This window comes from Burkholderia cenocepacia (assembly GCF_900446215.1).
Lineage (GTDB): Bacteria > Pseudomonadota > Gammaproteobacteria > Burkholderiales > Burkholderiaceae > Burkholderia > Burkholderia cenocepacia.
Genome location: NZ_UAQZ01000017.1, coordinates 169,182 through 396,766, shown reverse-complemented (window position 1 = coordinate 396,766; position 227,585 = coordinate 169,182). Strand labels below are relative to the sequence as shown.

Genomic DNA, 227,585 nt, shown 5'->3' with positions numbered 1-227,585 from the left:
ACTTCGATTAGAACCTCTGTCGCCGTCATTGCTCGCGCTGCGCCTGCCACGTTCCAATCGAACCGGGACAGAATCAATTCTTCCAGCGGATCAACGTTTTCGTGTTCCGCGTTGACTTCGGCAAGCTTCCGTTCTTCGTCGCGCTCCAACCACCAGCGTTCGCCTGCATCAAATAGCGTTGCGACTTCGGCCCAAAGCTGTTGAACGTCGATGCCGTGCTGATAGTTCACGTCCGTTACCGCAACCGTCCACCACCGCACGTTACCGGTTTCGTCCGCCAAGAATTTTTCCGGGTTGACCGATGCGAAAAACACCGTGCGCCGCTGATAGCGCGACTCCAACCGGTCATACGGGCGGCGCAGCATGTCCACGTCCTGAGATATGAACGCCTTCAGCTTAGCAATGTCCGCCTTACGGAACGTACCGTCCAGTTCCCCTAGCTCAACGATCCAGTGTCCAATCGCACTCGATACACTGTCCTTATTGCTGGGGTCCAAGCTGGCCCCGATCTTGACCAAGCCGCGCTGTTCCTCCGGGAATAGCGATTTGATCCACGCCGTTTTACCAAGCGACTGCGGACCCTGTAGGACCAAGACGCCCTTGCTCCAAAATCCCGTAGGCTTCAATACTGCGGCAACGGCAGAGATAAGCCAGCGACGCACCAGCATTTCCATGTTGGAGCGGTCGTAACCCGGCGCGGTCTTGAGCGTTGCGTATAGATCGGGCAAGCGGCTAACACCGTCCCAAGGCTTCGATTCGATAAATTCTTGTGCGGGGTTGAACTGGTTGCGTACACCGATCAGTTTGATTTGCTCGGCCAACTCAGATTTCGGCATCTTGTTCCGAGCGCAAATCGTGCTCAGTTCCGTCAACACACAGTTTGCCGATGCATCCGGGCCGAAGTCGATTCCCGGTAGCGTTACGTCCACATCCTTGCTTACGACGTTGTAGCGCGCCTTGACGCCGTATTGGTTCAGCATCCATTGCAGGTTCTGCCATGTGTTGATGGGAGCGCCGTTCTCGCCGCTTTTGTCCGGCCATTGGGGGTTATCAATCTTCGAGTCCAACGGCAGGTAGCCCGTTTCCGCCTTGCTCTTAATATCGTTGACGATCTTTTTTAGAAGGGCTGTTCCTGCGTGCGGTCTTCCGTGCTTGGCTTCCCATGCGGTAGCGTCAAAATCATCGAAGTCAAAGCTGCGATCAATCGGTATTACCTGTGCGTTTTCGCTAATTTTAGTGGTGCAGTTATTCATGTTTCTTTCTCCTTGCCCCGTACTCGGCTCCAACCGATGCGGGGCTTTTCTTATTGTTGGTCTGGGTTTTGTGCTTCTGCACGTTGTTGGTAGATGCTCATTTCGATCATTGTTCGCAATACTCTTGCGACAGTGACGCCCCGAGCTTTGGCGTATGCCTTGAGGTCGGCTTTCATCTGCCGTGGCAAATCGATATTGAACCGCTCAACGTCGGGGGGATTCTTTTTCAGTCTTTCGTCCAGAGTGTTCATGGCAACCTCCAATATTTCTCATAATTAATATTTACGGGTATTTTTGGGAAATGTATAAAAATTTTCCCCATGCCATGAAATTAGGTTGCGTGCGGGTAAAATGCCCCGTTCGACCTGTACACTTTGCAAAAAAAGTTCCTGTACAGTAGGTATGGTCTGTAAAAGAACGCCTATTCGAACGATTGCGCGCTCGGACGGTCTGTAGAATGGACCCTCGTAGTCCCCGCATGCCAGCCTCGGTTGTGCGGTTTGTTGGCCCGTGCGCTCGTCACTGTTCGCACGGGCATTTTTTCCTTCCTTGGTGGGGAATATGTCGTAAATCGTCATACGATTTTCGTTGCCGTTCTGCTGGCAGGGTCTTAAGATTTGCCGAGTCAACGCACAGTTGATCAATAAGCCGGGGAACTTACCGGTCAATTACTGCCAGCTAACAACGGGGAACCACCATGAGGAAATTTGCAGTCGCTTTGTGTTTGTGTGTAGCGGCCGGGTCGGCATCGGCGCAGCAGAGTCTACGGGACGCGCTTAGCAACTATCAGGCGCAATTGCAGAACAACGCGACAGACCAGTTTTGCGATAGTCTTAAGACGTTCGGTGGATTGGCCGCGCAGGCGAACAAGAAGGGTATTTCACGTTACAAGTTCAAGGACGTAACCGCACGTATGATCGCGCGTCAGCCGGATTTGACGCCCGCACAACGTCCCGTTGTGACGCGCGTGGCGCTTAACATCGCTGATGACATTTATATGCACGGCATCACTGATGAGAGCGACGGGATTGCAGAGGCGCGGCTTAACTGTGTGGAGCAAGTGCAATCAGGTCTGTAAAATAGAAACTCCCCGCGATCCACTAGAGATGGCGGGGCCGTTGCCAGCATGTCATCGATACCCAAAGATAGGGACGCTGTAACTTACAAACTGGTGCCATGAAATGTCCGTCTATATAGATATAGAGAGTCCGTCTCATCCCGGCGGTCCAAGTCCGCGCGAAAATGGTTGGATTTATCTTTGCTCGGACCCCTACAACATAGGGATGACGAAGATCGGGAGTACAACTAGATCGCTGTGGGATAGAACATGGCAGACCACAACGAATATCTACTATACGCTTTTTGCTGCCTTTCATATTCCGCGCGAATTGCATTCCGACATTAAAGGCATTGAGTCTTATTTGAGGCAAAATTGTGCATGGGGGAGGAAGGAGCTTCCGAACGGTAAGCCCGCTGAGTGGTATGGTACGTCGCCGGGTGATGTGCTGTCGCAAATCGTTGAGAAGTTTCCAAATGTAGTTCAGGGCATATTCACCGAAAATTTGGAGCTTGATTTCACTTCCCATATATATCTGCCGGCGATCAATCCATATCATTACCGTGATTTGGATATTGCGACGATGGGGCGATTTAAGAGGTTGTCGGCACCCGCTACGTATATTGATGAGCTTCAAAGCGGCTGTGCGTCATGGCCGGAGCGGCCGAACTTCCTAAATGAACTCGCGGCTACGAACGTGGCAGACCAACTGCTAGTTGTTGGTCCTGAAATACTGCGGCAACGGTTGAACTATGATGCCGCCTGCCGTGAACCGGCTTACGGAAGCGCATCAGGGCGATGGTAGGGCGCAGTCCCGGCAACTGTGCCCTGCGGTAACTCATTGTCACCAACCCGACTTGGGATGACAGCAAATCTACTACATCGTCACGGTAAACTGTCGGCCTATGAACCCCGACTACATGAGCCCCGCAGCGCTCGAACCCATCGCTTTGACGCCGATCTCGGTTGCGCAAATTAAGCGCTCCACACGCGAGCGCCCGGAACTGGTCGCACATGTCGCGAGCATCCTGCAACGTGACTTTGACGTAGTGAGCGAGCTTGCGCGGCGCGCACCAAGCGTGGTCGGTGAACCGGTACATGCGGCGATCAGACAGGCCCTAATCGAGCTGTCAGCGTCAGTGGTGAAGCAGGGTGCGCGCACCCGATGGAGTCCAATTCACGCTACCCGTGAAGAGGTGCGGGAAGTAGCTTGCGGCCTCCTGCGCCAGAGTACCCGCCGGGGTCCTGTGAGGTAAACTCCCGCAGTAGAGGTCTGTATTTTTGTACCTACGCGACGACTTACGCGGCAGACCGAAGAAACTCCACGAAATCAATTACTTATGACAGATTCAGGTTTGCCCACGCCGGGCAATGGCCAGGCCGACGAGTGCGTGACGCTCGTCGCCACGGCGTCGCTGCCTACGCGCTACGGTACGTTCACGTCATACGCGTTTCGCGTATCGGGCAGCGATGCCGAACATCTCGCGCTCGTGATGGGCGACGTGACGGGCGAGCAGTCCGTGCTGACCCGGCTGCATTCCGAATGCCTGACCGGTGACGTGTTCGGCTCGTACCGCTGCGACTGCGGCGAGCAACTCGATCTCGCATTGCGTTACATCGCGGCCGAAGACCGAGGCGTGCTGCTGTATCTGCGCGGCCATGAAGGCCGCGGCATCGGCCTGAGCAACAAGATCCGCGCGTACGCGTTGCAGGAGCAGGGGCGCGACACCGTCGAGGCGAACCTCGATCTCGGCTTGCCCGACGACGCCCGCGAGTACGACTCGGCCGCTGCGATCCTGCGCATCCTCGGCGTGACGTCGGTGCGGCTGATGAGCAACAATCCGAAGAAATTCGATACGCTCGTGAAGCATGGCATTCCCGTCTGCGAGCGCGTGGCGCTTGCGGTGCCCGTGCGCGAGGAAAACGAGCGTTATATCCGCACGAAGCAGACGAAGTTCGGGCATTACTTCGAGGAAAACGAGTAACCCAAGCGGGCGGCGCTAGCGCTCGTTTCTCGTCAGCAATTCTTCCGATCGTCGCTGGTACTAGCGACGATCGCGACTTCCTTCCCCTCATGCGTTCCAGTGCCGCGCTTGTGGCGTCATCTGCATTGAGTCCACAGTCGTCCTTCCGTACCCCCGTAACGATCACGCCATCGAATCGATATCGAACGTCTGACGCTGCATCGTTGGCGACCGGCGAGTGCGGATGTGCTACCACCGGCGGCAACCACCCCGCCGTGTAACGGCTCACGCACGTCAGCCCATCAGCGCCACGTACCGTTCTGCAACACGATCCGGTAACCGTCGGCATCCTCGAAGGTCTGGCCGGAAATTTCCCAGTACGGATTGAACGACGTCACGGGCATGAAGCCGTGTGCGGTCGCGCGCTCGCAGGCGGCTTCCCATTTCGGCCGATCGGGCAGGTAGAACACGATCAAATCCTCGGGCGTCGGCGACGGCGCGATCGGATGGTCGGGGCAGTGTGTGAACTCGAAGTGATAGTCGAGGCCTTCGCGGCCGAGCATTACGCCGGAAAAGCCGTCGTGATCGTCGAAGCGCGCCAGTACCGACAGATCGAGGCCGTCGCGATACATGCGTTCGGTGCGGGCGAGGTTGTTGACCGGGCGGGCAATGCGCAGATGGGCGTGCAAGATGACCTCGACGGGAAGTGGCTGGCCGGTCAATGATAAGCCGGCCGATCGCGATTGGGCGAGGCGAGCGGATCGTGTTTCGGGCGATACTGGCTGTATCGAACGATATCGATTCGGCCCGGCCAAACGAATCGAATTGTGCTGAGCCTCGTCTCGCGAAAGAAAACATGACGCATTTCGATCGAGTGTGCGCACTCCGCATCGCAGCGGCTGCCCATCAACAAGACCTTCGCATTCATGCGATCGGCGGCGCTTGCCGCACGACGTGCGCGCACGCGCATGCCGGTAGGGAACTGACGAATGGGTAAGCCCGATCTGCGCCGGCCGGTTGCCGGACCTTACCGCCAGTCGCGATGGGCAGCCGGGCTGGAGGCCGCGTTCGGATGGGTGGCAAAGGGGACGTTGGTGCTGGCCGGCCTGGCGATGGTCGCGTTGGCGGCGCTGACGGGCGAAGTCGGTGCCCTGACGGACCTGCCGACGACCAGAAAGGGCTGGTTGTACCTGCTGCTGATCCTGGTCGTCACGGTCGCGCTGATATTTGCGGTGCGTTACTACTGGCTACGCCCGGCCACCTTGGGTCCGGCGGGCTAGTCGCGCGCAGGAGGTGATGTGGCCCCGCAAACTGTTCAGGCAATAAAAAAGCCCGCTGCTGGAGCGGGCTGAATCCATGTTTGGAGACATGGAGGAGACAGACGTAAATTTAAGGGAAAACCCGGACGTTTGCAAGCGCTCGTTGTATCTGCACAACTTGCCGCCGCGCAACCCGCCTGGTGGCGGCCCGCGGCACGGCCGCATTCACATGCCGCCGGCCCGCGCATGCGCGGCAAACGCGCCAAACCGCTCTTGCGCGACGGGCAGCGCGTATTTGCTGCGCATCTCCGTCTCGATCCATGCACATGCCTCGCGCGCGCAGTCGGTCAATGCGTGTCGCGTCGCATGCCCGTCGATGTCGTAGACGAAACGCACGCCGACCTCGTCATCGTCAACCTGTCGTTCGAGCTGATTGAGCTGCAGTTGCGGCCCGTGCTGTTGCGACAATGCGCGCAGTTCATCGAAGTGATATTCGAGCCAGTCCGCGAAGAACAGCGCGTCGCTGTGGCAGGGCAGGCGGAAAGCCGCGCTGCGCGACGGGCGCGCAGCGGTTTCGCCGGCCGCCGCATGCGGTTCGCCGTCGATGGGAACGGGCAGATCGACCGGCGCGAGCGGGTGCCGAATTCGCCGGTACGGCTCGCGATCGCGCAACGCGTGCCACAGCAATTCGTCACCGGCGGCGCCGGACGGCTGCATCGTCAGGTCGTGGCGGCCGTCGCCGGTCGCGGCGATGTCGCGGATCACGAGGCGCAGCGAGCACAGCGGCTCGTCCGCGACCAGCAGGGTTGCCGGGCGCGGCAGCCCGCACACGAGCGGTGCGGCGCCGGCGGCACGAAACACGAGCCCGCGGCGGTCGAGCCGCACGAGCGGCAACGGCCTGGGAAACGACGGATAGGCGACCGTGACGCGGGCGCCGCTGGCGCTCGTCAACCCGGGCATCATCGCGCGAAAGACCTGAGACTGGTCCACGTTGGTTCTCCTTCGTTACGATGCCGCCCCGGACGGAAACGCGCGTTCCGGCTCAGGCGGCGATAGCTTGCCGGGCGGCTTGCCCCGGCTCGATTCCTAGCGCAGCAAACGTTTGCGGATCGATGTCGATCCAGCACGCGACCACCAGACGCCCATCTACCTGCTTCGGCGGGCCTGCGCGGTGCGCGTGTATGCCGATCCGGCGGAACAGCCGCTCCATGCTCGCGAACGTCACGCCGATCAACTGCCGCGCCCCGAGCTGGGCCGCGCATTCGACGACGGCCGCGAGCATCGGCCGCACGGCCCATTCGGCGTTGCCCGGACCGCCTTCGTCGTCGGTCGCCGCGAATCGCGACAATTCCCAGACGGCGGCCGATTGCGGCAGCGGCATGTCCTCGGCGACCAGGTCGGCGAACAGCGACTTCAGCAGATACGGGCGCGTCGTCGGCAGCAGGCGCGCACATCCGCACATGTCGCCGTCGGCGTTTCGCGCGAACACGTAGACGGTATCGTCGCGATCGAACTGGTCACGCTCGAAACTTTCGTTCGCCGACGGGAGCGCCCAACCGAGCTGCTCGACGAACACGCGGCGCCGATAGCGCCCGAGATCCGCCGCGAGTTCGTGTGGCAACCGCCCTTCCTCGTGAACGAAGGTCTGCATGGATGTCCTCGGATCTGTGCTTTTGTATGCGTGCATTACAGCGCGCGGCACGAGGAGCCTGTAACTGGTAACTCTTACAGGGTGACGGCGTAAAGACGCCATTCGGGACGTGGTAACGGTTTCTTGATCAACGGGATTGAAAACCGCGCCGCTTTTGCTTATAAAGAGCGCCAGTCTTGCAAAATCGTCAGAGGAATGCGCGGCCGGTTGTCACTGGAGCGTCGGACCGGCATGATAGGCGTCGTTGTGCCCGAGCAGGGCCGACGCGACCGCGGCGGGCCAGTCGAGGGCGGCGAGTCGTGCGGCGAGCGCGGCGGCCGTGCGCAACATGCCGATGTCGGCGCCCTTGGCGTCGATGGCCATCACGTTGCTGCGAACGTCGCCGCCCGCGATCACGAACGTGCCCGTCGCGCGTTCGAGGTACCAGTCCCAGCCGACCGTCACGTAGGCGACGCCGGCACCGGCCGTGCGATGCCATTCGGTATAGCCGGCGAGGCGGGCGTCGATCGCGTTGTCGCGCAGTTCGGCCAGCAGCGACGGATCGAGGCCGCTCGCGACATGGTCGAGCACGAGTGCGGCCAGTGCGCCTTCTGACAGGCGTACGTAGCCGTCCGGGGACGGGCCGGGGACAGGGTGCAGCAAGGGTGAAGTCATGCGCGGAATGTATCAGCCTCGAACGGGTACTGAAACCTGACAAGTATGACAGCGTGACGTTGTCGGAGAAAGAATGGAACTGCGCTGGCAGGATGCCTACCAACAATTCAGCGCCGCGGAGGACGAGCAGCAGCTCTTCCAGCGGATCGCCGCCTATTCCAAGCGGCTCGGATTCGAATACTGCTGTTACGGCATTCGCGTACCGCTGCCCGTTTCGAAGCCGGCCGTCGCCATCTTCGATACCTATCCGGACGGCTGGATGGCGCACTACCAGGCGCAGAACTACATCGAGATCGATTCGACGGTTCGTGACGGCGCGCTCAACACCAACATGATCGTGTGGCCGGACGTCGACCGGATCGATCCGTGCCCGCTGTGGCAGGACGCGCGCGATTTCGGATTGTCGGTGGGCGTCGCGCAGTCGAGCTGGGCGGCGCGCGGCGCGTTCGGGCTGCTAAGCATCGCCCGCCATGCCGACCGGCTGACGCCGGCCGAGATCAACATGCTGACGCTGCAGACCAACTGGCTCGCAAACCTGTCGCATTCGCTGATGAGCCGCTTCATGGTGCCGAAGCTGTCGCCGGCGGCGGGCGTCACGCTGACCGCGCGCGAGCGCGAGGTGCTGTGCTGGACGGCCGAGGGCAAGACCGCGTGCGAAATCGGCCAGATCCTCAGCATCTCGGAGCGGACGGTCAACTTCCACGTGAACAACATCCTCGAGAAGCTCGGCGCGACCAACAAGGTCCAGGCGGTCGTCAAGGCGATCTCGGCCGGGCTCATCGAAGCACCCTGACGCAACGCGACGGCGGCGCCGGATGCGGCGGCCGCCACGCGGCTCACTCCATCATCGGCTCCGCTTCCTTCGCGGTCCAGCTCACGCTGGAAATGCTTTTCTCCATGCTCATCCGGCTCGCGATCTGCTCGAGCTTCTGCTGATCCTTCGGATGCAGCTTCAGCGTCGCGGTCACCTTCAGCCGGTCCGGCTGGTCGGGCACGTCCTCGCTCGTGAGGCTCTGGAACGACAGCGGCTTCGCATACATCGCGTTCGACAGCAGCGTGCGGATGTGCACTTCGTCGGCGGCGAGGCAAATCACGGTGATCTGGTATTCGCGCACGAGGTCGGCGTTGGAGACGGGCGTCGCGTTGATGGCCTGGCTGACGCCGCGCAGCACCGTATTGGTGAGCAGCACGACACCCGTGCCGGCGAGCGCGGGCACGTAGTGACCGGAGCCGGCCAGCACGCCGACGGCGGCCGAGCACCACAGCGTCGCGGCCGTGTTGATGCCCTGGATCGAACCCTTGTCGCGCATGATCACGCCGCCGCCGAGAAAGCCGACGCCCGACACGACGTACGCGGCGATCTGCGTGACGCCCGCGACGCCGTTGCCGGTCAGCACGCCGAGCGTGACGAACAGGCATGCGCCGCTCGCGACGAGCGTGATGGTGCGCAGGCCGGCCGTGCGCTGGCGCATCTGGCGCTCGAGGCCGATGGCGACGCCGCAGGCGAACGCGGTGAAAAGACGGAGTGCGAAATCGAAAGTCATGGTTGTCCTGCCGTGCAAGAAGCGCATGCCGGCGCGCGTCGCCGCGGCGCAAGGCCGAACGCGACGCGGCGATAGCCGTCATCGCGCGGTACTGTACCGCGCGAATGCGTCATTCAGTGTGAACGGGGTGAGCGTGCGGCTCGCGGAACGCGAGCCGTGGCAGGAGAACTGCGGCGGACAGGCGTTCAGGCGGCAAGCGGCGCACGCAACGGAGTGCTGCAACTGTCCACGATGGTTCCTGAAGGAAGAATGGGCGGCATTCTAGTGGGCGGCGCGCGCCTGCGTCAACCGCCTGGCGGCGGCGCTACTGCGCCGCGCCGATCGTGCCCGTCGCGAGCGCGAGCGCGGCGGCGGCCGACAATGCGCCGGCATAGCTGTCGACTTCCGCGTTGCGCGCGGCGAGCAACTGGCTTTGCGCGATCGTCGCGTCGGTGACCGAGCCGACGCCGTTCCGGTACGCGGTCAGCGCCGCGTCGTAGCTGGTTTGCGCGGCATCGACGAGCGCCTTCGCGGCGTCGTGCGACGCCAGGCTCGTCTGCACCGCGTTCTGCGCGGCGACGACCTGGCGCACCGCTTCCTCCTTGGTCCGCGTGAGGCGCGCGGACGCGCTTTGCGCGTCGTTGCGCGCCTGCATCAGCACGGCCGAGCGCAGGCCGCCGTCGTACAGCGGAATCGTCACGCCGAGGAACACGCCGCCGCCGTAGCGGCTGCCGTTCAGGTTGACGGTCGGCGCCTGGTCGCCGATCGCGGGCAGCGCGGAGATGGCCGTGCCGCCGCTCGCATACGACGTCGACGCGGACAGGAAGATCTTCGGCATGAACGCGGCTTCCGCGGCCTTGATCTTTGCGCGATTGGCCTTTTCGACCGCGAACGCGCCCTGCAGGTCGGGCCGGCGTGCGATTGCGTCCGACACGATCGCGTCGACCGACGAGCCGAGCGCAGGCGGCAGCGGCCGCTTCGGCAGCGCGGCGATCGTCGGCTTCGACAGCGGCGAGATGCCGAGCGCGGAGACGAGCGCGAGGTAGCCGTCGCTCTCGGCGCCGTTCGCCTGCACGAGCGCGAGGTTCGCCTGCGCGCGGTTCTGCGTCGCCTGCGCGAGCTCGACGACCGTGCCGACGCCGTGCTTGAGCCGCGCGCGGGACGCCGCGAGGATCGCGTCCGCGTTCGCGAGGCCCTGTTGCGCGCTCAGCGCGCGCGCGCGGGCGGCTTCGTAGCGGTAGTACGAGACGGTCACGTCGTGGATCACCTGCTGGTGCACGGCCGTGAACGCGACGTTCGACGCGATCGATGCCTGTTCGGCCGCTTCGACGCGCGCCGCGCGGCCGCCGAAATCGAACAGCAGCCATTGCAGCGACAGCGCCGAAATCGTGCCGTGCACGGTGGTGTTGCTCGACGAATCGCCGAGGATCGTCGACGTCGAGCCGTGGTTCGCCTGGTACGCGCCCATTGCCGTCGCGGACAGGCGCGGCAGATAGGCGGACTTGGCGAGGCCGACCGCGAGCGCCGCGTTGCGCGCGTCGTTCCAGGCGATGCGGGTCAGCGGGTTCGCCGATTCGGCGAGATCGATCAGCTCGGGCAGCGTGTACGCGTGCGCGGCATCGAGCGCGGCCGGCGCCGACACCGACGCGAGCGCCGGCGACGCAGGCAGCGTGTAGTCGTGCGCACCTTGCGTGGATGCGCGCGGTGGCGCCGCCACGATGTCGCCCGCGGCCGACGTTTGCGGCTGCCACGGGCGGTCGGGCGCCGCCGGCGCCAGATCGATCGACGACGTCGCGCAGCCGGCCAGCGCGACGGCGGTCGCGAGCGCGGCGGCGGCGATCGAGGCGGCCGGTGGTTCAGGTACGCGCATGAGGGGCAGGCTCCTTCGGTGTGGCTTGACGGGCGGCGTCGGCGATCCGCGCGAGCCGCGTGTCGATCAGGTTCAGCAGCGCGTCGCGCGCGGGGTCGGTGGGGGCGGCGGCGCTCGACGGTGGCGCCGGGGCAGGCGTGCGGGGCGTCGTTTCGTCGTCGCCCGGGTCAGTGACGCGCGAGAGTTGCGCGCCGATCGCCGCGTCGCCCGGCTTGCGTTCGGCGAGCAGGAACAGCGGGCCTTCGAGCGCGCCGAGTTCCGCGAGCGCGCGTCGCCGCGTGGCCAGCCACGTCGCGGCCGGCCGCACCCACGACGGTTCGTAGTGGATCAGGCCGAGCTCCTGCGAGATCGCGCCGTGACGGGCGAACGCGTCGGCGGCCAGCGCGCGCCGTTCGGCCGGCTGCGCGATCTGCGTCACGCGCCGCCACTGGTCGAGCAGCGCCGCGAGCGCCGTGTCGATCTGCTTGCCGATGCTGACCGGCCAGATGCGCGTGAACACGAGATACACGACCACGTTGCCGAGCAGGATGCCGATCGTGCGATCGCGCGCGAGCGTCAGGTCGAAGCCGGGGCCCGCGCCCTGGATCACGCACAGGAAGAACGCGAACGCGACCTGGAAGCCCGCGTACGCGATGCGCGGCGATCCGAACGCGACCCACGCGGACAGCCACGCGCCGACGAAGACGAGCGCCATCAGTTCGCCGATCGACGACAGCGACGGGACGACGAACACGAGCGCGGCGGTGCCGATCAGCGCGCCGACGATGCAGCCGGCGATGCGCAGCGTGAGCTTCTCGACCGTTTCGGCCGTCGAGCCGAGCGACACCATGTAGCAGGTGATGAAGCAGGTATGGATGCCCGACCAGTCGAGTTGCGAGTACAGCAGGTAGCAGAACATCGCCGCGACCGTCGTCTTCAGCGCATAGCGGATATGGTCGGGATTGGTGCGTGCGTCCGGCAGGAAGAAGCCGCCGCGCGGCGCGGGCGGTGCCGCGGGTGCGGCCGGTTGGCCGGCGGCGCGCGCGTCGGCGGTATCGGCCGGCGCGGCCGCCGTGTCGATCGCGGGCGGTTCCGCGAACCGCGTGATCGCGGTGTGCAGGTCCGTCGCGACGACGCGTGCGAGCGGCGGCAGCGCATCGGCGGCTGGCAGCGCGAGCGTCACGTCGACCGGATAGCCGCCCCGTTCGAGGATCGCGGCCATCTCGTCGAGCGTCGTCGCGATCGGCGTGGCGAACGCGTCGGGCAGCCGCGCCTGCGGTTCGCGATCCGCGAGCGCCACCGCCACGAGCAGCGCGGTGCTCGACGCGACGGCCTGCCGCAACGCGACGACATCCGCGCCCGACGACGAGCCTTCGAGCTTCGACAGCTTGAGCCACGTGAGCAATGGCTTGTCGCTTTCGCGCAGGCTGGCGTCGAACCCGGCGCGCGCGTCGTCGTCGCCGCGCAGCCGCCGCGCGGCGAGCCGCAGCCGCTTCGCGAGCTGCGTGTGCGCGAGCTTGCGCGGCGATGGCGCGATCAGCAGGTTGACGACGATCGCGACGCCGACCGGGATCGCGACCATCAGCCAGGCATAGAGCAGCGCGCGCGTCGCGGCTTCGCCGACCGGCGCGAGGCCCAGCTGGTCGAGCCCGAAACCGACGATCATCGCGAGGATTGCGCCGACGGGGCGCAGCTTGCTGGCGGACGTCAGGTAGAGCAGCCCGACCGACAGCACGGCCATGCACGCGACGCGCAGCACCGAATACTCGATGCTGAAGATCGCGACGCCGATCACGAGCGCGATCACGATCGTGACGAGCAACAGCATCGCGACCGCGAGCACGGCGCTCGTCACGCGATCGGCGCGGTTCAGGAAGAACACGACGTACGCGGAAATCGCGGCTTCGGGCGTGCCGTACCCGCTCGTCACGAGCACGACGAGCGCGCAGATCAGCGCGACGCGCACGGCCATGGCCGCGCGTCCCGGAAACGGCGCGAGCAGCCGCAGGACTTCGCGCGGGCCCGGCGAGCGGACGTCAGCGGCAGGCCGAGCCATGCCGGACCTCGACGATCGCGCTCGCGCCGACACGCACGAGCTTGCCGTCGGGTTCGTCGAGCTTCACGCGCACCGGGAAGCGCTGCGCGACGTGCACCCAGTTCACCGAGCGCTGCACGATCGGCAGCGAGCGCGGCAGGTTGATGCGGTCGCTGTCCGCAATGCCGGCGCCGATGCCGACGACCTTGCCGGTCATCGGGCGGTCGCGGTCGATCATCGAATAGACGGTCGCGCAGTCGCCGACGGCGATGCGGTTCAGCGACGTCTCGCGGAAATTGCCGACCGCGAACCATTCGCTCGCGTCGATCAGCGTGAAGATCGACTGGTTCGGCGCGAGGGTTTCGCCGGGAAGCACGCTCAGGCCCGTCACGAGCCCGTCGTGCGGCGCACGCACGACCGTATCGTCGAGCGCATGCTGCGCGCGGGCCAGCGCGGCTTCGCGCGCATGCAGCGTCGCGATCGCGTCGGCGTCGTCGCCGATCGTCTGCGCGGACGCGCGCTGCTGCTCCTGCGCCTGCGCGAGCGACACGGCCGCGTCGCGCTGGCGCACCTTCGCCTGATCGAACTGCTGCGCGCTGACGTAGCCCTGCGCGGCGAGCGGCGCGAGCCGGTTCACGTCGCGCGTCGCGAGATCGTGGTTCTGCGTCGCGCGCTTGACCTGCTCGGCGGCGACGGACGCATTCGAGCGCTCGCCGATCAGCGAACGGCGGCGCGTGTCGAGCGACGCGCGCGCGAGTTCGAGATCGGCCTGCGCCTGCGCGACGGTCAGCCGGTACGGCACGGGATCGATCACGTACAGCAGGTCGCCTTTCGCGACGCGCTGGTTTTCATGCACGGCGAGCTGCACGATGCGGCCGCCGACCGGCGACGCGACGTGCACGACGTCGGCGTCGATCGACGCGTCGTCGGTGGACGGGTAGGCCGTCGTGCGGTGGTACGCGTACGCGAGCGCCGCGATGCCGAGCGCGACGATCGCGAGCGCGATCACGCGGCCTTTGACGGAGGGGCGGGCGATGCCGGCGGCCTTCATGCGAACGGCCCCGTGCCGGTGAGCCAGACGATCACGGCGATCACGAGCCCGATCGCGGTGCAGACGGCGAGCTGGTAAGGCACCGTCGCGGCCCAGCCGGTCGCGACGAACACGCGGTGCGCGACGATCGCGCCGACGATGCCGACGATCGCGCTGACGAGCCACAGCGGGAAGTACGCGCCGAACAGCACGTAGGACGGTGCGCCGCGCGATGCGCAGCCCGCGAGCGGCAGGGCGGGCGCCAGGACGGCGGCGATGCGCAGGGGCGCGCGCGGCGTTGTTTTTCTCATGGGGTGACGAGCTCGACGTTGGGGGTGGATGCCGGGCGCGGCGCAATGCGGATCGTCGCGACCGGCCGGGCCGCGACGACGATTCCAGGATACGGAGCCGATCATAAATCAGCGCGATGCGGACCGCCAGCGATCCGGCACGCGTTTGCGGCATGGGCCGAGGCCGGCGGTGGCCGCGCCGTCGGTCATGCCGGACGGTCCGGCCGCGCGTGTCGGCAGCGACGGCCGGAACGCCGCGATTTTGCCAGCCCAAGCTCGCGTAGGGTTGCTAACGGACTGTAAAGGATCGTCAGACGACATCACGCAGCGGAATTTGCGATGCCGACGTAGCGGAATCGGCGCGTAACACGCCGATTGCCCGTCGAACGCATGCGAATGCGCTCAGTCAGGCTGACCGCGCGCGTCCTCGACGAGCAGGTCGACGAGATCGCGCGCGAAGCGCGGCAGCGCATCGAGATCGGCGACGCAGATCTGCAACTGGCGCTCGGCCCAGTCGTCTTCGAGCGCGACGAGACGCAGCGCCATCGTCTTCGCATGACGGCGCGCGGTGCCTTCGGGCAGCACGCCGACGCCGACGTTCGCCTCGATCATCCGGCACGCGGTCTCGAAGTTGCTGACCTGGATGCGCCAGCGCAGCGTGCGCTGCACGTCGGCGGCCGCGCGTTTCAGGAACGCGTGGATCGCGCTCGCTTCGGGCAGGCCGATGAAGTCGTGGTCGAGCGTCGCGACGAACGGCGTCGATGCCAGGCCGGCGAGCGGATGCCCGAGCGCGGTCGCGAGCACGAGGCGGTCGCGCCGGTACGGCATCGCCTGCAGCCCGTCGGTGCGCACGTCGCCGGCGACGATGCCGATGTCGATCATGCCTTCCTGCACCGCGCGCACGATGTCGGGACTCAGCCGCTCCTGCATGTCGATCGTCACGTCCGGATGGTCGACGAGATAGTGGCGCAGCACGCCCGGCAGGAACTCGCTCATCGCCGTGGTGTTCGCGAACACGCGCACGTGGCCTTTCACGCCCGATGCATATTCCTGCAGGTCGCCGGTCAGTTGCTCGAGCTGGCGCAGCACGCGGCGCGCATGCGCGAGCAGCGTCTCGCCCGGCGCGGTCAGCGTGACGCCCTGGCTCGTGCGGCTCAGCAGCTTCACGCCGACCTGTTCCTCGAGGTGCTTGATGCGCGTGCTGGCGGCCGGCACCGACAGGTGCGCGCGTTCGGCGCCGCGCGTCAGGCTGTTCGCTTCCGCGATGTGCGTGAAAAGTTTGAGGTCGACGAGATCGAAGCGCATGGATCGGGCAGCGGGAGGATGGCCGATTATCGCGCGAAGCCGCACGGCGCGGCACCGTGAGGCGCGACCCGTCGTCGCGACCGGGATCTGTGTACCATCGTGCGTAGGGCGCGACGCGCCGCACCGGGCATCGCGGCCCGTGCGACGCACGTCGTGGAAGCGGTCGTGCAACGAAGGTGAACGTTTCATGCGAAGTTTCTTTGTCCGGTTCATTGCAATCGGCGTGCTGTTCCATCTGTATGTCGGGATGCGCATCATTCCCGATGCGTTCGCGTCGCCGCTCGCACGGACGATCGCGGCGCTCGTGCTGGCGAGTTTCGTCGTGTTGATCCCGGTCGGCATGTTCTCGCGCCGCTTCGACGAAGGCTGGGCCGCGACGCTGGTCGGCTGGGCCGGCGCGCTCGCGATGGGCTTCTTCTCGTCGCTGCTGGTGCTGACGTTCGTGCGCGACATCGTGCTGCTCGGCGTGCTCGCGTGGCGCCATCTCGGACATGACGGCGCATGGAGCGGCGCCGCGCCCGACACGGCGCTCGGCGTGCTGGCGGCCGCGGTGCTCGTGACCGCGATCGGGTTCGTCGGCGCGCGCCGCACGGCGGCGGTCAAGCGCGTGTCGATTCCGATTGCCGGGCTGCCGGCCGCGCTGGACGGGCTGACGATCGTGCAACTGTCCGACATTCACGTCGGGCCGACGATCAAGCGGCCTTATATCGAACGGATCGTGCGCGCGGTCAATGCGCTCGACGCCGACCTGGTGGCCGTGACGGGCGATGTGGTGGACGGCTCCGTCAAGCGCCTGCGCGAACACACGGCGCCGCTCGGCCAGATGCGCTCGCGGCACGGCACCTTCCTCGTGACGGGCAACCACGAGTACTACGCAGGCGCGCATGCGTGGATCGACGAATTTCGCCGTATCGGGCTGACGGTGCTGCTGAACGAACACGTGCTGATCGAGCGCGGCGGCGCGCGCGCGGTGCTGGCGGGCGTGACCGACTTCACGGCGGGGGGCTTCGATCCCGCGCATCGCAGCGACCCCGCGCAGGCGCTGGCGGGTGCGCCGCGCGACGTCGGCACGAAGATCCTGCTCGCGCACCAGCCGCGCAGCGCGGAGGCGGCGAACCGCGCGGGCTTTACCGTGCAGTTGTCGGGGCACACGCATGGCGGCCAGTTCCTGCCGTGGCCGCCGTTCGTACGGTTGCAGCAGCCGGTGATCGGCGGGCTGAACCGCTTCGGCGACATGTGGCTGTATACGAGCCGCGGCACTGGCTACTGGGGGCCGCCGAACCGCTTCGGCGTGCCGTCCGAGATCACGCTGATCCGGCTGACGCGCGGCTAGCGGAGGGCCGCGAGGCGAGACGCGTGCACCGCGGGGCGCGGCCGCGTTCTTTTCTTTCCACGTCGAATGACGGCGCATGGCGGCGCGCGGCGCCGTTGGCTAGTATGCAGACATGCCTCGTTCGTTCCTCGCCCGTTCCTGCCGACATGTCGACGCCCGATCTTTTCGCTGATACGCCCGCGCCAGACGTGGACTGGTGCCCGGACTGGCTTGCGCCGCCCGAAGCCGACCGCGCGCTGGCCACGCTGATCGACGAGGTCGCGTGGCGGCAGGACACGATCCGCACGCCGCGCGGACGCATTCCGTTGCCGCGGCTCACCGCGTGGCAGGGCGAACCGGATGCCGTGTACGTCTATTCGGGCATCCGCAACGTGCCGCAGCCATGGACGCCGGGCGTGCTTGCGCTCAAGCATGCAGTCGAGGCGACGTGCGGCGTGCGTTTCAACAGCGTGCTGCTCAATCGCTATCGCAACGGGCTGGACAGCCTCGGCTGGCACGCGGACAACGAACCCGAACTCGGCGACGCGCCGGTGATCGCGTCCGTGAGCCTCGGCGCGATGCGGATGTTCGATCTTCGCCATCGCACGACTGGCGCCACGCACACGTACCGCCTCGTGCATGGCAGCCTGCTCGTGATGCGCGGCCGCACGCAGGCCGAATGGCAGCACCGCGTGCCGAAGGCGCCGGGCGTGCAGGGCGAACGCATCAACCTGACGTTCCGGCGCGTGTCGATGGCGGCCGAATAGATCGCGCCCCGTTTCGGTGATCCACGAAAGGCCGATGCAAGCAATTGGCCGCGCGTGCGGCACGTTGCCGCACGAACGCAAGGCGGGGCGGCCGGACGTGGCGCTCAGGTCCGTCCCGCAAGGCTTACAGATGGATTCGATCGACCGCCCGGTTCCGATAGGTGAGTGAAACCTCTGATGGTGCGTCGCAACAATTATTGACTAGACTGTGGAATGGCAGAAACGCGTCGGCAGACCGGCGCGCCCCTTTCGACATGCCTCCGTGCGCTGCCGATGCAGCGCGCAACGGGGCAGGAGCAAAACGCGTGACCGTACTCGACCCTTCCTTCGAACCCTCGCTGCACGTCTTCGAGCAAGACGGCGGATGGCAATGGGCGCTGACGGTGAAGCGGGCGACCGGCGTCGGCGTGAAAGTCGTGGCGTTCAGCCGCGAAGGCTTTCGCGGCGAAGCCGAGGCATACGCCGCCGGCCAGCTTGCCCGCGCCGAATATGACGACGCCGTGACGGCCTGACGCCGTCGCGGCGATCCCGCGCGGGGATCGTCTTCCTCTGTGCCGTCCGTTTCCGGACGGTGCTTTCCCGACCGTTTTCCGTTTTCGTTTTTCGCTGCGCGAGGCGATCGTCTGCCGGCGTTCGTCGCGCCAAATGATCCGTGCCGTTCGATGCTCGGGCATCGCGCCGACGATGCGACATGCGTGGCGCAAGCCCGCACGCGGACTCGCGGCATCCGAGTCAACGCGAACCACGCATGGTGCGAGCGCGTCTGGAAAATGCCGAGTCATATCGTAATAAGATATGAAGTTATCGCATCGACGGGACGACGACGTCCCGCTTCCCTGAAAGGAGCTATCCGTGCAGCTGACCCAGTTAGGCGGGCATGTCGCCCAATCCGGCATCGCCGAACGGCAAAAACACGCGCAGGCGCTGATGTTCGGGATGGCGAACATCGACGAATACGTATCCCGCGGCGTCTGCTACGACGCCGCGGCCTATGTCCGCTATCTGCTGCGTGCAGACGCGCTGATCGCGCCCGATGCGCTGCTCGATACGGCCGGTCAATCGTGGAGGACGCGGTTCAACTTCGAAACCGGCGATCAGTGGGACGGGCGCGCGAGCATTCCGGCGGGCACCGCGGTCGGCTTCGCGCGCGGCGGCAATGTCTTTCATGCGGCGATTGCGGTCGGCGGCACCCGGATTCGCGCGATCAACGGCGGGCTGCTGGGCGCCGGATGGATGAATCCGGTCGACCTTGCACGGGCGCTGCAGCCGGATCCGGCCGGCGGCTTTACGTACGATCGCACGACCATTCGCGTCCATCTGTCGCGCCTGTAGGCGGGGCGGCATCCCGTCTCCCGCTCCGGCCACCGTGGCCCGGGCGCGCCGCGCGGCCGCCTTCCCGCCGTTCGGCGATTTCCGCATGGCGTCGCGCCGTCCAACGCTGCTATCCTCTCGACCTTGAATGACGCGTCATGGCGGCGTGGCCGCGCATGCTGCAGCGCGGCGCCGCGCGCCGGTGCGAGCCCGGGCGCGCACTGAGGTAGCATGACCGAATATCCACGACGATCGATGACCCGTTTCGTGACCGACTTCCTTCCGTCCATGTCCACATGGTCAAGACAACGATGAGCGATGCACCCGATCCGGCGGTGCCTGGCGACGACGAGTCGTCGGGCGGCGCTTCGTCCTATCTGGTGCCGGGGCTCGAACGCGGGCTGCGGATCCTCGCCGAATTCTCCGCGCGCGAGCCGGTGCTCGGTGCGCCCGAACTGTCGAAGCGCATCGGCATTCCGCGTACGACCACGTTCCGCCTGCTGCAGACGCTCGAAGCGCTCGGTTTCCTCGAACGCGTGAACGGCGACCGCTATTTCCGGCTCGGCGTCGGCGTGCTGCGGCTCGGCTTCGAATACCTGAATTCGCTCGAACTGACCGATCTCGGCACGCCCGTGCTCGAGCGGTTGCGCGATTCGACCGGCCTGTCGACGCACCTGCTGATCCGCGACCAGCGTGACGTGGTGTTCGTCGCGAAGGCGCAGAGCAATGCGTCGATGTTCGGTTCGGTGAAGGTGCACGTCGGCACGCGCCTGCCCGCGCATGCGACCGTGCACGGCCACGTGCTGATGGGCGACCTGACGCGCGACGCGCTGCGGCAGCTCTATCCGGAAAAGAAGCTCGAACAGTTCACCGAGCGCACGCCGGGCACCGTCGACGAGCTGTACGAACGCGTGCGTCATTACGCGCGGCTCGGCTATGCGGTCAGCGAGGCAGCGTTCGAGAGCGGCATTTCGGCCGTGACCGCGCCGGTGCGCGATCATTCGGGCTCGATCGTCGCGGCGATCACCGCGACGGTGCCGCGCTCGGAGATCGGCGAGGCCGGCGAGAAGGAGCGGCTCGTCGAAGCCGTGTGCGGTGCGGCGGTCGACCTGTCGCAACGGCTGAACTATCGTCCGCTCGAAAGCGACCCGACGTTCGCGCATGCGCGCCACAAGGTCGCGATGTTCTGACGCTCGTGCATCGATCCGGCCGCGGTGCGCGGCATCGCAAACGACGAGAGCGGCCCGCGGGCCGCTCTCGTCGTTTTCCGGCACCGCACGCGCGGTGCGCAAACCTGCTCAGAACGAGTGATGGATGCCGGTCAGCACGATCACCTGGTTCGCGGTGCTCGACACGCCGGCCGTGAAGAACGCGGCCTTCGCGCCGCCCGAACCGTGTTCATAAAGCACGTTCGCATACAGCTGCGTGCGCTTCGACAACGCGTAGATGTCGCCGAGTTCGACCTGCGTCCAGCGGCGGCCGGCCAGCGTCGTGGTCGCCGCGCCGCCCGCGATCGTGTTGAACGCGCTGCTGCGGTAGTTCACACCCGCGTCGTAGCTCTGGAACGTGTCGGAAAACCCGTTCGACTGCATCTTCACGCGCGTGTAGAGGCCGTGCACGAGGAAGTCGCCGATCTGGTACGACGCGCCCGCGCCGATGTTCTCGACCTTGTTCGCAAGGTAACCATTCGCGGTGTTCTGCCCCTGGAACGATGTGATGCCCGTCTGGCTGATCAGGATCGCGCGGTCGTGCTCGTTCGAGTAGACGGCCGACGCCTTGAACGGCCCGTTCACGTAGTTCAGCGCGACGCCGACCGATTTGCCGGTCGAGAAGTTCGTCGTGTTGCCGAGCGCGAGCGTCGCCGCGGCCGAGAAGCCCGCGAAGGTCGGTGAACGGTACTTGACCGAATTGTTGTACGGCACGTTGCCGGTCGCGGCGAGCCCGTCGATGTTGCCCGGGTGGAACGCAAACCAGCTCATCGCGAGGTACGCCGTGCTGAGCGGATCGAGATAGTCGAACGTCAGCGGCGTCTGGCGGCCGAGCGTCAGCGTGCCGTAGCGCTCCGAACTCAGGCCGACGAACGCCGCGCGGTTCCAGATCGTGTTCGCGGTCGCGAACTGGCCGTTGTTCGTATAGAAGCCGTTTTCCAGCTGGAAGATCGCGGACAGCCCGCCGCCGAGATCTTCCTTGCCCTTCAGGCCCCACCGGTCGGGCTGCGTATTGCCCTGGATCATCGCCCACTTCGCGTGGCCGCCGACGTTGTTCACGTACGCGATCCCCGCGTCCATGCTGCCGTACAGCACCACGCTGCTCTGCGCCCACGCGCCCGACGCGGCGCCCATTCCGATGACTGCCGCTGCTACCGCATGCTTGACCATTTTGTCTCCTGACTCTCCAACCTGATGAATACGTGTCGTGACGGCCTGCGCGGGGACGGCCGGCCGTCGCGCATGTTCATCGCCGCATGGGCATTCGTATGTTCCATATAAGGAACAGTGTGCCTCTGATGGAATGGAGTATAGAGGCGCTGAGCGCCGGATCAAAAATAAATTTTTCGGGACGGATGGGCGCGGTGCCGACGCCCGGCAACCCGGCGCGATGTCTCGGAAAAGCCGATAAATCCCCGTCACATAACAAAAAATTACATTCGATCAGGTAGGCGAAAGGGTGCGTCGACCTGACGGTCGGTGTTTTCCCTAGGACATGCAGCTTTTTGTTTTACTCGTGGAAAGTCGCTCCTATAATCACCATCCATAAACTGCTGTTCCGGATATGGAACAAATCGGAACAAACCGAGAGTCGATCAGAAGGAAGGGTGTGAGATGTCTGAACAATGGATTTGCGCCGGTCACGCCGGCGCGCTGTCGGAAGACACGCCGATCGAGTTCAAGCGGACCGACGGCGTGGAAATCGGGATCTACCGCGTCGGCGACGACGTGTATGCGCTCGAGAACGTGTGCCCGCATGCGTACGCGCTGCTGACGCAGGGGTTCGTCGACGAAGGCACGGTCGAATGCCCGCTGCACGAGGCCGTGTTCGACATCAAGACGGGCGAATGCCTGAAGGGGCCGGGCGGGCGCGCGCTGAAGCAGTACGCGGTGCGCCTCGCCGGCGAGGAAATCCAGATCAAGGTGGAATGACATGAAAGAAGCGACCGTCAACTTCAATCCCTTCCTGAAGCCGTGGGTGGCGCCGCAGCCGAACAACATCGCGGGCAAGGGGCAGATCGAAATCCCCGGCCAGGTCGAGAACCAGGTCTGGCAGAACCGCAAGGCCGCACCCACGCAGTACGAGAACGACCTCGGCGATGCGCTCGAACGCGTGTTCGAGAGCGGCGCGACCGAGCTGGACGATGTCGTCGCGGGCCTGAACCGCATCGGCTTCCGCGCGCCGGACGGCACCGCGTGGACCGCGGCGCGCTTTCGCGCCGAAATGGCCGCGCTGGCGGAATGAGCGCGCGCGCCGCGTGACCACCGACCCGACGACAACCGAATCCGGAGCACACTGATGACGTCCCCCGACCAACACGAAGCCCAACACGACCCGGTCCGTGACTATCTCGACCGCGGCATCAAGAACTACTGGTATCCCGTCGCACCGAGCTGGCAGGTGTCGAATGCACCGGTCGGCCTCACGCGCCTGTCCGAGCAGATCGTGCTGTGGCGCGATCACGACGGCAAGGTCCACGCACTGGAAGACCGTTGCCCGCACCGCGGCGCGCGCCTGTCGCTCGGCTGGAACCTCGGCGGCAACATCGCGTGCTGGTATCACGGCATCGAAGTCGACGGCGGCGGCACGGTCAATCGCGTGCCGGCGGTGTCGAACTGTCCGCTCGAAGGCACGAAGTGCGTGAAGTCGTATCCGGTCGAAGAGAAGGCCGGCGCGATCTTCCTGTGGTTCGGCGACGAAGCGCACGGCGAGCCGGCGCCGCTGAACCTGCCGGAAGAACTGGTCGCCGAAGAGTATGGCCACTTCCTGTGCGTATCGAACTGGAAGTGCAATTACCAGTACGCGATCGACAACGTGATGGACCCGATGCACGGCGCGTATCTGCACGCCACGTCGCACTCGATGGCCGAAGGCGACAAGCAGGCCGACATGCGCGTGCGCAAGACCGAAACGGGGCTGATGTTCGAGAAGATCGGCCAGCGCGACGTGAACTTCGACTGGGTCGAGCTCGGCGAAACGGGCTGCCTGTGGATGCGTCTCGCGATTCCGTACAAGCAGAAGTTCGGCCCCGGCGGCAACTTCGGGATCATCGGCTTCGCGACGCCGGTCGACGGCGACCACTGCCAGGTCTATTTCTGGCGTACCCGCAAGGTCAGCGGCTGGCAGCGCGACGTGTGGCGCTTCATGTACCGCAACCGCCTCGAGGGTCTGCACTGGGACGTGCTCGAGCAGGATCGCTACGTCCTCGAAAGCCTCGCGCCGCATGCGCGCGATCACGAATACCTGTACCAGCACGACGTCGGCATCACGCGTGTGCGCCGGATGCTGCGCCAGCGTGCGCAGGAACACCTGTCCGCGCTCGACGCGCATCGTGCGGCGCATGCCGCCGCGGAGCCCGCGAATGGCTGAGCTCGCTCCGATCGTCGCGCTGCCCGGTCGCCGCGTGCTCGTCACGGGCGGCGCGCGCGGTCTCGGCGCCGCCTTCGTGAAGGCGCTGGTCGAAGCGGGCGCGCAGGTCGCGTTCGGCGACGTGCTCGCGCAAGAGGGCCGCGCGCTGGCCGCGCAGCTCGCGCAAGCCGGCCACACCGCGCATTTCTTCGCACTCGACCTCGCCGATCCGGCCAGCATCGACGCATTCGTCGCGCAGGGCGCGGCGGCGCTCGGCGGCCTCGACGCGCTGATCAACAACGCGGCGATCACGAACTCGGGCGGCAAGCTGTCGACGGAGCTCGACGTGTCGACGTGGGACGCCGTGATGAACGTGAACGTGCGCGGCGTATGGCTCGTCAGCAACGCGGCGCTGCCGCACCTCGCGCGGTCGGGTCGCGGCGCAATTGTGAATCTTGCGTCGGACACCGCGCTGTGGGGCGCGCCGAAGCTGCTCGCGTACGTCGCGAGCAAGGGCGCGGTGATCGCGATGACGCATGCGCAGGCGCGTGAGTTCGGCGCGCACGGCGTGACGGTCAACGCGATCGCGCCGGGGCTGACCGAAGTCGAGGCGACCGCGTACGTGCCGGCGGAACGCCATGCGTTCTACCTGCAGGGCCGTGCGCTGACACGCGCGCAGGTGCCCGACGACGTGACGGGCCCGGTGCTGTTCCTGCTGTCGGACGGCGCGCGCTTCGTGACGGGCCAATTGCTGCCGGTCAACGGCGGCTTCGTAATGAACTGAATTGCAGTTTTCACTCGGAATGAAGGAGAGGACGATGGCGGACGCCGATCTCGAACGCAAGTCGTGGGACCAGCCGGAAGGCGCAAGCTTCAACGACTGGATGGAAGGGCGCGTCGCGCGCTATGCGACGCGGCGCTACGACTGGGACGCGCTGAAGTTCCAGGCCGATTACGACCCGAAGTACCGCCGTGCGCAGATGCGCTATGTCGGCACGGGCGGCACGGGCGTCGCGAAGGACGTCAACACGGTGCCGGCCGGCAACTTCACGTTCTCGACGATGGTCATCCCGGCCGGCAACATCGGCCCGAGCCACATCCATATCGACGTCGAGGAAATCTTCTTCGTGCTGCGCGGCAAGATGAAGGTGATCTGCGAGCGCGACGGCGAGACGTGGGAAGCGATCCTCGGCGAGCGCGACCTGATCTCGGTGCCGCCCGGCGTGTATCGCACGGAAATCAACATCGGCGAGGAAGATGCGCTGATGTGCGTGATGCTCGGTTCGTCGAAGCCGATCACGCCGACGTATCCGCCCGATTCGCCGCTCGCGAAGATCAAGCGTTGAGACGGAGCGGGTGAAGCAATGAGTGTCATCGACAAACGTGAACGCGACCGCACCGCGGCGTTCGCCGCGCTGCTCGGGCAGTTTCCCGAGCAGCGTTGCGCGGCCGGCGCGGCGGGCACGATCGGTTATCGCGAGGCCGGCGCGCAGCATGCGGGCCGCGCGCTGCCCGTCGTGCTGCTGCACGGGATCGGCTCGGGCGCCGCGTCGTGGGTCCGCCAGCTCGACACGCTGGGCGCATCGCGGCGCGTGCTCGCGTGGGATGCGCCCGGTTACGGCGTGTCGACGCCCGTGCACGGCGCGTCGCCGGCCGCCGCCGATTACGCGGCAGCGCTGAACGCGTGGCTCGAGGCACTCGGCATCGAACGCTGCGTCCTGGTCGGCCATTCGCTCGGCGCGATCATCGCGGGCGGTCTCGCCCGCGTGACGCCCGCGCAAATCGCCGGCCTGCTGCTGGTGTCGCCCGCGGGCGGCTACGGCAGCGCACCGGCCGAGACCCGCGAAGCGCGCCGCGACGCACGGCTCGCGATGCTCGCGGAACTCGGCCCGGCCGGGCTCGCCGAGCAGCGCAGCGGCAACATGCTGTCCGGTTTCGCGAACGAGGAGGCAAAGGCATGGGTGCGCTGGAACATGGCGCGCATCGTGCCGGCCGGCTATGCGCAGGCCACGCATCTGCTCGCGAACGCCGATCTCGCGGCCGATCTCGCCGGCTTCCGGGGCCGCACGGCCGTGGCCGTCGGCGCGAACGACGCGATCACGCCACCCGCCGCGTGCGAGCGGATCGCCGCGGCCGCGCACGTCGGGCTGCAGGTGATTCCGCAGGCAGGGCACGCCGGCTATGTGGAAGCGCCGGCCGCGTATTCCGCGCTGATCGACTCGTTCTGCCGGCAGTGCGATACGCAGTGGGGGCTGGCATGAAGTCCCCCACGCTCACCTTGGTTCGCGGGAGGCATAAATGAGCGAACCGCTGCAACAAAACGAATCCGAAAACGCGAAGGCCGAAGCCAGCTACGTGGTGCCGGGCCTCGAACGCGGGTTGCGGATTCTCGCCGAATTCTCGCCGCGCGAGCCCGTGCTCGGCGCGCCCGAACTGTCGAAGCGGCTCGGCATTCCGCGCACGACGGTGTTCCGTCTGCTGCAGACGCTCGAATCGCTCGGCTTTCTCGAACGCGCGGACAAGGATCGCAACTACAAGCTCGGCATCGCGGTGCTGCGGCTCGGCTTCGAATACCTGAGCTCGCTGGAGCTGACCGATCTCGGCCTGCCGGTGATCGAAAGCCTGCGCGATGCGACCGGCTTCACGACGCACATCGTGATCCGCGACGGCCGCGACGTGGTGTTCGTCGCGAAGGCGCAGAGCCAGTCGCCGGTGTTCAGTTCGATCCGCGTGAACGTCGGCACCCGGCTGCCCGCGCATGCGACGACGCACGGCCACGTGCTGATGGGCGACCTGTCGCTGAAGGAACTGCATGCGCTGTATCCGGAAGGCGTGCTGAACCGGATGACGAGCGCGACGCCGGAAACGGTCGACGCGCTGTACGAAGTGATCCGCGAGGATGCGCTGCGCGGCTACGGCGTCAGCAATTCGTCGTTCGAGCGCGGGATCTCGGTCGTCACGGCGCCGGTGCGCAACGAGACGCAGAAGATCGTCGCTTGCATCACGGTGACGGTGCCGCGTCCGGAGATCGACGCGGCGCTGATCGCGGACGGGCTGATCGACAAGGTGCAGCGCGCGGCGGCGGAACTGTCGCGGCGGCTGAATTACCGCTCGGATGACGAGCACACGTTTCTCGAAGCTTTAGGACTCCGATGATCCAGATCGATCTGAGCGGGCAAGTGGCGGTGGTGACGGGCGGTTCGTCCGGCATCGGACTCGCGACAGCCGAACGGTTTCTGCAGGCAGGCGCGTCGGTCGCGATCTGCGGCCGCGACGACGAACGCCTCGCACGCGCCGAGGCGATGCTGCGCGGCAAGTACGCGGATGCACGACTGCTGGCCACGCGCTGCAACGTGCTCGACGAAGCCGACGTGACCGCGTTCGCGCAAGCGGTATCCGCGCGTTTCGGCTGCGCCGACATGCTGGTCAACAACGCCGGCCAGGGCCGCGTCTCGACCTTTGCCGACACGACCGACGACGCCTGGCGCGAAGAACTCGAACTGAAGTACTTCAGCATCATCCGCCCGACGCGCGCATTCCTGCCGCTGCTGCGCGATGCGGCTGCGCCGACGATCACCTGCGTGAACTCGCTGCTCGCGCTGCAGCCGGAGCCGCACATGGTCGCGACGTCGTCGGCGCGTGCCGGCGTGCTGAGTCTCGTGAAGTCGCTCGCGACCGAACTGGCGCCGCAGCGCATCCGCGTGAACTCGATCCTGATCGGCATCGTCGAGTCGGGGCAGTGGCGCCGCCGCTACGACACGCAGGCGCAGCCCGGCGAAAGCTGGGAGGACTGGACGGGCGCGCTCGCCCGCAAGAAGAACATTCCGCTGAATCGCTTCGGCAAGCCTGACGAGGCGGCCTGGGCACTTTTTTATCTCGCAACGCATCTGTCGTCCTACACGACGGGCAGCCATATCGACGTTTCTGGAGGCTTTGCACGCCATGTCTAAAAAAACCACGGTTGGCGAGCTGATTGCCGCCTTTCTCGAGCAGTGCGGCGTGAAAACCGCATTCGGTGTCATCTCGATCCACAACATGCCGATCCTCGACGCGATCAATTCGCGCGGCAACATCCGGTATGTCGGTGCGCGCGGCGAAGCGGGTGCGCTGAACATGGCCGACGGGCTGGCCCGCGTGTCGGGCGGCCTCGGCGTCGCATTCACGAGCACGGGCACGGCGGCCGGCAACGCGGCCGGCGCGATGGTCGAGGCGCTGACGGCCGGCACCGCGCTGCTGCACGTGACCGGGCAGATCGAGACACCGTATCTCGACCAGGATCTCGCGTACATCCACGAAGCGCCCGACCAGTTGTCGATGCTCGACTCGATCTCGAAGGCCGCGTTCCGCGTGCGCACCGTCGAAACCGTGCTGCCGACGATCCGCGAAGCCGTGCGCATCGCGCAGACCGCGCCGACGGGCCCCGTGTCGGTCGAGATTCCGATCGACATCCAGGCGGCCGAAATAGAATGGCCGGAAGACCTCGCGCCCGCCCACGTCGCGGTGCGCGAGCACGACACCGCCCGCGTCGCGAAGCTCGCCGACGCGCTCGCGGCCAAGCGCCGCCCGCTGCTGTGGCTCGGCGGCGGGGCACGCCATGCACGCGAGGAAGTCGAACGCCTCGTGAAGCTCGGCTTCGGCGTCGTGACGAGCGTGCAGGGCCGCGGCGTGCTGCCGGAAGATCATCCGGCGACGCTCGGCGCGTTCAACGTGCATGCGTCCGTCGAGGCGTTCTACAAGACCTGCGACGCGCTCGTCGTGGTCGGCTCGCGCCTGCGCGGCAACGAAACGCTGAAGTACAAGCTCGCGCTGCCGCAGCCGCTGTTCCGCGTCGATGCCGATGCGCTCGCCGACAACCGCGGCTATCGCAACGCGCTGTTCGTGCACGGCGATTCGAAGCGCGTGCTGGCCGAACTGGCCGATCGCCTCGAAGGCCGCCTGTCGGTCGATCCGCGGTTCGCGGCCGATCTCGCGGCGGCCCGCGAGGAAGCGGTGGCCGACGTGTCGAAGGGCCTCGGGCCGTACAAGAAGCTCGTCGACACGCTGCAGGGCGTGGTGGGCCGCGACTACAACTGGGTGCGCGACGTGACGATCTCGAACAGCACGTGGGGCAACCGCCTGCTGAAGATCTTCGAGCCGCGCTCGGGCGTGCATGCGCTCGGCGGCGGCATCGGCCAGGGTATCCAGATGGGCATCGGCGCGGCGCTCGCGGGCACGGCGGCGAAGACGGTCTGCCTCGTCGGCGACGGCGGCCTGATGGTCAACGTCGGCGAGCTCGTGACGGCCGTGCAGGAAAACGCGAACGTGATGATCGTGCTGATGAACGACCAGTGCTACGGCGTGATCCGCAACATCCAGGACGCGCACTACGGCGGCCGCCGTTGCTTCGTGCAGCTGCACCAGCCCGATTTCGCGCAGTTCTGCGCGAGCTTCGGCCTCACGCACTACCGGATCACGTCGCTCGACCAGGCCGAAGCGATCGTGCGAGAAGGGATGGCGAAGGAAGGGCCGGTGATGGTCGAGGTCGACATGCTGTCGGTCGGTTCGTTCGCGTCGAACTTCGCGGGGCCGCCGGTGAAGAAGGAAGCGCCGACGGAGCGCCAGTATGCATGACGACCAGAAGCGCGCGCACGCGCCCGTCGACGTCGCGATGATCGGCTTCGGCGCGATCGGCGCGGCCGTGTACCACGCGGTCGAGCACGATGCGTCGCTGCGCGTCGCGCACGTGATCGTGCCGGCACACCAGCGCGCGGCGGTGCAGGGCGAGCTCGGCGACGCGGTGGAGGTCGTGTCGTCGGTCGACGCGCTGGCCCGCCGCCCCGAGTTCGCGCTCGAATGCGCGGGCCACAGCGCGCTCGTCGATCACGTCGTGCCGCTGCTGAAGGCCGGCACCGACTGCGCGGTCGCATCGATCGGCGCGCTGTCCGATCTCGCGCTGCTCGACGTGCTGTCGCAGGCCGCCGACGAAGGCGGCACGACGGTGACGCTGCTGTCGGGTGCGATCGGCGGCATCGACGCGCTGGCGTCCGCGAAGCAGGGCGGCCTCGACGAAGTGCTGTACGTCGGCCGCAAGCCGCCGCTCGGCTGGCTCGGCACGCCGGCCGAGGAATTGTGCGACCTGCGCGCGATGACCGGGGAAAAGGTGATCTTCGAAGGCACTGCACGCGACGCCGCGCGGCTGTATCCGAAGAACGCGAACGTCGCGGCGACGGTCGCGCTCGCGGGCCTCGGTCTCGACGCGACGCACGTGCGCCTGATCGCCGATCCGGCGGTGGCGCGCAACGTGCATCGCATCACCGCACGCGGCGCGTTCGGCGAGATGTCGCTGGAAATGAGCGGCAAGCCGCTGCCCGACAACCCGAAGACGTCCGCGCTGACCGCGTACAGCGCGATTCGCGCGCTGCGCAACCGCGCGGCCCGCTGCGTGATCTGACCGGACCATCGAGCGTCCGCCCGCGCCACGGCGAGGGCGGACGTGCAGAGACAGATTTGTGGGACTTGTGACATGACTCCTTTCGATACGCGCCTCGTACCCGACGGCAACATCCTGATCGGCGGCGAGTGGCGGCGCGGCCGTGGCGCGCCTTACACGAGCATCTATCCGGCCGACCAGTCGGTGAACATGGAAGTGTCGACGGCGAACGCGGAAGACGCGGCCGACGCCGTCGTGGCGGCCGACGCCGCATGGCGCCGCGCCGACTGGGCCGGGCTGAAGCCGCACCTGCGCGCGCAGGTGCTGTACCGCATCGCCGACCTGATCATGCAGCGCCACGAAGCGCTCGCGAACCTGCAGCGCCGCGACAACGGCAAGCCGATCGGCGAGACGCGCGTGCTGGTGGCCAGCGCCGCGAACACGTTCCGCTACTTCGCGGCCTGCCTCGAGACGCTCGATGAAGAACTGACGCCGTCGCGCGGCGACTACCTGACGATGAGCGTGTACGAGCCGATCGGCGTGATCGCCGCGATCACGCCGTGGAATTCGCCGATCGCGTCCGACGCGCAGAAACTCGCCCCCGCGCTGGCCGGCGGCAACGCGGTGGTGCTCAAGCCGGCCGAGGTCACGCCGCTCGTATCGCTCGCGCTGGCGCGCATCTGCGAGGAAGCCGGCGTGCCGAAGGGCGTGCTGAGCGTGCTGCCGGGCAAGGGCTCGGTGATCGGCGACGTGCTCGTGCGTCATCCGCTGGTGAAGAAGGTGTCGTTTACCGGCGGCACCGAGGTTGGCCGCGGTATCGCGCGCATCGCGGCCGAGAAGCTGATGCCGGTGTCGCTCGAACTCGGCGGCAAGTCGCCGACGATCGTGTGCGACGACGCCGATCTCGATCACGCGGTCAACGGCGTGCTGTACGGCATCTTCAGCTCGTCGGGCGAAGCCTGCATCGCCGGTTCGCGGCTGTTCGTGCAGCGCGCGGTGTACGACGCATTCATGCAGCGCCTGGTGGCGGGCGCCCGCAAGCTGCGCGTGGGCGACCCGACGCGGCCCGACACGCAGATGGGCCCGCTGATCACCGCGAAGCATCGCGAGTCGGTCGAACGCTACGTCGCGCTCGGGCTGGAAGAAGGCGGCCGCCTGCTGTGCGGCGGCGAGCGGCCGGCGGGCGACGGGCGCGAGAACGGCTTCTTCTATCAGCCGACGATTCTCGAAGGCTTGCCGAACAGCGCGCGCATTTGCCAGGAGGAAATCTTCGGGCCGGTGCTGGTCGCGATGCCGTTCGACGACGAAGCATCGCTGATCGCGCAGGCGAACGACAGCGTGTTCGGCCTCGCGGCCGGCATCTGGACGCGCGACTACAAGCGCGCATGGCGCATCGCGCGGGCACTCGAGACGGGCACCGTCTGGATCAACACGTACAAGCTGTTCTCGATCTCCACGCCGTTCTCGGGCTGGAAGGAGAGCGGGATGGGGCGCGAGAAGGGACGTCTCGGCATCCGCGAATACATGCAGCAGAAGAGCCTCTACTGGGGCTTGAACGACGCGCCGCTGCCGTGGGCGAACTGAGCGAAGGGGAATGACGCAATGAGCATCTTGGGAATCGAGCAGATCACGTACGGTGTCGACGACCTCGCCACCTGCCGGCGCTTTTTCGCCGACTGGGGGATGAAGGAAGTCGCGCACGACGACACGCGCGCCCGCTTCGAAACGCTGAACGGCTGCACCGTGCTGGCCGTCAAGGCCGACGATCCGGCGCTGCCGCCGGCGTTCGAGGCCGGTCCGACGCTGCGTGAAGTCACGTGGGGCGTCGCGACGCAGGCCGAACTCGACGCGCTGCGCACGAAGCTCGCCGGCCAGCCCGGCTATTACGCACAGGACGATGCGGTCGGCTGCATCGATCCGAACGGGATGGCGATTCGCGTCGAAGTCACGCGCAAGCGCGCACTCGACATCGCGGGCTCGCCGTCGAACGTGTGGGGCCAGACGCTGCGCGTCGACCAGCCGAGCCCGGTCTATGCGCGCGCGGAGCCGGTCGAGGTCGGGCACGTCGTGTTCTTCACGAACTGCCTCGACGCGCAGGAAAAGTTCTATCACGAACTGCTCGGCTTCGAGACGTCGGATCGTTATCCGGGCCGCGGCGCATTCATGCGCTGCGCGCCGCACGGCGGCCATCACGACCTGTTCCTGCTCGCGCTGCCGAACGGAAAACGCGGCCTGAACCACGTCGCGTTCACCGTGCGCGACATCCACGAAGTGTTCGGCGGCGGCATGCACATCGACCGCTGCGGCTGGGAAACGCAGCTCGGCCCGGGGCGTCATCCGGTGTCATCCGCGTACTTCTGGTACTTCCAGAACCCGGCCGGCGGCCTGATCGAGTATTACGCGGACGAAGACGTGCTCACGCCCGAATGGCAGCCGCGCGAATTCGAGCCGGGCCCGACCGTGTTCGCCGAATGGGCCGTCGACGGCGGCCTCGACGGCAATACGCGCCGGCAGAAGAACGCGAAGGCGCCGGAAGGCAAGTTCATGACGGAGCGCAAATCATGAGCGAAACGAACGCGCGGGAAGCGGCCGCGCCGGCCACGGTCGTCGTGATCGGCGGCGGCCAGGCCGCCGGCTGGGTGTTGAAGACGTTGCGCGCCGAAGGATACGCAGGCCGTCTCGTGATGATCGCCGACGAGCCGCATCTGCCGTACGAGCGCCCGCCGCTGTCGAAGGCCGTGCTGGCCGGCGACGCGGATATCGAAACCGTGCGCGTCGTGCGTCCCGACGAATTCGACGCGCTGAACGTCGAAGCATGGCAGCCGGAACGTGCGGCCTCCATCGACCGTGCACGCCGCGTGGTGAAAACCGAAAGCGGCCGCGAGATCGAATACGACCGGCTCGTGATCGCGACCGGCGGTACGTCGCGTCGCTTGCCCGATGCGCTCGTCAATACGCCGAACCTGCATTACCTGCGCACGCTCGACGAAGCGGCCGCACTCGGCGAGAAGCTGCGCGCGAGCCGGCGCGTGCTCGTGATCGGCGGTGGCTGGATCGGCCTCGAAGTCGCGGCGACCGCGCGCAAGCTCGGCGTCGAAGCCGTGGTCGTCGAAGGCGCGCCGCGCCTGTGTGGCCGCTCGGTGCCGCAGATCGTGTCCGACTTCCTGCTCGACCTGCATCGTTCGAACGGCGTCGACGTGCGGACGGGCGCCGCGCTCGCGTCGCTCGACCCGCGGCCGGACGACGCGTCGAAGGTGCGCGCGACGCTCGCCGACGGTACGACGATCGACGCCGATTTCGCGGTGGCCGGCATCGGCCTCGCGCTCAACGCATCGCTCGCGAGCGACGCGGGGCTCGCGGTCGACGACGGCATCGTCGTCGACGAATACGGCGCGACGAGCGACCCGGCGATCTTCGCGTGCGGCGACGTCGCGAACCATCACAACGGCTGGCTGAAGCGGCGCGTGCGGCTCGAATCGTGGGCCAACGCGCAGAACCAGGCGATCGCGGCGGCGAAGGCCGTGCTCGGCGTGCGCGCACCGTACGCGGAGATTCCGTGGTTCTGGTCCGATCAGTATGACGTGAACCTGCAGATCCTGGGCGATCTGCCGGCCGATGCGCAGCTCGTCGTGCGCGGCGATCTCGCCGCGCGTCGTGCGACGCTGTTTTTTGTCGGCGACGGACATGTGAGAGGTGTCATCGCCGTGAACAACGCGCGTGAGCTGAAACTCGCGCGCAAGTGGATGAACCAGGGCCGGGCAGTGGATACGGAAGCCCTGGCAGACACGACCCAAGCGCTTGCCTGACCGGCCCACCGGAAAGAGATCCAGGAGACACCCCGCATGAGCACTTTCGACAACGTCGTGGCCGGCAGGGCCACGATGGAAGCTGCCGCCTCCACGCCCGGCGCGATCATCGCGCGGCTCGAGCGGCTTCCGGCCAACTCGATGCAGATCCGCGCACGCGTGCTGATCGGCACCGCGACGTTCTTCGACGGCTTCGACGTGATCACGATCGCGGCGACGCTGCCGTTGCTGATTCACAAATGGGGGCTGTCGCCGACGCAGATCGGCATGCTGATCGCGTCCGGCGCGATCGGCCAGCTGATCGGCGCGTTCCTGTTTCCCGCGCTCGCGGAAAAGCACGGCCGCGTGAAGGCGATCGCGTGGAGTTCGGCCGTGATCGGCATCACGAGTATCGCGTGCGGCTTCGCGCCGACCTTCGAGGTGTTCGTGCTGCTGCGGATCCTGCAGGGGCTCGGGCTCGGCGGCGAGTTGCCGGTCGCCGCGACGTACATCAACGAGATCACGCGCGCACATGGCCGCGGCCGCTTCGTGCTGCTGTACGAGATCGTGTTCCCGATCGGCCTGCTCGTGTCGATGGCGCTCGGCGCGTGGCTCGTGCCGCGCTTCGGCTGGGAGATCATGTACTTCGTCGGCGGGCTGCCGCTGATCCTGTCGCTCGTGCTCACGCACCTCGTGCCGGAATCGCCGCGCTGGCTCGCGTCGCGCGGGCGGCTCGCGGAAGCCGGGCGTGCGGTCGGCGTGTTCGAAGGATCGGTGCGCGGCGAGCTGCCGCCCGTCACGCAGGTGGCCGCGTTCGACGAACTGGTGCGCCAGCATCCGAAACGCAGGATGAGCGACCTGTTCAGCGCCGCGTATCGCAAGCGCACGCTCGCGGTGGCGACGTTGTGGGCGACCTGCGGGTTCATCCAGTACGGGCTGTCGACGTGGCTGCCGACGATCTACAAGAACTTCTATCACGCACCGCTGCAGCTCGCGCTGAATCTGGCGGTGATCGGCTCGGTGATGGGCGTGCTCGGGTCGCTCGCGTCCGCGCTGCTGGTCGACAAGCTCGGCCGCAAGCCGGTGATCGTGTGGTCGTTCGTGCTGTGCGCGCTGTCGCTGGCGCTCGCCGGCATCTATCACGCGTCGTCGGTGTACGTGGTCGCGATCTTCTGCTCGCTGTCGCTCGGGCTGATGGCGTCGGGCTTCATTACCGCGTACGTCTACACGCCGGAGCAGTATCCGACGAGCATCCGCGCGTCGGGCTGCGGGCTCGGCAGCGCGTGGCTGAAGATCGCGTCGTTCGTCGCGCCGATGGTCGTGCCGCACGCGATCATCGGCGGGAATCTCGCACCGGCGTTCTACCTGATCGGCGTCGTGCCGCTGATCGCGGCGCTGACCGTGCACTTCGTCGGGATCGAGACGAAGGGGAAGGTGCTGGAGGCGCTCGAGGCGTAAGCGCATTGCGCAGCGGTGGATGAGGTGAACCGAGAGGCCGGGGCGATGCTCCCGGGCCTCTTTGTTTCGGGGGCGCCTCGCGGGGGCGTGCAGGGTGCCGAGCGTACGCGCGATTGTTGGCGCGTGGCGCGCGTGTTCTAATTCACGGTCCCGATTTCGTCAGACGATTGCCATGCCCCTGTTCGAACCCGTCACGCTGCATACCGCTCGACTCGTGCTGCGCCCGCTTCGCGAAGCAGACGCGCCGACTTTCTTCGAGATCTGGTCCGATCCGGAAGCGATGCGCTACTTCTCGTTCTCGCCGATGACGCAGATCGAGCAGGCCGAGGCGCGCGTCGCGCGCAACGTGCAGACGTCCGCGAGCGGGGAGAGCCTGGTCTGCGTGCTCGAGCTGCGGGAAACCGGCGAAGCGCTCGGCGAATGCGTGCTGTTCCATGCGAACGAGCAGTGCCGGCGAGCCGAGATCGGCTTCAGCCTGCGGCGCGCGTTCTGGCGCGGCGGATACATGTGCGAAGCGGCGTCGGCGATGATCGATCATGCCTTCGGCGCGCTGCGGCTGAACCGGATCGAGGCGGATATCGATCCGCGCAACGTCGCGTCGGCCGGGTTGCTTGAACGGCTCGGTTTCGTGCGGGAAGGGCTGCTGCGCGAACGCTGGATCGTCGGCGACGAAGTGTCGGACAGTGCGCTGTACGGGTTGCTGGCGAGCGATCGCGGCCGAGGCTGATGCGGCGGCCGGTTATTACGCGGCAGGAACGATCGCGAACGCGTCCACTTCGACCAGTACCTCCGGGCGGAACAACGATGCCACGCCGACGAGCGCGCTTGCGGGCGGGCACGCGGTGTTGACCCAGCGGTCGCGCACCTCGCGAATCTGCGGCAACAGGCTCGAATCGAAATCGCGGACATAGATCGTCAGACGCGCGACGGATTCGAAGCCGACACCCGCGGTGCGAAGCGTATCGGCGATGTTCCTGAACACCTGATCGAGCTGCGTTGCATGATCGGCGCCGACAACCGCGCCCTCGGCATCGAACGGAACATGGCCGGACAAATACAGCGGTTGACCACCTTCGACGAGTATCGCTTGCGAAATGCCGGGAATCGTGGCGCCGGGGGGATTGATGGCACGCAGCATCGGAGCATCCTCTCAGGTTGATGCGGTTGTTCGGGGCGGCCCGGATCGGCCCGCCATCTTCGATTCAGGGGCGATCGGCAGCGGTATTCACAGCTTCGCGAGCCAGCCCTCGACCTTGTCTTTTCCGCGCAGCGTCGCAACCCATCGAGCGGGCAACGCCCGTTCGCCGTACACCACGCCGGCGAGGCTGCCGGCGATCGCCGCGGTCGTATCCGTGTCGTTGCCGAGCGCGATCGCGCGCTTCACGCAATCCTCGTAGCTGTCCGTCGACAGCAGGCAATGGATCGCCGACCAGAAGCTGTCGACCACATAGCCCGATCCTTGCGGTGCGTCGAAGCGGCCGTCGAGCACGATCTTCAGTTCGATTTCATCGGCCGTGCCTTCGTGGCGCGCGAGCAGTTCGTCCTCGGCCGTGCGCACCGCGTCGGGAGCCGACTGGCCGTCGACGATGCCCAGCGCCGTCAGGCAATAGAGCGCGCAGCAAAGCTGCGAACGCACGTGGCCGTGCGTGACGACGCTCTGCTTGCGCGCGAGCCGGATCGCGTCGTCGCGCGACGCCGCGACCATCACGACGGGAAAGCAGCGCATCAGCGAGCCGTTGCCGTTGTCGCGCTCGTCGCCGGGCCCGGCTGTCGCGGGCGCGGCGCCGGCCGCCAGCGCGTGGAACGCACGCTGCGTCTGCAGGCCGACGTCGAATACGCGGCCGTCCGGCGTGAACGCGCCGCGATGAAACCAGTCCAGCAGGTTGCCGGCGAACGTGTCGAGATTCAGGTCGTGCTCGCGCAGCAGCGCGTCGAGCAGCGCGAGCGCCTGCGCACCGTCGTCGCTCCAGGTGCCGGGCGGCACGCCGTCGTGCGCGCGCGCGAAGCCCGGCGGCGGCGTCATGTCGATCGCGGCGGGAGGCGGAATCGACGCGGCGTCGTGGAATTCGTACGGCACGCCGAGCGCGTCGCCGATCAGCAGGCCAAGCAGGCCGCCGCGCAGGCGGGAGCGTCGATTCGGAATCGGTGTCATCGAAAGGAATTCGGGTTGGGGCGGCGGAAAACCATGCACAAGACCTTGAGCTGAACCCCGTCATTATGCAGTCGCCGCAAATTGGCGTACTTTCCAGACTGTTCGCCGGCCGCCTTCGCGTGGTGGCGGCCGCAGTCGTCGTAGAAACGACCCGCGACGATCACGTCAACGCTCGCCCGGCCGCCACGTCGACAGGCACTTCGCGCTCCAGTGCCTTGGCGGCGAGTTCCCCGACCCAGTCTGCATCGGCGGGACCGACGACGCCATATTGATCCGGCGGAAAAAAAGCATAGTGATGAGCCGCCGCAGCCAGGCGCTCACATTCGGCGTGAGACAGCAGGTAGGACGTCACGGTCAATGGCGCCGCGGGTCCACTCCATCTCAATCCGATGCGGATATGGGTGCGTGGCGCAAATGCTATTGCCAATTCTCGCCGCGGGATCAATCGTTTCGTCTCCGAGGGGAACGTTGGCGGCGCGCCCCGACCGTCTGCCGCAATTCGATGATCCAGCACCAGCCAATGACCGGCGGACGTTCGGGTCAGGATCCACTGCCTGACTCGGGTCATGCTGGATTTGAGCTTGCCGTCGATCCATTCCTCGACGTAGAGGGGTTCCGGATCGTAGTCGTCCGACCACACGACGATTGCCGAGCATAGCGTATGGCGCTCCAATTCGACATGCCCGTTGGACGGCATTTCACGCCAGTACCGCTGTCGGGTGCCGTACGTCGCGACGCACCAGTTCAGGCCGATCCACGCTGCGATGAAGAGCGCCGTGACCCATATGACGGTGACGGCTGTTTCGCCAACCGCACGATCCATATCGAAGGCCCGATCGACCGTTCCGCGGTATGCAAGCATACCCAGCAAATACGCGAGCATCGGGATCGCAGGCCCGACTGCGACCGGCATCATCAGAATGGCGAGCCAGCTTCGGACATGCACGCTCCCCACCGACTTGGCGCGCGCACGCTCCTCATCGCTCATCGCCGCGACTTCCCGCGCGGCGATGTCGTCGCTTGGGGTGTGGAACCGCTCATACGTATTCTGGCATTTGGGCATTCGACGGGGCGTTCGGTGAAAGAGGGCGATAAAGCAGGGATTGCCTCGAGGAAGCGATTCTTGCATACGTTGGGGTCGGTTTTCATACGGACGCATGTGCGTTCGTACGGAAACGAACCGATGCGCTGCGGCTGGTGCGAAACCAGGCGGCAGGGGTCCGTATGCGCAGGAGGCGCAGAGCCGAACGGTAGCGGATGAAACGACGCCGGGAAGACACCGACGCGCGGGGAGTATCGCGAGCGGATGACTTGCCGGATTCACGCGGCGAACGTACGCTTGATCGATACCACGATCGACCCACAGGTTCTCGACCATGCAGGCCCATCCATTGCGTCTTTCCCCCGGCGACGATCTGCGCGGGGCCATCGAGGCAGCGCTACACCAGCATGAAGCGCACGCGGCCTTCGTGATCCAGGGCATCGGCAGCCTGAGCGTCGCGCAGTTGCGCTTCGCCGGCGTCGACCAGCCGACCGCGCTGCGCGGCGACCTCGAAATCCTGACGCTGGCCGGTTCGGTGTCGCCGGACGGCGCGCATCTGCACATGTCGGTCTCGGATGCGGACGGCCGCGTGACCGGCGGCCATGTCGCGAGTGGTTGCGTGGTGCGCACGACGGCCGAGATCCTGCTCGCGCTGCTGCCCGCGCATCGCTTCTCGCGCGAGCCCGATGCGGGCACCGGCTTCAACGAACTGGTGATCCGTCGCGAGCCGGGCGGCGACGCCGCATGAGTATCGCGAAGCGGCGCTAGAATCGCCGGTCATCGAAGCACTTCCCGTTACCGCTCATTCCGCAAGACGCACTCCATGGACGACACCGAAATCGAACAGAAAATGTGGGACATCGTCCGGACCTGGCTCGAAGGCGCGACGCCCGAGCAGTGGCACCGGTTCGCCGCACGCTCCAATTACGACGGCAACGGCCGCGCGTTGCGCTGGCTGCTGGACAACCGCAACGTCGATCGCGCGACCGCGTTGCTGATCTACTGGAATCTCGGCGCCGCGTGGTTCGTGCAGTATGCGGACGAAAACGCCGCGTCGTATCAACGGGATACGTTCCGGTTGCTGCGCGAGATCGAGCGACGTTACGCGGAAGGCTATTACGCCGATCACGGAATCTGGTTCGATCCGCACGACTTCGATGGCGCGGGGCCGAACGATTATCCGGACGTACCGGTCGTGCGGCCCGTGCCGGCACTGATGCTGCAGCCGACCGACGGCCGCGAGTACGTCGATCTCGACGAAGCGGACGGCTATGACGAAGGCCTGCCGTTCGACGTGGTCGAGCGGCTGCACGCGCTGCTCGACTGACCGCGCGGGCGCGTCCGTTCGCCGACGCATAAAAAAAGCGCCGCGGCCATTCGGCCCGCGGCGCCTTTCGGTGCGCTGCGACGTCGACTTCCCGTCGCAGCCCGACTGCGTGCTTACATCTGCACGGTGTCGGCCACTTCCTTGAAGTCTTCGATCTGGTCGAAGTTCATGTACTGGTAGATCTTGTCGCCGTTGGCGGTGAGCACGCCCATGTCGGCCATGTACTCTTCCTTGGTCGGGATCTTGCCCAGACGCGAGCAGATCGCCGCCAGTTCCGCCGAGCCGAGGTACACGTTCGTGTTCTTGCCGAGGCGGTTCGGGAAGTTGCGGGTCGACGTCGACATGACCGTCGCGCCTTCGCGCACCTGTGCCTGGTTGCCCATGCACAGCGAGCAGCCCGGCATTTCGGTGCGGGCGCCGGCCGTGCCGAACACACCGTAGTGGCCTTCTTCGGTCAGTTGCTTCTGGTCCATCTTGGTCGGCGGCGCGACCCACAGCTTGACCGGAATGTCGCGCTTGCCTTCGAGCAGCTTCGACGCGGCGCGGAAGTGACCGATGTTGGTCATGCACGAGCCGATGAACACTTCGTCGATCTTCGCACCGGCGACGTCGGACAGCGTCTTCACGTCGTCCGGGTCGTTCGGGCAGGCGACGATCGGCTCATGGATGTCGGCGAGGTCGATCTCGATGACGGCCGCGTATTCGGCGTCGGCATCCGGCGACAGCAGTTGCGGATCGGCCAGCCACTGTTCCATCGCCGCGATGCGGCGCTGCAGGCTGCGCGGATCCTGGTAGCCCTGCGCGATCATCCACTTGAGCAGCGTGATGTTGCTGTTCAGGTACTCGATGATCGGTTCCTTGTTCAGGCGCACCGTGCAACCGGCAGCCGAACGCTCGGCGGACGCATCCGACAGCTCGAACGCTTGCTCGACCTTCAGGTCGGGCAGGCCTTCGATTTCGAGAATGCGGCCCGAGAAGATGTTCTTCTTGCCCTGCTTGGCGACCGTCAGCATGCCGTGCTTGATCGCGTACAGCGGAATTGCGTTGACGAGGTCACGCAGCGTGACGCCCGGCTGCATCTTGCCCTTGAAGCGGACCAGCACCGATTCCGGCATGTCCAGCGGCATCGTGCCGGTAGCGGCCGCGAACGCGACCAGGCCCGAACCTGCGGGGAAGCTGATGCCGATCGGGAAGCGCGTGTGCGAATCGCCGCCGGTGCCGACGGTGTCGGGCAGCAGCATGCGGTTCAGCCACGAGTGGATCACGCCGTCGCCCGGGCGCAGCGCGATGCCGCCGCGCGTGCTGATGAAGTTCGGCAGCGTCTGGTGCGTCTTCACGTCGACCGGCTTCGGATACGCGGCGGTGTGGCAGAACGACTGCATCACGAGATCGGCCGAGAAGCCGAGGCACGCGAGGTCCTTCAGTTCGTCGCGGGTCATCGGGCCCGTGGTGTCCTGCGAGCCGACCGAGGTCATCTTCGGTTCGCAGTACGTGCCCGGGCGCACGCCCTGGCCTTCCGGCAGACCGCACGCGCGGCCGACCATCTTCTGCGCGAGCGAGAAGCCCTTGCCGCTGTCGGCCGGCTGGTGCGGCAGGCGGAACAGCGTCGACGGCGCGAGACCGAGCGCTTCGCGCGCCTTCGCGGTCAGGCCGCGGCCGATGATCAGCGGAATGCGGCCGCCGGCGCGCACTTCGTCGAACAGCACGTCGGACTTGACCTGGAATTCGGCGATGACCTTGCCGTCCTTCAGCGCCTTGCCTTCGTACGGGCGCAGTTCGACCACGTCGCCCATTTCCATCTGCGACACGTCGAGCTCGATCGGCAGCGCGCCGGCGTCTTCCATCGTGTTGTAGAAGATCGGGGCGATCTTGCCGCCGAGGCACACGCCGCCGAAGCGCTTGTTCGGGACGAACGGAATGTCTTCGCCGGTGAACCACAGCACCGAGTTGGTGGCCGACTTGCGCGAGGAGCCGGTGCCGACCACGTCGCCGACGTAGGCGACCAGGTGGCCCTTTTCCTTCAGCGATTCGATGAACTTGACCGGGCCGCGCTTGCCGTCTTCTTCCGGCGTGATGCCCGGGCGCGCGTTCTTCAGCATCGCGAGCGCGTGCATCGGGATGTCCGGGCGGGTGGTGGCGTCCGGCGCCGGCGACAGGTCGTCGGTGTTGGTTTCGCCCGTGACCTTGAATACGGTGATGGTCAGGCTTTCCGGCACTTCCGGACGGCTCGTGAACCATTCGGCATCGGCCCAGCTCTGCAGCACGGCCTTCGCGTGCGCGTTGCCCTTGTCGGCGAGTTCCTTCACGTCGTGGAACTGGTCGAACATCAGCAGGGTTTTCTTCAGCGCGTCGGCGGCGACCGCGGCGACGGCCTCGTCGGACAGCAGCTCGATCAGCGGCTGGATGTTGTAGCCGCCGAGCATCGTGCCGAGCAGCTCGGTCGCGTGCGCACGCGAGATCAGCGGGCAGGCGGTCTCGCCCTTGGCCACGGCGGCCAGGAAGCCGGCCTTCACGCGGGCGGCTTCGTCGACGCCGGCGGGCACGCGATGGGTGATCAGCTCGAGCAGCGTCTGCTCTTCGCCGGCGGGCGGGTTCGTCAGCAATTCGACCAGTTCGGCGGTCTGCTGAGCCGTCAGCGGCAGGGGAGGAATACCGAGCGCGGCGCGGGCGGCCACGTGAGCACGAAAGTTTTCAAGCATGGGGAGACCTGCTGATATTGCGTTTGAGGGGAAGGCCTTGCCGGCACTCCGGGGCTATTCCAGGCACTGCTTTGAGCGGGATTCTAATCTCAATGGTGTGTAACGTCAAATGTCTTATGTCTTATATAAGAGTTGGCAATGCGAAACACGGAAGGCGGGGTTGCATGGCGGGAGGCGGCCTTGTCGGGCGCGGTCGGGCGGGCGAGTGCAGGGTGTCGGCTCAGGCCGCCGGTGCCGCACATATCTGCACAAGCCCGCAGGAAACGGTACACACCGGGCGCGTTCGGGCCGCTACGCTTGCCGTCACGCAGCTTGCAATCGGGTTTCGGAACTGGAGGCGGAAGTCGTCGCGCCCCTGTCGATTCGACCCGGGCGGCGGCGATTTCCTTGACTCCGGCGATCCACGACATGCGCTCCAGAGACGCGATTTTCCTGATGGCGACGCTCGTCGCGTCGCCGGCCGTTCACGCGGCCGCGCCCGGCGACGAAGCGCGCGACGCGGCGAGCCGGCCGGTCGCGCTGGTCTATCGCGGGCCTGCCGCCTGCGACGGGTGCCCCGAAACCATCGCCAGACGCCTGCGGGAATCGGACTACCGGTTCCGGGTGATCTACGTGGGGCCGGCGGAACGGCTCAAGATCACGCCCGCGGCGCTGGCCGGTGCGGCGCTCTATGTGCAGCCCGGCGGCGGGCAGGACATTCCCGGCGCGGCCGCCAGCATCGGTCGGCCTGCGATCAGGGCCGTGCGGCATTACGTGGCGAACGGCGGCCGATACCTGGGGCTCTGCATGGGCGCCTACCTGGCCGGCGCGCAGGGGTTCGGGCTGGTTGCCGGCGATATCGACTCCGAGGTCGACCGGCCGGGCTCGACGCTTCACGGCATCGCGGACACGGTGACGCCGGTCGTCTGGCGCGGGAAAAAGCGCTGGATCTATTATCAGGACGGCGCGAGGCTCCCGGTCGCGCCGATCGGCTCCGGCGGGATCGTGCTGGCGATCTACCCGAACAAGGACATCGCCGCCGCCACGTACCGCTACGGCAAAGGACGCGTCGGCCTTGCCGGCCCGCATCCGGAGGCCGATGAAAGCTGGTATCGCCAGAACGACCTGACGAACCCGGACGGCGTGGTGCCGGACATGGCCTACGACCTGATCGACGCGACGATGAAGCCGTAGCGATGCGGCCGCGGGGCGTGGCCTATTTCCGCTTGGCGCGATACGCGTCGAGATTTTTCCGTGCCTGCGCGCGGATCGCGCGCTGCATGAAAGGCGTCCAGCCGAGCAGCGCGCCCTTCATCCCGAGCGCCTGACGCGCCCAGCGCCACAGGTCGAAATGGTCGCGATGCTCGACGATGCGTCCGTCGCGAAACCGGAAACGCGCGTCGATCCGGTTGACCACCCTCCGTCCGGTCGCGGCGAACCGGTAGTCCGCGCGCCATTTCGCGCGCCCGGCCTGGTCGTCCGCGGCGACTTCGCCGAACGTCAGCGAGAATTCCTGCGCCCGCGCGACCAGCATCCGCCACATGTCGCGTGCGAGCTCGCCACGCAGCTCGCCGAACGCGGGATCGCTGAACACGATGTCGTCGGCATAGCACGCGAGCATCGTGTCGATGTCGCGCTGCTGGAAGGCCGTGTAGAAGCGCTGGATCAACGCGGTGTTCGGATCGGTCATGTCGGGGCGTAACGGGGCAGGGATGGCGGACGGCAACGTCCGTATCGGGACAGTGGGGCAGGCAGCGCGAACCGGCGCCCGCGACTTCGGGCGCGGCCGGCTCGTCGCCGGATGCGGCGCGTCAGCGGGCCGCCATCGCGACGTCCTGATCGCTGCGTCCCGTCACCAGGCAGCCCGACATGAACGCCTCACTCTGGCTACCGGCGGCGGCTTCGCCGAAGCCGCGACCGAGCGCGTCGGCCTTGACCTGCGCGGCGCCTTGCTCGCACGCGAGCGGGCTGGCGTCGCGGCCCTGCGCGTGCAGGATCGCGCGATCGCCGATGAGATAGGCCAGCAGTGCAAAAACGGCGATATGTACGGCTCGTCTCATGGTTCGTCTCCTCGTCGCTCAAGCGTAACGCGGACACGTTCGACGAAGCACTTGGGGCTTCCCCCGGTAAACGTCTGCTGAAAGCGCTGGCGGAGCGGACGATCCTGTCCCGTTTTTCGGTCGCCGTCCGACGAGCGGCCAATGCGCGGGAGTTTGACGAATGTCAGGGTGCGGGCGGGCGGCGGCGGTCGCACGGCCGTTCGAAGCGATAGCATGAATGCATGATTTGACGGCACGCGATGCGGGGGCGATGCATCGGGTCCGGCAAGCACGCAAATGTCGAATATCGCTGTCGAAATAGTGAGGAAACCAAAATGTTGAACGTCTCTTCCGTCCTGATCAGTCTTGCCCCGATGTGGGCCATCCTGCTGCTGGCGTCTTCGGCGGCCGCCTATTTCGTGTTCTGGCGCAAGGTCATCGATTGAGCGCCGCGCGACAGCGTGCGCACGATGCGCACGCATGACGCGCCGTTTCCGTCATTGCACCGCCGTCACCGGCACATTCGAAATCCGCACCAGCCGCGCCATCACGCTGCGCCGAAACACCGACATCAACGCGTGCAGCGGATCGCGTCGCGGCCCGGCCACGACGATCTCGTCGCACCCGGTCTCGGCCGCCGTGGCCGCGATCGTGTCGGCCACCGGCCCGACCTTCATCACGACGCTGAACTTCACGTCCGCATCGCGCAGGATCCGCTCGGCCATCGCGAGATCGTCGGTCGCGAATTGCGTCTCGATCGCGCGCAACCGCGACAGCGGGTGATAGGCCTCGAGCCGCGTCGATTCCAGCGGCGCCTGCACGTTGATCAGCACGACCTCCGATGCGCAGCGCTCGCGATACAGAAACGTCGCGTGCCGGACGGCCTGAAGCGAGCGCGGTGAATGACCGACCGGAACCAGCAGCTTGAGCATGGACGATGAACCCGGAAACGAAGTGCTTCCAGCGTAGCGTGCGGCCGCACGAAGCGATCTAAAGAGATCGGCCGGCCGCATAAAAATGTCGTTAACGCGCGCGGTCCCGTGACGCACCGATTAAAAATATAAAAAATTTAAGTTTATGCGCATAAACGGCAGCGAGCGGCGTCGCCCGTTCCGCCCGGTCGTCGCCGGCCGTTCGCGCGAGCGCGATTCAGTCGGATCCGCAATGAATTGCGCCGCAAAATATCGGAGGTCGCCCGGGGCGCGTCGCGTAGAGTAGAGCGTCGGCCGCCGCACGGCGGCGCGCCATCCGCTACCGCTTCCCAGGAGACCCCGCATGCCGCACGGCGCCCCGCAGTTTCTCGCTCCCGCTTCCATTTCCGTCGATCCGGTCGTACGCCTGTCGGCCGGCGAGCTCGCGTCGGCGATCCGCAGCAAGGCGGTGTCGTGCGTCGAGACGATGCGTGCGTATCTCGATCACATCGAGCGCGTGAACGGCGCGATCAACGCGATCGTCGCGCTGCGCGATCGCGATGCGCTGCTGGCGGAAGCCGCGGAAAAGGACGCGGAGCTGGCGCGCGGCGAGTATCGCGGCTGGCTGCACGGGATGCCGCAGGCGCCGAAGGATCTGGCGATGACGAAGGGGCTGCGCACGACCTACGGCTCGCCGATCTTCCGCGAGAACGTACCGCAGGCCGATTCCGTCGGCGTCGCGCGGATGCGCGCGGCCGGCGCGATCTTCATCGGCAAGACCAATACGCCCGAGTTCGGGCTCGGTTCGCATACGTTCAACGAAGTCTACGGCGCGACGCGCAACCCGTACGACCTGACGAAGAGCGCGGGCGGCAGCAGCGGCGGCACGGCGGCGGCGCTCGCGTCGCGGATGCTGCCGGTGGCGGACGGCAGCGATTTCGGCGGGTCGCTGCGCAACCCGGCCGCGTTCTGCAACATCTACGGCTTTCGCCCGTCGCAGGGCCGCGTGCCGCGCTGGCCGGGCGTCGACGTGTTCATGCAGCAGCTCGGCATCGAAGGGCCGATGGGGCGCACCGTCGGCGACGTCGCGCAACTGCTCGCGATCCAGGCCGGCTACGACCGCAACGATCCGCTGTCGCTCGCGGACGATCCGGCGGTGTTCGCGCAGCCGCTCGACGCGGACCTGCGCGGCAAGCGCATCGCGTGGGTCGGCGACTGGAACGGTTATCTCGCGACCGAGGCCGGCGTGCTCGCGCAGTGCGAGCACGGGCTGGCGACGCTGCGCGAGATCGGCTGCGACGTCGATGCCGCGCTGCCGGCGTTCGCACCCGACCGGATCTGGCGTCTGTGGCTCGCGCACCGGCACCTGCTGTCGGGCGGCGGGCTGCTCGCGCACTATCGCGACCCGGCGCGCCGTGCGCTGCTGAAGCCCGAGGCGATCTACGAGGTCGAAGGGCTGCTCGCGCTGCAGGGCGCGGCGGTGTTCGATGCGAGCGTCGAACGGACCGCGTGGCATCAGGCAGTGCTGAGCTTCTTCGATCGCTACGACTTCATCGCGGCGCCGACCGCGCAGGTGTTCCCGTTCGACGTCGACCAGCGCTGGCCGAAGGAGATCGCGGGCCGCGCGATGGACACCTACCACCGCTGGATGGAAACGGTCGTGCCGTGGACGCTGGCCGGCTGCCCGGTGATCAACGTGCCGGTCGGCTTCAACGACGCGGGGTTGCCGATGGGGATGCAACTGATCGGGCGTCCGCGCGCCGATCTCGCCGTGCTGCAGCTTGCGCGCGGCTACGAGCGGGCGGCCGACTGGGTGGCCCGGCGCGTGCCGGCGTGGATGGCCGCGTGATGCCGCGGCAGGCGGGCAACCGGTAGCCGGTAGCCAGTTGCCGGGGTGACGGAGCGGGCGGCGACGAGCTGCCCGTTTCGTTTTGCATCGCTCGACGCGACGTTCGCGGGCGCCCGCCGGACCCGACATCCGCCATTGATGCAGCCGGAGAACGAATCGGGATGCGCGCACGACATCGCTCGGCAAACGCGCGCGAATCTGCGTGACGGGGCCCGTCGGTCGCCGAATTGCAAGCGGCGCCGCCGCCGGATTTCGTTTCGATGTGTTTCAGTCGTTGCGGCGGCGCGCGACGCGCTTCGACAATATCGCCTCGACAATTCGGGCACGAGGAACACACATGAAGCACATTCGCGCGACGGGCCGGCATCTGGCCTCGGCAGGCATCGCGTTCGGCATCCTGGTGAGCGGCGCCGCGCACGCGCAGCTCGACCTGCAGTCGCTCGGCGCGTCGCTGCTCGGCGGCGGGCAGCAGCAGGCGGCGCCTGCGCAGGGCGGTGTCGCGCAATTGCTGCAGGCCTATGTCGGGGCGAACCAGCAGGTGCTGAACGGCCAGTCGTCGCTCGCATCGGCGATGGGTCTGACGGGGGCGGCCGGGCAGGCGCAGCAGGCCGCGAGTCAGTTGTCCGGTGCCGATGCACTGTCGCCGGCCACGCTGTCGCAGATGGGCGGCGCGCAGCAATCGGTGTCGCAGGCGCTCGGCCAGGCGTTCGCGAGCGGCGGCGCCACGCACGGCCCGATCGACAAGCAGGCGTTCAGCAACGGGCTCGCGTCGCTCGGGCAGGGGCTCACGCAGTATTCGCAACTGCAGTCGGGGCTCGGCAATCTCGGTTCGACGAGCGCCGCGTCGTTGCTGCAGTCGGGCCTGAATCCGCAGAACATGCAGGCCGCGTCGTATATCGCGCAAAGCGCGCCGGGCCAGTTGCAGTCGCTGGCCGCGACGCTCGGCCAGGCCGTCCAGTTCGCGACGAGCCAGGGCATTTCGGTGCCGTCGGTCGCGTCGTCCGCGCTGAAGCTGCTGCCGTAACGTCAACGTGGCGCGGATGTGCGCGCGATGCGCGGCCCGCATCGCGCGCGTCGACCACGAACAATCGCCCCGCACAACATGGGGATTGCGCGCGATGCTATCGTGGCGGGTCCCTTTTATCGGTGCCGGTTCATGACTGACTCGTTCGACCTCTCGCGCTATTTCTCCCGCATCGGCTACGACGGCCCGGCCGCGCCGACGCTGGACGTGCTGCGCCGGCTGCATCTGCTGCACCCGCAGGCGATTCCGTTCGAAAACCTCAATCCGCTGACCGGCGCGCGCGTCGCGCTCGACCTGCCCGCGATCGTCGACAAGGTGGTCGAACGCCGCCGCGGCGGCTACTGCTTCGAACTCAACAAGCTGTTCTACACCGCGCTCACGACGATCGGTTTTCGCGTCACGCCGCTGATCGCGCGCGTGCGCTGGATGCGGCCGCCTGAGATCGTCACCGCGCAGACGCACATGTTGCTGCGCATCGACCTCGACGGGGCCGCGTGGCTCGCGGACATCGGCTTCGGCAGCGCGACGCTGACCGCGCCGCTGCGCTTCGTGCCGGGCGAGCGGCAACTGACGCCGCACGGCGCGTTTCGCGTGATCGACGCGCCGGTCGACGGCGAATTCGACATGCAGTTCGAAATCCCCGACGGCTGGCAGACGACCTACCGCTTCTCGCTGAAGCCGGCCGAATGGATCGATTACGACGCCGCGAACTGGTTCACGTCGACCTATCCCGAATCGATCTTCGTGAACGACCTGATCGCTTGTCGCGTGCTGCCGGACGGCCGCGCGGCGCTGCTCAACACCGCGCTGACGTTGCGCGACGCGGCGGGGGCCGGGCGCACGGTCACGTTCGACAATGCTGCCGACTGGGCCGCGTGCCTGCGCGACACGATCGGCATCAATACGGCGGGATTCGATCTCGACGCGCTGTTCGCGCGACTCGCGGCGCGCCCCGCGCGGTAACGCGAACCCCCGACATCCGACGGCGGCCCGCACGCGGGCCGCGACCATCCCGCGATCACCGTCAGTTGACTTTTGCTAGATTGCTAGCATACTAGTATCCATGACCGACGAAGAAGTGAAGCAATTCAACGTGTACCTGCCGCTCGGCCTGATCCGGCAGGTCAAGCATCGTGCCATCGAAACGGAGCAATCGCTGTCCGCGCTGGTGGCCGACGCGTTGCGCGCGTACCTGGCCGCGCCGCCGTCCGGCGCGGAACCGTCCAACAAGGAGGAGTGACATGTCATCCGAGCGGATCGAAGCCGTGTATCTGACCACCCACAACTGGGGCAAGTCGGCGAAGTTCTTTCAGGCGCTGGGCTTCAGGCTGGAGTTCGAAACCGACCACAATTCGGGCCAGTTGCGCAGCGGCGACGGTCCATTTCTGTTCATCGCCGAAGTGCCGCCGAGCGAAACGCCCGACATGCAGGTCGTGCTCAAGGTGGCCGACGAGCAGGCGGTGCAGCCGCAGCCGATCGTCGAGGTCGTCACGCCGTTCGAGGACACGCACTGGGGCACGCGCGACATGACGGTGCGCGATCCGGACGGCCGGGTGTGGCGCCTGCAGGCGCCGGGCAAGCAGGGCGAGTGAGGTCGACATGACGGCTATCCGCGAAGACGACGCGCCCGACAGCACGGCCGCGCGCGTCGCGCTGTGGCGCGCGCTGCACGTCGAGCTCGACGCGCCGCCGCATGTGCTCACGGACGAAATCGGGTTGCAATTGCTTGCGCCGGCACCCGGCTGGCAGCAGCGCGGCGACATGGATCCGCAGTTCACGCGGCCGTTTCGCGCGTCGATCGTCGCGCGGGCGCGCTTCATCGAGGATCTCGTGGCCGAGCAGGCCGCGCGCGGCGTGCGCCAGTACGTGATCCTCGGCGCGGGGCTCGACAGCTTCGTGCAGCGTCGGCCGGACATGGCGTCGCGCGTGACCGTGTTCGAAGTCGACCAGCCGGCGCCGCAGCGCTGGAAGCAGCGCCGCCTGGTCGAGCTCGGCTTCGGCGTGCCCGACTGGCTGCGCTTCGTGCCGGTGGATTTCGAGGCGAAGCAGTCGTGGCGCGACGCGCTCGTCGGTGCGGGCTTCGATGCCGGCAAGCCGGCGGTCGTGGTATCCACCGGCGTCAGCATGTACCTGACGCGCGAAGCGAATGCGGCCGCGCTGCGCGAAGTCGCGTCGCTCGCGCCGGGCTCGACGTTCGCGATGACGTTCCTGCTGCCGCTGGAGAACGCGGATCCGGACGTGCGCCCGGGGATGGAAATGGCCGCGAAGGGCGCGCGGGCGAGCGGCACGCCGTTCATCAGCTTCTTCATGCCGGACCAGATCCAGGCGCTCGCACGGGAGGCCGGCTTCGCGAAGGCCGAACACGTGTCGGCCGCCGAGCTGACGCGCCGTTACTTCGCCGAGCGCACCGACGGCCTGCGGCCGCCGAACCGCGCGGAAGAGCTGCTGGTCGCGACGGTCTGACCCGTCGCGTCCGTCACACTCGTCACGCGCGTTCGAGCACGGCCATCTCCCGCACGACCACGAGCAGCACCGCGAGGCTCGCGCCGCCGGACGCGCGCAGATCCGCGAGCAGGTGCTCGTAGCGCACCAGCGCGGCTTCGCGGCGCGCGCGCCACGCGCCGACGATCGTCTCCGGCGTGGTCGAATCCGGCGACTCCGCGAGCGCGCTCGTCGCGAGCGTGCGCTTGAGCCGCGCGACCTCCGCGAGTGCGGCGGCGCGCGCGAGCATGTCCCAGTGCGTCGGCGTCGGCAGGTTCGCCGCGCGTTCGCCGATCCACCCGTAATTGAGCAGCGTGCCGAGCGAGAAATAGACACCGGCGACGAGTTCGAGGCTGCGGTTGCAGGTCGCCGCCACTTCGGCGATGTCGAGCAGCGCGGCCGAGATGTCACCGCTCGCGACGCGTACCGCGAGCGCGCTGTCGACGCCGGCGTCGACCAGCACGCGCTGCCGCTCGGACAACGCATCGAGATCGTCGGCCGGCAGCAGCGACGGCAGTTGCGGGGCGAGCCGCGCCGCCGCGTCGCGACAGCGCGCGATCAGCTCGGCGACGCCGCCGTCGGCCACCGCGCCCGACTGCAGATGCCGCAGGAACCACAGCGCCGCGCGCTCCAGCAGCCGCGCGACGTCGACGAACATGCGCGCCTGCACGTCGTCGGCGACGCGGTTGTCGAGCGCGTCGATGTCGCGCCATACCGCATCGAGATCGAACACGTCGCGCGCCATGATGCACGCGCGGACGATGTCGCCCGGCTTCGCGTCGGTTTCCTCCATCAGCCGGTGCACGAATGCGCAGCCGACACGGTTCACGAGCGCGTTGGTCAGATGCGTCGCGAGAATCTCGCGGCGCAGCGGATGGCGGCGCATCGGCTCGCTGAAGCGCTGTTGCAGCGGCTTCGGGAAGTAGTCGACGAGCATCGCGGCCACCAGCGGATCCTCGGGCACGTCGGACTCGAGCAGCGCATCGTAGAGCCACATCTTGCTGTACGCGAGCAGCACCGCGCGCTCCGGCGACGTGAGGCCGAGCTTCGCGGCCTGCCGCTCGGCGACTTCGTCGTCGGTCGGCAGGAATTCGATCACGCGGTTCAGGCGGCCCGCGCGTTCGAGCCAGCGCATCAGGCGCGCCTCGGCGTCGAGCAGCTCGACCGCATAGCGGCCCGCGATCGACAGCGCCTGCGTCTGGTAGTAGTTGTCGCGCAGCACCAGCAGTCCGACTTCGTCGGTCATCTCGGCGAGCAGTGCGTTGCGCTGCTTCTCGGTCATCTCGCCGTCGGACACGACGAGCCCGAGCAGGATCTTGATGTTGACTTCGTGATCCGAACAATCGACGCCGGCCGAGTTGTCGATCGCATCGGTGTTGATGCGGCCGCCGCGCTGCGCGAACTCGATGCGGCCGAACTGCGTGCAGCCGAGATTGCCGCCTTCGCCGACGACCTTGCAGCGCAGGTCCGCGCCGTTCACGCGCACCGCGTCGTTCGCGCGGTCGCCGACCTGCGCGTGGGTTTCGCGCGCCGCCTTCACGTAGGTGCCGATGCCGCCGTTGTACAGCAGGTCGACCGGCGCCTGCAGGATCGCGCGGATCAATTCGGTCGGCGGCAGCGCGTGCGCGTCGATGCCGAGCGCGGCCTGTACCGCCGGCGACAGCGGGATCGTCTTCGCGGTGCGCGGATACACGCCGCCGCCCGCCGAAATCACCGACGTATCGTAGTCGGCCCAGCTCGAGCGCTCGAGCGCGAACATGCGCTGGCGCTCCGCGAAGCTCGTCGCCGGGTCGGGGTTCGGGTCGAGGAAAATGTGCCGGTGATCGAACGCGGCGACGAGCCGGATATGCGGCGACAGCAGCATCCCGTTGCCGAACACGTCGCCCGACATGTCGCCGACGCCGACCACGGTGAAGTCGGTCGTCTGCGTGTCGATGCCCATCTCGCGGAAGTGCCGTTTCACCGATTCCCACGCGCCGCGCGCGGTGATCGCCATCTTCTTGTGGTCGTAGCCGACCGAGCCGCCGGACGCGAACGCGTCGTCGAGCCAGAAGCCGTATTCGTGCGAGATCGCGTTCGCGTAGTCGGAGAAGGTGGCCGTGCCCTTGTCGGCGGCGACGACGAGATACGGATCGTCGGGGTCGTGGCGCACCACGTCGGGCGGCGGCACGATCGTGTTGCCGGCGAGGTTGTCGGTCAGGTCGAGCAGCCCGCGCAGGAACGTCTGGTAGCACGCGATGCCTTCGCGCATCCACGCCTCGCGATCGCTCTGCGGCGGCGGGTTCTTCACGACGAAGCCGCCTTTCGAGCCGACCGGCACGATCACGACGTTCTTCACCATCTGCGCCTTCATCAGCCCGAGCACCTCGGTGCGGAAATCCTCGCGGCGATCCGACCAGCGCAGGCCGCCGCGCGCGACGCGCCCGCCGCGCAGGTGCACGCCCTCGACTCGCGGCGAATACACCCAGATCTCGAACATCGGCTTCGGTTCCGGCAGGCCGGGCACCTTCGCCGGGTTGAACTTGAACGACAGGTACGGCTTCGATTCGCCGTTCGCGTCGGCGAGGAAGTAGTTCGTGCGTTCGGTCGCGTTGATCACGCCGAGGAACTGGCGCAGGATGCGGTCCTCGTCGAGGTTCGGCACCTGGTCGAGCGCGCCTTCGATCGCCTTCAGCAGCCGTTCGGCCTGCACGTCGCGCGTGTCGCCGATCCGCGGGTCGAAGCGCAGCACGAACAGCTCGACGAGTTGCCGCGCGATCGCCGGGTTGCCGGTCAGCGCGCGCTCGATATACGCGTCGCTGAAGGTCGAGCCGACCTGCCGCAGATATTTCGCATACGCGCGCAGGATCGTCACTTCGCGGGCGCTCAGGTGCGCGCGCAGCACGAGGCGGTTGAAGTCGTCGTTCTCGATCCGGCCGCTCCAGATCCGGTCGAACGCATCCTCGAACAGGCCTTTCACGCGCTCGATGTCGAACTCGGTATCGTCGGCGAGCTCGAGGCCGAAATCGTGTACCCATGCATGCGCGGCATCCTGCGTCTGGATCCGGTACGGCCGCTCCTCGTCGACGCGCACGCCGAGGTGTTCGAGCATCGGCAGGCTGCGCGACAGCGCGATCGGGTCGCCCGCGCGATACACCTTGAAGCGGAACGCGCGCGGCTCGGCCTCGATCGGCCGGTACAGGTTCATCGCGAGCTGGCCCGAATCCTTCACGCGCTCGATCAGCTCGATGTCGCGCACGGCCGTGCGCGCCGGATAGTCGTCGCGATAGCCGGCCGGGAACGACTCGGCATAGCGCTGCAGCAGGCGGTTGCCTTGCTCTTCGCCGAATGCGTCGAGCAGCGCGTCGGCGAGATCGTCCTGCCAGCGGCGCGTGACCTGCACGAGCCGCGTTTCGAGTTCGCGCGTGTCGACGTCGGGCATCGTGCCCGGTTCGGCATGCACGACGAAATGAATCCGCGCGATCGCCGATTCCGACAGCAGCGGCGTGAATTCGACGTTCACGCCGTTGTACGCGTCGACCAGCAGCTTCGCGATGCGGCGGCGCAGGTCAGTGTTGTACTTGTCGCGCGGCACGAACACGAGGCACGACACGAAGCGGTCGAACCGGTCGCGGCGCACGAACAGGCGCGTGCGCTGGTGTTCCTGCAGGCGCAGGATGCCGAGCGCGATATCGTAGAGCTGGTCTTCGTCGGCCTGGAACAGTTCGTCGCGCGGATAGGTTTCGAGCACCGTCACGAGCGATTTGCCGAGATGCCCCTTCGGCAGGAAGCCCGCGCGCCGCAGGATGTTCGCGCACTTGCGGCGCACGATCGGGATCTCGGCCGTCGACACCATGTACGCGGTCGACGTGTAGAGCCCGATGAAGCGGCGCTCGCCGACGACCTTGCCGTCGGCGCCGACGAGTTTCACGCCGACGTAGTCGAGATAGCCGGGCCGGTGCACCGTCGCGCGCGAATTCGCCTTGGTCAGGAAGATCGGCCACGCGCCGGTGATGATGTCGGCGGCGGCCTGCGGCAGCGGCGTCACGTCGGGCGCGCCGGACGTGCGCAGCGCTTCGCGCAGGATGCCGAAGCCCGAGCCCTCGATGCCGCGCAGCCCGAAGCCCGTGCCGTCCGATACGAGCGCGTAGTCGCGCTGGCCGAGGAACGTGAAGTGATCGGCGGCCATCCATTCGAGGAACGCGCGCGCCTCGATGTCCTCCGCGGTCGATTCGCGCGCCTTCATCTCCTTGATGGTCGCGCGCGCGATGTCGACGATCTTCGGCCAGTCCTCGACCGACGCGCGCACGTCGCCGAGCACGCGCGCGATGTCCTCGCGCAGCGTGTCGAGCAACGCGGCGTCGCCGCAGCGGTCGACTTCGAAATGGATGAACGACGCGAGTTGCGACTGGCCGTCGCCGGATGTCGCGCCGCCCGCGTCGACCCGCTCGATGCCGCCGCCGGCGCCGCGCCAGATGCGGAACACCGGATGCAGCGCCGAATGCAGCGCGAGCCCGAGACGGTTGACGGCCATCGTCACCGAGTCGACGAGGAACGGCATGTCGTCGTTGACGATCTCGATCACCGTGTGGTCGGAATGCCAGCCGTGCTGTTCGAGGATCGGGTTGTACACGCGCAGGCGTTCGCTGCCGGGCACGAATTTCTGCGCGGTCTGCCAGTGCGCCATCGCGGCGCCGTACAGGTCGGCGATGCTGCGGTTCTGCAGATCGTCGGCATCGACGAAATCGTAGTAATGACGCAGGAAGGGTTCGACGGTCCGGAACGTGGCTTCGGGCAGCCGAGCGCGCGCGAATTCGACGACGTCGGAGAGCAGGTGTGCGACGACTTCCTCGTTCTTCGCTTCCATGGCGGTCTCCTCGTCGGGTGGCCATTGGCGGCTGCGTCTGTCCGGCATTATGCGCCGATTGCGTGACAAAGCGATGTGCGGGCGCACAACGGCGGCGGGCGGTAGAGCGGGCCTGCGGCGCCCGTCGCGGACGCCGCGGTGCAGGGTTCAGCGCAGGGCGGGCGACGCCGGCGCGACGCCGCCTTCGGCGCTCAGCGCTCGTCGCTCCACAGCTTGCCGGCCGTCGCCCAGTTCTCCTTCTTCACGTCGGTCAGGATGATGTCGACCGAGCCTGGCGCGCAGCCGAGCGTCTCGCACGTGACGCGCGTGATCGCTTCGACGAAGGCGCGCTTCTGGTCGACGGTGCGGCCTTCGAACAGCTGGATATTGAAAGTCGGCATGGCAAATGCTCCGGTTGAGGTTGAACGATTGACGATGAACGATTCGGTCGGGTGCGGATGCGGCGTCAGTCGCGATACGACGGATCGATCCGGTCGAGGCGGCGCAGCAGCGCCGGCCATTCCAGTTCGCCTTCGATCGCGCCGCCGTCGCGCAGTTGTTCGGCGGTGCGCGCGGCGACGGCCGGTTCCGGCAGCACGAGCGGCCCGCCGCCGGCCTGCGCGCGAACCTGGATGTCGCACGCCTTGATCAGCGTATCCATCAGCACGTACGCTTCGGCGACGGTGCGGCCGACCGTCAGCGTGCCGTGATTGCGCAGCAGTATCGCGGATTTCGCGCCGAGGCTCGCGGTCAGCCGCGCGCCTTCGGCCGGCGAGAACGCGAGCGCTTCGTAGTCGTGGTACGCGAGGTCGCCATGAAAACGCAACGCGTGCTGCGATGCGGGCAGCAGCCCGTCGCGCTGGATCGATACGGCGATGCCGGCCGTATTGTGCAGGTGCATCACGCAGACGGCGTCGGCGCGCGCCGCGTGCACGGCCGCATGCAGCGCGAAGCCGGTCACGTTGACCGCGTGCTCGCTGTCGCCGATCCGGTGGCCGGCGAGGTCGATCTTCACGAGGTTCGACGCGCGAACCTCGTCGAACGTGAGGCCGAACGGGTTGATCAGGAAGTGGCCGGGTTCGCCCGGAACGGTCGCGGACAGATGCGTGTAGATCAGGTCGTCCCAGCCGTTCAGCGCGACGAGCCGGTACGCGGCGGCGAGGTCGACCCGCAGCTTGCGTTCGGCGTCCGAGATCGGGCCGCCGGGCTTCACGGCATCAGGACGGTGTGCGAATGACGACATCGGGTTCTCCGAGGGTAAAGCGGCGCGCGACAGCGACGGTCACCCATGACGCGAGCGCGAACGGGGCCGTGAACGCGGGGATGCCCGCGCGCATCGCGAGCCACTGGATCAGCGCGGCGAGCGCGGCCGCCGCGAGCGCCGCACGCGGGCCGCGTGGCATCAGCGCGAGCGCGGCGAGGGCGCCGTTGAAGCCGAGCAGGCCGTCGGCGAACAGCGCGCCGCTTGCGCCCAGCGCGGCCAGCAGCACGGTCGACACGACCGCGCCGCCGAGCGCGAACGCGGCCGCGCGGCGCGATGCGACGGCGAGGCCGGCGACGATCAGCGCGCCGGCCCACGCGCCTTGCGCGAAGGTGGTCTGGGCGACGCCCGACAGCAGCGCGTCGGCGGCGGACGCGAGCGTCAGCACCGGGCCGGCGTCTGCGGCGTCCGCATGCTGCACTGCGACAAACGGCAGCCACAGCGCGGTGACGGCCAGGCACGGGCCCGAATACGGGCACTGGCGCCAGCGGGCCAGCGGCACCCGCATCGCGCGTTGCACGAGCGCCGCGCCGATCGCGACCAGCGGCGCCAGCGCGACGGCGGCGAGCGGATGGGGCGCGAACAGCACGGCGATCAGCGCGGCCAGCGCGCCGTTGAAGCCGTGCAGGCCCTGTCCGACGTCGCGGCGGTCGGCGCCCGTCAGCACGGCCGTCATGCTGGCGGCGGCCGAGCCGACCAGCGCGGCGCACGCGAGCCGCAGGTCGGTCAGCGCCAGCGCGGCGAGCAGCAGCGCGCCGGTGAGCGCATGCGCCTGCAGCACGATCTGCCCGATGCCGCGCAGCAGGATGCGCAGGTCAATCGACGGCGGGACGGGGCGGGCGGTAGGCATGATGGCGGCGGAACAGGACGAGCCGCGAGCATAGGACACAATCCCATGCACCGGAATAGGGGATTCTGGATAGTCAGGATTTGTGCGACGATGCCCCGCAATGGGGAAACCGGGAGGTGGAACGATGCGCGAGGTGCGGTGGGCGTCGCTCGAAGGCGACGGGGTCGAACATCTGACGTTCGACCGCAGCGGCGGCGCGATCGTCGTCGAAAGCGCGGTGGTCGGCCAGCGGTACGGTCGCGCATACGGGCTCGCGTATCGCGTCGAGTGCGATGCGCAATGGCGCGTGACTTATGCGGTGCTCAAGGTGATGGGCGGCGGCACGCTGGCGTTGCGCGGCGACGGCGCCGGCCACTGGCGCGACGGCGCGGGCCGCCCGTTGCCGGCGCTCGACGGTTGCATCGACATCGACATCGCCGCGACGCCGTTCACCAATTCGCTGCCGATCGGCCGCCTCGGGCTCGCGCGCGGCGAGCGGCGGCCGATCGACGTCGCGTACATCTCGACGCCGGACCTGACGGTCGCGCCGGTCAAGCAGGCTTACGCGTGCATCGAACCGGGCCGGCGCTACCGCTACGAAGGGATCTTCCGGAATTTCACGGCCGAGATGGACATCGACGACGACGGGCTCGTCGTCGATTACAAAACGCTGTTCAGACGCCTGCCGGCGCCGCCGACGGCGCGCTGAACCGCGGCGTTCGTCGCCGTCGGCCGCTCCTGCGCGGACGCGAAGCGGTCGATCCGGGACGCGATCAGGTCCGGATGGCGCAGCACGATCCAGTGCGTGCCGTCGATTTCCTCGCGCACGTGGTCGCCGAGCCAGCGATCGAGGTCGACCGACATCTCGGGCGTCACGTAGCGGTCGCGCACCGGCACCAGGATCTGCACCGGCGCCTGCGCATACCGCTCACGCGGCTGGCGGGCCCGCGCGATGAAGTTCGCGCGGTACATCTGCATCCCGTTCAGCGCGTTCTTCAGTTGCACGGGATCGCGCTCGGCGCGCACGCGTTCGGTGAGCTGGAGCCAGCGCGGCCACAGCGCGGCGCCGCCGAGCCGCCATACCAGCGATGGCACGAGCGGCAGATGGAAGAACCCGATGTACCACGACTTCAGGCTCTGCTTGAGCCGCAGCTTCGCGCGGAACACGTGATCGAGGCACGGGCCCGAGATCGACGTGTACGACGCGATGCGGCCGCGGAACGCGGGGTCGGTCACGGCCTCCCAGCACTGGATCGAGCCCCAGTCGTGGCCGACGAGGTGGAACGGCCGGCCGCCGCAGGTCGCGTCGGCCACCGCCTTCAGGTCGCCGGCGAGCCGTTCGAGCGTGTAGTCGGCCCGGCGGCGCGGCGCATCGGATGCACCGGCGCCGCGCACGTCGTACGCGATCACGCGGTAGCGCTTCGCGAGCCGCGCGCGGACCGGCGCCCACACGGCCGCCGAGTCGGGATAGCCGTGCACGAGGATCAGCGGCGGCGCGCGCCGCGACCCGCTTACGTAGACGGCGAGTTTCACGTCGCCGGACTGGACGGTCAGCATCTCGTGAGCGCGCGCCATGGCGTCATGCCTGCGGCACCGGGTGCAGCGGCACGCGGCGCGGGGCGGCTTGCGCCGCGTAGCGCGCGTTGGTCGCGTTGATGTTGTCGAGCAGCGTGTCGAGCTCCTGCAGGTACTGATGGTTGTCGTGATCCCACGGGTGGAAACCCGGGCGGAAGTAGTCGAGCCATTCGCGCGCGATGCTCGGAAACACGCCGTGCTTCGGGCTGTACAGATACTTCACGAGGCGCCACATGCCGCCGAACTTGCCGTGTTCGCGACGGTGCGCGCGCATCAGGCGTACGTGGAAGTCGAACACGATGGCCCAGAAGAACACCGTCGTCGTCAGCATCGTGCCGGTGCGCAGCAGGTAGCTGCCGAGGCCCGGCTTCATCACGGTGCGCCATACGTCGTAGGACACCGCCTTGTGCTCGGTTTCCTCCATCGCGTGCCACATCCACATCTGCTGGTAGCCCTCGACCGAGCCGTCGATCCGGTGCTCGTGGCCCGACAGCAACTGGTTCGCGAGGATCGCCGTGTAGTGCTCGAGCGCGATCGTGATCGCCAGCTGCATCGAGTGCGGCAGCACCTTCTTGAACCAGCCGAGGATGGTCCACAGGCGCTTGTCGAGCTTGTGCGCGGGCAGCCCCGACGATTGCAGCAGATCGTTGTATTCGATGTGCTCGCGCGTGTGCATCGCTTCCTGGCCGATGAAGCCGAGCACCTGCTTCTTCAACTCGGGATCCTCGATCCGGTCGCGGTAGTTGCGCACCGAATCCATGAAGAAGCGTTCGCCGGCCGGGAACAGCAGCGACAGCGCGTTCATGAAGTGCGTGACCGGCACGCCCTGCACGTGCCAGTCCTTCGCGCGTTCGGGCGGCAGCGCGAAACGGATGTCGCGCCGCACGGGCATCATGTTCGGGGTCGTCATGATTGTTCACCTCCCTGATTGCCTGCATTGTTGTAGGTCGCGTGCAGCGGGGCGGGCGCCGGCGCGCCGCGCGCGGCACGGCGGGCTTTCGCCGCCTCGCGGCGCGTCGCGAGCACGACGAGCGCCTGGTACGCGGCCGGCAGCACGCGCGCCATCCAGTCCGCGCCCTTCGCGTCGCGGCCGATCAGCACGCGGCGCTTGTTCTTGCGCACGCCGGCGAGGATCGTGCGCGCGGCGTCGTCGGCGGTCGTGATGAAGAACTTCTCGAAGCTGTCCTTGCCTTGCTGTTCGCTCTCGACGATGAAGCCGACCATGTTCTTCGCGACGCGGCTCGACTGCGCGATGTTCGTGCGGATGCCGCCCGGATGCACGCAGGTGGCCGACACGCCGCACTTCATCATGTCGAGTTCCTGGCGCAGCGATTCGGTGAAGCCGCGTACAGCGAACTTGGTCGCGTTGTAGCCGCTCATGCCCGGCTGCGCGAAGATCCCGAAGATGCTCGACGTGTTGATCACGTGGCCGTCGCCGGATGCCTTCAGGTGCGGCAGGAACGCCTTCGTGCCGTGCACGACGCCCCAGAAGTTGATGTTCACGATCCACTCGAGATCGCTGTATTCCATCCCTTCGATCGTGCTCGACAGCGCGACGCCCGCATTGTTGAAGATCAGGTTGACCTTGCCGTGCTCCTTCGCGGTGTCGTCGGCCCATGCGAACATCGCGTCGCGATCGCCGACGTCGAGCACGCGCGTCGACACGCGCACGTTCGGCGCGATCGCGCGGACGATCCGTTCGGTTTCCGCGAGGCCGACGCCGTTCTTGTCGGCGAGCGACACGTGGCAGCCGGCCTGCGCGAGCTGGATCGCGAGCGCGCGGCCCATGCCCGAGCCGGCTCCCGTGATCGCGGCCACCTTGTTGGCGAAATCTCTCATGTCGTTGGCTCCTTGTCTGGCTCAGGCCGCTTCGGCGGACGTGGAAGCGGAAGCGGCCGGCGCGGCGGCGGGCCGCGCGGTCGTGTCGTGTTGCGGCGCGCGATACGCGTGGTAATCGGCGATCGAGAAACGCGCGGTCGCCTGGCGGAAGCGCCACGTGAAGCCTGGCCACAGCGTCGTGTTCTTGCCGGTGCGCGGATCGAGATACCAGCTCTTGCAGCCGCCCGTCGACCAGATTGCCTTCTTCAGCTTGCCCTGCAGGTCGCTGTTGAACTGCGCCTCGACGAGCGGGCGCACCTCGATCGCGTCCGCGCGCTCGCGGCGCATCGCCTGCAGCGCGCCGAGGATGTATTCGATCTGCGACTCGATCATGAACACCATCGAGTTGTGGCCGAGGCCGGTGTTCGGGCCGACGATCATGAAGAAGTTCGGATAGCCGGGCAGCGTCGAGCCGAGGTACGCGTGCGCGCCGTCGCGCCACGCGTCGACGATGTCGAGGCCGCCGCGGCCGATGATCGCGCCGCGCGGATATGGATCGGCGACCTGGAAGCCGGTGCCGTAGATCAGGCAGTCGACTTCATGACGCTTGCCGTCGGTCGTCACGACCGCGTCGGCTTCGATATGGTCGATGCCGGTCGTGATCACGTCGACGTTCTTGCGCGACAGCGCCGGGTAATAGTCGTTCGAGATCAGCACGCGCTTGCAGCCGAGCGTGTAGTTCGGCGTGACGGTCTTGCGCAACTCCGGATCGGGAATCTGCTTGCGGATGTGCCGCAGCGCGAGCTTCTGCACGTTCTTCATCAGCGACGGATGGATCGCGAAGCCGAGCACGCGCGATTCGAGCATCCAGTAGATGCCGCTGCGCACGATCTTCTGCGTGAACGGCAGCGTGCGGAACAGCCATTTCTCGAAGCCGGTCAGGTTGCGGTCCGGCTTCGGCATGATCCACGGCGGCGTGCGCTGGAACAGCGCGAGTGCTTTCACGCGCGGCGCGATCTGCGGGACGAACTGGATCGCGCTCGCGCCGGTGCCGATCACCGCGACACGCTTGCCTTCGAGCGGGTAGTCGTGATCCCACTGCTGCGAATGGAACGCGCGGCCCTGGAAGGTTTCGACGCCGGGAATCGCCGGCAGCGCGGCGCGCGACAGGCCGCCCATGCCCGACACCAGCACGCGCGCGGACAGCCGCTTGCCGTTCGCGAACGTGAGGCGCCAGCGTTGCGCGGCTTCGTCGTATTCGGCGCGCTGCAACTCGTGATTCAGCCGCAGGTGCGGGCCGACGCCGAAGCGCTGCACGCAGTCTTCGAGATACGCGCGGATTTCCGGCTGCGGCGCGAACATGCGCGTCCAGCGCGGGTTCGGCGCGAACGAGAACGAATAGACGTGCGATTGCACGTCGCATGCACACCCGGGGTAATGATTGTCGCGCCACGTGCCGCCGACCGAGGCGGCCTTCTCGAGGACGACGAAGTCGGTCACGCCCGTCTGTTTCAGGCGGATCGCCATCCCGAGACCGGCGAAGCCGGTGCCGATGATGGCGATGTCGATGGTTTCGTCCGGGCCGTCATGGCCGGGTGGACCGAAAGGCAACGTGCGAGCATTCATCCGGGTGTCTCCGATTTGGCTCATTTTTGAATGTTACATTGTTTGATGTAACGATAGTGGGTGAACCCGGAAACCGCAAGAGGCTAGAAGCGGCGCTCTAAGGCCGGAAGCCAGGCGGGAAAAGGCTGAGCGGGGTTTGGAACGGTCGGGTTTCCGCAATGCGGGATGAGCGGAAAAGGCCGTCGGCAGGGCGAGACAGCGAGGAAACGGGACCGCCGGCGCGCGACGGTCCGTTTGAAACGGTATCAGGGACGGATCGATCGGGCGGCCGTCTCATGGAAAACCCCGGCCACGATCGTGACCTGCGCGAGCGCATAGAGGCCCCAGATTAGATAGTCGATGCCCGGAAAGCCGCCGAGGAACCGGCCGACGCCGATCAGCGTGTCGGAGCCGACGAAGATCAGGCTGCCGATCGCGACCAGCGGGCCGCGCGTGCGGGCGGCGAGCGCAAAGCTCGCCATCGCGCACAGCACGAGCATGTAGACGGCGACCGGCGCCAGCAACTCGCCGAGGTGCGGGAAGAATGCCGCGTAGAACGCCGGCGCGGCGATCCACAGCCCGACGAGCGCGACGATGCGCCAGCCGTGCGGCCGCGCGCGCCACCGGAAGAAGATCGCGCAGTAGCACACGTGCGTGAGCAGGAATGCGCCGAGGCCGAGGACGAACGACCACGGCCAGTCGGGCAGCGCGAGCAGCACGTCGCCGAGCACGGCGGTCGCGAGCGCCGCGCACAGCCACGCGCGTTCGCGCGGCGCGCCGCAGGTGCTGCCTGCCGTGAGCAGCAGGATGCCCATCGCAGCTTTCGCGGCGGCCTGGCCCGGATAGGGCGCGACGGCGAGCGACAGGCCGTACAGCAGCGCCGCGGCGATGGCGAGCGGCCACAGCCGGCGGTAGGAGGCGGGAAGCGTGGCGATCAAGGCGGGTGTCTCCGGTTTGTAGTTGTCTGCGGTGGACGCCGCGCCGTCGAGGGCGCGGCTGTCGGCCATTATCCGGAAGAACGGGCGCGCGAAAACCGGCGAATCCTTCTAGGAAACGACCGCGACGGGCGGCGGTGCCGCCGCCGGATTTTTCCGCGCGTTGCCCCGGCCGAACCGGGGCAACGGCGTCGATTCGGCTTGCTATGATCGCCGCGGTATTGCCGCTGTCGCTGTCGATGTCCCGCCTGGCCGCGCGACCGGATGCGCGAGCCGGTGCGTGCCGATGAATCCATGCCGTGCCCGGCCCGCGCCCTCAGAGCGCGCGGGCCGGCGCCGGCACCCCACGAAAACAGGTCCGACCATGACCGAACTTCTTCACGGCGACGGCGCGATCCGTCGCACGACGCCGTACGGTTCCTCGATCGAAAACACCTATGCGGGCGTGCTGTCGTTCATGCGCCGCAATTACTCGCGCGTGCTCGACGGCATCGACGTCGCGATCTCCGGCGTGCCGCTCGATCTCGCGACGACCTATCGTTCCGGTGCCCGGCTCGGGCCGGCCGCGATTCGCGCGGCAAGCGTGCAGCTCGCGGAGCTCAATCCGTATCCGTGGGGCTTCAACCCGTTCGACGACCTCGCGGTCGTCGACTACGGCGACTGCTGGTTCGACGCGCACAACCCGTTGTCGATCAAGCCGGCGATCGTCGAGCATACGCGCGCGATCCTGCGTTCGGGCGCGAAGATGCTGACGCTCGGCGGCGATCACTACATCACGTATCCGCTGCTGGTCGCGCACGCGGAGCGCTACGGCAAGCCGCTGTCGCTGATCCATTTCGACGCGCACTGCGATACGTGGGCCGACGACGATCCGGACAGCCTCAATCACGGGACGATGTTCTACAAGGCGGTGAAGGAAGGGCTGATCGATCCCGCGACGTCGGTGCAGGTCGGCATCCGCACGTGGAACGACGACTTTCTCGGGATCGAGCGGCTCGATGCCGCGTGGGTGCATGACCAGGGTGCGCGGGCGGCGGTCGAGCGAATCGTCGCGATCGTCGGTGCGCGGCCTGCGTACCTGACGTTCGATATCGACTGCCTCGATCCGGCGTTCGCGCCGGGAACGGGGACGCCGGTTGCCGGCGGGCTCTCGTCCGCGCAGGCGCTGGCGATCGTGCGGGGGCTCGGGGCGGTGAATCTGGTCGGGGCGGATGTGGTGGAGGTGGCGCCGGCGTACGATCACGCGGACATCACGGCGATCGCGGCCGCGCATGTGGCTTGCGATCTGCTGTGTCTGTGGCGGCAGAAGAAGGTGGCGGCGCGGTGATGCAGGTGAGCGGGCATGTGATGCGGAAGGCCGGCGGGCAGGTTGCCCGCCGTTTTTTTATGACCGTTTGCGCGGATCTCGCGAGTAGCGCGGCGTTCAACCGCGCGTATCGACCCAGTGGCGCGCCCAGCGTGCCGAATGCGCGAGCGCCTGTGCCTCGCTCGCGAAGTAATCGAGCGAATAGAACTGGTAGCGGCCTTCGCCGTGCGTGCTATCGGCGCGTTCGAGCAGCAGGTTGGAGGAAAAACTTCCGTCGGGCAGGCGATGCGCCGAGGGTTGGACGGCATAGCCGTTGTATTGCTGAATTCGTTGGTTGTCCATTTTAATTTTAATGATGTTCGAGTGCGCGCGTGCCGTGCGAAATACGCACGGTTACGCCGATTCAAAGCCATTGCGAGCCGAATCAGACGCAGTCGGAAAGCGAAAATAAGGCGTTGCGGCCAGAGGGGGGATGAAGTGCAACGAGACGTGTAGCGCGTGGCGAGCTGCTGACTGAACAGATGCAGCTGAAAAGCCGGTCGCGCCAACTTGGGGAGACGAAGCTCCGTGGGGATGTCGCTGCGACCCGGCGTCCATCGTGGGAGGCCGGGCCCTTCAAACTTTACAGCGGCTTGATGTTCGCCGCCTGCAGACCCTTCGGTCCTTGCTTCGTTTCGAAGCTCACTTTCTGGTTTTCAGCCAGCGTCTTGAAGCCGTCGGCACGAATTTCCGAGAAGTGAGCGAACAGATCGTCGCCGCCGTTGTCCGGCGTGATGAAGCCAAAGCCTTTGCTGTCGTTGAACCACTTGACGATACCGGTATCCATGAAGATTCCTTGAGAAAAAATAGAGAAATTTGCTCTGTGAAAGAGCGCGTGAAGCGTCAAGGAGGGAGAGGACAACGAATACCGCTGAGGAGGAGCGAGCAATTGATGAACAGCAATCGGACTTCTTGGACTTCGGTGCCTACACTAACCGTCGCTGGGGCTCGCGTCAACCGTTATCTTGTAACTGTTTCGCAGCGTAGCCTACGATGACGGACGCAGCGCGGTGGCGCCGTCTGGCTGGAATGCGCGCGGGCGCGGCTGCTGGCCATTTGCCGGCCCATGCTGGCGGCGGTCGTCACCTGCAATGGACGTCGGCCTTTCCTCCAGCCGGACACGCGCGCGTTGTCGCGAAAAGCCCACGCATGCATGACGGCGAAGGCCTTATGCGGTGTCGCCGTCGCCCTGCGTATCGCTCGTACCGGACTGCCGCGCGGCTTCGTCGCTGAGTTTCTTGTCGAGAATCGTCGCGACGCGGCCGCCCAGATACGCGCTCGCCGCATTCTCGAGCGCGCGGTTCGTCTCGCCTTCGACGAACACGGCCGCGAGCGGGCGCAGCCGCCAGATCGCGTCGACGAGCGCCGGCACGTCGGTGGCGGGCGGCAGCGTGCCTTCGTCATAGCGGTCGAGCCGCTTCACGACGAGATCGACGAGCAGCCGCGCGATCGCGTCGAAATGCGGCCGCGCGACGCTGATCACGTCGAGCAGTTCGCGCGGCGGAATCCCTTCCTTCGTCATCGCGGCGGCGGCCTCGAGCAGCGCGGGGCTTTTCGCGACGAACGACAGGCCGCGCCGTTCGAGCAGCCCGAGCTCGGTCACGCGCGACAGTTGCGTGGTCGCCTGCGGGCCGAACATCTGCGCGAGTTGCGCGAGCGAGTAGGTTTTCGGCAACTCGTGCGACCAGCGGCCGCCGATCGCGTTTTCGAGGCCGAGGATCGAGCGCAGGTCGTGGCCTTCGTCGATCGCCTTGATCAGGTCCTGGATGTTCGACAGCGTGTAGCCGCGCGCGAGCAGATGGTTGATCAGCTTCAGGCGCGCGACGTGCGTGTCGTCGTAGATGCCGACGCGCCCGCGTTTCTCCGGCGGCGCGAGCAGCCCGCGATCCTGGTAGGCGCGGACGTTGCGCACGGTGGTATCGGACACGCGCGCGAGCTCGTCGACCGTGTACTCGTTGCGGGAATCCGGCGTGGCCTCGTCGGGCGTGGAATGAGTCTGTTTTGACATGCGGCCATTCTAGCGCGCCGGGGCAGGCTCGGGCGAGGCGGGGCGCGTGTTCGCGCCTTCGCCGAGCGGGCGCTGCAGCAGCGCCGTATCGATCCAGCGGCCGTGCTTGAAGCCGACCGCTTTCAGCTGGCCGGCCGGTTCGAAGCCGAACGCGCGATGCAGCGACGTCGAGCCGCCGGTGCCGCCGTCGGCGATCACCGCGATCATCTGCCGCCACGGGCCGTCTTCGCAGCGCGCGATCAGCGCGGCGAGCAACGCGCGGCCGATTCCGCGGCCGCGCTGCGCGTCGTCGATGTAGATCGAATCCTCGATCGCGAAGCGGTACGCGCTGCGCGTGCGGTACGGCGTCGCGTACGCGTAGCCGGCCACGCGGCCGTCGCATTCGGCGACGAGATACGGCAGCCCGTGGTTCAGCACCGCGTCGCGGCGTGCGCGCAATTCGGCGACGTCGGGCGGCGTTTCCTCGAACGACGCGACGCTGTGGTGAACGTGATGCGCATAGATCGCGTGGATCGCCTCGAGGTCGGCATCGGTCGCGTCGCGCACGACGCAGGCGGGAGCGTTGGACATGGCGGCAGGGCGGTCGGAATCAAAACGCTACTATGCCGGCCGCCGCCGCGCGTGGTAAAGCCGTTTGCGAGTTCGGCGGCTTACAACCGGCCGTCCGCCGCATGCACCGCATCGGCGATCGCGTCGGCGACGCGCTGCACGCGCGGCGACCGGCGCACGTCCGGGTGAACGACGAGCCAGATTTCGCGCTCGATGTCGCAACGCGGCGCGGCCGTCAGCTCGACGAGCGGCGCGCCGGCATGCGCGGCCGGATCGTCGACGAGAAACCGCGGCAGCAGCGCGACGCCGGCCCCGGCCGCGCACGCGCGATGCTGCGCGGCGAGGTCGTTGGCGATGAACGCAAAGCGGCGCCCGGCCGCGAAGCGTTCGAGCCATTGCTGCTGCGGCGTTTGCGCGAGCGCGTCGTCGTAGCCGATGAAGGGCCAGGTGTCGGGCGGCGCATCGGCCCATTCCGGCGCCGCGCACAGCGCGAAGCGCATCGTGCCGAGCCGGCGCGCGGCGAGCCCCGGCTCGCTCGGCCGCGACAGCCGTACCGCGAGGTCGGCTTCGCGCGCATACAGGTTGGCCGCATGCATCTCGCCCATCAGGTCGATCCGCAGCGCCGGCCACGCGCGCTGCGCGCGAGCCAGGCGCGGCGCGAGGAAATGGCTCGCGAACACCGGCGACGCCGATACCCGCACCACGCCGTCGAGCGCCGCCGCGCCTTGCGCGGCGCGCGCGAACGCATGCGCGTCGGCTTCGAGGCGTGCGGCGTGCTCGGCGAGGTGCAGCCCTTCGTCGGTCGGCGGCCAGCCGCGCGGCAGCCGGTCGAACAGCCGGATCCCGAGCGCCGACTCCAGCGCGTCGATGCGCCGCGCGACCGTCGAATGCTGGACCTGCAGCGCCCGCGCGGCGGCCGACAGGCTGCCGCCGCGCATTACCGCCAGGAAGTAGCGGATGTCGTCCCAGCTCATCGGCAGTGCGGGTGAGGAGACTGGATCGCGATCGGTCGAATTTTGCACAGTAGATGGGCGTTCAGCGTGAATTCCGTTCGATTATGCACGATGGGATGATCGTGTCACTTCATTCGATAACGAGGAACGTCATGACCCAAACCGCCAATGCCATCCGGATCGGGATCGACCGTTACGGCGATGCCGGCGTGCTGCGCCGCGTCGATGCGCCCGTCGCGCCGCCCGGCGCCGGCGAAGTACGGATTCGCCAGACCGCGATCGGCGTGAATTTCGTCGATATCTATTTCAGGACGGGCGCGCATGCATTGCCCGCGCTGCCGGACGCGCTCGGCGTCGAGGCGGCCGGCGTGATCGACGCGGTCGGGCCGGGCGTGACGGAGCTCGTGCCCGGTCAGCGCGTCGCGTATGCCGGCATGCCGACCGGCAGCTATGCGAGCCTGCGCACGATGCCGGCCGAGCGCGTGCTGCCGATTCCAGACGGGCTGAGCGACGAAGCCGCCGTCGCCGGGCTGCTGAAGGGGATCACCGTCTACATGCTGCTGCATCGCGTGCGGCAGGTCGGCGCCGGCGACACGGTGCTCGTGCATGCGGCGGCCGGCGGCGTCGGGCTGCTGGCGACGCAGTGGGCGCGCGCGCTCGGCGCACGGGTGATCGGCACGGTCGGATCGGCGGCGAAAGCCGCGCTGGTGCGCGCGCACGGCGCGGAAGCGGTGGTCGATTATCGCGAGGCGGATTTCGTCGCGGCCGCGCGTGCCTTCGGCGGCGGTGCGGGCGTCGATTACGCGATCGACGGAATCGGCGGCGACGTGCTGACCCGCACGCTCGGCGCGATTCGTCCGTTCGGGATGGTCGCGAGCATCGGGCAGGTGGCCGCGATCGGCACGCGGCAGACGTTCGATCTCGACGAGCTGGGGCCGGCCCGTTCGATCGCGCTCGCGCGGCCGAGCGTGCTCGGTTTCATCGCGCGGGACGTCGGCGCGTATCGGGACGCCGCGCGGGCGACGCTCGACCGGCTGGCAGGCGGCATGCACGTCGAGATCGGCGCGCGCCTGCCGCTCGAACAGGCGGCCGATGCGCACCGGTTGCTGGAGTCGCGCGCGACGACGGGCGGTGTCGTGCTGTTGGCGTGATGACGGGGCGGGCGACTCGCGACGCGGCTCGACCCGACGGTCGTGTCGCGAGCCGCCGCTCGCTCAGTTGTGCGTGCGCAGCGGCGCATCTTCGACGAACCACGCGAGCACGAACGCGATCGCGATCACCGTCGCGGCCGACAGGTACACGACGTGCAGCGAGCCGGCGAACGCGTGCAGATACGCGTCGCGCACGGCGTTCGGCAGCTGGTGCACGGCGGCCGGGCCGAGCGCGGGCGGCAGCTCGATGCCGGCCGGCAGCGCGTGCCTCATCCGCGCTTGCAGCCCGTGCGAGAACAGCGCGCCGAATGCGGCGACGCCGAGCGAGCCGCCGATCGAGCGGAACAGCGTCGCGCCCGACGTCGCCACCCCCATGTGCCGGAATTCGACCGTGTTCTGCACGGCGAGCGTCAGCACGGGCATCACCATCCCGAGCCCGATTCCGAGCAGCGCCATGTACGCGTACATCGTGTGCAGCGGCGTATCGAGCGTCAGCGTCGACAGCAGCGCCATCGCGACGCCGCCGATCAGCGTCCCGGCGATCGGGAACATCCGGTACGAGCCGAGCCGCGAGATCAGCCGCCCGCTGACGATCGACGTCACGAGCATCCCGCCCATCATCGGCAGCAACTGCATGCCGGCCTGCGACGGCGTCGAGCCCTTCACGACCTGCAGGTAGAGCGGGATGAACGTGACCGAGCCGAACAGCGCGATGCCGACCACGAACCCGATCAGGCTGACCAGCACGAAGGTGCGGTGACGGAACAGGTCGAGCGGCATGATCGGCTCGGCCGCCAGGCGCTCTTCATAAATGAAGCCGCCGATCGCGACGAGCCCGAGCACGAGCGTCATCCATAGCTGCGGCGACGTCCACGGCAGCAGCGAGCCGCCTTCGCTCGTGAACAGGATCACGCAGGTGAGGGCGGTCGCGAGGAACGTGGCGCCCAGGTAGTCGATCCGGTGCTTCACGTGCGCGGTGTGCGGCCGGAACGCCATGCCGATCACCGCGAGCGCGAGCAGGCCGAGCGGCAGGTTGATCGTGAAGATCCAGCGCCATGACAGGTGCTCGACCAGGAAGCCGCCGAGCAGCGGGCCGACGATCGTCGCGAGGCCGTAGACGCCGCCGAACATCCCCTGGTAGCGCGCCCGGCGATCGGGCGGGACCAGATCGCCGATCGCGGCCATCGTGACGACCATCAGGCCGCCGCCGCCGAGCCCCTGCAGCGCGCGCAGCCCGATCAGTTGCGTCATGTCCTGCGCGACGCCGCACAGCGCCGAGCCGGCGAGAAACAGCACGATCGCGGCCTGCAGCACGATCTTGCGGCCGTACAGGTCGCCGAGCTTGCCGTACAGCGGCAGCACGACGGTGGACGACAGCAGGTACGCGGTGACGACCCACGACAACTGGTCGAGCCCGCCGAGTTCGCCGACGATCGTCGGCAGCGCGGTCGACACGATCGTCTGGTCGAGCGCGGACAGCAGCATGACGAGCAGCAGCGCGGCGACGATCAGCCCGGTCGGCGCGTCGCGGCGGGCCGCGTCGGCGGCCGGCGGAGTGAGGAGGGTGTCGGTTGTCATCGAGATATCTGCCATGGCAGGAAAACTGGATCGAAATATAGCCATGGATGATTGACTAGTCAATTTCTGCTCAGCCTCGATATGTTGCAGTCGTAACAGGAGATTGCCCGCCCGAAAGAAAAATTGACCACGATCAGCCGGAAAGCGGGGACGGACTCAAGTTTCTTGCAGGCAAACCGTAATCCAGAGTGCCGCGGACCGATTGCCGCGGCACTTTTCATCGCTCACGTGCCGTCATGAACCTGAACGCCCTGTTTTCCCGTTTCTCGATCCGTACGCGGATTTTCTCCACGCTCGGCCTCGTCGCCGTGCTGCTCGTCGTATCGGGGCTGATCGGCCTCGCGGGCATGCAGAGCTCGAATCGCGCGCTCGACGAGGCCTATACGCGGCAACTGGCCGCGAAGACCGCGCTGTCCGCGGCGAGCCTGAACCTGACGATCGTGCGCACCACGCTCGACCGTGCGCTGCTGCATCCGGAAGCGCCGGACGTATCGGAACTCGTGAAGAAGGCCGAGGGCTATCTCGCGAAGGCTGACACGGCGTGGCGCAGCTACGCGGCGATGCCGCACGGCGACGACGAAGGCCCGCCCGCGAGCCGCCTCGATGCCGCGCGCCAGGCGCTGATCGGGCAGGCGCTGAAGCCGATGATCGATGCGATCCGCGAAGGGCGGCGCGACGAAGCCGACCGCTTGCTGATGACCGTCGCGCCGCCGTTGTCGGTCGCGCTCACGCAGGCGACCGACGCGCTCGATGCGTACCAGGCCGCGCGCGGCAAGGACGTGTACGACACCGCGCAGACCTATTACGGCTGGATGCGGATGGGCGCGATCGCGGGGATCGCGTTCGGGCTGGCCGCGTGCCTCGGCTGCGCGATCGGCCTGCATTTCGCGATCACGCAGCCGGTGAATCGTCTGCTGTCGCATTTCCGCCGCCTGTCGGAGGGCGACCTCACGTCGGAAGTGCGCTGGTCGTCGCGCGACGAGATGGCCGAGCTGGTCAAGGGCGTGACCGGCATGCAGCGCAGCCTCGCGGATACGGTGCGCCAGGTCAGCCAGGGTTCGGAAGCGATCTCGACGGCGACGCACCAGATCGCGGCCGGCAACACCGACCTGTCGCAGCGCACCGAAGAGCAAGCATCGGCGCTGCAGGAAACGGCCGCGAGCATGGAGCAACTGACGGCGACCGTGAAGCAGAATGCCGACCACGCGCTCGAGGCGCAGGCCTGCGCGGACAGCGCGAGCGAGATCGCGACGCGCGGCGCGACGGTCGTCGGCGAGGTGATCGGCACGATGAACGAGATCGACCAGAGCTCGCAGAAGGTCGCCGACATCATCGGCACGATCGAAGGCATCGCGTTCCAGACCAACATCCTCGCGCTGAATGCGGCGGTGGAAGCCGCGCGCGCGGGCGAGCAGGGCCGCGGCTTCGCGGTGGTCGCGGGCGAGGTGCGCACGCTGGCACAGCGCTCGGCGTCCGCGGCGAAGGAGATCCGCACGCTGATCGGCGAATCGGTCGAACGGGTCGCGACCGGCTCGCGGCTCGTCGGCATGGCCGGCACGACGATGCAGGACATCCAGCAGGCGATCGGCCGCGTGACGGGCATCATGACGGAGATCGCGGCCGCGTCGAGCGAGCAGCGCGACGGGATCGAGCAGGTGAACCGCGCGGTGTCGCAGATGGATCAGGTGTCGCAGCAGAACGCGGCGCTCGTCGAGCAGGCGGCCGCGGCGGCCGCATCGCTCGAGGAACAGGCGGATGGGCTGCGTCGCGCGGTCGGCGCGTTCCGCGTCGCCTGAACCGAAATGACGGCGGCGCGATGACGGGCCGGCGCTCGCTCGCCGGCCGCGTCGACCCGCGGCGTCAACCCGTTGCGAGTTGCGCGGCCGCGCGCGACGACGCGACGATCAGCAGCTTCATCGTCGCGCGCGTCGCACCGACGAACAGCTTGCGCGCGGCACGCGCGTCGAGCGTGTCGAAGTCGACTTCGGTGAGGATCACGCACGGCGCCGACTGACCCTTGAAACGGTAGATCGAATCGAGCAGCACATCGCCGTCGCGATACTCGGGGTTGCCGAACAGGTCGTACTTGCCGGTGAAGCGCTTGATCCGGTGCGGGCCGAGCTGGTCGAGCGGCGCGAGCACCGAGCCTTCGCGGCCGCGGTACGACAGCACCGCGATGTCCTGCTTGCGGAAGCCGAGCGACAACGCGTGCGTGATCGCACGCTTGGTCGCGTCGATGCAGGCTTGCGCCGAGGCATCGCCCGACGCGCCATCTTCCCCGTATGCCGACACCGACGGATCGGAGCCGTCGAACGGACTGCCCGAGCGCAGTTCGGCCGCGAGCGGCTCGACCCGGCCGACGACGTCGCGCACGAATTCGAGCAGGTCGCGCGGGCTGCGGTAATTCGTGAGCGCCTTCAGCGTGACCCAGCCGGGCAGTGCGACGGGTTCGCGCATGTACAGGTTCTGCAGCGGATCTTCCAGCCACCACCATGCGGCGTCCGGCGCCATCAGGCGCTCGAGCGCGGCGGCCCACGGCGCATGGAAATCCTGCCCTTCGTCGACGATCAGCACGTCGAAGCGCCAGCGCTCGGGAATCGGCGCGTCCGCGAACCGCGCTTCAAGTCGTTCGAATTCGCCGGGCACCTGGAAGTCGGGCGTGTAGCCGCCGTCGCGCGCGACCCAGTCGCACAGCTGGTGGTAATTCGCGATCTTCGCGCCGGGCGGCGCGATGCGCGTGATGTAGTCGGCGAGCGGCCGGTTGAAGCAGACGTACAGCACCCGTTTGCCGGCCGCGACGGCATCGCGCATCACCTGCACCGCGAGCTGCGTCTTGCCCGAGCCGGCGGTGCCGGTGACGCGCAGCCGGAACGGCGCGAATTCGAGCTGGCGCGCCCAGGCGGCGAGCCCGCCCGACAGCCGGGTGACGAGCGTGCCGGCCTGGCCGACGAGTGCGCTCGTGTCGGGCGTGAGCGCGAGCTCGTCCGCGAGGAAATGGTGGAGCTTCGGCGCGTTCGGAAAGGGTTCGTCGGCCTCGGGCAGGATCTGCAGGATCACCTGCCCGAGCTGCGCCTTGCGCGACGCATCGACGATGCGCTCGGGCGCGACGCCGGCGATCGACGCGTCTCGGATCGCGTAGTCGGGGCAGTACAGCAGCGCCTCGACGCCGTAGACGCCCGCGCCGAGCGCGGCCGTCAGGCGCCGGTGCAGCGTCTCCTGCGTGCGCGCGAGCTGGATCGGGACATTGCGCTCCTTCTGCAGGTAGACCTTCACGAGCCCTTTCGGCGTTTCGCGCAGGAAGCCGGCTTTCTGCTCGATCAGCAGCACGCGGCCGGCCGGGCTCACGACGACGAACGCGGCTTCGCCGAACACCGAGAACGCCTGGTCGGCGCGTGTCCAGTGGACGCCGTGATACACGGTGTAGCCGTCGGGCAGCGCGTGTTCGAGCGCGGCGAGCGTTTCGCGCTCGCGTTCGGCCGCGCCGGTCGCGGCGAGGCTTTTCCAGTCGTCGGGGATGAGGCGGGCCATGGCGTCGGGCGGCGGATGCCGGCGTGGGCGTGAACGGGTGCGGCTATTGTACTGAGGAACCCGCTCATGCCCGCGGCGCGGGCGGTGGCCATTCGACGGGCGGCCGGCCCGGTGGACGTCAGCCGCGCGCGAGCCGCTTCGCGAGATCGGCGCTGAGGATCGCCATGCGCGCGGGTTTTTCGTAGCACACCACGTCGAACGCGCGGATCACTTCGCTGATGTCGGCTTCGCTCGCACGGCCGGTGAGCAGGTCGCCCGTCAGCACGAAAATCGGCGCGCCCGGGTTGTCGGACGTGCGCACGGCCTTGATCGCGGTGGCGGCCGTGCTGTCGTCGAACAGCCATTCGGTCAGGACCGCGTCGAAGGCCTGGCCCTGCAGCGCGTCGACGAACGGCGCGAGACCGTCGAATGCGGCCGTCGCGAAACCTTGCCGTTCGAGATAGCGGCACAGCTCGGTCGCGCTGACGCGATCCGGGTCGATCACCGCGACGACGAGCTTGTCGCTCTCCGCGCGGCGCGGGTAGATCTCGATCTTGTGCACGTCGTATGCGTTCTGGTACAGCACACCGGTATGGCGCAGCACGCGCCAGCGGCCGTTCTGTTCGTACGCGACGAACTCGGGGCGCGCGCCGGCTTCGAGCGGCGCGCCGATCCAGGCGGTGCACGGAATCTCGGCGACGCCCGCATACAGGACGGCTTCCTGGGAATAGGCGCCGACCATGCCGGGGTCGAGCGTTTGCGCGCCGAACAACTGGGCGGCGGGTTCGCCGTACGCTTCGGCGACTTTCTTGATCTGCGCGAGCGTCCAGGGGCTGCTGCCGCGCAGTTTGCGGTGGCCTTGCGAGAAACTCAGATCGAGGATGCGGCACAGCTCGGTGGTCTGCTGGCGCTTGCCGATGCCGTTGCGGGTCATCAGCTCGCGCACGCGCTCGGCAACCGCGAGGGAATCCGTGGTGATTGCTTCAGTGGTCATGCTACGGGAACGGATCGTGACGTTCAGAACGACGCCTTGCGGCAGTCTCGGCGGACAGTCTTCATGACGTCCAATGGCGAGCCGACCGGCCACGCACGGAAAAGATAACTTTACCGCAAAATGGTCGTCATTCAGTGTTGTGAAAGGTGCGTTTGTGTGAAAGGTGTGTCATGAAGTTACGCTCGGCCGGCCCGAGCGCGCGGGCGCGACGGTGCGTTCGACACCGGTCGGCCCGGATTCCGGTGGGCCGGGATGCGATTCCACCCAAGGCGGCAGGTAATCGCCGCGCGATGCACCAACGCAGGGCGCATGCTCGCCCGAACCGAGGTATCGGACCCGTTTTGCAGGATATCGCGCGACGGCCGGCGGAGGCGCTGGCAGGGCGATCGATCGACGGTTTCTTCTAGTGAAACCGGCGTGGATACATTTGCGAAGTCGACGAAGCTGCATGCTACGATTTCGCCGTCTCAAAAAAGTGTTGAACCGATGCAGAAGAAATTCTTGATGCGCGGATACGAAATGAACTGCGAGCCGCGCGTGACGGAGACCGGCAAATACGCCGCGCAGGTCGAGGTCACGAAGGTGGGTTTCAGCCGTGAGGCTGCGTTCCGCAAGCTGGGTGAATTCGATACCGAAGCCGAAGCGGTCGCGTACGCGAGACAATTCTCCGAAGAGTGGTTGAGCCGCTATGCGTAGGTAGTGCCGCGTGTGCCCGTGCAATGCGGGCCTCCGGTTGACCGGCGGCGCGGCGCCCCGAACGGCTGGAATTCCTGCCTGAATATTGCGAATGCGTCCGGAAATTTGTAGATTGACGACTCCTGTTGTGAGGTATCGATCGTCCGAAGGCAACGCAATTGGAGACTGCGAATGTCCACTTTGTGCATGCAGACCGTCGTTCACGGCAAAACTGTCCAGGTCGTGCTGTCGCCGGAGCGGCGTACGGCCCGGATCGACATCGTCGATGACGAAACCGGCAGCTATCCGCCCCGCACGATGAGCATCGAGCAGTACGTCGACGCCGGCATGGCCGACGACGAAATCGCGCGGCATGTGCTCGAAGTCGTCACGATGTCGATCGAGCAGCTTGCGAGGCTCCAGCCGTTCGACCGCGCGGCAGGCACTCAAACGCGCTATTCGCACTGACGGCGCTTGGGCAGCGGCTGCTCCCGCGCAGACCGCAGTTCCGGCTGAATCGCCGCGTGGCTGATCGAGCGTTCGACATGTCGTCGTCGAGCCGGCATGCATCGGTCGCGCGTTCGCGCTACGCCGGCATGTACAGGAACGGCTCGCCGTCTTCTCGCTCGACGGACAGCAGCCGTTTGAGCTGATCCAGCGCGAACAGTTGCTTGCCGTCCGCCGCCGCCTCGGCGATCGCGGCGTCGACCAGCTTGCGCGCCCGTGCCAGGATCACGGATCGCTGCCGCGCAATCTCGAGCACCATCCGTTGCTCGACGTTCTGCCGATTCGATTTCCTGTCGCTCAGGTGACGCCAGCGATCGCGAAGCTCGGCCCACGTGATGCGCTGAAATTCCGGAATCGTGCACGGCAGCGTGCCGGCCTCGGCCGGCTCGGGCTGCGCGCGCAACGCGCTGCGCAGTGCCGCGCGGGCACGCCATTCGTCCGAAAACGGCGCATACACGTCGCGCGTGCGGCCGATCGGATTCGCGCGCTCGATTTCCTTTTCGAGCAGGTAGCCGAGCCGCCGAAGCGCGGACCCATGCGCGAGCATGTCCGGATCGAGCACGCGGATGCGGCGCGATGCGTCCGCGACGTGGGCTTTCAATTCCCACAGCGTCAGGCGGAGGTGCTGCACTTCGAGTATCAGGCGCTGCACGTCCGCGTAGGTGCAGTGCGTCCACCATTCGGTGAGGTCGTTCAGCTTGGGAGGATCGAATGGGGGGAGGATCATTTTTACTGCGATGACACTGTATGGATATACAGTTTATCTCGTGCCGAACCGGAATCGTCAAGCCGAAAAAACGGGGCCGGTCGGCGGGCGAGCCTGGATGTGGGGATGGGGCAGGGTCCGGATCGCGTGCCGCCCGCTTCATGTGACGACGTTGCCGCGATAAGCTTGGCCGGCCATGCATTGATACCCGACAGAAAACAATGACCACCACTTATCCGCTGCACGACGCATTGAGCCACGCCGCTACGGCGTTTCCGGTCGAGGCCGACGTCGTGATCGCCGGCGCCGGCATCATGGGCTGCGCGGCCGCTTACTACCTCGGCCTGCGTGGCCTGAAAGCCGTCGTGCTCGACAAGTCGCGCATCGCCGGCCAGCAATCGACGCGCGCGTGGGGCTTCGTGCGCCAGCAGGGGCGCGAATCCGCCGAAGTGCCGCTGATGATGGCCGGCATGCGAATCTGGGAAGGCCTGGAGCAACAACTCGGCTTCGATCTCGAATGGCGGCAGGGCGGCTGCCTGTACCTGGCCGACAACGAAGACGACTGGGCGTCGTTCCAGGCATGGCTCGCCGTCGCGCGCGAGCACGGGCTCGACACGCGCACGCTGACGCGCGCCCAGATCGACGAACGCGTGAGCGGGCTGTCGACGCAGGCGCGTACCCTCGGCGGCTTGTATACGGCGACCGACGGGCAGGCCGAGCCGCGCCGCGTGGCCGCCGCGTTCGCGGCGCGCGCGACCGAGGCCGGCGCGCGTTTCTTCGAAGGCTGCGGCGTCACCGCGATCGAGACGGCCGGCGGCGCGGTCGTCGGCGTCGCGACCGAACGCGGCACGATCCGCACGCGGCGCGTGATCTGCGCGGCCGGCGCGACCAGTTTCCGGCTGCTCGACGGCGTCGGCATCCGGCTGCCGCAGCAGGCCGTGCGCGGCACCTGCATGCGCACCAACGTGGTCGCGCCGGTGTCCGCGGCGACCGTGTGGGGCCATGGTCTCGGCATCCGGCAGCGCAAGAACGGCGCGATCAATCTCGCCGACGACATGCAGGTCGACGTCGATCTGACGCTCGGCCACCTGCGCGGATTGAGCCTCTTCTGGCCGGAGTTCTGGTCGCAGCGCGACAAATTCCGGCTGCACCTGAATGCATCCGCATGGCGCGACGTGCTCGCCCGCATCCACGGCACGACCGGGGCGATCGAGCCGCGCGATCCGCAGCCGCAACCGAATCGCGCGCATGCGCCGCGTGCGCTCGCGAAGCTCAAGGCGATCTTTCCCGCGTTGAAGGATGCGCAGATCGTCGAGGCGTGGGCCGGCCTGATCGACGTGCTGCCCGACGGCATTCCGGTGATCGATGCGCCCGGCACGCCGTCGGGGCTCGCGATCGCGACGGGGTTCTGCGGTCACGGTTTCGCGATGGGGCCGATCGTCGGCCGGCTGCTCGCCGAATGGATCGACACGGGCGCGCCGTCGCTCGACCTCTCGGCGTTTCGTGCACGGCGTTTCGTCGACGGCACGATGGTGCGGCCGCGCAGCATGCTGTGACGGCCGGGCGCACGCGTTCCCGTCGTAGAATCGAGCCCGCATCCTTCAGGAGATTCCCCGTTGGCCACGCCATCCGATCAGCGCCGCTCCTTGCGCATGCGCCTGCGCCGCGCCCGCAATCCGTGGCAGGCGCCGCGTGCGCGCACGCTGTTCACGCGCCCGGCGACCTCGCCGCGGCGCACGCTGCTGTTCCGCCTCGGTGCGGTCGTGCTGCTGTGCACGCTCGCGTTCCTCGTGCTGTATCTCGATCGCGACGGCCTGCGCGATTCGACCAAGAGCACGCCGATGACCGTGGCCGATCTCGTGTACTTCACGATGGTTACGGTCGCGACGGTCGGCTATGGCGATATCGTGCCCGTCACGGCGCGGGCGCGCCTGCTCGATGCGTTCTTCATCGTGCCGATCCGCATCGGCATCTGGTTCATTTTCCTGGGCACGGCGTATCAGTTCGTGATCCAGCGCGTCATCGAGGAATTCCGCATGAAACGCCTGCAGAAGCAACTGTCCGATCACATCGTCGTGTGCGGTTATGGCCTGTCGGGGTCGATCGCGGTGCGCGAGTTGCTGGAGAGCGGCGTCGATCCGGCGACGATCATCGTGATCGATTCGCAGCAGCAGGCTCTCGAGGCGGCGACGTCGCTCGGCGTGACGGGATTGCTCGGCGATCCGGCGCACGAGGATCTGCTGCAGCAGGCGCAGGTGCGCGCGGCGAAGGCCGTGATCATTTCGGTGACGGACGATCCGACCGCGATCCTGTTGACGCTGTCGGTGCGCAGCATCGCGCCCGATACGAAGATCGTCGTGCGGATCCAGGAGAACCTGTACCAGCGGCAACTGCGGCAGGCCGGCGCGGACGTGATCGTGTCGTCGACGAAGATCGGCGCGCTGTTGCTGGCGGACGCGGTCCATAGCCGCTACATCGTGCCGTTCGTGAACGACATGCTGTCGACGCGCGGGCGCGCGACGCTGCTGGAGCGCGAGGCGTTGCCGCATGAAATCGGCTGCCTGACGAACGTCGTGCCGGGCGCGATCGTGGTCGGGCTCGACCGCTGCGGGAAGATTCATTCGTTTTACGAGGATCCGCCGTGCCGGATCGAGGCGGGCGATACGCTGGTGGTGATTCAGTCGGCGCGGATTCCAGATCCGGATGTGTGACAGAGAAGCGGGTTGCGCCGAGCGCGATGCGTCGCGTACGCCTGCAGGCCATACCTAGCGCCCCATCTCCCGCGCAACTTCCACGATCTGCTGCCGCAGCCAACCATGCGCGGGATCGTCGTGTGTGCGTTCGTGCCAGATCATCGACGGCGAGAAAGACGGCACCTCGACCGGCAACTTCACGAGCGTGACCGGCATCGACAACGCGACATGCCGCGCCAACCGTTGCGGCAGCACTAGCGTCATGTCGCTCTTCGCGACCACCATCGGCGCCACCAGGAAATGCGGTAGCCGCATTGCAATCCGCCGGTGCAGCCCTTGCCGCGCGAGCGCTGCGTCGACGAGTTCTCCACCCCGGCCGCCGATCGTCACCAGCACGTGCGACAGCGCGGCGAAACGCTTCGGTGTCAGCCGCGCCGACAGTGCTGGATGCCCGTTCCGCACGATGCAGACCAGATTATCGTCATAGAGCTTTCGACGATAGATGCCGGCGGGCAACGTATCGTCGTCGAATACGCCGAGCGCGATACCTGCGGTGCCATCCGTCACGAGTTCGACGTTATTGCTGCGTGACGGCGGAACATCGAGATCCAGTCCCGGCGCGCTTCGTTCCAGCCGCGCATTCACATCCGGAATCAGCGTCAACGCCATGTGATCAAGGCTCGCGATCGAGAACAGTCCGCGCGCGGTGGCCGGGTCGAACACCGCAGGCGCGACGATGCCTGCCGCTTCCGTCAGTACACGCGACACGCGCTGCGCAAGCGATGCCGCGCGCGGCGTGAATTCCAGCCCCTTCGGCGTGCGCACGACGACACGATCGTGAAGCAGCGTGCGCAGCCGGCCCAACGCGCGGCTCGCAGCGGGCTGGGTCAGGCCGAGCCGCATGCCGGCACGCGTGACGCTGCGTTCCTTGAGCAATGCGTCGAGCAGCTTGAGCAGGTTGAGATCGACGGACCGTAAATCCGCTTCGTGCATGTTTGACATGATCGGTATGCATTTGAGTTATGTGAGGTCAGCGTACATCATCGAAACCATCGCTCCAACCGGTGGAGCGGCTATTGGGAGAACACATGTACGTTGTCACGGGTGTCACAGGACGCACGGGGGCCGTCGCCGCCCGGGTGCTGATCGATGCAGGGGTTCCGGTTCGCGTGGTCGTGCGCGATCGAGCGAAGGCGGTGCGCTGGACGGAGCTGGGTGCGGAAGTGGTGGTTGCCGATCTGGCCGATTCCGCTGCGTTGATGCAGGCGTTCGCCGGCGCGCGCGGTGCATATCTGGTCAAGCCGCCCAACTATGCGCTGGAAAATCTGTTCGAGCACGCGGACGTGACGGCGCGTGCCGTCGCCGCGGCGGTTCGCGCGACGGGCTTGCCGAAACTCGTGTTGCTGTCGTCGGTCGGCGCGGACCGGTCGGCCGGCACCGGCGTGATTGCGACCAACCGGACGGCCGAGCAGCGGTTGGCCGAACTGGGCATACCGGTCGCGTTCCTGCGGGCCGCCTACTTCATGGAGAACTGGGCGCGCGTCGTCGAGCCGGTCCGCGTGCAGGGTATCCTGCCGAGTCTGCTCGGGCCGGTCGAACGGGCGATCCCGATGGTCGCGACCGAAGACATCGGCCGCGTTGCGGCGGAAATGCTGCAGGAAGACTGGAGCGGTGTCCGGAAGGTCGGGCTGGCGGGGCCGAGCGCGTATTCACCGGCCGACATCGCGGATGCCTTTGCGCGCGTGCTGAATCGGCCGGTGCGACCGGTGGCGCTCGAGCCGTCCGCATGGGCCGGGGTGCTCGCGATGAACCCGTTCTCGACTGCCGCGATCGATGGTTTCATCGAACTGAATCGCGGGCTGAACAACGGCCATATCGGCTTCGAAAGCGACGCAACGGTGGAACTTCGCCACGGGCGCGTGCCGTTCGAGCATGTCGCCGAGGATATCCTGCGGGCGTAACGCCGCGCGTTCGCATTCCATCCGGCTCTATTGCGGGGCCGCTCAATCCTTTCGTACCCGCGCCGTGCCTATGTCGTTCAGGGGCAGGACCGTCGTCGGTTCGTCGTATGTAAGCCGCCGTCGACCGGCGAGAAAAAGAAGATACGTTGACGGAACACGCGCGGCGCGGCGTGCTGCACCGGCCCGACCGGTGACGCGCATCGAGCGACGGGAGGCATTGCATCCGTTCGTGGACGAGGCCTCCCGGTACGACCTCGGCGCCCGCTATCCGCGACCGACGAACGGCATCGCCGTCGCCATGATCGTCATGTTGAGGATGTTGGTGTCGAGCGGCAGATTCGCCATCTGCACGATCGCGTTCGCGACATGCGCGACGTCCATCCGCGCTTCGGGCGCCAGGCTGCCGTCCGCTTGCGGGACGCCTTGCGTCATCCGTTCCGTGAGCGACGTCGCGGCGTTGCCGATGTCGATCTGGCCGCATGCGATGTTGTACCGGCGGCCGTCCAGCGCCAGCGACTTCGTGATCCCGGTCACCGCGTGCTTGGTGGCCGTGTACGCGATCGTGTCGGGGCGCGGCGCGTGCGCCGAGATCGAGCCGTTGTTGATGATTCGGCCGCCCTGCGGCGTCTGCGCTTTCATCATCCGCTATGCGGCCCGCGCGCACAGAAACACCCCGGTCAGGTTCGTCGCGACGACGCTGTTCCACACGTCGAGCTCGTATTCATCGAGGGAAACGACCGGGGCGTTGCGGCCGGCATTGTTGAACAGGACATCGAGCCGGCCGAATTGTTGCGCGATCCGTGCAAACGCGTGGTCGACCGACGCTTCGTCGGTGACGTCGACCGGAAACACCTGCGCGTCGCCGCCGGCGGCGCGGATCGCGTCCTGCGTTTCGCGTAACGACGCCTCCGTGCGCCCGAGCAGCGCAACGGTGAAGCCGGCCTGGGCAAGCGCGAGGGCCGCGGCGCGGCCGATGCCGGAGCCGGCGCCCGTGACGGCGGCGAATTTCTTCGAGACAGACATGGCTGGGTTTCCTGCGGGTCGAGTAAGGGGAGGCCGGCGATGACCGATGTCATCGCCACTTCGGCAATGTAGTCGAAATGCGCCGCCGCGCCGGTTCGCGCACGCTTGCAAAGCGCGATCGATCCTGCGGCGCTGGTCGAGCACTCGCTGATTATTACCCGAATGGCAATTCTGTATCGATTTAGTGTATCGATACAGAAGATGATATAGTGCGGCCACGCCAAGCGGTCGGTTCCTTCGAATGAATAGAGGGCCGCATCGCAAAAGCGCCCGAAACCGCTTTTTCCACCGGATTCCTCCAGGAACGATTTCCATGCGTTTGCCCGGCCTTTCCGCCCTTGTCGTGCTTTTCCTCATCGCGACCTCCGCGTCGGCGGCCGGGCAGGCGGCCGATCGCGTCGCCGCGGGCAAGGCGCTGGCCGTCGCGGCCGACTGTGTCGCGTGCCATACGGTGCAGGGCGGTCAGCCGTTCGCGGGCGGTCTCGCGATGCCGCTGCCGATGGGCAACATCTACTCGACCAACATCACGCCGGACCGGCAAACGGGGATCGGCCGCTACTCGGAGCAGGACTTCGCGAACGTGCTGCGCAAGGGGCTGCGGCGCGACGGCGGCAACCTGTACCCGGCGATGCCGTACCCGTCGTACACGAAGTTCAGCGACGACGACATCGCGAACCTGTACGCGTACTTCATGCAGGGCGTCGCGCCGGTGCGTCAGCCGAACCGCGCGCCGGATTTCCCGTGGCCGCTGACCGTACGCTGGCCGCTGAAGATCTGGAACGCGCTGTATCTGCGCGAAGGCGCGTACGTGCCGAAACCCGGGCGCGACGCCGAGTGGAATCGCGGCGCCTACCTCGTGCAGGGCGCCGCGCACTGCGGTACCTGCCATACGCCGCGCGGCATCGGGATGCAGGAGCTGGCGTACGACGAAACCGGCGTCGGTTATCTCGCCGGCGCGCCGCTCGCCGGCTGGCAGGCGTTCAACATCACGCGCGATCGCGACGCGGGCATCGGCACGTGGACGACCGCGCAAATCGTCCAGTACCTGCGTACCGGCAACGTCCCGGGCAAGGCGCAGGCCGCGGGCCCGATGGCGGAGGCGGTCGAGCACAGCTTCAGCCGGATGAGCGCACGCGATCTGAACGCGATCGCCGTGTATCTGTCGACCGTGCCCGCCGCGAAGGGCGCCGATACCGCACCGCGTTCGACCCAGGGGCGTCCCGCCGACGACTACCTCGCGATCCGCGCCGCGGCCGCCGCGGGCGGGCAGACGCCGGCCGGTGCGTCGCTCTACCTCGATCATTGCGCGAGCTGCCACGGGATGACGGGCGCCGGCACGACGGACGGCTTCTTCCCGTCGCTGTTCGCCAATAGCGCGGTCGGCACCGCCACCGCGTCGAACCTGCTGCAGGTCGTCATGCATGGCGCGAGCGTGAACAACGGCGCCACGCACTATTTCATGCCGGCGTTCCAGACCGAACTCGACGATGACGAAGTGGTGACGCTGGTGAACTACCTGAGCGAACGATTCGGCAACGGCCGGGCCCGCGTGAGCGCGGCCGAGGTCGCGAAGATTCGCACGGCGCCCGCCCACTGACAGGAGAGGCACGCGATGAACGATTTCGATGTGAGCGGCGCACCGGATGCGCAGCGCCGCCGGCTCGTGAAGCTGTCGGCCGGTGCGGCGCTTGCCGCCGCGTTGCCGGCCGGCATGCTGATCGCGCGCGCGGCCACCGCGCCGCAGGCCGTGCCGCTGCGGGACTTTGCCGGAGTGGCCGCGTACCTGACGCGCCGCTCGGCGCTGCCGTCGCGCTACGTGCAGTCGGTCTACGACGGCCTCGTCGAGCAGGACCGCGAATTCCCCGCACGGCTGCGCGCGCTGGCCGTCGCGATCGGCACGGGCACGCAGCCGGTCGATACGTTCGTGCGCACGTTGGGCGTCGCCGCCCCCGAATTGCGCGCGACGGCGCTGGCCATCATCGAAGCCTTCTACACCGGCAGCGTCGGTCACGGCGGGCAGGCGCGCATGGTCGGCTACGAAACCGCGCTGATGTTCGAGCCGACCTCCGACGTCACGGTCATTCCAACCTACATCCGCGCGCGCCCCGAGTACTGGACCGCACGCCCGGCCACCGACGCCGGCTGAGCCGCCTTCGAACGAGGATCGAAATCATGAGCAGTTCCTATGACGCGGACGTCATCGTCATCGGCGCGGGCATCCTGGGCGGCGCCGTGGCGCAGTCGCTGACGCAGCAACGCAAGTCCGTCATCGTGATCGAGGCGGGGCCGGACGTGAAGCGGGCCGAGCTCGTTCGCGCGTTCCGCAACTACGGCAACAAGTCGGACTACAACGGCCCGTATCCGGATCTGCCGTGGGCGCCGAAGTCGTCCACCGGCCGCTATTCGGATCGCTACATCGACAGTGTCGGCCCGGTGTTGCAGAAGCCGTCGTTCCTGCGGCTCGTCGGCGGTACGACGTGGCACTGGGGTGGCGCGACGTGGCGCATGCTGCCGAACGATTTCCGGCTGCACAGCCTGTACGGGCAGGGGCGCGACTGGCCGATCGGTTATGACGAGCTCGAGCCGTGGTACCAGCTCGCGGAAGAACAGATCGGCGTGTCGGGCTCGGACACCGACGACCAGAGCGGGCAGGGCGGTGCGCCGTTCCCGCCGCGCTCGAAGCCTTACCCGATGCGTCAGCAGCCGTGGTCGTACCTGACGCAGCAGGTCGCGGAAAAGGTCGCGACGATCGGTCATCGTTTCGTCGACGAGCCCAACGCGCGCGCGACGCGGCCCTACGAGGGCCGGCCGACCTGCGCCGGCAACAACAACTGCGCGCCGATCTGCCCGATCGGCGCGCAATTCTCCGGCGATCGTCCGGTGCTGCGCGCCGTCGCGCAGGGCGCGCGGCTGCTGACGAATGCGGTCGTCTACAAGATCGAGCGCGGCGAAAATCGCAAGATCGCCGCGATCCACTACATGACGCCGGATGGCAACAGCACGCGCCTGACCGCGCGGACCTTCGTGCTCGCGGCGCACGGTGTCGAGATTCCGAAGCTGCTGCTGATGTCGGATGTCGCGAACACGTCGGGCCAGGTGGGCCGCAACATGATGGGACACACCGGCCGCGCGATTGCGATGCTCGCGCGCGAACCGTTGTGGGCCGGGCGTGGTCCGACCCAGCAAGGCAGCATCAACACGCGGCGCGACGGCGCGTTTCGTCGCGAACACGGCGCGATCCGGCATTTTCTCGACAACACGGTGCCGAACGAGATCGTCACGCGGCGGCTGATCGCGCAAGGTGTCGTCGGCGACGCGCTCGATGCACGGATCCGCCACGACGCGGCGCGCTATCTGAAGATCGCGAGCTACGTCGAGATCCTGCCCGACCCGCGCAACCGCGTGACGCTCGGCGATCGCAAGGATGCGCTCGGTTTGCCGACGCCGCGCACCGACTACGACGTGTACGACTATTCGTTGCGTGCGGCGTCGCAAGTGCTCGACGATTACCGCGATTTCCAGCAGGTGTTCGGTGCGACGGAGATCGTGAACGACATCCATGCGTGGGTGCCGAGTTCTCACATCATGGGCACGACGATCATGGGCAACGATCCGGCCGATTCGGTCGTCGATCGCGATTGCCGGACGCACGATCATCCGAACCTGTTCATCGCGAGCACGGCCGTGCACCCGAGTTCGTCGGTGGTCAATCCGACGCTGACCGGGTATGCGCTGGCGCTCAGGATGGCAAAGACGATTGGGGCGGAGGTGTGACGCACGCGGGGCGGCCGGCATCGCGCACGTGCTGGCGCCGTGCCCGGGCGCGTTCAGCCCCGTTTTACTTCACACACTCCAACGCATACCTCAACCCCTGCCCGAGCAACCCGCGCCACACGTCCCACGTATGCCCGCCGTCGACGATGCGCAGTTCGGCCGGATTCTGCGCGCGGCGCAAATGGGTATACAGCACGCTCGACTCCGCCTGGATCGTCAGGTCGTCGTCGCCGGCCGCGATGAACATCGGCACGCGCCAGCTGCGCGCGAAATAGCCGCGCAGCAGCGCCGGGTAGTTCAACTCGTGCCACACGCGTGAATCGAACTGCCGATCGCCGAACACGCCGACGTAGCGCGCGGCGGAATTGAGCGGCGGCTCGTTCGCATAGATCGCGGGGCTCAGCAGCATCGCGCCGCAGAACAGCCCCGGTTCGAGCAGCGAGAAGCGCAGCGCGCCGAAGCCGCCCATCGACACGCCGCCGATCGCGCGGCCCGCGCGCTGGTTCGACACCGCGAAGTGCGCTTCGACTTCCGGCAGCAGGTCGTTGAGGAACGCGCTCTGCATCTTCTCCTTGCGGTCGACGTACCAGTCGGTGCCGCCCTGCGGCATCACGATCACGACGGGCGGGATGTCGTGGCGCTCGATCAGCGTGTCGGCGGTGGCCTGCAGCCGGCCCTGCGTGACCCAGTCGTTCGCGTTGCCCGCGTTGCCGTGCAGCAGGTACATCACCGGGTAGCGCGCGCCTTCCGGGTTGTAGCCGGGCGGCAGGTAGACCGTATACGACCAGTCGCGCTTCAGCGACGCCGAGCGGAACGTGCGCAGCACGACGCTGCTGCCCGGATTGACGGACGGCTCCTGCGCGGTCGACGGGGTCGTCGCGGTCTGGACGGCCGGCGGCTGCGCGGGCGATGCCGCGGGCGCCGGTGCCGGCGGCGTGGCATGGGCGGTGGCGATCGCGCCGGCGATCAGGGCGAGGGCGAACGGAAGGGCGAGTCGGCGCATGGCGAATCGTTTCAGGAGGGGCGCCGGCTATCGTAGCAGCGGCGCATGACGGCGCGGCGCGTCATGGCCGCGAACGGAACGGCAGCCGCGCGACGAGCGGCCCGTAGAGCTTGGCGACGAGATACAGCAGCCCCATCGCGACGGCGTCGGCGGTCAGGCCGAGCGGCACGTCGAGATAGCCTTCGGTCGCCTGGTAGAGCAGCGAATCGACCGCGAGCGAGATGCCGGTGCCCGCGACGAAGCACAGCAGCCCCTGCCGGCCGATCGTGCCGATCCACGGCATCGCGTGCGCGACCTTCTTCATCCAGCCGAGGTGCACGAGCTTGGCGGCGAGCCACGCGATCGCGAGGAAGTTCACGAGCCGCAGCGCGCCGAGATTCTGCTTGATCGACGGATCGGTCGGGAACGGCTCGATGCGCAGCCGGTAGTACGCGCCGGCCGCGACGATCGCGAGCGACGCGGCCGTCAGCAGCCAGCCCTGCGGCCGGGGCGCGAGCGTCTGGTAGACCGGCTGGCAGCGCGCGATCACGCCGAGCACGAACAGGAACTGCCACGCGAACGGGTTGAAGTCCCACGGCGCGCCTTCGACGGTCGGCAAGAAGCGCGCGACGTGCGGCGCCGCGTACCACAGCGATCCGCTGAACGCGAGCATCAGCCACGGCTGCGTGCGGGCGAGCGGCAGCGCGAGCGGGACGAGCAGCGCGAAGAACGCGTACATCGGCAGCACCGACGCGAGGTACGGCTGGCGGCGGAACAGCAGGATGTCGCGCAGCGCGGCGAGCGGCTTGTGCAGCAGCCCGTCGAGATCGTTGGTCGGCATGTTCGGGCCGTCGATCGCGAACGCATTCAACGCGGCGGTAATCAGCAGCATCAGGCCGGCCGTCACGAGGAACGCGCGGTAGATCTCGAACGCCCGCCGGATGAAGCGCTGGCGTGCGGCGGCCTCGTCGTGCCGCTCGGCGAGCGAGTTGTACGCAATGGCGGTCGCGAAGCCGCCGAGGAACACGAACACCTCGGCCGCGTCGCACAGCGCGTACGCGTGCAGCGTGACGCGCGACAGGATGCTGCCGCCGATGTGGTCGACGACGATGACGAGCAGCACGAGGCCGCGGAAGAAATCGAGCTCGGCGTAGCGGCCGGCCCGGGCCGGCGCGGTCATCGGAGCGCCTTCCGGCGCGGGCCGCGTGCACGGCCGGCACGCGCCGCGCATGAATCGGGGTGAAGCATGACTTCGTGAAGAAATGGCGAACGGATGCGCATTGTGCCATCGAAGCGACGCCTGCCGGGTTTACGCGGATGGCGGGCCGGCCTGCCGCTGCCGATAAGCCCGGTCAGGCTGTCCGCGCAACGGCGCAGTTGGGCGAGCGCAACGCTTTGCATGCGACGACCCGCACCCGATGGACGGACGGTTTCCGACGTGACACCATTTTGTCCTCACGCGGCCGCACACCGCGTCGTCCGCCCTGCGGGCCACACATACAACAGACCAACATTCGCCGGGCGCTCGGCCTGCCCGGCCCTCGGCTCCGGAGATCCGTCATGAAGAAGCACGTCATTTTTGCCGCCGCGCTCGCTGCCTTCGCCGCGCCGGCCTTTGCCGAGACCAGCGTGACGCTGTACGGCCTGATCGACGAAGGCTTCAATTACACGAACAACGTCAACGTCAATGGGGTCGGAAAGACGAATTACCAGCTCGCGAGCGGGTATGCGCAGGGCAGCCGGTGGGGCCTGAAGGGCAGCGAGGATCTGGGCGGCGGGCTGAAGGCGATATTCACGCTGGAAAACGGGTTCGACGTGAACAACGGCCGGCTCGGCCAGGGCGGCCGCATGTTCGGCCGTCAGGCGTTCGTCGGGCTGTCCGAATCGCGCTTCGGTACGCTGACGTTCGGCCGCCAGTACGATTCCGTCGTCGACTATCTCGCACCGCTGACCGCGAACGGCAACTGGGGCGGCACGCTGTTCTCGCACCCGTTCGACAACGACAACACGGACAACTCGTTCCGCGTCAACAACACGGTCAAGTACGCGAGCGCCGACTGGAACGGCCTGACGTTCGGCGGCACGTACAGCTTCAGCAACAGCACGGGCTTCTCGAACAACCGCCAGTACAGCATCGGCGCGCAGTATTCGCTGGCCGGGCTGCAGGTCGCGGCCGCGTACCTGCAGGCGAACAACCCGGGCATCGGCAGCGCGGGCGCGATCGCGGCCGACGACGCGAACTTCGTCGCCGACCGGCTGCGCATCTTCGGCGGCGGCGTCAACTACACGTTCGGCCCGGCCACGGTCGGCTTCGTCTATACGAAGACCGACGTGAAGAACCCGGTATCGACGGTCTACCTGCCGGCGTCGACGTTCGCCGGCCTCGGGCTGACCGCGACGAAGTTCCAGAATTTCGAGGTCAACGGCAAGTACCAGCTCACGCCCGATTTCTATCTCGGCGCGCAGTACGTGTACACGGACGGCAAGTACGATGCGGCGGCCGGCTCGTTCAAGCCGAAGTACCACACGGTCGGCCTGATGGCCGACTACAGCCTGTCGAAGCGCACCGACGTGTACCTGCAGGGTGCTTGGCAGAAGGTGGCCGGCGACAAGACGGGCACGGCGGCCGACGGCGGCTATGTCGTCGGGACGGATGGCCCGTCGGCATCGGCGAACCAGTTCTCGGTGCGCGCCGCGATTCGTCACAAGTTCTGACCGGGTGTCGTGCCGGGGCGCACGGCCCCCGGCACGACCGTCGTCAGTCCGCCCGGCGCAGGCCGCCGAGCGTTTCCGCGAGCCAGTCGACGAAGATCCGCACGCGCGGCGCGAGATGCCGGCCGGTCGGAAACACCACCGATACGGGCAGCGGCCCGGCACGCCATTCCGGCAGCACCTCGACCAGCGAGCCGTCGGCGAGCAGCGGCGCGAGCCCGTCGCGCGGCGCCTGGATCAGCCCGAGGCCCGCGAGGCAGCACGCGAGATACGCTTGCGAACTGTTGACCGACACGACGCTGTGCATCTTCACCGTATGCATCTCGCCTGAATCCATGTCCGCATATTCCCAGTCCAGCTCGCGGCCCGTGCGGCTCGAGAAATAGCCGACCGCGACGTGGTCCGGCAGATCGTCCGGCGAGCGCGGCGTGCCGTGGCGCGCGAGATAGGCGGGCGACGCGCAATTGATCTGGGCCATCTCGCCGACGCGCCGCGCGACGAGCGACGTGTCGGACAGCGCGCCGACCCGCACCGCGCAGTCGATGCCGTCCGCGACGAGATCGACGAAGCGGTCGGTCGTGCTGATCGCGACGCGCAGGTCGGGGTAGCGCGCGTGGAAATCCGGCAGCGCCGGAATCACCTGGTTCAGCGCGAACCGTTCGGGCAGGTCGACGCGGATCACGCCGCGCGGCGACGCGCCGGCATCCTCGAACAGCGTTTCGGCGTCGTCGAGATCGGCCAGCAACCGCACGCAGCGTTCGTAGTAGGTCGCGCCCTCGGCGGTCAGCGCGACGCGTCGCGTCGTGCGTTGCAGCAGCCGGATCTTCAGGTGTTTTTCCAGATACTGGACGGCGTTGCTGACCGTCGGGCGCGGCAACTGGAGCTGCTCGGCCGCCTTCGTGAAGCTGCCGAGATGGGCGACGCGCGCGAAGATGCGCATTGCTTGCAGATGATCCATGCGGGCGAGAACCTTGGCGGGAGGAAACCAGGCTCCATTGTTAATCAGCGTCGAATGGTTTGGTGGAGCGTTTCGCGTTTATCGCGCGGCGTCGCGCGTCCAGAATCCGTTTCATCCACTCACCATTTGAAGGAAACGGACATGGACAGGCGTCAACTGGGCCGCACGGGCCCGCAGGTATCGGCGATCGCACTCGGCTGCATGGGGATGTCGGATTTCTACGGGCCGGCCGACCGCGACGAAAGCATCGCGACGCTGCACGCGGCGCTCGACCACGGGATCACGATGCTCGATACCGGCGACTTCTACGGCATGGGCGACAACGAGATGCTGATTCGCGACGCGCTGCGCGGCCGCACCCGCGACCAGGTGCGGATCAGCGTGAAATTCGGCGCATTGCGCGATCCGGCCGGCGGGTTTGCCGGCTACGACGCGCGGCCCGCGGCAATCCGGAACTTCGTCGCGTACTCGCTGAAGCGGCTCGGCACCGACTACCTCGACATTTATCGCCCGGCCCGCGTCGATCCGGCGGTGCCGATCGAGGAAACGGTCGGCGCGATCGCCGATCTCGTGAAGGCCGGCTACGTGCGCCATATCGGGCTGTCGGAAGCCGGCGCGGACACGATCCGCCGCGCGGCGGCCGTCGCGCCGATTGCCGACCTGCAGATCGAATACTCGTTGTTGTCGCGCGGGATCGAGGCCGAGATCCTGCCCGTATGCCGCGAGCTCGGCATTGGCGTGACGGCCTACGGCGTGCTGTCGCGCGGGCTGCTGGGCGGCCGTTGGACCGCGGCGCGGCAGGGCGAGCGCGACTTCCGCGCGGCGAGCCCGCGTTTCCAGGGCGAAAACCTCGCGCACAACCTCGCGCTCGTCGACGCGCTACGCGCGATCGCCGACGAGAAAGGCAGCAATCCGGCGCAGGTCGCGATCGCGTGGGCGCTGTCGCGCGGGACCGACATCGTGCCGCTGGTCGGCGCCCGCAAGCGCTCGCAACTGCAGGACGGTTTGCTGGCGACTGAATTGCAACTAACGGTCGATGATCTCATCCGCATCGAAGCGGCGGTTCCCGCCGGGGCGGCTGCCGGCGAGCGTTATCCGGCCGCTCAGATGGCCCACCTCGACAGCGAGCAGGGCCGGGGGTGATCCACGGGGTCGAATCGCCGGGCTGACAGGCCCGGCGGGCGGGCCCGAGCCAGCCTCAGGCAAAACCAGATGGCGGGCGGCATGGCGGGCAGGCACCATCGGCGCCGTACTCAACGGACGGAATGCCTGCCATGCAAATTCATACGCTGACGATCATCGTGCTGGTCTTCCTGCTGGCCGGCGCGGTGAAGGGCATGATCGGGCTCGGGCTGCCGACGATCGCGATGGGGCTGCTGACGCTCGCGATGCCGCCGTCGGCCGCGGCGAGCCTGCTGCTCGTGCCGTCGTTCATCACCAACGTGTGGCAGTTGTGGCTCGGTCCGTCGTTCGGCGCGCTGCTGCGCCGGCTGTGGCCGCTGCTCGCGGGCCTGACGGTCGGCACGCTGACGGGCGGGTTGCCGGCGCTCGCGGCCGGCAGCACGTGGACGCACGCGGTGCTCGGCGTGGTGCTGGTGCTTTACGGGCTGTGGGGGCTGGCGGCCGCGCGGCTGCCCGCGCCGGGGCGCCACGAAAAATGGCTGTCGGCCGTGGTCGGCTACCTGACGGGCGTCGTGACGGCCGCGACCGGCGTGTTCGTCGTACCGGCGGTGCCGTACCTGCAGGCGTTGCGGTTGTCGAAGGACGATCTGATCCAGGCGCTCGGGCTGTCGTTTACCGCGTCGACGATCGTGCTCGGCCTGCAATTGCGCGTGACGGGCGCACTGCAGACGGTCGATCTCGGTGTGTCGGCGCTCGCGCTCGTGCCCGCGCTGGCGGGGATGGCCGGCGGGCAATATGCGCGGCGCGTGATGAGCGAGAAGACGTTCAAGCGCTGCTTCTTCGTAGGGCTGATCGCGCTCGGCGCGTATATGGCGGGGTCGGGGTGGTGGTGAACGTGCGCCCCGGATGCTGAATGATCCCGAAGCCGGTTTCGGCAACCGGCTTCGGGAACGGTCACGGGATGGTGCTTGCCGCGCTCACGCCGGGTCGGCGTACTTCAGCGTCCATCCGACCGTGCGGGTCGCGCCCGCGCCGAGTGCGAACGGCTTCGTCGTGCACGCGAAGTTCGAATGCAGTTGCCCGACCGGCGTCGTCGACAACGGATTCGTCGCGCCGTTCACCGTGTCGAAGGCGGACAGCGCGCAGGTGTCGAACCCGGATGCCGCATAGCCGGTCGCGGCGCTGTTCGCGTACGTCACCGACACGCCGTCGCCATTGGCCTGCGTCGACGCGAAATCCGCGAACGACGTGAAATCCGTCTCGACCGCGAGGTTGCCCGCGAGCGTGCCCGAGCTCAGCGTATCGCTGCGCGAGACCGAGCCGTGCGCGAAGGTCAGCACCGTGTGCACCTGCAGGTCGAGATCCGTCGTGTACGCGGCGTTCTTCGACGCGAGCCGGAACTTCGTCGTATCGAACGACACGATCACCTGGCCGTTGCTTTCCTGCACGTTCAGGTTCCTGTAGTACGTGACCGGAATGTAGGTCTTCGCGTTGTACGTCACCTGCGGCACCAGCAGCGCATAGCCGAGGTCGGTCGTGCCGTAGATCAGCTTGTCGGAGAACGGCACCGGATAATACGGCGTGTACGAGTTGTAGTCGGGCGCCTGGCTGAGATTCAGGTTGATCACGCGACGGCCGTCGCGCACGGTGAGCAGCGCGGCGCTGTACGGATGCGCGGCATCGCCCGGCTGGTTGTACCAGGTGAGTGTGTAGCGCGGCAGCGCGTCGAGCCACGCGCGGTAGTCGGCATCGGCCATCGGCGCCTGGCCGCCGAAGCCGAGCTTGTTCCACCACGCGTTCACGTACAGGTACTGGTGCAACAGGCTGAAGTTCTCGCCCATCACGCGCGGCTTGCCGCGATACGTGTCGGTGCCGCGACCCTTGACCCACATGTTCACCGACGGCGTCGGCAGCGACGGGTCGTACCAGTACGTGTCGAAACGACGCGCGGCCTGGTAGATGAATGCGTACGCAACCTGTTTCTCCCGGTCGGTCAGCACGCCGGCATTGGCCGCGGCCGTCAGCACCTCCATGAACGCGGAATCGCCGTACGGGCCGATCGAGCGGCCGTAGTTGAAGCCCTGGCCGTCGGGGTTCAGCTGCGGCAGGATCAGGTCGACCGATTTGCGCAGATAGCCCTTCAGCTCCGGCGTGAGGTTCGCTTCGTTGCCCATCTCGAACGTGCGCTCGACCACTTCGCCGATCAGCAGCGTGCTGTAGCGGTCGAAGCGCGCCTGGTCGTAGTAGGTCGTGTGCGTGTTCGATGCTTCGTCGGAGAACCCGCCCGACGAGTCGTTGCGAATGTGGTTCGTCAGCGTGTACAGCAGTGCGTCGCGCGCGTTCATCGTCGCGACCGCCGGGTCGGTCTTCGATGCGAACGACGGGCTGCTCCAGCCGAGCTTCTGGCGCAGCCCGGCAATGCCGTAGGACACCGCATAGTAGTTCTGCGCGGTGTTGAGCGACGCGATGTCGATCGGCGTGCCGGCGGCCGGGCACGTGCTGGTCTTGCCGCTTGCATCGGGGCCGAACATGTCGCAGAAGGTGAGCCGCTGCTGCAGCGTCGCGAGCATCGCGTCGCTGAAGACTTCGTTGAGCATCCCGTGCGCCTTCAGGTTGTTCAGCGCGACGAGGTAGTAGTACTCGCCCCACGATGTGTTCGCATACGTGTAGTTGCTGCCCGACTGCGCCATCATCGCGGTCGTGATCGTCTGGTACGTCGCGAGGTAGCTTGCGTATTGCGGGTCGTTCTTCGACTTCATGTCGATCAGGATGTACGACAGGCCGAGCGCGAGCTTGCCGGGCAGGAATTTGTCGCCGGTATTCGTGTCGAGCACGTGGACGGGCGTGCCGTCGCCGAGATCCATCACGACCTGCGTGAAATCGGGCGATTTCCGGATCAGGTCGAACAGCGCGCGCATCTGGCCCATCATCGTGACCGGGATGTTCGTGCCGGCCGGCACGCTGGTGTCGGGCGCGCCGTAGACGAGCGCCTGCAGCGAGTTCGCCGCGAGCGCGGGCGTGCTGGACGAAGGAGGTGGCTGCGGCGTATCGGTCACGTCGTTGCCGCCGCAGGCGCTGACGAACACGACGGAAAGGGCGCCGAGCGCGGCGCCGAGCGTGAATCTGCTGCGCGGATGCATGGTGTCTCCAGTTTTGAATAGTGGTGAAGGCCGGGCACATGTAGCCGATGCGGCGCACGATGCCCGTACCCGGCCTCCGCCTTGCAACCCTGATCCCTGAAGACGGACGGCCTGAATCACAAATCGAGCGCGCAAGCGTTCCCCCTGCGCGGGCCGTCACCGGCGTCGCGCTCCAGTAATGGAAAACGTTTTCCAAATTTAGGCATCGATCGACGCGATGTCAATGAACTTTCACATCGGATGCGCCGGTAGAAACCCGAATGGCGGGAGGGAGTGGTGCGGAGGGTAGATCGGAATTACGCGAAAATATCGGGGATTTTTCTTCGTGTATGGGCTGTCATTGCACGCGCGAAGGGCTTTGAAGCGGCGGGCGAGCGCATCGGATGGAGGCGGGTCTCCGACGCCTTCAGAAAGAAAACGTTATCCATAAGAATCGAAGTACGTTCGACCTGCCACGGCGGGCTGTCAGCCACCGCCCGCCGTGCGCGCCGACCCGCCGTTTCGACCGCGCTACAGCTGCTGCTCGATCGCCGCCTTGTCGATCACCGACCACACCTGGCGGATCTTGCCTTCGTGAAATTCGTAGAACACGTTCTCGGCGAACGTGACCTTGCGGCCGTCGACGGCGAGCCCCATGAACGTTCCCTTCGGCGCACACGCGAAGCGAAGGCGGCACGCGACGTGCGGCGGCTCGCATGCGAGCAGCCGGATGTCGAAGCGGAGATCGGGAATGTCGCGGAAGTCCTGTTCCAGCATCGCGCGGTAACCGGCGAGGCCGAGCGGCCGGTCGTTGTGGATCACGTCGTCGGACACGTACTCGCCGAGCGACGACCAGTCCTGCCGGTTCAGGCAGTCGATATACGCGCGATAGCGGGTGGCGAGATCGGTGTCGGTCATGGTCATGTCTCCGTCAGTCGATGGGGCAGGTCGAACGGGACGCGCGTCATTGCGGCGGGGCGTCGCCGGACAGGAACGCGACGAACTCGCGCGTGTACTTCGGCAGCGCGTCGAACGATCGCGCGCAGAGCGTCAGTTTCCGGTGGCTCCACGGATCGGACAACTCGACGAGCCGCACGTCCATCGTCTGCATCGCGCGCTCGGCCGCATGCCGCGACACGATGCCGATGCCCACGCCGCTCGCGATCACGCGGCAGATCGCGTCGAAGCTCTTCAACTGCACGCGATAGCGGATCCGCCTGCCGAGCGCGCGCGCCTGGTCGGCGAGATGCACCTGCAGCGCGCTGCCGTCGGTGAGGCCGATGAAGTCCTCGCCGGCGATGTCGTCGAACGCGAGCTTGTCGCGCGACGCGAGCGGATGCGCGGCCGGCACGACGACGATCAGCCAGTCTTCGCGGAACGGCTTCTGCTCGAGCCCGCCGAGTCCGACCGAATCGGCGACGATGCCGACCTCGGCCGTCTTGTTGCGGATCGCATGGACGATCTCCTGGCTCGAGCGCTCCTCGACGCTGATCGACAGCTTCGGATGGCGCGGCAGGTAATCGGCCAGCGCGTCGGGCAGGTATTCGCTCAGCGACGCGGTGTTGCACAGCAGCCGGATATGGCCGCGCAGTCCCTGGCCGTATTGCTGCAGTTCGCCGCGCATGTGATCGATCTGCTGCAGCACGGTGCGCGCGTGGTGTTCGAGCGCACGGCCCGCATCGGTGGCCTGTGCGCCCGACTTGGTCCGGTGCAGCAGCGGCACGCCGAGCTCGTCCTCCATTCCGCGAATGCGCTCGCTCGCGGCCTGCAGCGTGATGTGTGTCCGCTCGGCGCCGCTCGTGATCGTGCCGGCTTCGCAGATGTTCAGGAAGAGCCGCAGGTCGGTCAGGTCGAAGCGCATGATGGGCGGAGCGATGGGTGGGGAATGGCCGATAAGTTAGCAGGAACCGCGGCGCCGGTCTCAGGGCTGGCCTGAGACCCGGTTCGCCGCTTCCGCATTTTCGGGGCGCGATCGATGGTCGATCATGGACGCACATCAACCGGGGAGCCTGTCATGCAGATCGATTCGTCATGGGGCGTGTCGTTCAAGATCGCGCTGCATCTGCTGTTCCTGTGCATCGGCGTCGCGTGGGCCGGTGCCGAACTTGTCGCGTGGTGGCGATGAACGTCGCGGTGCGTGCCTATTGAAATAAATCAGCCATAGTTTTTTGCGACGAAAATTCTTCCGTTTTTCTGCGAAAACACCATCAAGTTTTTCCGGATCGGACCGTATTACCGGTAGCGAATGCCGGCCGGCATCCGGTCCGTGATCGTTTGTCATCATTGTTTGCATCCGGTTACACGTCGGCCGTTCCGTTTTTGAGATGCTTGAAAGATTGTCAAACCGGAGTCGGATCGTCCATGAAAACGCGCGAGATTCACCGCAAGGCGGCGTGGCTGTCGGGCCTGGCCGCCGTGCTCGTCATGGCCGGTTGTGCAAGTCCGCAGTCCGTTCCGCCGAGCGACACGCTGGCGGGAAAGCCCGCTGATTCGAGCCCGCCTGCCGCGCCGTCGGCCGCCGCGATGCCGCCCGCGCCGATTCTCGTCGCGCAGAAGTACGTCGTGAAACGCGGCGACACGCTGACGGGCATCGCTTCCGCGAACGATTGCAGCGTGGCCGACTTGCGCACCTGGAACAAGCTGGCCGCGAACGGCAGGCTGCGCAGGGGGCAGGTGCTGCGCATCGTCAGGCAGCAGCCGTTGCCGCCCGCGGGAGCGGCCGCCACGCAGGCCGTCGCGAGCAATGGCGCGGCGGGTAGTCAGGGCAATTCGCAGACAACCGCGCAAGCCACTTCGCAGGCCGGCGCATCGAGCGCGAGCGACCGTCAGGTCGTCAAGGAAACCCGTCGCCATGCGGGCGGCGTCGCGCTCAAGTGGCCGGCAACCGGCAAGATCGTCGACGGGTTCCGGCCCGGCCAGAACCGCGGCATCCAGATCGCCGGCCGGCCGGGCGACCCGGTTCGCGCCGCGGCCGACGGCCGCGTGATGTACGCGGGCACCGGCCTGAACGATTACGGCAGCCTGATCATCGTCCAGCACAACGCGGATTTCCTGACCGCCTATGCGCACAACCGCAAGCTGCTCGTGAAGACGGGCGACATCGTGCATCAGGGCGATGCGATCGCCGAGATGGGCGATCTCGACAACTCGCGCGTCGCGCTGCTGTTCGAGGTGCGACGCGACGGCAAGCCGGTGAATCCGATGCCGTACCTGCCTTCGTCGCAAGGGTGAGGCGGGGCCGTTTCGCTGGAACGCGACGGCGGTCGCTGCTACGCTAGGGTCTGTTCATGCGAATCCCGCCATCGCGCGGGGCCGACGGGCGTCTTTCGGGGATGCGCGGCGAATGCCGTCGCGGGCCGGCCGTCGGCGTGAACGGTCGCGCGTCGCGGATGCGCGGCCGCGTTGCTTCGAGCCACCGTTTCCGACAGAACAGACCTCATTCATGGAACACTCTCCGACACGCCGCTCGCTGTTGCTTGCCGCCGTTGCCGCGCCGTTCGTTGCCGCGTGCACGTCCGCGCCGGTCGCCGACCAGGGGCGCGCCCACACCGCACAAGCCGAACTCGCCGCGCTCGAAAAGGCCTCGAACGGGCGGCTCGGCGTCGCCGCGCTCGATACGTCGAACGGCGTACGCATCGCGCATCACGCACGCGAACGCTTCCCGCTGTGCGGTACGTATGCGGTGATGGCGGCCGCTGCGATGCTCGCGCGCGGTGCGCTCGACGCATCGCTGCTGCCGCGTCGCATCCTGTATCGCCGCTATGAAATCGTGTCCGGCTCCCCGATTACGGAGAGCCACGTCGACACCGGCATGACGATCGCGCAGCTGTGCGCCGCGATGCTGCAGTCGGGCGACAAGGGCGCGGGCAACCTGCTGATGGGCGTGCTCGGCGGCCCGCAGGCCGTCACCGCGTTCGCGCGCGAAAGCGGCGACACCACCTTCCGCCTCGATCACTGGGAACCCGAACTGAACAAGGCCGCGCCCGGCGACGAGCGCGACACGTCGACGCCGGTCGCGATGGTCGACACGCTGCAGCGGCTGTTGCTCGGCGACGCGCTGCGCGAACCGCAGCGCGCGCAACTGACGGAGTGGATGGTCGGCGGCGCGCGCGGCGCGACCGGCATCGCGGCGGGCGTGCCGCCCGGCTGGCGCGTCGCGGACAAGGCCGGGACCGGCGGCTTCGGCACGACGACCGACGTCGCGGTGCTGTGGCCGCCGGCGCGCGCACCGATCGTGATGGCCGTGTCGTTCACGCAGCCGCAGGCCGATGCCGCGGCGCGCGCGGACGTCGTCGCCTCGGCGGCGCGCATCGCGGCGGGCGCGCTCACCGCGACGGCCTGAGTACCCGGCGTCTCGCGCAAAGCCGGCGTTTGGCTTATCGTGTCGGTCAGCGCGCGCCGGCGTCGGCGCGCGGTCCTTCCGCGCCGTTTTCCGTTTCCCGTTCGCCATGCGCCGACTTCCGCCCCTGCACGCGCTGCAGATCTTCTCGACGGTGGCCCGCCACCGCAGCTTCACGCGCGCGGCCGAGCAGCTGTGCATCACGCAGGGTGCGGTGAGCCGCCAGATCCAGACGCTCGAGGCGCATTACGGTTTTCCGCTGTTCAGGCGGCATGCGAAGGGCCTCACGCTGACGGCCGAAGGCGAGCAGTTGCTGCCGGTGGTCGACGAGAGCTTCGCGCGGATCGAGGACATCTCGATGAAGCTCACGCGGCAGCGCACCGATCTCGCGCTGAAGGTGCCGACCTGCGTGATGCGCTGGATGCTGCCGCGCATCATGCGCTTCCAGGGCGAACATCCCGATCTCCACGTGCAGATCACGACCACGTGGCAGCACGTCGTCGATTTCTCGAGCGAGCCGTTCGACGCGGCGATCGTCTACGGGACGTCGCCGGGCCCGGGCGTCGTCGCGCTGCCGCTGTTCGACGAGCGGCTGACACCCGTTTGCGCGCCCGAGTTGCGGCAGGCGTCGCCGCTCGGCGCGGTCGGCGATCTCGCGCATCACACGCTGCTGCACCCGACGCGCGACCACCGCGACTGGCGTGCATGGCTCGACCATGCGGGCGAGCGCGGCGTCGATCCCGCGCGCGGGCCGACGTTCGACACGCTCGATCTCGCGACGAACGCGGCGATGCAGGGCTTCGGCGTCGCGATCGGCGACGTGACGCTCGTCGACGACGACGTGAGCGCGCGCCGGCTCGAACGGCCGTTCGACATCGTGCTCGAAACGGGCGCACGCTACTTCTTCGTCTACCCCGAGAACCTCGGCAGCCAGCAGAAGATCCGCGCGTTCAGCGACTGGATCGCGCGTCACCGCGACTGACGCGCGGCGCCGCGGCGGGCTTTACTGGTAGGTCACGACGGCGATCATCGGTGCATGGTCGTTGCCCGGACGGTCAGGTAAAACGATTGCGCGGGAGGCTTGCGTAAAGAGCGCGGTCTTCAGCGAGCGCTGGGTTGCCGCGTCGACGAACGCGATCTGGCCGGCGGCCGGACGCGGGCAGTCGGGGCGCACGTGTGCCCGGGCCGCGTTGGCCGTGTCGAGCGCGAACGAGCAGGGCGGCTCGACGATCATGCCGGAAAAGTAGATGATGCCGGACGCGCCGGCGGCGAATGACGAGGACGAGGCCAGAAGCGAGGCAGCCAGGGCGAACGAGGCGAACACGCGATGCTTCATGACAGGCTCCAGAGAGGAAGCGCGTCGCAGCGGGGCCGCTCGGGTGGCAGTCCGTCAACGCTGCGATGCTATCTGCGTAAACGGCAAAACCATCGGACCTCTTGAATCAAAAAACGAAAATATAGGTAATAAGCAAATGACCGCGCAGTGCTTCAACCAATGTAGGCCGGATCTGCGCATCCGCAAGGTGGGGAAACGCGGGATGGGACAAGATCGCATGACGAACGATCGCGGTAACCGTTGCGCCGGCAACGGTTAGCGTCGTCCGGAAAGCAAAACGGCCGCTCGTGATTGAACTGACCCCACGAAGTTGGACGGTTAAAAGCTAAGCGGCCAAGGGCTGAGTCCTGTATTGCACGGGACTCAGCCCATTTAATTTCAGCTTGATGCGTTCGTGGTTGTAGTAGTGGATGTAACGGCTCAACGCATCTCGCAACTGCTCCACGCTCGCAAAGCGCGTCAGCCGATAGCACTCGGATTTCAGCGTGCCGAAGAAGCTCTCCATGGCTGCGTTATCAAGGCAGTTGCCTCTGCGCGACATGCTCTGGGTGAGCGCATGCTGCTTCAACAGCCGACGGTAGGCGGGCATCTGATACTGCCAGCCTTGATCCGAATGCAGTAACGGCCGTCCTTCATCATCGAGCTTGGCCAACGCCTTCTTCAACATGCAGCTGACCAACTCGAAGCTCGGGCGCTCATCCATTTGGTAAGCGACGATCTCCCCGTTGTACAAGTCCATCACCGGCGATAGATAGAGCTTTTGGCCCTCTACATTGAATTCGGTCACGTCGGTCACCCACTTCTGATTCGGGCGTTCAGCATCAAACTGACGCCGCAGTAGATTCGGGGCAACGCGGCCGACTTCGCCTCGCCAGGAACGATATCTCTTTGGGCGTACCAGAGATTTCAATTGCAGCTGTCCCATCAACCGTTGCACGGTCTTGTGGTTGATCGCATCTCCGGTCTGCCGGATCGCCGCCGTGATTCGCCGATAGCCGTAACGGCCCTTGTGGTGGTCGTATACGGTCTGGATCTTCGCTTTGAGATTCGCATACCGATCGCCGGCAGCCAATGCCTTGAGCTGGTAATAGAACGTGCTGCGCGCCAGGCCTGCCGCCTTCAGGAGCGCAGCTACCGGATGACACTGCCTGAGCTCACGCACTATTTGCGCTTTTTCCTGGGCGCTGCCTGCTTCTTGGATTGCAGCAGCGCATCGAGCTTTTTTAGGTATGCCACCTCCGCGCGCAAATACACGATTTCCTTGAGCAGTTCCTCGCGGCTCGGCTCTTTCTGCACGGTATCGTCGGGGGATTTCGGTGGTGGTGAGGTGATCATTTTCGGAGGGCGCCCTCGGCGACGAGGCGCCAACGCATCTATACCGCCCTCATGATACAGACGCTCCCAGATCGGGATGCTTCGTTCATTGCGGATGCCGAACAGCGCTGCCACCTGTGCATACGACAGTTCATCGCGCCGCATCCGCTGAAGGACTGACAATTTGAATCGCGCGTCGTAGTGGCTGTGCTTCTTGCGCAGCCCCTGTTCACCATGCTCGCGATAGCTCGCCACCCAACGTCGCACCATTGTCCTGCCCACTCCGTAACGGTGAGCAAGTGTCTTGGTGCCGGCCTCTCCAGCCAGGTACGCCTGAACCACTCGACGCCGAAAACGTTCGTCGTACTTCGTCATGAAAAACACCCCAAAGGTTGGATCTAGTCCAACTTTTGGGGTGCAGCTCATGATCGAGCGGCCGTTTTGCGCTGGTGCGGGGCGCGCGGTGTTCAGCTCGTGCGCTTGCGGATCGCACCCACGACGACGAGCAGCACGATCGCACCGATGATCGACGCGATCCAGCCGGCGCCCTGGCCCGGCGCATACCAGCCGGCGGCGCGGCCGACATAGCCGGCCACCAGTGAGCCGACGACGCCGAGCACGATGGTCATCAGGATGCCCATCTTGTCGTCGCCCGGCTTGAACGCGCGGGCGAGGAGGCCGACGATGAGCCCGACGACCAGGGTTTCGATGAATTGCAGCATGAACGCCTCCCTATTGCGATTGAGCTGTTGACGAAAGGAAGTTGACCCGTGCGGTACGCAAGGGTTCCATGCGGCGGCAAGCCGGCGCGTGGCGTGCGCAGTATCGCATGCGTTCGCGTCCGGCGGATGTCACGAGGCAGGCGCGTCGACCACCGGGTCGAGACGGCGGTAGCCTTCGGTCGCATTCAGCAGCGTGCGCGTGTAGTCGCGAGCGACCCGTCCGGCGCGCACGTCCTCGATCCGCAGCTGCTCGACGATCTCGCCGTGCTGCATCACCGCGACGCGCTGGCACAGGAAGCCGATCACCGCGAGGTTGTGGCTGACGAGGATCATCGTCAGGTTGCGTTCGCGATGCAGGCGGCGCAACAGGTTCAGGATCTCGGCCTGCACCGACACGTCGAGCGCGGACGTCGGCTCGTCGAGCAGCAGCACGCGCGGCTCGACGATCAGCGCGCGGGCGATCGCGACGCGCTGCCGCTGGCCGCCGGACAACTGGTGCGGATAGCGGAAGCGGAACGCCGGGCCGAGGCCGACTTCGGACAGCGCGTGGGCGATCCGCGCATCGGCATCGCCGATCGCGTGGATCGACAGCGGCTCGCGCAGCGTCTGGTCGACGGTGAAGCGCGGATGCAGCGATGCATACGGATCCTGGAACACCATCTGCACGTGGCGGCGGAACGCGCGATCGGGCGTGCCGCCCACCGGGCGGCCGTCGATCGACAGGCCGCCGGACGCGAGCGGCACGAGGCCCGTCAGCGCCCGCAGCAGCGTCGACTTGCCGGAGCCCGATTCGCCGACCAGCCCGAACACTTCGCCGTCGCGCACCGCGAAGCTCGCGTCGCGCACGGCGTCGACGTGACCCGTGCGGGTCGGGAAACGGATCGATGCATGATCGACGTCGATCATCGTGCGGCCTCCTGTCGATCGGTTCTCGCGGCGGCCGGCGGCGCGGGCTCGAGCCATGCCGGGTCACGCCGCAGCACCGGCAGTTCGTCGGGCGGGTCCGCGAGCGGCGGGTTCGCCGCGAGCAGCCCGCGCGTGTAGGGATGCGTGGCGTCGCGCAGGTCGCGCGCGGCGCAGGTCTCGACCACGCGGCCCGCATACATCACCGCGACGCGGTCGCAGAACGACATCACGAGCGGCAGGTCGTGGCTGATGAACATCAGGCCCGTGCCGTGCCGCGCGATCATCGCGTCGAGCACCGCGAGCACCTGCATCGACACCGCGACGTCGAGCGCGGAGGTCGGCTCGTCGGCGATCAAGAGGCGCGGGCCGGTCGACACCATCATCGCGATCATCACGCGCTGGCCCATGCCGCCCGACAACTCGTGCGGATACGCATCGGCGACGCGCGCCGGGTCGCGGATCTGCACGGCCGCGAGCGCGTCGACGATCCGCTCGCGCAGCGCACGGCCGCGCAGGCCCGGCTCGTGCAGCCGGAACGCCTCGCCCATCTGCTTCGCGACCGTCATCACCGGGTTCAGCGAATATTTCGGGTCCTGCAGGATCATGCCCATCTGGCTGCCGCACAGCCGCCGGCGCTCGCGCGGCGACATCGCGAGCAGGTCGTGGCCCGCGAAGCGCATCGTGCGCGCCGACCAGCGCGCGGCGTCGGGCAGCAGGCCGAGCAGCGCGCGGCCGGTCAACGACTTGCCGGAGCCCGATTCGCCGACGATGCCGAGCCGCTCGCCCGGCGCGAGCGTCAGCGACAGGTCGCGCACGGCGTCGGTGACGCTGCCGTCGTGCCCGCGGAAACCGATCTTCAGCCCGTCGATCTCGCAGAGCGGTGCCGGCGCGGCGGTGGAATGCATCGGCATGTCACGCTCCATGGCGGGGATCGAAGACGTCGCGCAGCCCGTCGCCGAGCAGGTTGAACGCGAGGCTCACGAGCAGGATCGCGATGCCGGGCAGCGTCGCGACCCACCACGCGTCGAGCAGTACGTTGCGGCCCGACGCGACCATGAAGCCCCACTCGGGGCTCGGCGGCTGCGCGCCGAGGCCGAGAAAGCCGAGGCCCGCGACGGTCAGGATGATGCCGGCCATGTCGAGCGTTGCGCGCACGATCACCGACGACATGCACAGCGGCATGATGTAGCGCAGCAGGATGCGCGGGCCCGACGCGCCTTGCAGCCGCGCCGCGTGGATGTAGTCGGCCTGCGCGATGCGGATCGTTTCGGCGCGCGCGAGCCGCGCATACGCGGGCCACGCGGTGATCGAGATCGCGACGACCGCGTTGATCACGCCGGGGCCGAGCGCGGCCGCGAACGCGAGCGCGAGCACGATCTTCGGAAACGCGAGCGCGATGTCGGTGATGCGCATCAGCACGCTGTCGACGAAGCCGCCGCAATAGCCGGCCGTCGTGCCGATCAGCAGGCCGATCGGCACGACGATCACGACGACCAGCAGCGCGATGCCGAGCGTCAGGCGCGACCCGGCGATCAGCCGCGAGAGGATGTCGCGGCCGAGCTGGTCGGTGCCGAACCAGTGCGACGGCGAGCCGGGCGGCAGCAGCCGGTCGGACAGCACCTGGCGCAGCGGATCGTGCGGCATGATCAGCGGGCCGACGATCGCGACCGCGATCAGCGCGACCAGGATCGCGAGCCCGAACAGGTTGAGCGGATTCGTGGCGAACCGGCGCCAGCGCCGGTACGCGAGGCCGAATGCGGCCTGCGAGCGCGACGCGGGCGCGTCGGACAGCAGCCACGCGTGCAGGGAGAGACGCTCGGCGCTCATGGTTGGACGACCTTCGGCATGGACGATGAAAGAAGCAGGGGGGAAGCGGTCATGTCGGAGCGGCCCTCAGCGCGCACGCGGATCGAACACGCGGTACAGCGCGTCGGTCAGCAGGTTGACGGTGATGAACATCGCGCCGATCACGAGCGTCGCGCCGAGCACCGCGTTCATGTCGGCGTTCAGCAGCGCGCCGGTCAGGTACGAGCCGAGCCCCGGCCACGCGAACACGATCTCGGTCAGCACCGAGCCTTCCAGCAGGTTGCTGTACGTGAGCGCGATAACGGTCAGGAGCGGCACCGCGATGTTGCCGAACGCATGCCGCCAGATCACGCGTCGCTCGGACAGGCCCTTCGCGCGCGCGGTGACGATGTATTCCTGGTTCAGCTGGTCGAGCATGAACGAGCGCGTCATGCGGCTGAGATACGCGACCGAGTAGTAGCCGAGGATCGCGGCCGGCAGCGCGATGTGCGACACCGCGTTGCGGAAGACGTCCCACTCGCCCGCGAGCGCCGCGTCGAGCAGCAGGCTGCCGGTGCGCGGGTCGACCATGCCGTCGTAGACGGGATCGAGCCGGCCGGGGCCGCCGACCCAGTGCAGCCGCGCATAGAACAGCAGCAGCCCCATCAGCCCGAGCCAGAACACCGGGACCGAATTGCCGATCAGCCCGACGAAGCGCGCGATGTGATCGATCGGGCGGTTGTGCTTCACGGCGGCCGCGACGCCGAGCGGCACGCCGATCGCGATGCCGATCAGCGTCGCGATGGTCGCCAGTTCGAGCGTGGCCGGGAACACGCGCTTGATGTCGTCGAGCACCGGGTTCGCGGTCAGCAGCGACACGCCGAGATTGCCGTGCAGCACGTCGCGCGCATAGATCAGGAATTGCGTGACGAGCGGCTTGTCGAGCCCGAGCGCGATGCGCTCGGCCGCGTACGCCTCGGCCGACGCGCGATCGCCGAGGATCGCGAGCACGGGATCGATCGGCACCTTGCGGCCGATCACGAACGTCAACGCGAGCAGCCCCGCGAACGTGACGGCGAGCGTGAGCGCCCAGCGCAGCACGCGCAGTGCCCAGCGCACGGCCGGGCGCCGCGCGGGCAGCGTGCGCAGTGCTTCGAGGGAGGAGGCGGGAGTCGACATGCGGCGAATCTTATTGCTTCTTCAGGTTGCGGTACGACACCAGATCGTTGATCGGCCCGACTTCGAGCCCGCTCACGCCGGGCCGCGTCGCGACCTGCGCGACTTTCTCGAACATGATCACGAACGGCGAGCGTGCGAGCACTTCCTTCTGCATCGCCTGATACAGCTGCGCGCGTTTCGCGGCGGTCGGTTCGGCGAGCGCGGTGTCGGTTTCCTTCGTCAGTTGCGGGATGTCCCAACTGTTGCGCCAGGCCAGCATTTTATAGCTCGACTTGTCGGTGTTGTCCGGATTCCACGCAAAACCCTGCGCGTTGCTGTGCGGATCGATGTAGTCGGCCGACCATTCGCCGATGTAGATGTCGTGCTGGCGCGCGCGGTATTTCGCGAGCGTCTGCTTGTTGTCGCCGGGGATCAGCTGCACCTTGATGCCGGCCTGCGCGAAGTTCGCCTGCACGGCCTGCGCGATCTCCGTGTACGGATAGTCGTTGCGCACGTCCATCGTCACCGAAAAGCCGCCGGGCACGCCGGCCTTCGCGAGCAGCGCCTTCGCCTTCGCGATGTCGAGCTTGTACGGGTTCGTGTTCAGCGCACCGAGGAAGCCCTCGGGCAGGAAGGTCTGGTGTACCTTGTAGGTCGTCTTCACGACGTTGCCCTGGATCCCCGCATAGTCGACGAGCCATTTCAGCGCTTCCTGCACGTCGGGTTTCGCGAGCGTCGGGTTCTTCGTGTTCAGGCCGAGATACAGCAGCGTCGCCTGCGGCGAGGCCGCTACCTTCGCCTTGCCCGACTTCACGACCGACGCCAGATCGTCGGGGCTCAGGTCGCGTGCCGCGTCGACGTCGCCGTTCTCCAGCAGCAGGCGCTGGCTCGCGGCTTCGGGCACGTGGCGCAGCACGATGCGCTTCATCGCGAGCGGCAGCCGGTAGCCGTCGAAGCGCTGCAGCACGACGCTGTCGCCGGCCGTCCACTTGACCAGCCTGTAGGCGCCGGAGCCCGCTTCGTTGGTTTTCAGCCAGCCGTTGCCGAAGTCGTTGCCCTGCTGGTGCGACAGCAGCAACTTCTTGTCGAGCACCGATGCGGGCCACGAACCGAGCACGTTCAGCACGAAGGTCGGCGCGTACTTGCGGTCGGTCGTGACCGACACCGTCGCGTCGTCGAGCTTCTTCACGTTCGCGACGACGTTCGCCTTCGTGAGGCCGATGCCGGTCAGCACGGCGGCCGGCCCCTTGTCGAGCAGCACCGCGCGCTGGATCGACCACGCGACGTCGTCGGCCGTCAGCGGGTTGCCCGAGTGGAACTTCAGGCCGGTGCGCAGCTTGAACGTATAGGTCAGGCCGTCGGGGCTCACGGTCCATGACTGCGCGACGTCGCCGTTGAATTTCGACGGATCGCGCAGGTCGACGCGCACGAGCCGGTCGTACGTGTTCGCGACGTATTCCTCCGGCACCAGCTCGTAGATCTCGCCCGGATCGAGCGTCGTGAATTCGTCGAGCAGCGTGGCCATCACGAACATGTCCTTCGGCGTTTCCGCATGCGCGGCGGCAAGCGGAACGGCGGCGAATACGGACGCGGCGGCCAGCGCCGCGACGAGCCGGGAGGTCGGGAATGTCATGTGCGCTTCTCCATCTGTCGTTTGAGTCGTTGAACGTGGACGTGCATGAAAAAGGAGGCGTGGATCGTCGTTACATCAGGCGCCACGGGCCGCTCGCCGCATTGTCGATCTGCGGCAACGCGCGCGAGCCGGGCAGTTCGTAGTGCCACCATTCGCTGTCGATGTGCGCGAAGCCGGCCGCATGCATCACGCCGAGCAGCAGCAGGCGGTTGCGTTGCACGTGCTCGGGCAGCCCCGCGTGAAAGTGGCCCGATGCGGCGACCATCGCGTCGAAGCCGGTGCCCATGTCGAGCGGCGCGCCGTTCGCGCCGACGAGCGTCAGGTCGAGCGCGGTGCCGCGGCTGTGATTCGAGCCGCGGCCGAGGTCGGCGACGAAGTTCGGATCGGGCAGGAAATCCCACAGCACCTGCTGCGCCTGCGGCGGCCGGTAGGCGTCGTAGAGGCGCAGCGTGACGCCGGCCTGCGCGGCGACCTCCACCGCGCGGCGCAATGCGGCTTCGGCGGGCTCGAGCAGCAGGCAGTGCGCGTTGCGGTAGATCGGCTTGCCGGTCAGGTTGCGGTCGGTCGCGTAGACGAGATCGATCTCGACGCGATGCGTGGCGGGCGTGATTTCGACGAGGCGGTGATCGTTCATCGGCAGGGTGGGCTCGCTCAGGATTCGAACTGGTCGAACGTGCGCTGCAGTTCGCGGTTGCGCGCGACGCGCCGGTCGATCGCGGGGCCGAGGCGATCGACCACGGCCGTGATCAGCAGGTTGAACAGGCAGGTGAGCGGCGCGAGCGAATCCCAGAACTGGCCGACGTCGGTCTTCACCTGCAGCAGATCGGCCGGCCATTCGCGCGCCCACGGGCACGACAGGTCGGTCACCAGCGCGAACGGCTGCCCGCGTTCGGCGGCCGCCTGGCAATAGCGGCGCGCGCTGCGCGAATACGCGCGCGTATCGGTGACGACGCAGTACGGATGCTCGAATTCGGAGTTCAGCGAATCGACGTACGAGCCCGACTGGCCGTCGGAATAGAACACGCGCGGGCGCAGGTATTCGAGGTAGCTGCTGAATGCGTTGCTGATGCCGCGGGTCGACTGGATGCCGAGGATGAACACCGCGTCGGCATGCGCGATCCGGTCGGCGACCTGCGCGAACACCGGGCCTTCGGCCAGGCGGTACACGTGGCGGATCGCGTCGAGCTCGCGTTCGAGCGACGACGCCAGCGTGCCGGCGCTGCCGTTGCCGCCGTTGCGTTCCGCCGATGGCGTGCCGGCGATGCGGCGGTATTCGTCGAGCCGGTCGGTGATCATCCACGGGCGGTCGCCGCCGCCGCGCAGTTCGCGCTTCAGGTCGTCGAGATTCCGGTAACCGACGCTGCGCAGGAAACGTCCGACCGAAATGCCGCTGGTGCCGGCTTGCTGCGCGATCTGGTCGGCCGTCTCGAGCCCGAGCCGGTCGAGGTTCGCGAGCATGTAGCTCGCGATGCGCTTCGCGGTCGGCGTCAGGTCGGCAAAGCGGGATTCGACGGTATGGGCGAAGGCGCAGGTCATCGAGCTGTTAGATCGTTGTCATTTAGTGATTTGATGTCATCTATCTGACAAAGCCAAAATCATTCACGCCAGCGGATAAAAACTATCAGGTGGCGGTGAACGATAGCGGGCTGGGCGTGCGTGCAACGACTGGGGGAGCAACGCACTGGCGTGTGGAAATATTTCTGACAGGAATATTTTACGTTTATCTCTATCAGAGATAATTTGCGTTTATGCCTGTCAGAGATATACTGCATGGATCGCATACAGGACTCCAGCCGTGAATCTCATCGTCAATACCCCTGCTCAACTGGGCGAAATCCTGTCGTCCGCGCGTCAGGCCAAGGGGCTGACGCAAGCCGAAGCGGCGGCGCGCATCGGCGTCGGCCAATCGCGCCTGTCGTCGCTGGAAACGCTCCGCACCGAAAGCCTGTCGCTCAAGCAGTTGCTCGAACTGACCGCGCTGTACGGTCTCGAGCTCAGCATCCGCACGAAGGACGGGCGCGACGCTGCCAACGTCGAGTGGTAATCGATGGGACGCAAATCGCACAGCCGCGCGCTATCGATCTGGGCCAATGGCGTGCGGGTCGGAATCTGGCGGATTCCCGCGCGCGGCGACATGGAACTGCTGTACGACGCCGGCTGGAAACAGTCGGATGCAGGCCGCCCGCTGTCGCTGTCGCTGCCGTTCGGCGTCGGTGATGCGCCGTTGCGCGGCGAGCGCGTCAATCACTACTTCGATAATCTGCTGCCCGACAGCGACGCCATTCGGCGCCGGCTTGCGTCGCGGTTCGGCACGGCGACGACCGAGCCGTTCGATCTGCTCGCCGCGCTCGGCCGGGACTGCGTCGGCGCGGTGCAGTTGCTCGGCGAGGATGAAACCCCGGCCGGCCATGACCGGATCGACGGTATGCCGTTGTCCGACGACGACGTGGCGCGTGTGCTCGATCAGGCGAGCGGGGCGGCGGGCGGTGCGCAGGACGACGACGACTTCCGCCTGTCGCTGGCCGGCGCGCAGGAAAAGACCGCGCTGCTGTTTCACGACGGGCGATGGATGCGTCCGCATGGCGCGACGCCGACCACGCATATCCTCAAGTTGCCGCTCGGGCTGGTCGGCAACAAGCGTGCGGATCTGACGACTTCCGTCGAAAACGAGTGGCTGTGCCTCGCGATCCTGCGCGCGTTCGGCCTGCCGACGGCGGATGCCGACATCGTGCGTTTCGGCGAACACAAGGTGCTGTCGGTCGCGCGCTTCGATCGCGCGCTGCATCGTGACGGCGGCTGGCTGTTGCGCTTGCCGCAAGAGGATTTCTGCCAAGCGCTCGGCGTGCCGCCGCATCTGAAATACGAATCGCAGGGCGGCCCCGGCGTGCCCGATCTGGCCGGCATCCTGCGCCGGTCGGAAACGGCGCAGGCCGACCTCGACACGCTGTTCACCGCATTGGTGGTGTTCTGGATGCTTGCCGCACCGGACGGGCATGCGAAGAACTTCAGCCTGCGCCTGCTGCCGGGCGGCCGCTTCCGTCTGACGCCGCTCTACGACGTGATGTCGATCTGGCCGGTCGAAGGGGATGGCGCGAACCAGTGGTCGTGGCACAAGGCGAAGCTCGCGATGGCCGTGCACGGCAAGCGCAAGCACTATGCGATGCGCGACATCACGCGCCGGCACTTCACTGCGATGGCGGAGCATTGCCTGCTTGGCGATATCGCGACACCGATCGTCGAACGACTCATTGCAATGACGCCACATGTGATCGAATCGGTCGGCACGGCGCTGCCGGCCGGGTTTCCGGCAAGGATCGCCGAACGCATTCTCGGCGGATTGCGCTTCGCCGCGCAGCGACTCGCCGACATGCCGCGGGAGTGACGCGGGCCCGGTCCCGGCCGGGCAGGTGAAAGCCGGCGCATCCGTATTTTTCCGTTCCGGGTGGCGCGCCAGGCCACCTGAATCGATGGCAGTGGGCCGCCATCGCGCGGTGCGCATGTCGATTTCTTTTCCTCGCCATTCATCCCCTGCTGCATCGCAATAATTACAAAATTAAAGCCGATCAGATTAAGTCATTAATTCAGGTTAATAATTCATTTAATTTTCAGGTGGCTTTGTATTTAACTTGCGTCACGGGATGTTTGATTTTCGGTAATTCGAAGAAACAGCAAGTGTTCCGTAATGGAAATTCTCTCGATTGCAGGGATGAAGAGGAAATCATGACGAATCTTTCTCGACGCAAGATGCTGGCCGGTACGGCCGGCGCCATCGCCGCCGCGAGCATCGCGGTATCGGCCAAGGCCGCCTCGTTCGGTAATCCGGACAGTCCGCCGGAAGGCGCGGTAAATGCCCGCAACCGCCAGAGCCTGACCGACCCGGGGCCAAAAAATCCGGCCATTGCCAATCAATTCCCGTCTTTTCAGGATCCGCCGGCCACTGATATCAACGGGATGCCGTTATTCTGGGCGTCTTTCAATAATGCTCATAAACGCATTCAAAATGGCGGATGGGCGCGCGAAGTGACGCAGGACGATTTTGCGATTTCCGAAACCATTTCCGGCGTCAACATGCGGCTGACGCGCGGCGGCATTCGCGAGATGCACTGGCACCAGCAGGCCGAGTGGGCCATCATGCTCGACGGCCGTTGCCGGATCACGGTGCTCGACGAACTCGGGCGGCCGTCGGTGCAGGACGTCAAGACCGGCGATCTCTGGTATTTCCCGCCCGGCCTGCCGCATTCGCTGCAGGGCCTCGGCAGCGACGGCGCTGAATTCCTGCTCGCGTTCGATAACGGCCGCGCCTCGGAATTCAACACGCTGTTGCTGACCGACTGGATCGCGCATACGCCGCCCGACGTGCTCGCGCTCAACTTCGGCGTGCCGGCCGACGCGTTCAGGAACGTGCCGCTCGACAACCTGTGGATCTTCCAGGGCGACGAACCGGGTCCGCTCGCGGACGCGCAGCGCGCATCCGCCGCATCGGCCGGTGCACCGCCGCATCCGTTCATCTTTTCGCTCGGCGACATGAAGCCGGTCAAAAAGACGCGCGGCGGCGAGGTGCGGATCGCGGACAGCACCAACTTCAACGTGTCGACGACCGTCGCGGCGGCACTCGTCACCGTGCATCCGGGCGGCATGCGCGAACTGCACTGGCACCCGAACGCCGACGAATGGCAGTACTACCTGCAGGGCGAGGCGCGGATGACGGTGTTCGACACGGGGCCGAAGGCGCAGACGGCCGATTTCCGCGCGGGCGACGTCGGCTATGTGAAGAAGAGCCTCGGGCACTACGTGCAGAACACCGGCCAGACCGACCTCGTGTTCCTCGAGATCTTCAAGACCGACCGCTATGCGGAGGTGTCGTTGTCCGACTGGCTCGCGCATACGCCGCCGAAGCTCGTCGAAGCGCACCTGAACGTCGCGCCGGACGTGATCGCGCAGTTTCCGCGCAATCGTCCCGACGTCGTGCCGCTGTAACGCGGTCTTCGCACAGCGCCGTGGCCGGCAGGCGGCATGCCGGCCACGGTGCCCGCTCCCGAATCAGTCTGCGTCATTCGAACGGAAACTCCACCATGCTTCCCGTCCCGAGCAAACCTGCCGGCGGCCTTGCGCTGCCGGGCCTGTCCACCGAGCACACCGACGGCGCGGCGCGCGCCGCGCTGGAAGGGCGCCGCACCGGCGTCGCCGCGCTGCTGCCGTTCGTCGGCCCGGCCGTGATCGCGTCGATCGGCTACATGGACCCCGGCAACTTCGCGACCAACATCCAGGCCGGCGCCGCGTACGGTTACCGGCTGCTGTGGGTCGTGCTGGCCGCGAACTCGATCGCGATGCTGTTCCAGGCGATGTCGGCGAAGCTCGGCATCGTGACCGGGCGCAATCTCGCCGAACTGTGCCGCGACCGTTTCCCCGTGCCGGTCGTGTGGGGCATGTGGATGGCTTCCGAGATCGCCGCGATGGCGACCGATCTCGCCGAATTTCTCGGCGGCGCGCTCGCGTTCGGGTTGTTGTGCCATTCGTCGCTGTTCGCGGGGATGATCGCGACCGCGTGCGCGACCTGCGCGATCCTCGCGCTCGAAAAGCGAGGCTTCCGGCCGCTGGAAGCGGCGATCGCGGCGCTGGTCGGCGTGATCGGTGCGTGCTATCTCGGCGAACTGCTGATCGCGCCGCAGGACTGGCACGCGGCCGCGTTCCATCTGGTGGTCCCGCAGATTCCGGATCACGCGGCGCTGACGATCGCGGTCGGGATCATCGGCGCGACGATCATGCCGCACACGCTGTATCTGCATTCGGGTCTCACGCAGGATCGCACCGCCCCGCGCGACGACGGAGAGCGGCGGCGGCTCGTGCGGTTCTCGAATCGCGAAGTGGTGGTCGCGCTGGGGCTCGCCGGGTTCGTGAATCTCGCGATGGTGATGATGGCATCGTCGGCGTTTCACGCGACTGCGCCGGGCATGACCGACATCGGCGACGCCTATCACACGCTGATCCCGGTGCTCGGGCCGGCGGCCGGCGCGCTGTTTCTCGTCGCGCTGCTGACGTCGGGCGTGTCGAGCTCGGTGGTCGGCACGATGGCCGGGCAGGTCGTGATGCAGGGCTTCATCCACCGCCGCATGTCGCTCTGGGTGCGGCGCGCGGTGACGATCGCGCCCGCGTTCGTGGTGGTCGCGCTGGGCTGCGACGTCACGCGGGCGATGGTGGCGAGCCAGGTCGTGCTGAGTTTCGTGCTGCCGATGCCGATGATCGCGCTGCTGATACTGTCGGCGCGCGAAGACGTGATGGGCGCTTACGCGCTGCGGATGCCGCTGCGGATCGTCGCCGGCGCGGCGACGGTCGTGATCGTCGGGCTGAATGCGTACCTGGTATGGGCGGCCTTCAATTGAGCCGGTGCGGGCCGGCGCTTACTGCTGCATGTCCGGCGCTTCACGCAGCCGCCAGATCGCGTTGCACTGCTGGCCGCCGAGGCTCGTCGCACGCAGCGTGATGACGGCGCCGGCCGCCACCTGGTACCAGAAATGCGCCATCAGTTCGGTGCCCTTGCGCTGCGCGTGGCCGTCGACCCGCACCTCGCACAGCAGCGGCGACGGCGAACCGGACGGATGCGTGACGTAGACGTTCAGCCGTGCGATGTCGCGGGTCGCGGTGAACACGACTTCGTGGTTGCCGCTGCCGACGAGCATCGTGCCGCCCGGTTCGTCGATTGCCTGCAGGTACGCGCCCGCGCTTGTCTCGATCGCGGCGGACGCAACGGTCAGCCCGGCCGAACGCACGTAATCCGCCGCCGCGATGCGGGCGGCGACCGCATCGGACGGCGCCGGCGTGCCGTCCGACAGCGCGAACGGCTGGCCGTCGCGCAGCGAGGCGTCGGTGTGGTTCGCGTAGTAGCGCCACCGGTCGAGGAAGCGGATGTCGCCGGTCATGTGCAACGCACGGATCGGCTCGCCGTGGTACCTGAGCGTCGTCGTGCCGGTGCCCGCGTCGAACGATTCGTGAATGCCGTACTTGCTGACGAAGTTCTGGACCGGGTCGAGCAGCGCCGTTTCGCCTTGCGCGCTCCACAGGTGCAGGAACGTCGTGTCGATGCCGAAGCATTCCTGGAAATCGGTGCCGATGCGGGCGATGCAGTCGCGCAGGTGGTCGGCATAACGCGCCCATGCGTCGGCGGTTCCGGCGACGAGCCCGGCTTGCAGCGCACCGCCGTGGCGCGCGTTGACTTCGTCGACGACGAGGCGCCAGTGATGGTCGCGCCGCTCGCCGATCAGCGGCGTGACGACGAACGTGCAGAACAGCGGGTCGGGGCACACGTGGAGCCGGTCGTCGTCGATCTGCGAGAACAGGTCGAACTGCGGCGCGCAGAACCAGATGTCCGCGTCGTACAGCGCGAGCTTGCGGATCTGCGGATGGCGCGCGCAATACCCGGCGGCCTCGATGAAGCGGCCGACCGGCAGCGCATAGGCGCTCGATGCGTCGATCACGTCGACCGACTGGCTCGCGAGAATCTGCCGTTTGCGTTCGGACAGCCCGTAGCCGATCACCGCGATCCGCCCGTCGTAGCCGGCGTGCCGCAGCGACAGCAGGAACGGCACGAGCATTTCGTACCACGCGCGGTTGTTGTCGTTGATCGCCACGCAGACTGCGTGCTCGCTCGAATGCATGTTGGTGTCCCGTTACGTGTGCCCGGCGCGGTGTCCGCGCGATGCCGGTCATTGTAGATCGCCGCCGCACGGGCCGGCGCAGGCCCCGCGCCGGCTCGGCGGCCCGCGGCGCTGGCCCGCGCGGCGGCGATTACTTCGCGAGCGTCCGGTACGACACGAGGTCGTTGATCGGCCCGATTTCCGGTCCGGTCGCGCCGGGGCGCGTGGCGACCTGCACGACCTTCTCGAACATGATGATGAACGGCGAGTTCGCGAGCACGGCCTTCTGCAGCGTTTCGTAACGCTGCGCGCGTTTCGCGGGCGACGGCTCGACGAGCGCGGCTTCGGTGTCCTTCGTCAGTTGCGGAATGTTCCAGCTGTTGCGCCACGCGAGCATCTTGGTCGGCGACTGGTCCGAGTTGTCCGGATTCCACGCGAAACCGCGCGCGTTGCTGTTCGGGTCCATGTAGTCGGGCGACCATTCGCCGATGAAGATGTCGTGCTGGCGGGCGCGGTACTTGCCGATCGCCTGCTTCGCGTCGCCCGGGATCAGCTTCACGCGGATGCCGCCCTGCGCGAAGTTCGCCTGCAGCGCCTGCGCGATCTCGAGGTACGGATAGTCGTTCGGCATGTCCATCGTCACGTCGAAACCGTTCGGCAGGCCGGCCTTCGCGAGCAGCGCCTTCGCCTTCGCGACGTCCTGCTTGTACGGCCGCGCGTTCGACGCGCCGAGGAAACCTTCGGGCAGGAAGGTCTGATGCACCTTGTAGGTCGTACTGACGACGTTGCGCTGGATGCCGTCGTAATCGACGAGCCACTTCATCGCCTGCTGCACCTCGGGCTTCGCGAGATTCGGGTTCTTCGTGTTCAGGCTCAGGTACAGCAGGGCCGACACCGGCCACGACGCGACCTTGATCTTGCCGGCCTTCGACAGCGCGGCGAGGCTGTCGGGGCTCAGGTTGCGCGCGGCGTCGGCGTCGCCGTTCTCCAGCAACAGCCGTTGCGCGGACGCTTCGGGCACGTGGCGCAGCACCACGCGCTTCATCGGGTATGGCGTGCGGTATTTGTCGAAGCGCTGCAGCACGATGGTTTCGTTCGGCGTCCACTTGACGAGCTGGTACGGGCCCGAGCCCGCGTCGTTGGTGCGCAGCCAGCCGCTGCCGAAATCGCTGCCTTGCTGGTGCGACAGCAGCAGCTTTTTATCGAAGACCGAGGCCGGGCATGCGCTCAGCACGTTGAGCACGAAGCTCGGCGCGTATTTGCGGTCGGTTTCGAGCACGACGGTTTGCGGATCGACCACGCGCACCTTTTGCGTCACGTTCGCCTTCGTGAGGCCGAGATCGGCGAGCACGCCGGCCGGCCCCTTGTCGAGCAGGATGGTGCGCTGCAGCGACCACGCGACGTCGTCGGCGGTCACCGGGTTGCCGGAATGGAACGTGAGGCCCGGGCGCAGCTTGAACGTGTAGGTCACGCCGTCGGCGCCGACCGTCCACGATTGCGCGATCTGTCCGTCGAAGCGCGTCGGGTCCTTCAGGTCGACGCGCACCAGCCGCTCGTAGGTGTTCGCGACGTATTCGGACGGCACCAGCTCGTAGATCCCGCTCGGGTCGAGGGTCGTGAATTCGCCGAGCTGCGTGGCGACGACGAAGATGCCGGGCGGCGTGGCAGCCTGCGCCGGCAGCGCCGGAACAAGCGCGACGAGCGCGGCGCTGACGAACAGCCGGGACAGCAGGTGCTTCATGCGGGCTCCATCGAAAGGGAATCGTGGTGCGATTCTCTCATCGACGGGCACCCGGATGAAAATATTCGGCGGGCGCGCCGGTTGGCGCGTGGCGACGGGCCGGGCGGGCGCCACGCGCGGGAGGTGGTCAGATCGCGCAGCGTGCGATCGCGAAGCGCATCGCTTCCTCGGCCGGCTCGCTGCCGGAGCCCCGCACGACCTTGATCACCGAGCCGTTGCCCGACGGCGTCAGCGTGACGAAGTACGAATTCGAACCGACGGCGATGTCGGTCACGCCGTTGTGCTGCGATTGTTCGGTGCCCGACAGGCGGCTGTCGAGGCAGTTCGCGACCGCGTAGGCCGGGCGTTGCGACGACACGTAGATCATCGGCGCGGCACCCGAGCCGGCCGAGTCGGACGAGGGCGCGGAACCGCAGGCGGCGAGCAGGGCGGCGGGAAGGAGCAGCAGGAATCGTTTCATGGTCGGTCGTCGGGTGTCTCGTATCGAGGCTGGGGCGCGGGGTAGCGAAACGCGAAGCTTCGCGACGAAACCGCCCGGAATCGGGCCGCTTTTGGCGGACGACGAGACGGCGGGCGGCTGACGACGGAGTATACCCGCAGCATTTGACGCCGTTGGCGCGTTGAAACGATTCGATACACAACGAGCGCCCGCTGCCGGACGGGCGCTTGCTCAGTGCTCGCCGTTACCGGCGGATCCCGCGGTCGTCGCGATGCCGGCGCACGGAGCGGCGCCGCAACGCATGCGGGTCAATGCGCGCCGGCCGCCGCCGCATCGGCATCGCCGCCGCCCGAGCGCGACGGCTTCGTGATCCAGATGAGCGGGATGATCGCGATGAAGATGATCGCCGACACATAGAAGATGTCGTTCAGGCCCATCACGGCCGCCTGCGAATCGACCGATGCATTGAAGAACGCGAGCGCCGAATCGGGGCTCAGGTGCAGCAGCGAACGGGTCGTGTCGAGTTGCTGCGTGAAAACCGGATTGGTGACGCTCGCCTGTTCGGTGAGCCGCACGTGGTGCAGGATCGTGCGGTCGTTCCACGCGTTGCTGATCAGCGACGTCCCGACCGCGCCGCAGAACGTGCGGCCGAAATTCGACAGGCCGGCCGCGGCCGGAATCTTCTCCGGCGGGAGCCCGGACAGGATGATCGACGTCAGCGGCACGAAGAACATCGCCATCGGAATGCCTTGCAGCAGCGTCGGCAGCACGAGATCCCAGTGCGACACGTCGGTGTAGAACGTGGTGCGCATCATGAACACGACCGCGAAGCCGACGAATGCGAGCGTCGCGATATAGCGCGGATCGGTGCGCGGCAGCAGGCGCCCCATGACCGGCGTGAGCAGGATCGCGAACACTCCGAGCGGCGCGGTGGCGAGCCCCGAATCGACCGCGCGGTAGCCGAGATAGCCCTGCATCCATTGCGGCAGCAGCACGAGCGTGCCGAAGAACATCCCGTACGCGACGGAGATCGCGATCGTGCCGCCCGCGAAATTGCGCTGCGTGAAGAGGCGCAGGTCGACGATCGGATTGGCTTCGTTCAGCTCCCACACGAGGAAGAACGCGAAGCCGATCAGCGCGACGATGCCCAGCGCGACGACGACGGGCGAATTGAACCAGTCGAGATCCTTGCCCTTGTCGAGCATGATCTGCAGCGATGCGACCCACAGTACGAGCAGCAGCAGGCCGACCGTATCGATCGGCAGGCGGCGCGTGGCCGATTCGCGATCGCGGAACACGAACCACGTGACGGCCGCCGCGAAGAAGCCGACCGGAATGTTGATGTAGAAGATCCACGACCAGTTGTAGTCGTACGTGATCCAGCCGCCGAGCGACGGCCCCGCGATCGGCCCGACGAGCGCCGTCATCGACCACAGCGCGAGCGCCGTCGACGACTTCTGCCGCGGCCACGCGCCGAGCAGCAGCGCCTGCGACAGCGGCGCGAGCGGCCCCGCCACCGCGCCTTGCAGGATCCGCGCGGCGAGCAGCGTCGGCAGGTTCGGCGCGATCCCGCACAGCCACGACGCGAACACGAACAGCAGGATCGACGTGACGAACAGGCGTACCTGGCCGAAGCGCTGCGTGAGCCAGCCGGTGAGCGGAATCGACACCGCGTTCGCCGCCGCGAAGATCGTGATCACCCATGTGCCTTCGTCGACCGACACGCCGAGGTCGCCCGAGATCGTCGGGATCGCGACGTTCGCGATCGACGAATCGAGCACGTTCATGAACATCGCCAGCGATACCGCGATCGTGCCGATGACGAGCCGGCCGCCCGACAGCGGGCCTGAAGACGAGGGAGAGGACATGGCGTTCCTGCGTGATGGACGAAGGCCGTACGGCGCACGTCGTTCGCCGCACATGCATGTGACGTGCAATGCGGGGACGAAGCGCGAAACGAACGGGCGCACGCACGCCGCACGGCGGCCCGACAAGCGGCGCGGTCGCGTGCGGTGTGCGGTTCGATCGGTGAATCGGAATGGCGAAGCCGGGGCGGGCTTCGCGGGGCGGCTATCGCCGCTCAGGAGGGCGCGACGCGCGTGACGCGTCGGCGGGCAGCACTCACATGGCTGCCGTGGCGTGTGTGGTCGTTTTTCATCGCCACAGGCTAACCATGCGGCGAACGACGATCAACGCTTGCGCGCTCATTAATTCCTTTCCTGCGCTGCAATAATGTAGTCGACGTGCATCGATTGCCGGCCGTGCGAGGCGGTTACGGCGCGGTTCGCCAGGTGGCGAACAGTTCGGTGAGGAACTCGACGAACGCCCGCACCTTGCTGTCGAGCGTCGCGCGGCGCGGATAGAGCGCGTGAAGCTCGACGTCGTTCGTACGGTGCCAGTCGGGCAGCACGATCTCGAGCTCGTTCCTCGCGAGCCGTCGCGCGGTGAAATGCGTGGAGATCAGCGCAATGCCGCCGCCGCTCGTGGCCTGGCGCAATACCGTGACCGATTCGTTCGAGATCAGCACGGGCTGCACCGGGACGTCGGCCCGCTCGCCGTCGGTGTTGCTGAGCCGCAGCGTCAGGCCCGGCGCATCGCGGCCGACGAACAGGATGTCGTGTTGCGCGAGATCGTCCGGCGTGCGCGGCCGGCCGGTGCGATCCAGGTAGGCCGGGCTCGCGGCGAGCTTCGCATGCGACCAGCCGAGCGAGCGCGCGACGTAGCCCGAATCGTTCAGCAGACCCGCGCGCAGCGCGACGTCGAAGCCATGCTCGACGAGGTCGAGCGGACTGTTGTCGTAGATCAGCACCAGCTGCACCAGCGGGTAGCGCCGGCGGAATTCGGCGAGCGCCGGTTCGAGCTGGAACAGGCCGATCGCATAGGGCACCAGCACGCGCAGCGTGCCTTCGGGGTCGGTGCGAAGCGTGCGGACCTGGCGGTCCGCGTCGAGCAGGATGTCCTCGGCGCGCAGGCAGCGATCGTAGTAATCGCGCCCGGCTTCGGTGACCGACACGCGGCGTGTGGTCCGGTACAGCAGTTGCACGCCGAGATCGTCCTCGAGGTGCTTGACCTTGCGGCTCACGCGACTGAGCGGCATGTCGAGTTCCACGGACGCGGCGGTGAAGCTGCCGCGTTCCACTACGCGCAAGAAGATTCGGATGCTATCGAGGTCCATACAAATTGGTTACGTGTTCAACCTGCGCGCATCTTACCGTTGTCGGTCCTGCCACTGCATTTTCATGTCAGTTGTCCAGATTATTCCGTGCGCTGCAATACCGCATTCCGTTTCGGCCGGTAGTGGCGCGCGTCGCACGCTCGTATGCTCGACGCATGAAATTTTCCGTCCCCGGCCTGCCGCCGATCGCGGCCGTGCGCGCCGCGCTGCGCGATGCGTGGCCCACCTTGCCGCCGGGCGCGCTCGGCTTCGCATTACGCAATACCGCCGCGTCGTTGCTCGCGCTCTATATCGCGTTCCGCATGAATCTCGACGATCCGATCTGGGCCGCCTCGACCGTGTGGATCGTCGCGCAGGGCAGCCGCGGGATGGGGCTGTCGAAGAGTCAGTACCGGATTCTCGGCACCGCGATCGGGGCGACCGTGGCGCTCGCGCTGACCAGCGCATTCGAGCAGACGCCGCAATTGTTCCTGCCCGCGCTCGCCGCGTGGATCGGCCTGTGCGCGGGCATCGCGACGTTCCAGCGGAATTTTCGTGCGTATGCGGCGGTGCTCGCGGGCTATACGGCCGCGATCGTCGCGATGGACGCGGTATCGGCGCCGCTGCATGCGTTCGATATCGCGGTCGCGCGGTTTCTGTACGTGGTGGTCGGCATCCTGTGCGGTGCGCTGTTTGAAACGGTCTTCGCACCGGGCGCGCCGCTGAAGGACGTCCGCACGCGGCTCGCGCGCTATCTCGACCGCGCGGTGGCGGTCGGCGCGGGCGCGCTGCGCCGCGAGCCGAACGACGCGGCCGTGCACCGGCTGTTCGCGGACGCGCTCGAACTCGACACGGCGGCCGAATACGCGGCGGCCGGCGCGCCGCCGGTGCGCAACATGATCGGCCATCTGCGCGTGGCGGCGCTCGGTGTGCTCGCCGCGCAGGCTGCCGGGCAGGCGATCCGCGAGCATGCGGCGCGCGCCGGCGGTGCGCCGGAGCCGCTCGTCGACGAGGCGGCAGGCGTGCTCGACCGGGTCGCCGTGTCGGGCGACGCGGGGCACGAGATGGCGGCGCTGCGCGTACGGGTGGACGCCGCCCTGCGGGTCGAAGCGGCCGTGCCGGCCGGCACCGACACGTCGCGCCTGCTCACGCTCGACCGGCTGTCGGCGCTGCTCGGCGGCTTCGACCGCGCATTCGCGAGCCAGGCATTGCTCGAGCGGCCGGTGCCGCCGCCTGCACGCGTGCGCTATGCGTTCCACCGCGATCCGGTGCTCGCGTGTCACAACGGCGTCCGCGCGTTCATCGCGGTGCTGGCCGCCTCGGCGATCTGGATCTTCACCGCGTGGCCGGCGGGCGGCGGGTTCGTCGCGATCACGGCGGTGGTGAGCGCACTGTTCTCGACACGCCCCAATTCGGTGCGCGCGATCGTCGGTTTCATGAAAGGCACGGCATGCGCGGCGGTCGCGGGCGTCGTCTGCAACTTCGCGCTGCTGCCCGCGGTGTCGGGCTTCGAGATGCTGGCCTACATCCTCGGCGTGTTCCTGATCGGCACCGGCCTGGCGATACGCCATCCGCGCACGGCCGCGATGGGCAGCGCGTTCTCGATCTTCTTCTGGAATTTCACGTCGCCGAACAACACGGCGCGCATCGGCGACGCCGCGTTCCTGAACAGCGCGCTCGCGACGCTGCTCGGCATCGCGTTCGGTGCGCTGGTGTTCGCGCTGGTGTTTCCCGGCGATCCCGGCACGAGCCGGCGACGCCTGCATCGCGCGGTGCGCCGCGATCTGGTGCGGATCGCGCGCGATCCGCGGGCGTGGTCGGCGAGCGCGTGGCTGAGCCGCACGGCCGACCGGCTCGCGCGCGAGCTCGGGTTCGCGGGCAGCGTGCCGCAGACGCAGATCGAGCACGACATGCGCGATCTGCTCGCGATCTGGGGAATCGGCGACAGCCTGCTGGCGCTCGCTGAACTGGCCACGCGGGAACCGGCCGCGCGCCGCGCGGCGGCGGCGGTGCGCGGGCGCGTTGCGCGGGCGGATTTCGCGCGGCTCGAACGGAGCTGCGACGCGGCGGCCCGCCTGTTGCGCCGTCGCGTGGCCGCGCGCGACGGCGACGCCGCGCATGCGTTGCTGAATGGCGTGGTCCTGCTGCGGCGGATCGCGGATGCGGCCGCCGAGCATGGCGACTTCCTGGCCGGCCGCGATCGGGCGGGGCGGCCGGTCAGGTGAGGCGGTACGACGGGCCGGGCGTCACCTCGGCCGGCAGCGGCTCGCGGTTCAGTTCGAGCAGCGTGCGCTCGATCTGCCGCGTCATCGCATCGAGCGCGAGATGGTTCGGCCCGTCGCCGAACGGTTCGGCGATCGCATGCGCGATCGCGTCGAGCGCGATCAGCGTATAGGCGACGAAAACTGTTACAAAAGGTGTCGCCGCGCCGATCGAATCGACGAGGCCGAACGGCAACAACACGCAATATGCGTAGATGGTCCGGTGCAGCAGCACGTCGTATGAAAACGGAATCGGCGTCGATGCGATGCGCTCGCAGCCGCTCACCATCGCGACGAGATCGTCGAGGCGCGCATCGAGCATCCACAGCCGCGTGTCGGCGAGCTGGCCCGCATCGGCGCGCGCGGCGAACGCTTCGCGCAGCGCGTGCACGACGACGACCGGACGAAACCGGGCAGCGGCGACGCGCGTATAGGTCGCGCCGTCGAGCAGCCCGCGCAGGTCCGCGGCCGGATCGGTGCCGCGCAGCTGATGCTTGAGCGTGTAGACGAATGCGACGACCGTGCGCACGAACGCGCGGCGCGATGCGTCGTCATGGTCGACCGCGCCGTAGCAGAGCGCCTGCGACACCAGCGTGCGCGTGGCGGTCAGCACGCCGCCCCACAGCTGCCGGCCCTCGCGATAGCGTTCGTAGCTGGCGTTGTTGCGAAACCCGGCGAAGATCGCGAGCGTCAGGCCGATCAGCGTGAACGGCGTCGGATTCAGCGGCACCTTCTCGCCGAGCACGCGGCCGCCGCCCCAGACCGCGACGAGGCTGATCGCGAGCGTCAGCACGAGTTGCGGCAGGATGGTCGGCAGCACCGAGCCGTTCCAGACGAGCAGCATCCGCAGCCAGTGCTCGCGCGGACGAACGATCATCGTCGTGCTCCGTCAGGCGGCGATCGACGCCGGCGCGGCCGCGCGATGCAGCAACACGGGCACCGACTTCGACGTCGGCGTGTTGCACACGTCGCCGACGCTGTCGAGCGGCACGAGCGGGTTGGTTTCCGGGTAGTACGCGCCGATGCAGCCGCGCGGGATGTCGTACTCGACGAGCAGGAAGCCGTTCGCGCGCCGCTCGATGCCGTCGTGCCACACGGTTTCCATGTCGACCCATTCGCCGGCCTTCAGGCCGAGCATCGCGAGATCGTCGCGGTTGACGAACACCACGCGGCGCTGGCCGAACACGCCGCGATAGCGGTCGTCGAGTCCGTAGACGGTCGTGTTGTACTGGTCGTGCGAGCGCGTCGTCATCAGCGTCATCAGCCGGTCGCCGTGCAGCGCGCGGGCACGCTGGATCGGCGTGTCGGTCGGCAGCGCGTGCGCGATGAAATTCGCCTTGCCCGTCGGCGTGAGCCATTCGCGGTCGCGCGACGCCACGCGCAGGTGAAAGCCGCCCGGCCGCGCGATGCGCGTGTTGTAGTCGTAGAAGCCGTCGAGCGTCGCCTCGATCGCATCGCGGATCTTCGCGTAGTCGTCCTTGTACGCGAGCCAGTCGATCGTGTCGCTGCCGAACAGCGCGTGCGCCATGTGCGCGACGATCGCGGGCTCCGACATCAGGTTCGGCGAAGCCGGCTTGTTCATCCCGTACGACACGTGGACCATGCTCATCGAGTCCTCGACCGTCACGCCTTGCGCGACGTCGTCCTGCAGGTCGATCTCGGTGCGGCCGAGCGTCGGCAGGATCAGCGCGTCGCGGCCGTGGATCAGGTGACTGCGGTTCAGCTTCGTCGTGATGTGCACCGACAGTTCGCAGCGGCGCATGCCTTCCCACGTGCGCGGCGTGTCGGGCGTCGCCATCGCGAAGTTGCCGCCGAGGCCGATCAGCACCTTCACGCGGCCGTCGAGCATCGCTTCGATCGTCTCGACGACGTCGTAGCCGTGATGGCGCGGCGGTTCGAAGTCGAACACGTGGCCGAGCCGGTCGAGGAACGCCTGCGACGGCTTTTCCTCGATGCCGACCGTGCGGTTGCCCTGCACGTTCGAATGGCCGCGCACCGGGCACAGGCCGGCGCCGGGGCGGCCGATGTTGCCGCGCATCAGCATCAGGTTGGTCAGCATCTGCACCGTCGCGACCGAATGCTTGTGCTGCGTGATGCCCATCCCCCACGTCGCGATCACGCGTTCGCTGCGCGCATAGAGCCGCGCGAGCGCGTCGATCTGCTCGTACGGCACGCCGCTTTCGGCCGTCAGCGCGGACCAGCTTTCGGCGCGCAGGTCGTCGGCGAACGCGTCGAAGCCGGCCGTGTGCTCGCCGATGAACGCGGTGTCGATGACGCGCGGCGCACCGGCGGCGCGCGCGGCGTCGTCGAGTTCGAGCACGCGCTTGGCCATCCCCTTGATCAGCGCGAAATCGCCGCCGAGCGTCGGCTGGATGAACGTCGATGCGATCCTGGTGCCCGACATCGTCAGCATCTCCAGCGGGCTTTGCGGATCGGCGAAGCGTTCGAGGCCGCGCTCCTTCAGCGGGTTGATCGACACGATCGTCGCGCCGCGCTTCGCGCATTCGCGCAGCTCGCCCATCATCCGCGGGTGGTTGGTCGCGGGGTTCTGGCCGAAGATCAGCAGCGTGTCCGCATGCTCGAAATCGTCGAGCGTGACGGTGCCCTTGCCGACCCCGACCGACGCCGGCAGCCCGCGGCTCGTCGCCTCGTGGCACATGTTCGAGCAGTCGGGGAAGTTGTTGGTGCCGTACCGCCGCACGAACAATTGATACAGGAACGCGGCCTCGTTGCTGGCGCGGCCGGACGTGTAGAACGCGGCCTGGTTCGGGTCGGGCAGCGCGCGCAGGTGGCGGGCGATCAGTTCGAACGCGTCGTCCCACGCGATCGGCACGTAGCGGTCGGTCCGCGCGTCGTACACCATCGGATCGGTGAGCCGGCCGTGCTGTTCGAGCTCGAAATCCGACTGTTCGAGCAGTTCGGTCACCGTGTGCGCGGCGAAGAAGTCGGGCGTCACGCGCTTGCTCGTCGCTTCCGCGGCCACGGCCTTCACGCCGTTCTCGCAGAATTCGAACGTCGACGCGTGCTGGCGGTCGGGCCACGCGCAGCCCGGGCAGTCGAAGCCGTCCGGCTGGTTCTGGCGCAGCAGCGTGCGGTAGTTGCCGCCGGCGACCTTTTCCTTGATCAGGTTGATCGTGACGGCTTTCAGCGCGCCCCAGCCGGCGGCCGGGTGGGTGTACGGTTCGATGCGCGCGGTGGCGGATTTCTTTTTCATGATGCGGGTGTCGGGGTCGATGCGTGCAGAGTACGCGCGGCACCCGTCCCGCTGTGTGTACACCTGTTCACTTCAAAAAAGAGTACAGTTTCGGTCATTCATACAGTGCGGATCGCAACTGTGTTGCTGAAGGGAAGCTGAAAGGGAGGCGCGTGAAGCGTTACGAACAACTGGCCGACGATCTCCAGGCGCAGATCGAGCGGGGCGTATACCGGCCCGGCGAGCGGATTCCGTCGGTGCGTCAGGCGAGCCGGCAGCAGCAGCTCAGCGTCACGACCGTGCTGCGCGCGTACCTCGTGCTCGAAAGCCGCGGCCTGATCGAAAGCCGGCCGCAGTCGGGCTACTTCGTGCGGGCGCGCGCCGTGGCGCCGGCCGAGGCGGAATTGCATGTCTCCGCGCCGGCCGCCGAGCCGTCGGCCGTGGACGTGAGCCGGCTCGTGCTGTCGACGCTGCGCTCGATCGCGCGCGACGACGCGGTGCCGCTCGGCTCGCCGTATCCCGACGCGTCGCAGTTTCCGGTGCAGCGCCTCGCGCGCTATGCGCAGGCGATCGGGCGCCGCCGCACGCGCTGGGGCGTGATCGACGACCTGCCGCCCGGCAACCAGGAGCTGATCCGCCAGATCGCGCGGCGCTATGCGGAGCGCGGAGTCGCGGTCGAGCCCGGCGAGATCGTGATGACGATCGGCGCGACCGAGGCGATCAACCTGTGCCTGCAGGCGGTCGCGAAACCGGGCGACACGATCGCGGTGGAGTCGCCGACCTTCTACGCGATGCTGCACGCGATCGAGCGGATGGGCATGCGTGCGCTGGAAGTCGCGACGCATCCGGGCGACGGCATCGATCTCGACGCGCTCGGGCGAATTCTCGCGAGCGAGCGCATCGCGGCGTGCATGGTGATGCCGAACTTCCAGAATCCACTCGGCTTCCAGATGCCCGATGCGCGCAAGCGCGCGCTGGTCGAACTGCTCGCGAAGCACGGCGTGCCGGCGATCGAGAGCGACGTCTATCACGAGCTGCACTTCGGCGACACGGCGCCGAGCGCGCTGAAGTCGTTCGATCGCGACGGGCTGGTGCTGCATTGCGCGTCGTTCACGAAGAGCCTGTCGCCGCGCTACCGGATCGGCTGGGCGATGCCGGGCCGCTACCGCGACCAGGTCGAGAAGCTGAAATTCCTGAATACGCTCGCGACGCCCGCGATCGAGCAACTCGCGATCGCCGAGTACCTGAAATACGACGGCTACGACTTTCACCTGCGGCGCATGCGCAAGCAGTATGCGCAGCAGGCGAGCCTGATGAGCGCGATGGTGCGGCGTTTCTTCCCGGAAGGCACGCGGCTGTCGCAGCCGCAGGGCGGGTACGTGCTGTGGGTCGAGCTGCCGCCGCAGGTCGACGCGATGAAGCTGTATTCGCTGGCGCTCGCGCAGCGGATCACGGTCGGGCCCGGACACATGTTCTCGGCCGGCGCCGATTACCGGCATTTCATCCGGCTCAATTACAGCTACCCGTGGTCGCGGCAGATCGAGGACGCGCTGAAGGTGCTGGGGCGGCTCGCGTCGGAGTGCGCGGCGCGGTGAGCGCGGCCGCCCGGCGGCCGGCCGCCGGGCGCCGGTATCAGGCCGCGCGTGGCTCCTGTAGCCCGGCTTGCGCGGTGTCGACCATCTGCCGCATGTCGAAGCCCGACGGATGCTGGTAGACGCGCAGCCCGAACTCCGGCAGCACCGCGATCAGGTGGTCGAACAGGTCGGCCTGGATGGTCTCGTAGTCGACCCACGTCGTCGTATCGGTGAAGCAGTACAGTTCGAGCGGAATGCCTTCGGCCGTGAGCGGCAGTTGCCGCGCCATGTTCGTCATGTCGCGGCGGATGCGCGGATGGCCCTTCAGGTAGTTCGCGACGTATGCGCGGAACGTGCCGAGATTGGTCAGCTGGCGGCGGTTCGCCGGGCAGTCGCCGGCCGCACCCAGCGTGCCGTTCCATTGCGCGATCGCATCGACCTTGTCTTCGAGGTAATCCTTCAGCAGCGTCAGGCGTTCGAGACGTTCGATCTCGTCGTTCGACAGAAAGCGCACGCTCGTCGCATCGATGAACAGCGCGCGCTTGATGCGGCGGCCGCCCGCCTCGGTCATCCCGCGCCAGTTCTGGTAGCTCTCGGTGATCAGCTTCCACGTCGGCACCGTGATGATCGTGTGATCGAAGTTCGCGACCTTGACGGTGTTCAGCGTGATGTCGATCACCGTGCCGTCCGCGCCGGCCGACGGCATCGTGATCCAGTCGCCGATCCGCAGCATGTCGTTCGACGACAGCTGCACGCCGGCGACGAGGCCGAGCAGCGTGTCCTTGAAGATCAGCATCAGCACCGCCGACATCGCGCCGATGCCGGACAGCAGCAGGCCGATCTGCTTGCCGGTCGCATCACCGATCACGACGAGCGCGGCCGTGATGAACATCACGAGCTTGACGAGCTGCATCGCGCCTTTCAGCGACAGGCGCGGCTGGTCGCGCCGGGACGTGCGGTGCGTGTGTTCGAGCGCGGACAGCGTCGCGCTGATGGTCATCGTCACGAGGAACACGATCAGCGCGAACAGCACCTTGTCGACGACCTGCGCGGCCAGGCCCGGAATGCCGGGCACCGCGCCGAGCCCGAGCTTGATCACGACGAACGGCACGATGCGGTTCAGCCATTTGAAGGCGCCGAATTCGAACAGCGCGTCGTCGACGCGCGTGGCGGACAGCCGCGCGAGTCGCGCGACCACGCGAAACAGCAGGAAATGCACGACGGCGGTGATCGCGCCGGCGGCGGCGAGCAGGACGAGGATGCCGACGAGCGGCGTCAACCAGGATTCGTTCAGGGTCATAGGAGCAGACTGGGGCCTTCTTGTGCGTTGAATCGGCGCCGCGACGCGGCGCGCGCCCGGTGAAGGGCACATGAAAGGGACCGTGATTGTGCCATCGGGTTCCGGAGGCGTGCCGCGAAGGCGGGCGATCGGCTCCCGAATCGGCTCACCTTTGTGCAGGTATCCTCTCTATCAAGGTGAAGACGAGCGGCGAATCGACGTCACCGCAAGCCGGTGTGCGAGCAGGGCGCCGGACGTGTCGTTCACGGGGCGCGATCGTCCGGAAGCCGCGACGGCCGGCTGTTGCGCTTCGATGCGCGCGATAGCCGATCCATGCAATCATGCGGACGTCACACGCGTCGTCGGTGCGTCGTTCGCGTTGGTGCGCGGCCGGTCCGGCGACGGTGAGCGACACGCGACACCGTCGCGCACCCGTTCGCGGCCTCGTCATTTCGACCTCACGCATTTCACGCATGCCAGATTCCAACGAAAGCCGTCCGTCACGCGTGCGGCTGCTGAAAGGCCTCCTTCCGATCCGCCGCGCGGCGGCGATACGCGACATCGTCGCGGGCATTTCGCTCGCGTCGATGGATATCCCGCAGGTGCTCGGCTACGCGCGCATCGCCGGCATGCCGGCCGTCACCGGGCTCTACACGGTGTTCCTGCCGCTCGTTGCATTCGCGTGCTTCGGCGCGTCGCGCCATCTCGTGGTCGCCGCCGACTCCGCGACCGCGACGATTTTCGCGAGCCGGCTGTCGTCGATGGCGCCGGCCGGCAGCGCCGACTATGCGGCGCTGGCCGGCATGGTCGCGTTGCTGACCGCCGCGATGCTGCTGCTCGCGCGGATCTTCAAGCTCGGCTTTCTCGCCGATTTCCTGTCGCGCACGGTGCTGGTCGGTTTTCTCGCCGGCGTCGGCGTGCAGGTGTCGATCGCGATGCTCGGCGACATGTTCGGCCTCGCCGTGCCGTACCCGGCGTCGCGCAGCCTCGCGCAACTCGACTACGTCGTCACGCACCTGGCTCACACGCACCGGCCGACGCTCGCGCTCGCGGCGCTCGTCGTCGTCGCGATTCTCGCGTGCAAGCGGTTCTTGCCGCGCGTGCCGATGCCGATGATCGCGGTCGTGGGCAGCATCGCCGCGAGCGCTGCGTTCGGCTTCGCCGCGCACGGCATCGCGGTGCTGGGGCCCGTGGCGGGCGGGCTGCCGCCGCTGCGCTGGCCGTCCGTCACGTGGCAGCAGTTTCTCGATCTCGTGCCGGTTGCCGCTTCGTGCTTCGTGATGATCATCGCGCAGAGCGCGGCCGCCGCGCGCGTATTCGCGCAGCAGTACGGCGAGGACGTCGACACCAACGCCGACATCCTCGGGCTCGCGGCCGCGAACGCGGCGGCGGCGCTCGGCGGTGCGTTCGTCGTCAACGGCAGCCCGACGCAAACGGCGATGGCCGACGGCGCGGGCGTGCGCAGCCAGATCGGGCATCTCGCGTTCGCCGTCGTCGTCGCCGTCGTGCTGCTGTTCTTCAGTCCGTATTTGCAGTATCTGCCGCATGCGGTGCTGGCCGGCATCGTGTTCACGATCGCGCTCGGGCTGATCAACGTGCGCAGTCTCGCGGCGATCCGCGAGGAAAGCCCCGGCGAATTCACGCTCGCGCTGATCACGGCCGCGGCCGTCGTGACGGTCGGCGTCGAGCAGGGCATCCTGCTGGCCGTCGCGCTGTCGCTGATGCGGCATGTGCGCCACAGCTACCAGCCTCACACGATGGTGCTCGAACCCGTCGCCGGCAACGGCCGGTGGCAGCCGGTGCCTACCCGGCGCGGTGCGATGACGGCGCCGGGGCTGATCGTCTACCGGTTCGGCGCCGACCTGTTCTTCGCGAACGATCACCGGTTCGCTGCCGAAGTGACCGAACTCGTCGAGGCGGCGCCGGTGCCGCCGCGCTGGTTCGTCGTCGATGCGGGCGCGATCACCGACGTCGACTATTCGGCCGCGCGGACCTTGACCGATCTCGTCAGGTCGCTGCATGCGCGCGGGATCGGCGTGCTGTTCGGGCGCGTGAACCGTTATCTGCGCGCGGACATGGATCGTCACGGGATCACCGAGGTGGTCGGCGCGACGTGCATCTTTGCCACGCTGCATCAGGCGCTGGAGGCGGCCGGTACGACACCCGCGCCGCAGGAGCCGGGCACGGTGTAGCGCGATGCGGCGCTACGCGAGCGCGCGCAGGCGCGCGAAACCGTTGCGCAGGTAGCGGGCCAGTTCCGTCACGGCCGGCGTGTGCTGGCCGCGCGGCACATGCAGGTTGATCGAGAAATTCGGCAGGACGGGCAGGCCGCCGCCGGCCGGCAGGATACCGAGGTCAGTCGCCTGCGCCTGCACCGGCCGATCGCAACGGCAGCCGCAGCGTCGTCACGAAACTCGCCGCATGCAGCGCGCACAGCAGGCCGAACGCCCACGCATAGGCGACGGCCTGCGTGCCGCCGGCCGTCGCCGATTCGGCCTGCAGCCGCCATGCGAGGAACAGCGTGCACAGCGTCGTGAACGTCGGGCCGCCGAGCCGCTGCACGATATTGAGCGACGTGGTCGCCATCGGCAGGTTGCGGCGCTCGACCGACGCATACGCGGCGGCGATCGACGGCGCGCCGATCGCGCTCTGGCCCATGCCGCGCAGAAACAGCGCGGGGACGAGCACGAGCGGATCGTAACCGGTCAGCGCGAGGAACACGAACGGCAGCGTGGCGACGAGCGCCAGCAATGCACCGGCGGCGGCCAGCCGGCGCACGCCGAACCGGTTCGTCAGCGCGCCCATCGACGGATAGGTGACGAGCATGCCGAGCCCGAGCGGCGCGAGCAGCCAGCCCATCTCTCCCGGCGAGCGCCCGCACGCCTGGATCAGGAACACGGGAATCAGCATCTGGCCTGCATACATCGCGCCGTTCGACAGGAACTGCGTGCTCGCTGCCGCGCCGAATACGCGCGAACGAAACAGCGCGAGGTCGATCAGCGCACGTTCGCGCTGGCGGCGCTCGAAGCGCAGGAACGCGATGAGCAGCAGCGCCGAGCTTGCGACCGCCGCGATGCCGAGCGTCGAGCCGATCCGCTCGACGCCGTACAGGAACAGCACGAGCGCCGGCGACAGCAACGCGAGGCCGAGCCAGTCGAGTTCGCGCCGCGGCGCATCGTCTTGGTCGCCGGGCAGGAACCGCGCGGCCAGTGCGAGCGCGAGCGCGCCGACGGGCAGGTTCACCAGAAACAGCCAGCGCCACGACGTGTGCTGCAGGATCGCGCCGGCCACGACCGGGCCGAGGATCGGCGCGAGCAGTACCGGCACCGCCGCGTAGCCGATCGCGCGCGCCATCTGCTGGCCGGCGACGCGCGCGATCATCATCTGCGCCATCGGCGCGAGCAGGCCGCCGCTGACGCCTTGCAACACGCGAAACGCGATCAGCGACGGCGCGGACCACGCGAGCCCGCACAGCGCCGACGTGAGCGTGAACGCCGAGAAGCACCACAGATACAGCGCCTTCGTACCGATGCGGTCGACGAGCCAGCCGTTCAGCGGCAGCACCAGCGTCAGCGCGAGCAGGTAGCCGCTCGTCACCCACTGGATCGTCGACAGGCTGGCATGCAGGTCGGTCGCGAGGCTCGACAGCGACACGTTGACGATCGTCGCATCGAGTTGCGACAGCAGCGAGCCGAGTGTCGCGACTGCGCCGACTTTCCAGATCGACGGATCGAGCCGGCCGGCCGCGTGGCCCGGCGCCGGCCGGATGCGCTTGTCGCTCACGCGCCGCGCCGGTCGAGCAGCGCGACGATGTCCTGAGTCGTGCCCGTTTCGCCGAGACGCGGGAACAGCCGCTCGACGCTGTTGACGTGCGCGTCCGCGTTGAGGTCGGTCATCGCGTCGACGGCGAGCGTCACGTTGTAGCCGAGTTCGTGCGCCTGCCGCGCGGTGGATTCGACGCCGATGCTGGTCGCGACGCCGGTCAGCACGATCTGCGTGACGCCGGCTGCCTTCAGGTGCGCGTCGAGACCGGTGCCGGTGAAGGCGCCCCAGGTCTGCTTCGTCACGACGTGGTCGGTCGGCTGGCGGTTCAGCTCGGGCACGAGTTCGGTCCAGTCGGCCGGAAGCTGCGCCGTGCGTGGCGCTTGCTCGGTGCGGCCCGGTGCGCCGCCCGCGACGTTGACCAGCACGACCGGCAGGCCGCGGCTGCGGAACGCGTCGAGCAGTTCGCGGGTGCGGGCGATCACCGGTGCGACCGGGTGCGCGGTGGGGAGGGCGACGATGCCTTTCTGCAGGTCGATGACGACCAGCGCCGTGTTCGTGTCGAGACGGGTTGCGCTCATGATGGGGCTCCGGGGAAAGGGCGGGGAAAGCCGTGCGCGCGCATGCCGCGTCGCGCGCCGGCCGGCTTCATTGCTCGCCGATGCGGCGGATCAGCGGGATGGCGGCGGCGAGCGTGTCGATGTCGTGCGGATCGAGCTTCTCGATCGCGGCGCCGAGCCACTTGTTTTTCGCGGCGTTGCGCTTGTGTCGTGCGTCGAGGCCGGCGGCGGTGAGTTTGAACAGGATCTGGCGGCCGTCGGTCGGATGCGGTTCGCGCTCGACGAGCGCGTCTTCCTCGAGGCTCGCGAGGATCGCCTTCATCGACTGCGGCTTCATCGCTTCGGCGCGCGCGAGATCGGCAGTCGTCATCGGCCCGTGCCGGTGAAGCCGTGCGAGTGCGCTCGTCTGGGACATGCCGAGCCCTTCGGAATCGATCTCGGAGCGCAGCCGGCGGATGAGCTGGCCGACCGCGAGGGTCAGGTCGGCGGCGACGGCGTCGGCGGAAACGCCGGGTTTGCGTGGCGGGTTCATGCGGCGAATCATAGAATAAGACAGTTAAACTTGCAAGTTTAACTGTCGAATTGATCGCCGCTTGGCGACGCCGTCCGGCGCGCGATTACGTACGCCGATGTGCGACCGGTACGACTTCGCTGTAGCGCGGGGTCGCGTTTTCGTGCAGCAGATCGCCGAGATACTGGCCGAGTTCGTCCGCGGCGAGCGCGGACGGAATCTGCAGATTGGCCGGGCGTCGCTTGCCTTCGGCGCCGAGATCGAACACGGCCCAGCGGCCGTCCATGCGCACGACGGCGAGCAGCCGACCGAATGCGTTGAAGCGGTATTCGTCCTGCATGGCGTCGCTCCCCTGGCGTGAATGTGCGGGCTGCCTGCGTGTGTTTACCGGATCGAACAGGACAGCCAGCGATGGATCCGGATGGCGTCGCTCGATACGCCGGCGCGCGTCGGCGCACCGAGCAGCACGACCGTTTCGCGGCGGCCTTTCACGCGCATGCGCATCACGACGCCGTGCCCCGATTCGTTGATGAAGCCGGTTTTCTGCAGCCGGATCGGCAGGCGGCGGTAGCGCACGAGCGGGTCGGAATTCACGTACACGAGTTCGCCGTCGCCGGGGCGCACGGTGGTTGACAGATCGGTCGAGAAATAGCGGATCAACGGATCCTGCGCGGCCGCGCCGACGAGCCGCGCGAGATCTTCCGCGGTCGATACGTTGTGCGGCGACAGGCCGGTGGGCTCGCGGAAGTGCGTATGCCGCATGCCGAGCCGACGTGCTTCGCGGTTCATCGCCTTGACGAACGCGACGCGCCCGCCCGGATAGTCGCGGCTCAGCGCGGCGGCCGCGCGGTTCTCCGACGACATCAGCGCGATATGGAACATCTCGCGGCGCGACAGTTCCGAGCCGACCTGCAGCCGCGAACCGGTGAACTTGATCGTGTCGCGATCGCGCGCGGTCACGCGCAGCACGCCGTTCAGCGGACGATCGGCGTCGCGCGCGACGACGGCCGTCATCAGTTTGGAGATCGATGCGATCGGCCGGACGGTACGCGCGTTGCGGGCCAGCAGCGGGGTGCCGGAATCGACGTCGAGCACGTAGGCCGCGCGCGAATGCAGCGAACCGACCGCGCGTGGCGTATAGCCGCAACTGGCGAGCAGCTTCGGCTTCGCGGGCGGGCGCGGCCGCACGGCGGCCGTGCGTTTCGCGCGCCGCTGCTGCGGCGCGGGCGCCGCGTGGCGTTTGGCCGCCTGATGCGTCACGCGCGAGCGACGATGCTTGACGGCCTTTTTCTTGCGATGGGGTTTCTTCTTGACGGCCTTCGTATGGGCATGCGGTTGCACATGGGCGGCGCGATGCGGTTGTACGCGTTGCGCAGACGCATTCGCGGCGAATGCGAGCAGCAGGAACGACAGGGCGAGGATCAGGGTGGTCCGGGCGCGAGGCAGGCGCGCGATGAGGCCGGTCAAGCGAAAGTCTCCTTTTCACGCGCGATGCGGCTGCGCGGAATGCGTGGGCGGTCAGCGGGTGCGGGAAATTATACGGTCGATCGCGGGGCGATGACGATGGGATGCCGCGCATTGACGCGTGATGCGGGAGGATTTCGGTCGTTTTCGCGCTGTCGGGCCGCGGTGGGTGTGGGGTGAAAGGCGCGCAGCCATGCGGTTCAGCGCGGCCAGTTCCGCCGCGACACGACCGCAAAACTGATCGCGATCGAACCGGTCACCGCGCGTGGCGGCGCGTCTTCCAGGGCATCGCCGAAGCGAAAGCGGCGGCTGCGCCCGTCCGTGCGCTCGGCACGACGCTTCGGTGCGCGGGTCTCGGCGGCCACTGCGCGAGCGTTTGCACCCGCGACATCGCATGATGGCTCGGCCACGCAGTCGGCCGCTGGATCGAGGGACATGAACGTGAATTCGGGAAAGGGCATGTCCGTATTGAACGCCATTGCATTCGATCGGTAAAATGAATATTTCGATCGTTACGATTCCGTTAAAGAATGGAACTGAAACTGCTGCGCACATTCCTGACGGTCACCGAGCTGTGCCATTTCAGCCGTGCGGCCGATGCGCTGCACATGAGTCAACCTGCGCTCAGCAAGCAGATCGGCGCGCTCGAGGCGAGCCTCGGCGGCAAGCTGTTCGAGCGCGGTCGGCATGGCGCGGAGCTGACGCCGTTCGGCGAACGCTTTCTGCCCGACGCGCAGGCGCTCGTGCGCGATGCCGACGAAATCCTGGCGCGTGCGCGGGAAGCGACCAGCGGGCAGCGCGGGCATTTGCGGCTCGGCATCTGCCTGTCCGTGCTGACGCTCGTGCCGAAACTGATCGCCGAATTCCGCCGTTGCAATCCGGGTATCGCGGTGACGCTGAGCGACCTGTCGTCGTCCGAACAGACGCGCCGGCTGCGCACCGGCAAGCTCGACGCCGGTTTCCTGCGCCTGCCTTCCGACGAAGGCTTGTCGTCGTTCAAGGTGATCGACGAAGCGCTCGCGCTCGCGGTACCGCCGCATCTCGGCTTCAAGCGCGTGCCGGCCGACCTCGACGTGCTCAACGAGATCGGCTTCATCGCGCTGCAGCGTGCGCGTGGTCCCGGGCTGGCCGCGCAGATCGACCGATGGTGCGTCGCGCGGCGCTTCGTGCCGCACGTGATGCAGCAGGCGGAGGACGTGCAATCGGTGCTGACGTCGGTCGCGGCCGGCGGTGGTGTCGCGTTCATCCCGTCGAGCGCGCAGTACCTGTTGCGCGACGCGACGGTGCTGCCGCTCGACGGCCGGGACGCGAAGTGGCGCGTGGGGCTCGCGTGGCGCTCTGATCGCGACGATCCCGTCACCACGCGTTTCGTGTCGTTCATGCGCGCGGCGCTCAAGGGGGCGTGACGCGGCGTATAGTGTCCGCGATCGCTTTCTTCCTGCATGCCGGCGCGACGCCGGCCGACGAACCCGAACCGATGACTTCAGAATCCGACGAATCCCCGCTCGATCCCGCGCTCGTCGCCACGCTCGCGACGCTGAACGAAGCCGCCAGCGATCCGGCCGGCAAGCCATGGTCGCTGCCGAAGATCGCGAAGCGCGCGCAATTGCCGATGAGCACGCTGCGCCGCGTGTTGACGCAACTCGACGCCGCCGGCCTGAGCGCGACGACGCTGAACGAGGACGGGACCGGCAGTGCTGCGCTGACCGGCGAGGGGCGCGCGGTGTGCGCGCAGCTGTTCGGCGCGAACGATGCCCGCTGAATGAAAAAACGGGCCGCCGAGGCGGCCCGTTCATCGCCGAACGACGGCAGATCGGGGGGCGACCCGTGCAGGTGGCGCACGGGCCGGCGCATCGTCATCCGAGCGCGATCAGAACCACTGCTTGTAGCGGCGCACGTAGATCGTCTTGACGATCTGCGCGAGCACGATGTAGCCGACCATCGTCGCGGCGAGCCACAGCCAGTAGGTGCCCGGCAGGTGCATGAAGCCGATCGCCTCCGCGAACGGCGAGAACGGCAGCCAGCAGCCGATCGCGATCGCGGTGAAGGTCGACAGCAGCACCGGCAGCGACGCCGTGCTCTGCAGGAACGGGATCTTCTGCGTGCGCAGCAGGTGCACGACGAGCGTCTGCGACACGAGGCTCTCGATGAACCAGCCCGAGTTCATCACGATCTGGCCGCTCGCGCCGCCGTTCAGGTGATACAGCGCGCCCGCACCGAACACCGTCCACATCAGGATGTACGTCGTGATGTCGAATACCGACGACGTGGGCCCGACCCACAGCATGAAGCGGCTGATGTTGCCGGCTTCCCACTTGCGCGGCTTCTTCAGGAACTCGGGGTCCATCTTGTCCCACGGCAGCAGCATCTGCGACGTGTCGTAGATCAGGTTCAGCACGAGCAGTTGCGTCGCGAGCATCGGCTCCCACGGCAGGAACGCGCTGGCGACCAGCACCGAGAACACGTTGCCGAAGTTGGAGCTGGCCGTCATGTTCAGGTACTTCAGGATGTTGCCGAACGTCTCGCGGCCCTTGATCACGCCTTCCTCCAGCACCATCAGGCTCTTTTCGAGCAGGATGATGTCGGCGGTTTCCTTCGCGATGTCGGCGCCGCTGTCGACCGAGATGCCGACGTCGGCGTCGCGCAGCGCGGGCGCATCGTTGATGCCGTCGCCGAGGAAGCCGACGGTGTGACCGTTCGCCTGCAGCGCCTTGACGATGCGCGCCTTCTGCAGCGGCGTGAGCTTCGCGAACACGGTCGTGCGTTCGACGACCTTGGCGAGCGTGTCGTCGTCGAGCGCTTCGATTTCCGTGCCGAGCATCGGTTTGCCGGGTTCGAGGCCGACCTGGCGGCACACCTTCATCGTGACGGTCGGGTTGTCGCCCGTCAGCACCTTCACCGCGACACCGTTCTCGCGCAGCGCGGCGAGCGCCGGCGCGGCCGACTCCTTCGGCGGATCGAGGAAGGTCAGGAAGCCGCGCACGACGAGATCGTGTTCGTCGGCGGTGCGGTATTGCGCACGCTCGTCGCCGCGCGGGATCGTGCGCGTGGCGAGCACGAGCACGCGAAAGCCGTCCTCGTTGTACGCGGTGGCCTGTTCGAGCAGCCGCTTGCGGGCCACGTAGTCGAGCGGGCGTACGCCGTCTTCATCCTGCACGTGCGTCGACACCGCCAGCATTTCCTCGACCGCGCCCTTGCAGATCAGCAGATGCGTGCCGCGCGTATCCTCGACGACGACCGACAGGCGGCGCCGCACGAAGTCGAACGGCAGTTCGTCGATCTTCTTGTAACCCTGCGGCTTCACGCGTTCGCCGATCTCGTCGGCGCGCGCGACGACCGCGATGTCGATCAGGTTCTTCTGGCCGCTCTGGTGGAAGCTGTTCAGCCAGCCGAGCCGCAGGATGTCCTCGTTCTTGTGGCCGGACAGGTCGAGGTGATGTTCGAGGATGATCTTGTCCTGCGTGAGCGTGCCGGTCTTGTCGGTGCACAGCACGTCCATCGCGCCGAAGTTCTGCACCGAGTTCAGCCGCTTGACGACGACCTTGCGGCGCGCCATCGCGACCGCGCCGCGCGCGAGGTTCGCGCTGACGATCATCGGCAGCATCTCGGGCGTGAGGCCCACGGCCACCGCGAGCGCGAACGTGAGGGCGCTCAGCCAGTCGCCCTTGGTCAGGCCGTTGATCATGAACACGATCGGCACCATCACGAACATGAACTTGATCAGCAGCCAGCTGACGCTCGCGACGCCGCGGTCGAAGCTCGTCTCGATGCGCTTGTGGCTCACGACGTTGCGCGCGAGCGAGCCGAAGTAGGTCTCTTCGCCGGTCGCGACGACGACGGCCGTCGCCGTGCCGCTGACGACGTTGGTGCCCATGAAGCAGATGTTCTCGAGATCGAGCAGCGACGCCGGTGCGTCGTTCGCCGCGGTCGCCGCGTGCGTGCCCGCGGATTTGCCGGCCACCGCGCCGAGCGTGTCGTACTTCTCGACGGGCAGCGCCTCGCCGGTCAGCACCGCCTGGCTGATGAACAGGTCGCGCGACGCGAGCAGCCGCACGTCGGCGGGGATCATGTCGCCGGCGGAAAGATGCACGATGTCGCCGACGACGACGTCGCGCATCGGCACTTCGCGGCGCGACGGCTCGGCCGTGTCGGTCACCGCGCGCTGCACGGTCGCGGTCGTGCGGACCATCGCCTTGAGCTTCTCGGCCGCGCGCAGCGAACGGAATTCCTGCACGAAGCGCAGCAGCGCGCTGATCGTGACCATCGTCAGCAGGATCGTCATGCCGACGTAGTCGCGCTCGTCGGGCGCCGCGAAGTAGACGTCGGTGAAGAAGCTGATGGCGGCCAGCACCAGCAGCACGTAGACGAACGGGTTGTGGAACGAGAGCAGCAACTGCCGGGTCCAGTGCGGCGGCTTGTCGTGCGCGATTTCGTTCGGGCCATGCTGCTGCAGGCGGTCGGCGGCCTGGTCGTAGGTGAGGCCGCGCGTGCTGGTGTGCAGCGACTTCAGCGTGTCTTCGAGCGGGCGGGCCGCTTCCTGCGCGGCGCGCATGGTGCGCGGTTCATTCTGCTGGCCGGCGCCGGCCTTGATGAAGCCGCGCTGTTTCTTGTGCGAGGTGTTGTGTCGTGTCGTCATGAGTCGCTCCTTGCGCACGAGGCGGCGGGCGGGGAGCGACCGTGACGTTATCGACGCACGAGCGCTCCCCGCCGCGTCGCGTCAGGCGCGATCGGCTGTGGGTCGGTAAAGGCGGGAACGCTCGCCGGCGCGCATGATGCGGACGGCGTGTCGATGCGCAGCGTCGCACCGGCGAGCGGTAATCGACTACTGTCGTCTGAGTTCATCTGCACTCCTGTCGGTTGCGGATAGTCGGCACGGGCGATCGGCGGCGCGCGCAACGAGGCGCGCGGCCGGACGGCACGCGAACGGAGAGCGCACGCGGCTGGCGCCGCGCGCAACACGAACGCACGCGCGCGACGGCGCGCCGCGTGCATTCGACAACATCGAAAAATTCGGCGGGAGATCTGGCCCGTGGTCAGGCCGGAAGGGCGCCGCATCCTGCTTCCCGGGATGCGGCAGAAGACGAGGCTCTGCGCGTTTTCCTCAGGCAGCAGTCAAGTTGGCCAGGGACCAACTACAACTCGCATCGGTGTTCACAGAACACTCCATGTAACTAGACGGGGGCGATGGTAATGGCTCGCTGTGCGAAGCGTCAACCCTTTTGTCAGGCGTTATTTCGAGATGCTCGATCGCGCCGGTGTGCGTTCGCGGGCGCGCCGGACAGCCTGCAACGAAACAGCCGCGCGCACACCTTGTCGGCATGCGCGCGGCTGCGTCGAACGCGGTGCCGGTTACTGGTTCGCGGTCGCGACGGCGGCGCCCGCATCGAGGATGCCCGAGCCGGCCGGCAGCGCGGTGCACGACGTGCCGGCCGCGAGCTTCGCCGCGCGCGTGCCGCCTTGCAGCTTCTGCAGGATCTGCGCGGGCGTGAGGTTGCCGTTCACCGACAGCATCAGCGCGGCGACCCCCGTCACCTGCGGCGTCGCGAGACTGGTGCCGTTCGCGAGGCCGTAGGTGTCCGAGCCCGGCGTCGTCGTGCCGGTGTTCGACGTCGACAGGATGTTGACGCCCGGTGCGCTCAGCGCGACGTCGGCGCCGAAGTTGCTGAACGATGCGCGGCGGCCCGTCGCATCGGTCGCGCCGACGGTGATCACGCCGCGGCAGTTGGCGGGCTGGTCGAGCCCGGTCGACAGGCCGTCGTTGCCGGCCGCGACGACCACGGTCACGCCTTTCGCGGTCACGTCGTCGATCGCCTGCTGGAACGTCGTGCTGCACGCGCCGACTCCACCGAGGCTCAGGTTGATGATCTTCGCCGGCCGCGGGTTCGTCGGTACACCGGCCACCGGCATGCCGGCTGCCCAACGCATGCCGTCGGCGATGTCGCTCGTCACGCCGCCGCACTTGCCGAGTACGCGCACCGGCAGGATCTGGCCGAGCCACGATACGCCGGCGATACCGGTGCCGTTGTTGGCGGTCGCGCCGATCACGCCCATCACGCGCGTGCCGTGCCAGCTGCTGTCGCTCGGCTGGCTCGCGCAGTGATAGAACGGGCCGTTGGCGTTGTCGAGTTCCTGCTGCGTGACCCAGTCGCCCGGATCGGTCGCGTCCGGGCCGCGCGTCAAGCCGTTGTTGCTGGTGTTGACGTTGCTGATGAAGCTGTAGCCGGACAGCAGGTTGCCGACGAGGTCGCCGTGCGGCCGATAGCCGGTGTCGAGCACGGCCGTGACGACGGTCGGCGAACCCTTGGTCACGTTCCACGCGGGCGGCAGGTCGATGCCGGCGGTCGGGTCGGACAGATACCACTGCTGGTTGTAGAGCGGGTCGCTCGGCGTGTCGCGGATCTGCATCGGGTGATCGGGTTCCGCGTAGTCGACATCGCTGTCGGCCGCGAACGCCTGCGCGAGCGCGGTGGCATCGGTGGCGGCCATGCGCTGGCCGAGCGACAGCACGGCCGCGCCGTTCGAGATGGTGCGTTCGACCTGCACGTTCACCGGCGTTTGCGCGACCGTGCTCGCGTACGCGCGGGCGCTGCCGGTCACCGGCGCCGTCCAGCGCGTCATCGCGCGCTGGATCACCGCGTCGAGTCGCGCACCGTTGTCGACGGCCGCCATCGCTCGGGGGGCCGTCAGCGTCTTCAGCTTGACGATGAGGTGATCGACCGGCGGCTCGACCGGTGCGGTCTGCGCGGCCATCTGCACGGCGGCCTGCTGCGACGTGCACGCATTGGTGCCGGACGACGCGGGCGGGGTGGTCGGCGCGGGCGTGGGCGCCGGCGCGGGCGCGGGCGCCGGTGCGGGTGACGCGTTGGACGAAGACGGGTTGCTGCCGTCGCCGCCGCCTCCGCCGCAACCGGCGAGGGGCAGCAGGGCGGCGGCGGACAGCATGCCGGCGAGCATGCGCGCATGTGCGAGGCGCGCCAGCGCGAAATTGAAACGTTTGGCTCTCATGTTGAAAGTCGATCCTCGTAGATAACCGTCGTGCCGGCGGTGGCGCTGGTCCGGGCGAGCCGGACCTTGTCGTTTTTGTCTGACGGTTGCAGCAGGTTGCTGCGACGCGCCATGCACTGGGTAACGGCGTGCGCGGCGGCTTCTTGAGTGCGTTTCGCGAGAAAAACAGGCGGTGCCGCAAACGATTACGTTGGTGCGTCGCAGCATGAACGCGCGTTTGGAACGACCGGCACAGAGCCGGTGCGCGGACCGGTCGGGCAGGAGGCGCGGGCGAGCGGGTTTGCGCGGCACGGAAAACGTCTTTCAGGATCCGGCCGTGGCGGAAGGTGGTTTACGCTTCCCCTGATATGACGCGAATATTGTCGGGCGTACGATCGCGACTCGATCAACGTTTCGTCAGGAGACAAGCATGGATCGTCGTTTCCGTTGGCTTGCCGTCGCGCTGGCTTGTGCGCTGGCCGGCACCGCGCACGCGCAGGCTCTTACCGGTACGCTGAAGAAGATCAAGGACACGGGCGTCGTGTCGCTGGGCATTCGCGAGTCGTCGGTGCCGTTTTCGTATTCGGACAACCAGCAGAAGAACATCGGCTATTCGCGGGACATCGCGTCGCGCATCATCGACCAGTTGAAGACGGAGTTGAACCTGCCGAACCTCGCGGTGAAGGAAATCCCGATTACGTCGCAGAACCGGATTCCGCTGCTGCAGAACGGGACGATCGACTTCGAATGCGGTTCGACGACGAATACGCTCGAACGGCAAAAGCAGGCCGCGTTCTCGAACAGCATCTTTTTGTACGGCATCCGCTTCAGCACGCGCAAGGATTCGGGCGTGAAGGACTTCGCGGACCTGGCCGGCAAGACGGTCGCGACGACGGCCGGTACGTCGGACGAGCGCCTGCTGCGCAAGCTCAACGAAGAGAAGGCGATGAACATGACGATCATCAGCGCGAAGGATCATGCCGAAGCGTTCATGAACGTCACGACCGGGCGCGCGGTGGCGTTCGTGATGGACGAGCCGCTGCTGTACGGCGAGATCGCGAAGGATCGCAACCCGGGCGCGTACACGGTCACCGGTACGCCGCTCGTTCATGAAAACTACGCGTGCATGATGCGCAGGGACGATCCGCCGTTCAAGCGCGTCGTCGACGGCGTGATCGCGAAGATGCAGACCTCGGGCGCGGCCGAGAAGCTGTACGACCAGTGGTTCACGCAGCCGATTCCGCCGAAGGGCGTGAGCCTGAACTATCCGCTGTCGGCGGAGATGAAGCAGCTGTTCAAGAATCCGACGGATCAGGCGCAGTACTGAGCACCGCGTCGTGGCGATGTCGCGCCACCCATGAAAAACCGCCGGCACGTGCCGGCGGTTTCGCTTTGCGGCCCGGTCGCTCGTGCGCCGGACGCGCGCGTCAGGCCTTGATTTCAGGCCCGCGTGCGGCCGGCCGTGCCGGCGCCGCCGGGGCGGGAGCGGGCGCCATCGAACGCGCCGAAGGTTGCACCGGCACGATCACGACGACCGGTTCCGGCATGGCCCACGGCGCCATCGCGAACCCGACGGGCTGCGGCATCGGCATCGCGAACGCGTTGGCGAGCGCGATGTGCTGGAGCGCCATCATCTGCTGCTGCATCGCGACCATCTGCGCCTGCGCCGCCTGCATCCGGTACTGCACGGCCTGCATTTGCCGCAACGCTGCCGCGGGCGGCATGCCGCCCGACGACGACGTCTGCATCTCGAAGCTCGCACCGCCTTGCGGGCTGTGCCAGCTCCACGTGCTGACCTTCATCGGGCCGACGGCCGTCTGGACGACACGCGTCTCGGCTTTCACGGGCACGGCCTGCCCGTTGACATTGACGAACATCGGTTGGGCGGCGGCCGCCGCGCCGGGCTGCCCGGCCAGCGCGAACACGGGCACCAGCGCCAGCGCGCCCGCCGCCATATACGAACGGAATCGCATCTTCGTATCTCCATCAAACGAGACTGATCGAATCAACAATGACGTGCGGCTCACGGAGTGAGCCACCCGAGACAATGCCGCCGCCGGCTTAAATCAACATTAAAACCGCCGCCGGCGGCCCGATCGGCGCATGTCGGGACCGGCCATTCAACCTCGCCCGCGCCAGGGAAATCCTGTCGCCGGATGCAACAACAGGCACAATACGGAATTCGCCACGACCGCACGCATGTTCGAGATTCGAACATTGACGGTGCGGCACTGCTGTCCGACCTCCTTCCCAGTCGTCATGAACGCCACGCTCACTCCCGCGCGCGAGTCGAATTCGCCGCGCTTCCTGCTGTTCCTGATCTGCCTGTTCGCGTCCGCCGGCCAACTCGCGATCGACATCTACGTGCCCGCGCTGCCCGACATGGCACGTTCGTTCGCGACCACGCCGCAGGCGATCCAGTCGAGCGTGTCCGGTTACATGGCGGCCTACGCGCTCGGCCAGCTGATCTTCGGGCCGATCGCCGACGCCTACGGCCGCAAGCGCGTGCTCGCGTTCGGGCTCGTGATCTACACGATCGGCTGCCTGCTGTCCCTCGGCGCGCCGAACCTGGAGACGTTCGTGCTCGCACGCTGCCTGCAGGGCTTCGGGATCGCGACGACCAACCTGCTGGCGAAGGCGATCATCACCGATTCGTTTTCCGGCCAGGCGCTGATGCACGCGTTCACGTACATGTCGATCGCATGGGGGCTGGCGCCGATCATCGCGCCGGTGATCGGCGCGCACCTGCAGGAATGGTTCGGCTGGCGTGCGTGCCTCGTGTTCCTGCTGGTCTACTCGCTGGCGATGTGGGCGCTGCTGTGGCGCTACCGCGAGACCTTGCCGAAGCCGGTGCATCTCGAGCCGCGCACGCTGATGGCGAACGCGGGCAAGGTGCTGGCCAGCCCGGTGTTCCAGAGCTGCTTCCTCGCCCAGGGGCTGTGCTACAGCATCCTGCTGGTGTTCAACATCGTCGGGCCGTTCATGGTCCAGACCACGCTGCACAAGCCGCCGACCTTCTTCGGTTATCTCGCGCTCGGCATCGGCCTCATGTATTTCCTCGGCGGTTTGTCGAACCGGATTCACGGGCGCGGGCTGCCGAGCGCCGAGCAACGGCTGCGGATCGGCGCGCGCGTGATGGCGGGCGCGTCGGTCGCGATGCTGGTGCTGGCGCTGACCGTCGGCCTGCGCGTGTGGACGCTCGCGACGCCGGTGCTCGTGATGGGTTTCTGCGCCGGTGCGATGTATCCGACGCTGATGGCCAAGGGCAATTCGCTGTTTCCGCATATCGCCGGCCTGACGAGCGCGATTCTCGGCTGTGCGCTGCTGCTCGTGTCGTCCGCGATGATGGGGCTGGCCGGTTTCGTGTCGATTCACGTGCTGACGCCGCTGGCGGTGTTTTTCGTCGCGTTGTCGTTCATCGTCGTGTGGATGGTGACGAAGCTGCTGCGGTATCTGTCGCAGCAGCAGGCGGCGCCGGTGGTGTGCGGGAGCGGGGAGGCGGCGTAAGCGCCGGGTGGTGACCGCGGCCCACGAGCCGGATCCTGCTGAATCGCGTCGCCCGGTCCGACGCCGCTGACGTGATCGCCGCGAACCATCCGGCAAGCGTGCGTCGATCGCGCTGGTTCGACGGCTCGGGTTCAGGCAAGCGGGATGTTCGCCGCGCTGTCTGCGCATCGGCGGCGAATGGCGCGACCACGAGCGTTTGGGCATTGCTGGCCGACGACGCGCGCGAAGCCGGCACCTGACGGTCGATTCCCGTCCCGGTCACATTCCTTGCAGCGGATGCGCGGCCCCGGCCTGCTGCAACAGCGACACGGCAACCGGATCCGGCAGTCCGTTCGGATCGATCGCGCCAGCCTTCGCCAGCGCAACGAGATCGCCGTCGACGCCCGGTTGCCCGACCACGAACGAGGTGGTCAGGAACGCCGGCGCGGCGAGCGAGACCGCATAGCGCTGCTGCAGGTTCGTCACGACGGCCGATTGCGCGGCCTGCACGGTGTCCGGGCTGTTCATGGCCCGCTGGTAGCGCAGGCTGCCCTGGAAATTGCCGATCAGCCCGGCCGTGTTCGTCCCGAGTTGCGCCGCGAGATAGACCAGCATCAGCTCGGTCTCGGGCGTCGTGTTGAAGGTGCCGCCCGCATAGGCGAGCGAATGCAGGCTCGCGCCGCCCGACGCCACGGTGATGACGCATGGCAGCGCGGCGTCGAGCGTCACACGGTAGTTGCCGCCGCCGTCCGTCAGCGTCGTTGCCGAGCCGACCGCGCAATTGACCGTGACCTGCGCGCTCGCGAGCGCGTCGCCCGTCGCGGCCGTGCCTGATAGCGCGACGGTCTGCGTGTTGTCGTTGAAGCATACGTCGACACCGAAGCAGGCATCGCCGTTGCAGGCCTGGAGGGCGGCGAGCGCTGCAACGCACAAGACGCCCAGCGCGGGGCGGGTGAAGCGTTCGTGGCGGATGTTCATGGTCGCAGGCCATCGAGAGAATGAGGCAACCGGTGCGCGTCGGGAATGCGGCGCTGCTGTCATTCTAGGTGCTGAACCGCGGTGCTGCTGGCCCGTTCGGTCTGCCGCTGGCGGCTTGCGCGCGGTATGGCCGGGCCGGGGCGTCATTGGCGCGGGTGGCGGGCCGGCGCCAAGACGTAAGCGAGCAACAGGCTCAGCAGAACGCTGAGCCCGAGCACGTGCCAGTGGCTGGCGAGCAATCGCTGGAAGTGTTCGCCCATGTCCGGCGTGATCCACCAGCAGCTTATCGGATGCATGCGAGCCTGGTGGCATTCCAGGATGCCGCCGTTGCGATACGCGTCCCACAGGCTGTCGGCGGCATACAGGCCCAAGCAGAGCGGGATGATCTGTACGCCATGCCGGAGCAGTTTGCCCTCGGTTTCGGGTGTCATCGTTGTCGGTCCGGGATCGGCCTGCGTCGGTTCGTCGTCGGTGCCCGAATGCACCGCATGCGCGATATTGTCGAACTAATTCATCCCGTCCACAATGATTTGCGGCTTGGCCGGTCCGGTCGAATAATCGGGCGACTGCACTCGACTTCTCCGGCCGGCCGCCGAAGGCGAATACGGCCGGCCAGTACGGCCGGCTCGCCGCCTCAGGGCTTGCGCGCGGCCGGCTTCGCGAACGCGCCGCGCACCTCGAAGCCGATCGCATCGGCGACGTTGCCGCGCGCATCGACGAGTTCGAGCCGGTGCCGGCCCGGCCATGGCAGCCACGCGACGCGATCGGCATGCCCGATCACCTTGTCGTCGAGCCGCCACGCGAACTTCGCCGCGCGCCCGGACGAGCGCTCGAACCAGATCCGCTGGTTCTTCGGCGGAATGTCCGGGTCGATCGCGAAGATCGTGCCGTCGGTCGGCGCGCCGATCGTCAACGGCGCGCGCGCGCCGTCCTTGCCCGGCGTGACGGGCGCCGCGAGCCGGATCGTGTCGACCGCCGTGCCCGCGATGAACCACTCGTTGCGGGCCGGCTCGATGTCGCGCTCGAACGCGATGCGGCGCGTCTCGACGCCGGCCGGCGCACGCGGCGCACGGCTCGGCAGGTCGCGGTGCAGATAGCCGACGACGGCCGACCACACGGGCGACGCGCCCGTGACGCCCGACACGTCCCACATCGGCGAGCCGTCCGCATTGCCGACCCATACGCCGACCGTATAGCGCGACGTGAAACCGACGGTCCAGTTGTCGCGCATGTCCTTGCTCGTGCCGGTCTTGACCGCGGAAAAGAAGCGCGTCGCGAGCGGGTTGTCGAAGCCGAACGTGCGCACGCGCGCATTGTTGTCGGACAGGATGTCGGTGACGACGAAACTGGCCGCCTCGCTGAACACGCGCGTGCCGGCGTCCGGCCGCGCGGGCGCCGCTGCGCCGGCTGCCGCCGTCGGCGCCCCGGCCGGCAGGTCGACGACCTTGCGCGCGACGCCGCCGTTCGCGAGCGCGCGGTATGCATTGGTCAGCGACAGCAGCGTGACGTCGGCACTGCCGAGCGCGAGGCTGAAGCCGTAGTAATCGCCTTCCTGCGCGAGCGGCAGGCCGAGTGCGGTCAGCGTGCGCGCGAAGCGGTGCGGCGTGACGAGCACGAGCGCGCGCACGGCCGGCACGTTCAGCGAACCACCGAGCGCGCTGCGCACGCTCACCCAGCCCTTGAAATCCTTGTCGTAGTTCTGCGGAATGTACAGGCCGCCGCCGGCGGCGAGGTTGATCGGCGCATCGTCGAGCAGCGACGCGGCCGTCAGCCGCTTCTCGTCGAGCGCCTGTGCATAGAGGAACGGCTTGAGCGTCGAGCCGGCCTGACGCGGCGCGAGCACGGCATCGACGTCGCGCGCGCTCGACAGCGCCCCCGACGAACCGACCCACGCGCGGATCTCGCCGGTCGCGTTGTCGATCACGACCACCGCGCCGTCCTGTACGTTGCGCCGGTGCGCGGGCGCGTCGAGCTCGGTCAGCGCGCGCGTCAGCGTGTCGCGCGCGAAGCGCTGCAGCGGCGCATCGAGCGTCGTGCGGATCTGCGCGCCGGCCGCCGGCTTGACCTCGGCCGCGATGCGCCGCGCGAAGTGCGGGGCGAGGGCGGCGCCGTCGTCGCGGACGGTATTGGCTGGGCGTGCGACGACGAGCTGCACGTAGCCGTCGAGCGACGCGCATGCCTGCTCGGCATGCATGTCGCGCAGGATCCGGCACGCGCGCTCGGCGATCTTCGCGGGTGCCGCGTTCGGCGCCCGCACGAGGGCGGCCGCGATCGCGGCCTCGCGCGCGTCGAGGCCCGACGGCGCCTTGCCGAACAGCACCTGCGACAGCGCGCCGAGCCCGATCGTCTCGCCGCGGAACGGCACCAGGTTCAGGTAGGCCTCGAGGATCTGGTCCTTGCGCCAGCTGCGTTCGAGCCACAGCGCGTTCACGGCCTGCGTGGCTTTCTGCGGCAGCGAGCGCTGACCCGAGCGGCGCGGCGAATCGCTGAGCAGGCCCGCGAGCTGCATCGTGACGGTCGACGCGCCGCGCGTGCGCTCGTTCCACAGGTTGCCCCACGCGGCGCCGGCGATGCCGCGCCAGTCGACGCCGCTGTGTTCGTAGAAGCGCTTGTCCTCGGACACGACGATCGCCTCGCGGAACGCGGGCGATACGTCGGCGAGCGACACCCAGTCGCCGCGCCGTTCGGTGAGGTCGATGCGCGTGCGCTGCAGCGGCGTGCCGTCGCGCGCGAGCAGCACCCAGTCGGAACTGCGCCAGTTGCGGCGCACGTCGTCGTAGCCGGGCAGCGCATGCGCGACGAGCGGCGCGGCCAGTACGACGGCGACGAATACGCGGCCGGCGAAACGCGCCGGCCGCGGCAAAGCCAGATCGATCATCACTTGCTCGTTACTTGCCCGCGTCGGCCGGCTTCACGGTCAGCGGCGGGTTCGGCCACAGGCCGTACACGGACGGTGCATACAGCGCCTCGACGCGCGTCGGCGGCAGGCCGAACGTGCCGACGTTGTTCAGCCGCACCGTGTACTCGACCGAGAATTTGCCCTTCGGCAAATAGTCGTAGTACGCACGATAGCCGTCGAAGTCGCGCTCGATGAACGCCGGCCATGCACCGTCCGGCGTTTTCTCGCCCTGCGTCGCGGCTTCGGAATCGCGGCCGAGGCCCGAGCCGAGGATCGTCGCGCCGGACGGAATCGGATCGTTGACGACGACCCACGTCATGTCGCTCTGCGCATCGATGTCGAGATGCACGCGCACGACGTCGCCGCGCGTCAGCACGCCCTTGACGGCCGGCGATACGGGTGTGACGGTCTTCGTGATCCGGTAGCCGGCCGCGAACGGCGCGCGCAGCGGCACGGCGGCGAGGCTTTCGACGGTCGCCCACGGGCGACCGGTGCCGTCCTGCGTGACCGACAGCGTCGCCGGCCCCTGTGACGCACGCGGCCACGGCATCAGCACGCTGCGCGCGGCGGCCGCGCGGGTCGCGGGCGTAGCGGACGCCGACGGCGCCGCCGACGCGGGCGTATCGGCGGGCGCGGCCGAGCCTGCCTGCGACCACGAGATCGCGCGTTCGTTGCCGCCGAGCGCGATCTTCGTCGTGCCGGCAACCGGCGTGCTCTCGTAGGTGCGCGAGAAGCGCTCGACCGCGAGCAGGCCGAGCGCGTTCGACGTGGTCGTCTGCCAGGCGCCCTGGCGTTGCAGCGCGAGCAGGCCGGCGGTCACGCGCGGCATTTCATCCTTCCATGCCGGGTCGCCCGCGAATTCCAGCGCGAGACGGGCGGCATTGGTCTCGTTGCTGGTCATCAGCCACCACAGGTCGTCGTCGCGCGCGGTCGAGAACACGAGCTGCGTGCCCTGGTACGTCAGGCGCGCCCGCAGGATCTGGTCGACCTGCGCGCGTTTCTCGTCGCGTTGCGGGATGTCCTTCACGCGCGTCAGGATCGCGTGATAGTCGATCACCGCCGACGTCGGCCACTGGTTCGGCGCGATCTCGATCGAGCCGAGCATGCGGCCCTGCGCGGCGCCATAGCGCGACAGCGCCTCGATCGCGGCGAGCTTGCGCAGGTCGCGATCCTGGCGCGGCGCCCACGCGTTGCGCTCGAGGCGACCGTCGACGAAGCGCGCGAGCCCGGCTTCGAGCTGCGTGCGCAGGTCTTCCGGCAGCGCGAAGCGCGGATCGAGACGGCTGGCTTCGTCGGACACCACGAGCAGGTACGACGACAGCGTCGGGCTGCCATGGTGCGAATCGTCGGACGACGGCGGGAAATAGCTCGCCAGCCCGTCGCTGTCGAGATAGACGGGCATGCGTGCGATCAGCGCCTGCCATTGCGCGGGGTCGCGCAGCCCGATCGCACGCGACGTCTGCTGTTCGAGGCAGCGGTACGGATAGCGCTCGAACCAGCGGCGCACGCCGGGCAGGCCGTCGGCGAGCTTCGACTGCAGCGACACGGCGATGCCGCCGCGCGGTACGCCCTGGGCATTGCTCACCGCGCCGGCCGGGGCCGCCACGGGCACCGTCAGCGTGCCGTCGACCTGCGCGAGCGTCGCCTGCTGCACCGTGACCGGCAGCGCGGGCACGACCTTCTGCGCGACTGCCAGCGCGTCGGACGCGCGCTTGCCGCCTTGCTCGGCCGCCTCGATGCGCCAGTTCAGCGCACCGGCCGCATCGAGCGCCTGTTCGGGCACGGTGATCGTCCACGCGACTTCGGTGGCCGCATTCGCCGCCAGCGACACGGTTTGCGGTGCGACGTCGAGGCCCGTCACGTGCGGCGTCACGACGACCTGCATCGCGCGGTCGGTCGTGTTGCGCAGCGTGACCTGCGCACGGAACGCGTCGCCTTCGCGCACGAGCGGCGGCAGGCCGGAGATCAGCTGCAGATCCTGCGTGCTGCGGATCGACGTGCTGCCCGTGCCGAAACGGTCGGGGCCGACCGCCGCGATCGCGACGATCCGGAAGCGCGTGAGCGCGTCGTTCAGCGGCACCTCGACGGTCGCGCTGCCGTTGGCGTCGAGCGTCACGCGCGGGTTCCACAGCAGCAGCGTGTCGAACAGCTCGCGGGTCGGCGCGCTGCCGCCCCCGCCGCCGGCCGGCACGGCCTTGCGGCCGAAGTGGCGGCGGCCGACGATTTCCATCTGCGCGGTGGCCGTCTCGACACCGTACGCGCGCCGGCGCAGCATCGCGTCGAGCAGATCCCAGCTGTTGTTCGGCATCAGTTCGAGCAACGCCTCGTCGACGGCCGCAATGGCAATCTGCGTGCCGGCCGGTGCCGGCTGGCCGTTCGGCAGCGTGACCTTCACGTGCGCCTGCGCCTTGCCGCGCACCGTGTAGCGCGTCGCGTCGGTCGTCACGGTCACGCCGAGGCGGTGAACGCCCGTGCCGACCTTGATCTCGCCGAGCCCGTAGCGGAACGCGGGCTTCGACAGGTCGACGAACGCGGTCGGCGCTTCATAGTGGCGGCCTTCGCGCCAGAACGCGCGCGCCCATTCGACCGGCGCCTTCCAGCCCCACGTGAAGAACGAGTACCACGGCACCTCGCGAATCCGGCCGCGCAGCGCGAGCACCGACACGTAGACGTTCGGCCCCCACGAGTCGCCGACCTTCAGGTCCACGGTCGGGTTCTTGCCGTTCAGCTCGACGATGTGCGTTTCCATCACGCCGCCGCGCTCGACCGCGACGAGCGCGGTCGCGTAGCGGAACGGCATGCGCACCTGGAAGCGGGCCGTTTCGCCCGGTTCGTACGACGTTTTCTCGGGGATCACGTCGATCCGGTCGGTGTTGTCGCCGCCGAACCAGAGTTCGTCCTCGCGCGTGACCCACACCGACGTCGATGCATTCGACGTGCGGCCGTCGCCGTCCTTCGCGACCGCGATCAGCTGCACGTTGCCGGCCTGTTCGAGCGTCGCGTCGCAGGCCATGCGGCCCTTGTCGTCGGTCTTGCCCGAGCACAGCACGCCGAGGTCGCGCGTATCGCTCTTGTTGTCGTACGCATAGAAGCCGCCGACCATCCGCTTGCGCGACGACGTCGTGATGCGCGCGACGCCCTTGATCTCGATCGGCACCGACGCGCGCGGCTTGCCCTGCAGGTCGACCGCCAGGGCCTGCACCGGCACGCGCTGGCCGACCGACACCCAGCGGCCGGCCTTGATGCCGGCCACCACCGCGGCCGGCCACAGGATCGTGTCGCCGCGGATCGTCTGCACTTCGCCGTTCGGGTCCGCGAACGTCGCCTCCAGCGCGATGCGCTTCGGTGCGTCGACGTCCGGCAGGCCCTTGAGCGTGACGGTGCCCGCGCCGTTGCGGTCAAGCGTCAGCGGCAGCTTGTCGGCGATCAGCTTCGTCGCGTCGGGGTCGTGGTTCGACGACGACGCGTTGTCGCCGTCCTGCGCATCGTCGTCGGCGTTGCCGTCGCTCGTGTCGGGGCGATACGGCGTGAAGCTGAAATCCTCGAAGCGATCGGCGAACGGCGGCGACGCCCACTTCATCAGCGCCGACACCTGTACCGGCAGGTTCGATGCGCCGCCGCCCGACACGTAGTCGATCTGCACCGCGAGCGGCGCTTCCTTCGCGGCGACGAGCGGGCTCTTCTGCGCGTCGCGCGCGCCGATCGAGCCTTTCAGCACCGGCAGGCGGAACGCCTCGACCCGGAAGCTGCCGCTGTAGTAGGTGGCGCTCGGCGCATCTTCCGGGCCGCCTTCGAGTTCGACGCTGTATTCGCCGAGCTTCGCGGCGGCCGGCAGCGTGAACTGCGAGTCCGCGCTGTGGTCGGCCGCCCACGTGAGCGGCAGCTTGTAGGTCTGGCCCGTGCCGAGATGGCGGATCGCGACGCGCGTCGGGTATTGCGACGGGAACGCGAGACTCTGCAGCGTCTCGGTGCGGATGAAATGCTTCATCGACACGGTTTCGCCGGCGCGCAGCAACGTGCGGTCGAACACCGTATGCGCGCGCACGGTCGGCGCGCTGTCGGTGTCGGTCGGCACGTTGAAGCGCCACGATTCGATCCCGCGGTTCCAGCCCGAGCTGACGAACGCCATGTCGGGGCCCGTCTTCGGGTCGTCGACGCGCGCCGACACGAAGTAGTCGTCGAAGCGCTGCTCCGACGAGCTGCACGCGCGCTTCGGCTCGAACGGCCCGTCGATCTTCAGCAGGCCTTGCGCGTCGGTCTTGCCGGCCGCGATTTCGTCGCCGTTGCAGTCCGACACGCGGATCTGCGCGTTCGGCACCGGCTTGCCCTTGTCGAGCGTCGTGACCCACACGAGATTGTTCTCGCGGCCCTGCTTCAGGTGCACGCCGAGGTTCGTGACGAGCACGGTGGTGCGCACGTACATGCTCGACGGCTTCGCGAGCAGCGAGCGGCCGAGCGCGGGCGACGCGAGTTCGAGCACGTAGAAGCCGGGCTTGTCGATCGGCACGCCGACCACTTCGAACGGGCGCAGCGTCTTCGGGTCGGCCTTCGGCAGCGTCAGCACCTGCGCGCCGGGCTCGCCCGTCAGCAGCGACAGCGAGCGCACGTCGATGCGGCGGTTCTTCGGCGCCGGCTGTTTTTCGCCGGCTTCGAGCGGCACGTACACGGGGTGCTGGCCCTTGCGTTGCAGCAGGCCGGGAATCTGGTCGTCGATCGAGCCGGCCGTCATCGACCAGTTGTCGAAGCGATCGACGGTGCGCATCCATTGACGGATCGCGGTGTCGTTCTCGACCTTCAGGTTCGCGAATTGCGCGCCGCCCGCATTGAGGCCTGCGATATGCAGGTCGGCCTCGACGTTGCGCAGCGTGACGGGCACCAGCGCCGGCGTACCGGGTTCGGCGAAGCGCTCGACGATCCCGAAGGTGCCCGACGAGAATTTCGCGAGCGGCGGCATCGGCGCGGTGCGCGTCGCGAGCGGGAACAGGTCGGCGTTGGACAGCGGCCGGTCGGTCACGTCGTGCAGGCCCGACGGCAGCTCGACGGTCAGGGCGGCCTGCGCGGGCAGCGGCGGGTTGAACGTGACGGTCGTCACTTCCTCGCTGTGATCGTCGGCCGCGAAGGTCGGCGACAGCGAACCGTCGGGGCCGCGCAGCTTGATCGCTTCGGCCTGCTTGCGCGCGACCGGTGCGTTGAACGACAGCGTGAGCGGGCGCAGCGGCGTGCAGGGCGCCTTCGCGTTCTCGCGTTCGCACGAGAAGCTCGCGGCGAACGGTGCGCGCACGGTGAAATCGAAGCGCCGTTCGGTTTCGTTCGCGATGCCGCTCGGGCTGGCGACGCCCTTGCCGTACACGAGCTGCATCTTCGCGCTCGCCGGCAGCGCCTGCGAGCACGACAGCGTCAGCACGCGCGCCGCCTCCTTCTTCAGCCCGAAATGATCGAGCAGCGCATTGCGCGTATCGTCGTCGGCCGCCGTGACCGGAATGCGGTTGCCGATGCCGGCCGCTTCGCACCAGATGTTCGCGAGCGCCGAACGCGGCTCGGCCGGGCCGTTCAGCTTCATCACGAAGACCTGACGCTCCTCGATCTCGCGGGAGCCGGGGCGCACCGACACCGGGAACGGGCCGCCCGTCTGGAACGTGAAGCGACGCGGGCCGCTCGCCGCATTGCCGGCGACCGAGCGCAGCGTGTCGTTGAGCGCGACCGCGCAGCGGACGCCCGGCGGCAGGTCGCTTTCGAAATCGTAAACCCAGGTCTTGTCGTCGAGCCAGTGGCCCTGGCCGCGCGCGGCCGTCGAATCGTTACAGGTCACGCGCGCCGGATTCGGCGCGGAGGCCGAGCCGAAGGCGACCATCGGTTCGTCGAACTTGACGACGCTCTGCCGGACTTCGGTGACGGTGCCTTGCGGCGACACGCTCACCGTGCGCGCCGCGCCGGCGTGCAGCGACAGGGCCGCGGCGCCGCCGAGCGCCGCGACGGCGCCGATGCGCCAGAGCAGCCGGGTCGTGTGGTTGGTTTGGTTCGTTTCTTTGTTGTACTTGTCGCGCTGCTTCATCGCTCGATTGCCCTCGGAGGGAAGCTTTCTGTTTGATTGCACGGAATTCTAACCGACCGTCATGCGTGCGCAGTGTGGCGTGCAGGTGTGGTGTGTGGTCGGCACGCGACACGCGTGTGCCTGCGGCGGATTTGTCGCGTCGACGACACAAAAATGCAGCGAAATATCGATTGTCCCGGATTGCGGAACATTTAATGGACTATAAAAAGATTGTTCGATCCGATTTGTGCGCGTACATTGCAGGTCCGCGCCAATGTTTGAGAAATATCAAGCGTGGTTTTCCCGAATCCGGTGTTCGAGAGAAGGAAACATGCACAACGACAACACCCCCCAATCGCGTCGTGACGACGACGCAGCCGCAACCGGCATCACGCGGCGTCAATGGCTGCAGGGCGCACTGGCGCTGACGGCGGCGGGCCTCACCGGCTCGCTGGCGTTGCGGGCCCTGGCCGACGATCCCGGCACCGCGCCGCTCGATACGTTCATGACGCTCTCCGAAGCATTGACCGGCAAGAAAGGGCTGAGCCGCGTCACCGGCCAGCGCTATCTGCAGGCCTTGCAGAAGGGCTCGTTCAAGACGGCCGACAGCCTGCCGCAACTCGCCGGTGCGCTCGCATCCGGTTCGCTGAATCCCGACCAGGAATCGCTCGCATTGACGATTCTCGGCGCGTGGTATCTCGGCATCGTCGACAACGTCGTGATTACCTACGAGGAAGCATTAATGTTCAGCGTGGTGTCCGATACGCTCGTGATCCCTTCGTATTGCCCCAACAAACCCGGCTTCTGGGCCGAAAAACCGATCGAGAGGCAAGCCTGATGGCCGATACCGATACGCAAAAAGCCGACGTCGTCGTCGTCGGATCGGGTGTCGCCGGCGCGATCGTTGCGCACCAGCTCGCGATGGCGGGCAAGTCCGTGATCCTGCTGGAAGCCGGCCCGCGCATGCCGCGCTGGGAAATCGTCGAGCGCTTTCGCAACCAGCCCGACAAGACCGATTTCATGGCGCCGTACCCGTCGAGCCCGTGGGCCCCGCATCCGGAATACGGCCCGCCGAACGACTACCTGATCCTGAAGGGCGAGCACAAGTTCAACTCGCAGTACATCCGCGCGGTGGGCGGCACGACGTGGCACTGGGCCGCCTCCGCGTGGCGCTTCATCCCGAACGACTTCAAGATGAAGACGGTGTACGGCGTCGCCCGCGACTGGCCGATCCAGTACGACGACCTCGAGCACTGGTATCAGCGCGCCGAGGAGGAACTCGGCGTGTGGGGCCCGGGCCCCGAGGAAGACCTGTACTCGCCGCGCAAGCAGGCGTACCCGATGCCGCCGCTGCCGTTGTCGTTCAACGAGCAGACCATCAAGAGCGCGCTCAACGGCTATGACCCGAAGTTCCACGTGGTGACCGAGCCGGTCGCCCGCAACAGCCGTCCGTACGACGGCCGGCCCACCTGTTGCGGGAACAACAATTGCATGCCGATCTGCCCGATCGGTGCGATGTACAACGGCATCGTCCACGTCGAGAAGGCCGAGCAGGCCGGCGCGAAGCTGATCGACAGCGCGGTCGTCTACAAGCTCGAGACGGGCCCGGACAAGCGCATCGTCGCCGCGATCTACAAGGACAAGACGGGCGCCGACCATCGCGTCGAAGGCAAGTACTTCGTGCTCGCCGCGAACGGCATCGAGACGCCGAAGATCCTGCTGATGTCCGCGAACCGCGATTTTCCGAACGGCGTCGCGAACAGTTCCGACATGGTCGGCCGCAACCTGATGGACCACCCGGGCACCGGCGTGTCGTTCTACGCGAACGAGAAGCTGTGGCCGGGCCGCGGCCCGCAGGAGATGACGTCGCTGATCGGTTTCCGCGACGGCCCGTTCCGCGCGACCGAAGCCGCGAAGAAGATCCATCTGTCGAACATGTCCCGCATCAACCAGGAGACGCAGAAGATCTTCAAGGCCGGCAAACTGATGAAGCACGAGGAGCTCGACGCGCAGATCCGCGACCGTTCCGCGCGCTACGTGCAGTTCGACTGCTTCCACGAGATTCTGCCGCAGCCCGAGAACCGCATCGTGCCGAGCAAGACGGCCACCGACGCGATCGGCATCCCGCGCCCCGAGATCACGTATGCGATCGACGATTACGTGAAGCGCGGCGCCGTGCACACGCGCGAGGTCTACGCGACGGCCGCGAAGGTGCTGGGCGGCACCGACGTCGTCTTCAACGACGAGTTCGCGCCGAACAACCACATCACGGGCGCGACGATCATGGGCGCGGATGCACGCGACTCGGTCGTCGACAAGGACTGCCGCACGTTCGACCATCCGAACCTGTTCATCTCGAGCAGCTCGACGATGCCGACCGTCGGTACGGTGAACGTGACGCTGACGATCGCGGCGCTCGCGCTGCGGATGTCGGACACGCTGAAGAAGGAAGTCTGACCGTGCGGAAATCTACTCTCACCTTCCTCCTCGCCGGCTGCCTCGCGCTGCCCGGCCTCGCACGCGCGGCCGATTCGGCCGATCCGGCGCAGGTCAAGCGCGGCGAATACCTCGCCGTCGCGGGCGACTGCATGGCATGCCACACCGCGAAGGGCGGCAAGCCGTTCGCGGGCGGCCTCGGCATGCCGGTGCCGATGCTCGGCAAGATCTATACGAGCAACATCACACCGGATCCCGATACCGGCATCGGCAACTGGACGTTCGAGGACTTCGAGCGCGCGGTGCGGCACGGCGTATCGAAGAACGGCGACAACCTGTACCCGGCGATGCCGTACGTGTCGTACGCGAAGATCAACGACGACGACGTGCAGGCGCTGTACGCGTACTTCATGCACGGCGTCGAACCGGTCAAGCAGGCGCCGCCGAAGAACGAGATCCCCGCGCTGCTGAGCATGCGCTGGCCGCTGAAGATCTGGAACTGGCTGTTCCTGAAGGACGGCGTGTACCAGCCGAAGCCCGAGCAGAGCGCCGAGTGGAACCGCGGCGCCTATCTCGTGCAGGGCCTCGCGCACTGCAGCACGTGCCACACGCCGCGCGGCATCGCGATGCAGGAGAAGTCGCTCGACGAAACGGGCGGCAGCTTCCTGTCGGGCTCGGTGCTCGCGGGCTGGGACGGCTACAACATCACGTCCGACCCGAACGCGGGGATCGGCGGCTGGACGCAGCAGCAGCTCGTCCAGTACCTGCGCACCGGCAGCGTGCCGGGCCTCGCGCAGGCGGCCGGCCCGATGGCCGAGGCGATCGAGCACAGCTTCTCGAAGATGACCGAAGCCGACATCGGCGCGATCTCGACGTACATCCGTACGGTGCCGGCCGTCGCCAGCGGCGACGCGAAGCAGTCGCGCTCGTCGTGGGGCAAGCCGGCCGAGGATGGCCTGAAGCTGCGCGGCGTCGCGCTCGCGTCGTCGGGCATCGATCCGGCACGGCTGTATCTCGGCAACTGCGCGACCTGCCACCAGATGCAGGGCAAGGGCACGCCGGACGGTTACTACCCGCCGTTGTTCCACAACTCGACGGTCGGCGCGTCGAATCCGACCAACCTCGTGCAGGTGATCCTGAACGGCGTGCAGCGCAAGGCCGGCAGCGAGGACGTCGGGATGCCCGCGTTCCGCCACGAGCTGTCGGATGCGCAGATCGCCGCGCTGACGAACTACCTGACGGGGCAGTTCGGCAATCCGGCCGCGAAGGTGACCGAGCAGGACGTCGCGAAGCTGCGCTGAAACGCGGCACGCGGCGAGGCAGGGCAACAATAGAAAAGAGGAGGAGCACAGCACATCGGGCGGGCCCCGATGCCGGTTGTTGCAGAGCGGGACGGGCGGCGCAGGCGGTCGCCCGTCCTGGTTCACAGGCAATCCGGTGCGCGCACGCCGCGCATCGTTTTCGTTGATCGAGACCATGACACCGAACCAACCGTTTCTCGCGTCCCAGCGCGATGTGCTGCTGCTGCTGTCCCGAATCCTGCTCGTGATCCTGTTCGTGATGTTCGGCTGGAAGAAGATTATCGACTTCTCCGGTACGATCGCGTTCATGGGCAGCGAGGGCGCGCCGGCGCCGATCATCTCGGCGGCGATCTCCGTCGTGATGGAGCTCATCGTCGGGATTGCGATCCTCGTCGGTTTCCAGACGCGGCCGCTCGCGCTGTTGCTTGCGCTGTACACGATCGGTACCGGCATCATCGGCCACCACTACTGGACGATGACGGGCGGCGAGCAGATCAACAACATGATTCATTTCTACAAGAACATCGCGATCTCGGGCGGCTTGCTCGCGCTCTGCGCGGCGGGCCCCGGACGTTTTTCGATCGATCGCGGATAAGCAGACCCGAGGCGCGTGCATGGGGTGCGCGTCGGACGGTCGAGACTTCGAGGGGGCATCATTTTGCGACTCAAATACTTCGCATGGCTGATTGCGGCCGCCACGCCGGCGGCCGCGTTTGCACAGACGAGCGTCACGCTGTACGGCCGGATCGACGGCGGTATCGAATACCTGAACCACATCGCGACACCGAACGGCAGCAAGTCGCGCTGGAGCGCGGAAAGCGGCGACTGGGGCACCAGCATGTTCGGGCTGAAGGGCGTCGAGGATCTCGGCGGCGGGCTGTCGACGGTGTTCAACCTGGAAACCGCGTTCCAGGTCATGAACGGTCAGACGGGCGGCGGGCGGATGTGGTCACGGCGCGCGTACGTCGGGTTGAAGAGCAACACGTGGGGCCAGCTGCAGGCCGGCCGCAACCTGTTCATCGACAGCGACGGCGTGTGGGAATTCGACCCGTTCGTCCAGCAGGCGTTTTCGTCGGCCTCGCTCGTGCGTGGCCGCAACTGGCAGCAGAGCAGCAACAACATCGAATATCACAGCCCGGTGATCGGCGGCTTCGACGTGCAGGCGCAATACGCGTTCGGCAACCAGTCGCGCGGCTTCAACTACGGCGCGGCCGACGATTTCGGCCGCTCGGACGGGATCATGATCTCGTACCACTCGCCGGTGCTCGACGTGCGCGGCATCTACGACGAACTGCGCGACAACAACGGCAAGTTCAGCAACATTTTCACGGCGTCGCGCGAGTACTTCGTCGGGGCGAACGTGAAGGTGTCGAAGTTCAAGATCCAGGGTGCGTATACGCACTACCAGGCGCCGGACAGCCCGGCCGGTGTCGCCGACCGGGCCGATCACTACTGGCTTGGCGCGACCTATTCGGCTACGCCGCAGTGGGCCGTGACGGGTGGTGGCTACTACGTGAAGGTGGGCGACGGCGGCGGCGATGCGTCGCACGATCCGTCAGGGCACGCGATCATGTATGTGCTCGGCACCACGTACAACCTGTCGAAGCGCACGTTCCTGTACGGCACGGTCGCGTATGCGCGCAACGGCGGAAATTCGAACTTCTCGCTGCTCGCGACGCCGCGTGACGCGACGTCGGGGACGAGCCCGATGACGGGCGAGTCGCAGACGGGTGCGTATGTGGGGATGATGCATACGTTTTGAGTGCGGGCGGTCTGTGTAGCTGAAAAAGGCACGGGTGGCGAAAGCTCCGTGCCTTTTTGCTTTTACTGTGCATGCCGTATCGTCGCTGCCCATGAGCGGACGCGACAGGGTCTTGCACGTGCTCTTCTGCTGCTTCGAGGTCAGTCCTGTTCTCGAAAGTCGGCATGGCGCATCGAACGATCGGCAAGCCGATTCCAGCGAATTGACGGTCCCTGCTGACGCTATTGCAACGCGCGCACTCGCTTACCGCAGTCCGACCGGCGCCCTGCGTCAGAACACGCATGCCTCGGTCGTCGTCAGCACCGCAAACGGCCCGCCAAGCGTCGCATTATGATGCGCGACGATCCGCTCGGCCGGCAGCGCGGGCGTATCCGTGCAGGTGTGCGCATCGGTCACGAGCACCGCGCGAAACCCGAGATCCGCGGCCGCACGGCACGTCGTATCGACGCAGTATTGCGTCTTCATCCCCGCGATCACGATCTCGCCGATCCCCGCCGCATGCAGCCACTCCGCGAGCCGCGTACCCACGAAGCAACTCGGCCGGGTCTTGTCGAACACGATGTCGCGTGCGGTATCGATCGCGAGTGCCGGCAGCAACGCGGCGAGCGGCGCGTCGGGCGCGATCGGAGAGCCGGCCGGGCCGGTGTGACGCACGGCGAACACGGGTGTACCGCTGTCATGCGCACGGTGAATCAGCCGGTTGATATTGGCCAGCACGCGTTCGCCGTCATGCGGACGATCGGGACCATGAAACAGCCCGACCTGCATGTCGATGACGAGCAGCGCGCGTTTCGGGGAAGCGGCTTCGGACATTGCGTTTCTCCTGAGTGGCCGATGCGGACGGAGAAACGACGAGACCCCGTCCGGAACCGGCGGGGCCTGTGGGAATTGAGCCGCTACGATCTTGCGCGCACTCGCCGCACGGGCCCGCCGAAGGCGGTCGTGCGCGTGGTCGTCGAAAGGGTGATCGTGGCGTGGTGCGTGGGCCGATGATGCCCGATGCGCGCGCGCGACGTCAATGACGCTTCGCGTGCCGCGCATCGTCCGCCGTTCAATCCAGCGCCTTCCCGGCCTTCTCGTCCATGCAACGGATCGCAAGCAACGTCATCGCGCCACACCCGATCGCATACCACGCAGGCGCATTCGGATTCCCGGTCGCCGAGATCAGCCACGTGACGAAGAACTGCGCGAATCCGCCGAAGATCGCGACGCCGACGCTATACACCAGCGCACCGCCCGTCGCACGCACCGCCCGCGGAAACAACTCGCCGAGCATCGCGCCCGTCGCACCGATGTTGATCGCATGCACGATCGACAGCGCGGCGATGATCGACAGCAGCGACGCGGCGCCCGGCCAGCGGTTCAGCGCGATGAACGCCGGATAGATTGCGGCCATCAGCACGATGCGCGTCCACCAGACGATCCGGTTACGGCCATATACGTCGGACAGATGGCCGCCGATCGGCGTCACGAGCATCAGGATCGCACCGGCGACGCAGCCGGCCGTCATCGACAGCCAGGTCGGCAGGTGCAGCACCTGCACGCCGTAGATCGCCATGTAGAACACGATGATGTAGTGGATCGACGTGCCGCCGATCGTCACGCCGAGACCCGCGAACACGGCCTTGCCATGGTGGCGCAGCACGTCGGCGAGCGGCAGCGAGGCGACCGGCTCGTCGTGCGCGGCGGCCGGCGCGGCAGCGGGCACTTCCTCGACGGTGTGGCGCAGCCAGTAGCCGATCGGCACGAACAGCGTGCCGATGATGAACGGCACGCGCCAGCCCCAGCTTTCGAGCTGCGCGGCCGTCAGCGTCGACGTCAACGCAACGCCGGTGAGTGCGCCCGCCAATGCGGCGAGCCCCTGGCTCGAGAACTGGAACGATGCGTAGAAGCCGCGACGATGCTGCGGCGCCTGTTCGAGCAGCAGCGTCGTCGATGCGCCGACTTCGCCGCCCGACGCGAACCCCTGGAGCAGTCGCGCGAGCACGAGCAGCAGCGGCGCGGCGATGCCGATCTGCGCGAAGGTCGGCGCGATCGCGATCGTCGCGGTGCCGAGCGCCATCAGCAGCAGCGTGAGGATCATCGCCTTCTTGCGGCCGGCGCGGTCCGCATACATGCCTATCACGAGCCCGCCGAGCGGACGCGTGACGAAGCCGACACCAAAGCTCGCGACCGCGAGCATCAACTGCCCGAACGACGAATGCACGGGAAAGAACAGCTTGCCGATCAGGATCGCGAAGAAGCTGTAGACCGTGAAGTCATAGAACTCGAGCGCGTTGCCGACGGCGGCGGCCGCGATCAGCCGGCGTTTCTTCGCGGCGGCGCGGGCATCGACCGGCGTGCCGGCGAACGGAAGGGCGGACGTTTCCATGGGGTTCCCCCGGTTGAGCGCGAAACTGCGTGGTGAAGGGCCGTCAGGCCGCGAGCCAGGCTTCGGCGACGCGAACCCAGTAGCTCGCGCCGATCGCGAGGATGTCGTCGTTGAAGTCGTAGCCGGGGTTGTGCACCATGCAGCCGCCCTTGCTGCCGATCCCGTTGCCGATGAACGCGTAGCAGCCGGGGCGCGCTTCGAGCATGAACGCGAAATCCTCGCTGCCCATCAGCGGCGCGGCTTCGGTTTCGACGCGGTCGGCGCCGAGCATCTGGCGTGCGACGTCGGCCGCGAACGCGGTCGGTTCCGCGTGATTGACGAGCACGGGGTAGCCATAGTCGTAGTCGACTTCCGCGGTGACGCCGAAGCTCTCCGCCTGCCCCTTCGCGAGCGCTTCGATACGGCGCGCGAGCAGCGCGCGCACGTCGGCATTCAGCGCACGCACCGACAGTTTCATCACGACGGTTTCCGGAATGATGTTGAACGTTTCGCCGGCCTGCACGCTGCCGACCGTGATTACGGCCGCATGCTGCGCGTCGACTTCGCGTGCGACGATCGTCTGCAGCGCGACCATGATGCTGCCCGCGGCCGACATCGGATCGCGCGCGAAATGCGGCATCGCGCCGTGGCCGCCGACGCCGCGCAGCGTGATCGTCACGCGGTCGGCCGACGCCATCGCGGCGCCGGTGCGAAACGCCATGTCGCCGGCCGCGCGGCCCGGCATGTTGTGGATCGCGAAGATCGCGTCGCACGGGAAACGGTCGAACAGGCCGTCGTCCATCATCGCCTTCGCGCCGCCGAAATTTTCCTCGGCCGGCTGGAAGATCAGGTTCAGCGTGCCGGAAAAATGGCGCGTCGCCGCGAGGTGGCGTGCCGCGCACAGCAGCATCGCGGTGTGGCCGTCGTGGCCGCATGCGTGCATCTTGTTCGCGTGGCGGCTTGCGTACGGCAGGCCCGTGGTTTCCGCGAGCGGCAGCGCGTCCATGTCGGCGCGCAGGCCGACGGTACGCGTGCCTTGTCCTGCGCGTAGCACGCCGACCACGCCCGTCTTGCCGATGCCGCGATGCACGTCGTAGCCCCAGCCGGTGAGCAGTTCGGCGACGAGATCGCTGGTGAGCGTCTCTTCGAATGCGAGTTCGGGATGGGCGTGGATGCGGCGGCGGACTTCGACGAGCTCGGGGGCGATCGCGGCGATGCCGGGGATGACGGGGTTCACGGCTTGCAGCATGGTGTCTCCTGTGGGGCCGGGTGGGGCGTCTGATGCGCATGCGACGACCAAGCATATAAATTTCTTTTGCGTACCAGAAGCTGCTAAATTGCTTTGGTGCACACCGTCGGTTGCCGCTCGGGAATACCCTGAGCGATGGCGCCGCGCGCCGCACAGGGTTTCCACGGATCACGCATTGCCCCATGAAATACCATCAGCTGAAAGCGTTCGTCACCGCCGCGGAGGAGGGCAGCATTCGCGCGGCCGCGCGGCGCCTGAACGTGTCGCCGGCCGCGTTGACGAAGGCGGTGAAGGAGCTGGAGATCGCGCTCGGCGTGTCGCTCGTCGTGCGCACCGCGCGCGGCGTGCAGCTCACCGCGTTCGGCCAGCAACTGCAGGTGCGCGCGCGGCTCATCGTCGCCGAAATGCAGCGCGCCCGCGACGACATCGAGCAGGCGCAGGGCGCGATGACGGGTTCCGTCGCGGCGGCGATCACGCCCGCGGCGGCGGTGACGATCCTGCCCGACGCATTCCGTGCGTTCCGGCGCCGCTTTCCGGTGGCGCGCGTCAATCTGGTCGAAGGGTTCCCGGGGGTCGCGCTGCCGCGCCTGCACGACGGCTCGCTCGATTTCGCGGTGGCCGTCGTCGTGCCTGAACTGCTCGCCGCCGAGTTCGATCATGCGGAGCTCTACGCGAGCCGCTCGCTGATCGTCGCGCGCAAAGGGCATCCGCTCGCGTCGGCCACGTCGCTCGCCGATCTCGTCGAGGCCGACTGGCTGATGAATCCGTCGCCGGAAAGCTCCACGCAGGTGTTGTTCAATTCGTTCGTCGCGTACGGGCTGCCGGTGCCGGCGCGCGTCGTCGAATGCCCGAGCTTCGGTCTTGCGCACAGCCTGATGACCGGCTGCGACCTGATCGCATCGATGCCCGAGCAACTGCTGCAAGGCGAGTGGGCGCGCGAGCAGCTCGCGGTGCTGCCGATTCGCGAGCGCCTGCCGGGCGTATCGGTTCAGGTCGTCACGCGCCGCGACAGCCCGCTGACGCCGGCCGCGGCGATGCTGCTCGATTGCCTGCGCGATTCCGCGCGGCGCAAGGGGTTGCGGTGAACCGGCGCCCCACAGAATCACGTAGTGATCCTGACGATCGTGGGCCCGGCACGCACCGGTAGCGCGCCATTCCGATACACGTTGCGCGAGCCGGTATCATAGCGGCCGGCCCGCCGCTCCGGCCGGCCTCCAACTCCATCGCCATCCGGCATCCAGCAATCAGAGGCATCACATGACCAGTGCAACCCAATTCGACAACGTATCGGTCGTCAAGCGCGCGAACGTCTATTTCGACGGCAAGTGCGTGTCGCATACCGTGCTCTTCCCGGACGGCACGCGCAAGACGCTCGGCGTGATCCTGCCGTGCGCGCTCAACTTCGGCACGGATGCGCCCGAATTGATGGAAGTGCAGGCCGGCAAGTGCCGCGTGAAGCTCGACGGCAGCAGCGAATGGCAGACCTACGGCGCCGGCGAATCGTTCTCGGTGCCGGGCAAGAGCCGCTTCGACATCGAAGTGCTCGAGACGCTCGATTACGTCTGCAGCTACCTGTAAGACGCTTTCCGCGCCGCAAAGAAAAAGCCCCGCCGAAGCGGGGCTCGTCGCAAGCGGATGGCGCAAGGCCATCCGGTGCGCCTGTTCTCGTTCGTTACAGGCAGGCGTTGATGTCGCCGGCGGACGCTGCATCGCCGCGCACGCCGACCCACGTCTTCGCACCCGGCTTCCACGACGGACGCACCATCGCGGCGGCGCCGTTCGGCGGCTGCTGGCCCGGTGCGTACACATCGGTCGCGAGGCCGTTGGCCAGCACGTTCTGCGAGATCACCTGTTGTTGCGACTTGTCGGCCCAGGTCTTGGCGATGCACGCCGAAACGTCGGGAGCGTCTTTCTGGCTTTGTCCCACGTTTTGCACGGCAGGTTCAGCGGCATGAGCAGAAATTGCCACGGTCAATGCGATGAGCGGTAAGTATTTCACGTTCACGTTATCTCCCTCGAGTCGTGATTGATTGAGTGGGATGCGCAGCAGTGCTGCGTGCAAGTGAGATCGCATCGGGCGGGCACGGTTCCGGTCATTCCGAAACAAGTTGTTAACGCGCTTGCCAAATGACGGCTCGGATGCTGCGCATGTTGCTGCGGCGCGGCATGCGTCGTGTACGGCTCGACGTCATGCGTGGCGCGGTCGGTGCGCTGCCCGGTCGTGGTGTGGTGAGGTGACGGTCGCGGCAGGCGGCATGTACGTGCATGCCGCGCCGCGACTCTTTATCGAATGGCGAAGTGGAATGGCTATTGGATGGCCCCGTCGCATGAGCACCATGATGACAAACTTTCGTCTGTTGAATTGTTAACCAACTTTAAACGGCGGAAAGCAACGGGAAGGCGATGCGGCGCGCGACGGGCGCACCGTATCGTGGCGCGGCGTGAGGCAGGGAAGCGGCGCGCGGCAGAGCGCCGCGCACGCGAACGACGTCAGCCGGCCTTGCGCGAGCCGATGCCGCGCAGGTTGACCGGGACGACCGGACGGAAGCGCTCGCGCTTGTGTTCGTCGTCGAAGTGCTGGAGCGCCGGCTTGATCAGGTCGCTGCGGGACACGATCCCCGTGATGCGCAGCGATTGCTCGTCGGCGACCACCGGCAGGCGTTCGAGGCCGAGCATCGCCAGGCGCGACGCGACGACGCGGCAGGTTTCGTGCGCCAGCGCGACGGCCGGTGCACGATCGGCGAACGCGGCCGAGATCGGCGTGTCGGCGCCAGCCTGCGCACGTTGCGCGTCGAGCGTCGCGCGATCGACGAGGCCGAGCAGGCGGCCGTTCTGCACGACCGGGTACGCGCGGTGTGTCTGCTTCGCGCCGAAGTATTGCGTCTCGACGGTATCGAGCGTCGCGGTGCCGTCGATCGCGACGAGCAGATCGGCCGACGTCATCACTTCGCCGATGTCGTGCCGCTCCAGCGGATCGACGCCGTATTCGCGATAGATGTGGTAGCCGCGGCGTGCGATCTTTTCCGTCATGATCGAGCGCTTCATCACGATGGTCGCGAAGCCGTGCGCGACGAGCGTCGCCGCGAGCAGCGGCAGCAGCGCATTGGTGTCGTGCGTGAGGCCGAAGGCGAACACGATCGCGGTGAGCGGGGCGCCGAGCGTCGCGCCGAGCGTCGCGGCCATGCACACGAGCGGCCACAGCGCCGGATCGCCGCCCGGCAAGACCGGCGACAGCACAGTGCCGAGGCCGGCGCCGAGCATCAGCAGCGGGGCGAGCACCCCGCCCGACGTGCCGGAGCCGAGCGCGATCACCCACATCACGGCCTTCACGATCAGCAGCGCGAGCGCGATCTTCAGCACGATGTGCTGGTGCAGCAGGTCGCCGATCACGTCGTAGCCGACGCCGAGCGCGCGCGGCTCGAGCCAGCCGCCGACGCCGATCACGATCGCGCCGAGCGCGGGCCACCACATCCAGTGCACGGGCAGCTTCGCGAAGGTGTCTTCGACGCGGTAGAGCGCCGCCGACAGGCCGCATGCGAGCGCACCCGACAGCAGACCCGCGACGATGCACGACAGCAGCGCGACGGGCGTGGGCGCGGCGGTCGTCAGCGGAAACAGCGGATCGACGCCGAAGAACACCGCGCGTGCGAAGCCGGCCACCGCGCACGCCAGCGCGACCGGCAGGAAACTGCGCGGGCGCCATTCGAACAGCAGCAGCTCGACCGCGAGCAGCACGGCGGCGACCGGCGTGCCGAACACGGCGGTCATGCCGGCGGCTGCACCGGCGACGAGCAGCGTCTTGCGCTCGGCGGCGGTCACGTGCACGCACTGCGCGATCAGCGAGCCGAGCGCGCCGCCCGTCATGATGATCGGGCCTTCGGCGCCGAACGGGCCGCCGCTGCCGATCACGACGCCGGACGACAGCGGCTTGAGGATCGCGACCTTCGGCGACATGCGGCTCTTGCCGAACAGGATCGCCTCGATCGCTTCCGGAATGCCGTGGCCGCGAATCTTCTCCGAACCGAAACGCGCCATCAGGCCGACGATCAGCCCGCCGATCACCGGGACGGCGATCACCCAGGCGCCGAGCGTGTTGTTCGCGGGCGAATGATCGGCGAACGAGAACTGCTGGAAGAAGAACAGGTTCGTGAACAGGTGGATCAGGCTCAGCAGCACGAACGCGGCAAGCGTGCTGAGCAGGCCGATCACGGCGGCAAGCAGCGCGATCCTGGGCAGGCGTTCGTTGGTCGAGAAATCGCGTTTATGTGGGGCGTTCATCGGAGTGGCAAGGGTCAGTAATCGATCTGGGGAACCTGGAACGTGTCCTTGAGCGACTTCAGTTCGGCGCGATGCATGGCCGCGAGGCGGGCGAGCAGCGTTTCGCCGGCGTGCTCGAGGTGGACTTCGACCTGGCGGCGGTCGGCTTCGCTCGGCTTGCGCTTCACGAGCCCGAGCGCTTCGCAGCGCGTCACCAGCGCCACGACGCCGTGGTGCTGCGCCTGCAGGCGTTCCGCGAGTTCGCCGATGGTCGCCCATTCGCGATGCGGATAGCCCTTGATGTGCAGCAGCAGCAGGTATTGCAGCGGCGTCACGCCTTCGCTTTGCGCGGCGCGTTCGGAGAAGCGCTCGAAGCGGCGCATCTGGTAGCGGAACTCGGACAGTTGCTGGAAATCGCCTTTCGTCAGCGCGCGTCGGGTATCGTTCATCGAGGTCGGTCGGGCAGTCGGTTACGGTGGCGGTAAATATATCACAATATGATATAAACGGCCGAAATCAGGCGGAATGGTCGCATTCCGCGTGTCGCAGGCGGTGACGTGGCGGGGTGCGCGCTACGCGGCCTCGAGCATTTGGGTCTGCTGATACAGGCCCGTGACGAGATCCGTCTGCGTAATGATGCCGACGAGCCGGCGCGACGCATCGACGACCGGAATATGGTGGTGGCCCGAATGCGTGAACAGCGGCACGAGCGCCGTAATCGGCATGGTTTCCGGCACCGATGCGACGTCGCGCGTCATCACGGATGCGACGCTCGCGGGCTGGCCGCCGAACGATTGCGGCAACCGCGCGGACAACCGCTGCCACAGCGGGGCCGGACGGCGCAACTGACGCGTGAGGTCGGCGCGCGTGACGATGCCGGTCAGGCGGCCTTCGCCGTCGACCACCGGTAGCGCCTTCACGCGGTGGCGATCGAGCAGCGTGAGCGCGGCCGCGACCGACGTCGACGGCGCGACCTCGATCGCATGCTTCGTCATCAGGTCGGCGCACTTCAACTGGCCGAACGTGCGCGTATAAGCCTGCATTTCGGTTTCGCGCAGCAGTGTTTCGAGATCGTCCGGATCGACGTCGAGCCATTCGCTGCGGCGCTTCAGCACCGCGTCGAGGTCGCCGCGCGTGAAGCCGCCGCGCGCCGGGGCGGCGCCGCCGGTCTGCGGTTTCGCTTCGGGGCGCACGCCGCCGTGCGGGTAGCGGTGCCCGGTCAGCGCGTGATAGACGAGCGCGGCCGACAGCAGGATCGCCGATTGCAGCGCGATCGGCTGCAGGACGAAGCCGAAGCCGAGCGCATGAATCGCCGGGCCGCCGACCACGGCCGTGAGCGCGACGGCGCCCGACGGCGGATGCACGCAGCGCAGCGCGAACATGCCGCCGATCGCGCAGGCGATCGCGACCGCGGCGGCCGTGATCGGGTCGGCGATCCATTGCGCGCACGCGACGCCGACCGTCGCCGCGACGAGATTGCCGCCGATGATCGACCAGGGTTGCGCGAGCGGGCTCGCCGGCACCGCGAACAGCAGCACGGCCGACGCGCCCATCGGCGCGACGAGCAGCGGCACGAGGCCCGGCACGCCGGGCAGCAGCCGCATCGTGACGCCGACCGTCGCGATGCCGACGAGCGCGCCGGTGCACGAGCGCAGGCGCTCGCGCCAGCCGAGTGTCATCGGATGGGGAATGAAGCTGTGCAGCCACTGCCGCAACGTGCGGCGCGACGGGGAGGAGCCTGACGACATGGACGGTAAGCGGTAAAAATGACAACGCTAGGGCGCGGCGGCCAAGCCCGGAATTATATCGTGTTGTGATACAAATTGTCGCGAGGCATCGCGTCGTTGCACGCGTGCGACGCGCAAGTCTTGCAAAATGCTTTCACCGGATGAGAACTTGCGTGCGCACAATCGCCCAAATTCGTCTGCAGCGGCGTACAATTCGGCGCACTGAATTCCCCCGTCATGCCAGAACCCCGTACGCGATGCCCGCTCTCCCGCCTTCTCCCCGGCACGGTGATCGATTCGACGTGGTTCGCGGCCGTGTTCCGTTGCCCCTCTGACGCGAGCGCCGCCGACGCCTCCCCACTGACTCTCCCCAAGCCAATTCAATGGACATGCTCGAAAACATGCGCCTGTTCGTGCGCGTCGTCGAAGCCGGCAGTTTTACTGCGGTCGCGAAGGAAATCGACGCGACCACCGCGCAGGTGTCGCGCGCGGTCTCGAACCTCGAAGCCCACGTACAGACGCGCCTGCTGCATCGCACGACCCGCCACCTCGGCCTGACCGAAAGCGGCGAGCGCTATTTCGAGCGCGCGAAATCGATCCTCGCGGAAATCGACTACGCGAACGCGGAGGCGCGTAACGCGCTGCTGCGGCCGAGCGGCAAGATGCGCATTCACGCGATGACGGGGCTCGGGCAGAGTCATGTCGTGTCGTCGATCGTTCGCTACCAGGAGGACAACCCCGACGTATCGGTCGAGCTGACGCTGGCGCAGCGGATGCCGAACCTGGTCAAAGAGGGGTATGACGTGTCGATCGTGACCGCGTCGCAGCTGCCCGATTCGGGCTATGTCGCGCAGACCTGCGGCACGAGCTGCAGCGTACTCGTCGCGTCGCGCGAATACCTGGCGCGGCACGGCACGCCGCAGACGCCCGACGAACTGCCGAACCACGTGTGCCTGCGCCTCGACACGCCCGCGTCGCCGGCCGGCGAATGGCGCCTGGAGCGCAGCGACGGCGAGGAAACCGTCTACGAGCTGCAGCCGGCGCCGTTCCAGGTCAACGTGCCGGACGCGCTGTGCGTCGCGGTGCGCGCCGGGCGCGGGATCGCGTGCGTGGCGCTGTATACGGTGCTCGACGATATCCGCGAAGGGCGCCTGATCCGCGTGCTGCCCGAGTACCGGCTGCAGACGGTGAGCGTCTATGCGGTCTACGCGACGCGCCGCTATCTCGATGCGAAGATCCGCACCTTCCTCGACCACCTGCGCACGACGCTCACGCCCGCGCTGGAGAACGATCTGCGCGAACTCGACCGGCTGACGACGGAGCACGTGCCGAGCAGCCGCCAGCGCGCGTGACGGCGCCGGCGTGCGGCCGCGGCGCTCATGCGGCCGGCGCGATGCGGATGCGCTCGAAGCGGCCCGCGAGCCATACGTACGCCGCAATGCCGATCAGTCCGTGCGCGGCGACGAACCACAACGCGCCGGCGAACGAGCCGGTGCTGGCGACGAAGTAGCCGATCACGAGCGGCGTGACGATCCCGGCGATGTTGCCGAGGCCGTTGAACACGCCGCCGCTCAGCCCGACCATGCCTTCCGGCGCCGTGTCGGCGAGCACGGCCCAGCCGACCGCCGCGAGCCCCTTGCCGAAGAACGCGATCGTCATCAGCGCGATCACGACCGCGTTCGACGATGCGCCGTTCGCGAGCACGAGCAGCGTCGCCATTGCCATCCCCGCGACGAACGGCGTCTTGCGCGCCCTCGACGGATGCATGCCGCGCCGGATCAGCCAGTCCGACAGCACGCCGCCGAGCACGCCGCCCGTGAAGCCGCAGATCGCCGGCAGCGCGGCGACCCAGCCGGCTTCCATGATCGTCATCCCGCGCCCCTTGATCAGGTAGATCGGGAACCACGTGATGAAGAAGTAGGTGAGCGCCGTGATGCAGTACTGGCCGATGTAGATCGCCCACAGGTTCCGGTGGCGGAACAGTTGCGACACGTCGTGCCACGACACGCGCGGCCGCTCGCGCACGCGGTTCGCTTCCAGATCGACGAGCGCGCCGTGAGCACGCAGGTAGTCACGCTCCGCGTCGGTCACGCGCGGATGGCCGTGCGGCTCGCGATACCACGCGAACCACAGCGCGGCGAGCGCGATGCCGAGCAGCCCCATCCACAGGAAGACGTGCTCCCAGCCGAGCGCATGCGTGAGCCACGCCATCGCCGGCGTGAACAGCACGACGGCCATGTACTGCGCGGAATTGAACAGCGCCGACGCGGTGCCGCGTTCGGCCGTCGGGAACCAGCAGGCGACGATCCGCGAATTGGCCGGAAACGCCGGCGATTCGACGAGGCCGAGCATGAAGCGCATCACGAACAGCGCGAGTGTCGCGGCCGCGCCCTGCACGGCGAACGCGCCGACCGTGCCCTGCAGCATCGTGAACACCGACCACAGCAACAGGCTCAGGCCATACACGCGCCGTGCGCCGAAGCGGTCGAGCAGCCAGCCGCCCGGAATCTGGCCGATCGCATAGGCCCACGCGAACGCGGAAAAGACGACGCCGAGCTGGACCGGCGTGAGCCCGAGATCGTGCGCGACGCCGGTGCCGGCGATCGACATCGTCGCGCGGTCCGCATAGTTGACGACGGTGACCGCGAAAATCAGCGCGAGGACCGCGTAACGGACGCGGCCGATCGTGCGCGAGGCGGCGGGCGAGGCGGCGACGGCAGCGCCGCTGGATCGATGGGACATGCGTGTCTCCTGGCCTCCGTCGTGCGGAGGCATCCGGTGTTGTAACGGGCGGGCGGTGTGGCGCTCAGCGGGTGACGCTGGTCGGCGGGCGCTGGCCCGCGAAGCATGCGGCGAGGTTCGCGAGCACGATGCGGCCCATTGCCTCGCGCGTTTCGTGCGTGGCGCTCGCGCGGTGCGGCTGCACGACGACGCGATCGAGTTCGAGCAGCGCGGCCGGCACGTGCGGTTCGTTCGCGAACACGTCGAGACCGGCGCCGGCGATCGTGCCGTCGGCCAGCGCGCGCACGAGCGCGGCTTCGTCGACCAGCTTGCCGCGCGCGACATTGATCAGGAATCCTTGGGGGCCGAGCGCGGCGAGCACATCGGCCGTCACCAGCACGTTGCCGTGATCGGCCGAGGCCGCGATCACGAGCACGTCGCTGTCGCGTGCGAGCGTGGCGAGGTCGGGCACGAAGCGATAGCCGCTGTCGCGATGCTCGCGCGGGCCGAAGTAACTGACGGGCATCCGGAACGCCTGCGCGCGCCGCGCGATCGCGCGTCCGACACGGCCGAGCCCGACGATGCCGAGCCGCTTGCCGGTGACCTGCGTCGCGAGCGGCTGCGCCGTTTTGCCCCAGCGGCCGGCGCGCACGATCCGCTCGCCGGCGCCGAGGTCGCGCAGGGTCATCAGGATCAGGCCCAGCGCCATGTCGGCGACGTCATCGGTCAGTACGTCGGGGGTCGTCGTCACGTGGATGCCGCGCGCCCGGGCGCGGTCGAGATCGACCGCGTCGGTGCCGATGCCGTTGATCGCGATGATCTCGAGCGCGGCGAGCCGGTCCATCAGCGCGGCGGACAGGCCGTTCGCGCCACCCGTCACGACGCCGCGAATGCGCGGCGCCACGCGATCGAGCAGCGCCTCCGGTTGCTCGGCCGCATACAGCCGGTGCACGGTATAACGGGCGGACAGTTCGGCGTCGATGGTGTCGGGAAGCGGCTGGGTCAGCAGGATGTCGATGGTCATGAAGGTCTCGGTCGTCGTGCGCGGCGCGGGCCGTGCATCAGGTGGAACCGAGTATAGAAATCGTATCGATATCGGTCTAACATCAAAAGACTATTGATTGATTCAAGATTTGAATGATTGAACTGCATCAGCTTCGCTGTTTCGTCGCGGTCGCCGAAGAGCTGCATTTCGGCCGCGCGGCCCGGCGACTCTTCATGACCCAGCCGCCGCTCAGCCGGCAGATCCAGTTGCTCGAGCACGCGCTCGGCATCGCATTGCTCGAGCGCAGCAGCCGGCAGGTCAGCCTGACCGCGGCCGGCGAGCGCTTCCTGCGGGACGCGCGGCACATCCTCGAGTTTTCCGCGCGCGCCGAGCAGGCCGCGCAGCGCGTCGCGCACGGCGGGGCCGGGCGCATCACGCTCGGCTTCACGGCCGTCAGTGCGTACCGGATGATTCCGGTGCTGCTCGCGCATGCGGCGCATGCGTTGCCGGACGTCGACGTCGAATTGCGCGAGATGGTGTCGACCGTGCAGATCGACGCGCTCGCGTCGCGGATGCTCGACGCGGGTTTCGTGCGCCAGCGCGCGGCGCGCCAGCCGCTCGAATACCGGCTCGTGCAGCGCGAACCGATGCTCGTCGCGGTCGCGGAGGGCGCGCCGCTCGCGACCTACGAGCAGATCGGCCCCGACGAGCTCGACCGGCAGCCGTTCATCGCGTATTCGCCGAACGAGGGCAAGTATTTCCACGACATGATCTCGGGGATGTTCGCGGGCGCCGGGCGGCTGCCGAACTACCTGCACTACGTCGGCCAGACGCATACGATCCTCGGCCTCGTGCGCGCGGGGCTCGGTGCGGCGCTGGTGCCGGCGTCGGCGCGCGAGCTTCATGTGGACGGCGTGGTGTTCCGGCCGCTGGCCGGCGTCAACGTGGCGGCCGAGCTGTATCTCGCATGGCGCGCGGACAACGACAATCCGGCGCTGCCGGTGTTCAACGCGATGGTCGAGCGGTTTCTGACGGACAGCGCGGACGATCCGGGCGTTTAGCGGTGCGCCTGCTCGCCTGAGCGGCCTGCCGCGTACCACCGAAAGTCGGTCGTCCGATGATCGACGACGCGGGCGCGAATTGTTTGCGGCGTCCCTCCCACGCGTGAAAAACGGCGATTTTTCATACGAATTCCGCCCGAAATACGCGCCACACGATCCGGATTTTTGTCCTGAACAGGGGAAACCCCCATTTTTCTCTCATCGGTTGTCGTATTACTGTATCGATACACTAAATCGATACAGTCGCGTCGCGAGACGCACTCGCAAAGGAGACGGCTCATGAATACCTACACCCGGCGGCGCTTTCTGCAGACGGTGTCCGCCGCCACGCTGGCGGCCGCGGGCGGCTTGCCGGAAGGCGTGCGCGCGCAGCAGCCGGTCGTCACGCTGCGCTGCTCGTCGTCGATGCCGGCCGACCAGAACGCCGCGCATTACGTGTGGTACGAGCGTCTCGCCGCGAACCTGAAGGCGAGCGTGGGCGATGCGATCCGGGTCGACTACTTTCCGAACAGCCAGCTCGGCAAGGAAAACGATGTCGTGCAGCAGGTCAAGATCGGCGCGATCGACATGATGATCTCGGGCTCGTCGATCTGGGCCACGATCGCGCCGGAGCTCGGGATGCTCGATCTCGGCTACCTGTTCGACAGCTACGCGCACGTCGCGAAGGCGCTCGACGGTCAGGTCGGTACGAGCCTGAACGCGCTGCTGCAAAAGCGCGCCGGATGCTCGGTGCTGACCTGGGGTTCGCATTTCGGCGGGCGCTGCGTATTCACGAAGCAGCCGGTGACGGCGTTGCCCGGGCTGAAGGGGACGAAGCTGCGCGTGCTGCCGACGCCCGCGTTCATGGATACCTTCAAGGCGATGGGCGCGGTGCCGACGCCGATTCCGTTCGGCGAGCTGTACATGGCCGTGCAGACGGGCGTCGTCGACGGTCTCGAGCACGATCCCGCCACGGTGCTCGCGAGCCGCTTCGACGAGATCGTGAAGTCGTGCTGGCAATCGCGCCACGTGTTCGCGGCGATGACCGTCGTGATGGGGCGGCGTGCGCTCGACCGGATTCCGGCCAATCTGCGGCCGGCCTTCGATCGCGCGGTGGCCGACGCGACCGCGCAGCAGCGCGCGATTGCCGCGCAGAAGGCCGCGCAGGCGGAGCAGGCGCTGAAGCAGCGCGGCATGGCGTTTTACCCGCTGGCCGACGCCGAGCGCGCGGCGTTGCGGCAGACGATGCACGACCGCCTGTATGTGGCGTTCGGGAAGCAATATCCGGCCACCGCGCCGCTGTTTCCGGCGATCGCCGCCGCGCGGGGTTGAGCGATGGACATGCACTCCGTGTCGGGCGCCGCGCCGGCTCCCGCTGCAGGCCAACCGGCGCATCGCGCCGCCCGCGTGCTGGATGCGCTGCTGCGCTGGCTCGAGTACCTGTCGGCCGCGGTGCTCGGCGTCGACGTGCTCGTCGTGTTCGTGTCGGTCGTGTTCCGCTATTTCCTGCACGACCCGGTCGACTGGGCCGAGGAAGTGGCCAGCGCGCTGATGATCGTGCTCGTGTTCTTCGGCGCGGCGACGGTGCTCGGGCGCAGCCAGCATGTCGGCATCGACGTGTTTCGCGGCCGCCTGCCGGCACGCTGGCAGGGCGCGCTGATCCAGGTCGGCCACTGGATCGTGGCGGCCGTCGCGCTGAACCTGCTGGTGTCGTCGTGCCAGTTGCTCACGGATTCGTACGACCAGTTGACGACGGGCGGCTTGCCGGGCTGGATCAACGGGTATCCGATGATGTTCGGCGCGCTGTTCATGACGGTATTCGCGCTTGCGAATGCGCTGAACGCGCCGCGCCGCCGGGTGATCGGCACGTTCGCGTGCTGCGCGGCGCTCGCGGGCGCCGTGTACGGCTGGAACGCGCTGTGGCCCGCGCATGCGGTCGCGCCGGGCACGCTGCTGGTCGCGGGCTTCGTCGGCGGGCTGGTGCTCGGCGTGCCGATCGGGTTCGTGCTGGCGTTCTCGGCGCTGCTGTATTTCCTCGCGGATCCGACGCTGCCGCTGCTGGTCTACTCGCAACAGGTGATGGCCGGCGCCGATCACTTCGTGCTGCTCGCGGTGCCGTTCTTCGTGCTGGCCGGGCTGCTGATGGAGACCAACGGGATGTCCGCGCGGCTCGTCGAGTTGCTGCTGCGGATCTTCGGGCGCGTGCGGGGCGGGCTCGGCCTGATCGTGATCTTCGCGACGGCGTGCTTTTCCGGCGTGTCGGGCTCGAAACTGGCCGATATCGCGGCGGTGGGCGGCGTCGTGATGCCGGCGGTGCGCCGCGCGCGGCAGGACCCCAACGAAACCGCCGCGCTGCTCGCGTGCAGCGCGGTGATGGCCGAAACGATTCCGCCGTGCGTGAACATGATCATCATGGGCTTCGTCGCGAACATCTCGATCGCCGGGCTGTTCGTCGCGGGGATCGTGCCGGCGGCCGTGCTGGCCGCGTCGCTCGCGGTCGTGACGGTGACCACCGGGCGCAGGATCGACGTGGCCGAGGTGTTCGGCGAGCGTCGCGCGTGGCTGCCGCTCGCGGGCGGCGCGCTCGTCGCGCTGGTCATGGTCGCAATGATCGGCAAGGGCGTGACGTCGGGGATCGCGACGTCGACCGAAGTGTCCGCGTTCGCGGTGGTCTACGCGCTCGTCGTGGGCTGGCTCGCGTTCCGCGAATTGACGTGGCGCTCGGTCGGCCGCGTGTTCGTGCGCGCCGCGTCGATGGCGAGCGGTATCCTGTTCATCGTCGCGGCGGCGTCGAGCGTGTCGTTCGCGCTGTCGATCGAGCAGATTCCGGCCCTCGTCTCGGGCACAATGACGGCGTTTGCCCATCAATACGGCGCAACGATGTTCCTGCTGCTGGCGGCGCTGCTGATGATCGTGTTCGGCGCCGTGCTCGAAGGCGCGCCCGCGCTGATCATCTTCGGGCCGCTGCTCGCGCCGATCGCGCTGCAGCTCGGCATCCATCCGCTGCATTTCGGCACGGTCGTGGTGGTGGCGATGGGGTTCGGGCTGTTCGCGCCGCCGGTCGGCCTCGGGCTGTTCACGACCTGCGCGATCACGGGCACCGAGGTCGGGCGCGTGGCCCGGCCGATGGTGAAATATCTGCTGGTGCTGTTCGCCGCCCTCGTGGCGCTGATCTTCGCACCGGCGTTTTCGTTGTGGCTGCCGGCCCATTTCGGCCTGTAGCCCGTTCTATGCAAGACGACATGAGTACGATTCAGGACGTGGCCCGTCATGCGGCCGTTTCGGTCAGCACGGTTTCGAACGTGCTCAACGGACGCACCGACCAGATGAAGCCGGAGACGCTCGAACGCGTGAAGGCGGCGATGGACGCGCTGCAGTACCGGCCGAGCACGCTCGCGCGCCAGCTCAAGACGGGGCAGACGCCGCTCGTCGGGCTGCTGGTGCCGTCGATGGCGAACCCGATGTACGGCTACATCGCGCGCGAGATCGAGGCCTGCGCGCAGGAACGGTATGGCCATCGCGTGCTGATCGGCAACACCTACCGCGATGCGCGCAAGGAGGCGTCGTTCTTCGACGATCTGTACGCGCACGGCGTGCGGCGCGTGATCGTGATCTCGTCGCTCGCCGACGAAAGCCACCTCGAGCGCGCGGCCGAACGCGGGATGACGGTCGTCAGCTACGACCGGCGCGCGACACCCGGCGAGCAATCGAAGGTCGATCACGTGACGGCCGACAACGAGGCGGCCGCGCGGCTCGCGACACGCCGGCTCGTCGACGCCGGCCATACGCGGCTCGCGTTTGCGACGGTGGCCGGCATCACGGTGAGCCGCAGCGACAAGATCCGCGGCTTTCTCGCCGTGGCAAGCGAGGCGGGCGGCGCCACCCAGGCGCGCGTGCTCGACGGCGGTCCCGCGAACGAATACGGCGACTCGGTGATCGTCGACGTCGGGCGTGCGCTCGGCGTCGAGCTCGCGGCCGATCCCGCGCGGCCGACCGGCATCGTCGCGGTCAACGACCTGTTCGCGCTCGGCCTGATGGCCGGGCTGCGCGACGGCGGCTTGCGGGTGCCGGACGATGTCTCCGTCATCGGGATGGACGGTCATTTCCTGTCGGCGATCTCGTGGCCGGCGCTGACCACGGTGCAACTGCCGGTCACCGAAATGGCCGGCGAGATGGTGCGGCGCGTGATGCGGCAGGAGGGCGACGCACCGTCCGCCGGGCCATGCGTGTTCGCGGACGTGACGCTCGTGGAGCGCGCCTCGGTCGCGCCGCCGCCGGCGCAGGCGGCCGGCACGAACGGAGGTCACGCATGACGCGCGTCTACGTCACGCATCCGACCGGGATGATCGACCACTACTTCGGCGCCAGGGCGTTGCGCGCGCTGCGCGCGATCGCGGACGTCACCTGCAACCCGCACGATCGCGAACTCGACACGGACGAACTGATTGCCGCCGCGCAGGGATGCGACGCGATCATCGCGTACCGGCAGACCCCGGCGCCTCGCGCGCTGTTCGCGGGGTTGCCGGTACTTGCCGCGTTCCTGCGTTGCGCGGTCGACATCCGGACGGTCGACGTCGCCGCGGCGAGCGCGTTCGGCGTGCTGGTCACGCAGGCGAGCCCCGGCTTCGGGCCGGCCGTCGCCGAGTGGGTCGTCGGCGCGATGATCGACCTCGCGCGCGGGATCGGCGGCTACGCGGACGCGTACCATCGTGGCGCGCCGCCGGTGCCACGGATGGGGCGCGAACTGCGCGGCAGCACGCTCGGCCTGATCGGCTATGGGCAGATCGCGCGCCATCTCGCCCCCGTCGCGACGGCGCTCGGCATGCGCGTGCTCGTCAGCGATCCGTACGTGCGGGTCGACGCACCGCCGCCCGAACAGGTCGACGCCGCCACGGTGCTGCGCGATTCGGATTACGTCGTCTGCCTTGCGCCGGCCACGCCGGCCACCGCGAACCTGATCGATGCGGCGGCATTCGCGGCGATGAAGCCGGGCGCGTGCTTCATCAATGCGTCGCGCGGCGAACTCGTCGACGAGCAGGCGCTGGCCGACGCGCTCGCCAGCGGGCGGCTGGCCGGTTGCGCGCTCGACGTCGGCCGTGCTGCGGACCAGATGCCGACGCCCGCGCTCGCCGCGCATCCGCGCGTCATCGCGACCCCGCACATCGGCGGGCTGACGCTGCCGGCGATCGAGCATCAGGCGCTGGAGACGGTCGACCAGCTCGCCGCGCTGCTCGACGGGCGCGTGCCGACCGGCGCGGTCAACGCCGCGCAGGCGACGCGGCTCGCGCGCTGGCGCGCGTCGCACGCATCCGTCGCGCCGGGCGGGCGATGATCCGCGACGGCGTGGGCGGCACGCGGTTCCCGGACGCGTGCGATTGCCATATCCATATCTACGACGATGCGTACCCGCTCGCGCCGACGGCGACGTTTCGGCCGCCCCATGCGCCGGCGGACGCGTATCGGCGCGTGCAGCGCACGCTCGGCCTCACGCGCGTGGTGATCGTACAGCCGACCGGCTATGGCGCCGACAACCGATGCACGCTCGCTGCACTGGCCGCGTTCGGTCCGCAGGCGCGCGGCGTCGCGACGTTGCCGGTCGACGTGCCGGATGCGGAGCTGGAGCGCCTGCATGCCGCCGGCATGCGCGGCGTGCGCTTCATGATGCTGGCGGGCGGCACCGCGCAATGGAGCGATCTGGAACGGATGGCCGCGCGGATCGCGCCGCTCGGCTGGCATATCGACCTGCAGTTCGACGGTCGCACACTGGCCGATATCGAACCGACGCTGGCGCGGCTGCCGGCGCGCGTGGTGATCGATCACACGGGCAAATTCCTGACGCCCGTCGCCCCGGATGCACCGTCCTTTGTCGCACTGCGACGCCTGCTTGATCGCGGCCACGCATGGGTGAAGTTGTCCGCGCCGTACGAGACGTCGCAATCCGGCGCACCGGGCTACGACGACGTCGCGCGTCTCGCCGCCGTGCTCGCGCGCGGCCATTCGACACGCTGCGTGTGGGGCAGCAACTGGCCGCATCCGAACGCATCGCCGCTGCCGGACGATGCACGCCTGCTCGGCTGGCTGCACGATTGCGCGGCGGACGACGCGATTGCCCGCGCGATCCTGGTCGACAACGCGGCTGCGCTCTATGGATTCGAGACGGACACGCAGCGCGAAACCGTCGCGTGACGCGCTGCCGCCCCCGTTGGGTCACGGCGGCGTGAAGCGAAGGACAGGGAAGGGACTTGAAGAAGTGCAAGCGGCCCGCCGGAGCGAATCCGCCGGGCCGCTTGCATTGGAGCGTCAGTGGGTGATCGACAGGAACAGGTACGCGGCGAACAGCGCGACGTGCACGACGCCGTGCAGCACCGTCGTGCGCCCCTGGCTCAGCGTGAGCGTACTGACCAGCAGCGTGAGCGCGAGCAGGACCGTTTCCATCGCGCCGATCCCGAGCGTGAGCGGCTGGCCGACCCAGATGAACACGGCCGCGACGGTCGGGATCGTGAGCCCGATGCTCGCGAGCGCCGAACCGAGCGCGAGGTTCATGCTGGTCTGCAGGCGGTTCGCCCGTGCGGCGGTGACGGCCGCGAGCCCTTCCGGCAGCAGCACGAGCGCGGCGATCACGATACCGACCGCGGCTTCGGGCGCGCCGAGCTTCAGCACCGCATGCTCGACGGCCGGCGACAGCAGCTTCGCGAGCAGCACGACCGCGACGAGGCTCGCGAACAGCAGCACCATGCTGGTGATCGCGGTGCGGTTGCTCGGCGCCGCCGCGTGCACCGCTTCGTCCGCGGTGTCGTGCGCGGCGAGGAAGTAGTCGCGGTGGCGCACGGTTTGCACGAACACGAACGCGCCGTACAGCACGAGCGACGCGACGCCGGCGAACGCGAGCTGCGATTTCGAGAAGAACGGGCCCGGGGCGGCGCTCAGGTAGTTCGGCATCACGAGCGACAGCACCGACAGCGACGCGAGCACCGCGAGCGCCTTGCTCGCGCCGCGCCCCTGGAAGTCCTGTTCGCCGTGCTTCCATGCGCCGACCAGCAGGCAGATGCCGACGATGCCGTTACAGATGATCATCACGGCGGCGAACACGGTGTCGCGGGCGAGGCCCGATTTCTCCGGGCCCGCGCCGAGCATCACCGACACGATCAGCGCGACCTCGATGACGGTCACGGCGACCGCGAGCACGAGCGTGCCGAACGGTTCGCCGACGCGGTGCGCGACGACTTCCGCGTGGTGGACGGCGGCGAACACGGCGCCGGCGAGCGCGGCGGCGAACACCGCGATGACGAGGCCTTCGGCCGGCACCGCGCGCGACAGCGCGAGTACCAGCCAGGCGGCAAGCGGGGCCCAGAGGGTCCAGCGCGGGAGCTGGTTGGACGACAGCGGCATGGAGGGTTTCCTTATGCGAGTGGCGGCGCGCGACGCGCCGTCACGGGTTGACGAAGCCCGGCCGTACTATCCGCCGAACGAGGACGATGAAACCGAAAAGGTGGCGGCGCGCAACGGCGCTGCCCTGGGTTCGCTGCCGTGAGGCGGCGAGGGGCGCGGGCGGGCCGAGGCCCGTCGCGGGATGAAACGGTTCGATGCGGTTGCCCGCGGATGGCGAGACGAGCGCACGTGACGACGCGTGGCCGGCGGCTCGATCCGACCCCGACAGGGCGGGCGACGATGGACGGCGGTGACGGCGCGACACGCTTTCCCCCTGAAATCCGGCTATTTGTCGAATTTTATCAGGCGTTCGGGGGTCACTATCTCACATTCGAACGCTTACGTTGACCTTTCGGTTGATAAAAAGTTGCCCGATGTTTCGATTTTTTTGTCGTTGCAGTTTCCGTAACGATGTCTTGCCCGACAAATTCGGGCTCGCCCTGACATAAATCTACCGACCGGTCGGTTTATAATCGCTCGCACTTCCACTTCATGACGGATCGCAAGCGATGGCTGTTTCCTCTGCACATTCGGTGAACTCGGGCGCACTCGTGCCGTCGGCCGTCGTCGGCGTGATCGGCGCCGGCGCGATGGGCGCGGGCATTGCGCAGGTCGCGGCGGCGGCCGGCCATGCGGTGCTGCTCTACGACCTGAACGAAGCGGCCTGCGACAAGGCGCTGGCCGGCATCCGCGCCCAGTTCGCCCGGCTGGCCGAGAAGGGCCGGCTCGAACCGGCGCAGGCCGACGCGGCCGGCAACCGGGTCCGCGCGGTGCGCGCGCTGGCCGATTTCGCGGGGGCGGCGCTGATCGTCGAGGCGGCGGCGGAACGGCTCGACGTGAAGCGCGAGATTTTCGCGACGCTCGAACGTCATGTCGACGACGCGTGCGTGCTCGCGACCAACACGTCGTCGATCTCGATCACGTCGATCGCGGCCGGGCTGCGCGTGCCGCAGCGCGTCGCCGGCCTGCATTTCTTCAATCCCGCGCCGCTGATGGCGCTCGTCGAAGTGGTCAGCGGGCTCGCGACCGCGCCCGAGGTTGCGCAGATGCTGTATGCGACCGCCGCCACGTGGGGCAAGCAACCGGTGATGGCGAAATCGACGCCGGGCTTCATCGTGAACCGCGTCGCACGGCCGTATTACGCGGAGGCGTTGCGCGTGCTGAACGAGCAGGGCGGCGCACCGGCGTCGATCGATGCGGTGATGCGCGAAGCCGGCGGGTTCCGGATGGGGCCGTTCGAGTTGATGGACCTGATCGGCCACGACGTGAACTTCGCGGTGACCGAGTCGGTGTTCCGCGCGTACTTCAACGACCCGCGCTACACGCCGTCGCTGATCCAGCAGGAACTCGTCAACGCGGGCTTCCTCGGACGCAAGTCCGGACGCGGCTTCTATTCGTATGCGGACGGCGCGACGCCGCCTGCCCCCGATCTCGAACCGCCGCGCGCCGCGCCGGCGGACGTCGTGCTGTTTGCGCAGGACGGCCCGGCCGCCGCGCTGCATGCGCGCTTCGTCGACCGTATCGCAGGCGCCCGTCAGGCCGGTGCGCAGCCGGACGATCTGCTGGCCACGGCCGGCCGCGCGTCGATCGCGCTGACCGACGGCCGCACGGCCACCGCGCGCGCCGCACAAACGGGCGTGGCGGATCTCGTGCTCGTCGATCTCGCGCGCGATTACGCGCAGGCGGGGCTCGTCGCGCTGACCCGCGCGCTCCAGTGCGGCGACGCGGCCTATGCGGATGCGGTCGGCCTGTTCCAGCAGGCGGGCTTTCGTGTCGTCGGCGTCGCGGACGTGCCGGGGATGGTCGCGATGCGCACCGTCGCGATGCTCGCGAACGAAGCGGCCGACACGGTGAACCAGGGCGTGTGCTCGCCGGCCGACCTCGATCTCGCGATGGAGAAGGGCGTGAACTATCCGTGCGGCCCGCTCGCGTGGGCCGACGCGATCGGCCTCGGCCGCGTGCACCGCGTGCTGTCGAACCTCGCGGCGAGCTATGGCGAGGACCGCTATCGCGTGTCGCCGCGCCTCGCCGCGCTGCATGCGGCCGGCCGCACGTTCCGGTCGTAGCCGCCCGCCCCGGTTACTTCGAACACGATAACGACATCACGCCATTGGAGGAGCACCCCGATGACTCACCCGACGCATCCCGCCGCCGCCCTCGAGCCGATCGAGACCGCCAGCCGCGACGAACTGCAGGCGCTGCAGCTCGAACGCCTCAAGTGGTCGCTGCGCCACGCGTACGACAACGTCCCGCACTATCGCCGCACGTTCGACGCGGCCGGCGTGCATCCGGACGACCTGAAATCGCTCGCCGATCTCGCGAAGTTCCCGTTCTCGACCAAGAACGACCTGCGCGACAACTATCCGTTCGGCCTCTTCGCGGTGCCGCGCGAGCAGGTCGTACGCGTGCATGCGTCGAGCGGCACGACCGGCAAGCCGACCGTGGTCGGCTACACCGCGCGCGACATCGACACGTGGGCGAACGTGACCGCGCGCTCGATCCGCGCGGCCGGCGGCCGCCCGGGCGATACGCTGCACAACGCGTTCGGCTACGGCCTCTTCACCGGCGGCCTCGGGATTCACTACGGCGCGGAGCGGCTCGGCTGCATGGTCGTGCCGATGTCGGGTGGCCAGACCGAGAAGCAGGTGCAACTGATTCGCGACTTCGAGCCGAAGATCATCCTCGTCACGCCGTCGTACATGCTGAACCTGATCGACGAGATGGTGCGGCAGGGGATGGACCCGGCCGAATCGTCGCTGAAGATCGGCATCTTCGGCGCCGAGCCGTGGACGCAGGCGCTGCGCAATGAAGTGGAGACGCGCGTGGGCATCGACGCGCTCGACATCTACGGGCTGTCGGAAGTGATGGGCCCGGGCGTCGCGTGCGAATGCGTCGAGACGAAGGACGGCCCGGTGATCTGGGAAGACCATTTCTACCCGGAGATCATCGATCCCGTCACCGGCGAGGTGCTGCCCGACGGCAGCCAGGGCGAGCTCGTGTTCACGTCGCTGACGAAGGAGGCGATGCCGGTGATCCGCTACCGCACGCGCGACCTCACCGCGCTGCTGCCGCCGACCGCGCGCGCGATGCGCCGGCTCGCGAAGATCACGGGCCGCTCCGACGACATGCTGATCGTGCGCGGCGTGAACGTGTTTCCGAGCCAGATCGAGGAGATCGTCGTCGCGCTGCCGCTGTTGTCGGGCCAGTTCCAGATCACGCTGTCGCGCGACGGTCACATGGACCGGCTCGACCTCGCGGTCGAGTTGCGCTCCGAGGCGGCGGCGTCCGTCACCGACGGCGAGCGCGCGGCGCTCGCGCGCGAGTTGCAGCACCGGATCAAGACGATGGTCGGCGTGTCGTCCGGCGTGACGGTGCTGGCAGCCGGCGGCATTCCGGCGACCGCGACCGGCAAGGCGCGCCGCGTGATCGATCGCCGTCAGGCCGCCTGATGTCGAGGTGTGCCGTTCTACCCGAGGAAACCTGTTCGATGGGTGAATTGAAGACCCTGGCCGTCACGGTCGATGCGCGCGGCATCGCGACCGTCGCGCTGCAGCGCGGCGACGTGCTGAACGCGTTCGACGAGACGATGATCGCGGAGCTGACCGACGCGTTCACGACGCTCGGCCGGCGCGACGACGTGCGTGCGATCGTGCTGCGTTCGGACGGTCGCGCATTTTGCGCGGGCGCCGACCTGCAGTGGATGCAGCGTGCGAGCGCGAACGACGCGGCCGCGAACCTGCGCGACGCCGAGCAGTTCGCCGCGATGATGCGCGCGATCCGGCAGTGCCCGAAACCGACGGTCGCGCGCGTGCAGGGCCACGCGTTCGGCGGTGGGGTCGGGTTGTGCGCGGCCTGCGACATCGTGATAGCCAGCGATCACGCGCGCTTTTCGGTCAGCGAGGCGCGTTTCGGGATCCTGCCGGCCGTGATCGGCCCGTATCTGGTCGAGGCGGTCGGCCAGCGCCAGGCGCGCCGGCTCGCGCTGACCGCGACGCAGCTCGCGGCCGCCGAAGCCGTCGCGATCGGGCTGATCCACCAGGCCGTGCCGCTCGATGCGCTCGACGACACGCTCGAACGGACGCTCGCGGAACTGGGCCGCAACGGCCCGCACGCGCTGATGGAGATCAAGCGCTTTTTCGATGCGATCGGCGAATACCCGCCGTCGGACGAACGCGCGGCGTTCACCGCGCAGACGATCTCGCGGGTGCGGGCGACGCCGGAAGCGAAGGAAGGCTTCGCGGCCTTCTTCGCGAAGCGGCCGCCGGCGTGGGAGGCGGGCGCCGAATAAGGCTGCACGACGAAACTCGACCGCGACCGTCGGCGCAACCGGGCCGGCCGTATTTTGCGTCTCGGGCGCGAGCGCTTGCACTACAATGCGTGACCCCCGGCGCGCTGCCGGCCCAGCCCCGACCGATGCTTCGCACGATGATCGTCAACCGCCTTGTCTCCGAGATCCTGTTCGGCTTTACCGGCCTGATCGGCATCATCAATCCGATCGGCATCGCGTTCCTGTTTCTCGAACGGACCGAGGCGCTCACCGCGTACGAACGGGATCTGCTCGCGAGGAAGGTCGCGTTCAACGCGTTCGTCGTCCTGATGGTCGCGTTCTTCGCCGGCACGCCGGTGCTGCATTTCTTCGGGATCTCGATGGAAGCGCTGCGGATCGGCGGCGGCTTCGCGGTCGCGGTGGCCGGCTGGCAGATGCTGAACGAGCCCGACGGGCCGGGCGGCGGCGACACGCCGGTCAAGCCGATCGACGCGAACGCGATCATGACGCGCGCGTTCTTCCCGTTGACGGTGCCGCTGACGGTCGGTCCCGGCTCGATCGCGACCGCGATCGCACTGAACGCGAACCGCACGCACAAGCTGTCGGAATTCATGCTGTCGAGCATCGTGTCGATCGCGGTGTCCGTGCTCGTCGCGCTCGTGATCTGGCAGGTCTACAGCCGCTCCGCGCTGCTCGCGCGCTATCTCGGCAGCGAAGGGACCAAGGTCGCGAAGCGCGTGTCGGCGTTCCTGCTGCTGTGCATCGGCGTGCAGATCATGCTGACCGGCTTCTCCGCGTTCCTGCAGCCGATCGCCGACCAGGTCAAGTAACCGGGCCGCCCGGTCCGGCCGTCAAGGTTCGACCTTTCACGCAGCCTGCACGCGGCGCGCGGTCATACGCGTTCGCCGCATGCGGGATACCATGCGACGTCTGGCGGATGCGCGGCGCGCATCCGGCCGCAACCCCAACTTGAGTGGCGAGGCGTGCAATGGAATACGTGAAATTCGGGTCGACCGGGCTGGACGTGTCGAAGCTGGTGCTGGGCTGCATGACGTTCGGCGAGCCGTTGCGCGGCACGCACCCGTGGACGCTGCCGGAAGCGGAAAGCCGGCCGATCATCCAGCGGGCGATCGAGGCCGGCATCAACTTCTTCGACACCGCGAACATGTATTCGGACGGCACGTCGGAGGAGATCGTCGGCCGCGCGCTGCGCGATTTCGCGAAGCGCGACGACGTCGTGATCGCGACCAAGGTGTTCTACCGGATGCGGCCGGGGCCGAACGGCGCCGGGCTGTCGCGCAAGGCGATCATGACCGACATCGACCAGAGCCTGAAGCGGCTCGGCACCGACTACGTCGATCTCTACCAGATTCACCGATGGGACTACGGCACGCCGATCGAGGAGACGCTCGAGGCGCTGCACGACGTCGTGAAGGCCGGCAAGGCGCGCTATATCGGCGCCTCGTCGATGTTCGCATGGCAGTTCGCGAAGGCGCTGCACACGTCGAAGCAGCACGGCTGGACCCGCTTCGTCAGCATGCAGAACCACCTGAACCTGCTGTATCGCGAGGAAGAGCGCGAAATGCTGCCGCTGTGCGAGGACGAAGGCATCGCGGTGATTCCGTGGAGCCCGCTCGCGCGCGGGCGCCTGACGCGCAACTGGGACGAATCGTCGGAACGGCAGCAGAAGGACGAGGTCGGCCAGCAGCTGTACAACGCGACGATCGATGCCGACAAGGCGGTCGTCGAGGCCGTCGCGGCAATCGCCGCCGCGCGCAACGTGCCGCGGGCGCAGGTCGCGCTGGCGTGGGTCGCGCAAAAGCGCGGCGTGACCGCGCCGATCGTCGGCATTTCGAAGCCGCAGCAACTGGACGATGCGCTCGGGGCGCTCGCGCTGAAGCTGACCGACGACGAAATCGCGACGCTCGAACGCCCGTACGTGCCGCACGCGGTGGCCGGGTTCAACTGAGCGGCAACGCGGGCGCCGCCGCGCACCGCGTTCAGCGCGCGGCGGCGAGCATCGGGTAGGTGAACAGGCCGAAGTGGACGACGTTCAGCCCCGCATGCGCGAGCGCCGCGGCGAGCAGGCCGCCGCGCCGCCACGCGAGCCCGTAGCCGACGCCGGCCACCGTGCCGAGCACGATCCATTGCCAGCCGCCCGCGGCGTGCGCGGCGCCGAACAGCACCGCGCCGGCCGCGAGCGCGACCCACGGGCCCGAGGAATACGCGCGCAACACGCGGGTCAGCCCGCCTTGGACGTAGCCGCGGAACAGCGCTTCCTCGGCGAGCGTCACCAGCAGCAGGTTGTTCGCGAGCCACAGCCAGCCGGACGGCGGCCATTTGGGGGCCCAGCCGACCATCCCGAACGCGAGCGCGCCGGCCAGGCACGCGGCGGCCGTTGCGACGGCCGCCACCGCGCCGGTGCGCAGCGCGCGCGACAGCGCGACGTCGGGCGCGACCCACGGCAGCGCCCACAACAGCCACAGGCCGACGAGCGGCTTGTCGAAATTCAGGTACATCGTGAACGGCACGGCGTCCGGCGTGAAGCGGGTCGGCGCGATCACGCGCGGATTGTGGAAGCCGGGAATCAGGTGCAGGCTCAGCGCGATCGCGAGCGCGGCGAAGACGAGATGCGCGGCGATGCGCACCGCGAGCGGCCGCGCGGGCAGCACGCCCCAGCCGGCCGCGATCAGCAGCGCGAATGGCGCCAGCGTGATCGGCGCGAGCTGGCCGAATGCCAGCGCGCCCGCGTAGCCGAGCGCGGCGACGCCGATGCTCAGGCCGTGCAGTGGGCGATGCCACGCGAATGCGGCGGCCGCGAACAGGGCGAGCCAGATCGTGGCACACGGAAGGAGCGAAAGGGACATGACGGAAAACGGATGGGCGGACGAGACGCCGCGCATCATACAGCAGGTGCCGTGACACGCTGCCGGGCAGCCGGCGCGCCGCGTGTCAGCGGCCGGCGGTTTCGGTGACGCCGCCGCGGCCCGGGATGTCGACGCTGTTGCGCACGCGCATCCGCCGCCGGTACCAGAACGTCCACAGCAGCAGGCAGGCAAACACCGTGTAGCCCATGACCGGCGACACGACCAGCACGCGTTCGACCGGCCAGCTGACGACCATCCACCAGCGCAGCAGCATCTCGACCGTCATGATGGCGCCCCACACGAACGTCATCAGCCGCAGCATCTGCCGCAGGCCCGGCTGCGCGTCCCAGACGGCTTCGAAGTGCGCGGCGCCGCCGTCCATCTCGCGGGCCACGGTCGCGCGGGCCAGATAGTAGATCAGTGGGCGTTCGCGGAACAACGACAGCAGGAACACGATGCCGATCGTGCCCGACCCGATCGATTCGCGCATCAGCAGCGTGCGCGGGCTGCCGCCGAACGCCATCCCGACGATCGACAGCGTGATGCCGAGCAGCACGATGGCCGCCACCGCGTCGACGCGGCGCGAGCGGATGAATTCGACGATCGACCAGATGATCGGCGGAACCGCCGACGCGTACAGCGCGCCGGTTTCGCCGAAATACGGATGCGCGACCCGATAGGCCACCCAGGGCAGCACGAGGTTGACGAAGAGTTCGAGAATCAGTCCGGTTCGCGGTTTCACGGTGCGCGCTTCCACGCAGGCGGGGCGGACGCGCGGAAGGCGGGTTGCCCCCGGTTGCCCCGAAAAGGGTTCGGTTCAGTATATCGAAGAATCGCGCGGGGTTGCGACGTCACGGGTTCGCCGCCGCCGGCAGCGCGATCGTGATCGTGGTGCCCTGCAGCACGGCGCTCTGCACGTGAATGTCGCCCGCGTGCCGTTCGACGACGGCCTTGACGAACGCCATTCCGAGCCCCACGCCGCCCGTGTCTGGTTGCCCGGCCGTGCGAAAGCGCCGGTAGCGTTCGAACAGCCGCGTCTGGTCCGTGGGGCTGATCCCGCAGCCGCGGTCCCGGATCGTGCAGTGCACGGCCCGGCCGTCGGCGCCCGGTTCCACCCGGCATTCGATGCTCGTCAGCGACGGGCTGTACTTGATTGCGTTATCCAGCAGGTTGATCAGCGCGCGCGACAGCAACGCAGGGTCGCCGTGCACGATCGTGTCGTCGCGGCGCGGCACGTCGTCGATCGAGATGCGTTTGCGATGCGCGAGCGGCCATACGGCGTCGCGCGCCTCGTTCATCAGGTCGGCGAGGTTGACCGGCACGCGCTCGTATTCGCTGGCTTCCGCGCGCGACAACTGCGCGAAACCGTCGGCCATCGCCAGCGTATGGCGGGCGAGCCTGCCGATTCTCTCGAATTGCCGCTTTGTCGGTGCGTCGTTCGCGCGGTGTTCCTGCGCGTCGATCAGGATGATCAGCGACGTCAGCGGCGCGCGCATGTCGTGCGAGAACAGCGTCAGCATGTCGTTGCGCTGGCGTTCGAGCATGTCGCGGCGCACATGCGCATGGCGCAAGGTCTCCAGTGCCTGGTCGATGCGGGCGAGCTCGGGCCCGACGCCGCTCGGCATCGCGACGGGCGTCGTATCGCCGTCGCTGAGTGCGACGATCCGGCGGCCGAGCGCATCGAGCGGCGTCGACAGCAGCCGCTGCGTGCCGCGCGCGAGCGACAGCAGGATCGCGACGCTGAGCGCGGTCGCGCATGCCGATACCGCCACCTTGATCCGCGCGGTGTTCCGGTCCGAGACGGCGCGGCGCCGCGCCGCGTCGATCACGCGGTCGCGCAGCCGTTCGCACGGCCCGAAATACGGGACGATCGTCCTCGAAAAATCGCCGGCGCTCATCGCGTAGGCGCCTGTCCGGCCGTTCGCGACGATCGCGTCGACGAGCGGCAGCAGATGACGGTCGAACGCCGCGTTGAGCTGCGCGTACTCGCGGGCCACGTCCGCATCGTCGAGCCGCGCGCCGAGCGCGCCGTCGATCAGTGCGCGCAATTGTTCGATGCGTCCGCGCATCAGCATGATCTCCGCGAACTGCGTGCGATCGAGCACCTGCCGCGCGAACATCGGCGCGACGAGCAGCGAGCCCGTGCGTCCCGCGTATTCCCGCAGGTCGCTCAGCAGCCGCGCGAGCAGGATCGCGCCCGACGTGCGCGGGTCGCGCATGGCCGTGTCGGTCATCGCGCCGTCGATCAGCACCGACACCGTGTCGACGACCCGGAACAGGCGCGCCTGCGCATGCTGGATGTCGCGCACCGTGCGGGACGCGAGCGGCCGCGCGTCGAGTGCGTCGACTTCCGCGCGCGCATCGGCGAGCGTGATCCGGATCGCATCGACCGCGTGCAGCAGGTTGCCGCGCTCGCGGTCGTCGAGCGCCGCCGCGTGCCCGATGCCGGCCCGAAAATGCGCGAGCGCGCGGTCGGAACGCTCGCGCGCGGCGCGCAGGTTGCGCCGCTCCGTCGCGGCGTCGGGCTGCGCGCGCACGAGCAGGTCGTTCGTCGGGCCGCGTTCGGCCGAGATCATGTTGGCGGCGATCATCGCGCCGTGGACGAATTCGAAGCTTTGCAGGTCGGCGTTTTCCTGCCGGTATTGGCGGACACTGCCCGCGATGATCGTGCCGCACAGCAAGGCCAGCAGCGTGGTGACGAGCGCGAAGCCGAGATGGGTTTTCTGCTGGATCGTCAGCGAGCGAACGTCGTTTGTGCGTTCCCGATTGAACGAGAGATTCATGGCACACCGTGTTTTGCGAACTATCCCTGGGAGGCCCGTATTCTCGGCCTGTCGGCGCCGTGGCGCCGTGAGGTTCGACAGGTGTTCCGTCGTGACGGGGCGGCAACGATCGCGCCCGGGAAGCCGGATCGCACGCGGCACCGGATCGCGTTGCGCCACCATCCTGTCGACGCCGGACGCATCGTGCTTGATGCGGAGAAACCCTGATCGCGCACCGGTGCGGATCGCGCGTTGCGGTAAATGTTAGGGATTGCGAATGTTCGGGCGCGCCGCTTCCGGAGGGAGCGCGACATGGCGGCTGCCTTGGACGGTGACGACAGAGGGAAGGGATGTGCACGCAGGCGCGCCGCCCGCGCACCGGGGCGACGCTCGACGGCGGGACCGCTATACGCCTGTACGGCGGCCGGCGCGGCGCGGCGGGAATCGATGCCGCGGCCGCGCGTGTGCACTCAGGAAACGGCCGGCCGGACGATGATCTTCACGTTGCGGTCCTTGTGGTTGACCAGTTCCTCGAAGCCGTGCGCGACGATGTCGCCGAGCGCGATGCGCCCGGTGATGAGCGGCTGCACGTCGATGCGGCCGTCCGCGATGAAGCGGATCACGTCCGCGAATTCGCCGTTGTACGCGAGCGAGCCGATCACTTCCTTCTCGGTCGACACGATGTCGAAGAAGTTGAACGGCGCCGGTTCCTCGAAGATGCCGACCATCACCGACTTGCCGGCCTTGCGGATCACGTCGATCGCGAGCTTCGCGGTGGCCGTGTGCCCGATGCACTCGAACGAGACATCCGCGCCGTAGCCGCCCGTCAGCGCCCGGACTTCCGCGATCGCGTCGGACGTCTTCGGATCGACGACCACGCTCGCGCCGACCTCCAGCGCCTTCTGCTTGCGCGCGGCCGACATTTCCAGTGCGATCACGCGTCCGGCGCCCGCGGCCTTCGCGCACATGATCGTGCACAGGCCGATCGTGCCCGCGCCGACCACGACGACGGTCTGCCCGACGATGTTGCCGGCCTTCTTCACCGCATGCAGCCCGACCGCGAGCGGTTCGATCAGCGCGCCGGCCTCGGTCGGGAAATGGTCGGGCAGCTTATACAGCAGTTCGGCCGGCACGTTCACGTATTCGGCGAACGCGCCGTTGTTCATCAGCCCCGTGAACGCGAGGTTCTCGCAGATGTTGTACAGCCCGTGCCGGCAATACCAGCAGGTGCCGCAATGCTGGCATGCGTCGGCCGTCACGCGGTCGCCGACCGCGAAGCCCGACACGCCCGCGCCGAGCTCGGCGATCTCGCCGCTGAACTCGTGGCCCAGGATGCACTGGCCTTTCAGGCCGGTCAGCGGATGCGGCGCGTCGACCGGGATGAACACCGGCCCGGCGACGTATTCGTGCAGGTCGGAGCCGCAGATGCCGCACCAGTGCACGCGAATCGTGACCCAGCCTGCCGGCGGGCGTTCCGGAACGGGAACCTCTTCGACGCGGATGTCGTGGCGGCCGTGCCAGACGGCGGCCTTCATGCTGAGGGGAGTGATCGGTGCCGGTGTACTCACGTTGCTGTCTCCGTCAGGTTGTCGTCGGGCGTGCGGCGATGTTGCCGGCGTACCCGGCGCGCGATTGCGCGTTCGACCGGTATGCAGGAACGGGGCCAGCGTGAAGCGGGGCGATGCGTGGCGGCCGGAAAATGTGCGTTGGGTGCGCTGCACCATGTCGCTGTCCGCCGAACGGCAACGATTTGGAAGGAACGGAGCGTCGAATTTGCTGCGATAGCGCCACAGCGAAGCGCGTGAGACGCCGGGACGTTCGTCTCAGCGCAATGAGACGAATCGCGAGACGAACGGCGACGGGCGGCGCCGTTCGATCCGCGTTCAGGCGACGACTTCGTCCACGGCGACCGCGGCGAGCGGCGTGAATCCGGCGGCGCGGTACAGCGGCTGGCCGACCTCGGTCGATATGAGCCACACGCGGCGCGCGCCCCGGTGCCGTGCGTGCGCGACGATCGCGGCGAGCAGTTGCGTCGCCAGGCCGCGGCGGCGGTATGCGTCCGCCGTCCCGACGCGGTCGACGACGATATCGCGCGGCGACGCGAAGCCGTAGCGCGCGGTGGCCGCGATTTGTCCGTCGAGCCGGTGCGCGAACAGGAACGCGGCCGGATTCGGCTGGAACGGCGGGAAGGCGCCGCTGGCGTTGAACGCGTCGATCGCGTCAGGCGTGTCGCAGGCCAGCGAAAGCGCGAGCGCGTCGTCGCCGGACAGCCCGTCGATGTCGGCGGCCATGAAATGCTCGTCGGTCAGCCGGCGCGTCCGGCCGTGCAGCGCGGGCGGCAGCGGTGCCGCGCCGTAGCGCGTGATCCACGCGCCGACCGCAAACGGGCCGGCGCCGGACACGGGCGCGCCCTCGATCATGAAATGCTCGAAAGGCCGGCCCATCGCGCCGTCGAACTGCACGACATGGCCGTCCGGGCCGTCGTGCAGCGGCGCATCGCGCCGGTCGCGCGCGGCGCAGTACCCGGCGATGAAGGTGCGCACGGCCGCCTTGCGGCGGGGGAAATCCGTCCAGGCTTCGTCGAGCGGGAACAGCGTGGCCGGTGCAGGGGAGGCGGTCGACATAAGGAGACGCGCGGCGTTGTCGGACGAAGCGGACAGCTTAGACCAGGATGCCGTCGCGTGTCGCGCCGGCCATTGTCACCATCGCCGAAACGGATCGTTGCGCGCGCTGCCCCTTTACTTGAAGTTAACTTCAATTTGTATCATGTGCGCCAGTCCGATTGCGGTCGCGTGAGACATCCCGTTGCACGCTGCCGCTTCAACGGAGGTGAAGATGACCGAATCGCCTGTCGCGGCCGATGCCGCCACGCTGCCGGCGCGCAGCTACCGGGCCGCCGTCGCGAACGTCGTGCTGGCGAGCATCGTGTCGGCGCTGCACGTCGGCAAGGCGACGATCGGCTTGCCGTCGCTCCAGCACGAGTTCGGCGGCTCGCTCGCGTCGCTGAGCGGGATCATGTCGGTGTTTCCGTTCGTCGGCGTGTTCGGCGGGATCGCCGCCGGCCTGCTGGTGCGGCGCTGGGGCGACCGGCGGCTGCTGGTGACGGGCCTCGTCATCCTCGGCCTGTCGAGCGTGGCCGGCGCCTGGGCCGGCAGCTTCGCGCTGTTGCTGGCCACGCGCTTCGCGGAAGGCCTCGGGTTCGTGATCGTGGTGGTCGCCGCGCCGGCCGTGCTGAACCGCGTGACGCCGCCCGAACGGCGCAATTTCGCGTTCGGCCTGTGGAGCACCTTCATGCCGGCCGGCATGGCGCTGTCGATGCTGGTCGGGCCGCTGCTCGGCGGCTGGCGCAACGGCTGGCTCGCGGCCGCGGCGCTGACGCTCGTCGCGGCGGCCGCGGTGCCGGTCACGACGTCGGCCGACGCGCCGTCGCGGCAGGCGACGACGCGCATCGGCCCCGCGCTGCGCGCCGTGCTCGCGTCGCGCTCCACCACGCTCCTCGCACTGGGCTTCGCGACCTACAACGTGCAGTTCTTCGCGGTGATGACGTTCCTGCCGGTGTTCCTGATGCAGCGCCTCGGCGTCGCGGTCGGCGCGGCGGGGCTGATCAGCGCGGCGATCGTCGCCGCGTGCGTGATCGGCAACCTGACGGCCGGCTGGCTGCTGTCGCGCGGGGCGCGACCGGGGATCGTGATGGCGGCGACGTCGGTCGCGATCGGCGCGGCGGGCGCGGGCCTCTTCGGCGCGGCGACACCCGCGCCACTCGCGGTCGCGCTCGGGTTCGCGTTTTCGGCGATGGCCGGGATGCTGCCCGCGACCATTCTCGCGTGCGCGCCGGGCTCCGCCCCGTCGCCGTCGCTGGCGCCGCTCAGCATCGGCTGGGTCGTGCAGGGCAACTATCTCGGCCAGGTGATCGGGCCGCTGACGATCGGCGCGATCGTCGGTGCGTTCGGCTGGTCGGGCGGCATCGGGCTGATGCTCGCGGCCGCCGCCGTCGGCGCGGCGATCGGCCTGTCCCTGCTGCGCGAACCGATGGGCCGGCGCTGAACGCGCCGGCGTCGTTCAACCTGCACGGAAATTCGTCAAGCATGCTCAACACCATGGAAAGCCCGATCTGCGAAGAAGACCTGTCGTGCGACGCGTCCGCGTTCGACGAAGACGACGCGATGCCGTCGCGCGGCGGCGTGATCGCCCACCCGCTCGTGACGATCGGCCGCGCGCCGATTCCGGAGCAGGGGACGGCCGCGGCGTCGCCGTTGCGCCCGCAACTGTTCGTCACGGTGCTGGAGGCGGGCGACGACGGACTGCTGGTGCGATGGGTCGAGAGCGGCCGGTGTCACTACGGCGAGCAGCGCTGGCGGCTGCGCGTCGCGTTGCAGCCCGGTCGCTGCGCGCTTTCCGGGCAGCCGATCGAGCCGGGCGAGCCGGTGTTCCGGCCGGTGCGGCGACCGGTGCCGGCCAACGGCGACGAGATGATCTGCCCGGCGTCGGTGCCGGGTAGGGGCGGTGCGGCGTGCGATGGCGCGCGGCGGGACCGCGACGCACGCGATCCGGCCGATGTTCCGGGCTGAACATCGGCCGTCGGAGCGGCGACGTTACTTCTTCAGGTCGTGCCGGTACTGGATGAAACCGGCGTTGTTCGCGAGCTTGTCGTACAGCGCGCGCGCGGCCGTGTTGGTCTCGTGCGTGAGCCAGTACACGCGGCTCGCGCCGGCTTCGCGGGCCCGTTCGTACACGGCCTCGATCAGCGCGCGGCCGGCACCTTGCCCGCGCGCGTCGGGCGCCGTGTACAGGTCCTGCAGATAGCAGTACGGCCCTTCGGTCCAGCACGAGCGGTGGTAGATCGAATGCACGATCCCGACCAGCGCACCGGACGCGTCGAACGCGCCGAGCACGAACATCGGCTCGGCCGGATCCATCAGGCGCGCCCAGGTCGTCGCGAACACCGCGTCGCTCAGCGCCGTGTCATAGAACTTCTGGTAACCCTGCCACAGCGGACGCCACGCGGCTTCGTCGGCGGCGACGAGCGGGCGCACCGTGACGCGCGTGGCGTCGTTCGCGCGGCTGGCTGCGTCGCGCGCGCTGGCCTGCGCGTGGCGGATCGCGGTGAGCGGCTGGCGCTGGTTGCCTTCGGCATCGAAGTTCTCCGGTGCGAGCCATGCTTCGAACGCGGCGCGGACGTCCGGCCATTCGCCGTCGATGATCGAGAACCACGCGGTGTCGCGATTGCGGCCGCGATAGACGATCGCCTGCCGGAACGTGCCTTCGTAGCGGAAGCCGAGCCGGGCGGCCGCCTTGCGCGACGGCGCGTTCAGGTCGTCGCACTTCCATTCGTAGCGCCGGTAGCCGAGCGTGTCGAACGCGTACTTCATCAGCAGGAACTGCGCTTCGGTCGAAACCGGCGTGCGCTTGAGCAGCGGCGAGAACGTGACGGAGCCGACCTCGATCACGCCGTTGGCCGGATCGATGCGCATCAGCGCGAGCGTGCCAACCGCGCGACCCGTGGCGCGGTCGATCACCGTGTAGTGCAGCGGATCGGTGCTCGCCTGCGCGCCGCGCGCGTAGTCGCGGTAGCTCGACTCGTCGGCATACGGGCCGTGCGCGAGATAGGTCCAGTCGCTGCCGTCGGGCGCCTGGGCGTAGGCCGCGTACAGGTCGGCCGCATGGCGCTCGGCGTCGAGCGGTTCGAGCCGGCAGTAACGGCCTTCGAGCGCGATGCGCTCGGGGCGCGGACGCGCGGACCAGTCGGGAACGGGTTGGCCGATGGGCTGCTGGAAAGCGTTGGTGAGCGTGGGCAAGGTCGATCTCGCTTCGGTTGGCGGCCGGCGACATGCCGGCATGCAGACGATCGTAGTCCCGGCGAGGTACCATGAGAAGCGCCAGAGAACGGTAAATTTATGGTGCCACGAGCCGCGATCGCCCGCCGTTCGCCAATTACCGCAGGTTCGACTTTTCACGCCGCGATATTCCGATGACGACTGCCTTTCCTTCCGGCGCCGCGCCGTTGCTGCCGCTCGATGCGCCGCTGGCACGTACGCCCGGCGCACCGTCTCTGCAGCGCCAGTTGCTGCGCCGCTTGCGCGACGCGATCCTCGGCGGCGCGATGCCGGCCGGCACGCGGTTGCCCGGCACGCGCGCGCTGGCCGAAACGCTCGGCGTGTCGCGCAATACGACGGCCGCCGTGTACGAGCAGCTCGTCGCCGAAGGCTTCCTGCAGTCGGATCGTCGCGGCACGCGGGTCGTCGGGCTGTCGCGGCCGGCGCCGCCGCGCAGGCGGACCGCGCCGCCGGCCGTCGCGCAGCGGCTCGGCCGGATTCGTCCGAGCCTCGTCGGCACCGGCGAATCGGAGGGCTTCCGGCCGGGCGTGCCCGCGCTGTCGCATTTCCCGGTGGATGCATGGCGGCACGCGATCGATCGCGCGCTGCGCCGTGCCGGCCGCGAGCTGCTCGCGTATGGGGACCCGCTCGGCGAATCCGCCCTGCGCGAATCGATCGCGCGCCATCTGGCCGTCACGCGCGGCGTGCGCTGCGATCCCGAACAGATCGTGATCACCGAAGGCGCTCAAGGCGCGATCGCGCTGTGCGCACAGTTGCTGACCAATCCGGGCGATACGGTGTGGGTCGAGGAGCCCGGCTATCGCGGCGCGCGCACCGCGATGCAGGCGGCCGACCTCGACGTCGTGCCGATGCCGGTGGACGCGGAAGGGCTGCGTGCGGAACCGGACGACTGGCGCGAGCGGCCGCCGCGCCTCGTCTACACGACGCCGTCGAACCAGTTCCCGACCGGCGCCGTGCTGTCGATCTCGCGCCGGCTCGCGCTGATCGATGCGGCACGCCGCCATCGCGCGTGGATCATCGAGGACGACTACGACAGCGAATTCCGTCACACCGGCGAGCCGATCGGCGCGATGCACGGGCTCGCGCCGGATTCGCCGGTCGTCTATCTCGGCTCGTTCAGCAAGACGATGTTTCCGGCGCTGCGGATCGGTTTTCTCGTGCTGCCCGACGCGTTGCTGGCCGCCGTGCGGCCGGCGCTGCCGGAGATGCTGCGCGGCGGGACGCGCCACGTGCAGCTCGCGCTGGCCGATTTCATCGAGACGGGCGAGTACGGCCGGCATCTCGGACGGATGCGCCGGCTGTATCGCGACCGGCGGCGGTTGCTGCTCGCCGCGCTCGATAGCAGCCTGAGCGTGCCGCACCAGGTCGAGGGCGGCCCGTGCGGGCTGCATCTCGCGCTGCGGCTGCCGGCGCGTTATCGCGATCGCGCGATCGTCGAAGCGGCGCGCGCGCATGGCATCGGGCCGTTTCCGCTGTCGGGTTTCGCGATCGATGCGGCGCGCGCCGGCAACGGGCTCGTGCTCGGTTTCGGCAATACGTCGGCCGATGCGTTCGAGCCGATGTTGCGGATGGTGTCGGCGATCGCGGAGCGGGTGGGCGCGGGTCACGCGTGATGATACGGACAGGCATCGCGTCATGATCGGCCACGTGGCGGATCGCGCATTGCGCCCCCACGCATGGAACGAGCCGCATTCGGCCGGCCAGAAGCCCGACGTCGAAGTGCGCGGCGGCATGGAGGCCACCGGCGGAACGGTCACGTGCGTCAGCACCGACCGGTCGCTCAAGCGCGGCAATATCGTGGACGGGGTCTCGGACAGCGCAGCCTCGGCGGCCGGCAGGCCGCCGCGCGGCGCGTACGGGATGGTCTCGGTGACAATCAATAAAGAATTCGCCGCGCGTTACCGGTGCGTCAGGTAATCGGTGCTTTAAAGGCGCCGAAAGGCTGCATCGGTCGCAAATCATTGAATCCTCTAAAAGATCGGCCTTTATCTCGATATTGATGTTTCCCGACCACGCGGCCCGAATCGAAAGTCCTATTCTTTCGATCGTAAAAAATAGTCAATGGCGCTTGTCGCGACGCATGCGATGAGCGACGATCCTTCTCCGTAAAAAACGGTTACTTTTCCGTCGTTAATCGATATCGGAGCACGAAGGTCGAGTCGGCCCTGTGCTCCAATAAATAAAAACGCCGATCGGACGAGATCGGCTGCAGGCATCCGAGCGCGATCACGCGTGTGCCGCCTGCGAAATCGTATAGAGCCAGATGAAATCCGATTCAAGCCACTATTGCTTCCCGAATCTGCTGGAAGCGTTTTTTATCGTCGTCGTGCTGAACATGGTCGAGTATTTGATGAACTCGATCATCTGGTCGGCCGGCCGCAGCGCCGGGCTTCAGACGATGGCGATCGCGAGCATCGGGCGGGTGCTCGCGAACGGGCTCGTATTCACGGTGCTGCTTCATCACAGCAAATTGACCTACCGTGGTTTGCTGCATAACAGCGTCGATTCCTGGCGAACGACGATCGGGCGATTTCTCGTGCCCGTGTTGCTGATCACACCGGCATTGCTCGTGGCGATGAGCGTGCTCGAAGTCGGAGTCGGGCAGTTTTTCCCGTGGAGCGGAACCCGGGATGAAGCCCGCGAGTTTTATGTGAATGGCGGGCTCGGCCTGATCGTGTTGACGTGCGTGATTGCGCCGCTACTCGAAGAAATGCTGTTTCGCGGCGTGATGCTGCGCAGCTTTTTGCGACAGTATCCGGAGGGAACGGCGATTGCCCATTCGGCCGCCGTATTCGGTCTCGCGCATTTGAATGTGTATCAGTTCGCGCTCGCATTCGGACTCGGTTTGCTGATCGGGAAACTGTATGCGGCTACTCGATCACTGCTGCCGGGGATATTGATTCATGCCTGCTACAACACGGCCGTGGTGCTCGTCGCATTGAGGTCGCCGTTCGTCCTCACGAAGGAGAGCCTGCTCGAGATCTGGCCGACTTCTTGGTGGTTGGGCGCGCTTGCGTTGGGCGGCATCGGCGCAGGGTGGCTGGTCAAGTCGGTCGATGCGCTGCGCGTGGCGCGGGCGAATACGGCAAACGGCACCGTGTGAACCGGGCGCACACGGCGATGGGTTTCGACAACGAGAAAGAGGTGAAGCATGCGGGGCAAGCAAGTCTGTCTGGTGGGTCTGGCAAGTACGGTACTGATGTTGACGGCTTGTGGTGGCGGCGATGACGGTGGCGCCGCCCATACCGGAAGCAGCGCATCGAACAACGATACGGCAGGGACGCCGACGGCCACGTCGCCCGCCACGCCGTCGCCGGGGGCGTCCACTCAGCCATCCGTACAAACGGCCTGCCGGCCGAACGGCAACTTCAGCTATTCGGGTGCGGCATCGCCGGTCGCCGCGAGCAACGGCCAACTGGCGGTGCTCGTGGTGCCGAATTTGCCGAGCGAGTGGGCGAAGAACCGCAACATGACGGCGGCCAATGTGCCCGCGACGAGCCTGGTTCAGCAGGGAAGCGGCGCATTCACGACGCTTGCGTCGTCGGCGGCGGCGACCGACTGCCTCGGGCTCGACCACGGGGCCGTGACCGAGATCCAGGGCGTCGGCACCGATGTGGCGATCGGCCGGTGGAATCGCGCGATGGACACCGACGGCAACACCTATAACGATTCGCAAGGCGTTCACTACGCGGTCGGCACGCCGCTGTCGTTGCCCGCCGCCGGTGGCCCGCTTTCGTGTACGCAGGTGATCGCCGACACGGTGGCGAGCACCTACGGCGACATGAGCGGTGCGCTCGTGTCGAGTTCGGCCACGCTCGATCCGGTCACGCGCACGCTCACCACGCTGGACCTGTCGATCAAGCTGGGGAGTGCGCAACAGGCGCTGACGTACACGCAGGTGCCGTTGAACGGCGTGTTGAAGACCACCGGGCCCGCGACGCTTCAATCGATCGTCGTCGGACATGACGCCGCGCAGCCGTTGGTCGCCGTCGGTTATACGGTTGCGTTGCCGAACACGTCCGGCGTCGGCGGGGTGGCGGTGTTGTCGTGCCATTGACCGGCCGTTTGCGGTTTGCGTGCCGCACGCTGTCTGTCGCGATGCGCAACAGGCTGACGATTGGCCGCAGACTGCGACGATGGCGGTGAGCGTGGCACGCACCCCAATGCGTGGTGGATATTCGGATTGACGAACCGCGCACTTTGTTCGAAACGGCCGCCCTCGCGGTTCCGCCGCCCGGGCACCTCCCGGCATACGGGTTTCGATTCGTATGTTCCAACCGGCGCGTGGGCTATAAATGGAGGCGTGTACCGGTGCTCGTCGGGCGCCTGCGCGTCTCGCGCAGGGTGGCGTCGCGACTGCCCGGGGGAGGTGCACCGTGGTCTGCCAGACGCTTGCTCGCGCCGTGCTTCGCACCGCGTTGATCGGGGGCGTGCTTGCCGGAATCTTGCCGCCGCCCGCCGCCATCGCCGGCACCGTCGCACCGCCCGCCGCACCGCCCGCGATGAAGGCGCGGCCGCCCGCCGCGCCTTACGCGATGCCGGTCGACTTCCCGGCGATCGTCGAGCGCTACGGCCCGGCGGTCGTGACCATCATGGCCGCCACGCCCGACCCGCAAACCGGCGGCCCGGCCTTTGCCATGCTCGATCCCGACGATCCGCTCGCCGCGTTCTTCCGCCATGGCGCACCGCCGTCCGCGCCGGGGCCGCAGGCACCGGCGCCCGATACCGCGCCGCGTGCGGTGTCCGGCAGCGGCTCGGGTTTCATCGTCAGCGCCGATGGCCTGATCCTCACGTCCGCTCATGTGGTCGACGAGGCGACCGACGTGACGGTGCGGCTCACCGACCGGCGCGAATTCAAGGCGACGGTACTGGCCGTCGATCCGCAAAGCGACGTGGCCGTGCTGCGCGTCGACGCGACGAAGCTGCCGTTCGTGCGCGTCGGCGATTCGTCGAAAGTGCGCGCGGGCGAACCGGTGATGACGATCGGCGCGCCGGACGGCTCGGGCAACACGGTCACGGCCGGCATCGTCAGCGCGACGTCGCGCCGGCTGCCGGACGGCAGCGCGTTTCCGTTCTTCGAAACCGACATCGCACCGAACCCCGACAACTCGGGCGGCCCGGTGTTCAATCGCGCGGGTGACGTGATCGGCATCGCGGTGCAGGTCTATACGGGCGCCGACCGCTACGCGAGCACGACATTCGCCATCCCGATCGCGTTCGCGACGAAGGTGCGCGCCCAGTTGCGTGCGCAACAGCAGGCGCAAGTGCAGGCGCAGCAGGCTCCGCCGCCCGCGGCGGAGGCGTCGTCGGGCAATGCGTTCGGCGTCGACGTGCAGGACGTGGGCGTCGGCCTGGCCGCGGCGTTCGGACTGCCGCGTGCGGCGGGCGCACTCGTCAACGGGGTCGCGCCCGGCTCGCCGGCCGCCGCGGCCGGCCTGAAACCCGGCGACGTGATCGTGAAGGTGGGCGACAAGACGATCGGCCACTCGGCCGAACTGAACGATCTGGCCGGCGCGCTGCCACCGGGCGGCAAGGCGCGGCTGCGCGTGATCCGCAACCGTGCGCCGATGATGCTGACGATCACCGGCGCCGACGACGCGGGTAGCGCGGTCGCCACGGTCGGCATGGCCGCGCCGAAGGCCGCCGCGCGGCCGGGGCCGGGTTCGGGGGCGGGCGATGCAGGCGACCACGGCGACCGCCTCGGCCTGACGATGCACGCGTTGAGCGACGACGAGCGCCGTTCGACCGGGCTCGCGGTCGGGATGATGGTGGATGCGGTGCATGGCCCGGCCGCGCGCGCCGGTATCCAGCCGGGCGACGTGGTGCTGGAGCTCAACGACACGCTGCTCGAGACGCCGGACGACGTACCGACGCTTGAAGCGAGCGGCGGCAGCGTGATCGCCGTGCTGATCCAGCGCAACAACGCGCGGAAGTTCGTGTCGGTGCGCGCGCGTTAGGGCGTTGACGCGGCTGCCGTCGTCCGCCTAACATCGTCCGATATCGCTGGCGGTCCGCCACGCATCCAGGAGCCATTCAGCATGAAAACGGCTTGCTTCATCGTAGTCATCCACAGGCGCAGGGTCCGGTAGCGGGATCGCGCCGGCACCCATGCGCCCCCGACTCGTTCGGGGGCTTTTTTTTGTGTTGCGCACGGCCGTGCGGCCCGTGCGCGGGAGGGCATCCGCTTGTCATCGAACCTGTCGACCGCGTCCGACCCGGCGTCGCCGCGGCACGCCACGCTGATCCTGCTGTGCGCGTTGTCGGTCTTGCCGCTGAGCCTGTTCCTGCCGTCGCTGCCGTCGATCGTGCGCGACCTGCACACCGACTATGCGCTCGTCGCGCTGTCGCTCGGCGGGTATGCGGCGGTGGCCGCATCGCTCGAGTTCGTGACGGGGCCGCTGTCCGACCGGTTCGGGCGGCGGCCGATCGTGCTGACGAGCGTCGCGCTATTCGCGCTCGGGTCGCTCGGTTGCGCGATGGCGGCCGATATCCGCGTGTTTCTCGGCTGCCGGCTGATGCAGGCGGCGATCACGCCGGTCTATCCGGTGTCGATGGCGGCGATCCGCGACACCGGCGGTGGCGCGCGCGCGGCGAGCCGGATCGGCTATGCGGCGATGGCGGCCGCATTCGCGCCGATGCTTGGCCCGACGCTCGGCGGCGCACTCGACCAGACGGTCGGCTGGCGCGCGAGCTTCTGGTTGCTTGGCGGGGTCGGCATCGGGCTGTTCGCCTGGTGCGCGCGCGATCTCGTCGAAACCCATACGCGCCGGTCGTCGAGCTTCGGGCAGCAGCTTCGCGCGTATCCGGCGCTGCTCCGTGCGCGCCGCTTCTGGGCCTATGCGCTGTGCATGGCGTTTTCGACGGGCGCGTTCTATGCGTTCCTGGCCGGCGCGCCGCTTGCCGCGAAAACGCGATTCGGCATCGCGCCGGCGGAGATCGGCGTCTACATGGGGACGATCACGGCCGGTTTCGTGTGCGGCAGCTTGCTGGCCGCGCGGGGCGCGCGCCGCTACGCGCTGGCCACGACGATCCTGGGCGGGCGGGTCGTCGCGTGCGTGGGGCCGCTGATCGGGCTTGCGCTGATGTTCGGCGGCGCGACGCACGCGCTCGCATGGTTCGGGCCGTGCGTGCTGGTCGGCATCGGCAACGGGCTGAGCAACCCGGGCGCCCATGCGGGCGCGGTGTCGGTGCGCCCGGAACTGGCGGGCAGCGCGTCGGGGCTGGCCGGCGCGATGACGATCGGCGGCGGCGCCGCGCTGTCGTCGTTGACGGGCGCGCTGCTGACCGTCGGCAACGCGGGCTACCTGCCGCTCGCGATGATGCTGCTGTCGGCGGCGATCGCGCTGGCGGCCGCCGTGTGCGTGCGGGTGTTCGACGGACAGGACGCCGGGCGGTGAGCGCGGGTGCGCCCCGGTACCGGCGCGCGGCCGAATGACGGACAATCCGCCGCATGCCGGGAGACGACGCACGAGCCGCGCGCCGCGTGTCCCGACGAGCGCAAAAGGCGACTGGACGAGGATGCGATGAGCGACTTTTCTGATTTCCAGCGGGATATTGCCGATGCCGCGAGGGCGACCTTCCGGGCGCTGCGGGCGTTGCACCCGGACGAGCATTTCTACGCGTTTGCGTTGTACACCGACAGCGGTGCGATGACGGTGGTGCCGGCGGCCAATTCGGTCGAAGGGCTGCGCCGGGTCCGCGCGCGGCAGGCGGTGGCGGACGACGACCCGTGGTTCGTGTGGGGCGTGGCCGAGTGGGCGTACGCGGCGGCCGAGGCTTCGCCGTTCAACGCGATCTGCGGCCGGCTGGCCGACGAAGTGCTGAGCCCGCAGTTCGTCCCGTCGCGCTTCAGCGAATTTTCCCGGCAACTGCACGCCGACATGATCGAGGCATTGCGGCTGCTCGATCGCGACGGCGTGTTCGGCACGGGCGATGACCGGGCGGCGATCACGCTGTTCGTGTCGATCAGCGACGACGATGCGGCCGAGGCGCTGGAAAACGCGTCGGCGAAAGCGCTGAATCCGCCGGCCGTCGCCGACGCCTTTCTGCGCCGCTACGACTGACCGGCACCGGGATCTCGCGCGGCGGCCCGGACAGGCGCCGCCGTGCGTGCGGCGTTACGGCTTCGCGCCGACCACGAATTCGAACGTCGCGATGCCGTCGACGCCGCCCGTCACGCGATCGCCCGGCTGCAGCGCGCCGACGCCGGCCGGCGTGCCGGTGAAGATCAGGTCGCCGGCCTTCAGCTCGACCGAGCGCGACACGTACGCGATCACGTCGGGCACGGGCCAGATCATGTCGGCCAGGTCGCCTTGCTGGCGCGTGTCGCCGTTGACCGCGAGCCAGATGCGGCCGGCGGCCGGATGGCCGGTGGCCGTCGCCGCGCGCAGCGCGGTTACGGGGCCCGACGCGTCGAACCCCTTCGCCCAGTCCCACGGCCGGCTCAGCTTCTTCGCTTCGGCCTGCAGGTCGCGGCGCGTCAGATCGACGCCGACGCCGTAGCCCCACACGTGCGACAGCGCGTCGGCCGGGTCGATCGACCGGCCGTCCTTGCCGATCGCGACGACCAGCTCGATTTCATGATGGAGATCGTTCGTCAGCGGCGGATAGGCGACCGTGCCGCTGGCCGGAACGATCGCGTCGGCGGGCTTGGTGAAGAAGAACGGCGGTTCGCGGTCGGGGTCGGCGCCCATTTCGCGGGCGTGGTCGGCGTAGTTGCGGCCGACGCAGAAGACGCGGCGCACCGGAAAGCGCGCGGACGACTGGTCGACTTCGACGGAAGGACGCTCGGCGGCGTCGATGACATAGGCGGACATCGGATGGCCTCGTTCGGTAGGAAGACGGATGGCCGGCGCAGTGGCCGGCATGCGTGCAACGATACCCGACGCGCATGCGCCCGGATGCGACGCAACTGCGTTTTACCGGGACAAAACTACGCGTCGGCGGCCGCCTGCGTGTCGTCGGCGGCGGGCAGCGCGGCGTTCGCGTCGCGGTACGCCTTCGGCGACACGCCGACCCGCGCGCGGAAGCGCCGCGCGAAATACCCTTCGTCGCGGAAGCCGACCGAGCGCGCGATGTCCGCGATGCGCCGGCTGGTGTGGGCCAGCAGCGACTGCGCGAGCGCGATCCGGCGCTCGGTGACGAGATCGGTGAAGGTGCTGCCGGTTTCCTTGCGAACGAGGTGCGCGAGGTAGTTCGGCGACAGGAACGCGGCTTCGGCGGTCGCGGCGAGCGTCAGGTCCTCACGCGTCAGGTTCGCCCGCACGTGGCGCAGCACGCGGGCCAGCGCGTCGCGCCGGCCGGCGCGCTGGGCGCCGCGCTGCGCGAGCTTGTCGAGCGCGCCCGCGTACTGCGTGCAGACGAGCCCGATCAGTTGCAGCAGGTAGCCGCGCAGCAACGTGGTCGAGCCGAAGGTGCGCACGCGATCGGCGTCGAGCATGCACAGCGCGAGGCGGCGCGCTTCGTCGTACGTATCGCCGGTCAGGATGAAATCGAGGTGCTCCTGGAAGCGGAACGGCGTCAGTTCGGGGAAGCGGTGCGCGGGCACGTCCTCGAGATCGAGCGGATCGACGTCGAGATCGGCGCGCAGGAACGCCTGGCTGAAATTGATCACGATGAAGTGCGCGCCTTCCGGATGCGGAATCAGGTGCTCGCGGTGCGGCAGCACGAACGCGAGCGCGCCGCGCGGAAACGGCCGCGTGACGCCGCCGATGCGCTGCTCGGTGTCGCCGCCGAGGTTGAACTGGATCTGGAAATACGCGTGCCGGTGCGGCTCGGTGATCGCCTGGCGCGACGCCTGGTCGCGGATGTAGAAATCGAGCCGGTCGCTGCGTTCGGGCATCCCGTACAGGCGCGGCGGGGCGGTGGAGGGCATGAAGGATTGTGCTGTTCGTGACGCGGTTGAGCCGCGATGGTACAGCGAACCGGGCGCGCCGGGGCCGGGCGCCGGCTCGCGGGCCCCGCTCAGCCTGCCGCGAGCGGCGCGATCCGGCGCCGCAGCTCGGGTACGACCTCGGCGTCGAACCATGGATGGTGCTTGAACCAGGCCTGGTTGCGCGGCGACGGATGCGGCAGCGGCAGGACGGCCGGGCCGTAGTCGCGCCAGGCTTGCACGGTATCGGTCAGCGTCGCCTTGCGGGCGCCGCGCAGGAAATGCCGCTGCGCGTACTGGCCGATCAGCAGCGTGAGCCGGATCGACGGCAGTTCGGCCAGCAGCCGGTCGATCCACAGGGGCGCGCATTCGGGGCGCGGCGGGTTGTCGCCGCTCGCGCCGCGGCCCGGGTAGCAGAAGCCCATCGGCACGATCGCGAAGCGCGTCTCGTCGTAGAAGGTCTCGGCGTCGACGCCGAGCCAGTCGCGCAGCCGCTTGCCGCTCGCGTCGTCCCATGGAATCCCGCTCGCATGGACGCGTGCGCCCGGCGCCTGCCCGACGATCAGGATGCGCGCGTCGCGATGGGCGCGCACGACCGGGCGCGGGCCGAGCGGCAGGTCGGCTTCGCATGCACGGCACGCGCGGATTTCGGTGAGCAGCACGTCGAGCGGCGCGCGCGTTCGTTTCGGCATCGATTCGGAGCGGGGACGGAGTGGCAAGGCGGTGTCGTGCGGGCGGGCAGCGGCCGGGCGCCGTGGCCCGGCGGCACACGCGGGCTGCACCGTGCGGCGCGCGTCACGCCCGTGACGGGCCCGCTGCGCCGCCTTCGGCGACCGCAGCATCATACAACGCGGTTTGCGCGATCGCCGCGGCGATCCCCGCATCGTCGTGCGAACCGTCGAGCATGCCCCAGCGCCGGTATTGCGACAGGAACCACAGGGCCTCGCGCGGATCGGGCCGGTTCACGGCGCCGCCGTCGTGGAAGCGGATCGGCAGCGGCGGCGTGGCGAACGGCCCCGCGCCGTAGTCGCCGAGCAGGCGCGGCGCGATCAGCCGGGCCGGCACGCCGAGTGCGTCGGGCGACGCGAGCCAGTCGGCCGCCTCGCGGCGGTGCGCGGCGCTGTCGAGCCATGCGCACGCATCGACCAGCGTGCGGACCAGCGCACGCGCGGTGGCCGGATACAGCGCGACGAAATCGCGCCGGGTCGCGAGCACCTTCTCCGGATGATCGGGCCAGATCTCGCTCGTGACGGCGACGGTGCGGCCCGCGCCGCACGCTTCGGCCACCGCGTGCCATGGCTCGCCCGCGCAGAAGCCGTCGAGCTCGCCGCCCGCGAGCGCGGCGACCATCTCGGGCGGCGGAATCACGACGCTGCGCACGTCGCGCAGCGGATCGACGCCGTGCGACGCGAGCCACGCGTTCAGCCACATCGCGTGCGTGCCGGTCGGGAAGGTCTGCGCGAGCAGCGGCTTGCGGCCGAGCGTCGCGAACGCGGCACGCACGTTGGCGGTTTCGCGGTAAGCGTCGGCGAGGCCGCCCGACAACGTGATCGCCTGCCCGTTGCGGTTCAGCACCATCAGCGCGGCCATGTCGGCCCGCGGGCCGCCGATGCCGAGCTGCAGCCCGCAGACGAGCCCGTAGAGCGCGTGCGCGGCATCGAGCTCACCGCTGAGCAGCTTGTCGCGCACGGCCGCCCACGACGGCTGGCGGCTCAATTCGAGCGTGAGGCCATGACGCGCGCCGAGATTCAGGCGCTGCGCGACGATCAGCGGGGCCGCGTCGCTCAGCGCGACGAACCCGAGGCGAAGATGCGCGCGTTCCGGCGCGGCGGGCGGAGAGGTATGCATGGCACTCATGACTGGGGTGACGCGTCGAGCAATTGTCGCGCGACGTCGACGATGCGCAGGCCCTGATCCATCGCGCGCTTGCGCAGCGCCGCATACGCATCGTGTTCGGACAGCTTGCGCTGGTCCATCAGCACGCGTTTCGCGCGGTCGATCAGCTTGCGTTCCTCGAGTTCGCGCTCGACGTCGGCCAGCCGGCGGCGCAGCGCGTCGTCGTGCGAGAAGCGCGCGAGCGCGACTTCGAGAATCGGCGCGAGGCGCTCGGCCGACAACCCTTCGACGAGATACGCGCTGACGCCCGCGCCGACCGCCGCGCGGATCAGTTCCTGGTCGGCGTCGTGGCTGAACATCAGCACGGGGCGCGGCGCGGTCGCATGCATGACGGCGAGCTGTTCGAGCGTGTCGCGCGATGGCGAATCGGTATCGATGATCACGACGTCCGGGCGTTGCTCCTCGACGGCCGCCGGCAGGCGCGCGGGCGTCGCGACGTCGTTCAGCATCTCGTAGCCGAGGCGCGCGAGCGCATTGCCGAGTTCGCCGATCGGCTTGTCGGTATCGGTGACGAGCAGCACGCGCAGGCGGACGGGCAGGGCGGACGAACTCATGAGGCGGGCGACAGGGGCAGCGATGCGTCGGTGCAAGGGGCGAACGAGGCAGTCGGGCCGCACGCGCGGCCGGGGGTGAACGAAACGGGGAGCGGCCGAAGCCGCGCGATGCCGCCCATGTCAGGCGGCCCGCGGCAGCGCCGCGCCGATTGCCGCGTCCGCCTCCTGCGCGGCCGTTTCGCCGATCGCGCCGCCGACGAGGATCACGGCCGGGCTGCCGAGCCGCGCGGTTTCGATGCCGCTTGCGAGCGTGTCGAGCGTGCCGGTCCAGCGACGCTCTTCGGGCGTACCGGCCCATTGCACGGCCGCCGCCGGCGTCGACGCGGGGAGCGCGGCGAGCAGGCCCGCCGCGATGCTGTCGACGCGGCTCATTCCCATGTAGATCGCGAGCGTGGTGCCGGTCGCCGCGAGCCGGGCCCAGTCGGGTTCGCCGTGGTCCTGGCGATGCGCGGTGACGAACGTGACGCCCTGGCAGTGTTCGCGATGCGTGAGCGAGATGCCGAGGCTCGCGGCGGCCGCGAATCCCGACGAGATGCCGTTGACGATCTCGACCGGAATCGCGGCCGCGCGCAGCGTCGCGAGTTCTTCGCCGGCGCGCCCGAACAGCAGCGCATCGCCGCCTTTCACGCGCACCACGTGCGCGCCGCGCAGCGCATGGCGGCGCATCAGTTTCTCGATGAACGCCTGCGGCGTGGAGCGGCAGCCGCCGCGCTTGCCGACGCGGATCACGCGCGCCTGCGGCGCGAGTTCGACGATGCCGGGCGCGACGAGATCGTCGAGCAGCAGCACGTCGGCGGCGGCCAGCGCCTTCACCGCCTTCAGCGTGAGGAGATCGGGGTCGCCGGGGCCGGCGCCCAGCAGCGTGACTTTGCCTGTCGTCATGTCGTGTTCCTGTGCCGCATCGCATGCCTGCGGCGGTCTGCTTCGCGTTGTTGCTCGGCGGCGGCGGGCGGTCGAAACGCACCGGCATCCGGCCGTGCCGTGCACGGGGGGACGCCGTTGTCCGGAAAGGCTCGCCGTGAAGGGCGGGCCGGGTTTGCGGGGACTGCCCACCGGCGCCGTTGCCGGTGTAGTGAAGGTTCAGCAATATCCGGGCCAACCGGCGCGACGATGGCGCCTTTGCGCGACGCGGCGCACCGTGCGATGGCCGCGAGCGGGCATGTGCTCGCGACGCGCGAGCAGTCGCGATGCCGCATCGGCGTGCAGCGTGCCGCGCCCGCGCGCACCGCGATGCCGCACGACGACAGTGCTGCAGCGCACCACATCTGTGCCTCGGTGCATCGCGACGGAGAGCGCGTCGCGCGTCGCGGTGACGTGCCCGATACCCGCTGCGCCTTGTGCGGTGGGGTTCCCGGCGCGATTGACGCCGACATGGCACGTGGCTTGCATTAGCTCGTTCGGGCGGGTCAATGGCGATCCGTCCGCAGTACCGAATACCGAAGCGCCCGGCAACGGGCTTCATGGGCAACGGCGTCCTACGTATCAGGTCTCGACGAGACCGGGTGCGCAGGACGCCGTTTTTCGTTTGGCGGATGACATGACCGACAAAGCTACCCGTATCGATCTCTTCAGCCTCCGCACCGCGCCGATGCGCGCGTTCCATCTGACGTGGATGGCGTTCTTCGTATGCTTCTTCGCGTGGTTCGCGTGCGCGCCGCTGATGCCGCTGATCGCGCGCGAATTCCATCTCACCGCGGCGCAAGTCGCCAACATCAACATCGCCGCGGTGGCCGCGACGATCGCCGTGCGGCTGCTGGTCGGCCCGCTGTGCGACCGCTTCGGCCCGCGCCGCGTGTATGCGGGCCTGCTGCTGCTCGGCGCGATCCCCGTGTTCGCCGTGTCGTTCACGCACGACTACCTGTGGTTCCTGATCTGCCGGCTCGGCATCGGCGCGATCGGCGCGGGCTTCGTGATCACGCAATACCACACGTCGGTGATGTTCGCGCCGAACGTGGTCGGCACCGCGAACGCGACGACGGCCGGCTGGGGCAATGCCGGCGCGGGCGCGACGCAGGCGCTGATGCCGCTGCTCGTTGCCGCGGGGCTGATGCTCGGCTTCGGCGAGGATGCGTCGTGGCGCATCGCGCTGGTCGTGCCGGGCGTGGCGATGCTCGTGATGGCGTGGGCGTACTGGCGCTTCACGCAGGACTGCCCGCAAGGCGATTTCGTCGCGCTGCGCAAGGAAGGCGTGACGATCGACAGCGGCAAGAAGGGCGGCTGGGCGAGCTTCTTCGCGGCGTGCGGCAACTATCGCGTGTGGATGCTGTTCGTCACGTACGGCGCGTGCTTCGGCGTCGAGGTGTTCATCCACAACATCGCCGCGCTGTACTACGTCGACCACTTCAAGCTGTCGTTGAAGGACGCCGGTTTCGCGGTCGGGATGTTCGGCTTGCTCGCGCTGTTCGCCCGCGCGCTCGGCGGCTGGCTGTCCGACAAGATCGCCGCGCGCCGCAGCCTCGACGTGCGCGCGACGCTGCTGTGCGCGCTGATCATCGGCGAAGGGCTCGGGCTGATCTGGTTCTCGCATGCGCAAGGCATCGGCATCGCGCTCGTCGCGATGCTGACCTTCGGCCTCTTCACGCACATGGCGTGCGGCGCGACCTACGCGCTGGTGCCGTTCATCGACCGCAAGGCGCTCGGCGGCGTCGCGGGGATCGTCGGTGCGGGCGGCAACGTCGGCGCGGTCGCCGCGGCTTTCCTGCTGAAGGGTGTCGGCGACGTCCAGCAGGCGCTGAGCCTGCTCGGCCTGGCGGTCACCGCGACCGCCTTGTGCGCGATGGCCGTGCGCTTCAGCGAAGAACACAAGGCGCGCGAAGCCGAGCTGCGCGATCGCGCGCTGGCCGCCGCCAACGCCGCGAACTGATCGACCGAAGGAACCGCCATCATGAAACTCATCGTCATCGGCCACGGCATGGTCGGCCACAAGCTTCTCGAATGCGTCGCGGCGGAGGCCGGCGCGCCGCAGGTCACGGTGCTCGGCGAGGAACCGCGCGCGGCCTACGATCGCGTGCATCTGTCCGAATTCTTCGCGGGCAAGTCGGCGGACGATCTGTCGCTCGTCGAACCCGGCTTCTTCGAGCGTCATCCGCAGTTCGACCTGCGCCTGAACGCGCAGGTCGCGTCGATCGACCGCGCCGCGCATACGGTCACGCTCGTGTCGGGCGAAACGCTCGCGTACGACAAGCTGGTGCTCGCCACGGGCTCGCGTCCGTTCGTGCCGCCGGTGCCGGGCCGCGATCGCGCCGGCTGCTTCGTGTACCGGACGATCGAGGACCTCGAGGCGATGCAGGCGTGCGGCGCGCACGCGAAGCGCGGCGTCGTGGTCGGCGGCGGCCTGCTCGGCCTCGAATGCGCGAAGGCGCTGCGCGACATGGGGCTCGACACGCACGTCGTCGAATTCGCGCCGCGCCTGATGGCCGTGCAGGTCGACGACGGCGGCGGCCGGATGCTGCGCGCGAAGATCGAGGCGCTCGGCGTGACCGTGCATACCGGCAAGAACACGCTCGAAATCGTCGACGGCGACGAAGGCACGCACCGGATGGCGTTCGCCGACGGCACGCATCTCGACACCGACATGATCGTGTTCTCGGCCGGTATCCGGCCCCGCGACGAACTGGCCCGCGCGTGCGGGCTCGACATCGGCCCGCGCGGCGGCGTCGCGATCGACGACGCGTGCCGCACGAGCGACGCCGACATCTACGCGATCGGCGAATGCGCGGCCTGGAACGGCATCGTGTACGGCCTCGTCGCGCCCGGCTACGACATGGCGCGCGTGGTCGCGAAGCAACTCGCGGGCGGCGCCGACGAAGCGGCGGCCGCGTTCGCGGGCGCCGACATGAGCACCAAGCTGAAGCTGATGGGCGTGGACGTCGCGAGCATCGGCGACGCGCACGGCACGACGGCCGGCAGCCGCACCTACCAGTACGCGGACGAGCGCCGCCAGGTCTACAAGAAGCTGGTGGTGTCCGACTGCGGCAAGTTCCTGCACGGCGCGGTGATGGTTGGCGATGCGGCCGAGTACGGCACGCTGCTGCAGATGATGCTGAACCGCATCGAGTTGCCCGAATCGCCGGAATTCCTGATCCTGCCGTCGTCGGACGGCGCCGCGAAGCCGGCGATCGGCGTCGATGCGCTGCCGGAAGGCGCGCAAATCTGCTCGTGCAACAACGTGTCGAAGTCGCAGATCTGCGCGGCGGTGGCCGACGGCGCGACGAGCCTCGGCGCGCTGAAGACGTGCACGGGCGCCGGCACGTCGTGCGGCGGCTGCGTGCCGCTCGTCACGCAGATCATGAAGGCCGAGATGAAGAAGCAGGGCCTCGCGGTCAACAACCATCTGTGCGAGCACTTTCCGTATTCGCGCCAGGAGCTGTTCCACCTGATTCGCGTCGAGCGCATCACGACGTTCGACGCACTGCTGCACAAGCACGGCCGCGGGCTCGGCTGCGACGTGTGCAAGCCGGCCGTCGCGGGCATCCTCGCGTCGTGCTTCAACGAGTTCGTGCTGAAGAAGGAGCACGCGGGGCTGCAGGATTCGAACGACTACTACCTCGCGAACATCCAGCGCGACGGCACGTATTCGGTCGTGCCGCGCATGCCGGGCGGCGAAGTCACGCCGGAAGGGCTGATCGCGGTCGGCCAGGTCGCGAAGAAATACGGCCTGTACACGAAGATCACCGGCGGCCAGCGCGTCGACTTGTTCGGCGCGCGCGTCGAGCAACTGCCGTCGATCTGGGAGGAGCTGATCGCGGCCGGTTTCGAATCGGGTCACGCGTACGGCAAGGCGCTGCGCACCGTGAAATCGTGCGTCGGGTCGACGTGGTGCCGCTACGGCGTCGACGATTCGGTCGGCCTCGCGATCGATCTGGAGAACCGCTACAAGGGGCTGCGCGCGCCGCACAAGATCAAGTTCGGCGTGTCCGGCTGCACGCGCGAGTGCGCGGAAGCGCAGGGCAAGGACGTCGGCGTCATCGCGACCGAGAAAGGCTGGAACCTGTACGTGTGCGGCAACGGCGGGATGAAGCCGCGCCACGCGGAGCTGCTCGCGTCCGACCTCGATCGTGCGACGCTGGTCCGCTACATCGACCGCTTCCTGATGTTCTACGTGCGCACGGCGGATCGCCTGCAACGCACCAGTGTCTGGCGCGACAACCTCGAAGGCGGCCTCGACTACCTGGTCGACGTCGTCGTGCACGACAAGCTCGCGATCGCCGACGAACTCGAAGCCGACATGCAGCACGTGATCGATACCTACGAGTGCGAGTGGAAGAAGGCCGTCACCGATCCCGACACGCGCAAGCGCTTCCGCCACTTCGTGAACAGCGACGCGCCGGATACGACCATCGAGTTCGTCGAGACGCGCGGCCAGATCCGGCCCGCGACGCCCGGCGAGCGCGCGGGCGGCAAGCCCGTGCCGATCCCCGTCGTCGCCGCGGCGGCGACCCGAGCCGCGACCGAAACCGCCACCGCGTGACCGACATCCGCCACCTTGCAAGGAGCCCATCATGAACGATCGCCTTCCGCTGTCCTGGACCCGTGTATGCCCGCTCGACGACATCGTGCCGAACACCGGCGTGTGCGCGCTCGTCAACGGCGAGCAGATCGCGGTGTTTCACGTCGCGCATGCCGACGGCGGCGTGTTCGCGATCGACAACGTCGATCCCGTATCGCAGGCCGCCGTGATGTCGCGCGGACTGATCGGCAGCCTCGGCGAGCGCGTCGTGGTCGCGTCGCCGCTGTACAAGCAGCACTTCGACCTGCGTACCGGCGAATGCCTGGAAGCGCCCGAGCAGTCGGTGAACGCGTATCCGTCGCGGGTCGAGGACGGCTTCGTGTGGGTCGCGGCCTGACCGTCCCGGAGCCGCCCATGACCGCGACCCCCGTCAAGAGCGTGTGCCCGTACTGCGGTGTCGGCTGCGGCATGGTGCTGCACGTCGAGGAGGGCGAAGTCGTCAAGGTGTCCGGCGACGCCGACCATCCGACCAACTTCGGGCGGCTGTGCACGAAAGGTTCGTCGGCGCACGTCGCGCTGCGCCGCTCGGGGCGGCTCGATCGCGCGTTCGTGCGCCGCGCGCGCGAGGACGACCTCGTGCCGCTGCCGGCGCGCGACGCGATCGCCGAGACCGCGCGCCGGCTGCGCGCGGTGCTCGATGCGCACGGGCCCGATGCGCTGTCGTTCTACGTGTCGGGGCAGCTGTCGATCGAGGCGCAATACCTCGTCAACAAGCTCGCGAAGGGCTTCGTCGGCACCAACAACATCGAGTCGAACTCGCGCCTGTGCATGGCGAGCGCGAGCACCGGCTACAAGCAGTCGCTCGGCGCGGACGGCCCGCCCGGGTCGTACCAGGATTTCGATCGCGCGAACCTGTTCTTCGTGATCGGCGCGAACATGGCCGACTGTCACCCGATCCTGTTCCTGCGGATGATGGATCGCGTGAAGGCCGGCGCGAAGCTGATCGTCGTCGATCCGCGCCGCACCGGCACCGCCGACAAGGCCGACCTGTTCCTGCAGATCCGGCCGGGCACCGATCTCGCGCTGGTCAACGGGCTGTTGCATCTGCTGCATGCGAGCGGCCGCACCGACGCCGCGTTCATCGACGCGTACACCGAAGGCTGGGACGCGATGCCCGCGTTCCTCGCCGACTACACGCCCGAGCGTGTCGCCGGGATCACCGGGCTCGCGGAAGCCGACATCCGCACGGCCGCGCAATGGATCGGCGACGCGCCGGAATGGACGAGCTGCTGGACGATGGGGCTCAACCAGAGCACGCACGGCGTGTGGAACACCAACGCGATCTGCAACCTGCATCTCGCGACCGGCAGGATCTGCCGCCCGGGCAGCGGGCCGTTCTCGCTGACCGGCCAGCCGAACGCGATGGGCGGGCGCGAGATGGGCTACATGGGGCCGGGGCTGCCGGGCCAGCGCTCGGTGGCGTCCGACGACGACCGCCGCTTCGTCGAGACCCTGTGGCGCGTGCCGGCCGGCACGCTGCGCAAGGACACCGGCAACGGCACGGTCGACCTGTTCGAACGGATGGCGGCCGGCGACATCAAGGCGTGCTGGATCGTCTGCACGAACCCGGTCGCGACCGTGCCGAACCGGCGCACCGTGATCGCCGGGTTGCAGGCCGCGGAGCTCGTGATCGCGCAGGACGCGTTCCTCGACACCGAGACCAACCGCTACGCGGACATCCTGCTGCCCGGTGCGCTGTGGGCCGAGGGCGACGGCGTGATGATCAACTCCGAGCGCAACATGACGCTGATGCGCGCGGCGGTCGCGCCGCCCGGCGACGCGCTGCCCGACTGGCGCATCGTCGCGGAAGTCGCGCGCGCGATGGGGTTCGGCGACGCGTTCGACTATGCGTCCGCGGCCGACGTGTTCGACGAGATCGTCCGTTTCTCGAACCCCGCAACCGGCTACGACCTGCGCGGCGCGAGCCACGCGGCGCTGCGCGACGGGCCTGTGCAGTGGCCGGTCGCGCCGGGCACCGCGCGCGCGCGGCACCCGATCCGCTACCTGAACGACGGCGTGAACCAGCCGCTGCGGGCCGCAGCCGACGGCGGCGACGCCCCGCGCATCGCGTTCCCGACGCCGTCGGGCAAGGCGCGCTTTTTCGCGCGGCCGCACGTCGATCCGGCCGAGCTGCCGGACGACACGTTCCCGATCGTGCTGAACACCGGGCGGCTGCAGCATCAGTGGCACACGATGACGAAGACCGGCAAGGTCGCGATGCTGAACAAGCTCAACCCGCGCCCGTTCGTCGAACTGCACCCGGACGATGCGAGCGCGCTCGGCATCGCCGCGAAGGACAGCGTCGAGATCCGTTCGGCGCGCGGCCGCGCGGTGCTGCCGGCCGTCGTGACCGAGCGCGTGCGGCGCGGCAACTGTTTCGCGCCGATGCACTGGAACGACGTATACGGCGACGACCTGTGCATCAACGCGGTGACGAACGACGCGATCGACCCCGAATCGCAGCAACCCGAACTGAAATACTGCGCGGTCGCGCTGACGCGGGTCGAAACCGATGCGTTCGCGCCGGTCGACGACGACACCGCGCAACCCGATGCATGCGCCGACGACGCGCGGCCCGCGCCGGCGATGATGCACGCGACTGCTTCACAGGAATCCGACATGGCAGACATCGACACTTTCGCGGCCGCGCTCGGCGTCGCCGATCTCGCCCCGCCGCCGCTGACCGACACCGAGCGGCTGTACGTGGCGGGCCTCGTCAGCGGGCTGAAGGCGAGCGCTGGCCGTCGCGAAGGCAGCGTACCCGTGCTGCCGGCCGGCGCGCCGTTGACGCCGCCCGTGCGGTTCTGGCTCGACGGCATGCTCGCGGGCCTGTTCAGCCGCGCGCTGCCTGCCGGTGCGCAGACCGGCGCGGCGCCCGCGCTGCCGGCCGACGCCGCCGCGGCGGGCGGCGTGCGGATCGTGCGCCCGCGCCCGAAGGTCACGTTGTTGTGGGCGTCGCAGACCGGCAACATCGAATCGTTGACCGAGGATTACGCGACGAAGCTGATGAACGCGGGCTTCGAGATCCGCACCGCGTGCATGTCCGACTATCCGGTCGCGTCGCTGGCCGGCGCGCAATACGTGCTGCTGATGACGAGCACGTTCGGCGACGGCGATGCGCCCGACAACGGCGGCGAGTTCTGGGACGCGCTGCAGGCCGGCAGCGCCGCGCGGCTCGACGGCGTGCATTTCGCGGTGCTCGCGTTCGGCGACCGCAACTACGACCGGTTCTGCGGCCACGGCCGCCGGCTCGACGCGCGGCTCGCGGAGCTCGGCGCGGCACGTCTGTGCGCCCGCGTCGATTGCGACGTCGAGTTCCAGCACGAGGCCGACCAGTGGCTCGAACGCGTGGTCGCGCGCATCAAGGAAGCCGATGCCGCGCTGCACGCGGTGCCGTCCGGCGGGTTGAGCCCGTCGGGGCTGCTGCCGACGAAGGCGCATCCCGCGCCGTCGAAGCTCGTCGCGAACCTGCGGCTGAACCGGCCGGGCGCCGCAAAAGACACGCGCTATGTGTCGCTGTCGACCCAGGGCGCGAACCTCGAATACGAAGCCGGCGACGCGCTCGGCGTGTGGCCCACCAACTGTCCGGAGCTGGTCGACGAACTGCTGTCCGTCACCGCGCTGAAGGCCGATGCGCCCGTGTCGGTGCCGGGCGTCGGCGATGTCCGGCTCGGCGATGCGCTCGCACGCCACTTCGACATCACGCGCCCGCATCCGGACACGCTGGCCTTCATCGCGTCGCGCAGCGCGAACGGCGCGCTGAAGTCGCTGCTCGGCGACGATCGCAAGGGCGACCTCAAGCAATGGCTGTGGGGGCAGCAGCTGGCGGACGTGCTGCACGAATATCCGATCGAGCTGTCGGGCGCCGAGCTGGTCGGCATGCTCAAACGCATGCAGCCGCGCCTCTATTCGATCGCGTCGAGCCCGAGCGCGCACGAGGGCGAGATTCACCTGACCGTGTCGGCCGTGCGCTATCACAACGGCCGGCGCGCGCGCAAAGGCGTCGCGTCGACGTTCCTCGCCGATCGCGCGGACGACGGCCGCGTGCCGGTGTTCGTGCAGAAGTCCGCGCACTTCCGGCCGCCGGTGAACGGCGACGTGCCGATCGTGATGGTCGGTCCGGGCACCGGCGTCGCGCCGTTCCGCGGCTTCCTGCACGAGCGGCGGGCGCGCGGCGCGCGCGGGCGCAACTGGCTGTTCTTCGGCGAGCAGCACGCGCAGACCGACTTCTACTACGGCGACGAGCTGAGCGAGATGCGCGACAGCGGCTTCCTGACGCGGCTCGATCTCGCGTTCTCGCGCGACCAGGCCGACAAGGTCTACGTGCAGGACCGGATGCGCGAGCACGGCGCCGAGCTGTTCGCGTGGCTGGAGGAAGGCGCGCACTTCTACGTGTGCGGCGACGCCGCGCGGATGGCCAAGGACGTCGATGCGGCGTTGAAGGCGATCGTCGCCCGGCACGGCGGCATGTCGGAGGACGCCGCGAACGACTACGTCGCGCGGCTTTCGAAGGCGCGGCGCTACATGCGCGACGTGTACTGAGAATCGCGCAATCGCGCGAGCGGCGGACGGTCGGTCCGCCGCTTCGCCGGCGGCAGCTTACTGCTGCCGTTCCCAAGCACGCGCCTGCTCGGCGCGCACGAACGCTTCCGACGCCGCCGGCAGCAGGTTGCGGAACGCGCCGCCGTCGCCGTCGATCACGTCGACCATCTTCGCGACCATTTCCTCCGGGTCGTGCTGTTCGAGCGGGAACGTCAGCCGCTCGGGCGTCACGGTATGCACGGCCGGATCGTGCCAGCGCCGCGTCGTTTCCATCATCCGGTCGTTGAAACCCGTGCGGTACGGGCCGGGGTTCACGACCGCGACGCGGATGCCGTGCGGCGCGAGTTCCGCGTGCATCGCCTCGGCCACCGATTCGATCGCGTGCTTCGACGCGCAGTACGCACCCGTGAACGGCCCCGTGATCAGGCCCGCGATCGACGACACGAACACGATCTTGCCGTGCCGGCGCGCGAGCATCCCGCGCGCGATCTGCTGCGTGAGCTCGAGCGGCCCGAACACGTTCACGTCGAACAGCGCGCGGACGATCTCGACCGGCAGGTCGACCAGCGCGCCGGCTTCGCCGACCCCCGCGTTGTTCACGAGCACGTCGATGTCGAGCTCGGCCGCGCGCGCGCGGTCGTGGGCCGACGTGACGTCGAGCCTGATCGCGCGCAGCGTGGTGCCGCGTTGCGCGGCGGCGGCCGCGACGTCGTCGATCTCGGCCGTGGCGCGTACGCCGGCCGTCACGTCGTGACCGCGCTCGGCGAGCCGCAGCGCGACTTCGCGGCCGAAGCCGGTGCCCGCGCCGGTGATGAGGATGCGTTTCTGTGCCATGTGCTTACCTTGTGAGTGGAACGTTGCCTGAAAAAGGTCGCGGCAGTGCTGCGCGATCGCGGTGTCTTCGTCGACGCTGCCGCCCGAGATGCCGATCGCGCCGACGCAGCGTCCGTCGCCGTCGACGAGCGGCTCGCCGCCGCCGAACGTGACGAGCCCGCCGTGACTGTGTTCGATGCCGCGCAGCGGGCCGTCGCCCGACATCGCGCCGAGCGCGCCGGTCGACGCGCGGAAGCGCACCGCCGTCAGCGCCTTGCGCTGCGCGAGATCGGTCGCGCCGAGAAAGCAGTCGTCGGTGCGCACGAACGCGAGCAGGTTCGCGCCGGCATCGACGATGGCGATCGCGACGCCGGCTACCTGCAGCGACGCGGCATGCGCGAGGGCCGCGTCGATCGTGCGGCGGGCAACGGTGAGCGGCAGCGCGGCGGTGAGCGGGTTCATGCGAAGGGCTCCGACAGGACGACAGCGCCAGTGTAGGCAGTGGCGGTATATGGGAGAATCCGCATTCCACTCGAAGCAGTTTCAAGTTTTTTTAATGATGGGCAAGCGATGAGCAGACGCGATCCGATGGCCGGCCTGCATGTGTTCATGACCGTCGCGACGGCCGGCAACTTCACGCGGGCCGCCGCCGCGCTGGGCCTGACGCCGGCCGCCGTCAGCCTGTCGATCGGGCAGCTCGAGGGCGAGCTCAACGTGAAGCTGTTCAACCGCAGCACGCGCGGCGTGAGTCTCACGGAAGCCGGCCAGCGTTACTGGCGGCAGACCGAGCCCGCGTACCGGCAGGTCATGCAGGCGCGTGACGCGCTGAAGGATGCGCGCAGCGAGCCGAGCGGGCTGTTGCGCGTGACCGCGCTGCCGCTCGCGCGCTTGCTCGTGATCGCGCCGGTGCTCGCCCCGTTTCGTGAGCGCTATCCGAAAGTCCGGCTCGAAATCCGCTACGAGAACGAACTCGTCGACATCGCAAAGGAGGGGTTCGATGCGGGCATTCGCCTCGCCGACCGGCTGCAGCCGGGCATGATCGGCGTGCGGATCGCGCCTGCGTTGACGTGTGCGCTGGTCGCGTCGCCCGGTTATCTGGCGCGGCACGGTGCGCCGGCGTCGATTGCGCAGCTCGAGCGTCACGCGTGCATCCGTTTCCGGTTTACGGAAAGCGGGCGGTTGCACAAATGGCTGCTGCACGACGGGCGACGCGACGTCGATCTCGACCCGGACGGCGTATTCGTGACGAACGATGCCGATGCGGTGATCGATGCGGCGCGTGCGGGCGTCGGCATTGCGTTCGCGTTCATGCGCGAGCGGATCGAGCAGGACCTGCGCGACGGCACGCTCGTCGAGGTGCTGCCCGGTACGTGCCGCACGCTGCCGCCGATGTGGCTGTATTACGTGAATCGCAAGCACGTGCCGGCCAAGCTGCGCGCGTTCATCGACGTGCTGCGCGAGCGCGCTGGCGCGGACGCGGCGTAGTCGCATCGGCGCGGCTCACTGCAGCGATCGATTCGCCGGCGCATGATGGCAACTCCCGCCACGACGCCATGGAGTTGCGTGATGACCGGATTTCCGCATTTTTCGATTCGAACCGGGGTGATTGCCGCAGCGTTGGCGGCCGCCGCGATTTCCAGCGCACCGGCCGTCGGCCAGACGTCGACGGTGCCGGCAGGATCGGCCGTCGCGACGCCCGACAACGCGGTCCTGCTGACCGTTTTCCTGAAACACGACGAATCGCGGCCGCTCGCCGAGCTGAATGCGCAGCTTGCGAAGCAGGGGTTCTACAAGGCGTTTCCGCCGCCGGGCGTCGAGGTGGTGAGCTGGACGGTGACGATGGGAATCGGGCAGATCGTCGTGCTGCGATTGCCGGCGGCGCGGCTGCGCGAGGTCAATCGCGTGCTGGAGGATACGGCGTGGGGGGTGTACCGGACGGAGTTCTATCCGACTTACGATTACAAGGCGATCGGGTTGGGGGAGCATGAGCGGGCGAAGTAAGGGAGGCCGGACGTTTCTGCGCGCACGCGGACGTCCGAATCAATCTGCCCCCATTCCGGTAAAGCCTCGCGACACGACGCTTTCGTCCTCTTGGGCTGGCGTCGTGCCGGCAGATTCCTCCCAAATGCATCGCAAGTCATTCATCCGATGAAAAAACCGCCCCGGTTCCCGGTATGATGCGCACCTTGCGTTCGTAGGACGCACGGTTTCTTTATGCGTTTTGATGCGAGAGACACCACAAATCCGCACAAAGCCGACGTGAAAGATTCTGTAATATTAATTCCGTATACTCGTAAGTTCTGATCCAGGCGCCACGAGCCCATCTTCGGCCGGCCGCCCATGCAGAACAACCAGATACGTCGCCGCCGGCCAACCCGCGCCGCGACACGCTATGCACCACCACTGAACACGTTATGTCTTCCCGCCACCCTGGTTCGCCCGGCCGTGCCGAGGCTGTGATCGCCCGTGCCTGGGCGCTCATCCGCCACGAGCGCGTGCTGTCGCCGCTGCTCGCGCTCGGCATCGGCCTGCTGCTGATCGTGGTTTTCCAGCATCTGTCGGAATCCGTCGACTACCGGTCGGTGATCCGCCAGTTGCGTCACATGTCCGTCGCCGAGTGGGGCGCGTCGCTGGCCGCGACGGCCCTCAGCTATCTCGCGCTCGTCGCCCGCGATGCGGTCGGCCTGCGCTATGTTGCGGCCAAGGTGCCGCGCGTCGCGCTGTGGATCGGCGCGATTGCCGGTTCCGCGCTCGGCAATGCGACCGGCTTCGGCGCGTTGACGGGCGGCGCGGTGCGTGCGCGCGTGTATGGTGTGTCGGGCGTCACGCCGGCCCAGATCGGCCGGATGACGGTGTTCACCAGCGGCACGCTGGCGCTCGCGATGGTGCTGATGACGGCGGTCGGCATGGTCTGCGTGCCGGAGGCGCTCGCCGCGATGCTGCACGTCGCGCCTGGTGTGCTCACGTGGACGGGCGCGGCACTGCTCGTCGCGCTCGCCGCGCTGGTCGCGCTGTGCGGCAACACCGCGCGCCCGGTCGTCACGCGCTTCAAATGGCTGTCGTTCGACGTGCCGGCGCGGCGCGATCTCGTCGCGCAGGTCGTCTATGCGGTGCTCGACGTGGTGGCCGCGGGCCTGACGCTGTGGGTGTTGCTGCCGGCAGCGCCGGTCGGCTTCCCGACCTTCATTACCGTTTATGCGGCCGCGTTGCTGCTCGGGATGATCGGCCATACGCCGGGCGGGATCGGCGTGTTCGAGGCGGCGATGGTTTTCACGCTCGGTCGCGAAGTGCCCGCGCACGCGATGGTCGCCGCGCTGATCGCGTATCGCGCGATCTATTTCGGCGTGCCGCTCGTGCTGTCGGCCGGCCTGCTGGCCGGCTTCGAGGGCCGCGCGCTGCGGCGCCGGCTCGTGACGCGGCAGGCCGTGCGCGTGTCGCAGCTCGCGCCGGTGTTCCTGAGCCTCGTGACGTTCGCGGTCGGCGGGATGCTGGTGATCTCGAGCGCGACGCCCGCGTTCTGGCACCGGATCGCGATCCTGCGCCACATCGTGCCGCTGTGGGTGCTCGAAGGCTCGCAGGTGATCTGCAGCGTGCTCGGCGTCGCGCTGCTGTTGGTCGCGCGCGGGCTGCTGCGCCGGCTCGACGGTGCGTGGTGGATGACCTTCGCGTTGACGCTCGCGAGCCTCGCGCTGTCGCTGGCCAAGGGCCTCGCGTTCGTCGAGGCCGGCGTGCTCGGCACGCTGCTCGTGCTTTTGCTCGTCAGCCGCCGCCGCTTCAATCGTCATTCGTCGCTGCTGGCCGAGCGCTTCACCGTCAGCTGGTTCGTGTCGGTCGCGATGGTGCTGATGCTGGCCGTGTGGGTGCTGTTCTTCGCGTTCCGCGACGTGCCTTACACGCGCGAGCTGTGGTCGCATTTCTCGTTCGACGCGCGCGCGCCGCGGGCGCTGCGCGCGACGCTCGCGTCCGGCGTGTTCGTTGCGCTGTTCGCGCTGTGGCAATTGCTGCGCCCGGCGCCCGGGCGGTTCGTGAAGCCCGCGGAGCAGGATCTGGTCGACGCGGAGCAGATCATCCGCGCGCAGGAATGCAGCGATGCGGGCCTGGCGTTGATGGGCGACAAGTCGTTCCTGTTCTCGGAGT

201 protein-coding genes and 3 pseudogenes (2 of these 204 cut by a window edge) are annotated in these 227,585 nt (G+C 68.0%); 101 read left to right on the top strand and 103 right to left on the bottom strand.

Annotated elements, in window-relative coordinates; genetic code table 11:
- Positions 1-1,253, bottom strand: partial view of a VapE domain-containing protein gene (locus tag DTA15_RS36345; protein ID WP_006483913.1) — the 5' portion only. The gene continues 136 nt to the left of window position 1, outside the view; the window shows 1,253 of its 1,389 coding nt (coding positions 1-1,253); its start codon is at positions 1,251-1,253; the stop codon falls past the left edge of the window.
- 50 nt (positions 1,254-1,303) lie between these two features.
- Positions 1,304-1,504, bottom strand: a complete 201-nt coding sequence (locus DTA15_RS38415) for a hypothetical protein (RefSeq protein WP_012493409.1) — start codon at positions 1,502-1,504, stop codon at positions 1,304-1,306.
- Between the two features lie 446 nt (positions 1,505-1,950).
- Here DTA15_RS38415 and DTA15_RS36340 point away from each other — a divergent pair, with 446 nt between their 5' ends.
- The 3 genes from DTA15_RS36340 (at position 1,951) to ribA (ending at position 4,295) form a co-directional block, all read left to right on the top strand.
- Entirely contained in the window at positions 1,951-2,331 is a 381-nt protein-coding gene (locus DTA15_RS36340) for a hypothetical protein (RefSeq protein WP_034178395.1), read from the top strand.
- A 205-nt stretch (positions 2,332-2,536) separates the two neighbouring features.
- A complete protein-coding gene (locus tag DTA15_RS38410) occupies positions 2,537-3,115 on the top strand; it encodes a hypothetical protein (RefSeq protein ID WP_127837575.1) in 579 nt (192 codons plus the stop codon).
- Positions 3,116-3,650: 535 nt separating this feature from the next.
- A complete protein-coding gene (gene ribA, locus DTA15_RS36335) occupies positions 3,651-4,295 on the top strand; it encodes a GTP cyclohydrolase II (protein ID WP_006483929.1) in 645 nt (214 codons plus the stop codon).
- A gap of 281 nt (positions 4,296-4,576) precedes the next feature.
- On the opposite strand, the gene DTA15_RS36330 is transcribed toward ribA, so the two are convergent.
- The gene (locus DTA15_RS36330; RefSeq protein ID WP_006483933.1) at positions 4,577-4,963 is read right to left on the bottom strand and encodes a VOC family protein; all 387 of its coding nucleotides are present in this window, start codon (positions 4,961-4,963) and stop codon (positions 4,577-4,579) included.
- 300 nt (positions 4,964-5,263) lie between these two features.
- On the opposite strand from DTA15_RS36330, the gene DTA15_RS39340 reads away from it, so the two are divergent.
- On the top strand, positions 5,264-5,554 hold the full coding sequence (locus DTA15_RS39340; RefSeq protein WP_012493406.1) for a hypothetical protein: 291 nt from the start codon (positions 5,264-5,266) through the stop codon (positions 5,552-5,554).
- A gap of 204 nt (positions 5,555-5,758) precedes the next feature.
- Here DTA15_RS39340 and DTA15_RS36320 read toward each other — a convergent pair whose 3' ends face one another.
- The 3 genes from DTA15_RS36320 to DTA15_RS36310 form a co-directional block, all read right to left on the bottom strand.
- Positions 5,759-6,523, bottom strand: coding sequence for a hypothetical protein (locus DTA15_RS36320; RefSeq protein WP_006483939.1), 765 nt, complete (start codon positions 6,521-6,523; stop codon positions 5,759-5,761).
- Between the two features lie 52 nt (positions 6,524-6,575).
- Positions 6,576-7,184: an acyl-homoserine-lactone synthase gene (locus tag DTA15_RS36315; RefSeq protein WP_006483943.1), complete on the bottom strand. Its 609-nt coding sequence runs from the start codon at positions 7,182-7,184 to the stop codon at positions 6,576-6,578.
- A 210-nt stretch (positions 7,185-7,394) separates the two neighbouring features.
- Positions 7,395-7,838 (bottom strand): DUF4902 domain-containing protein, encoded by a 444-nt coding sequence (locus DTA15_RS36310; RefSeq protein ID WP_012493405.1) that lies wholly within the window; start codon positions 7,836-7,838, stop codon positions 7,395-7,397.
- Positions 7,839-7,911: 73 nt separating this feature from the next.
- Here DTA15_RS36310 and DTA15_RS36305 point away from each other — a divergent pair, with 73 nt between their 5' ends.
- Positions 7,912-8,631, top strand: coding sequence for an autoinducer binding domain-containing protein (locus DTA15_RS36305; RefSeq protein ID WP_006483948.1), 720 nt, complete (start codon positions 7,912-7,914; stop codon positions 8,629-8,631).
- A 43-nt stretch (positions 8,632-8,674) separates the two neighbouring features.
- On the opposite strand, the gene DTA15_RS36300 is transcribed toward DTA15_RS36305, so the two are convergent.
- The 6 genes from DTA15_RS36300 to DTA15_RS36270 form a co-directional block, all read right to left on the bottom strand.
- A complete protein-coding gene (locus DTA15_RS36300) occupies positions 8,675-9,382 on the bottom strand; it encodes an MgtC/SapB family protein (RefSeq protein WP_006483946.1) in 708 nt (235 codons plus the stop codon).
- Between the two features lie 304 nt (positions 9,383-9,686).
- On the bottom strand, positions 9,687-11,231 hold the full coding sequence (locus DTA15_RS36290) for a TolC family protein (RefSeq protein ID WP_006494035.1): 1,545 nt from the start codon (positions 11,229-11,231) through the stop codon (positions 9,687-9,689).
- Positions 11,218-13,266: an FUSC family protein gene (locus tag DTA15_RS36285; RefSeq protein WP_012493404.1), complete on the bottom strand. Its 2,049-nt coding sequence runs from the start codon at positions 13,264-13,266 to the stop codon at positions 11,218-11,220. Before DTA15_RS36285 ends, DTA15_RS36290 begins: the two co-directional genes overlap by 14 nt.
- A complete protein-coding gene (mdtN, locus tag DTA15_RS36280; protein ID WP_006489885.1) occupies positions 13,247-14,296 on the bottom strand; it encodes a multidrug transporter subunit MdtN in 1,050 nt (349 codons plus the stop codon). The genes DTA15_RS36285 and mdtN overlap by 20 nt, the downstream gene beginning before the upstream one ends.
- On the bottom strand, positions 14,293-14,586 hold the full coding sequence (locus DTA15_RS36275) for a hypothetical protein (protein WP_006489906.1): 294 nt from the start codon (positions 14,584-14,586) through the stop codon (positions 14,293-14,295). Before DTA15_RS36275 ends, mdtN begins: the two co-directional genes overlap by 4 nt.
- A gap of 381 nt (positions 14,587-14,967) precedes the next feature.
- Positions 14,968-15,870 (bottom strand): LysR substrate-binding domain-containing protein, encoded by a 903-nt coding sequence (locus DTA15_RS36270; protein ID WP_006489897.1) that lies wholly within the window; start codon positions 15,868-15,870, stop codon positions 14,968-14,970.
- Positions 15,871-16,057: 187 nt separating this feature from the next.
- Between DTA15_RS36270 and DTA15_RS36265 the strand changes: the two genes are divergently transcribed.
- The 5 genes from DTA15_RS36265 (at position 16,058) to DTA15_RS36245 (ending at position 20,450) form a co-directional block, all read left to right on the top strand.
- On the top strand, positions 16,058-17,203 hold the full coding sequence (locus DTA15_RS36265) for a metallophosphoesterase (protein ID WP_006489901.1): 1,146 nt from the start codon (positions 16,058-16,060) through the stop codon (positions 17,201-17,203).
- A gap of 146 nt (positions 17,204-17,349) precedes the next feature.
- Positions 17,350-17,949: an alpha-ketoglutarate-dependent dioxygenase AlkB family protein gene (locus DTA15_RS36260; RefSeq protein ID WP_034178396.1), complete on the top strand. Its 600-nt coding sequence runs from the start codon at positions 17,350-17,352 to the stop codon at positions 17,947-17,949.
- A 305-nt stretch (positions 17,950-18,254) separates the two neighbouring features.
- The gene (locus DTA15_RS36255; protein WP_006489891.1) at positions 18,255-18,461 is read left to right on the top strand and encodes a hypothetical protein; all 207 of its coding nucleotides are present in this window, start codon (positions 18,255-18,257) and stop codon (positions 18,459-18,461) included.
- 340 nt (positions 18,462-18,801) lie between these two features.
- Complete coding sequence (tecA, locus tag DTA15_RS36250; protein ID WP_006489887.1) at positions 18,802-19,281, top strand: type 6 secretion system effector deamidase TecA; 480 nt, start codon at positions 18,802-18,804, stop codon at positions 19,279-19,281.
- Between the two features lie 275 nt (positions 19,282-19,556).
- Positions 19,557-20,450: an IclR family transcriptional regulator gene (locus DTA15_RS36245; RefSeq protein WP_006489889.1), complete on the top strand. Its 894-nt coding sequence runs from the start codon at positions 19,557-19,559 to the stop codon at positions 20,448-20,450.
- A 108-nt stretch (positions 20,451-20,558) separates the two neighbouring features.
- On the opposite strand, the gene DTA15_RS36240 is transcribed toward DTA15_RS36245, so the two are convergent.
- Complete coding sequence (locus tag DTA15_RS36240; RefSeq protein ID WP_006489902.1) at positions 20,559-21,638, bottom strand: porin; 1,080 nt, start codon at positions 21,636-21,638, stop codon at positions 20,559-20,561.
- A 444-nt stretch (positions 21,639-22,082) separates the two neighbouring features.
- Here DTA15_RS36240 and DTA15_RS36235 point away from each other — a divergent pair, with 444 nt between their 5' ends.
- The 15 genes from DTA15_RS36235 to DTA15_RS36165 all read left to right on the top strand — a co-directional run bounded on the left by DTA15_RS36235 (position 22,083) and on the right by DTA15_RS36165 (position 36,196).
- Entirely contained in the window at positions 22,083-22,400 is a 318-nt protein-coding gene (locus DTA15_RS36235; protein ID WP_006489883.1) for a non-heme iron oxygenase ferredoxin subunit, read from the top strand.
- A gap of 1 nt (position 22,401) precedes the next feature.
- Positions 22,402-22,713 (top strand): recombinase-like helix-turn-helix domain-containing protein, encoded by a 312-nt coding sequence (locus DTA15_RS36230; protein WP_006489911.1) that lies wholly within the window; start codon positions 22,402-22,404, stop codon positions 22,711-22,713.
- Between the two features lie 54 nt (positions 22,714-22,767).
- A complete protein-coding gene (locus tag DTA15_RS36225) occupies positions 22,768-23,838 on the top strand; it encodes an aromatic ring-hydroxylating dioxygenase subunit alpha (protein WP_006489909.1) in 1,071 nt (356 codons plus the stop codon).
- Entirely contained in the window at positions 23,831-24,601 is a 771-nt protein-coding gene (locus DTA15_RS36220) for an SDR family oxidoreductase (RefSeq protein ID WP_006489881.1), read from the top strand. The genes DTA15_RS36225 and DTA15_RS36220 overlap by 8 nt, the downstream gene beginning before the upstream one ends.
- Before the next feature lie 34 nt (positions 24,602-24,635).
- Positions 24,636-25,163 carry a cupin domain-containing protein gene (locus DTA15_RS36215; RefSeq protein ID WP_006489904.1) on the top strand — a complete coding sequence of 176 codons (528 nt, stop codon included), beginning with the start codon at positions 24,636-24,638 and terminating at the stop codon, positions 25,161-25,163.
- Between the two features lie 18 nt (positions 25,164-25,181).
- Complete coding sequence (locus tag DTA15_RS36210) at positions 25,182-26,078, top strand: alpha/beta fold hydrolase (protein ID WP_006493862.1); 897 nt, start codon at positions 25,182-25,184, stop codon at positions 26,076-26,078.
- Between the two features lie 37 nt (positions 26,079-26,115).
- Positions 26,116-26,973 (top strand): IclR family transcriptional regulator, encoded by an 858-nt coding sequence (locus DTA15_RS36205; RefSeq protein WP_006487201.1) that lies wholly within the window; start codon positions 26,116-26,118, stop codon positions 26,971-26,973.
- Positions 26,970-27,767 (top strand): SDR family oxidoreductase, encoded by a 798-nt coding sequence (locus DTA15_RS36200; protein WP_006487171.1) that lies wholly within the window; start codon positions 26,970-26,972, stop codon positions 27,765-27,767. The genes DTA15_RS36205 and DTA15_RS36200 overlap by 4 nt, the downstream gene beginning before the upstream one ends.
- Positions 27,760-29,427, top strand: coding sequence for a thiamine pyrophosphate-binding protein (locus DTA15_RS36195; RefSeq protein WP_006487228.1), 1,668 nt, complete (start codon positions 27,760-27,762; stop codon positions 29,425-29,427). Before DTA15_RS36200 ends, DTA15_RS36195 begins: the two co-directional genes overlap by 8 nt.
- Positions 29,420-30,247 carry an aspartate dehydrogenase gene (locus DTA15_RS36190; RefSeq protein ID WP_006487191.1) on the top strand — a complete coding sequence of 276 codons (828 nt, stop codon included), beginning with the start codon at positions 29,420-29,422 and terminating at the stop codon, positions 30,245-30,247. The genes DTA15_RS36195 and DTA15_RS36190 overlap by 8 nt, the downstream gene beginning before the upstream one ends.
- 72 nt (positions 30,248-30,319) lie before the next feature.
- On the top strand, positions 30,320-31,810 hold the full coding sequence (locus tag DTA15_RS36185) for an aldehyde dehydrogenase (protein ID WP_006487205.1): 1,491 nt from the start codon (positions 30,320-30,322) through the stop codon (positions 31,808-31,810).
- Positions 31,811-31,828: 18 nt separating this feature from the next.
- Entirely contained in the window at positions 31,829-32,791 is a 963-nt protein-coding gene (locus DTA15_RS36180) for a VOC family protein (protein WP_006487197.1), read from the top strand.
- On the top strand, positions 32,788-34,032 hold the full coding sequence (locus DTA15_RS36175; RefSeq protein WP_006487198.1) for an NAD(P)/FAD-dependent oxidoreductase: 1,245 nt from the start codon (positions 32,788-32,790) through the stop codon (positions 34,030-34,032). Before DTA15_RS36180 ends, DTA15_RS36175 begins: the two co-directional genes overlap by 4 nt.
- A gap of 36 nt (positions 34,033-34,068) precedes the next feature.
- Positions 34,069-35,469 (top strand): MFS transporter, encoded by a 1,401-nt coding sequence (locus DTA15_RS36170; RefSeq protein ID WP_006487206.1) that lies wholly within the window; start codon positions 34,069-34,071, stop codon positions 35,467-35,469.
- 172 nt (positions 35,470-35,641) lie between these two features.
- Positions 35,642-36,196: a GNAT family N-acetyltransferase gene (locus DTA15_RS36165; protein ID WP_006487190.1), complete on the top strand. Its 555-nt coding sequence runs from the start codon at positions 35,642-35,644 to the stop codon at positions 36,194-36,196.
- Positions 36,197-36,211: 15 nt separating this feature from the next.
- On the opposite strand, the gene DTA15_RS36160 is transcribed toward DTA15_RS36165, so the two are convergent.
- The 3 genes from DTA15_RS36160 to DTA15_RS36150 all read right to left on the bottom strand — a co-directional run bounded on the left by DTA15_RS36160 (position 36,212) and on the right by DTA15_RS36150 (position 38,684).
- Positions 36,212-36,607 carry a RidA family protein gene (locus DTA15_RS36160; protein ID WP_006487230.1) on the bottom strand — a complete coding sequence of 132 codons (396 nt, stop codon included), beginning with the start codon at positions 36,605-36,607 and terminating at the stop codon, positions 36,212-36,214.
- An 87-nt stretch (positions 36,608-36,694) separates the two neighbouring features.
- A complete protein-coding gene (locus DTA15_RS36155) occupies positions 36,695-37,621 on the bottom strand; it encodes an ADP-ribosylglycohydrolase family protein (protein ID WP_006487192.1) in 927 nt (308 codons plus the stop codon).
- 160 nt (positions 37,622-37,781) lie between these two features.
- A complete protein-coding gene (locus DTA15_RS36150) occupies positions 37,782-38,684 on the bottom strand; it encodes a hypothetical protein (protein ID WP_034178397.1) in 903 nt (300 codons plus the stop codon).
- Between the two features lie 313 nt (positions 38,685-38,997).
- Here DTA15_RS36150 and DTA15_RS36145 point away from each other — a divergent pair, with 313 nt between their 5' ends.
- Complete coding sequence (locus DTA15_RS36145) at positions 38,998-39,411, top strand: PPC domain-containing DNA-binding protein (RefSeq protein ID WP_006487210.1); 414 nt, start codon at positions 38,998-39,000, stop codon at positions 39,409-39,411.
- Positions 39,412-39,486: 75 nt separating this feature from the next.
- A complete protein-coding gene (locus DTA15_RS36140; RefSeq protein WP_006487200.1) occupies positions 39,487-39,990 on the top strand; it encodes a DUF4274 domain-containing protein in 504 nt (167 codons plus the stop codon).
- A 113-nt stretch (positions 39,991-40,103) separates the two neighbouring features.
- Here DTA15_RS36140 and acnB read toward each other — a convergent pair whose 3' ends face one another.
- Entirely contained in the window at positions 40,104-42,689 is a 2,586-nt protein-coding gene (acnB, locus tag DTA15_RS36135; protein WP_006487196.1) for a bifunctional aconitate hydratase 2/2-methylisocitrate dehydratase, read from the bottom strand.
- Positions 42,690-43,076: 387 nt separating this feature from the next.
- Between acnB and DTA15_RS36130 the strand changes: the two genes are divergently transcribed.
- Complete coding sequence (locus tag DTA15_RS36130; protein WP_006487208.1) at positions 43,077-43,862, top strand: BPL-N domain-containing protein; 786 nt, start codon at positions 43,077-43,079, stop codon at positions 43,860-43,862.
- Positions 43,863-43,884: 22 nt separating this feature from the next.
- Here the strand turns inward: DTA15_RS36130 and DTA15_RS36125 are convergent, their stop codons facing one another.
- From DTA15_RS36125 to DTA15_RS36115, 3 genes are all read right to left on the bottom strand, one after another.
- Complete coding sequence (locus tag DTA15_RS36125) at positions 43,885-44,358, bottom strand: nuclear transport factor 2 family protein (RefSeq protein WP_006487189.1); 474 nt, start codon at positions 44,356-44,358, stop codon at positions 43,885-43,887.
- A gap of 121 nt (positions 44,359-44,479) precedes the next feature.
- Positions 44,480-44,728 (bottom strand): hypothetical protein, encoded by a 249-nt coding sequence (locus DTA15_RS36120; protein WP_006487226.1) that lies wholly within the window; start codon positions 44,726-44,728, stop codon positions 44,480-44,482.
- Positions 44,729-45,204: 476 nt separating this feature from the next.
- Positions 45,205-45,639: a universal stress protein gene (locus tag DTA15_RS36115; RefSeq protein ID WP_012493398.1), complete on the bottom strand. Its 435-nt coding sequence runs from the start codon at positions 45,637-45,639 to the stop codon at positions 45,205-45,207.
- A 343-nt stretch (positions 45,640-45,982) separates the two neighbouring features.
- Here DTA15_RS36115 and DTA15_RS36110 point away from each other — a divergent pair, with 343 nt between their 5' ends.
- From DTA15_RS36110 to DTA15_RS36085, 6 genes are all read left to right on the top strand, one after another.
- Positions 45,983-47,467: an amidase gene (locus tag DTA15_RS36110; RefSeq protein ID WP_006487199.1), complete on the top strand. Its 1,485-nt coding sequence runs from the start codon at positions 45,983-45,985 to the stop codon at positions 47,465-47,467.
- Between the two features lie 337 nt (positions 47,468-47,804).
- A complete protein-coding gene (locus tag DTA15_RS36105; RefSeq protein ID WP_012493397.1) occupies positions 47,805-48,491 on the top strand; it encodes a hypothetical protein in 687 nt (228 codons plus the stop codon).
- 132 nt (positions 48,492-48,623) lie between these two features.
- Positions 48,624-49,454, top strand: a complete 831-nt coding sequence (locus tag DTA15_RS36100; RefSeq protein ID WP_012493396.1) for an arylamine N-acetyltransferase family protein — start codon at positions 48,624-48,626, stop codon at positions 49,452-49,454.
- Between the two features lie 100 nt (positions 49,455-49,554).
- Entirely contained in the window at positions 49,555-49,731 is a 177-nt protein-coding gene (locus tag DTA15_RS36095; RefSeq protein ID WP_006487211.1) for a ribbon-helix-helix protein, CopG family, read from the top strand.
- Between the two features lies 1 nt (position 49,732).
- Positions 49,733-50,083, top strand: a complete 351-nt coding sequence (locus DTA15_RS36090) for a VOC family protein (protein ID WP_006487203.1) — start codon at positions 49,733-49,735, stop codon at positions 50,081-50,083.
- 7 nt (positions 50,084-50,090) lie between these two features.
- The gene (locus tag DTA15_RS36085; RefSeq protein WP_006487235.1) at positions 50,091-50,954 is read left to right on the top strand and encodes a class I SAM-dependent methyltransferase; all 864 of its coding nucleotides are present in this window, start codon (positions 50,091-50,093) and stop codon (positions 50,952-50,954) included.
- Between the two features lie 22 nt (positions 50,955-50,976).
- Here DTA15_RS36085 and DTA15_RS36080 read toward each other — a convergent pair whose 3' ends face one another.
- The 4 genes from DTA15_RS36080 to DTA15_RS36065 all read right to left on the bottom strand — a co-directional run bounded on the left by DTA15_RS36080 (position 50,977) and on the right by DTA15_RS36065 (position 57,908).
- The gene (locus DTA15_RS36080; protein ID WP_006487209.1) at positions 50,977-55,818 is read right to left on the bottom strand and encodes an NAD-glutamate dehydrogenase; all 4,842 of its coding nucleotides are present in this window, start codon (positions 55,816-55,818) and stop codon (positions 50,977-50,979) included.
- Between the two features lie 191 nt (positions 55,819-56,009).
- Positions 56,010-56,318, bottom strand: coding sequence for a 4-oxalocrotonate tautomerase (locus DTA15_RS39405; protein ID WP_258171101.1), 309 nt, complete (start codon positions 56,316-56,318; stop codon positions 56,010-56,012).
- Positions 56,264-57,040: a class II aldolase/adducin family protein gene (locus DTA15_RS36070; protein WP_006493863.1), complete on the bottom strand. Its 777-nt coding sequence runs from the start codon at positions 57,038-57,040 to the stop codon at positions 56,264-56,266. Before DTA15_RS36070 ends, DTA15_RS39405 begins: the two co-directional genes overlap by 55 nt.
- On the bottom strand, positions 57,015-57,908 hold the full coding sequence (locus tag DTA15_RS36065) for an urea transporter (protein ID WP_012493395.1): 894 nt from the start codon (positions 57,906-57,908) through the stop codon (positions 57,015-57,017). Before DTA15_RS36065 ends, DTA15_RS36070 begins: the two co-directional genes overlap by 26 nt.
- A 124-nt stretch (positions 57,909-58,032) precedes the next feature.
- Between DTA15_RS36065 and DTA15_RS36060 the strand changes: the two genes are divergently transcribed.
- Positions 58,033-58,596, top strand: coding sequence for a putative glycolipid-binding domain-containing protein (locus DTA15_RS36060; protein WP_006482173.1), 564 nt, complete (start codon positions 58,033-58,035; stop codon positions 58,594-58,596).
- Here DTA15_RS36060 and DTA15_RS36055 read toward each other — a convergent pair.
- The 5 genes from DTA15_RS36055 to DTA15_RS36035 all read right to left on the bottom strand — a co-directional run bounded on the left by DTA15_RS36055 (position 58,548) and on the right by DTA15_RS36035 (position 63,823).
- The gene (locus tag DTA15_RS36055) at positions 58,548-59,462 is read right to left on the bottom strand and encodes an alpha/beta fold hydrolase (protein WP_006482171.1); all 915 of its coding nucleotides are present in this window, start codon (positions 59,460-59,462) and stop codon (positions 58,548-58,550) included. The genes DTA15_RS36060 and DTA15_RS36055 overlap by 49 nt on opposite strands.
- A gap of 4 nt (positions 59,463-59,466) precedes the next feature.
- Positions 59,467-60,372 (bottom strand): metal-dependent hydrolase, encoded by a 906-nt coding sequence (locus DTA15_RS36050; protein WP_006482170.1) that lies wholly within the window; start codon positions 60,370-60,372, stop codon positions 59,467-59,469.
- The gene (locus DTA15_RS36045) at positions 60,369-61,301 is read right to left on the bottom strand and encodes an SDR family NAD(P)-dependent oxidoreductase (protein ID WP_012493394.1); all 933 of its coding nucleotides are present in this window, start codon (positions 61,299-61,301) and stop codon (positions 60,369-60,371) included. Before DTA15_RS36045 ends, DTA15_RS36050 begins: the two co-directional genes overlap by 4 nt.
- 21 nt (positions 61,302-61,322) lie before the next feature.
- Complete coding sequence (locus DTA15_RS36040; RefSeq protein WP_006493056.1) at positions 61,323-62,906, bottom strand: flavin-containing monooxygenase; 1,584 nt, start codon at positions 62,904-62,906, stop codon at positions 61,323-61,325.
- Positions 62,907-63,151: 245 nt separating this feature from the next.
- On the bottom strand, positions 63,152-63,823 hold the full coding sequence (locus DTA15_RS36035) for a lysoplasmalogenase (RefSeq protein WP_020979563.1): 672 nt from the start codon (positions 63,821-63,823) through the stop codon (positions 63,152-63,154).
- 361 nt (positions 63,824-64,184) lie between these two features.
- On the opposite strand from DTA15_RS36035, the gene speB reads away from it, so the two are divergent.
- The gene (gene speB / locus DTA15_RS36030) at positions 64,185-65,147 is read left to right on the top strand and encodes an agmatinase (RefSeq protein WP_006485966.1); all 963 of its coding nucleotides are present in this window, start codon (positions 64,185-64,187) and stop codon (positions 65,145-65,147) included.
- Between the two features lie 96 nt (positions 65,148-65,243).
- Here the strand turns inward: speB and DTA15_RS36025 are convergent, their stop codons facing one another.
- From DTA15_RS36025 to DTA15_RS36005, 5 genes are all read right to left on the bottom strand, one after another.
- Positions 65,244-65,468, bottom strand: coding sequence for a hypothetical protein (locus DTA15_RS36025; protein WP_006485967.1), 225 nt, complete (start codon positions 65,466-65,468; stop codon positions 65,244-65,246).
- A 280-nt stretch (positions 65,469-65,748) separates the two neighbouring features.
- On the bottom strand, positions 65,749-65,952 hold the full coding sequence (locus tag DTA15_RS36020; protein ID WP_006485974.1) for a cold-shock protein: 204 nt from the start codon (positions 65,950-65,952) through the stop codon (positions 65,749-65,751).
- Positions 65,953-66,333: 381 nt separating this feature from the next.
- Positions 66,334-67,173, bottom strand: coding sequence for a MerR family transcriptional regulator (locus tag DTA15_RS36015; protein ID WP_006485961.1), 840 nt, complete (start codon positions 67,171-67,173; stop codon positions 66,334-66,336).
- A 9-nt stretch (positions 67,174-67,182) separates the two neighbouring features.
- Positions 67,183-67,743, bottom strand: a complete 561-nt coding sequence (locus DTA15_RS36010; RefSeq protein WP_006485973.1) for a GNAT family N-acetyltransferase — start codon at positions 67,741-67,743, stop codon at positions 67,183-67,185.
- 80 nt (positions 67,744-67,823) lie between these two features.
- The gene (locus DTA15_RS36005; protein WP_012493392.1) at positions 67,824-68,696 is read right to left on the bottom strand and encodes a LysR family transcriptional regulator; all 873 of its coding nucleotides are present in this window, start codon (positions 68,694-68,696) and stop codon (positions 67,824-67,826) included.
- 131 nt (positions 68,697-68,827) lie between these two features.
- On the opposite strand from DTA15_RS36005, the gene DTA15_RS36000 reads away from it, so the two are divergent.
- Positions 68,828-69,826, top strand: a complete 999-nt coding sequence (locus DTA15_RS36000) for a quinone oxidoreductase family protein (protein ID WP_006485962.1) — start codon at positions 68,828-68,830, stop codon at positions 69,824-69,826.
- A gap of 63 nt (positions 69,827-69,889) precedes the next feature.
- Here the strand turns inward: DTA15_RS36000 and DTA15_RS35995 are convergent, their stop codons facing one another.
- Positions 69,890-71,404: an MDR family MFS transporter gene (locus tag DTA15_RS35995; RefSeq protein WP_006485965.1), complete on the bottom strand. Its 1,515-nt coding sequence runs from the start codon at positions 71,402-71,404 to the stop codon at positions 69,890-69,892.
- 236 nt (positions 71,405-71,640) lie between these two features.
- Between DTA15_RS35995 and DTA15_RS35990 the strand changes: the two genes are divergently transcribed.
- Positions 71,641-73,200, top strand: coding sequence for a methyl-accepting chemotaxis protein (locus tag DTA15_RS35990; protein ID WP_006485964.1), 1,560 nt, complete (start codon positions 71,641-71,643; stop codon positions 73,198-73,200).
- 64 nt (positions 73,201-73,264) lie between these two features.
- On the opposite strand, the gene DTA15_RS35985 is transcribed toward DTA15_RS35990, so the two are convergent.
- Both DTA15_RS35985 and DTA15_RS35980 read right to left on the bottom strand, forming a co-directional pair.
- Positions 73,265-74,932: an ATP-binding domain-containing protein gene (locus DTA15_RS35985; RefSeq protein WP_006485963.1), complete on the bottom strand. Its 1,668-nt coding sequence runs from the start codon at positions 74,930-74,932 to the stop codon at positions 73,265-73,267.
- A gap of 118 nt (positions 74,933-75,050) precedes the next feature.
- On the bottom strand, positions 75,051-75,905 hold the full coding sequence (locus DTA15_RS35980; RefSeq protein WP_006485970.1) for a helix-turn-helix domain-containing protein: 855 nt from the start codon (positions 75,903-75,905) through the stop codon (positions 75,051-75,053).
- A gap of 486 nt (positions 75,906-76,391) precedes the next feature.
- On the opposite strand from DTA15_RS35980, the gene DTA15_RS39495 reads away from it, so the two are divergent.
- Both DTA15_RS39495 and DTA15_RS35970 read left to right on the top strand, forming a co-directional pair.
- A complete protein-coding gene (locus DTA15_RS39495; RefSeq protein WP_011547465.1) occupies positions 76,392-76,601 on the top strand; it encodes a hypothetical protein in 210 nt (69 codons plus the stop codon).
- A gap of 171 nt (positions 76,602-76,772) precedes the next feature.
- On the top strand, positions 76,773-77,048 hold the full coding sequence (locus DTA15_RS35970) for a hypothetical protein (RefSeq protein ID WP_012493391.1): 276 nt from the start codon (positions 76,773-76,775) through the stop codon (positions 77,046-77,048).
- A 118-nt stretch (positions 77,049-77,166) separates the two neighbouring features.
- Here the strand turns inward: DTA15_RS35970 and DTA15_RS35965 are convergent, their stop codons facing one another.
- Positions 77,167-77,814 carry a hypothetical protein gene (locus DTA15_RS35965; RefSeq protein WP_006485969.1) on the bottom strand — a complete coding sequence of 216 codons (648 nt, stop codon included), beginning with the start codon at positions 77,812-77,814 and terminating at the stop codon, positions 77,167-77,169.
- Between the two features lie 200 nt (positions 77,815-78,014).
- Here DTA15_RS35965 and DTA15_RS35955 point away from each other — a divergent pair, with 200 nt between their 5' ends.
- Positions 78,015-79,349 carry an NAD(P)/FAD-dependent oxidoreductase gene (locus tag DTA15_RS35955; RefSeq protein WP_006494012.1) on the top strand — a complete coding sequence of 445 codons (1,335 nt, stop codon included), beginning with the start codon at positions 78,015-78,017 and terminating at the stop codon, positions 79,347-79,349.
- Between the two features lie 60 nt (positions 79,350-79,409).
- Entirely contained in the window at positions 79,410-80,504 is a 1,095-nt protein-coding gene (locus DTA15_RS35950) for a potassium channel family protein (protein WP_012493390.1), read from the top strand.
- A 54-nt stretch (positions 80,505-80,558) separates the two neighbouring features.
- Here DTA15_RS35950 and DTA15_RS35945 read toward each other — a convergent pair whose 3' ends face one another.
- Positions 80,559-81,488 carry a LysR family transcriptional regulator gene (locus tag DTA15_RS35945; protein ID WP_226244752.1) on the bottom strand — a complete coding sequence of 310 codons (930 nt, stop codon included), beginning with the start codon at positions 81,486-81,488 and terminating at the stop codon, positions 80,559-80,561.
- An 86-nt stretch (positions 81,489-81,574) separates the two neighbouring features.
- Between DTA15_RS35945 and DTA15_RS35940 the strand changes: the two genes are divergently transcribed.
- A complete protein-coding gene (locus DTA15_RS35940; RefSeq protein ID WP_012493389.1) occupies positions 81,575-82,447 on the top strand; it encodes an NmrA family NAD(P)-binding protein in 873 nt (290 codons plus the stop codon).
- Positions 82,448-82,711: 264 nt separating this feature from the next.
- On the opposite strand, the pseudogene DTA15_RS35935 reads toward DTA15_RS35940, so the two are convergent.
- Positions 82,712-83,470 (bottom strand): annotated as a pseudogene (locus DTA15_RS35935) (SDR family oxidoreductase).
- A gap of 313 nt (positions 83,471-83,783) precedes the next feature.
- Here DTA15_RS35935 and DTA15_RS35930 point away from each other — a divergent pair.
- From DTA15_RS35930 to DTA15_RS35920, 3 genes are read left to right on the top strand one after another with little or no spacing between them, the layout of a single operon-like run.
- On the top strand, positions 83,784-85,067 hold the full coding sequence (locus DTA15_RS35930; protein WP_006489831.1) for a c-type cytochrome: 1,284 nt from the start codon (positions 83,784-83,786) through the stop codon (positions 85,065-85,067).
- A gap of 15 nt (positions 85,068-85,082) precedes the next feature.
- A complete protein-coding gene (locus DTA15_RS35925) occupies positions 85,083-85,616 on the top strand; it encodes a sugar dehydrogenase complex small subunit (protein ID WP_006489799.1) in 534 nt (177 codons plus the stop codon).
- Positions 85,617-85,642: 26 nt separating this feature from the next.
- Positions 85,643-87,244: a GMC family oxidoreductase gene (locus DTA15_RS35920; protein WP_006489815.1), complete on the top strand. Its 1,602-nt coding sequence runs from the start codon at positions 85,643-85,645 to the stop codon at positions 87,242-87,244.
- Between the two features lie 64 nt (positions 87,245-87,308).
- Here the strand turns inward: DTA15_RS35920 and DTA15_RS35915 are convergent, their stop codons facing one another.
- Together DTA15_RS35915 and DTA15_RS35910 are read right to left on the bottom strand one after the other, a co-directional pair.
- The gene (locus DTA15_RS35915) at positions 87,309-88,247 is read right to left on the bottom strand and encodes an alpha/beta hydrolase (protein ID WP_006489813.1); all 939 of its coding nucleotides are present in this window, start codon (positions 88,245-88,247) and stop codon (positions 87,309-87,311) included.
- A 61-nt stretch (positions 88,248-88,308) separates the two neighbouring features.
- On the bottom strand, positions 88,309-89,406 hold the full coding sequence (locus tag DTA15_RS35910) for an OpgC domain-containing protein (protein WP_006489829.1): 1,098 nt from the start codon (positions 89,404-89,406) through the stop codon (positions 88,309-88,311).
- Between the two features lie 380 nt (positions 89,407-89,786).
- Between DTA15_RS35910 and DTA15_RS35900 the strand changes: the two genes are divergently transcribed.
- The gene (locus DTA15_RS35900; protein ID WP_006489833.1) at positions 89,787-90,941 is read left to right on the top strand and encodes a porin; all 1,155 of its coding nucleotides are present in this window, start codon (positions 89,787-89,789) and stop codon (positions 90,939-90,941) included.
- Positions 90,942-90,984: 43 nt separating this feature from the next.
- Here the strand turns inward: DTA15_RS35900 and DTA15_RS35895 are convergent, their stop codons facing one another.
- Positions 90,985-91,896, bottom strand: coding sequence for a LysR family transcriptional regulator (locus DTA15_RS35895; RefSeq protein ID WP_006489811.1), 912 nt, complete (start codon positions 91,894-91,896; stop codon positions 90,985-90,987).
- A gap of 141 nt (positions 91,897-92,037) precedes the next feature.
- Here DTA15_RS35895 and DTA15_RS35890 point away from each other — a divergent pair, with 141 nt between their 5' ends.
- Positions 92,038-93,039 carry an aldo/keto reductase gene (locus DTA15_RS35890; protein WP_006489795.1) on the top strand — a complete coding sequence of 334 codons (1,002 nt, stop codon included), beginning with the start codon at positions 92,038-92,040 and terminating at the stop codon, positions 93,037-93,039.
- Positions 93,040-93,170: 131 nt separating this feature from the next.
- Positions 93,171-93,911, top strand: a complete 741-nt coding sequence (locus tag DTA15_RS35885; RefSeq protein WP_006489790.1) for a sulfite exporter TauE/SafE family protein — start codon at positions 93,171-93,173, stop codon at positions 93,909-93,911.
- Positions 93,912-93,995: 84 nt separating this feature from the next.
- Here the strand turns inward: DTA15_RS35885 and DTA15_RS35880 are convergent, their stop codons facing one another.
- The 3 genes from DTA15_RS35880 to DTA15_RS35870 all read right to left on the bottom strand — a co-directional run bounded on the left by DTA15_RS35880 (position 93,996) and on the right by DTA15_RS35870 (position 97,998).
- Positions 93,996-96,158, bottom strand: coding sequence for a hypothetical protein (locus tag DTA15_RS35880; protein WP_006489821.1), 2,163 nt, complete (start codon positions 96,156-96,158; stop codon positions 93,996-93,998).
- A 510-nt stretch (positions 96,159-96,668) separates the two neighbouring features.
- Entirely contained in the window at positions 96,669-97,055 is a 387-nt protein-coding gene (locus tag DTA15_RS35875) for an ester cyclase (RefSeq protein WP_006489793.1), read from the bottom strand.
- Positions 97,056-97,101: 46 nt separating this feature from the next.
- A complete protein-coding gene (locus tag DTA15_RS35870; protein ID WP_006489797.1) occupies positions 97,102-97,998 on the bottom strand; it encodes a LysR substrate-binding domain-containing protein in 897 nt (298 codons plus the stop codon).
- A gap of 500 nt (positions 97,999-98,498) precedes the next feature.
- On the opposite strand from DTA15_RS35870, the gene DTA15_RS35865 reads away from it, so the two are divergent.
- The 3 genes from DTA15_RS35865 (at position 98,499) to DTA15_RS35855 (ending at position 101,458) form a co-directional block, all read left to right on the top strand.
- Positions 98,499-99,368 (top strand): peptidoglycan DD-metalloendopeptidase family protein, encoded by an 870-nt coding sequence (locus DTA15_RS35865; protein ID WP_006489809.1) that lies wholly within the window; start codon positions 98,499-98,501, stop codon positions 99,366-99,368.
- 211 nt (positions 99,369-99,579) lie between these two features.
- Positions 99,580-100,479, top strand: a complete 900-nt coding sequence (gene bla, locus DTA15_RS35860; protein WP_012493385.1) for a class A beta-lactamase — start codon at positions 99,580-99,582, stop codon at positions 100,477-100,479.
- A 106-nt stretch (positions 100,480-100,585) separates the two neighbouring features.
- Entirely contained in the window at positions 100,586-101,458 is an 873-nt protein-coding gene (locus tag DTA15_RS35855) for a LysR substrate-binding domain-containing protein (RefSeq protein WP_006483527.1), read from the top strand.
- Between the two features lie 21 nt (positions 101,459-101,479).
- On the opposite strand, the gene DTA15_RS35850 is transcribed toward DTA15_RS35855, so the two are convergent.
- The 10 genes from DTA15_RS35850 to sapR all read right to left on the bottom strand — a co-directional run bounded on the left by DTA15_RS35850 (position 101,480) and on the right by sapR (position 110,866).
- A complete protein-coding gene (locus DTA15_RS35850) occupies positions 101,480-101,812 on the bottom strand; it encodes a hypothetical protein (protein WP_006483530.1) in 333 nt (110 codons plus the stop codon).
- A 325-nt stretch (positions 101,813-102,137) separates the two neighbouring features.
- Positions 102,138-103,501, bottom strand: a protein-coding gene (locus DTA15_RS35845) for an IS3-like element ISBcen10 family transposase (protein WP_085964348.1) whose coding sequence is annotated in 2 segments (ribosomal slippage) — positions 102,138-103,039 and positions 103,039-103,501 — 1,365 coding nt in all. Because the reading frame shifts where the segments join, the coding sequence is not laid out codon by codon here.
- Between the two features lie 92 nt (positions 103,502-103,593).
- The gene (locus DTA15_RS35840) at positions 103,594-103,848 is read right to left on the bottom strand and encodes a GlsB/YeaQ/YmgE family stress response membrane protein (RefSeq protein WP_006483522.1); all 255 of its coding nucleotides are present in this window, start codon (positions 103,846-103,848) and stop codon (positions 103,594-103,596) included.
- 129 nt (positions 103,849-103,977) lie between these two features.
- Entirely contained in the window at positions 103,978-104,754 is a 777-nt protein-coding gene (locus DTA15_RS35835; RefSeq protein ID WP_006483529.1) for an ABC transporter ATP-binding protein, read from the bottom strand.
- On the bottom strand, positions 104,751-105,665 hold the full coding sequence (locus DTA15_RS35830) for an ABC transporter ATP-binding protein (RefSeq protein ID WP_006483526.1): 915 nt from the start codon (positions 105,663-105,665) through the stop codon (positions 104,751-104,753). Before DTA15_RS35830 ends, DTA15_RS35835 begins: the two co-directional genes overlap by 4 nt.
- 1 nt (position 105,666) lies before the next feature.
- Positions 105,667-106,581: a nickel transporter permease gene (nikC, locus tag DTA15_RS35825; protein WP_006483535.1), complete on the bottom strand. Its 915-nt coding sequence runs from the start codon at positions 106,579-106,581 to the stop codon at positions 105,667-105,669.
- A 66-nt stretch (positions 106,582-106,647) separates the two neighbouring features.
- Positions 106,648-107,718 (bottom strand): ABC transporter permease, encoded by a 1,071-nt coding sequence (locus DTA15_RS35820; protein ID WP_006483536.1) that lies wholly within the window; start codon positions 107,716-107,718, stop codon positions 106,648-106,650.
- 10 nt (positions 107,719-107,728) lie between these two features.
- Positions 107,729-109,330 carry an ABC transporter substrate-binding protein gene (locus DTA15_RS35815; protein ID WP_006483531.1) on the bottom strand — a complete coding sequence of 534 codons (1,602 nt, stop codon included), beginning with the start codon at positions 109,328-109,330 and terminating at the stop codon, positions 107,729-107,731.
- 70 nt (positions 109,331-109,400) lie between these two features.
- Positions 109,401-109,964 (bottom strand): D-alanyl-D-alanine dipeptidase, encoded by a 564-nt coding sequence (gene ddpX, locus DTA15_RS35810; RefSeq protein ID WP_006483520.1) that lies wholly within the window; start codon positions 109,962-109,964, stop codon positions 109,401-109,403.
- A gap of 17 nt (positions 109,965-109,981) precedes the next feature.
- The gene (gene sapR / locus DTA15_RS35805) at positions 109,982-110,866 is read right to left on the bottom strand and encodes a sap1 transcriptional regulator SapR (RefSeq protein ID WP_006483528.1); all 885 of its coding nucleotides are present in this window, start codon (positions 110,864-110,866) and stop codon (positions 109,982-109,984) included.
- 259 nt (positions 110,867-111,125) lie between these two features.
- Here sapR and DTA15_RS35800 point away from each other — a divergent pair, with 259 nt between their 5' ends.
- Positions 111,126-111,374, top strand: a complete 249-nt coding sequence (locus DTA15_RS35800) for a helix-turn-helix domain-containing protein (protein ID WP_006483523.1) — start codon at positions 111,126-111,128, stop codon at positions 111,372-111,374.
- Between the two features lie 3 nt (positions 111,375-111,377).
- Positions 111,378-112,712, top strand: a complete 1,335-nt coding sequence (locus DTA15_RS35795) for a type II toxin-antitoxin system HipA family toxin (protein ID WP_006483532.1) — start codon at positions 111,378-111,380, stop codon at positions 112,710-112,712.
- A gap of 223 nt (positions 112,713-112,935) precedes the next feature.
- Here DTA15_RS35795 and DTA15_RS39490 read toward each other — a convergent pair whose 3' ends face one another.
- Positions 112,936-113,229 (bottom strand): hypothetical protein, encoded by a 294-nt coding sequence (locus tag DTA15_RS39490; protein WP_370448172.1) that lies wholly within the window; start codon positions 113,227-113,229, stop codon positions 112,936-112,938.
- On the opposite strand from DTA15_RS39490, the gene DTA15_RS35790 reads away from it, so the two are divergent.
- On the top strand, positions 113,114-114,307 hold the full coding sequence (locus DTA15_RS35790; protein ID WP_370448171.1) for an oxalate decarboxylase family bicupin: 1,194 nt from the start codon (positions 113,114-113,116) through the stop codon (positions 114,305-114,307). The two genes, DTA15_RS39490 and DTA15_RS35790, sit on opposite strands and share 116 nt — an antisense overlap.
- Before the next feature lie 95 nt (positions 114,308-114,402).
- Positions 114,403-115,710 (top strand): Nramp family divalent metal transporter, encoded by a 1,308-nt coding sequence (locus DTA15_RS35785; protein WP_006483533.1) that lies wholly within the window; start codon positions 114,403-114,405, stop codon positions 115,708-115,710.
- A gap of 18 nt (positions 115,711-115,728) precedes the next feature.
- Here DTA15_RS35785 and DTA15_RS35780 read toward each other — a convergent pair whose 3' ends face one another.
- The 5 genes from DTA15_RS35780 to DTA15_RS35760 all read right to left on the bottom strand — a co-directional run bounded on the left by DTA15_RS35780 (position 115,729) and on the right by DTA15_RS35760 (position 122,316).
- Positions 115,729-116,982: a hypothetical protein gene (locus DTA15_RS35780; RefSeq protein WP_006483521.1), complete on the bottom strand. Its 1,254-nt coding sequence runs from the start codon at positions 116,980-116,982 to the stop codon at positions 115,729-115,731.
- A 130-nt stretch (positions 116,983-117,112) separates the two neighbouring features.
- Positions 117,113-118,702: an ABC transporter substrate-binding protein gene (locus tag DTA15_RS35775; protein ID WP_006483834.1), complete on the bottom strand. Its 1,590-nt coding sequence runs from the start codon at positions 118,700-118,702 to the stop codon at positions 117,113-117,115.
- Positions 118,703-118,829: 127 nt separating this feature from the next.
- The gene (locus tag DTA15_RS35770; RefSeq protein ID WP_006483835.1) at positions 118,830-119,162 is read right to left on the bottom strand and encodes a hypothetical protein; all 333 of its coding nucleotides are present in this window, start codon (positions 119,160-119,162) and stop codon (positions 118,830-118,832) included.
- Positions 119,163-119,449: 287 nt separating this feature from the next.
- Positions 119,450-121,009 carry a DHA2 family efflux MFS transporter permease subunit gene (locus DTA15_RS35765; protein WP_006483833.1) on the bottom strand — a complete coding sequence of 520 codons (1,560 nt, stop codon included), beginning with the start codon at positions 121,007-121,009 and terminating at the stop codon, positions 119,450-119,452.
- Positions 121,010-121,413: 404 nt separating this feature from the next.
- The gene (locus tag DTA15_RS35760) at positions 121,414-122,316 is read right to left on the bottom strand and encodes a LysR family transcriptional regulator (RefSeq protein ID WP_006483836.1); all 903 of its coding nucleotides are present in this window, start codon (positions 122,314-122,316) and stop codon (positions 121,414-121,416) included.
- A 155-nt stretch (positions 122,317-122,471) separates the two neighbouring features.
- Between DTA15_RS35760 and DTA15_RS35755 the strand changes: the two genes are divergently transcribed.
- Complete coding sequence (locus DTA15_RS35755) at positions 122,472-124,520, top strand: FUSC family protein (RefSeq protein WP_012493384.1); 2,049 nt, start codon at positions 122,472-122,474, stop codon at positions 124,518-124,520.
- On the opposite strand, the gene DTA15_RS35750 is transcribed toward DTA15_RS35755, so the two are convergent.
- Together DTA15_RS35750 and DTA15_RS35745 are read right to left on the bottom strand one after the other, a co-directional pair.
- A complete protein-coding gene (locus DTA15_RS35750) occupies positions 124,513-125,433 on the bottom strand; it encodes a bestrophin family protein (protein ID WP_006481614.1) in 921 nt (306 codons plus the stop codon). The two genes, DTA15_RS35755 and DTA15_RS35750, sit on opposite strands and share 8 nt — an antisense overlap.
- A 12-nt stretch (positions 125,434-125,445) precedes the next feature.
- Positions 125,446-127,770, bottom strand: a complete 2,325-nt coding sequence (locus tag DTA15_RS35745; protein ID WP_006481618.1) for an FdhF/YdeP family oxidoreductase — start codon at positions 127,768-127,770, stop codon at positions 125,446-125,448.
- A gap of 152 nt (positions 127,771-127,922) precedes the next feature.
- On the opposite strand from DTA15_RS35745, the gene DTA15_RS35735 reads away from it, so the two are divergent.
- Positions 127,923-129,344 (top strand): aminotransferase-like domain-containing protein, encoded by a 1,422-nt coding sequence (locus tag DTA15_RS35735; protein ID WP_006481627.1) that lies wholly within the window; start codon positions 127,923-127,925, stop codon positions 129,342-129,344.
- A 37-nt stretch (positions 129,345-129,381) separates the two neighbouring features.
- On the opposite strand, the gene DTA15_RS35730 is transcribed toward DTA15_RS35735, so the two are convergent.
- Positions 129,382-130,623: a mechanosensitive ion channel family protein gene (locus DTA15_RS35730; RefSeq protein ID WP_012493382.1), complete on the bottom strand. Its 1,242-nt coding sequence runs from the start codon at positions 130,621-130,623 to the stop codon at positions 129,382-129,384.
- 452 nt (positions 130,624-131,075) lie between these two features.
- On the opposite strand from DTA15_RS35730, the gene DTA15_RS35725 reads away from it, so the two are divergent.
- Positions 131,076-132,794: a SulP family inorganic anion transporter gene (locus DTA15_RS35725; RefSeq protein ID WP_012493381.1), complete on the top strand. Its 1,719-nt coding sequence runs from the start codon at positions 131,076-131,078 to the stop codon at positions 132,792-132,794.
- 12 nt (positions 132,795-132,806) lie between these two features.
- Here DTA15_RS35725 and DTA15_RS35720 read toward each other — a convergent pair whose 3' ends face one another.
- The 7 genes from DTA15_RS35720 to DTA15_RS35690 all read right to left on the bottom strand — a co-directional run bounded on the left by DTA15_RS35720 (position 132,807) and on the right by DTA15_RS35690 (position 137,378).
- Positions 132,807-132,977, bottom strand: coding sequence for a hypothetical protein (locus DTA15_RS35720; RefSeq protein ID WP_006481622.1), 171 nt, complete (start codon positions 132,975-132,977; stop codon positions 132,807-132,809).
- Positions 132,958-134,385: a DHA2 family efflux MFS transporter permease subunit gene (locus DTA15_RS35715; protein ID WP_006481633.1), complete on the bottom strand. Its 1,428-nt coding sequence runs from the start codon at positions 134,383-134,385 to the stop codon at positions 132,958-132,960. Before DTA15_RS35715 ends, DTA15_RS35720 begins: the two co-directional genes overlap by 20 nt.
- Entirely contained in the window at positions 134,382-134,945 is a 564-nt protein-coding gene (locus DTA15_RS35710) for an isochorismatase family protein (RefSeq protein ID WP_006481616.1), read from the bottom strand. The genes DTA15_RS35715 and DTA15_RS35710 overlap by 4 nt, the downstream gene beginning before the upstream one ends.
- Positions 134,946-135,012: 67 nt before the next feature.
- The gene (locus tag DTA15_RS35705; RefSeq protein WP_006481621.1) at positions 135,013-135,468 is read right to left on the bottom strand and encodes a MarR family winged helix-turn-helix transcriptional regulator; all 456 of its coding nucleotides are present in this window, start codon (positions 135,466-135,468) and stop codon (positions 135,013-135,015) included.
- A 73-nt stretch (positions 135,469-135,541) separates the two neighbouring features.
- On the bottom strand, positions 135,542-135,775 hold the full coding sequence (locus DTA15_RS35700; RefSeq protein WP_006481634.1) for a DUF7661 family protein: 234 nt from the start codon (positions 135,773-135,775) through the stop codon (positions 135,542-135,544).
- A 44-nt stretch (positions 135,776-135,819) separates the two neighbouring features.
- A complete protein-coding gene (locus DTA15_RS35695; protein WP_006481625.1) occupies positions 135,820-136,902 on the bottom strand; it encodes a serine hydrolase family protein in 1,083 nt (360 codons plus the stop codon).
- 197 nt (positions 136,903-137,099) lie between these two features.
- The gene (locus DTA15_RS35690; RefSeq protein ID WP_006481623.1) at positions 137,100-137,378 is read right to left on the bottom strand and encodes a hypothetical protein; all 279 of its coding nucleotides are present in this window, start codon (positions 137,376-137,378) and stop codon (positions 137,100-137,102) included.
- Positions 137,379-137,429: 51 nt separating this feature from the next.
- Here DTA15_RS35690 and DTA15_RS35685 point away from each other — a divergent pair, with 51 nt between their 5' ends.
- Positions 137,430-138,305 (top strand): LysR family transcriptional regulator, encoded by an 876-nt coding sequence (locus DTA15_RS35685; RefSeq protein WP_006481620.1) that lies wholly within the window; start codon positions 137,430-137,432, stop codon positions 138,303-138,305.
- A 71-nt stretch (positions 138,306-138,376) separates the two neighbouring features.
- Positions 138,377-138,661, top strand: a complete 285-nt coding sequence (locus tag DTA15_RS35680; RefSeq protein WP_012493380.1) for a hypothetical protein — start codon at positions 138,377-138,379, stop codon at positions 138,659-138,661.
- Between the two features lie 108 nt (positions 138,662-138,769).
- Here DTA15_RS35680 and mgtA read toward each other — a convergent pair whose 3' ends face one another.
- Both mgtA and DTA15_RS35660 read right to left on the bottom strand, forming a co-directional pair.
- Entirely contained in the window at positions 138,770-141,535 is a 2,766-nt protein-coding gene (gene mgtA / locus DTA15_RS35675; protein WP_006492904.1) for a magnesium-translocating P-type ATPase, read from the bottom strand.
- Between the two features lie 713 nt (positions 141,536-142,248).
- Complete coding sequence (locus DTA15_RS35660; protein ID WP_006492903.1) at positions 142,249-143,904, bottom strand: S8 family peptidase; 1,656 nt, start codon at positions 143,902-143,904, stop codon at positions 142,249-142,251.
- A 409-nt stretch (positions 143,905-144,313) separates the two neighbouring features.
- Between DTA15_RS35660 and DTA15_RS35655 the strand changes: the two genes are divergently transcribed.
- Positions 144,314-145,210, top strand: coding sequence for a glutamate/aspartate ABC transporter substrate-binding protein (locus DTA15_RS35655; RefSeq protein WP_006488707.1), 897 nt, complete (start codon positions 144,314-144,316; stop codon positions 145,208-145,210).
- Positions 145,211-145,310: 100 nt separating this feature from the next.
- Here the strand turns inward: DTA15_RS35655 and DTA15_RS35650 are convergent, their stop codons facing one another.
- Entirely contained in the window at positions 145,311-145,856 is a 546-nt protein-coding gene (locus tag DTA15_RS35650; protein WP_006488701.1) for a hypothetical protein, read from the bottom strand.
- A 286-nt stretch (positions 145,857-146,142) separates the two neighbouring features.
- Between DTA15_RS35650 and DTA15_RS35645 the strand changes: the two genes are divergently transcribed.
- The gene (locus DTA15_RS35645) at positions 146,143-147,390 is read left to right on the top strand and encodes a multidrug effflux MFS transporter (protein ID WP_006488708.1); all 1,248 of its coding nucleotides are present in this window, start codon (positions 146,143-146,145) and stop codon (positions 147,388-147,390) included.
- Positions 147,391-147,481: 91 nt separating this feature from the next.
- Positions 147,482-147,629, top strand: a pseudogene (locus tag DTA15_RS35640) (GNAT family N-acetyltransferase); the annotation flags it as partial.
- Positions 147,630-147,648: 19 nt separating this feature from the next.
- Here DTA15_RS35640 and DTA15_RS35635 read toward each other — a convergent pair.
- The 4 genes from DTA15_RS35635 to DTA15_RS35620 all read right to left on the bottom strand — a co-directional run bounded on the left by DTA15_RS35635 (position 147,649) and on the right by DTA15_RS35620 (position 157,298).
- Positions 147,649-148,347, bottom strand: coding sequence for a hypothetical protein (locus DTA15_RS35635; RefSeq protein ID WP_006488705.1), 699 nt, complete (start codon positions 148,345-148,347; stop codon positions 147,649-147,651).
- A 143-nt stretch (positions 148,348-148,490) separates the two neighbouring features.
- A complete protein-coding gene (locus DTA15_RS35630) occupies positions 148,491-148,778 on the bottom strand; it encodes a hypothetical protein (protein ID WP_012493379.1) in 288 nt (95 codons plus the stop codon).
- A gap of 203 nt (positions 148,779-148,981) precedes the next feature.
- Positions 148,982-151,225 (bottom strand): penicillin-binding protein 1C, encoded by a 2,244-nt coding sequence (gene pbpC / locus DTA15_RS35625; protein ID WP_020979736.1) that lies wholly within the window; start codon positions 151,223-151,225, stop codon positions 148,982-148,984.
- Between the two features lie 10 nt (positions 151,226-151,235).
- Positions 151,236-157,298 carry an alpha-2-macroglobulin family protein gene (locus DTA15_RS35620; protein ID WP_012493377.1) on the bottom strand — a complete coding sequence of 2,021 codons (6,063 nt, stop codon included), beginning with the start codon at positions 157,296-157,298 and terminating at the stop codon, positions 151,236-151,238.
- 310 nt (positions 157,299-157,608) lie between these two features.
- On the opposite strand from DTA15_RS35620, the gene DTA15_RS35610 reads away from it, so the two are divergent.
- From DTA15_RS35610 to DTA15_RS35590, 5 genes are all read left to right on the top strand, one after another.
- On the top strand, positions 157,609-158,115 hold the full coding sequence (locus tag DTA15_RS35610) for a sugar dehydrogenase complex small subunit (RefSeq protein WP_006482974.1): 507 nt from the start codon (positions 157,609-157,611) through the stop codon (positions 158,113-158,115).
- Positions 158,115-159,734 (top strand): GMC family oxidoreductase, encoded by a 1,620-nt coding sequence (locus DTA15_RS35605; protein ID WP_006482972.1) that lies wholly within the window; start codon positions 158,115-158,117, stop codon positions 159,732-159,734. The genes DTA15_RS35610 and DTA15_RS35605 overlap by 1 nt, the downstream gene beginning before the upstream one ends.
- A gap of 2 nt (positions 159,735-159,736) precedes the next feature.
- Positions 159,737-161,014: a cytochrome c gene (locus DTA15_RS35600; RefSeq protein ID WP_006482958.1), complete on the top strand. Its 1,278-nt coding sequence runs from the start codon at positions 159,737-159,739 to the stop codon at positions 161,012-161,014.
- Between the two features lie 175 nt (positions 161,015-161,189).
- Positions 161,190-161,609 carry a DoxX family protein gene (locus DTA15_RS35595; RefSeq protein ID WP_012493376.1) on the top strand — a complete coding sequence of 140 codons (420 nt, stop codon included), beginning with the start codon at positions 161,190-161,192 and terminating at the stop codon, positions 161,607-161,609.
- 63 nt (positions 161,610-161,672) lie between these two features.
- Entirely contained in the window at positions 161,673-162,776 is a 1,104-nt protein-coding gene (locus DTA15_RS35590; RefSeq protein WP_006482966.1) for a porin, read from the top strand.
- Between the two features lie 270 nt (positions 162,777-163,046).
- On the opposite strand, the gene DTA15_RS35585 is transcribed toward DTA15_RS35590, so the two are convergent.
- The 3 genes from DTA15_RS35585 to DTA15_RS35575 form a co-directional block, all read right to left on the bottom strand.
- Positions 163,047-163,589: a cysteine hydrolase family protein gene (locus DTA15_RS35585; protein ID WP_006482959.1), complete on the bottom strand. Its 543-nt coding sequence runs from the start codon at positions 163,587-163,589 to the stop codon at positions 163,047-163,049.
- 238 nt (positions 163,590-163,827) lie between these two features.
- On the bottom strand, positions 163,828-165,147 hold the full coding sequence (locus DTA15_RS35580) for an MFS transporter (RefSeq protein WP_006482956.1): 1,320 nt from the start codon (positions 165,145-165,147) through the stop codon (positions 163,828-163,830).
- Positions 165,148-165,190: 43 nt separating this feature from the next.
- Positions 165,191-166,375 (bottom strand): M20 aminoacylase family protein, encoded by a 1,185-nt coding sequence (locus DTA15_RS35575; RefSeq protein ID WP_006482953.1) that lies wholly within the window; start codon positions 166,373-166,375, stop codon positions 165,191-165,193.
- Between the two features lie 182 nt (positions 166,376-166,557).
- On the opposite strand from DTA15_RS35575, the gene DTA15_RS35570 reads away from it, so the two are divergent.
- Both DTA15_RS35570 and ppnP read left to right on the top strand, forming a co-directional pair.
- Positions 166,558-167,460 (top strand): LysR substrate-binding domain-containing protein, encoded by a 903-nt coding sequence (locus DTA15_RS35570; protein ID WP_006482963.1) that lies wholly within the window; start codon positions 166,558-166,560, stop codon positions 167,458-167,460.
- A 172-nt stretch (positions 167,461-167,632) separates the two neighbouring features.
- Positions 167,633-167,953 carry a pyrimidine/purine nucleoside phosphorylase gene (gene ppnP, locus DTA15_RS35565; protein ID WP_006478890.1) on the top strand — a complete coding sequence of 107 codons (321 nt, stop codon included), beginning with the start codon at positions 167,633-167,635 and terminating at the stop codon, positions 167,951-167,953.
- Between the two features lie 94 nt (positions 167,954-168,047).
- Here ppnP and DTA15_RS35560 read toward each other — a convergent pair whose 3' ends face one another.
- The 4 genes from DTA15_RS35560 to DTA15_RS35545 all read right to left on the bottom strand — a co-directional run bounded on the left by DTA15_RS35560 (position 168,048) and on the right by DTA15_RS35545 (position 172,380).
- Positions 168,048-168,380, bottom strand: coding sequence for a hypothetical protein (locus DTA15_RS35560; protein WP_006482964.1), 333 nt, complete (start codon positions 168,378-168,380; stop codon positions 168,048-168,050).
- Between the two features lie 485 nt (positions 168,381-168,865).
- The gene (locus DTA15_RS35555; RefSeq protein ID WP_006482970.1) at positions 168,866-170,653 is read right to left on the bottom strand and encodes a chloride channel protein; all 1,788 of its coding nucleotides are present in this window, start codon (positions 170,651-170,653) and stop codon (positions 168,866-168,868) included.
- 14 nt (positions 170,654-170,667) lie between these two features.
- On the bottom strand, positions 170,668-171,081 hold the full coding sequence (locus DTA15_RS35550) for a MarR family winged helix-turn-helix transcriptional regulator (protein ID WP_006482973.1): 414 nt from the start codon (positions 171,079-171,081) through the stop codon (positions 170,668-170,670).
- Between the two features lie 123 nt (positions 171,082-171,204).
- Positions 171,205-172,380: an HPP family protein gene (locus tag DTA15_RS35545; RefSeq protein ID WP_012493375.1), complete on the bottom strand. Its 1,176-nt coding sequence runs from the start codon at positions 172,378-172,380 to the stop codon at positions 171,205-171,207.
- 362 nt (positions 172,381-172,742) lie between these two features.
- Between DTA15_RS35545 and DTA15_RS35540 the strand changes: the two genes are divergently transcribed.
- On the top strand, positions 172,743-173,711 hold the full coding sequence (locus tag DTA15_RS35540) for a LysR family transcriptional regulator (protein WP_006482976.1): 969 nt from the start codon (positions 172,743-172,745) through the stop codon (positions 173,709-173,711).
- A gap of 25 nt (positions 173,712-173,736) precedes the next feature.
- Here DTA15_RS35540 and DTA15_RS35535 read toward each other — a convergent pair whose 3' ends face one another.
- Together DTA15_RS35535 and DTA15_RS35530 are read right to left on the bottom strand one after the other, a co-directional pair.
- The gene (locus DTA15_RS35535; RefSeq protein WP_006482968.1) at positions 173,737-175,101 is read right to left on the bottom strand and encodes an MFS transporter; all 1,365 of its coding nucleotides are present in this window, start codon (positions 175,099-175,101) and stop codon (positions 173,737-173,739) included.
- A 64-nt stretch (positions 175,102-175,165) separates the two neighbouring features.
- A complete protein-coding gene (locus DTA15_RS35530; RefSeq protein ID WP_006482962.1) occupies positions 175,166-176,104 on the bottom strand; it encodes a 2-hydroxyacid dehydrogenase in 939 nt (312 codons plus the stop codon).
- 113 nt (positions 176,105-176,217) lie between these two features.
- On the opposite strand from DTA15_RS35530, the gene DTA15_RS35525 reads away from it, so the two are divergent.
- From DTA15_RS35525 to DTA15_RS35500, 6 genes are all read left to right on the top strand, one after another.
- Positions 176,218-177,126 (top strand): LysR family transcriptional regulator, encoded by a 909-nt coding sequence (locus DTA15_RS35525; protein WP_006482957.1) that lies wholly within the window; start codon positions 176,218-176,220, stop codon positions 177,124-177,126.
- Positions 177,127-177,405: 279 nt separating this feature from the next.
- Positions 177,406-178,437 carry a TRAP transporter substrate-binding protein gene (locus DTA15_RS35520; protein WP_006482954.1) on the top strand — a complete coding sequence of 344 codons (1,032 nt, stop codon included), beginning with the start codon at positions 177,406-177,408 and terminating at the stop codon, positions 178,435-178,437.
- A 3-nt stretch (positions 178,438-178,440) separates the two neighbouring features.
- On the top strand, positions 178,441-180,327 hold the full coding sequence (locus tag DTA15_RS35515; protein ID WP_006482971.1) for a TRAP transporter large permease: 1,887 nt from the start codon (positions 178,441-178,443) through the stop codon (positions 180,325-180,327).
- An 8-nt stretch (positions 180,328-180,335) separates the two neighbouring features.
- Positions 180,336-181,418 (top strand): LacI family DNA-binding transcriptional regulator, encoded by a 1,083-nt coding sequence (locus DTA15_RS35510; protein ID WP_006482960.1) that lies wholly within the window; start codon positions 180,336-180,338, stop codon positions 181,416-181,418.
- Entirely contained in the window at positions 181,415-182,437 is a 1,023-nt protein-coding gene (locus tag DTA15_RS35505) for a hydroxyacid dehydrogenase (protein WP_012493373.1), read from the top strand. The genes DTA15_RS35510 and DTA15_RS35505 overlap by 4 nt, the downstream gene beginning before the upstream one ends.
- The gene (locus DTA15_RS35500) at positions 182,434-183,291 is read left to right on the top strand and encodes an amidohydrolase family protein (protein WP_006483969.1); all 858 of its coding nucleotides are present in this window, start codon (positions 182,434-182,436) and stop codon (positions 183,289-183,291) included. The genes DTA15_RS35505 and DTA15_RS35500 overlap by 4 nt, the downstream gene beginning before the upstream one ends.
- Positions 183,292-183,405: 114 nt before the next feature.
- Here the strand turns inward: DTA15_RS35500 and DTA15_RS35495 are convergent, their stop codons facing one another.
- Complete coding sequence (locus tag DTA15_RS35495) at positions 183,406-184,494, bottom strand: calcium:cation antiporter (protein ID WP_006483972.1); 1,089 nt, start codon at positions 184,492-184,494, stop codon at positions 183,406-183,408.
- Here DTA15_RS35495 and DTA15_RS35490 point away from each other — a divergent pair.
- The 6 genes from DTA15_RS35490 (at position 184,493) to DTA15_RS35465 (ending at position 190,769) form a co-directional block, all read left to right on the top strand.
- Complete coding sequence (locus tag DTA15_RS35490) at positions 184,493-184,636, top strand: hypothetical protein (RefSeq protein WP_193372798.1); 144 nt, start codon at positions 184,493-184,495, stop codon at positions 184,634-184,636. The genes DTA15_RS35495 and DTA15_RS35490 overlap by 2 nt on opposite strands.
- Before the next feature lie 406 nt (positions 184,637-185,042).
- On the top strand, positions 185,043-186,599 hold the full coding sequence (locus DTA15_RS35485; protein ID WP_006483967.1) for a 3-hydroxyacyl-CoA dehydrogenase: 1,557 nt from the start codon (positions 185,043-185,045) through the stop codon (positions 186,597-186,599).
- 60 nt (positions 186,600-186,659) lie between these two features.
- Positions 186,660-187,982, top strand: a complete 1,323-nt coding sequence (gene paaK / locus DTA15_RS35480) for a phenylacetate--CoA ligase PaaK (RefSeq protein ID WP_006483970.1) — start codon at positions 186,660-186,662, stop codon at positions 187,980-187,982.
- Positions 187,983-188,020: 38 nt separating this feature from the next.
- Complete coding sequence (locus DTA15_RS35475; protein ID WP_006483968.1) at positions 188,021-188,821, top strand: enoyl-CoA hydratase-related protein; 801 nt, start codon at positions 188,021-188,023, stop codon at positions 188,819-188,821.
- A 137-nt stretch (positions 188,822-188,958) separates the two neighbouring features.
- On the top strand, positions 188,959-189,630 hold the full coding sequence (locus DTA15_RS35470) for a MarC family protein (RefSeq protein ID WP_006483966.1): 672 nt from the start codon (positions 188,959-188,961) through the stop codon (positions 189,628-189,630).
- A 158-nt stretch (positions 189,631-189,788) separates the two neighbouring features.
- Positions 189,789-190,769, top strand: a complete 981-nt coding sequence (locus DTA15_RS35465) for an aldo/keto reductase (RefSeq protein ID WP_006483965.1) — start codon at positions 189,789-189,791, stop codon at positions 190,767-190,769.
- Positions 190,770-190,800: 31 nt separating this feature from the next.
- On the opposite strand, the gene DTA15_RS35460 is transcribed toward DTA15_RS35465, so the two are convergent.
- From DTA15_RS35460 to DTA15_RS35435, 5 genes are all read right to left on the bottom strand, one after another.
- Entirely contained in the window at positions 190,801-191,667 is an 867-nt protein-coding gene (locus DTA15_RS35460) for a CPBP family intramembrane glutamic endopeptidase (RefSeq protein ID WP_012493370.1), read from the bottom strand.
- 85 nt (positions 191,668-191,752) lie between these two features.
- A complete protein-coding gene (locus tag DTA15_RS35455; RefSeq protein ID WP_006488931.1) occupies positions 191,753-192,409 on the bottom strand; it encodes a VC0807 family protein in 657 nt (218 codons plus the stop codon).
- Positions 192,410-192,518: 109 nt separating this feature from the next.
- Positions 192,519-194,450 carry a sensor histidine kinase gene (locus tag DTA15_RS35450; RefSeq protein WP_006488933.1) on the bottom strand — a complete coding sequence of 644 codons (1,932 nt, stop codon included), beginning with the start codon at positions 194,448-194,450 and terminating at the stop codon, positions 192,519-192,521.
- A gap of 449 nt (positions 194,451-194,899) precedes the next feature.
- A complete protein-coding gene (locus DTA15_RS35445) occupies positions 194,900-195,964 on the bottom strand; it encodes a 2,3-butanediol dehydrogenase (protein WP_006488932.1) in 1,065 nt (354 codons plus the stop codon).
- Positions 195,965-196,312: 348 nt separating this feature from the next.
- Positions 196,313-197,053 (bottom strand): GNAT family N-acetyltransferase, encoded by a 741-nt coding sequence (locus DTA15_RS35435; protein ID WP_006488927.1) that lies wholly within the window; start codon positions 197,051-197,053, stop codon positions 196,313-196,315.
- A 211-nt stretch (positions 197,054-197,264) separates the two neighbouring features.
- Here DTA15_RS35435 and DTA15_RS35430 point away from each other — a divergent pair, with 211 nt between their 5' ends.
- The gene (locus tag DTA15_RS35430; protein WP_012493368.1) at positions 197,265-198,473 is read left to right on the top strand and encodes an MFS transporter; all 1,209 of its coding nucleotides are present in this window, start codon (positions 197,265-197,267) and stop codon (positions 198,471-198,473) included.
- A gap of 41 nt (positions 198,474-198,514) precedes the next feature.
- A complete protein-coding gene (locus tag DTA15_RS35425; RefSeq protein ID WP_006487344.1) occupies positions 198,515-198,997 on the top strand; it encodes a DUF3331 domain-containing protein in 483 nt (160 codons plus the stop codon).
- Positions 198,998-199,021: 24 nt separating this feature from the next.
- On the opposite strand, the gene DTA15_RS35420 is transcribed toward DTA15_RS35425, so the two are convergent.
- Positions 199,022-200,224, bottom strand: a complete 1,203-nt coding sequence (locus tag DTA15_RS35420; protein ID WP_006487338.1) for a GNAT family N-acetyltransferase — start codon at positions 200,222-200,224, stop codon at positions 199,022-199,024.
- A gap of 173 nt (positions 200,225-200,397) precedes the next feature.
- Here DTA15_RS35420 and pdxR point away from each other — a divergent pair, with 173 nt between their 5' ends.
- The 7 genes from pdxR to DTA15_RS35385 all read left to right on the top strand — a co-directional run bounded on the left by pdxR (position 200,398) and on the right by DTA15_RS35385 (position 208,326).
- Complete coding sequence (pdxR, locus tag DTA15_RS35415; protein WP_012493366.1) at positions 200,398-201,876, top strand: MocR-like pyridoxine biosynthesis transcription factor PdxR; 1,479 nt, start codon at positions 200,398-200,400, stop codon at positions 201,874-201,876.
- 22 nt (positions 201,877-201,898) lie between these two features.
- Complete coding sequence (locus DTA15_RS35410; RefSeq protein ID WP_006483782.1) at positions 201,899-202,180, top strand: hypothetical protein; 282 nt, start codon at positions 201,899-201,901, stop codon at positions 202,178-202,180.
- A gap of 346 nt (positions 202,181-202,526) precedes the next feature.
- A complete protein-coding gene (locus DTA15_RS35405; RefSeq protein WP_006483779.1) occupies positions 202,527-203,366 on the top strand; it encodes a CPBP family intramembrane glutamic endopeptidase in 840 nt (279 codons plus the stop codon).
- A gap of 48 nt (positions 203,367-203,414) precedes the next feature.
- Positions 203,415-204,320 carry a hypothetical protein gene (locus DTA15_RS35400; protein ID WP_012493365.1) on the top strand — a complete coding sequence of 302 codons (906 nt, stop codon included), beginning with the start codon at positions 203,415-203,417 and terminating at the stop codon, positions 204,318-204,320.
- A 319-nt stretch (positions 204,321-204,639) separates the two neighbouring features.
- A complete protein-coding gene (locus DTA15_RS35395; protein WP_006494069.1) occupies positions 204,640-206,220 on the top strand; it encodes a trypsin-like peptidase domain-containing protein in 1,581 nt (526 codons plus the stop codon).
- A gap of 228 nt (positions 206,221-206,448) precedes the next feature.
- A complete protein-coding gene (locus tag DTA15_RS35390) occupies positions 206,449-207,660 on the top strand; it encodes an MFS transporter (protein ID WP_006483778.1) in 1,212 nt (403 codons plus the stop codon).
- A 126-nt stretch (positions 207,661-207,786) separates the two neighbouring features.
- Positions 207,787-208,326 carry a DUF4303 domain-containing protein gene (locus DTA15_RS35385; protein WP_006494727.1) on the top strand — a complete coding sequence of 180 codons (540 nt, stop codon included), beginning with the start codon at positions 207,787-207,789 and terminating at the stop codon, positions 208,324-208,326.
- Between the two features lie 54 nt (positions 208,327-208,380).
- Here DTA15_RS35385 and DTA15_RS35380 read toward each other — a convergent pair whose 3' ends face one another.
- The 6 genes from DTA15_RS35380 to cobA form a co-directional block, all read right to left on the bottom strand.
- A complete protein-coding gene (locus DTA15_RS35380) occupies positions 208,381-209,079 on the bottom strand; it encodes a fumarylacetoacetate hydrolase family protein (protein ID WP_006483786.1) in 699 nt (232 codons plus the stop codon).
- 116 nt (positions 209,080-209,195) lie between these two features.
- Entirely contained in the window at positions 209,196-210,137 is a 942-nt protein-coding gene (locus tag DTA15_RS35375; RefSeq protein ID WP_006483777.1) for a helix-turn-helix transcriptional regulator, read from the bottom strand.
- A gap of 89 nt (positions 210,138-210,226) precedes the next feature.
- Positions 210,227-210,826, bottom strand: a complete 600-nt coding sequence (locus DTA15_RS35370; protein ID WP_006483783.1) for a uracil-DNA glycosylase family protein — start codon at positions 210,824-210,826, stop codon at positions 210,227-210,229.
- Positions 210,827-210,929: 103 nt separating this feature from the next.
- Positions 210,930-211,982: a CmpA/NrtA family ABC transporter substrate-binding protein gene (locus DTA15_RS35365; RefSeq protein ID WP_006492021.1), complete on the bottom strand. Its 1,053-nt coding sequence runs from the start codon at positions 211,980-211,982 to the stop codon at positions 210,930-210,932.
- 5 nt (positions 211,983-211,987) lie between these two features.
- Positions 211,988-212,584, bottom strand: coding sequence for an ANTAR domain-containing response regulator (locus tag DTA15_RS35360; RefSeq protein WP_006494730.1), 597 nt, complete (start codon positions 212,582-212,584; stop codon positions 211,988-211,990).
- Positions 212,585-212,704: 120 nt separating this feature from the next.
- Positions 212,705-213,466, bottom strand: a complete 762-nt coding sequence (gene cobA / locus DTA15_RS35355; RefSeq protein ID WP_006488745.1) for a uroporphyrinogen-III C-methyltransferase — start codon at positions 213,464-213,466, stop codon at positions 212,705-212,707.
- A gap of 228 nt (positions 213,467-213,694) precedes the next feature.
- Between cobA and DTA15_RS38815 the strand changes: the two genes are divergently transcribed.
- The 5 genes from DTA15_RS38815 to DTA15_RS35330 all read left to right on the top strand — a co-directional run bounded on the left by DTA15_RS38815 (position 213,695) and on the right by DTA15_RS35330 (position 222,635).
- Entirely contained in the window at positions 213,695-213,976 is a 282-nt protein-coding gene (locus DTA15_RS38815; protein ID WP_154317702.1) for a hypothetical protein, read from the top strand.
- Positions 213,977-214,121: 145 nt separating this feature from the next.
- Positions 214,122-215,447 (top strand): MFS transporter, encoded by a 1,326-nt coding sequence (locus DTA15_RS35345; RefSeq protein ID WP_006494732.1) that lies wholly within the window; start codon positions 214,122-214,124, stop codon positions 215,445-215,447.
- A 21-nt stretch (positions 215,448-215,468) separates the two neighbouring features.
- Positions 215,469-218,054 (top strand): nitrite reductase large subunit NirB, encoded by a 2,586-nt coding sequence (gene nirB, locus DTA15_RS35340; RefSeq protein ID WP_006488748.1) that lies wholly within the window; start codon positions 215,469-215,471, stop codon positions 218,052-218,054.
- Between the two features lie 31 nt (positions 218,055-218,085).
- Complete coding sequence (nirD, locus tag DTA15_RS35335) at positions 218,086-218,430, top strand: nitrite reductase small subunit NirD (RefSeq protein WP_006488749.1); 345 nt, start codon at positions 218,086-218,088, stop codon at positions 218,428-218,430.
- A 17-nt stretch (positions 218,431-218,447) separates the two neighbouring features.
- Positions 218,448-222,635 (top strand): bifunctional nitrate reductase/sulfite reductase flavoprotein subunit alpha, encoded by a 4,188-nt coding sequence (locus DTA15_RS35330; protein ID WP_012493364.1) that lies wholly within the window; start codon positions 218,448-218,450, stop codon positions 222,633-222,635.
- Positions 222,636-222,692: 57 nt separating this feature from the next.
- Here DTA15_RS35330 and DTA15_RS35325 read toward each other — a convergent pair whose 3' ends face one another.
- Both DTA15_RS35325 and DTA15_RS35320 read right to left on the bottom strand, forming a co-directional pair.
- Positions 222,693-223,469: an SDR family oxidoreductase gene (locus tag DTA15_RS35325; RefSeq protein WP_034178341.1), complete on the bottom strand. Its 777-nt coding sequence runs from the start codon at positions 223,467-223,469 to the stop codon at positions 222,693-222,695.
- Positions 223,470-223,499: 30 nt separating this feature from the next.
- Positions 223,500-223,910, bottom strand: a pseudogene (locus DTA15_RS35320) (GlcG/HbpS family heme-binding protein); the annotation flags it as partial.
- 108 nt (positions 223,911-224,018) lie between these two features.
- Here DTA15_RS35320 and DTA15_RS35315 point away from each other — a divergent pair.
- From DTA15_RS35315 to mprF, 3 genes are all read left to right on the top strand, one after another.
- A complete protein-coding gene (locus tag DTA15_RS35315) occupies positions 224,019-224,933 on the top strand; it encodes a LysR family transcriptional regulator (protein WP_006486000.1) in 915 nt (304 codons plus the stop codon).
- Between the two features lie 81 nt (positions 224,934-225,014).
- Complete coding sequence (locus DTA15_RS35310) at positions 225,015-225,449, top strand: hypothetical protein (RefSeq protein WP_006486003.1); 435 nt, start codon at positions 225,015-225,017, stop codon at positions 225,447-225,449.
- A gap of 413 nt (positions 225,450-225,862) precedes the next feature.
- Positions 225,863-227,585 carry the 5' portion of a bifunctional lysylphosphatidylglycerol flippase/synthetase MprF gene (mprF, locus tag DTA15_RS35305; RefSeq protein ID WP_012493363.1) on the top strand. 872 nt of this gene lie beyond the right edge of the window, so the window shows 1,723 of its 2,595 coding nt (coding positions 1-1,723); it begins with the start codon at positions 225,863-225,865; the stop codon falls past the right edge of the window.

Excerpts from the sequence above, each read along its gene's own strand:
- DTA15_RS38415 (WP_012493409.1), bottom strand. The coding sequence starts at position 1,504 with ATGAACACTCTGGACGAAAGACTGAAAAAGAATCCCCCCGACGTTGAG.
- DTA15_RS36340 (WP_034178395.1), top strand. The coding sequence starts at position 1,951 with ATGAGGAAATTTGCAGTCGCTTTGTGTTTGTGTGTAGCGGCCGGGTCG.
- DTA15_RS38410 (WP_127837575.1), top strand. The coding sequence starts at position 2,537 with ATGACGAAGATCGGGAGTACAACTAGATCGCTGTGGGATAGAACATGG.
- ribA (WP_006483929.1), top strand. The coding sequence starts at position 3,651 with ATGACAGATTCAGGTTTGCCCACGCCGGGCAATGGCCAGGCCGACGAG.
- DTA15_RS39340 (WP_012493406.1), top strand. The coding sequence starts at position 5,264 with ATGGGTAAGCCCGATCTGCGCCGGCCGGTTGCCGGACCTTACCGCCAG.
- DTA15_RS36315 (WP_006483943.1), bottom strand. The coding sequence starts at position 7,184 with ATGCAGACCTTCGTTCACGAGGAAGGGCGGTTGCCACACGAACTCGCG.
- DTA15_RS36310 (WP_012493405.1), bottom strand. The coding sequence starts at position 7,838 with ATGACTTCACCCTTGCTGCACCCTGTCCCCGGCCCGTCCCCGGACGGC.
- DTA15_RS36305 (WP_006483948.1), top strand. The coding sequence starts at position 7,912 with ATGGAACTGCGCTGGCAGGATGCCTACCAACAATTCAGCGCCGCGGAG.
- DTA15_RS36300 (WP_006483946.1), bottom strand. The coding sequence starts at position 9,382 with ATGACTTTCGATTTCGCACTCCGTCTTTTCACCGCGTTCGCCTGCGGC.
- DTA15_RS36290 (WP_006494035.1), bottom strand. The coding sequence starts at position 11,231 with ATGCGCGTACCTGAACCACCGGCCGCCTCGATCGCCGCCGCCGCGCTC.
- DTA15_RS36285 (WP_012493404.1), bottom strand. The coding sequence starts at position 13,266 with ATGGCTCGGCCTGCCGCTGACGTCCGCTCGCCGGGCCCGCGCGAAGTC.
- mdtN (WP_006489885.1), bottom strand. The coding sequence starts at position 14,296 with ATGAAGGCCGCCGGCATCGCCCGCCCCTCCGTCAAAGGCCGCGTGATC.
- DTA15_RS36275 (WP_006489906.1), bottom strand. The coding sequence starts at position 14,586 with ATGAGAAAAACAACGCCGCGCGCGCCCCTGCGCATCGCCGCCGTCCTG.
- DTA15_RS36270 (WP_006489897.1), bottom strand. The coding sequence starts at position 15,870 with ATGCGCTTCGATCTCGTCGACCTCAAACTTTTCACGCACATCGCGGAA.
- DTA15_RS36265 (WP_006489901.1), top strand. The coding sequence starts at position 16,058 with ATGCGAAGTTTCTTTGTCCGGTTCATTGCAATCGGCGTGCTGTTCCAT.
- DTA15_RS36260 (WP_034178396.1), top strand. The coding sequence starts at position 17,350 with ATGTCGACGCCCGATCTTTTCGCTGATACGCCCGCGCCAGACGTGGAC.
- DTA15_RS36245 (WP_006489889.1), top strand. The coding sequence starts at position 19,557 with ATGGTCAAGACAACGATGAGCGATGCACCCGATCCGGCGGTGCCTGGC.
- DTA15_RS36240 (WP_006489902.1), bottom strand. The coding sequence starts at position 21,638 with ATGGTCAAGCATGCGGTAGCAGCGGCAGTCATCGGAATGGGCGCCGCG.
- DTA15_RS36235 (WP_006489883.1), top strand. The coding sequence starts at position 22,083 with ATGTCTGAACAATGGATTTGCGCCGGTCACGCCGGCGCGCTGTCGGAA.
- DTA15_RS36230 (WP_006489911.1), top strand. The coding sequence starts at position 22,402 with ATGAAAGAAGCGACCGTCAACTTCAATCCCTTCCTGAAGCCGTGGGTG.
- DTA15_RS36225 (WP_006489909.1), top strand. The coding sequence starts at position 22,768 with ATGACGTCCCCCGACCAACACGAAGCCCAACACGACCCGGTCCGTGAC.
- DTA15_RS36220 (WP_006489881.1), top strand. The coding sequence starts at position 23,831 with ATGGCTGAGCTCGCTCCGATCGTCGCGCTGCCCGGTCGCCGCGTGCTC.
- DTA15_RS36215 (WP_006489904.1), top strand. The coding sequence starts at position 24,636 with ATGGCGGACGCCGATCTCGAACGCAAGTCGTGGGACCAGCCGGAAGGC.
- DTA15_RS36210 (WP_006493862.1), top strand. The coding sequence starts at position 25,182 with ATGAGTGTCATCGACAAACGTGAACGCGACCGCACCGCGGCGTTCGCC.
- DTA15_RS36205 (WP_006487201.1), top strand. The coding sequence starts at position 26,116 with ATGAGCGAACCGCTGCAACAAAACGAATCCGAAAACGCGAAGGCCGAA.
- DTA15_RS36200 (WP_006487171.1), top strand. The coding sequence starts at position 26,970 with ATGATCCAGATCGATCTGAGCGGGCAAGTGGCGGTGGTGACGGGCGGT.
- DTA15_RS36195 (WP_006487228.1), top strand. The coding sequence starts at position 27,760 with ATGTCTAAAAAAACCACGGTTGGCGAGCTGATTGCCGCCTTTCTCGAG.
- DTA15_RS36190 (WP_006487191.1), top strand. The coding sequence starts at position 29,420 with ATGCATGACGACCAGAAGCGCGCGCACGCGCCCGTCGACGTCGCGATG.
- DTA15_RS36185 (WP_006487205.1), top strand. The coding sequence starts at position 30,320 with ATGACTCCTTTCGATACGCGCCTCGTACCCGACGGCAACATCCTGATC.
- DTA15_RS36180 (WP_006487197.1), top strand. The coding sequence starts at position 31,829 with ATGAGCATCTTGGGAATCGAGCAGATCACGTACGGTGTCGACGACCTC.
- DTA15_RS36175 (WP_006487198.1), top strand. The coding sequence starts at position 32,788 with ATGAGCGAAACGAACGCGCGGGAAGCGGCCGCGCCGGCCACGGTCGTC.
- DTA15_RS36170 (WP_006487206.1), top strand. The coding sequence starts at position 34,069 with ATGAGCACTTTCGACAACGTCGTGGCCGGCAGGGCCACGATGGAAGCT.
- DTA15_RS36165 (WP_006487190.1), top strand. The coding sequence starts at position 35,642 with ATGCCCCTGTTCGAACCCGTCACGCTGCATACCGCTCGACTCGTGCTG.
- DTA15_RS36160 (WP_006487230.1), bottom strand. The coding sequence starts at position 36,607 with ATGCTGCGTGCCATCAATCCCCCCGGCGCCACGATTCCCGGCATTTCG.
- DTA15_RS36155 (WP_006487192.1), bottom strand. The coding sequence starts at position 37,621 with ATGACACCGATTCCGAATCGACGCTCCCGCCTGCGCGGCGGCCTGCTT.
- DTA15_RS36150 (WP_034178397.1), bottom strand. The coding sequence starts at position 38,684 with ATGCCCAAATGCCAGAATACGTATGAGCGGTTCCACACCCCAAGCGAC.
- DTA15_RS36145 (WP_006487210.1), top strand. The coding sequence starts at position 38,998 with ATGCAGGCCCATCCATTGCGTCTTTCCCCCGGCGACGATCTGCGCGGG.
- DTA15_RS36140 (WP_006487200.1), top strand. The coding sequence starts at position 39,487 with ATGGACGACACCGAAATCGAACAGAAAATGTGGGACATCGTCCGGACC.
- acnB (WP_006487196.1), bottom strand. The coding sequence starts at position 42,689 with ATGCTTGAAAACTTTCGTGCTCACGTGGCCGCCCGCGCCGCGCTCGGT.
- DTA15_RS36125 (WP_006487189.1), bottom strand. The coding sequence starts at position 44,358 with ATGACCGATCCGAACACCGCGTTGATCCAGCGCTTCTACACGGCCTTC.
- DTA15_RS36120 (WP_006487226.1), bottom strand. The coding sequence starts at position 44,728 with ATGAGACGAGCCGTACATATCGCCGTTTTTGCACTGCTGGCCTATCTC.
- DTA15_RS36115 (WP_012493398.1), bottom strand. The coding sequence starts at position 45,639 with ATGCTCAAGCTGCTGGTTCCGGTCGGTCATTCACCGCGCTCGCTTCAG.
- DTA15_RS36110 (WP_006487199.1), top strand. The coding sequence starts at position 45,983 with ATGCCGCACGGCGCCCCGCAGTTTCTCGCTCCCGCTTCCATTTCCGTC.
- DTA15_RS36105 (WP_012493397.1), top strand. The coding sequence starts at position 47,805 with ATGAAGCACATTCGCGCGACGGGCCGGCATCTGGCCTCGGCAGGCATC.
- DTA15_RS36100 (WP_012493396.1), top strand. The coding sequence starts at position 48,624 with ATGACTGACTCGTTCGACCTCTCGCGCTATTTCTCCCGCATCGGCTAC.
- DTA15_RS36095 (WP_006487211.1), top strand. The coding sequence starts at position 49,555 with ATGACCGACGAAGAAGTGAAGCAATTCAACGTGTACCTGCCGCTCGGC.
- DTA15_RS36090 (WP_006487203.1), top strand. The coding sequence starts at position 49,733 with ATGTCATCCGAGCGGATCGAAGCCGTGTATCTGACCACCCACAACTGG.
- DTA15_RS36085 (WP_006487235.1), top strand. The coding sequence starts at position 50,091 with ATGACGGCTATCCGCGAAGACGACGCGCCCGACAGCACGGCCGCGCGC.
- DTA15_RS36080 (WP_006487209.1), bottom strand. The coding sequence starts at position 55,818 with ATGGAAGCGAAGAACGAGGAAGTCGTCGCACACCTGCTCTCCGACGTC.
- DTA15_RS39405 (WP_258171101.1), bottom strand. The coding sequence starts at position 56,318 with ATGGCCGGCGCTGCTGCGCCGCCTCGACCGGATCGATCCGTCGTATCG.
- DTA15_RS36070 (WP_006493863.1), bottom strand. The coding sequence starts at position 57,040 with ATGTCGTCATTCGCACACCGTCCTGATGCCGTGAAGCCCGGCGGCCCG.
- DTA15_RS36065 (WP_012493395.1), bottom strand. The coding sequence starts at position 57,908 with ATGCCTACCGCCCGCCCCGTCCCGCCGTCGATTGACCTGCGCATCCTG.
- DTA15_RS36060 (WP_006482173.1), top strand. The coding sequence starts at position 58,033 with ATGCGCGAGGTGCGGTGGGCGTCGCTCGAAGGCGACGGGGTCGAACAT.
- DTA15_RS36055 (WP_006482171.1), bottom strand. The coding sequence starts at position 59,462 with ATGGCGCGCGCTCACGAGATGCTGACCGTCCAGTCCGGCGACGTGAAA.
- DTA15_RS36050 (WP_006482170.1), bottom strand. The coding sequence starts at position 60,372 with ATGACGACCCCGAACATGATGCCCGTGCGGCGCGACATCCGTTTCGCG.
- DTA15_RS36045 (WP_012493394.1), bottom strand. The coding sequence starts at position 61,301 with ATGAGAGATTTCGCCAACAAGGTGGCCGCGATCACGGGAGCCGGCTCG.
- DTA15_RS36040 (WP_006493056.1), bottom strand. The coding sequence starts at position 62,906 with ATGAATGCTCGCACGTTGCCTTTCGGTCCACCCGGCCATGACGGCCCG.
- speB (WP_006485966.1), top strand. The coding sequence starts at position 64,185 with ATGACCGAACTTCTTCACGGCGACGGCGCGATCCGTCGCACGACGCCG.
- DTA15_RS36025 (WP_006485967.1), bottom strand. The coding sequence starts at position 65,468 with ATGGACAACCAACGAATTCAGCAATACAACGGCTATGCCGTCCAACCC.
- DTA15_RS36020 (WP_006485974.1), bottom strand. The coding sequence starts at position 65,952 with ATGGATACCGGTATCGTCAAGTGGTTCAACGACAGCAAAGGCTTTGGC.
- DTA15_RS36015 (WP_006485961.1), bottom strand. The coding sequence starts at position 67,173 with ATGTCAAAACAGACTCATTCCACGCCCGACGAGGCCACGCCGGATTCC.
- DTA15_RS36010 (WP_006485973.1), bottom strand. The coding sequence starts at position 67,743 with ATGTCCAACGCTCCCGCCTGCGTCGTGCGCGACGCGACCGATGCCGAC.
- DTA15_RS36005 (WP_012493392.1), bottom strand. The coding sequence starts at position 68,696 with ATGAGCTGGGACGACATCCGCTACTTCCTGGCGGTAATGCGCGGCGGC.
- DTA15_RS36000 (WP_006485962.1), top strand. The coding sequence starts at position 68,828 with ATGACCCAAACCGCCAATGCCATCCGGATCGGGATCGACCGTTACGGC.
- DTA15_RS35995 (WP_006485965.1), bottom strand. The coding sequence starts at position 71,404 with ATGACAACCGACACCCTCCTCACTCCGCCGGCCGCCGACGCGGCCCGC.
- DTA15_RS35990 (WP_006485964.1), top strand. The coding sequence starts at position 71,641 with ATGAACCTGAACGCCCTGTTTTCCCGTTTCTCGATCCGTACGCGGATT.
- DTA15_RS35985 (WP_006485963.1), bottom strand. The coding sequence starts at position 74,932 with ATGGCCCGCCTCATCCCCGACGACTGGAAAAGCCTCGCCGCGACCGGC.
- DTA15_RS35980 (WP_006485970.1), bottom strand. The coding sequence starts at position 75,905 with ATGACCACTGAAGCAATCACCACGGATTCCCTCGCGGTTGCCGAGCGC.
- DTA15_RS39495 (WP_011547465.1), top strand. The coding sequence starts at position 76,392 with ATGCAGAAGAAATTCTTGATGCGCGGATACGAAATGAACTGCGAGCCG.
- DTA15_RS35970 (WP_012493391.1), top strand. The coding sequence starts at position 76,773 with ATGTCCACTTTGTGCATGCAGACCGTCGTTCACGGCAAAACTGTCCAG.
- DTA15_RS35965 (WP_006485969.1), bottom strand. The coding sequence starts at position 77,814 with ATGATCCTCCCCCCATTCGATCCTCCCAAGCTGAACGACCTCACCGAA.
- DTA15_RS35955 (WP_006494012.1), top strand. The coding sequence starts at position 78,015 with ATGACCACCACTTATCCGCTGCACGACGCATTGAGCCACGCCGCTACG.
- DTA15_RS35945 (WP_226244752.1), bottom strand. The coding sequence starts at position 81,488 with ATGTCAAACATGCACGAAGCGGATTTACGGTCCGTCGATCTCAACCTG.
- DTA15_RS35940 (WP_012493389.1), top strand. The coding sequence starts at position 81,575 with ATGTACGTTGTCACGGGTGTCACAGGACGCACGGGGGCCGTCGCCGCC.
- DTA15_RS35930 (WP_006489831.1), top strand. The coding sequence starts at position 83,784 with ATGCGTTTGCCCGGCCTTTCCGCCCTTGTCGTGCTTTTCCTCATCGCG.
- DTA15_RS35925 (WP_006489799.1), top strand. The coding sequence starts at position 85,083 with ATGAACGATTTCGATGTGAGCGGCGCACCGGATGCGCAGCGCCGCCGG.
- DTA15_RS35920 (WP_006489815.1), top strand. The coding sequence starts at position 85,643 with ATGAGCAGTTCCTATGACGCGGACGTCATCGTCATCGGCGCGGGCATC.
- DTA15_RS35915 (WP_006489813.1), bottom strand. The coding sequence starts at position 88,247 with ATGCGCCGACTCGCCCTTCCGTTCGCCCTCGCCCTGATCGCCGGCGCG.
- DTA15_RS35910 (WP_006489829.1), bottom strand. The coding sequence starts at position 89,406 with ATGACCGCGCCGGCCCGGGCCGGCCGCTACGCCGAGCTCGATTTCTTC.
- DTA15_RS35900 (WP_006489833.1), top strand. The coding sequence starts at position 89,787 with ATGAAGAAGCACGTCATTTTTGCCGCCGCGCTCGCTGCCTTCGCCGCG.
- DTA15_RS35895 (WP_006489811.1), bottom strand. The coding sequence starts at position 91,896 with ATGGATCATCTGCAAGCAATGCGCATCTTCGCGCGCGTCGCCCATCTC.
- DTA15_RS35890 (WP_006489795.1), top strand. The coding sequence starts at position 92,038 with ATGGACAGGCGTCAACTGGGCCGCACGGGCCCGCAGGTATCGGCGATC.
- DTA15_RS35885 (WP_006489790.1), top strand. The coding sequence starts at position 93,171 with ATGCAAATTCATACGCTGACGATCATCGTGCTGGTCTTCCTGCTGGCC.
- DTA15_RS35880 (WP_006489821.1), bottom strand. The coding sequence starts at position 96,158 with ATGCATCCGCGCAGCAGATTCACGCTCGGCGCCGCGCTCGGCGCCCTT.
- DTA15_RS35875 (WP_006489793.1), bottom strand. The coding sequence starts at position 97,055 with ATGACCGACACCGATCTCGCCACCCGCTATCGCGCGTATATCGACTGC.
- DTA15_RS35870 (WP_006489797.1), bottom strand. The coding sequence starts at position 97,998 with ATGCGCTTCGACCTGACCGACCTGCGGCTCTTCCTGAACATCTGCGAA.
- DTA15_RS35865 (WP_006489809.1), top strand. The coding sequence starts at position 98,499 with ATGAAAACGCGCGAGATTCACCGCAAGGCGGCGTGGCTGTCGGGCCTG.
- bla (WP_012493385.1), top strand. The coding sequence starts at position 99,580 with ATGGAACACTCTCCGACACGCCGCTCGCTGTTGCTTGCCGCCGTTGCC.
- DTA15_RS35855 (WP_006483527.1), top strand. The coding sequence starts at position 100,586 with ATGCGCCGACTTCCGCCCCTGCACGCGCTGCAGATCTTCTCGACGGTG.
- DTA15_RS35850 (WP_006483530.1), bottom strand. The coding sequence starts at position 101,812 with ATGAAGCATCGCGTGTTCGCCTCGTTCGCCCTGGCTGCCTCGCTTCTG.
- DTA15_RS35840 (WP_006483522.1), bottom strand. The coding sequence starts at position 103,848 with ATGCTGCAATTCATCGAAACCCTGGTCGTCGGGCTCATCGTCGGCCTC.
- DTA15_RS35835 (WP_006483529.1), bottom strand. The coding sequence starts at position 104,754 with ATGATCGACGTCGATCATGCATCGATCCGTTTCCCGACCCGCACGGGT.
- DTA15_RS35830 (WP_006483526.1), bottom strand. The coding sequence starts at position 105,665 with ATGCCGATGCATTCCACCGCCGCGCCGGCACCGCTCTGCGAGATCGAC.
- nikC (WP_006483535.1), bottom strand. The coding sequence starts at position 106,581 with ATGAGCGCCGAGCGTCTCTCCCTGCACGCGTGGCTGCTGTCCGACGCG.
- DTA15_RS35820 (WP_006483536.1), bottom strand. The coding sequence starts at position 107,718 with ATGTCGACTCCCGCCTCCTCCCTCGAAGCACTGCGCACGCTGCCCGCG.
- DTA15_RS35815 (WP_006483531.1), bottom strand. The coding sequence starts at position 109,330 with ATGACATTCCCGACCTCCCGGCTCGTCGCGGCGCTGGCCGCCGCGTCC.
- ddpX (WP_006483520.1), bottom strand. The coding sequence starts at position 109,964 with ATGAACGATCACCGCCTCGTCGAAATCACGCCCGCCACGCATCGCGTC.
- sapR (WP_006483528.1), bottom strand. The coding sequence starts at position 110,866 with ATGACCTGCGCCTTCGCCCATACCGTCGAATCCCGCTTTGCCGACCTG.
- DTA15_RS35795 (WP_006483532.1), top strand. The coding sequence starts at position 111,378 with ATGGGACGCAAATCGCACAGCCGCGCGCTATCGATCTGGGCCAATGGC.
- DTA15_RS39490 (WP_370448172.1), bottom strand. The coding sequence starts at position 113,229 with ATGGCCGGATTTTTTGGCCCCGGGTCGGTCAGGCTCTGGCGGTTGCGG.
- DTA15_RS35785 (WP_006483533.1), top strand. The coding sequence starts at position 114,403 with ATGCTTCCCGTCCCGAGCAAACCTGCCGGCGGCCTTGCGCTGCCGGGC.
- DTA15_RS35780 (WP_006483521.1), bottom strand. The coding sequence starts at position 116,982 with ATGCATTCGAGCGAGCACGCAGTCTGCGTGGCGATCAACGACAACAAC.
- DTA15_RS35775 (WP_006483834.1), bottom strand. The coding sequence starts at position 118,702 with ATGAAGCACCTGCTGTCCCGGCTGTTCGTCAGCGCCGCGCTCGTCGCG.
- DTA15_RS35770 (WP_006483835.1), bottom strand. The coding sequence starts at position 119,162 with ATGAAACGATTCCTGCTGCTCCTTCCCGCCGCCCTGCTCGCCGCCTGC.
- DTA15_RS35765 (WP_006483833.1), bottom strand. The coding sequence starts at position 121,009 with ATGTCCTCTCCCTCGTCTTCAGGCCCGCTGTCGGGCGGCCGGCTCGTC.
- DTA15_RS35760 (WP_006483836.1), bottom strand. The coding sequence starts at position 122,316 with ATGGACCTCGATAGCATCCGAATCTTCTTGCGCGTAGTGGAACGCGGC.
- DTA15_RS35755 (WP_012493384.1), top strand. The coding sequence starts at position 122,472 with ATGAAATTTTCCGTCCCCGGCCTGCCGCCGATCGCGGCCGTGCGCGCC.
- DTA15_RS35750 (WP_006481614.1), bottom strand. The coding sequence starts at position 125,433 with ATGATCGTTCGTCCGCGCGAGCACTGGCTGCGGATGCTGCTCGTCTGG.
- DTA15_RS35745 (WP_006481618.1), bottom strand. The coding sequence starts at position 127,770 with ATGAAAAAGAAATCCGCCACCGCGCGCATCGAACCGTACACCCACCCG.
- DTA15_RS35730 (WP_012493382.1), bottom strand. The coding sequence starts at position 130,623 with ATGACCCTGAACGAATCCTGGTTGACGCCGCTCGTCGGCATCCTCGTC.
- DTA15_RS35725 (WP_012493381.1), top strand. The coding sequence starts at position 131,076 with ATGCCAGATTCCAACGAAAGCCGTCCGTCACGCGTGCGGCTGCTGAAA.
- DTA15_RS35710 (WP_006481616.1), bottom strand. The coding sequence starts at position 134,945 with ATGAGCGCAACCCGTCTCGACACGAACACGGCGCTGGTCGTCATCGAC.
- DTA15_RS35705 (WP_006481621.1), bottom strand. The coding sequence starts at position 135,468 with ATGATTCGCCGCATGAACCCGCCACGCAAACCCGGCGTTTCCGCCGAC.
- DTA15_RS35700 (WP_006481634.1), bottom strand. The coding sequence starts at position 135,775 with ATGCAGGACGAATACCGCTTCAACGCATTCGGTCGGCTGCTCGCCGTC.
- DTA15_RS35690 (WP_006481623.1), bottom strand. The coding sequence starts at position 137,378 with ATGGCGTTCAATACGGACATGCCCTTTCCCGAATTCACGTTCATGTCC.
- DTA15_RS35685 (WP_006481620.1), top strand. The coding sequence starts at position 137,430 with ATGGAACTGAAACTGCTGCGCACATTCCTGACGGTCACCGAGCTGTGC.
- DTA15_RS35680 (WP_012493380.1), top strand. The coding sequence starts at position 138,377 with ATGACTTCAGAATCCGACGAATCCCCGCTCGATCCCGCGCTCGTCGCC.
- mgtA (WP_006492904.1), bottom strand. The coding sequence starts at position 141,535 with ATGACGACACGACACAACACCTCGCACAAGAAACAGCGCGGCTTCATC.
- DTA15_RS35660 (WP_006492903.1), bottom strand. The coding sequence starts at position 143,904 with ATGAGAGCCAAACGTTTCAATTTCGCGCTGGCGCGCCTCGCACATGCG.
- DTA15_RS35655 (WP_006488707.1), top strand. The coding sequence starts at position 144,314 with ATGGATCGTCGTTTCCGTTGGCTTGCCGTCGCGCTGGCTTGTGCGCTG.
- DTA15_RS35650 (WP_006488701.1), bottom strand. The coding sequence starts at position 145,856 with ATGCGATTCCGTTCGTATATGGCGGCGGGCGCGCTGGCGCTGGTGCCC.
- DTA15_RS35645 (WP_006488708.1), top strand. The coding sequence starts at position 146,143 with ATGAACGCCACGCTCACTCCCGCGCGCGAGTCGAATTCGCCGCGCTTC.
- DTA15_RS35635 (WP_006488705.1), bottom strand. The coding sequence starts at position 148,347 with ATGAACATCCGCCACGAACGCTTCACCCGCCCCGCGCTGGGCGTCTTG.
- DTA15_RS35630 (WP_012493379.1), bottom strand. The coding sequence starts at position 148,778 with ATGACACCCGAAACCGAGGGCAAACTGCTCCGGCATGGCGTACAGATC.
- pbpC (WP_020979736.1), bottom strand. The coding sequence starts at position 151,225 with ATGATCGATCTGGCTTTGCCGCGGCCGGCGCGTTTCGCCGGCCGCGTA.
- DTA15_RS35620 (WP_012493377.1), bottom strand. The coding sequence starts at position 157,298 with ATGAAGCAGCGCGACAAGTACAACAAAGAAACGAACCAAACCAACCAC.
- DTA15_RS35610 (WP_006482974.1), top strand. The coding sequence starts at position 157,609 with ATGCACAACGACAACACCCCCCAATCGCGTCGTGACGACGACGCAGCC.
- DTA15_RS35605 (WP_006482972.1), top strand. The coding sequence starts at position 158,115 with ATGGCCGATACCGATACGCAAAAAGCCGACGTCGTCGTCGTCGGATCG.
- DTA15_RS35595 (WP_012493376.1), top strand. The coding sequence starts at position 161,190 with ATGACACCGAACCAACCGTTTCTCGCGTCCCAGCGCGATGTGCTGCTG.
- DTA15_RS35585 (WP_006482959.1), bottom strand. The coding sequence starts at position 163,589 with ATGTCCGAAGCCGCTTCCCCGAAACGCGCGCTGCTCGTCATCGACATG.
- DTA15_RS35580 (WP_006482956.1), bottom strand. The coding sequence starts at position 165,147 with ATGGAAACGTCCGCCCTTCCGTTCGCCGGCACGCCGGTCGATGCCCGC.
- DTA15_RS35575 (WP_006482953.1), bottom strand. The coding sequence starts at position 166,375 with ATGCTGCAAGCCGTGAACCCCGTCATCCCCGGCATCGCCGCGATCGCC.
- DTA15_RS35570 (WP_006482963.1), top strand. The coding sequence starts at position 166,558 with ATGAAATACCATCAGCTGAAAGCGTTCGTCACCGCCGCGGAGGAGGGC.
- ppnP (WP_006478890.1), top strand. The coding sequence starts at position 167,633 with ATGACCAGTGCAACCCAATTCGACAACGTATCGGTCGTCAAGCGCGCG.
- DTA15_RS35555 (WP_006482970.1), bottom strand. The coding sequence starts at position 170,653 with ATGAACGCCCCACATAAACGCGATTTCTCGACCAACGAACGCCTGCCC.
- DTA15_RS35550 (WP_006482973.1), bottom strand. The coding sequence starts at position 171,081 with ATGAACGATACCCGACGCGCGCTGACGAAAGGCGATTTCCAGCAACTG.
- DTA15_RS35545 (WP_012493375.1), bottom strand. The coding sequence starts at position 172,380 with ATGTCGTCAGGCTCCTCCCCGTCGCGCCGCACGTTGCGGCAGTGGCTG.
- DTA15_RS35540 (WP_006482976.1), top strand. The coding sequence starts at position 172,743 with ATGGACATGCTCGAAAACATGCGCCTGTTCGTGCGCGTCGTCGAAGCC.
- DTA15_RS35535 (WP_006482968.1), bottom strand. The coding sequence starts at position 175,101 with ATGTCCCATCGATCCAGCGGCGCTGCCGTCGCCGCCTCGCCCGCCGCC.
- DTA15_RS35530 (WP_006482962.1), bottom strand. The coding sequence starts at position 176,104 with ATGACCATCGACATCCTGCTGACCCAGCCGCTTCCCGACACCATCGAC.
- DTA15_RS35525 (WP_006482957.1), top strand. The coding sequence starts at position 176,218 with ATGATTGAACTGCATCAGCTTCGCTGTTTCGTCGCGGTCGCCGAAGAG.
- DTA15_RS35520 (WP_006482954.1), top strand. The coding sequence starts at position 177,406 with ATGAATACCTACACCCGGCGGCGCTTTCTGCAGACGGTGTCCGCCGCC.
- DTA15_RS35515 (WP_006482971.1), top strand. The coding sequence starts at position 178,441 with ATGGACATGCACTCCGTGTCGGGCGCCGCGCCGGCTCCCGCTGCAGGC.
- DTA15_RS35510 (WP_006482960.1), top strand. The coding sequence starts at position 180,336 with ATGCAAGACGACATGAGTACGATTCAGGACGTGGCCCGTCATGCGGCC.
- DTA15_RS35505 (WP_012493373.1), top strand. The coding sequence starts at position 181,415 with ATGACGCGCGTCTACGTCACGCATCCGACCGGGATGATCGACCACTAC.
- DTA15_RS35500 (WP_006483969.1), top strand. The coding sequence starts at position 182,434 with ATGATCCGCGACGGCGTGGGCGGCACGCGGTTCCCGGACGCGTGCGAT.
- DTA15_RS35490 (WP_193372798.1), top strand. The coding sequence starts at position 184,493 with ATGGAGGGTTTCCTTATGCGAGTGGCGGCGCGCGACGCGCCGTCACGG.
- DTA15_RS35495 (WP_006483972.1), bottom strand. The coding sequence starts at position 184,494 with ATGCCGCTGTCGTCCAACCAGCTCCCGCGCTGGACCCTCTGGGCCCCG.
- DTA15_RS35485 (WP_006483967.1), top strand. The coding sequence starts at position 185,043 with ATGGCTGTTTCCTCTGCACATTCGGTGAACTCGGGCGCACTCGTGCCG.
- paaK (WP_006483970.1), top strand. The coding sequence starts at position 186,660 with ATGACTCACCCGACGCATCCCGCCGCCGCCCTCGAGCCGATCGAGACC.
- DTA15_RS35475 (WP_006483968.1), top strand. The coding sequence starts at position 188,021 with ATGGGTGAATTGAAGACCCTGGCCGTCACGGTCGATGCGCGCGGCATC.
- DTA15_RS35470 (WP_006483966.1), top strand. The coding sequence starts at position 188,959 with ATGATCGTCAACCGCCTTGTCTCCGAGATCCTGTTCGGCTTTACCGGC.
- DTA15_RS35465 (WP_006483965.1), top strand. The coding sequence starts at position 189,789 with ATGGAATACGTGAAATTCGGGTCGACCGGGCTGGACGTGTCGAAGCTG.
- DTA15_RS35460 (WP_012493370.1), bottom strand. The coding sequence starts at position 191,667 with ATGTCCCTTTCGCTCCTTCCGTGTGCCACGATCTGGCTCGCCCTGTTC.
- DTA15_RS35450 (WP_006488933.1), bottom strand. The coding sequence starts at position 194,450 with ATGAATCTCTCGTTCAATCGGGAACGCACAAACGACGTTCGCTCGCTG.
- DTA15_RS35445 (WP_006488932.1), bottom strand. The coding sequence starts at position 195,964 with ATGAAGGCCGCCGTCTGGCACGGCCGCCACGACATCCGCGTCGAAGAG.
- DTA15_RS35435 (WP_006488927.1), bottom strand. The coding sequence starts at position 197,053 with ATGTCGACCGCCTCCCCTGCACCGGCCACGCTGTTCCCGCTCGACGAA.
- DTA15_RS35430 (WP_012493368.1), top strand. The coding sequence starts at position 197,265 with ATGACCGAATCGCCTGTCGCGGCCGATGCCGCCACGCTGCCGGCGCGC.
- DTA15_RS35425 (WP_006487344.1), top strand. The coding sequence starts at position 198,515 with ATGCTCAACACCATGGAAAGCCCGATCTGCGAAGAAGACCTGTCGTGC.
- pdxR (WP_012493366.1), top strand. The coding sequence starts at position 200,398 with ATGACGACTGCCTTTCCTTCCGGCGCCGCGCCGTTGCTGCCGCTCGAT.
- DTA15_RS35410 (WP_006483782.1), top strand. The coding sequence starts at position 201,899 with ATGATCGGCCACGTGGCGGATCGCGCATTGCGCCCCCACGCATGGAAC.
- DTA15_RS35405 (WP_006483779.1), top strand. The coding sequence starts at position 202,527 with ATGAAATCCGATTCAAGCCACTATTGCTTCCCGAATCTGCTGGAAGCG.
- DTA15_RS35400 (WP_012493365.1), top strand. The coding sequence starts at position 203,415 with ATGCGGGGCAAGCAAGTCTGTCTGGTGGGTCTGGCAAGTACGGTACTG.
- DTA15_RS35385 (WP_006494727.1), top strand. The coding sequence starts at position 207,787 with ATGAGCGACTTTTCTGATTTCCAGCGGGATATTGCCGATGCCGCGAGG.
- DTA15_RS35380 (WP_006483786.1), bottom strand. The coding sequence starts at position 209,079 with ATGTCCGCCTATGTCATCGACGCCGCCGAGCGTCCTTCCGTCGAAGTC.
- DTA15_RS35375 (WP_006483777.1), bottom strand. The coding sequence starts at position 210,137 with ATGCCCTCCACCGCCCCGCCGCGCCTGTACGGGATGCCCGAACGCAGC.
- DTA15_RS35370 (WP_006483783.1), bottom strand. The coding sequence starts at position 210,826 with ATGCCGAAACGAACGCGCGCGCCGCTCGACGTGCTGCTCACCGAAATC.
- DTA15_RS35365 (WP_006492021.1), bottom strand. The coding sequence starts at position 211,982 with ATGCATACCTCTCCGCCCGCCGCGCCGGAACGCGCGCATCTTCGCCTC.
- DTA15_RS35360 (WP_006494730.1), bottom strand. The coding sequence starts at position 212,584 with ATGAGTTCGTCCGCCCTGCCCGTCCGCCTGCGCGTGCTGCTCGTCACC.
- cobA (WP_006488745.1), bottom strand. The coding sequence starts at position 213,466 with ATGACGACAGGCAAAGTCACGCTGCTGGGCGCCGGCCCCGGCGACCCC.
- DTA15_RS38815 (WP_154317702.1), top strand. The coding sequence starts at position 213,695 with ATGGCGCCTTTGCGCGACGCGGCGCACCGTGCGATGGCCGCGAGCGGG.
- DTA15_RS35345 (WP_006494732.1), top strand. The coding sequence starts at position 214,122 with ATGACCGACAAAGCTACCCGTATCGATCTCTTCAGCCTCCGCACCGCG.
- nirB (WP_006488748.1), top strand. The coding sequence starts at position 215,469 with ATGAAACTCATCGTCATCGGCCACGGCATGGTCGGCCACAAGCTTCTC.
- nirD (WP_006488749.1), top strand. The coding sequence starts at position 218,086 with ATGAACGATCGCCTTCCGCTGTCCTGGACCCGTGTATGCCCGCTCGAC.
- DTA15_RS35330 (WP_012493364.1), top strand. The coding sequence starts at position 218,448 with ATGACCGCGACCCCCGTCAAGAGCGTGTGCCCGTACTGCGGTGTCGGC.
- DTA15_RS35325 (WP_034178341.1), bottom strand. The coding sequence starts at position 223,469 with ATGGCACAGAAACGCATCCTCATCACCGGCGCGGGCACCGGCTTCGGC.
- DTA15_RS35315 (WP_006486000.1), top strand. The coding sequence starts at position 224,019 with ATGAGCAGACGCGATCCGATGGCCGGCCTGCATGTGTTCATGACCGTC.
- DTA15_RS35310 (WP_006486003.1), top strand. The coding sequence starts at position 225,015 with ATGACCGGATTTCCGCATTTTTCGATTCGAACCGGGGTGATTGCCGCA.